The following is a 227,115-nucleotide window of genomic DNA, read 5'->3' as shown; positions in this document are numbered from 1 at the left end:
GACCCGACCGACGATCGCACTGCCGCGCAGCATCCTCTCCCACGCGGCCGCGGGGTCGTCCGTCTCCGCGCCGAGCGCGTGCGGGGCCACGAGCCGTTCGACGATCTCGGTCATCGGAGCCTCGCGCGACAGGCAGTACGCGATCCCGGTCGTCCCGTCGTCGGCCGTGACCTGCACCGCCGAGTACTCCCGTCGCGTGACCGTCATCGCCCCGAGGTGCAGCGGCGCGGGCAGGGACAGCACGGCGGTGGCCGTGTCGATCCGGGCGACGGCGCTCATTCGGGCTTCTTCGCGAGGGGCACGCCGTAGTCCACCATGAACCCGCCGTCGACGTACAGAGTCTGCCCGTTCATGTACCGCGACTGGTCGGACACGAGGAAGCTGACGGCGGCTGCGATCTCGCTCGCCTCGGCCAGGCGCTTCGCCGGGATGCGCGACAGGATCGTCTCGAGGCTCAGGGTGCCCTGCTCGACGCCGTGCCGGAAGACACCGGTGTCGACGTAGCCCGGAGCGACCGCGTTCACGCGCACACCCCGAGCCGCCCATTCCGCTCCGGCCGTCGAGGTGAGTCCGATCACGGCAGCCTTGGTCGTGGCATAGGGCGCCCGCCCCGCGGAGCCGCGCGAGGAGATGGAGGAGATGTTGACGATCCGCCCCTCGCCGCGGTCGAGCATCCGCTTCCCCGCGGCCTGGAGCGCGGAGAACACCCCGTGCAGGTTCACGTCGACCACGGCGGACCACTCCTCCCACGTGAGGTCCTCGATGCCGCGGTGCCGTTGGATCCCGGCGTTGTTCACGAGCACCTCGATGGGTCCGAGCTCCGTCTCGATCTCACCGAACACCCGGTCGACGGCGGCGTGATCCGTCACGTCGAGCTCCCGCCAGAGGATCCCGGCGGGGTTGTCGGCCGCCGTGAGCCCCGGGACCCGGTCGGTCGCGACGACCCGGTAGCCGTCCGCGGCGAGGCGCTGTCCGATCTCCCAGCCGATGCCGGCCGATCCTCCGGTGACGATGGCGACGGGAAGCTGCGTCATGCTGTTGTTCTCCTTCAATTGAGCTCCGGTCGCGATATTCCAGCCAAATGGGCCCGAAATCCCTGGAATATCGCGACCGGAGCGGGGTCAGATGAGTCCGGCGACCAGAGAGACCGCGTGGGACTCCAGAAGCTCCAGGGCGCCGGGAGCCAGGGGGGTCTGCCAGGACTGGTAGGCCCCGCGGTCGTAGGCCTCGCGGGTCGGGAGGTACACGAAACCCGGGCCGTTCGTGAGGTTCATCACCACGATCGGTGTGCCGGGGAACCGCTCCCGCAGGGTCGTCTGCAGCCGGGAGTAAGCCTCGCCCGGATGCCCCACGATCACCGCGTCGCCCAGCCGCCAGGCCCAGACCGGATGCTGCACGGTCGGGCCGTCGATGTAGCCGTCACGGAGGTTGCGGGCACGCCCGAGACGCTCCTCGCGCGACCGCGGATCGATGTCCTTCCACTCCGCGGCGAGCTCGTCCAGGGTGGGCAGGTCGCGCAGCGGCAGTTCGACCGCGGACACGATCCCTGCTGCACCTTCGCCGCCGTCCGCCGGAGCTCCGGTCCACATCGCGAGCGGTGCCCCCGACTCGACGACGCCGTCCAGCGTCAGCTCCTCCCCCGGCTGCGGCAGGGCGTCCAGCGCGGCGAGCACCGCGTGTCCGAGGGAGCGCCCGTGGCGGTCGGCCACCGCGACGTCGCCTGTGTACTGCTCCCGCGGGGCCAGCTCTCCCGACGCTCCCTGCAGGAACAGGCACGGAGCGCCCGTGGCCGCCTCGACGATCTCGCGCATCGCGCCGACGTAGTCCGGCGACACCTCCCGGTGCTGCCAGGCCAGGGTCGTCGGATGGCAGGCGTAGTTCACCAGCGTCGCCCGCACGTCGCCGTCGAGGCTGATCCGGCCGATCGTGACGGTGTCGTCGGCCGTGCCCTGCGGATTGAACCCCACGAGGGCGCGGCCGTCGAGGTCGAGCTCGCGTTCCGCCGCGAGGGTGCAGCTGCCCGTGGTCCACTCGATCAGTCCCGGTCGCGCGGTCTCCAGCGCCTCGCGCCCGGCCGCGATACCGGCCGCGGCCAGGGCCTCGAGGTACCCGGGGATGAGCTCGCCACCCGGCAGATGTGCATCCGCCGCGCACAGCACCGCGCCCGCATGCGTATGGGAGAGCGACAGCATCAGCTGGTCGGGCTCGAGGCCGAGACCGTCGAGGATCGCCCCGCGCACTCCCTGTTCATCCGCGACCCTGCGCCACCATGTGCCGTCCACCGCGAGCAGCAGGCGTGGGCGCTCATCCGAGGCGATGACGGCGAGCGCGGTCAGCTCGAACGGCCGGTGCGCGCCCTCGGACCGCTCCCAGTCGGCCGGCCCCCAGTTCTTGGCGCGGATGCCGACGGGCGGCGTGATGTCGCGCCGGGCGACACCGATGCGCGCCCGGGTGCGCGGGATGCGGATGCGGTCTCCGAGGCGCGTGGCCGGTGCCGTGTCGTTCACGAGGGGTCCTTCCTGTTCTCCATGCCGCGGCTCAGGCGCTCGTCAGCACGTCGGCGATCAGCACGCGGTCGCCGGCCGCGGGCAGCACGGTCTCGACGCCGCGCTCGACGTTGTCGGTGTAGAGCAGGGTGGACGCGTCCGCGAACCCGTCCGCCAGCCGCAGTCCTCCGCCGACGAACTGGCTGCCGGTGACGCGGGCGTGGTTGATCCCCGTCCCGATGTCGAGGTGCGCCGCGCCCTTCGGCACCGTCGAGGTCACGCCGTTCACGCGCCAGGTGATGACCCCACCGGCCGCGCGGGTGAGCAGGGCTCCGTCCGCGCGCTCCGTGCCGAGCTCGACGCCGTCCAGCGTGACGAGCTGGTCGCGGGCCGCGGTCGCGGTCAGCCGCACGTCGCGCACCGAGCCGCCGCGGATGGTCAACCGGGAGGCGCCGATCTCGAAGGGCGCGGCCGCCGCCGGGCCGCTGAGGCGGCAGTCCACGAACTCGACCGGCCCAGACCCCCGCGCCTTCACGCCGTCGATCCCGGTGATGGTGCAGTCGACGAAGCGGACGGTGGCCGTGACCGGGGTCTGCACCAGCACCTGATCCTTGGGCAGCGCGAAGGTGGAGTCCTGGATGACGGTCGGCCGCGATGAGCGCTGCGACCGCTGTCCGATCGCCAGAAGTCCCGCGGTGCACCCTCGCACCTGCGCGCCGTCGGCGTTGATGGTCATGGTCGCCTGCGGATCGAAGGTCGAGCGGCCGATCACGCGCACGTTCTCCAGCGTCAGATCGGTGATCTTCGTGCCGGCGACGAACCACGAGCAGACGTGGTCGCGCACCGTGATGCGCTTGGCGGACGTGCCCCACTGCGCCCCGGAGTTGGCGATGTCCATGAGCCCGGAGTTGCCGATGAAGGTGAGGTCGTGCTCGTACTGCCCGTGCGTGGTGAAGGGGTTGCCGCCCTGGTCGTCGCCGTCGCCGTGGCAGTTCTCGACGAGGCAGTAGGCGCTGGCGGTGAGGTCGTTCAGGTGCCTGGCGTTCGACGACGTGCAGTCGCTCACCCGGCCGTAGAGGCTGTAGATCTGCTGCGTGAGGTAGCCCGCACCCCCGTAGAACACGGTCGGCGGGTTCTCGACTGAGCAGCGTTCCGTCGTGAAGTGCGTGTTCCAGCGCCGCATGATGACGGGCCACCAGGTGCGGCTCGCATGCACGTCGGCGACGTCGCAGTGGATCGCGTACTCGAACGCGATCGGGTGCGATCCGGTGAGCTCCCGCGAGTCGGGGAAGGAGCCGTCGGTCGGACCGTCGAAGGGTCCGGCGCCGAGGAACCGCATGTTCGCGATGCGGACGCCCGCGACCGGTTCCATCTGCCGCCAGCTGAGCTTGCGCCCCTTGTCCAGCGGCCACCCGTTGAGGTAGTCGATCCGGATGTGGTGCGCGTCGATCTGCTGCGTCACCTGCACGAACCGCTGCAGCTCGCGCTCATCCGCCCCGCCACCGGCGACGGGGTCGCACTGCACCGCCCACCAGGAGTCGACGGGGAAGCGCGACGCATCGGGCACGGCCACGGCGTCCGTCAGCTCGGGCCAGGCCTCGGCCAGCGCATGCTCGACCACGACGTCCTTCGACACTCCGGTGAAGAACATGACCGCCCCGAACGGGTTGTCGTGCGTGTTCTGCTCGATCCCGTCCGTCGTGAGGAGATGACCGCCGAAGTCGATCTCGAGGTGGGACCGCGTGAAGCGGTGCCGTCGCCGGAACAGCAGATCCGTGCTCGCCTGGATCCGTCGGATGCGGGGGTCGTTCACCATCGCGGCGAGCGCATCGTCGGCCGGCTTCTCCGGACCCGTGATGCCGAAGACCCGGAAGTCGACCGTCCCGTCGTGCTGCAGGATCCAGCGGGTGCCGTGCTTCCCGCCGATCACCGTGCCCCCGTTGGCTGCGAGCTCGCCGTCCTCGCTCCCCACGTACACGAGGAGTCCCGCGTCTCCGGGCTCCCGATAGCCGGCCACGATCGCGACCTCGCCGTCGCGCGCGCGGAGACGGGCCAGATCGGCGACGGACTCCGCTCGCGTGACGTCCTTGGCGCCGGTGGCGACGGGAGCGGCCTGCGCCGGTGCCGTGCTCGCGATCGCGCCGGCCGTGCCGAGGGCGACCGCCCCGAGTCCTGCCATGAGGGCGCGGCGACCGGAGGAGCGCACGCCCGTGGCCGCGTCCGGGGAGGTCGTCCCCGCAGGTGGATCCGTCGTGGTCGAGGTGTCGGTCATATCCACTCCTTCCGTCATCGCACCGTGGACGCCGCGTCCGCGGACAGCTGCACCTCGGCGGGAACCGTGAAGTCCGCGCGCCGGCTCAGCACGAAGGCGATGGTCGCGCCGAGGAGAGTGAGCGCCGCGATCAGGAGCAGTCCCCAGATCGCCGAGCCCGTGGTCTGGCTGATCCAGCCGATCGCGTAGGGGCCCGCGAAGCCGGCGAGGTTGCCGACCGAGTTGATGAACGCCAACCCGGCGGCGGCCGCAGTGCCCGTGAGCACCATGGGCGGGAGGCTCCAGAACAGGGGCGTCGTGGAGAACAGCGCCGACATGCCGATGCACAGGGCGATGAGCGCCAGGATCGGGGTGTCCTGCGCCGCGACCGCCGCCATCAGCGACAGAGCGGTGATGGTGAGCGTGATGCCGATCTGCAGCGGGATGTTGCCCTGCTTCCGCGCGGCGCGTTCCCACGGCAGCATCACGAGCGCCGCGCACAGGTTCGGCAAAGCGACGAGCCAGCCCGTGGTCGAGTTGGAGAAGTCGCCCATGCTCTTCACGATCGTCGGCAGCCACATGCCCAGTCCGTAGGCGCCGAACACGACGCCGAAGAAGAGCACGATGAGCGTCCACAGGCGACCGTTGCTGAACACCTCGCGCAGCCGCAGGCGCCCGTGCTTCTGCTCGGTGGCTGCGGTCTCGGCGGCCAGGGTGTCGCTGATCCAGCGCTGTTCCGCGCGATCGAGCCAACGCGCATCCTGCGGGCGGTCGGGAAGCCAGAAGAACACCACGAACGCGAGGAGCACGGCCGGAACGCCCTGCAGGAGGAACACGAGCTGCCAGCCGTCGAGCCCCCACAGTCCGTGCAGCTCGAGCATCCAGCCCGACAGCGGTGCAGCCACCGCGTTCGCGATCGGGTTCGAGAGCACGAACACCGCGAGCACCTGGGTGCGGTACTGCCGCGGGAACCAGAGCGTGAGATAGAGCAGCACACCGGGGAAGAACCCGGCCTCCGCGATGCCGAGGACGAAGCGGGCGATGGCGAACTGCGTCGCATCCTGCACGAACGCGGTGAGGGCGGCCACGATGCCCCAGGAGATCATGATCCGGGCGATCCACTTGCGGGCGCCGAACCTCTCCAGCAGCAGGTTGCTCGGCACTTCGAACAGCAGGTATCCGATGAAGAAGATGCCGGCGGCGAAGCCGAACGCGGCCTCCGTGATCTGCAGAGCGGCCGTCATCTCCAGCTTCGCGAAGCCGGCGTTGTTCCGGTCGATGTAGGCGACGAGGTAGAGCAGGCCGAGGAAGGGGCCGAGCCGCCAGATCGCCTTCTTCATGGCGGATGCGCCGACCTGGTCCGCGGTGCGGGTGTCGGGGGTGGTGCCGGTGCCGGACATGAAAACTCCTTCGTCATCGCTCGAGGGGACCGCTTTGCTATAGCATCTAGCAAATGCTCCACAGTGTCCAGCGTTTGTGAAAATGCCATAGCATCGAGCGAACGATTCCGCCCGGCCGACAGGTGAAACGCGCCGCGGATCGAGGAGGGCACACGGATGCGCAGCGTCTCGGATCAGAACATCGCCGAACAGGTCGCCGACGAGCTGCGCGCAGCCATCCATTCGGGAGAGCTCGCCCCGGGCGAGCGGCTGGTCGAGCGGAAGCTCGCGGATCGCCTCGGCGTCAGCCACATCCCGGTGCGGGAGGCCCTGACCCGACTGGCCGAAGAACGGCTGATCACGCGCGAACCCCGCCGCGGCGCCCGTGTCGCCGAGCTCACGGCGCAGGACCTCGAGGAGATCTCGAGCCTGCGGATCGTCCTCGAGCAGTTCATGGCCATCCGGGTGCAGGAACGGTGGAACGAGGAGTCCGCCGTGCGGCTCGGTGCGATCATCCAGGCGATGTCCGACGCGGCTCCCGGCGACGTCGCCGAAGTGCTGCGACAGGACAGGCTGTTCCACGAGACACTCGCGGACCTCGCCGAACATCGCTTCCTCGACGAGCTCAGCGCGCAGCTGCGCGGCCGCATCACGGGCTTCATCCAGGCGGCGAACTCGGCCCTCGACCCCGCAGAGCAGGAGGAGCATGTGCGCAGCCATCAGCAGATCGTGGACGCCATCGCCAGCGGAGACCCCGACCAGGCCCGTGCCGTGATCGCGGAACATGTGACCAGAGCCGTGCAGCGCATCACGCCGTCCTCCGCGGGGGAGTGACCCGCCGTGTCCGCGAAGACCATCATCCTCACCGGCGCCTCCGACGGCATCGGCGCGGCCGCCGCCCGCCAGCTCGCGGATTCGCCGCACCGTCTCCTCCTGGTCGGCCGCTCCGTCGAGAAGACCCGTGCCGTGGCCGAGGAGACCGGATCCGAGTGGTTCACCGCCGACTTCGCCCGCCTCGACGGCGTGCGAACCCTGGCCGCGAGGATCGCCGACGCCGTGGGGGACACCGGCATCGACGTGCTGGCCAACAACGCCGGGGGCATCTTCGGCGACCGGACCCCGACCGTGGACGGGTTCGAGAAGACGATGCAGGTCAACCACCTGGCACCGTTCCTGCTCACGAACCTGCTGCTGCCCGCGCTGCTGCGGGCCGGCGGTGCCGTGATCAACACCTCGAGCGTCGCCCACCGCCTGTTCGGGCACATCGACGTGGACGACCTCGACAACGCGCGCCGCTTCAGCCCGAACAAGGCCTACGGCGACGCGAAACTCGCCAACGTGCTGTTCGCCGAGAGCCTGCATGAGAGGTTCCACGCGCAGGGGCTCAGCGCCGTGGCGTTCCACCCCGGCACCGTGCAGACCAACTTCGCCTCGGACTCCTCGAGCATCATGCGCCTCGTGTACCGGACTCCGTTGCGCCGCCTGCTGCTGATCGGCCCGGACAAGGGCGGTGCGACCCTGCGGTGGTTCATCGAGGGCACTCCGGGCGAGACCTGGATCTCGGGGGCGTACTACGACGAACGCGTCCTCACCTCGCGCGTGAACCCGCAGGTGCACGACGCCGCCCTCGCCGAGGCCCTCTGGCAGCGCAGCGCCGAGCTCGTCGGCATCCCGACCCCCTAGCTCCCGCACCCCCCGCACCCCGGCCGGGTGCACGGGTTCTCGCCGAGTGCACGGCTTCGTCACGTCGAGAAGCCGTGCACTCGTCAGGATCCCGTGCACTCGCACCAGGGAGAGGGACACGGGCGGGGGTCAGAGGGCGAGGTTGGCGGTGTCGACGACGCGAGCGCCCTCGGCGGGGAAAGCCGTGCGGGTGACGCCGGACTCCACGTTGGCGGAGTGCAGCAGCGTGGATGACGTGCCGAACGCGGCATCCGCCAGCTCGAGCGCTCCTCCTTCGAAGCGGTTGCCGACCGCACGGTAGTGGGTCGCGCCCTTCGTGATCGAGACGTGCGTGGCAGACCCCTCGGCCCGGAAGGTGCTGTCGCTCAGGGTCAGGTGCAGCTCGCCGTCGCCCGTCCTCGCGATGCCCGCCCCCCCCTTGATCGCCACGTCGGATCCGGCCACCTCGACCGTCTGCCGCTCTGTCCGCGCGGCGACGATGCGCGCGTTGCGGAGCGTCGACCCCTCGAACCGCAGTCGCTCAGAGGACGAGGTGACGGGGGCCGCGTCGTCGGCGCCGATCAGGGTCGAGCCGCGGAAGGTCACCGCACCCGCTCCGGTGATCTTCATCCCGCCCACCCGATCGAGCACGGTGTCGACGAAAGTGACCGGTGTCTTCACCGTGGCGTTGGTGAGCTCGCCGGGAGCCACGAAGGTGAAGTGCGAGTCGGCGATGATCGTCGGACGAGACGAGTTGTCGCTGGCCTGCGTGATGATGAGCGTGTCGGATGCGGTGCACCCCCGCAGCTGCGCGCCGTCCGCATTGATCCACAGCATCCCGGAGCCCGCGAGCGACGGCTTGCCGATGACCTGCACGTCTTCGAGGGTGAGGTCGGTGATGCGCACGCGCGCCACGAACCACGAGCACACGTGCTTGCGGACGGTGATGCGCTTGGCCGCCGAACCCCATGCCGCCCCGGAGTTCGCGAACGTCATGAGGCCCGAGTTGCCGGTGTAGGTGAGGTCGTGCTCGTACTGGCCGTGCGTGACGAACGGCCCCTGGTCGTCGCCGTCGCCGTGGCAGTTCTCGACGAGGCAGTAGGCGCTCGCGGTGAAGTCGTTCAGGTGCCGGGAGTTCGCGGTGTGGCAGTTGGCGACGTAGCCGTAGAGGCAGTAGATCTGCTGCGTCAGGTAGCCCGCTCCGCCCCAGGTGACCGACGTCGGGTTCTTCAGCGTGCAGCTCACGGTCGAGTAGTAGGTGTTCCAGCGGCGCTGGATGAGCGGCCAGAACGTGCCGGTGCCGTCGATGTGGTCGACGTCGCAGCGCACCGCGTATTCGAACGCCAGCGGGTGTGAGCCGGTGTACTCGTCGGTGCCCGTGCCGAGGAACTTCAGGTTCGACACCGTCACGTCCTGCACGGGCACGACCCGGCGCCAGGTCATGGTGCGGTCCTTGCCGAGCGGCCAGCCGTTCTTGTAGTTGATGCGGATGTGCGTGCCGTCGACGATCTGCGTCACCTGCACCATCCGCTGCAGCTCGCGCTCCCAGCGACCCGACAGCGCGTTCACCTCGGCGGCGTACCAGTCCCCGACCGCGAAGAACGAGGAGTCCGCCACGGGGAAGATGTCGCCGAGGTCGGGCACGACCTCGCCGAGCTTCGCCTCCTGCACGGCATCGGTCACCTCGCCGCGGAAGAACATGACCGCGGCGAACGGGTCGTCCTTCCCGGCGTTCTCGATCCCCTCGGTCGTCATGAGGTGACCGCCGAAGTCGAATGCGATGTTCGACCGCGTGAACTTGTGCCGGCGGACGAAGTTGAGGTCGCTGTGCGCTTCGACGCGGTGGACGCTCGGGTCGTTCACCATCGCGTCGAGGGCGTCGTCGGCGTTCACGCTCGCGTCCCGGATGCCGAACATCCGGAAGTCGAGGACACCCTGGTGCACCAGCACCCAGGCCCCGCCCTTCGGAGCCGCGAGCACGGTGCCGCCGTTCGCGGCCGGAGCGTCCTTCTTCACGAAGCGGTAGAGCCCGTCGCCGCCGTCGCCCGCCGCGCCGTAGCCCGTGGTGCGGACCAGCTCCCCCTCTTTGCCCTTGCGCTGGGCGAGGTCGGTCGCGGTGCCGCCGACCGCGACGTTCTTGCCGCCCGAGGCGTCCTGGGATACGGCGGGCCCGGCCGCCTGGGCGGGCGCCGAGGCGGTCGCGGCGGCGACACCGCCGAGCGCTGCGGCGCCGAATCCGGCGAGCAGCATGCGCCTGCTGCGCAGGGCGGCAGTGGTCTCGGTGATCTCCTGCTGGGTCATGCTCATCCTCCTTGCGGCGCCTTCGCCGCGGTCAGGCGATCCGGCCGTCCGGCCGGCTCGCGGTTTCCGATCAGTCCCCAGTCCCCAGTGCCCTCCGAGCGGGTGCTCAGAAGTAGTCGCCCGCCGTGAAGTGGCGGATGCCGTCGAGTCGGGGCTCCCGTCGCAGCGGACGGCTCATCCCGGTGCGGTCGTGCTGTCGCACGGCGCCCGGCGCGAAGGCCTGCACGGCGGCCTCCTCCTCCGCGAGCGCGGGGGTGGCGAGGTCGCAGGACCGCACTCCGGCGGACGCCCAGTCCGCCGCGACGGCGCCGAGCAGGGCGCGACGCACCCCGACCGGATCGACCGCGTCCGGCAGCACGGCGCTCTCGTGCAGCAGGCCAACCCCGCCGCGCGCTTCGGCGATGGCATAGCCGACCACCGCAGCGTCCTCGACGTGCCGGTACAGCGTCGCGCCGCGCATCCGGACCTCCGCCATGGTCCAGTCGCGGTCGCTGCGCACGGGGGCGAGCACGAGCTGACCCGACCGGGACCGCTCGTACACGTCGTGCACCGCGCCGAGACTGCCGAGACCCACGGACTCGCGGAGGATCGCCCCGGCAGCCGCCTCGACGACCGACGCCGCCGACCACGGCCCGACCAGCGTGCGGGACATCGCGAACGACGTGAAGCCGCTGGAGCGATACACCTCGGGGGTGCCGGTGAACAGCAGCGCCCAGTCGGCCTCCCGGCCTGTTTCCAGCGATGCCGAGACGAGCCGGCGGGCGAGCCCTCTCCCCCGTGCGCGCTCCGCGACCGCGACGCTGCCGATCGCGTGCACGCTGGCCACGGCGCCATCGGACTCCCGCAGCCGCTTCGGCAGCCCGTAGATCGAGCCGCACACGCCGTCGCCGTCCTCGGCCACGAGCGTGTGCGCCAGGCGGTCGGCGTCCACGAGCCACTGATCGGGGGCGAGCGGCGGGGTGAACGCTTCGGCCCACAGCACGGCCAGCGCGGACTGATCCTCCGCGCGCGCCGACCGCACGACGACGGCGGTCATGCCATCGAGGACAGCTGGGCGCGGTCGATGGTGTGCGCGAGCGGAGCCCCCACCACGAAGGCGTCGAGCTCGTCGGCGACGATCCGGCCCTGACGCAGCCGACCTTCGCGGGTGCCGGCCGCCCGGTGCGGGGTGAGCAGCACGCGGGGCGCCGACCGGAAGGGGTGATCCGCGGGCAGCGGCTCCTCGTCGAACACGTCGATCGCGGCGCTGATCCGACGCGACCGCAGCTCCGCGATCAGGGCGGCCTCATCGACCAGCCAGGACCGCGCGGTGTTCACGAGCCCCGCGCCGTCGCGCATGCGTGCGAGCTCGCGGCGACCGATCAGGTGATGCGTCTCCGGCAGGGTCGGGGCGTGCACCGCGACGATCTGCGCGCGCCGCAGCGCTTCGTCGAGCGGGACGAGCTCGGCTCCGAGCGAGGTGGCCGCCTCCTCATCGAGGGTCGGATCGACCAGCATCGGTGCGGCGCCGAGGGCGCGGATCAGTTCGAGGTAGGCGCGTCCGGTGCGCGAGGCGCCGATCACGGCGATGGGCGCTCCGAGGATCTCATGCTGCACGCCGACCGTCTCGGCGTCATACCAGCCGTCCCCCGTGCGCAGCGCGTCGTGCATCTCGGGTACGCGGTGCAGCAGCGCCAGGGTGAAGGTCAGCGACACCTCGGCGACCGACCGGGCCATCCCGGCCCCCGCCTGCGTGACGCGCACGCCGCGGTCGAACAGCGCATCGGTCGCGAAGGGTTTGATCGTCGCGCCGGTGTGCGCGACGATCTCCAGCTTCGGCAGCGTGGCGAGCACCGCCTCGTCGAAGGGACCGACGCCCCAGCTCGTGATGACGACGCGCGCCTCCTCCAGCGCGGCGTCCGCGAGCCGTTCGACGCGCACGAACGCCCCACCCAGAGCCGCGGCCGCCGCCCGCAGCCGCTCCGTGTCCTCGGCGGTGAAGAACTCCGCGAAGAGCTCCGCCGAGACGACCGCGACCATGGTCGGAGCGCTCGTCCCGCCGCTCATCGCAGCCAGGCCTCGAGGTTCTCGGCGACGAAGGCGTCGTCGTTCAGGGCCGGGTAGGCGCGGCGCACCCGCGTGATCTCGTCGGCCTGCCCCGGCGAGAGCCCTTCCCCGGGGTCGAGGCACCACGTGCCCTCGAGCAGGCCCTGCTGGCGGAGCATCTCGTGCACGCCCGCGATCACGCCGTGGAAGTCGTTGCCCGGATCGAACACGGCCTGATTCACGTCGACCATGTCCGAGGCGAGCAGTCCGACCTCGCGGTAGGCCTCCGCGTCTCCCGCCATCGCCCGATGCGCCCGCTCGAGCAGCGCGACCGCCGCCCGCGTGCCGACCGCCCACTGGCCGAGCAGCCCGCCGACGAAGCGCAGCGTGCGGGGGCCGGACGGGGAGTCGACGTGGAACTCCGAGAGCAGGTCGGCGACGATCGCATCGTCGTTGCCCGTGTAGAGGGCGATCTCGTCGGCCCGACCCGAGGCGGCCACGCCGCGGACGAGTTCGAGCGTGCGGTACCGGTCGAACGGGGCGGCCTTCACGGCGACGACCGAGGGGATCGCGGCGAACTCCCGCCAGAACTCCCGGTCGAGCACGGGCCCGCCGATCGCGGTCTGCAGGTAGAAGCCGACCAGCGGAAGCACTTCGCCGACGGCCCTGGCGCGCTCGAGAAGGGCCGTTTCGTCCGCACCGGCGACGCGCGGGCTCACGAGCACGGCGTCATAGCCGAGCGAGCGGGCGAGTTCCGCCTCGGCGACGGCCTGCGCGGTGTCACCGGCCACCCCGGCGATGCGCACGAGGCTCGGGTCGTCGCGGGCGTCCATCTCCTCCGCGGCGAGCGCGAGCACGGGCTCGAACAGCGCGTGCTCGGGGTCGCGGATCTCGAACTGCGTCGTGTGCACGCCGACGGCCAGTCCGCCGGCACCCGCGTCGAGGTAGTAGCGGGACAGCGCGCGCTGGCGGCGCTCGTCGAGCGTGCGGTCGGCGGTGAGGGCGAGGGGGTGCGCGGGGATCACGGCGCCGCGGGCGAGGGTGGCGGCTGCAGGGCGGCGCAGGGTCGGCACCGTGGCGGTGCGTGCGGCGGCGTCGGCCATCAGAACTTCCCGTCCCGCACGGCCCACTTGGTGGGCTTCGCGATCATCGGCAGACCGTCGCGGATCCATCCGGCCTGCATGTGGATGAGCTCCTCGGCCGAGACGGACGGGTAGCCGAACAGCGCCATGCAGCGGCGGGCGTCACTGAGCAGTGCGGTGGGCTGCTCCTCGTCGACGATCGTGACCTCGCGGCCGAACACGGCGCCGAAGCGCCGCGCGATCGAGGCGACGCTCAGCAGCTCGGGGCCGGTGAGGTTGATCACGAACGGGTCGGTGGAGGCGTGCACGAGGCTGCGCAGCACGACCTCGTTCGCGTAGCCCTGCCAGATCACGTTGACGTTGGCGGTGGCGACGGAGACGGGCTCACCCGCATGCACCGCGCTGCCGATGTCGGCGAGCACGCCGTAGCGCAGGTCGACCGCGTAGTTCAGGCGGATGATCGCGACCTTGGTGCCGCGCTCCTGTGCGCCGAACTCGAACACGCGCTCGCGGCCGAGGCACGACTGCGCGTACTCGCCGATCGGCGCGGGTTGCACCTCTTCGGAGGCGCCTCCGGACGACGCAGGCAGGAAGGGGTAGACGTTGCCGGTCGACAGCACCGAGATCGCACTGTCGCGGTAGCGGCGGGCGACGCGGTCGGGCAGGGCGGCGTTGACCTCCCATGCCCAGGAGGCGTTGGTCGCGGCGCCGAACTTCGCGCCGACCATGAACACGACGTTGGGGGCGTCGGGCAGCGTGGAGAAGTCGTCGTTCTCGATCAGGTCGAACGGGACGACCGTCACGCCCGCGGCCTCCAGGCGCCCGCGGATGGCGGCGTCGCCGAAGCGGGAGACCGCGTACACCGCGTCGTCGGCGCGCCCCGCGGCGTCCATCCCGCGACGGGCGAGCATCGCCAGTGTCGGGCCCATCTTCCCGCCGGCTCCGAGGATCACGAGGTCTCCGGAACCGCGAGCGAGGTCGGCGATGAGGCCGTCGCTCGGCGTGGCCAGTGCCTCCTCGAGCTCCGCCTCGGAGGTGAATGCGTGCTGAGTCATGTGGTGCTTTCCCTTCTTCTCAGCCCTTGATCCCTGTGCCCGTCACACCCTCCTGCACGTACCGCTGAGCGATGAGATACGCGAGGAAGATGGGCAGCAGAGCGACGACGGATCCGGCGAGCATGGTGCTCAGCGGCACGTTCTGCTGCTGGAGCGACGAGATGCCCACGGTGAGGGTGAACATCGAGTTCGACTTGGCGATGATGAGCGGCCACAGGAAGTCGTTCCAGTGCCAGAGGAAGACGAAGATGCCCAGCGTCGCGAGGATCGGCTTGCACAGCGGCAGCACGATCCGCAGGAAGATGCGGAACTCGCCGGCGCCGTCGATGCGGGCGGCCTCGAACAGCTCGTCCGGCAGCCCCTGGATGAACTGACGCATCAGGAACACCGCCTGCGCGTTCGCGAGCGTCGGCAGGATGAGTCCCCAGTACGTGTCGATGCCGCCCAGGTTCGCCATGAGGATGAACGTCGGGATCAGCGTCACGTGGAACGGCACCATGACCATCGCCAGGAACGACCAGAACATGACCTCCTTGCCGCGGAAGCGCTTCTTGGCGAAGGCGTATCCGGCGAGCGCGGAGAGGAACAGCACGGCCACGACCGACACGAGCGAGTAGACGAGCGTGTTGAACAGCCAGCCCAGGATGTTCTGCCCGCCGAGCACCTGCTCGTACGACTCGAAGGAGATGTCCGTCCAGGGCAGCAGCGAGCCGGGCAGCTCCACGACCATGCCGGGCTTCAGGCTGAGGACGACCATGGCGTAGAACGGGAAGAAGCTCAGGATGCCGGCGATGCTCAGCCAGATCCACCGCAGGACGATGCCGCCGCGGGTGGGTTCGAGCGCCCGGAAGGAGCGGTTGCGGCGGGCGGCCGGCTTCGCGGTCGCCGGCGGGGTCTGCGTGGGCGGCTGGATCAGGGCGGTCATTTCTGCTTTCCGATCACGAGGCGCTGGATGAGGGCGACCACGAGGGTCATGATGAACAGGGCGACGCCGACGGCGGCCGCATAGCCGTAGTCGAAGTAGCGGAAGCCCTGGTCGTACAGCAGGTAGACGAGCGAGTAGCTGGCGTTGGCCGGGCCGCCCTGGGTCATCACGTAGATGACGTCGAAGACCTGGAAGGCGGCGGTCGTCTCGATCACCGCGAGGAAGAAGAACGTGGGGCGCAGGTAGGGGAAGATGATCCACCGGAAGCGCTGCCAGGCGTTGGCGCCGTCGACGAGCGCGGCCTCCTCGAGCTCACGGGGCACGTCCTGCAGCGCGGCGATGATGATCATCATGCCGTAGCCGAAGCGCGACCAGACGCCGACCACGACGATCGCCGGGATGACCAGGACGGTGCTGCCGAGCCAGGAGCCGCCGAGTCCGAGAGGCGCCATGAGCGCGGACCAGGGTCCGTTCGCGGAGAAGATCCACACGAAGATCGAGCCGGCGAGCACCAGCGACGTGATGACGGGCAGGAAGAAGATCGACCGGAAGAAGCGCGCGCCGCGGAAGGCGCGGCGCACCCCGAGGGCCATCACGGTGGACAGCACGAGGGCGATCGGCACGGCCAGCACGGTGTAGATCACGGTGGTGCCGAGGGCGCGCCAGAACAGCGGGTCGGCGACGAGGCGCTGGAAGTGGTCGAGCCCGCGCCAGGCGATCTCGCCGGAGATGTCGTAGTCGAAGAAGCTCAGCGCGACGCCGGCGATGCTCGGGCCGAAGCGGAAGGCGATGAAGAGCAGGAAGGCGGGGAGCACGAACAGGAAGGCCACGCGGGCTTCCCGTCGGGCGAGAACCCGGGTGACGCGCCCTGCGGGCTTCGGCGCCGTTGTGGCCGTCGTCATTGTCGATTCCTCACGTCGGGAGCGGAGAGAGACGGGGGGCGTGCGACGGCTCATCGCACGCCCCCGGGGTGGTGCTTACTTCTGGACCAGCGGAGCCGCGGCAGCCGCGGCGTCCTTCAGCGCATCGGCCGGGGACTTCTGTCCCAGCAGCGCCGCCTGGATCTCCGGGGCGAGCACGCCCATCAGCGCACGGGAGCTGCTGCTGAGCTCGCCGACGGTGGTGTCGGGCACGTACTTCTCGACCTCGCCGAGCAGCGGGTCGTCCGCGTCCGCGTACAGCGGCTCGGTGGTGCTCAGCGCCGAGAAGTAGCCTGCGGCGGTGAGGTAGGGCTCGACGACGTCGGCGCTGGTGGCGAACTCGGCGAACTTCGCCGCGGCGTCCTGCGCCTTGGAGCCCTTGAGCACCGACAGCGAGCCGACGGTGCCGTACGCGACGGACTCCTTGTCGGTGAGCGGTGCGAGCACCTTGACGTTCTCCTCGCCCCAGAACGGCGCGACCTCGGTCACGGCGTTGTTCCAGGTGCAGGCGACCTTGCCCTGGGCGATCGCGGTCTGCTCGAGCGGGACGTTGGTGGTCAGCGCCTCGGGGTCGAGTGCGCCGGACTTCGCGAGATCGGTGATGAAGGTGAGCGCCTCGTCGCCGGCCTTGCTGTCGAAGCCGACCTGGCCCTCGTCGTCGTAGACCTGGCCACCGGCCTGCCACAGCAGCGGGTAGAAGGTCAGGTTGAGGGTGTTCTCGGCGGAGGCCGGGTAGTTCAGCACGTACATGTCGGCGGCGGTGAACTTCGGCGCGATGTCGACGATGTCGTCCCAGGTCTCGGGATACTCGGTGACGCCGGCCGCCTCGAACGCCGCGGCGTTGCAGATGAGGGGCTGGGCGCTGGTGAGGATCGGCGCACCGAGGATGTCGCCGTCGATCGTGACCGAGTCCTTGACGTTCGGGAGCAGATCGTCCTGACGCTCCTGGCTGAGCAGGTCGTTCAGGGGTGCGATCGACTTCTGGTACGCCGCGAGCTGGTCGGGGATCAGGTAGACGACGTCGGGGCCCTTGCCGGCGGCGATGGCCGTCTGCAGCGCCTCGTCGCGGTTCGCCCACGGGAAGATCTCGTACTTGACGTTGACGTTCTCGTTCTCCTTCTCGAACTCCGCGATCGTGGAGTCCCAGAAGTCCTTGTGCACCGCCTCGTCGGCGATGACGGGGTAGAGCCAGACCGTGATGTCCTGCTCACCCTCTGCGGTGTTGCCTCCGCCGGCCGAACATCCGGCCAACAGGGTGGCGGCCGCGAATCCCGCGACGACGCCGGTGATCTTGCTGACGCGCATGGTGCTCCTTTGCTTATACCGTGCTGAGTACGGTTCATTATGACACTGCAATGGGATAATTCGTCAAGTACAAGTTCGCAGACCTGTGTTTCAGGCGTGTTTCCCGTTCGTCAACATCAAAGCTTGATCTGAGAATTCGGTGTGCTAATTTGATCGCACCCGACGACGGAGGAAGGAGGACCGCACATGGCCGTGACCGGTCCGCTCTCGATCGTCGCGCGATCCGCGCTCCAGCTGCGTGACGGCGGCCCCGCGACCGTCAACGAGCTGGCCCGCTCGCTCGAGATCTCGCGCACCTCCGTGGAGAACGCGGTCGCCGCCCTCGGCGAGTCCGGCCTGGTCGTCGACGCCCCCGCGCAGAACGGCGGCGGAGCGGGGCGCCCGGCCCGGCGCTACTCGCTCCACGCCGGCGCAGGAACCGTCGTGGGTGTGGACATCGGCGTCGCGAGCGTGCGCGTCGTGCTCGCCGACCTGGCCGGTCTCGTGATCGCGCAGCGCAGCTACCCCGGCGTCGCCCAGCACGCGGACGGCGCCTCCAAGCTCGCCGCGGTCATCGACGACGTGCGGCGGACACTCGCCGAGGTCTCGATCCCCGCCTCGCGCGTCCGTGCCGTCGGCGTCTCCCTCCCCGGCATCGTCGACGACGCGGGCCGCGTCACCACGTCCGTCGTCATCCCCGAGTGGTCGGGGATCGACATCGGCTCGCAGCTGCGGCAGGCGTTCGGATGCCCCGTCGCCGTCGACAACGGCGTTCGTCTGGCAGCCGTCGCGGAACACCATCTGGGGGTCGCGCAGCTGGTCGACGACGTCATCTACCTCTCGGTCGGCAACCGCATCGCGATGGGCCTGATCCTCGGCGGCCGTCCGCGCCGGGGCATCCACAACGCCGCGGGAGACATCGGGCGCCTCGCATTCCGCGGGCTGAACACCGAGACAGGGCAGATCTCCTGGCGCACGGCGCCGACCGCCGCCGAGGTCTTCGCGAAGGCGCGCGGCGGAGATCCGGAGGCGCAGCACGAACTCGACGGCTTCATCGACGAGCTCGCGCACGGCATCGCGACCCTCACCATGACGGTGGACCCGGCGATGATCGTGATCGGCGGCGGTCTCTCCGCCGCCCACGAGCAGCTGCTCGACCCGCTGCGCGCCGCGCTTCCAGGACACCTGGGCCTCCCATTCCAGGTGCCGGTCGCCGAAGCGCGCCTGGGGGCCGAGGCCGCAGCCCACGGGGCGGTCGTGCACGCGTTCCAGCGCCACGCCGCCGAGATCTACGGCATCGAGGACATGCCGGCCCCGCCGATCACCCCGCTGCCGCATGAGCCCGCGACAGCGGATCACGCCGAGGGCGACGACACCGAGGAGAAGAAGTGAGCACGTTGAAGGTCGGACTCATCGGCGCTGGAGGCATCTCCCGCGTGCACGCCGACGCCTGGCGGGCGCTCGGCGCGCAGGGGTATGTCACCTCCCTCGCCGGGGCGGAGGAGATCGCCGAGGAGTACGGTTTCGAGCTCGTGACCGACGTCGACGCCCTCATCGAGCTGGTCGACATCGTCGACATCGTCACCCCGAGCAGCACGCACGCCGACTTCGCCCTGCGGGCCATCCGACGAGGACGCGACGTGATCTGCGAGAAGCCGCTCGCCGCGACCGCCGAGGCCGCCACGGAGGTCGCGCAGGCCGCAGCCGACGCCGGCGTGCGCCTCTTCCCCGCGCACGTGGTGCGCTACATGGGCGAGTACGCGCAGATCAAAGCGAGCATCGAGGCGGGACGCATCGGCACCCTCGCCGTGCAGCGCTTCAGCCGCGCCGGGTCCGCACCGCAGACGCCCTGGTTCTTCTCGGAGCGTGCGGGCGGAGGCGTGATCCGCGACCTGATGATCCACGACATCGACCAGGCCGTGTGGTTCGCCGGCCCCGTCGCGTCCGTCTACGCGGTGCAGAATCCGCCGACGGTCGACGACCGCGTGCCGGCCCCTGTCACCGCGCACGTGGTGCTGACCCACCGCAACGGCGTCATCAGCCACCTGCACGCCAGCTGGGTCGCCCCGGGCATGCCGTTCCGGACCAGCGTCGAGGCCGCCGGCTCCGAAGGACGCCTGCGCTACGACAGCGCCGAGGACAACGCCCTGCGCACCGACGCCGTCGTACCCGAGGGCGACACCGACTACCTGCCGCCGATGTCCCCGGAAGAGAGCCCCTACTACGCGGAGATCGCGGACTTCGTCGCGGCGCTCCGCGACGGACGGGAGGCCAGGGTCAGCCCGGCCGACGGGATCGAGGCGGTCGCGGTCGCCGAAGCCGCCTACGCCTCGATCGCCGGCGGCGCTCCGGTCGATCTGCCGACGACCGTGTCGCACTCCCCCGTCGATGCCGAGGAGGCCGCCCGATGAACGCCCCCGCCCCGCTGCGCATCGCCGTGCTGTCGTTCGCGCACACGCACGCCCTCAGCTACGTGCATGCACTGAAGCAGATGCCGGGGGTCGAGCTGATCGCCGCCGACCCCGACGGCTCCACCGCCCCGGACGACGCTCCGCGCGGTGCGGCGCTCGCGGCCGAGCTCGGCGTCGCCTACGTCGAGACCTATGACGAGGCCTTCGCCTGGAAACCGGATGCCGTCGTCATCGCCGCGGAGAACTCACGACACCGCGGCCTCGTCGAGCGCGCGGCCGCCGCTGGCGTGCATGTGCTGTGCGAGAAGCCGCTGGCGACCACCGTCGAGGATGCGATCGCGATGCGCGAGGCCTGCGAACGCGCGGGCGTGATCCTCATGGTCGCCTATCCCGTGCGGTTCTCGCCCGTGGTCCGCGACGCGATCGCCGAACTGCGCAGCGGTCGACTCGGCCGCATCCTGGGCGTCACCGGCATCAACAACGGCAAGCTGCCCCAGGACCGCGCGTGGTTCACCGACCCTGCGCTCGCCGGCGGCGGTGCGCTGGTCGATCACGTCGTGCACTGCGCCGACCTGCTCGACGAGCTGCTGGGCGAGCGGGCGCAGTCCGTGCGCGCGGTGTCGAACAGCATCCTGCACGCGCAGCAGGAGCTGGCTGTGGAGACGGGCGGACTCGTCACGATCCAGTACCCCAGCGGCGTGGTCGCGACCATCGACTGCTCGTGGAGTTGGCCGCTGAGCTCGGCGACCTGGGGCGGCGTCACGCTGCAGGTGGTCGCCGAGCGCGGCACCGTCACCGTCAGCCCCTTCGCGAAGGGCGTCGCCGGACACGATGCGCACGGCGAGACCTGGAACCCGGTCGGCGCCGACCTCGACGCCCTGCTGCTCGAGGAGTTCGTGCGTGCTCTGCGCGAGAAGCGTCAGCCGCAGCCTGATGCGGGCGTCGGGATCCGCACGGTCGAGATCGTCAAGGCCGCGCAGGCGTCCGCCGCGCGCGGAGGCGACGTCGTCGTCCTCTGACCAGACAGTCTCCTGAGCGAACGCGAAGGGAGCCGTCAGCAGACGGGAGTATGCTGGGGCGTCGGGCCGTTCGGCCCGCACGAGTCCCGAAAGGCGGTGATGGCGATGTCCGACGATAGTAACGACGCCGCCCTCGCTGCGTCGCGACTCCCTGCGCTCTCACGTTGACCCTTCGGTCCGCGACCGCACGTCATGCTCCGCAGCCGTCGGCGGCGTCCTCCGCCCCCTGACGAATCCTGCGCACGGCGCTCTCCGCTGCCGTGCGCCTGCGAGAACGGAGCCGCATCATGGCGCTCATCGACAACGGCGTGTACGTCCACGGACGTCGCGTGGAGACCCCCAAGAACCTGGACGAGACCTACCGGATGCTGGATGCCGCCGGCGGCATCGCCTGGATCGGGCTCTACCGACCCAGTCCCGAAGAGGTCGCATCCGTCGCGCGGGAATTCGACCTGCATCCGCTCGCGGTCGAGGACGCGCTCTCCGGGCACCAGCGCTCGAAGGTGGAGCGCTACGGCGACACCCTCTTCGCGGTGCTGCGCCCGGCGCGCTATCGCGACAAGGAGGAGTCGATCGAGTTCGGCGAGCTGCACCTCTTCGTCGGCCCCGACTTCGTGGTGACGATCCGGCACGCCGAGTCGCCGAACCTCGCCGCCGTGCGCGCCCGCATGGAGGCGCACCCCGAACTTCTCGCGATGGGACCGGAGGCCGTGCTCTACGCGATCCTCGATGAGGTCGTCGACGGCTACGAGCCGATCGTGGCGGGACTGCTGAACGACATCGACGAGATCGAGGATCAGCTCTTCGGCGACGGAGACGACGACAGCGCGCTCTCCCGGCGCATCTACGAGCTCTCCCGCGAGGTCATCAACTTCCAGCGGGCGGTGCACCCGCTGAACGGGATGCTGGAGTGGTTGCGTCGCGGGTCGGAGAAGTACCGCATCGACGAGGAGCTGCAGCGTTCGTTGCGCGACGTGCTCGACCACACGATCCGTGTCAACGAGCGCGTCGACTCGTTCCGGGCCATCCTCGAGAACGCGCTGACCGTGCACTCCGCGCTCGTCGCCCGGCGGCAGACCGAAGCCGGGTTGGCGCAGAACGACGAGATCAAGAAGATCTCGTCGTGGGCGGCCATCATCTTCGCCCCGACGCTGGTCGGCACGGTGTACGGGATGAACTTCGATGTGATGCCCGAGCTGCACTGGGCCTTCGGTTACCCGATGGCCATCGGCGCGATGCTCGCCTTCGCGATCGGCCTGTTCGGAGTGTTCAAGTACAAGAGGTGGCTCTGACCCTCGCCACCCTGCGCGCCGGCCAGCGCGAGATCAGGCCATCGCGCCGCATCAGGCAGTTTCCCCACACGGGCGCCTGATCCGGCGCGATGGCCTGATCCGGCTGCCACTCACGCGGAGCGCTGATCGGCCTCAGCCGCGCGCCGCACGCGGCGATGGACCTCGCGGATCACCCCGGCGACGAAGGCTCCGACGATACCGCCGACGGTGTTCCAGATGATGTCCTGCCCATCGGGGACCCGACCGGGGATCAGCGCCTGCCCGTTCTCGATGGCGAAGGAGACGACGAAGACGAACACCGGGGTCAAGGGCCACAGGCCTCGCGGCAGCAGCAGCGCCAGCGTCGCGCCGAGCGGAACGAAGAGGATCAGGTTGAGAGCGCCCTCCACCTGGACATGGGTCAGGGAGGCCAGGAGCGAAGCACTGACCATGTGCGCGAGATCCATGAAGGCGGAACGGGCGGGCGCGACCAGCTGACGAGGGGCCAGCGTGACTCCGATCACGGCCAGGGCGGAGATGCCGGCGAGGAGCAGCCGAGGAACGAGAGTGCGTCGGGCGAGAGTCGTGTCGGTCATGCCTCCAGTTCAGCGGAGCCGATGTTGCGGGAGCGTATGCATCTCGCACGCCTCCGCGCGATGTCAGAGATTTCATACACGGACGCAACATCCGCCTTCCTAGCGTCGACCGCATGAAGTCACTCAGATTCATCATGTCCGCTCTGCTGGCCGCTGCTCTGCTCTTCGCAGGCACCGCGCCGGCGCTCGCTGTCAGCAACGGAGAGGAAGCAAGCGAGAAGTACCCGTTCGTGGGAGCGTACAAACCCGGTTACCCCGTACCACCCGGCGCCGGCGGCAATGGATGCGGCGTCACCCTCATCGACCCGCACTGGGGGGTGACAGCGGCGCATTGCCTGAAGAACAACCTCGCCCAGTATGACTCTCCTATCGGTTGGACGGTGCAATTCGCGTCGCCCGACGTGACGAAGGGGGGTGAAGTCGCCACGGTGAGCCGCTACTTCCGCATGTCTGCTCCAGGAGAACTCTGGTGGGGCAAGGACGTGATGCTGCTACGGTTCGATACCGCCGTCTCTCAGACGCCGATTCCCGTCGCCTCCGAGAAGCCGACGCCGGGGACGTCCGCTCGCATCGTCGGCTGGGGTGACACGTCGATCGACGCTTCTGGGGTGTATCCGAAGATGCTGCAGGAGGGCGACGTCGAGGTCCTCCCGCCGTCAGGATGCCCGAGCTACGGCGGGGAGACGACGATCTGTGTGGGCGGGGAGGCCAAGACCGGTAACGCGGACTCCGGGGGGCCGCTGCTCGTCCGTCAAGGTGACGGGTGGGCGATCGCCGGAGTGCTCTCCGGTCCCGATCCCAGGAACGCCGACTCCTCGGGGGTTTATACGGAGCTGACCAGGCACCTCGATTGGATCCGCACGATCATGGCGACGCACGAGTCGATCCCTGACGATGAGATCGATATGGGTACAGGGGGGTTCCCGGCGTTCCCGAACTGCGAGTCCTCGATCGTGCGCACCGCTGCGTCGCAGGACGACGATCCGGCGCTTCTTCTCACGAACGGGCACTGCGTCCCGAACCTGGACCCTGGCATGGAGATGCCGGAACCCGGGTCCTCGATCGTGGATGAAAAGGTCGAGGCGCCGATCTCCTTCATCGATGCCGGCGGCTTCGGGTTCCACACGGCCCGGATCGACCGGCTGCTGTTCGCCACCATGACAGGCACGGATGTCGCCGTCTACCGCCTCGACGCTTCCTACGCCGAGCTGGAGCAGAGGGGTGTACGCGTACTGCGCGTCACCAGCACACCGCCGAAGACCGGCGACAAGGTGACGCTCATGGCGACCGATTTCCTCCTGGGAGGACCGCGGGAATGCACGATCGAGGCTGTTGTGCCCACGCTGAGCGAGGACGGCTACGAACAGCACGACTCGCTGCGGATGTCGGAGGCCGAGAGGTGCAAGTCTCAAGGCGGCTACTCGCGCGCGGCCCTTCTCGCCGCGGATGGCAAGACCCTCGTCGGTGTCAACAACTCGAGCAACCACGACGGGAAGAAGTGCGTGCTCGACAACCCCTGCGAGGTGAGCGCGGACGGCGAGAAGAAGATCTATCGCGAGCGCCCCTACGGACAGCAGATCGTGGAACTCAACGACTGCGTCGCTGCGGGATCCGTGCTGGATCTGGACGCCGATGGCTGCGACCTCGCCGCCGACACCGACCCACCGGCGATCGGTGCCGGATACGTCCTCGGTGCCGTGATCCTCGTCGTCGGCGGGGCGGTGGTCGTCTGGATCATCGTCACGCGGTCGGGGACCCGGTCGCGACGGAACGCCATGGATCCGGCGGCCACCTCGGACGACCGCTGACGCGACGGAAGGCCCCCTTCGCGCGAAGGGGGCCTTCCCGGTTCCGGCGGCGCTACTTCACGGTGATGACGGGGAACGGCGGGTCGTCGGTCCCGGCGCGGACGGGGATCTGCAGCTGCGCCTTCTGCGTCGAGTCGAGCGTGAGCGTCCACCGGAGTCCGCGGTCGGTCCGCTCGATCTCGCCGACCGAGGGCGTCGGCAGCGGGAAGTGCTCGTATGCGGAGAGGTCGATGTCCACCGTGCCGGCACCTGCGGAGGCTCCCGCGTTCGTGAGGTCCACGCGGACGAGCGTGTCGTCCTGCGGCCCGGACTGCGGGGAGATCTGCACGGAGTAGGAGAGCGCCGATGCGGTGTGCACGGCGAACGGGACGGGGGCCGTCGGCGCGGAGGCGTCCTCTCCGGCGACGGTGCGCGCCGTCACCTGATATCGCCCCTGCGGAAGCGGTGCCGTCGCGGTCCAGCGCCCGTCCTCCCCGACGCGGATGAACCGCAGGTACGGGGTGAGCTCGCCGTCGGCGACGCGAACGCGGACGAGGGTGCCGGGGACGCCGGTGCCGGTGATGCGCGTGCTGTTCGCGTACGTCGTCGAGTCCGGACGCGGCGTGAGCACCGTCGGAGCAGCCGGAGAGGTGCGGATGACGATGGGGGCGGATGCGCTGCCGGCGACGAGCTTCGCCGCGCCGATCGGAGCGTCGTCCGGGACGTCGAAGACGGTGGCGAAGCGGCCGGCGTCGTCCGTCTGCACCCGCTGGGTCTGGGCGCCGATGCGCAGCTCGACCGTGCTGTTCGCCGGATGGCCGCTTCCACTGACGCGGAAGGGCTGGCCGGTGAGCGCAACCTTCGAGTACACGCCGACGGCAGGAACAGGTGTGCCGGTGCCCGCATCGTGGAGCCCGGCGCCGACCAGGTCGGACCCCGCACCGGAGAGCGGGTCCGCGGTCTCGGTGATGCGCCGCGTCACCCCCTCCGGCGTGAGAGCCGGGTCCTCGGAGAGGATGCGCGCGGCGAGGCCGGCCACATGCGGCGACGCCATCGACGTGCCGGGGAAGGAGGCGTAGATGGACCCGTCCGCCTGGCGCGGCACCGCGGACCACACGATTCCGGGCGCGGCGACCGTGACCTTGCCGACGCCGAAGTTCGAGAACCCCGCGCGGATCAGAGCCCCCGTGGTCTCGTCCTGGTCGACAGCGGCGACGGAGATGACGTCCGGCAGTCCGGCAGGCGCCTGCAGGCACGACGAGGTCACCGGTCGCGGCTGCGCCTCCGCGTCGTCCGGGCTCATCACATCGGTCGTCACGGCCGCCAGGTCCTGGCCCTCGTTCCCCACCGCGGCGACGTTGAGCACCCCCTGCTCGCGGGAGTAGGCATAGGCGCGACGCAGCGCTTCGAGGGCGGCGGCCTGCGTGTCGGCGTCCGCGCACCACAGGTACCACGGGTCGACGAAGTAGCTGTGGTTCACGATCGGGATGCGGTGCTGGGCGGCCCACATCGTCGCGCAGATGCTGGCCTCGGGGTAGATGAAGCCGGACTGGTTGTCGACCTTGATCGCCGCGACGCGCGCTTCGGGGGCGACGCCGCGGATGCCGCTGCCGTTCGCCGCTCCCGCGACGCTGCCGGCGACGTGGGTGCCGTGCGCCCCGCCCGGACCGGCCCCCGGACGCCACGCCTCCGGACGCGTGTCGGGGACGCCGTTGACGCCGCACCCCACCGACAGGGACGGGTCGATCCGGTCGGCGAGGTCGGGGTGCCCCGCGTCGACGCCGCTGTCGGCGATCCCGACCACGACTCCCTTCCCGGACGCGGTGGTCGCGCCGATGGCGACCGTGTCCCAGGCCGTGCCCTCGGCAGGCATCGAAGCGGGCTCCGTCGTGGCACCGGCTGCGGAGTCTCCGGGCTCCGGGAGGACGTCGGGCGTGGTCGCGGTGCGCGTGGGGCCGACCGACTGCACCCAGGACAGCTTCCGCAGTTCCGCGCCGAAGCCACCCTCCGGCGCTCGAGCGACCGTGACGCCGATCTCCGGGTACGAGATCAGCATCGTGCCGCCGGCGTCCGCGATGGCCGCCGCCACCGTGTCGGTGCTCGTGCGTCCCGGCGCGGTGTTGACCACCCAGTTCAGGGCGGCCTCTCCTTCGGCGGGAGCGGAGGCGGCGGGGAGGGCCGTCAGCGGGGCGCTCAACCCGAGGACGGCTCCGACGGCGAGGACGGCACAGGTGCTGCGGACGATCGTGCGACGGGTCATTCGGCTCTGCCTTTCGGGAACGCGCGACGGAACACCGTCGGATCGAGGACTCTCTGCCAACAGGAGCGGAGATCCTCGGGACGGTTACGCGCGTCCGGGAAGGCGGAGCTCAGTCCTCGTCAGGACCGCTGATCCGGTCGAGCAGCTCGTCGAGGCTGTCGACCTCGATCGTCTCGATGCCGTCGAGGTCCCGGACCTCGACACCGTCGACCTCGAGGTCCTCGTCGAGCTGCACCAGGATCCGCGAGTCGGGGAACTGCTTCGGGGCGAGGAATGCCAGGAGCACGGCATCCGCGAACACCACGACCGACGTGGCCTCGAGGTCGTCGCGCAGCGCGGTCTGCTCGGCCACGGGCTCGTCGTCGACCGCGTCCTCGATGTCATCCACGATCTCGTCGATGATCGTGCGCCACCGCGACTCGCTCACCGACAGCACGCGCGAGACCGCGGCCACCAGCGCGTCGGGGTCCACATCGTCTTCGTGGTCCTCCAGTTCCGGGTCGACGTTCACGTTCACGGCCGTGCCGGCGGCGTCGATGATCGCCCGGCCGTAGACGAGGTCGTTCTCCGCGACGGGCTCTTCGAGCAGTCCGCTCTCGACGATGCGGGCCAGGAGGGTGTCGAGTGCAGGCGATGTCATACCTCCAGTCTTTCGCATCCCTCGCCGCAGGGGGCGGGTCCCGTGGATCCAGCACCCCCGCGGGATCAGGCACTCCCGTGGATCCGGCGGCGCGCGGGATCAGGCACTCCCGCGGGATCAGGCGCTTGCGCGCGGGAACTGCCTGATTCGGGCGGATCGCCTGATGCGGCGGGCCGCGTGACCCTGCGGGAGCAGGCGGAAGGGCCGGGCACCCCGAGGAGTGCCCGGCCCTTCGCCCTCCGAGCGTCAGTCCGTCGTGGCGACGTCGACCGAGGTGACGGTGTGCTCCGCACCGTCCGCCGTGACAGAGGTGATGGTGAAGACCCCGGAGTCGGGCACTCCCCCGCCGCCCGCCTCGGTATCCAGGTCCCCGTTCCAGGCGGCCAGCCAGATGCCGTCCTTGAGCTGCGTCTCGACGACTCTTCCCGTGCTGGTCGTGATCGTGACCGCCGTCACGTCGTCCCCCGCCTGACCGACGGCGTTGAGGCGTCCGACACCGACGAAGTCGAAGTCGCTGCCCGCGACCCACGGCCCGAGCGAGGTGACGTCACCGGGGGCGACGTCGACCAGGTCCGCGTGACCGGAGACGGCGACCGCACCGTCCACGGTCTGCGTGATCTCGACGCCGTCGGCGCTCTTGGACACCGCGATGGTCCAGGCGTCGTGCGTCACCTCGACGGTCGGAGCGGCGGACGTCGAAGCGCTCGAGGGAGGTGTCGACGCGGGGACCTCCTCCGCCGACGCGGCCTGAGCGGCGAGTACGACGCCACCGACGGCGACCGCGACGCCCAAGGACGCCACGAGGAGCGCCTGGGACGCGCGACCGGGAAGGGACTGCTGTGCGGTGCCGGGCTGAGCCGGGCGCCTGTTCATCTCGTTCATACCCTCGACGCTACGGAGCGACCGGGGTCCAGAGCAGCCGTCTGGGGAGGTAACATGCTACATCTTCCGGAGGACGTCGCCGTGTGCGGTCGCGCCGGATCAGGCACTCCCGCGGGATCAGGAGCTTGCGCGCGGAAACTGCCTGATTCGGGCGGATCGCCTGATGCGGCGCACTGGCGGCGCGCACGCGGAAGGGGCCGCCCCTGCGGACGGCCCCTCCTGCCCTGCTGCTGATCCTCTCTATCGTGCGCTTCCGTAGTAGGAGACGTTCGGGAAGGCGAATCCGTCGCCGGCGCCGTTCCACACCCCGGTGAAGGTGATGACGACGGTCTGCCCGGACGCGAGCAGACCCTTCCACGCGATGCTGTTCCCGGTGACCGTTGCGGTACCGCTGTTCGCGGTCACGCTCCCGGCGTTCCAGCTCGAGTCGTCCAGGACGCCGGCGAGGTCGTACACGATCTCCGCGTTCGCCGAGTCGACGTTGCCGTTGTTGCCGAACTCCATCCGGTACGTCACGGCCTGGCCCGGCTGCGGGTCGGTCGGGTTCGAGTTGAACGTGTACTGGAAGAACTCCCGCTTGACGGTGTCCGTGTCGTCGTCGCAGACGTTCGACGCGTTGTTCGCGACAGCGCACGCCTGGTTGGTCAGAGCACCAGGAGGCGCCGACTGATTGACCTTCGCATTCACCTTCACCGTGACCGACTGGCCGGCAGCGAGATCGCCGAGTTCGGCGGTCACGGTGCGTCCGGCTGCGCTCACCGTCACGCCCGCAGGACCGCTGCCCGACACGAAGTCGAGACCGGCCGGAAGCGGATCGCTGACCACGACGCGCCTGGCGACGCCATCGCCGGTGTTCCGCACCACGAGGTCGTAGGTGAGCTCCTGCCCCAGCTTGACGTCGCCCTGCCCGTCGTCCTTGCTGATCGTCAGAGCCGGCTTCGTGATGGTGGTGTCGTCCCCGTCGCAGACCTGGGTCGCCGAGGTCGCCACCGCACAGGCGTTGTTGCGCAGGACACCGGACGGGGTGGCCGCGCCGACGGTCGCTTTGACGGTGATCGTCGACGACGCCCCGGGAGCGAGGGCGGGGATCGTGCCCTCGACGCGCTGACCGTTCACCGACACCTGACCGGTGGTCCCGGCCGTGTACGACGCGGTGATGCCGGTCAGTCCGGCAGGCAGGTCGTCACTGACGACGACGTTGCCGGCCGCACCGTCCCCGGTGTTGCGCACCACGATGTCGTAGGAGAGCTGGTCGCCGACGACAGCCGTGGTCTGGTGATCGTCCTTGTCGATCGTCAGCACCGGCTTGGTCTGCTTGGTGATGGTGGTGTCATCCCAGTCGCACGCCTGGTTGGACGACGTCGCCACGGCACACGCGTTGTTGCGTACGGTGCCGACGGGTGTCGTCGCGCCGACCGTCGCCTTCACCGTGAGCGTCGATGCGGCTCCGGGCGCGAGCGAGGGGATCGTGCCGCGAACCTGCTGGCCGTTGACGGAGACCTGCCCTGTCGTTCCCGCCGTGTACGAGGCGGTGATCCCGGTGAGTCCGGCCGGCAGGTCGTCGCTGATCGCCACATTGGTCGCCGCGGCGTCGCCGGTGTTGCGCACCACGATGTCGTAGGAGAGCTGGTCCCCGATGACCGCGGCGTCCCGGTGGTCGTCCTTGGCGACCGTCAGCACCGGCTTGGTGGGCTTGTCCACGTCGATGTCGATGCTGTGCAGGTCGCCGGGCACCTTGGTCCAGGTCGGCACCACGCCGAGGAAGGCCCCCTTGGAACGCATCGTGATCTGGAACTCGACTTTGGAGACCGTGCCGTTGACCTGCACGGTGCCGCTCTTGGCCGCGAAGTTGGTGGACGTGATCGTGTTCGACGTCACGTCGAGGTTCCCGCCGACCGAGCTCAGGGTGACCCCCGAGGTCTTCAGGGTGTACTTGGCGGAACTCTGCACGATGCCGCCGACGGAGTAGACGTCGCCGCCGAGGTTCCCGAGCTTGATCTTCGGATTCGCGATCTGCTGACCGAAGTCGACGACGACGCTCCCGCGAACGCATTCGACGCCGTTCTTGCAGGGGTAGCCCTCGTTGAGGCCGATGACGTTCAGTCCGAGCTCACCGCCGTCTCGGACCGTGGCGAGGTTGACGACGTCGCCGGAGCTCTTGACCTGGATCTTGTCGGTGGTGCTGATGGTGGCGGTCGCGCCGGCTGCGGAGGCGGTGCGGGTGTCGCCCGAGCCGCTCCAGCCGTTGATGTCGGCCGCCGTGGCCGCGGGGGCGGCCGCGAGGGCGCCCACCGCCAAAGCGGCGAGCAACCCCCCGGCCAGCGCACCCCGAAGAATGGATGTCTTCTTCACAGGTTCTGTGTCTTCCTCTTGTCGTGTGGCCGAAGCGGGTCAGTCGATGGACGACGGGCGGCGTCGCAGGACGAACGTGCCCGCGGCGCCGACCGCGAGGACGCCGGCACCCGCGAGGCCGACCGTCGGGTCGACCATCGGCACGGCGGGACGCTCCGCGAACTGGTGGCTGTAGTTGTAGGTGAACCGCTGGTCATCCGTGAACACGCCGCCGGTGTAGAGGACCTTGGCGCTGTTGGTGATCTGCGGCCCCCAGTAGTCCTTCGCGACCTGGAACGTCGCCATGGGCGTCACGATCCTGGTGCCGCCGTCATGCGTGACGTTGAAGGTCCAGACCACGTTCGCGCCGATGAGCTGGCCGCCCTCGGTCGCCGACACGAAGCTCGTGTTGGCCGGCACGGGGAGGATGACCTTGTAGACGCCGTCGATCTGCTCGTCGTTGACGAGCTGGACGATGGCGCCCTCCTTGATCTCCGATTCCGGCGTGACGCCCGTGGCGGCGGTCTGCGTCGCGCGGCCGAGGTAGCCGCGCACCTGCACCGGAGAGTCGGCTTCGTCCGTGGACTGCGCCTGTGCCGGCGCGGGCCGGGTCGGCGCCGGGTAGGCCGATGAGTTGCTGTCCGGAGCGATCGGCTGCTCGGCGGCCGTGGCCGCCTGACCTCCGAGGAGCGACCCCCCGATGATCAGCAGGCCGATCCCGGTGGTGCATGCGGACTTGAGGATGCTCTTCATCTCGAGCCCCTTTCTTGAATTGACGCGGCGGGCAGAGTGCTTCGCCACGGACTAGACGGAAGGGGCGGTGGTTGATTACGCCCGCTGTCGGCGGGCGTACCGGCGCGTCTGCTGCCGCCGGAACAGGTGCAGATCCGCGATCACGACGACGAAGACCAGGTAGGCGGCGCTGAAGCCGATGATGCTGAGCACCGAGCCGATCAGGCGGTGCGTGAGCTCGTAGCCCACGTCGAAGCCGAGCGCGTGCGATCCGAGGGCGATCACGCCGAGCCGCACCTGATTGGTCAGGAAGATCACGGCCACCGACAGGATCAGCGCGCGGAGCACGCGCCCCCAGCTCACCCGCTTCATGGCCAGGATCACTCCGGACAACGCGAGCAGAGGCGCGGTGAGGAACGCGATCGTGCACTCGTTGGTCACCATGAAGGCGACCGTCCTGCCGGGTTCGACCTCGAGGATGAAGTAGTTCAGGTAGGGGCGGACGCCCCCGGGGACGAGCGGGGAGAGCCAGGCGCTGGCGACGCCGGCCTCGACGATGCGGACCCGCTCCTCGAAGACGATGAGCAGCACGGCGACGGCGACAAGGGCGAGTCCGATCAGCACCCGCAGAGCGGTGTCGACGGCGGAGGGGCGTCGTCGGGCGCGGGGCGCAGGCGGGGCTTCGAACCCGCGCTGCGAGAGGGCGAATGCGGGCATCAGCTGTCCTTAGCGATGGGTCCGGAGACGTTGATCTCTCCGTTGCGGCGGGTCTTGGCCCACCCGTTCCGGCCGCGCAGGATCCGATAGATGGCCCGCGCACCCGTCAGATAGACGTAGTAGTCGTACAGCCACAGCCCGAAGCCCCAGAGGATCCCCGTCCAGAAGCCTGCCTGCGGTTCGCTGTAGCGGCGGTAGAGCGGTCCCCAGATGAAGAACGGGCCGATGCCGAACGCGAGATAGAACACGGCGAGCAGAGCGAGCGACGCGGGCGGCAGGCTGACTGCTCCGGAGAGGAGGCCGATCGCGGCGCCGATGAACAGCGTCACGGCGGCGAGGTTCGCGATGACCTGGAAGAACGGAAGGATCAGGTAGTAGCAGGCCTCGAAGACGCCGGCGTTCGTGAACTTCGTCGACCGTGCGATCTCGGGCACGTACCGGATGCACTGCATGTTCCCCTGCGCCCACCGCGTCCGCTGCACCGTGAAGCGCAGGAAGTCGTGCAGAGCCTCCTGGGAGACGTAGGTGTCGTGCAGGTGGCGGTTCTTGTGGCCGGCGAGCAGCACGTGGATGCCGAGCTCGTAGTCCTCGAGGAGGGATCCGTGCCAGGGCCGGTCCGATTGCGCGGAGATCTCGTCCAGCACCGACAGCCGGGTGAACTGGCCGTTGCCGCCGAGTCCGACGGTCTGCGTCCACCCGCGCAGGGACTGGACGGCTGCTATCGGACCGCGGAACTCGATGTCCTGCATCCGGATGAGGAAGCGTCCGAACGTGTTCCGCACCCGGCCGGCACCGGGTACCGGGTGCCGGTCGTCGCGGTTCTTCATGTACACGGTGACCTGAGCGGCTCCCACCTCGGGATCTCCGAACGCGTTCGGCGAGGCCGCCTGCCGCAGGATGTTCTCGGCCACCTCGCCGTCCGCGTCGACCACGCAGACGATCACGCGGGAGCGGTCGACGTCGTCGGGCAGGAAGGCGTGCAGCTGGAAGTACGCGGCGTTGAGGGCATCGCCCTTGCCGGTCCTGGCGTCGGGGCGCCGCCGCTGGACGAGGTGGACGAAGGGGTCCTCGTCCGCCGCCGCCTGCACGATCGCGGAGGTGTCGTCGTCGCTGTCGTCGTCGATCACCCAGACGTGCGCCTCGGGCACCGTCGTGCGGAGCATGCGGATCGTCCGCCCGATGACGACCTCCTCGTCCCGGCACGGCACGAACATGTGCCATTCGAACGCGTCGACCGGTCCCTCCGGATCGGGTCGGCGACGCAGGAACGGCACCACGATCATGAACACGTAGACGAGGAATGTCAGCGTGACGAGGAAGGAGATGGCGTTAGCGGCAGCGATCACGACGCCCTCGGGGGTCGGCCACGGCATGGCGGAGCAGCCGCTGACGCCAGAGCAGGAACGCGCCGGCGCCCATCGAGACCGCAGCGGCCACGACCCAGGTCACCACCGAGTCGGGTCCGGTCATCGCGAGCGTGCCGACCAGGGCGATCGGAGTGGATACCTCGTTGCTGTACATCAGGCCTCCTCGGGGGTGATCTCGGTCACGGCGACGCGGATGTGCTCCGCGATGCGCTCTGTCGCCTTTCCGTCGCCGAAGGGCGAGGGGAGGGCGTCGAGCCGTTCGAGCGTGCGCTCCACGGACGCGAGCAGGGCGGCCGTCTCCGCCGCGAGGGTCTGCGGGGTCACCAGCTTGGTGAAGGTGCCCAGCGCCTCGGGCCGCTCGGTGGAGTCGCGGACGACGAGCACGGGGCGCCCCAGGACGGTCGCCTCCTCCTGGATTCCCCCGAGTCCGACACCAGCACCGCGGCGTGTGCGGCGAGCGCGAGGAAGCGCTCGTACGGGAGCGGGTCCTCGGCGATCAGCGCGTCCAGCAGATGCGTGGCCTCGAGCGAGGTCAGCATCGCCCTGGTGCGCGGATGCACGGGGAAGACGACGGGCCAGCCCGACGCCGCGATGCGGTTGAACGCGTGCAGCGTCGCGAGCAGGTTCTCCGGATCGTCGACGTTCTCCTGCCGGTGCAGGGTCGCCAGCACGTATCGAGAGGGATACAGGCCGAGTCGGACGAGCTCGTCGCCGTCGGCTTGAGCGGCGGCGCGCTGCGACCGCACCGCCTCGACCACGGGGTTGCCTGTCACGAGGATGCGCTCGTCGGCGATGCCCTCGGCGAGGAGGTTGGCCCTGTTCGCCTCCGTCGCGGCGAACAGGTCGTCGGCGATGTGATCGACCATGACGCGGTTGTGCTCCTCGGGCATCCGCCGGTCGTTGGCACGGAGCCCGGCCTCGACGTGACCGAGGCGGACTCCGACGGCGTTCGCGGCGAGCGCGGCCGCGAACGTCGCGTTGGTGTCGCCCTGCACGACGACGTACTTCGGCTCGAAGCGGGTGACCGCCTCGGCGATCTGCTCGGCACCGCGTCCGATCTGCGCGGCTCGTGGGAGGCCGCCCACGTGCAGCTGGAGATCGACGCGGCCGATGCCGCAGGACTGCAGGAACGCGCGGGACATGCCGTGGTCGTAGTGCTGGCCCGTGTGGACGACGTACGCGGCGTCACCGAGACGGCGGACGAGCGGCGCGAGCTTGACGATCTCGGGACGCGTTCCGAACACGACCATCACCGACGATCTCGGCAGACCGACGGGCGAGGAGGATGGGGAGAGCTTCATTTCTGGGTACCTCGATCAGCCCTCGGGGGAGGCTCCCCGAGGCTGACGTGACGAGTGGTTATCGGTTGGACTTGCGGCGAGCGCCGAGCACGAGGAGCAGCGCCCCGCCGACCAGCAGCACGACCGCCGGGATCGCGGACAGGATGGTGCCGCCGGTCTGGGCGAGGCCGGCGGGGGCCGGAGCGCGGACGGCTGTCACCGCGCACGACCAGCCGGCGTCGTCCTGGCAGGGATGCGCGGCGGTGAGGGGCGGAAGCGCGGGCAGCCCGGACAGATCCTCCGGCACCGCGATGCCGGCCTGTTCCGCCGCGTCTCGCAGAGCCTCGATCATGGTCGCGTCGTAGGCGACGGTGGCGCGATTGGTGATCTCTCCCCGCGCGTTCGCGGGAACCTGGACCCGCAGCGTCAGGGTGGCCGTCGCGCCGGATCCGAGCTCGGGGATCACCCAGCCCACGCGGTCCTTCACCGCCGCGCCGCCGGTCGATGCCGCGATGAAGCGTGCGCCGTCGGGCAGGTCGTCGACGACGGGGATCTGCGTCGCGGTGCCGGGGCCGGTGTTGGCCACCGTGATCGTGTAGTCGAGGATCGCTCCCGCCTGAGCCGTGGCCTGCGCGACCGTCTTGCTGATCTCCAGTGCGGCGGCCGGGGCGACAGCCGTCACCGCGCACGCCTGCTGCGGGTCATCGGGGCACGGGGTGACGGCGGTCGGTGCCGGGCTGCCGGCCGGAGCGTCTGCCGGGTTCTGCACCGCGGCACGGTTCACCAGCTGCGCCTCCTCGAGTCCGGCGGGGGTCGTTCCGCTCACGTGCAGCTCGACGCTGCCTCCTGCGGCGACCTCGGGCAGGGTCCATCGCACGGCGCCGTCGTCGACGACACCGCCCTGATCGGCGGTCACCCCGGTCAGCGCGGCGGGCAGCATGTCGACCACGGGAACGCCGGCGACCGCCCCGGTGCCGGAGTTGGCCACGACCAGGGTGTAGGAGAGCGACTCGCCGTGACCGGCGACCTGCTTGTCCACGACCTTCGAGATCGAGAGGGCGGGAAGCGCGGTGACCGCCGTGGTGGCGCACGCCGCGGCGGCGTCGTCGGTGCACGGTGTCGTGGAGACCGGCGCCGGCGTCTTCTCCGGAGCGTCAGCGGGGTTCTTCGCCACCGCACGGTTCACGAGCATCGAACCCGCTGTCGACCGGTCGACGGTCCCGGTCACGTGCAGGAGGGTCTGCTCACCGGCCGGGATGCTGTCGATGGTCCAGGACACCCGCCCGTCCGCGATCGCGCCGCCCTGATCGGCGGTGGCATCGGTCAGACTGGACGGGAGAGTGTCGGTGACGGGCACCCCGTGGGCGGCGGCTTCGCCGGTGTTGGACACGGTGATGGTGTAGTCCAGGGTGTCGCCGGGCACGGCGGCGGCCTTGTCCACGACCTTCGACACCGTCAGCGCCGCGAGCTTCGGCTCCGGCTCGGGAGTCGGTGTCGCAGTCGGAGTGGGCGTCGGGGTCGGGGTGGGCATCGCCGTGGCCCTGGCGGTCACCCCCAACGCATAGGCGTCCAAGCCGGCCGTCTGGGAAGGGCTCAGGCCGAAACGGGCGATGTCGAACACGATCTTGGTGATCTTCGTGCCCGGCACCGTGAAGCTCCCGCAGCCGCCGGGACGCGGCGAGGCCGTGCAGTTGATCCGGACATCGCCGCGGAAGTACCCGTCGCCTCCGTCGACGAAGGTCGCGCCGTCCGACACCACCGCCTTCGTGGCACCGCCGTCGGCCGACGCGAAGCGGATCCCGTCGGCGGCGGACCAGCCGAAGGCGCCTCCGGTCCCGGCTCCGAACTCCGCGATGTGGATGGCGGGATCGTCGACGGGCCGATCGAACTCGACGGTGATCTGCCCCTCGCCGCATCGCTTCGCCGTGCCGCAGTTCTTCCGCGAGTGGACGTCGAGGACGGGGAGGGTGCTCGCGGAGACGCCGGGGGCGTACATCGCATCGGTCCCGCTCCAGGAACTGAGCGTCTTGCCCTGGGCCCCGAACGTGCGCGACTCGTCGCCGGAGATCGTCGCGGTCGCGATCGTGCCGTCCGCGAGCGTGAAGGTACCGGTCCGGGGATCCGAGATCGTGGCGGACTCGTCGGCCGCAGCGGCGGGGGAGCCGACGGCGACGCCGGCCCCGAGGACGAGCAGGATTCCGAGCATGAACGTGCCCGATCGTTTCCTCATGGCGTATTGCTTCCTATCTCGCGTGCCTGGTCATCCCGGGCACCGTGGGGGTGCCGGACGTGTACTGGACGGCGAAAGCCGCCGGGGATTACGCGCGCCCGTCGGAATCAGTCGACGATGATCACGGTCGCCGACGCCGTGCCCGACACTCCCGCGATGTTGGACTGCGCGAAGCTCAGGGTGACGGCGGTCCCCGACGCGACGGGAGAGGAGCTGACGTCGAGGCTCGCCTGCCACAGCTCGGTGCTCGGGCACGCTCCCGCGGCGAGCGTGACGCCGTAGGCGGAGACCGTGAGGTCGGCCCCGACCTCACATCTGACGGTGATCGAGAGCACCTCGGTGCGGGAGACCTGCGTCGGGATCTCGATGACCACGGGCGGGCCGGGCACGCTCACCGCGGGCGGAGGCGGCGGGGGCGGCGGTGCCGGGGCTTCGAGCACGTCCGGGGCCACGGATGCCTCGGGGGCGGGGTCGGGTGCGTCGACGACGGGGAGGGGCTCGGGGCTCGGGGACGACACCGCCGTCGGAGCGGGGGTCGGCTCAGGGACGGCGCGGTGCACGAGCTGCTCCGTGGTCTGCGATGAGGCGGTCACCGCCGGCTCTCCGACGAGCGTGGTCGCGACCCCCACACCGAGCGTCGCGGCGGTGACGGCCGCGACGACGGCGAGGCTCGCCTTGCCGGTCACGAGGCCGGCGACCGGCAGGGTCACGGCGGCCGGCATCGGTGCCGCGCTCGCCGATATGCCCGCGGAGGTCAGGGCTCCCCACACCTGCGCACCGGCACCCACGGCGACGCCCGTCGGGAAGAGGACCGTGAGCATCCGCGAGCTGGCCTGCCTCGCCTCCGCCGCCTTCGCCCGGCAGTCGGCGCATTCGTCGAGGTGCGCATGGATGCGTTGGTTGTCCCGTGGGGTGAGGCGACGACGGGCATGCGCTCCGAGCTTGCCGAGCGTCCAGCGGCATTCCTTCGACGTCGGAGGCTGCGCCGAGACGTGCGCCGTGATCCACGCCTGCCGGAGACCCTCCCTGGCCCGGAAGGCGAGCACTGCTGCCGCACGTTCGCTGATGTCCAGGCGTTTGCCGATCTCCTGCATGGACAGGTGCTCGACCTCGCCGAACCACAGCACGTCTCGCCAGCGCTCCGGAAGCGTGAGGATCGCCTGCGACACGAGCGACGCGTCGAAATCGGCGTCCGCAGCCGCCTCCGTCGTCGTCGGGTCCTCGACCGCCTCGATGTACTCGATGGGCACCTCTCGGCGGGAGCGGCCCCAGCTGATCGCCAGATTCCTCATCGTCGCGAAGAGGTAGGGCTTGAACGCGGCCGTCGGGCCTTTCCCGGCCTGGATGGCCTGGTAGATCCGGGTGAAGGACTCGGCCACCAGATCGTCCGGATCCGTCGACCACCAGTAGGAGCGCGCGACCGCCGACGCCGCCGGTGCGTATCTCTCCCAGAGTTCGGCGTACGCATGCTGATCGCCCGTACGAGTACGGGCGAGGAGGTCGGCGTCGCGCTCCCGTTCGGCGTCTGCGTGTTGGTCGGTCATGTCTCCCCTTCCCCCGCGGGGGTCTGTCAGGACCTGACGACGGGCGCCGGTCCTGTGCGATTCGCACCGAGGGGGGTGCCGCCGACCGTCGTGGACGGCACCCCACCTCGGGTCACGGCTGGCGGCTGGATCGTCGGAGCCGCCGCACCGCGACCAGGCCTCCTCCCGCAGCGAGCATCAGCACCCCGATGAGTGCGCTCCACGTCGCCGGTTCGCCTCCCGTGATCGCCAGCGATCCCCCGGCGGATCCCGGCTTCGCGGGCGAGCTCGGCGTCGTCGGGGTGAGGGGAGTGCTCGGCGTGCCCGGCACCACGGGCGGGGTGACGACCGTGACCGGGTTGGTGACCGACACCGTGACGGCCTCGTCGCCGACGGTGAAACGCTCGGGCGAGATCACCGGGTCGCCCCAGGTGATCCCCTCGACGGGCTTCGGCGCCCGTTCCCGGATCGTGACGTCGGCGCCCACCGGCAGCGCGGGCGCGGACACCGGGGTGCCGGCCTCGAGCGTGAGCTCTCCGGAGCCTGCCGGGAATCCCGGACCGGCGGGATACGAGTACTCGAGCACGTAGCGGGTCGCTGCCGGCACCATCGCGGTCGCCTTCGCCGGCCCGGCGAGCGTCTTCATCGCGAGGAACGGCTGGGTGCGCAGGGTCGCCGTGTTGGTCAGCGTCACCGCGACGGACTCGTCACCCCGGATGGTGACCGTCTGCGGCGAGAACGCGGGAGCCGCCCACTCGAGGTTCGCCGGCAGCCCGGCGAGGGATTCGGAGAGTGAGACCGTGCTGCCGGCGGCGAAAGCGGGACTGGTCCACGTCTCGCCCGCCTGGACGGCGAACTCGCCGGTCGCGGTGCTGCCTTGCGGGGTGGCCACGACGTAGCTGCCGTGGAAGGTGAGGTCTTCCAGGTTCGCGGTGTCGCCGTCGAGCTTCTTGGAGATCGTGAACGTCCCCACCCCTGTGCCCTCTCCCGTGCCCGAGCCGCCGTGACGGGTGACCTCGGAGGTCACGGTGGAGGCGCTCTGGGTTCCGACGGTGATCTCGGCCGCGTTCTGATACGTGCCGGCCGCTCCGGCGTCCGTCACCTTCGACAGGTAGTGGACGTTGTAGAAGTACCCCTCGCGCGCCGTGAAGCTCACGGTCGTGCCGTCGGCGGAGACGGTGTAGTCGGAAGCGGCCACCTCGGCGAACGGCCCGGGCACGACCATCCCGCTGGGGAGCGTCTGGAACGCGTTCGCCGCCCACAGGCTCGGGGAGCGCTCGCCGGTGGCGGATTGGGAGAGGAGCTCCTGGTTCGCGCCGATCACATCCTTGACGACGACCTCCTGGCCCCCGGTCATGCCCGTGGCGCCCGCGCCGATCGCGACGTCCCACTGGATCGTGTCCGTGCTGTTCTGGTACTCGCCGCTCTTGAAGTTCGAGCGCCCCGTGAACGTGCAGTCCTCGGTGCAGATGAACGGATCGGGCTTCACGTCGACCGATGCGGTGACGTCGCCGAAGTCGTAGTCGACGGTGGTCTGCTCGGTGACCTGGGTCGTGACCGTCGCCCAGAACGAGAACCTCCCGGACAGGCCGAGAGGGTGGCTGCGCAAGTAGGCGCTGTCGAAGTCGCAGACGAGCTGCGTGCCGGTCGCGACGCAGTCCCCGGCCTTGGCGCCGGTCGCATCGAGCAGCGGGAATCGGTCCGGCATGCCCTGCAGATCCGCCGGCAGATCGACGACGAACCCAGCGGGTGCCGTCGGATTGTCCGGCAGAGACCAGGTGCCCTTGAGCTCGGCCCTGGTCCCGCTCGTGACGGTGCTCTGCGCGAAGGCGAGCGAGTCGATCTTCGCCTCGGTCGCGTACGGGGGAGCAGCCGTCGCGGACAGCGGCGCCAGCAGGGCTCCGATCAGTCCCAGGACGAGTGCGGCGGCAGCGGAACCGCGGCGAGACGGACGGCGGTCCGCGCGTCGGCGCGGCCGAGCAGGTGGCGAATCGGTCAACATGAATTTCCTCCGGTGAAAAGCCGCACACGAATCGAAGAGCGCGGTTACAAGGCAGACACAGTAACATGTTACGTCTTACGCGTCGGCCGGAAATATACTGCAAATCCTCGGCACGGCGCCCATCGCCGGGTTGCATCAGACGACGTCCGAGGTCCGTCGGACGGATGACGACCGTCCTCACCCGGCGCGGCCAGAGAAGTGCGGCGGGCCAGGGGAGGCGGCCCGCCGCACGAGGGCTCGGCTCCGGAGAACGTCGACGAGGTGGGAACTCACCGACGCCGGACCACGGATCCCGTCCGTGCTCGAGCGCCCGACCTCACCCTCGGGGACAGGACGCGCTCACGCCCGAAGCATTACGCGCGGGCTCGCGGATTATGCTCGAACCCGTGCCCATCGCCGCATCCGCCTCCCCCGCCACCGCCGATTCCGACCGCCGCCGGCTCGCCGCCGCACTGACCGATCCGGCGCCGTTGAACTGGATCATCACAGGCGATTCGATCACCCACGGCCTCGTGCACACCCAGGGAGGACGCAGCTACCCGGAGCACCTGCACGAGCTGATCCGCGGAGAGCTCGAGCGCGTGCGCGACATCGTGCTCAACACGGCGATCAGCGGCAACCGCATCGTCGATCTCCTGGACGACTGGGATCGCCGAGTCGCATCCTGGCGCCCGGACGTCGTCACCCTCATGATCGGCACCAACGACGCTTCGGACGGCGGCCCGCGCCCCGTCATCAGCGCGGACGACTATGCCGCGTCGCTGCGCGACTTCGTGACGCGGGTCCGCGGGCTCGGCGCGATCCCCGTACTGCAGACCCCGCCGGCGATCGACGTGCGCAATGCGCCTGAGCGCGGGCGGATCGGCGAGTTCGCCGCGGCCGTCCGCCGGGTCGCCGTCGACGAGGACGTCATCCTCGTCGACCAGCACGCCCGCTTCGCGGAGCTCGGCGACGGGGGTGTGCCGTGGGGGCTGATGAACGACCCCTTCCACCCCGGCGCCGCCGGCCACGCCGCCCTGGCACAGGAACTGGCGCGCGTCCTCGGCATCCGTCCGGAGGGCCCGCGCGCCCGCACCCTCGCCCTCCTGGAGGGCATCGTGGGCACGGCGCGCATGAACACGTAAGGCGGTCGCCCCTCACCCCCACCGGATGAAGACACCCTGGACGGCGGCCTCGGCGCCGCAGTAGGTTGAGCGCATTCACACTCGACAGTGAGGTGGGGGGCATGTCACACGTCGTCGCGACAGGGGCCGGCAAGGCCATGATGGAGCGCCGGAACGATCCGACGCACGACTACATCCTCGGGCTCACCGGCAAGGAGCGCCCGCGCGTGCTCTTCGTCGGCACGGCCACCGGCGACGATGCCGCCTACATCGTCAGCTTCTATTCCACGTACGACTCCGACCGCTGCGCGCCGCACCATCTGCCGCTGTTCCATCGCGCCGTCGACGATCTGGCCGGCTTCGTGCGCGGCTTCGATGTGATCCACGTCGGCGGCGGGAACACCGCGAACATGCTCGACGTGTGGAAGCGCCAGGGCCTGGACGAGATCATGCGCGAGCTGTGGGAGGACCCCGATTCGAACGTGGTGTTCACCGGCGGCAGCGCGGGCGGCATCTGCTGGTTCGAGGGAGGCACGACCGACAGCTACGGCCCCACGCTCCAGGTGCTGCCGGAAGGACTCGGTTTCCTGCACGGCAGCTTCTGCCCGCACTACGACGCCGAGGACCAGCGCCGGCCCCTCTTCCACGCCTCTCTCCTGAGCGGGGAGCTGTCCACGGGTTACGCGGTCGGCAACCTCCAGTCGCTGCACTTCGAGAACTCCGACTTCGTGACCGCGATCAGCCCGGTCGACGATCCCCTGGCGCTACGGGTCGAGGCGGTCGACGGGAAGATCGTCGAGACGGAACTGCCGACCAGGCGGCTCACCGGATCGGCACCCGTCGTGAAGGGGCCGTCGTCATGAACGACAACGTGTGGATCCTCGTCGCACAGCTCGTCGTGGTCATCCTCGCGATCTTCATGGGGACCCGCACGAGCGGCATCGGACTCGGCGTCTGGGGGCTCGTCGGCGTCGCCGTCCTCGTGTTCCTGTTCGGCGAGGCGCCGGGAAACGCGCCCGTCGACGCCGTCTTCATCGTCATCACCGTGATCACCGCCGCCTCGACCATGCAGGCGGCGGGCGGCATCGACTGGATGGTCTCGGTCGCCGCGAAGGTCATCCGCCGGCGTCCCCGATCGGTCGTCTTCCTCGCCCCGGCGATGTCGTTCCTGTTCACGGTCGGCGCCGGGACCGGCAACATCTTCTACCCGCTGCTCCCGGTCATCTACGACGTCTCGTACCAGCAGAAGATCCGCCCGGAGCGCGCACTGTCGGTCTCCGCCGTCGCCTCGCAGGTCGGCATCCTCTGCTCCCCGGTGTCCGCAGCCACCGCGTCGATGGTCGTGCTGCTCGCCCCGCAGGGCGTCGACCTCGGCGGCCTCCTGCTGATCATGTGGCCGGCCTCGATCGCCGGCCTCCTCCTCGCCGCGCTCGTCATGATGCGCCACGGCAAGGACCTCGAGGACGACCCCGAATACCAGCGGCGACTGGCCGAACACCAGATCAAGCCGCCCGTGGTCGACGCGCACGAGAAGAAGCTCGCCCCCACCGCCGTGCTGTCGGCCGGTCTGTTCCTCGCCGGCGTCGCCGTGATCGTGTTCTTCGGCCTGTTCGAGAACCTGCGGCCCGTGATCGGCACGGACGACAACGGCGACCCGCTGCGCCTCAGCGTCACGGTCATCATCGAGGTGACGATGGGCATCATCGCCGCCCTGATCTTCGTGTTCTGCAAGGTGAAGGCCGCGGACGTGCCGAAGCAGCCCACCTTCCCCGCCGGCATCGTCGGAGCGATCGCCCTGTTCGGCATCGCGTGGCTGGCGAACACGTTCGTCGCGGCGAACCAGACGCTCATCGTCGACGGCCTGGGCTCGGTGGTCTCGGGGTCGTCGGCGTTCCTCGGCGCTCTGCTGTTCGCCCTCGCCCTCTTCGCGGTCGCGATGCTCACCACCAGCCAGTCGAGCGCCACGAATGCGATCGTCCCGATCGGCATCACGATCGGTCTTCCGGCCACGCTCCTGGTGGGGCTGTGGCCGGCGACGATGGGCATCTACACCCTGCCGGCGAACGGCAGCCAGGTGGCCACGGTCGCGTTCGACCAGACCGGCACGACCAGGATGGGCAAGTTCGTCGTCGACCACTCCTTCCAGCTGCCGAACCTCGTGTACATCGGCACCGCGATCATCGTCGGAGTGACGCTGTCCTTCCTGTTCGGCTGACATGATCGAGCCCGTCGACCGCTCGGCGCTGCGTCAGTTCCTGCTCGGGCTGGCTCAGGGGATGAACGCCTCCGGCGAGTCCGTCGACCGCATCCGCGACACCATCGCCGAGGTGGCGACGGCATCCGGAGGAGATGACACCGACTTCGTCGTGCTGCCGACCATCATCATCGTGGAGACCGGAGACGCGGAGGAGGAGAGGGTCGCGATCCGGTCCGCCACGAACGCCTCGTTCCGCTTCGATCAGATCGCCGCGCTGTACGACCTGATCACGCTCGCCCGGACCGGTTCGGTGGCTCCGCTCGACGGCATCCGGCGGCTCAACGAGATCGGCGCCATGCGGCCGCGCCTCGGGTGGTTCACCCGCACGCTCGGGCACGCCGTGCTCACCACCGGCCTCGCCCTGCTGCTCGCCCCGACCTGGCAGGGGGCGATCGTCGCCTTCGCGCTCGGCTTCGGGATCGGGCTGCTGAAGCTCGTGCGCTCCCCCACTCTGCAGCTGATCATGCCGATCGCCGCGGCCTTCGTCTGCGCCGCGGCGGTGTTCCTCCTCGCGGAGGTGATCGAGATCGGCGATCCCATCCGGCTGCTCATCGCTCCCCTCGTCACGTTCCTCCCCGGCGGGGTGCTCACCACGGCGACCGTCGAACTCGCGGCAGGACAGATGATCTCGGGGGCCTCCCGGCTCATCTACGGCTTCGTGCAACTGGCGCTGCTCGCGTTCGGCATCCTCGCGGCGGGGGCGGTCATCGGCGTCGACTCCGACTCGTACGAGCCGCTCGACGCCTCCTCGTTCCTGCCGTGGTGGGTTCCGCTGCTCGGCATCCTCGTCTTCGCCCTCGGCAACTACCTGCACTTCTCCGCCCCGCCGTCGACGTTCGGGTGGGTGCTGCTGGCGCTGGTCGTCGCCTACGCCGGCCAGTGGGCCGGGACCGAGTTCATCGACCCGGCGGTCGGCGGCTTCATCGGCGCCGTCGCCGTGACCCCGGTCGTGTTCTGGATCGCCGGACTCCGCCACGGAGCCCCCTCGCAGCTGACGTTCCTCCCCGCGTTCTGGCTGCTCGTCCCCGGCGCAGCCGGGCTCGTCGGACTGACCGAGGCCTTCGCGACCGACAACGGACTCGCCGACTTCACCGCCGCCCTCGTCTCGGTCATGTCCATCGCGCTGGGAGTGCTCATCGGCACCGCGCTCTACCGGGTGGTGCACCACGGCGCGGAGGAGTTCGTCCAGTTCGCGGTCGCTCCGCCGCCACCCGCGAACGACGATCCGAGCCCCGGTCTCTGGGCGCGGCTCTCGTCCCCGCTGCGACGCCTCGGTCGCGGACGCTGAACGGCCTCCTACCTAGCGATAGACCTCACGACGATGCCCTGCGTGGACGACGACGACCGTCAGGACCTCGTCCTCGATGCGGCGCTTGGCCTCGGGTGGAAGCTTGCGAATCGCACGCACAGCGACGGGAAGGAGATCAGCCTTCGGCAGGACCAGCGTGCTCGGGCGACTGCCGATCGGCCGCCCACGAGGAGAGCAGACGCAGACGCTCGGCCGAGGGCGAACCGGGCTCGGCGGTGTAGACGAGCAGCACGTGCCCCGGCTCCGCGGTGATCGCGAACTCCTCGTAGGCCAGGGTCAGATCGCCGACCACCCGGTGGTGGAAGCGCTTGGTGCCCGCACCGTGCGTGCGCACGTCGTGGGAGCCCCACAGCCGACGGAACACGTCGCTGCGCGTGGACAGCTCGCCCACGAGCTCCTGCAGTTCTCGGTCGTGAGGGTCGCGCCCCGCCTCGGCGCGCATGATCGCGACGCACATCTCCGCGAAACGGTCCCAGTCCGGGTAGAAGTCGCGGGAGGCCGGATCGAGGAACTGGAAGCGCGCGAAGTTGGGGGTGCGGCCGCCCTCGCCGTACATGTCCGCGTAGAAGGCGCGGCCGAGGGCGTTCGCCGCGACCAGGTCGGCGCGGGTGTTGCGCACCACGGCGATCCCGTCGGTGAAGGCGTCCAGCGCCCAGTGCAGGCTGGGTCGCGTCGCCGGGTTCCCCACGGTCCGGCGTCGTCGCAGCCGCCCCGATGTCGGGATGCCGTCGACCGCCCGCGCCAGGTCGAACAGATGCGCGCGCTCCGTGTCGTCCAGCTGGAGGGCATCGGCGACGGCATCGAGCACCGACGCGGAGGCGCCCCCGATCGCCCCGCGCTCGAGCTTGGCGTAGTACTCCACGCTGACCCCGGCGAGCACCGCGACCTCGGCACGACGCAGCCCGGGGACACGGCGGTTCGCCCCGGCGGGAATGCCCGCCTGGGCAGGGGTGAGGCGGGCGCGCCGCGACATGAGGAACTCGCGGACCTCGGCTCGATCGTCCATCGTTCCAGGGTAGGCAGCACCACCCCCGTGTGGGGTGCCCTGCGGGTACACCCCTCCGCAGGGACTCCCCCGAACGCGTTCGGGAGCGTGTACTGGAGGACAACGAACGAAAGGAACACCACCATGCGTGGAGTCGTCATGCACGCGCCTCGCGACGTCCGTGTCGAAGAGCGCCCCGATCCCGTCATCGAGCAGCCCACCGACGCCGTCATCCGGGTGTCCGTCGCCTGCATCTGCGGATCCGACCTCTGGCCGTACCGCGGGAGCGACCCGATCGACCGTCCGACCCCCATGGGCCACGAGTACGTCGGCGTCGTGGAGCAGATCGGCGCCGATGTCCGGAACGTCGCCGTCGGAGACCTCGTCGTCGGATCGTTCTTCGCCTCCGACAACACCTGTGAGATCTGCCGCGCCGGCTACCAGTCGCACTGCGTCCATCGCGTCCCGATGGGCGCGCTCGGAACGCAGGCCGAGCTGCTGCGCGTCCCGCTGGCCGACGGCACGCTCGTCGCGGTGCCCGGCGACCCGACGCCGGCGCAGCTGCGCGGTCTGCTGGCGGCATCCGACGTGCTGGGGACCGGGTGGTTCGCCGCCGTCGCCGCCGCCGCCGGACCGGGCAGGACCGTCGCCGTGGTGGGAGACGGTGCCGTCGGACTGCTCGGAGTGCTCGCCGCGAAGCAGCTCGGCGCCGAGCGCATCATCGCGATGTCTCGTCACGCCGATCGACAGGAGCTCGCCCGGCGATTCGGCGCCACCGACGTCGTCGAGGAGCGCGGAGACGCCGGCGTCCAGGCGATCAAGGACCTCACCGACGGACTGGGCGCGCACTCGACCATCGAAGCCGTCGGCACGCAGGAGTCGATGATGCAGGCGATCCGCTCCACCCGCGCCGGCGGGCACGTCGGATACGTGGGGGTCTCCCACGACGTCGAGCTCCCCGGTCAGGAGCTGTTCTTCTCCGGCGTGCACCTGCACGGCGGGCCGGCCCCGGTGCGCGAGTACCTTCCCGCGCTGATCGACCTCATCATGACGGATCGGATCGACCCCGGCGCCGTCTTCGACCTGACGCTGCCGCTGGCGGACGCCGCCGAGGGCTACCGCGCCATGGACGAACGACGCGCCACCAAGGTGCTGCTCACGCTCTGACGCGCGCCCGCCCCCGCGCCGCGTTGCGCGACGCGGGGGCGGGTGCCGTTCAGAGCGTGGCGAGGATGTCCTTCATCTCGCTGATCTCCGCCGTCTGGGTGTCGACGATGTCCTGCGCGAGTGCCACGGCATCGGCATTCTCGCCGTCCGTGATCTGCGCTTCGGCCATCTCGACCGCACCCTCGTGGTGCATGATCATCTGCTCCAGGAACAGCATCGACGCTTCCGGCCCCGCCGCCTCCTCGAGCGCGGCGAGGTCATCGTCGCTCATCATGCCGTCACCGTGATCCATCTCGCCGGCGTCGCCAGCGTCTGCGCCCCAGTCGTCGAGCCAGCCCTGAAGCTGCTCGATCTCTGGGCCCTGCGCCGCGGTGATCCGCTCGGCGAGGTCGGTGACCCGCGGGTCCACGTCGTCCTTCGCGAGCACGATGTCCGACATCTCGACGGCCTGCTCGTGGTGCACGATCATCATCGACGCGAACATGACGTCGGCTTCGTTCGCGTCCCCCGCGGGAGCGTCGGACGCGGAGTGGGCCATGCCGGAATGGTCGGCGGGTCCCGCTGGTTCCGCGGAGGCGCAACCCGCGAGCGCGAGCGTTCCGGCGAGGACGAGGGCGGCCGCAGCCGTGATCCTGGTGTTCGTTTCTCTCTCTTCTCAGTCAGGGGAGGGCGACCGCGGTCGCGGGCACCCGTGGCGCAGACGGGCAGCGCTCAGGTGCGACTGATGCAGAGCGCATGGAGAGAGGGCGGGCGAGGACGTGGGGGGCGGCCGAAGGCGGGGAGGGGATGCACGCGCCCCGGGCCATGGGCGAGCACGAGGGATGGCCGTCGCAGCAGCAGAAGCAGACCGCCGAGAAGGGCGAGGACGCACAGGGCGGCGGCACCGTGCCCGACATCGGACGGCACCGCCACTTCCGCGTTCGTCTCCATCGTGTGATGCAGCGCGGGGGAGGCCGGCGCCGCGGCCGCGTGGGTGACGACGGTGTGCGGATCGGCGGATCCGTGCGTGTTGAAGGCATGCATCCCCAGCAGGCCCACGACGATGCCGAGTGCGAGGCAGACGACCGACAACGCTCCCCGCAGTGTCGTCGCGTGCCTCATGCGGGTCATGCTACCCGCTGGGGGTATGGGTATCAGCTCAGCGCGCGACGCCGGCCCGGGACAGCAGGCGCCGGACCGCGATGACCAGACCCGCGACGGCGAGTTCTCCGGCGACGCGCGCGGCCAGCGTCGCGATGAGCACTCCCGGCACGAGGTGCTCCGGGGAGAAGACCGGGAGGGCGACGAAGAACAAGACGACGCCGGTCAGAGCTGCCGCCGCCAGGATGCGACCGGGGGATGTGCGGGCGTCGCGTCGAAGCGGCAGGGCGAGGTCGAGGACCGCCGCGCCGAGAACCAGAGGCACGATCCCGAGCGGGCCGATCGGGGAGATCGCGACCGTGAGCACGCCCGTGACGAAGGCGGCGAACGTGGCCATGCCCGGGGTGCGGGTCACGACACGGGCGAGCAGCGGAAGGGCGGTGTGCACGGCAGCGACGAGCGCATACGCCGGAGGCGAGGAGACGGCGAGGACCGTCGTGATCGGCACCACCGCCATGAACACGAGCGCCTGGATCGCGCCGAGCGAGGCGGTCACGAGCAGGGCACTGGTCGACACCCGCCGCGTCGTCCGCCCCTGCCGCACATTCACCTCTCGAGCCTAGAGGTGCAGGGGGCGCCGGGTCTCCGCGCCGCCGCACTCCACAATTTCGGAATATCGTAGGAGGCGGGGAACGGACCTGGGGAGGGACGATGGGGGCTTCTCGCGCTCCACGGGAGGCGCGGATTCCGCGCGTGTCGGCGACCGTGATCGTGCGGCCGCGACTGAACCGCATGCTCGAGACGGACATGCCGCTGACTCTGCTGCGCGGAGCGTCCGGGTCGGGCAAGACCACCGCCCTCGTGGGCTGGGCGTCGACGACAGCCACCCGCGTCATCTGGCTGACGGTGACGCCGTCGTCGTCTACGAGCGACGCCCTCGCCCGGAGCCTGGGACGATGCCTGCACGGCGCGCTCTCCCCGGCCTCGCCGCACGACACAGCGGCCGTCGACTGGCACGCCATCGGCGAGCTCCTGTGCGACGCCGACGAGCCGATCGCCCTCGTGCTCGACGACGCCGCGACTCTGGATCGGGACGGCGTCTTCGACCTCTGTCGAGTCGTGGCGGCCGCCCCGCTGGCGCGCCTGATCGTCGCATCGAACCGTCCAGGCGCCTGGGACAGCGACGGCCTCGATCTCGTCATCGACACCACCCGCCTCTCGCCGGCGGACCTCGCCTTCGACACCGAGGAGATCGGCCGAGCTCTCGACACGGACGAGGACGGCGCCACCGCGGTCCTCGAAGCGACCGGAGGCTTCGCCGCCGTGATCCGGGCCGTCGCCCTGCGCGGCAAGACCTCGACGGAGACCGCTCTCGCCGAAGTCGCCGCCGCCACGGTCGACGACTACCTCCGCAGCCGGATGGCCGAGGGCACGTTCGGGGCGGGGGTTCTGGAGGGTCTGATCCGAATCAGCATCACGGACACCGTGGATCTCCCGCTGGCCCAGGCGCTGACCGAAGACGCCGGGATCGTCGGCGCCCTCGACGAGGCGGAGGCGTTCGGATTCGGACGGTGGTCGTCCGGCCCGCACCGGACCTTCACGATCGCGCCGCCCGCACGAACGCTGCTGCGCCGCGAGCTGGTCCGACGGCTCCCGGCCGAGGTCCGGCGGCTGCGGCGGATCGCGATCGACGGAGCTCTCCGCCGAGGGGCGCCGTTCGAGGGACTTCGACTCGCGATGGAGGAAGACGACCTCCACCTCGCCGGCCACGTGATCATGTCGGGGTGGAGCCACCTCCTCGACCACGACGGGCGGGAGGTCGTCCGCCTCCTCGGCGACCTGCCCCTCGCACGGCTCAAGCAGGAGCCGCTGGTGGCGATGCTGCTCGGGATCTGCCTGAACGCGAACCGGCTTCGTCGCCTGCGCGGACTGCAGCTGCTGCGCATGGCGGTGTCCGCCGCCAACGCGCGCCGCAGCGGGCTCTCCCCGACCGAGCGGCTCTTCATCTGGACGGCTGAGAGCGCCGCACTCAGAGTGATCGGCATGCCGGACCGGGCCGGGCAGGTCGCATCGCGCGCGCTGGCCGTGTTCACCGAGACGCCGGAGACCGCCTGGCAGCAGTACGCGCGGGAGATGCCGCTGCTGTGCACGCACCTGGGCATCTCGCTCTACTACAGCGGTCGTCGCGATCAGGCGGTGCAGCTGTTCGAACAGGCGGCGTCGCTCGCCGCCGCACAGGGGAGCCGCAACGGCTTCCACGCCATCTGCCTGCTCAGCGGCATCCACGCCCTCAACGGGGATCTGCCCGAGGCTCGACACTACGCCGCGCTCATCCGCGAGGGAGACTGGGACCCCGCCCTGCTCGACGGCTACCGGGGCACCTTCTACCGGGTCGCGGAGGCCATGCTCGCGGTCGAGGACGGCGACATCGCCTCCGCGAAGCAGCACGCCCGCGTGTTCCTGCCGCACCGGGCCACGATCGAGCACTGGACGACGATGGCGACCGTGGAGGCGTGGATCGCCCTGCACGACGGAGACGCGGCGGGAGGACTCGAGCGCCTCGAGTCGTTCGCCCGGATGCGCGGGCGGGAGGCGGGCTCCGCGCACGCACGTCACGCGCTCAGCCGTCCCCGGATCCTGCTCCACCTCGCGCTCGGCGACGTGAAGGCCGCCAGGGGCACGAAGCAGCGGGACTCCGGCGCCGATCGGTTCGGAACCCTCCTGGAACGTGCGCGGGTCGCTCTCCTGGACGGCCGTGCTCCCGAGGCCGTCCGGCTGCTCTCGCAGACACGGCTCGAGCCGTCGACCTCCCGCGAACGCGCCGAGGCGACGGCCGTGCAGAGTGCCGCGCTGCACCGCGTCTCCGCAGCGGCGGCGCAACGGGCGACCGATGCCCTGGCGGCCCAGCTCTCCGACCGCGAACTCCGCACCCCCCTGGCGCTGCTCAGCGCGGAGGACTTCGCCGCCGTGCGCGCCGACCTCGCGCCCGTCCACGGCTCGCCGCTGCCGACGCGCTCCGCCCTGCCGTCGTTCGCCGCACGGCCGCGCCTGTCATCGCGCGAGCAGGTCGTCCTCCGCGCCCTCACCACCGGAGCGCCCCTGCCCGAGATCGCGGCCGACCTCAGCGTGTCACCGAACACGCTGAAGACCCAGCTCCGCAGCATCTATCGCAAACTCGATGCCGCGAACCGCACGGAAGCCCTGGAGCAGGCCGCCCGCCACGGCCTCCTCCCCTCCTGACCCCCGCTCCCTCCCCGCTCGCGCGGCCGAGTGCACGGCTTCGCGCCGAGTGCACGGCTTGCCGGCGTGGGCAGACCGTGCACCCGGCGGCAGGCCGTGCGCTCGGCGGATCAGCTCTGCGTCCGGCGGCGGCGCAGCAGCAGGAGCGCGGCGCCGGTGAGGAGCAGGGCCAGAGACAGCCCAAGCAGCCACGGCGCGAGCTGTCCGCCCGTCAGGGCGAGCGGCGTCAGCACGGGGTTGTCCGTCACACCGGCCGGCGGGGTGATCGGGTCGCCGCCGGGAGGTGTGGCCGAGGCCGCGGCCACATTCCGCAAGGTCGCACCCGCGGCGTCGGCGTGCACGGTCACGGAGTACGTGATCACGACGCGGTCCCCTTCGGCGAGGCTGCCGGTCCAGCGCAGCGTCGTGCCGTCGATCGTCGGCGCGGCCACCGCACGGTCACCCACCGTGGCGGTCGCCGGGCCTCGGAGGTCGGCGTGCCGCAGCACTCCGGCCAAGTCATCCGTGACGACGACCTCGTCCAGGCCCGTCTCGCCGGTGTTGGTCCCGGTGAGGGTGTAGGTCACGACGCTGCCCGTCGCGACGGCGTTGCCGGACGCCGGATCGGAGGTCTTGGCGAACGTGAAGCCCGGGGTGCCGACGGGGTGGTCCGTCGTCACCGGCGGCGGGGTGAGCTCGGCGCCACCCGGAGGCGTCGCCGTCCCCTCGACGGTGTTCGCGATGATCGCACCGCCGGCGTCGCCGCGCACGGTCACCGAGTAGGTGATCGTGACGCGCTGGCCGACCGCGAGGTCACCGGTCCAGGTGAGCTCGTCCCCATCGACGGCGGGCGCTGCGGCGGTGCCGTCGCTCACGGTCGCCGTGACGTCGCCGTTGTAGGCGGCGTGCGCGAGCACACCCGAGAGGTCGTCGACGATGCGGACCGGAGCCAGTGCCGTCTCGCCCGTGTTGATGCCGGTCACGGCGTAGGTGAGGACGCTGCCCGGGTCGACGCGGGTGCCGGAGGCGGGATCCGCGGACTTGCGCAGCTCGAAGCCGGGCTCGTTCACGGGGTGCTCCGTCGTCGCGGGCGGCGTCTCGATCGGAGGCACTCCCCCCGGCGGAGTCGCCGAGCCGGAGGCCGAGTTCTCGAGGACGGTGCCACCCGCATCCGCCCCCACGGTCACGGAGTACGTGATCGTGACGGTCTCGCCGACCTGCAGCGCACCCGTCCACGACAGCCGGTCCTCGGCCACCGTCGGCGCGGTCGTCGCCGTGCCGCCGATCGTCGCGGTCGCGTCGTCGTTGTAGTCCGCGTGCGCCAGGACGCCGGAGAGGTCGTCGGCGATGGTGACGGGGTCGAGCACCGTCTCGCCCGTGTTCACGCCGGTCACCGTGTAGGTGAGGACGCTGCCGGGATCGACCGCCGTGCCCGCGACCGGATCGGCGCTCTTCGAGACGGAGAACCCTGGTTCGTTGACGGGGTTGATGGTGGTGCCGGGCGGCGGCGTGATGGTCGATCCTCCGGGCGGCGTGGCCGTGGCGGTCGCCGCGTTCTCGATCACGGTGCCGACACCCTCCGCGGTCACGGTCACGGAGTAGGTGACGGTCACGGTCTGGCCGACCGCGAGGGCTCCCGTCCACGACAGCTCCGCGCCGTCCAGGGTCGCAGCGCCGGCGGAGACGCCCGCGATGCTCGCCACCGCGTCCGCGTTGAAGGTCGCGGACGGCAGCACGCCGGACAGGTCGTCGGTGATCGTCACCGGGTCGAGCACCGTCTGGCCCGTGTTGGCGGCCGTCAGCGTGTACGTGAGCACGTCACCGGGGTCCACGGCGGTGCCCGCAGCCGGGTCGACCGACTTGGCGAACGTGAAGCCGGGCTCGTTCACGGGGTGCTCCGTGCTCGACGGCGGCGGCGTGATCGGCGTACCCGGAGTCGTGGGACTCTCGGGGTCGCTCGGGTCGGCGGGGATCAGCGGGGTCGCCTCTCCGGTCGCCGTGTTCGCGATGGTCTCGCCGCCGGCGGTGGCGTCGACGGTGACCGAGTAGGTGATCACGACGTCCTGGCCGGGCTGCAGCGCGCCGCTCCACGAGAGGGAGCCGTCAGCCACCCGGACATCGCCACGGGTCGCGGACACATCGTCGTTGTAGGACGCGTGGGCCAGTGCCGCGCGCAGGTCGTCGCGGATCGCCACCGGGTCGAGGACGGTGTCGCCCGTGTTGCGGCCGGTCACGGTGTACGCGATCACGCTGCCGGGGTCGACGCGGGTACCCGTGGTGGGGTCGGCCGTCTTGGTGACGGTGAACCCGGGGGTCGCGACGGGGTGCTCCGTCGTCGCGGGCGGCGGCGTCACCGGAGTGCCGGGCGTGGTCGGGCTGTCCGGGTCGGTCGGATCCGCCGGGATGAGCGGCGTGGCCTCGCCCGTCGCCGTGTTGCGCAGCAGCACGCCGGTCGCGTCCTCGTGCACCGTCACGGTGTAGGTGATGTCGACGCGATCGCCCGGGGCCAGGGTGCCGGTCCAGGTGAGCGTGGTGCCGGAGAGCACGACGGAACCGGTGGAGGCCTCGACGTCGCCGCCGTACTCGGCGTTCGCGAGCACAGCCGACAGGTCATCGACGATCGTCGCCGGATCGAGCACGGTGTTGCCGGTGTTGAGGCCCGAGACCGTGTAGGTCAGGGTGTCGCCCGCGCGGACGGCGGTGCCGGAGGCCGGGTCGGCCGTCTTGCTCACTTCGAAGCCGGTGTCGACGACGGGGTGCGCCGTCTCCGCAGGCGGCGGGACGATGGGCGTCCCCGGCGTCTTCGCACCGGAGGGGTCGGACGGATCGACCGGGATCTGCGGAGTCGCCGTTCCGGTGACGACGTTGTGCAGCAGGGCCTTCTCGATACCCGCGTCCACCGTCACCGTGTAGCGGATGGTGACGGACTCGCCGCGGGGGATGCCGCCGGTCCAGGTCAGCGTGCTTCCGGAGACCCGAACCGTGCCGCGGTCGGCCGTGACGTCGTCGTTGTACGCCGCGGAGTCGAGCACGCCGGACAGGTCGTCGACGATCTCGGCCGGGTCGAGGTCGGTGTCACCCGTGTTGGTGCCGGTGATCGTGTAGGTGATCGTGTCGCCCGCGGACACGGCGGTGCCGGAGGCGGGGTCGGCCGACTTCGAGATCGTGAAGCCGGAGCCGATCACGGGGTGCTCGGTGGTGACCGTCGGCGGGATGATCGGCTCGCCCGGGACCTGCGGTCCGGTCGGGTCCCCCGGGTTCGGGGTGGTCGGCGTGCCGGATCCGGAGACGCTGTTGCGCAGGATCTCCCCCGAGGCGTCGTCGCCCACCGTGACGGAGTACGTGATGGTCACGGTCTGGCCGGGCTGGAGGGTGCCTGTCCAGGCGAGGTCGTCGCCGTTCACGGTGGCGCCGCCCGTGGCGAGGGTGGTGCCTTCGATCGTCGTGAGGATGTCATCGTCGTATGCGGCGTGCGCGAGCACCCCGGAGAGATCGTCGGTGATCGAGGCCGGGTTCAGGACGGTCGCGCCGGTGTTGCGGCCGGTGACCGTGTATTCGATGGTCTGGCCGGGCTCCACGACGCTGCCTGCGGCGGGGACGGAGGTCTTCGCGACCTCGAAGCCGGCGACAGGGTGCTCGGTCGTGACGGCCGGCGGGACGATCGGGTCGAGCCCGGGCGGGGTGCCCGAGGCGGTGACGCGGTTGGCGATGCGCTCGCCCTCGACATCGGCATCCACGACGACGGAGTACGTGATCGTGAGCACCTGCCCGGGCTCGAGGGCGCCGGTCCACGCGAGGTCGTCGCCCGTGACGGTGGCGGCGCCGGACGACACCGGGTCGCCGTCGATCGCGGTGGCCACGTCGCCCTGATACTCGGCGAACCCGAGGACACCGGACAGGTCGTCCGACACCGTGACGGGGTCGAGGCGCATGTTTCCGGTGTTCTCGGCCTGCACCGTGTACGTGAGGCGCTGACCGGCCTGCACGGCGGTGCCGTTCGCGGGGTACGGCGTCTTGCGCAGCGCGAGGTCCGGCGCGAGCCGGACGTTCGTGAACGTGCAGGTCACGTCGGTGCCGAGCGGGCCGGAGGGCTGGGTCACCTGACCGTCCGCGGTGACGGTCACCGGAGTGGTCGATCCATCCGGGTTCACCTGCACGCAGAGGAGCGACTCGTCATAGCGGGTGGGATCGCTCGTGCCGGTGGCCGTCTCGGAGAGCCGGAAGGTGTCGCCCTGGTTCGTGAAGACCGGTCCCGCGTAGTCGGGCTGCACGCCTGGACGCTCGCCACGCGTGGTCGCGTCGGTCTGCGCGACCTGGTAGCCGGACGGCGACTGCACACGCAGCGCGAACTGGTCGGTCGCGGCGTGGCGGCCCTCCGGGAGGTCCTTCTTCAGCGTCAGCGTGTTCGGGAACGTGCAGCTGGCCATGTCGGTGGGCGCGAAGTTTCCCAGAGAGGTCGTGTTGACCGTCTGACCGCGCGGGAGGTCCACCTCGATGATGCGGTTGCCCCCGCCGGAGACGGAGACGAAGATGTGGCCCAGGTTTCCGAACGCGATGCCGTTCCCCTGCACGCCCGCACCCATGTCGTGCACCTGCTTGGCGTCGATCGTCGCCGTGCTCGGCTCGAGCGCGGTGGGGAGGTCGGCGGAGTAGATGATGTTGTCGGCGACCAGCACGAGCTGTCCCGAGGCGCTGAACGCCATGTCGCCGTTGGCGCCGAACGCGCTGCTCCCGGTCGTCGGGCGGAGTGCTCCCACCTGCACGTAGGTCCGCGGCGTGACGTTCTCGTTCCAGGCGTAGAGGTTGATCGCGCCGCTCGTCGTGCCGCTGGCGAAGTAGTACACGCCCGTGACGGGATGCACGGCGCCACGCAGCACGGACGAGTTCAGCGAGAACGTCGTGCGCGACGTGACGTCGGTCACGCGGTCGTGCTTGGCGAGGGTCTTCGTACCGGCGGCGTTCGTCACCGTGTAGGCGTAGCGCCCGCTGGACGACACACCGAGCGCGTTGTTGGAGTGGTCGGCGCCGAGGTTGATGGAGCTGAGACTGCCTCCGTCGCCCTCCGCTCCGCCCTGCACGTTCACGGCGAACTCGCGCACCTCGGTGGCGCTCTGCACGTAGACGGCTCCCGGCGTGCAGAGGAACGGGTCGGCCGCGGCGGCCGGAGCAGCGGTCAGCGTGCCGCCGATGACGATCATCGACGAGGCGACGAGCGCCGTGCTGACCGCGCCGCCGACCACCTTCCTCGCTCGCTTCCGCCAGCGGTCGCGCCGCTCGAGCGGAGCCGTTTCCTGCATCTGGTGCTTGCGGGCAACACGGAATCCCATGACTGCTCTCCCCATTCATCGCGTCCCGGTGCGCACACGCGCACACGGAAGCCCCGCCCCCTCAGGCGACCGACGAGCACCCCTCGGGCAGGGTGGACTCGGTCCGGGCCTCCGTCAGCCTGCCGGTCCGAGCCCGAGCGTCCCGGTCGAACCGGGAGAATTCACCCCGCCTTTTCACCCCGCCGCCCGGTCCGCGGGAACTATTCGCGGGAGCCGATCTCCTCGATCGGGCGGCGGCGCAGGGCGGCACCGGTCGCGAGCCGGAGCGCGATCAGGGCCAGCGCGCCCATCCCGCCGATGATCGCGAGCGAGCCCAGCACGGGCATCGCGGGGATCGGCTGCCCGGAGATGCCGTAGCTCATGCCCATGAGGGGAGGGATCGCGACCAGCACGCCGAACACCATCGAGATCGCCGCGATGAGGATCGCCTCGGTGCGCATCGTGGCGCGCACCTGCCCGCGCGAGGCGCCGATCAGCTGCAGCAGGGCGAACTCCCGTGACCGTTCCCCTGTCGCCATCACGAGAGTGTTCACGACCGCGATCGCGATGTACCCGAGGATCACCAGCAGGGCGACGAGGTTCACCCAGCCCTGCTGCGACACCGCATCGGCCCCGGCCGCCTTCTGGCCGGAGGCGGGCGTGACGACGAGTCCCTGCGCCTCCAGGGCGGCCACGGTCGCGGCGGCGTCCGGTTCGGTCGACACGAGCGCGAACGAATCGAGTCCGGACGTGGTGTGGGCGCGGACCTGCGCCTCGTCCATGGTGAGCGCGCCGAAGCCGAGGCCGCGCTCGTAGACGGCGACCACGGTGGCATCGAGCGCGGCGCCGTCGCCGAACACGCCGGTGACCGTGTCGCCCATCCTGATCCCGAGGCTCTGCGCGGCATCCGTGGAGACGGCGACCGTGGCATCGCCGTCGAGGGCGCCCAGCGCCCCGTCCCGGACCTTCAGATCGAGCAGCCCGTCGACGGTGCCGGGATCGATGCCCTGCAGCGCGTATTCCGCGCGCACGGTCTTGCCCTCGATGTCTCGGGAATCGAGCACCGCAGCGCTCACGACCACGCCGGAGGCGGCGTCGACACCCGAGACGTCCCGGATTCCCTCGACCACGTCCGGCGAGAGTCCGCTGGGTCCGGAGACCCGCAGCTGCGCCGTGACGCCCGCCCTGGCTTGGTCTGCGGCCTCAGCGGAGACGATGGCCGGACCGCCGATCTGCACGAGACCGAGGCCGATGCCGAGCGCGATCGGAAGGATGGCCGCCGCCAGACGACGGCTGCCGACGGCGGTGTTCGCGGCGGCGAGGAACCCCGCGGCGGACAGTCGACGCAACGCGGGACCGACCGCCCGGACACACAGGGAGACGAGCCAGGGTCCGAGCAGTGCGAGCGCCACGATGAGCATCAGAGCGGCACCGGCCGAAGCACCGACTGCCGCGTCACCCCGCACCACCAGCGGCACCGTCGACACGGAGAGCCCGGCTGCGGCGAAGACGATGCCGGTGATGACGCGGGGCAGACCGATCGGTCCCGGTCCCGTCGACGACTCCCGCAGCGCCTCGATGGGGTCGAGGCGAGCAGGGCGTCGCGCGGCGATCCGTGCCGCACCCCACGCGGCCCCGAGCACCAGCAGCAGAGCACCGGCCGCGGGAAGGGGGCTGACGGCCAGCGCGAAGTCGCCCGGGATCACGCCGCCCGCCACGAAGGCCGACTGCAGGACGGAGGGGAGCAGGTATCCGGGTGCGAGGCCCAGGATCGCGGCGAGCGCCGCGACGGCGAGGCACCTCTCGAGCGATCAGCGCGTGCACCTGCTGGGGCGTGGCGCCGACCGCACGCAGCAGCGCGTACTCACGGCGGCGCGACTGCACCGACAGGGAGAGCGTGCCGGAGACGATGAACAGGGCCACGAGGATGCAGGTGCCGACGAAGGCGCTGCCGATCGCGATGAGCAGGGTGCGGGCAGCTCCGGAATCGAGGAACTCCACGTCGCCGCGGGCGTCCCCGGTGCGCGCCACCAGTGCGGGGAAGGACTCGCGGATCGCGGTCGCCGCCTGCTCCGGGTCGCCGTCGACGAAGACGCCGAGCGCGTGCGGGATGCCGCCGCGGGGGTCGAGGTCGGCGATGCGATCCTCGGTGAGGAACACCGGGATGCTGCGGTCGGGGGCCACGGGCGCGGCCACCACCCCGACCACGCGGTACGTCGCCGGCGAGCCACCGTGGGCGAGGGTGACGGCCTCACCCACGCTGTGGGCCGAGCCGACCGTGACGGCGATCTCGTCGGCTGCGGCGGGCTCACGCCCTTCCGCCAGCGTGAACCCGGTGAGCGCCGTGGCAGGCCAGGGATGAGCCTCGACGACCGCATCCGCCGTCGCTCCGCCGGGTACGGCGAGCGGGACCGTGACGTCGGCCACGACGGCCTCCACCCCGGGCAGCGCGGCGATCTCGCGCGCAGCGTCGGCGGGGACGAGCGCGCGCTCGCGCAGCGGAACGGGCAGGTCCTCCGGCACGTCGACCTGCTGCGCCGCGCCCACGACGAGGTCGGCGGCGGTGTAGCGCTCCGGGGCGAGACCGCCGCGGATGCCCGACTCGACGAGCACCCCGAGCCCGGTGACGAGCGCACTCGCGACGAAGATGGCGACGAAGACCCCGGCCAGACTGCGGCGATGATGACGGAGGTCGGCGCGGACGATCCGTCCGAGCCCGAGGGCCGCGGCCGACATCACCACTCCCCCAGAGTGCTCATGCGATCGGTGATCTGCTGCGGTGTGCCGCCGTCGAGATGTCCGGCGAACGCCCCGTCGGCGAGGAAGATCACCCGGTCGGCGTGCGAGGCCACCACCGGGTCATGCGTGACGACCACCACGGTCTGGTGCAGCTCCTTCGCCGTGTGGGCGAGGAGGTCGAGCACCTGCTTCCCGGTGCGGGAGTCCAGGGCTCCGGTGGGCTCGTCGCCGAACACGACGTGCGGCCGCGTGATGAGGGCTCGGGCGATGGCGACGCGCTGCTGCTGTCCGCCGGAGAGTTCGGCGGGGCGGCGGTGCCGGTGGTCGTTCAGCCCCACCGCCTCGAGCAGAGTCTCGAGCCAGCGGTGGTCGAGGGGCTGCCGACCGAGACGCAGCGGGAGGGTGATGTTGTCCTCCACGGTCAGGGCGGGCAGCAGGTTGTACGCCTGGAACACGAAGCCGACATGGTCGCGGCGGAAGGCCGTGAGCTGTCGGGGCTTGAGCGCGGAGATCTCGGTGCCGCCGAGGTGCACGGCCCCGCTGGTCGGGCGGTCGAGCCCTGCGGCGCTGTGCAGCAGCGTGCTCTTGCCCGAGCCGGACGGCCCCATGATCGCCGTGAACGAGCCGCGGGCGATGGCGAGGTCGATGCCACGGAGCGCGGTCACCCTGGTGCTGCCGGAACCGTAGGTCTTGACGAGGCCGCTGAGGCGCAGCGCCTCGGCGGGGGCCGCTTCGACGAGCGGCGTGGAGGAGAGGGAGGTCATGCTTCGACGTTAGGAACACCGCGCAGCCGCCCCCATCCCGCCCGGTCCCGCATCGATGGTGGAGCTGGCTATACCGCGCGGTGCTCGCCGCTCCGGCAGACTTGGAGAGTGACGGACGGATGGATGCGCGGGTGGCTGCGCGATGCGCGGTTCCTCGGGATCGAACTCGGCGCCTCCGTCGTCTCGCTCGCGCTGTTCTGCGTGATCCTCGTCCTTCTGCCGCTCATGCTCATCACGGGCGGAGTGCTGCTGCTCCCCCAGGTCGTGCAGGTCCTGCATGCCTGGAGCGATCGAGCTCGACGGCGGATCGGACGCCGGCGCGGGGACGACCTGCCTCCGCTGTCGCGCAGGCTGCCCCGCGGAGCCACGATCGACGAACGACTCCGCTTCGCGTTCTCCCGTCCGACCGGCCGTGACGCACTGTGGCTCACAGTGCATGCCTTCCCCGTGATGTGGGCGGCGCTGCTGACCCTGGCCCTGCCGCTCGCGGCGATCAACTCCCTCGCCGTCACCTGGTACTGGCAGTTCGCACCGGCCGATGACCCGGTGGGATCGCCGTATCCGGTCACCTCGTGGGAACTGGCGTGGACCATGCCGCTCGTCGCCCTCGCGTACGCGGTCGCGGCGGTGTTCCTCGTGCCGGCCGTCGCGCGCCTCGTGGCGTTCGTCTGCGCCAAGCTGCTCGCGACGCCGCAGAAGTCCCGCCTCGCCGCCCGGGTCGACGCGCTGACCCTCAGCCGGGCGGCCGCCCTCGACGCGCACGCCGCCGAGCTGCGCCGCATCGAACGCGATCTGCACGACGGCGCGCAGAACCGGCTGGTGAACGTCGTGATGATGCTGGGGATCGCGGAGCGCGCCCAGGAGACCGGGGGTGACGTGCTCGAACCCCTGCGGCGAGCGCAGGACGCCGCCTCCGACGCGCTCGCGGGACTCCGACGCACGGTGCACGACATCTATCCGCCGATCCTCGACGAACTCGGGCTCGAGGGCGCGCTTGCTTCCCTCGCCGGGCGCAGCGTCGTCCCGTGCACGCTCGAAGCCACGGCCATCGGCCGAGTGCCGGCGGCGGTCGAGTCGGCCAGTTACTTCGTGGTCGCGGAGGCCCTGACCAACGTGAACAAGTACAGCGAGGCGACGACCGCGACGGTCCGGGTCGAGCGGGAGGGCGAACTGCTGCTCATCGCGGTGGAGGACGACGGGGTCGGCGGCGCGGTCGAGCGTCCGGGCGGAGGTCTCGCGGGGATCCGGCGCCGGATCGAGGCGTTCGAGGGCACCATGGAGCTGACGAGCCCCGCCGGGGGACCGACCATCCTGCGGACGGAGCTGCCATGCGGATCGTGATCGCGGAGGACGACACCCTGCTGCGGGAGGGGCTGGCTCTGCTGCTGCGCAGCGAGGGCTTCGACGTGATCGGCGCCGTGCCCGACGCCGAGGGCTTCCTCGCCCTCCTCGACGAGGCCGATGCGGCGGTGGTCGACGTGCGGATGCCGCCGACCTTCACCAGCGAGGGACTCAAGGCCGCGGCCGAAGCGCGCGCCCGGCGCCCCGGCTTTCCGGTGCTCGTGCTCTCGGCGTACGTGGAGGATCGCTACGCCGGGGAGCTCCTCGCGGCCGGGGCGAACGGCCTCGGCTACCTGCTGAAGGAGCGCGTGGGCAAGGTCGCCGCGTTCGTCGATGCTCTGCGCCGCGTGGCCGCCGGCGGCACGGTCATGGATCCCGAGGTCATCTCGCAGCTCATGAGCCGCCGTCGCGCCGACGACCCCGTGCAGACCCTCACTCCGCGCGAGCGGGAGGTGCTCGGCCTCATGGCCGAAGGACTCGACAACACCACGATCGCCGAGCGCCTGTTCGTGACGGAGACCGCCGTGAGCAAGCACATCGGCAACATCTTCGCCAAGCTCGGCCTCGCCTCCAGCGACAGCGGCCACCGTCGCGTCCTCGCCGTCCTCGCCTACCTCCGCGACTGACCCCCTCTCCGCTGAGACCCCGGGGTGTCGTCGAGACCCCGGGGTCTTTGCGTCGCTACCCGGGGGTCTCGCCGCGTACCCGGGGTCTCGGCGGACGAAGGAGGAGGAAGAAACTCAGTATTCGGTGTTGCTAAGTACCGGTACTCAGTGTTACTTTGTACCGGTACCCAGCAACACTGAGTACCGAACGACAGACACAGACAACGAGAGGAGGGGACGATGGGCAAGCAGATGACCGAGATGCTCAAGGGCACCCTGGAGGGCATCGTGCTGGCCCTCCTCGCCGAGCAGCCGGCCTACGGATACGAGATCACCACACGGCTGCGGGAGCACGGCTTCACCGACACCGCCGAGGGCACCGTCTACGCCCTGCTGGTCAGGATCGAGCATAAGAAGCTCGTCGACGTCGAGAAGGTGCCGAGCGAGAAGGGCCCGCCCCGCAAGGTCTACACCCTGAACGCGCAGGGCCGCCAGGAGCTGGAGGAGTTCTGGACCACCTGGAGCTTCCTCCGCACGCACATCGAACGACTGCACACCACGAACACCGACACCACGAACAAGGAGAACTGACATGGCCGCGAAGTGGATCGAAGCGATCACCGGATCACTCGAAGAGAAGAAGCAGTACAAGCAGGCTCAGGCCCGCATCAACGCCCTCCCCGAGCCGTACCGCGAGATGGCGAAGGCCCAGCAGCGCTACAACATGTACTACGGCGGCGTCACCGACGGCGACACCATCGTGAAGATGTTCCTCGACATCGCCGACATCTGGGAGCGCGCCGCACTCGACGGCACCCCGGTGAGCGCCATCGTCGGCGACGACCCGGTCGAGTTCGCCGAGAACTACGCCGCGGCGTACGGCGGTCGCCAGTGGATCGACAAGGAGCGCGCCCGCCTCATCAAGGCGTTCGACGACGCGAAGAAGAAGGAGGAATCATGACGAACACCGCCATCTCGGTGCACGGCATCGAGAAGTCGTATAAGGATCTGCACGTGCTGCGTGGCGTCGACTTCGAGGTCGAGAAGGGCAGCATCTTCGCCCTCCTCGGCTCGAACGGCGCCGGCAAGACCACCATGGTCCGCATCCTCTCCACCCTGCTGAAGTCCGACGCGGGCACGGCCGCCGTGCAGGGGATCGACGTCGCCGCGAACCCCCTCGGAGTGCGCGAGCGCATCAGCCTCACCGGGCAGTTCGCCGCCGTCGACGAGATCCTCACCGGACGCGAGAACCTGGTGCTGGTCGCGAAGCTGCGGCATCTGCCCGACGCGGGGAAGGTCGCCGACGAGCTCCTGGCCACGTTCCGTCTGACGGATGCGGGCGGGCGCAAGGTCGGCACCTACTCCGGCGGCATGCGTCGCCGGCTCGACATCGCCATGAGCCTGGTCGGCGACCCCGAGGTCATCTACCTCGACGAGCCGACAACGGGCCTCGACCCCGAAGCCCGCATCGAGGTGTGGGACGTGGTCAAGCAGCTCGCGCACAGCGGCACGACCGTGCTGCTCACCACGCAGTACCTCGACGAGGCGGAGCAGCTGGCGGACCGCATCGCGATCCTCCATGAGGGCCGCATCATCGCGAACGATACCCTCGCCGGACTCAAGCGCCTGCTTCCGGCCGCGAAGGTCGAGTACGTCGAGAAGCAGCCCACCCTCGAGGAGATCTTCCTCACCCTCATCGGCCCTTCGACAGGCTCAGGGACCCACCCTTCGACAGGCTCAGGGACCCAGGCAGGGTCAGGGACCCAGGTACAGAAAGGAGATGCAGCATGACCACGCACTTCGCCGCCGACACGGCGACACTCACCGGCCGCTCCATGCGGCACATCTTCCGCAGCCCCGACACGATCATCACCACGGCGGTCACCCCGATCGCGCTGATGCTCCTGTTCGTGTACGTCTTCGGCGGTGCCCTCCAGCAGAGCACCGGCGTCGACAACTACGTGAACTACCTGCTGCCGGGCATCCTGCTCATCGCGATCGCGTCGGGCATCGCCTACACGGCGTTCCGGCTGTTCACCGACATGCAGAGCGGCATCTTCGAGCGGTTCCACTCCATGCCGATCGCGCGGTCGAGCGTGCTGTGGGCCCACGTGCTCACGTCCCTCACGGCGAACGCCATCACCCTCGCGATCATCTTCGGGGTCGGATTCCTCATGGGCTTCCGCACCGGGGCGAGCTTCTGGGCCTGGCTCGGAGTGATCGGCATCCTGATGCTGTTCACCCTGGCACTCACATGGCTGGCGATCATCGCGGGCCTGAACGCCAAGACCGTCGACGGCGCGAGTGCCTTCTCGTACCCGCTGATCTTCCTGCCGTTCATCAGTTCGGCGTTCGTGCCGACCGACACCATGCCGGCACCGGTGCAGTGGTTCGCCGACAACCAGCCCGTCACCTCGATCGTGAACACCATCCAGGCGCTGTTCGCGGAGCAGCCCGTGGGCAACGACATCTGGATCGCTCTCGCCTGGTGCGTCGGCATCCTCGTGGTCGCCTACGTCTTCGCGATCATCTCGTACCGGAAGAAGGTCAGCTGATCGACGCCAAGCGAGACGGAACGCTCCGACCGGGGACTCTCCCCGGCCGGGGCGTTTCGCCGCGCTCGGCGCGTGTCCTCCCGGCCGTGTTCCGTCGCGTCGGGTCGCTTCAGGTCGCAGATTCTCTCTGAGGTCGCAGCTTCGCCCGGATTCCGTGCGACCTCGTGCGGATCTCCGACCTCAGCGCAGCCCCACCGGACCGAGCACGACGCGGCGCCCCGTCCGCACCCACACGGCGCCGTCGACACGGTGCTCCGCGCGGGTCGCGAAGCGGTAACGGTACGACACGGCGCGCACCCACCGCGGCCGCTCGCCGTGGAAGGGGTCGACGCGCAGCATCCGCAGCGTCGGGGCATCCGCCTCCAGCAGCCGCACGAGGAACACCGAGAACCAGTCGTCCAGGGAGTGCCCGAGCGGCAGGAACCACATCAGCCAGTCCAGCCGCAGGTGATACGGGGCGAACTGCCGCGGGATCCGCCGCACGTCGCCGGGCTTCCCGCGGAACTCGTACTCGCGCCACTGCAGCCCCTCCTCATCGTCGGACCCCTCCACGACGATCTCGACCCGCCTCCGTGTCACCGTGCCGAACGCTCCGTACGCGTTGGCGAGCTGCCAGCGGTTGAAGCTCGCGTTCATGAGCTGTCGCCGCGCGAAGAGGTTTCGCGTCGCGGGCACGCTCAGCACGACGAACAGCGCCCCGACCGCCGAGGTCACCACGACCCACCACAGGGGCATCCCCGACACCGTCCACGGCAGCGAGGTCTCCGGCGGCGAGGCCGGCGCACCGATGCCGGGCAGACCGATCGCGGAGAACGCGAGCACGATCGTCGCCCCGTTCAGCCAGGCGAAGTTCCCGGTGAGGACGAGCCAGAGCTGCGTCGCGATCACGATGCCGGCAGCGACCGCCCCGACCCACGCGACCACTTCGACAGGCCCAGGGACCCAGCCGTCGCGATCGGGGATCCACAGCGAGAGGATCGGCGCGAAGAGGAAGAACGGCACGACGAGCTGCGCGACGTGGTTCCCGACGACCTCGAGCTTGTGGAACCACCGCGGCAGCAGGTGCGCTTGCCTGCTCAGCGGGCCCGGCATCGGCTGCGTCTCGTGGTGGAAGGTCATCGCGGTGAGGTCGCGCCACTCGCGTCCGCCGCGGATCTTGATCATCCCGGCGCCGAACTCCAGCCGGAACAGCAGCCACCAGAACAGCACGATCACGACCGTCGGCGGCGGCTGATCGTTCGAGCCGAGGAACGCCGCGAGGAATCCGGCCTCCAGCAGCAGCATCTCCCACCCGAAGGAGTAGAACGTCTGCCCGATGCTGACGACCGACATGTAGCCGAGCCAGAGGGCGAGGAAGGCCAGCATCGGCACCCACGGCGGCCCGAGCTGCGGCACCCCCGCCACGAGCAGGGCCGCGACCGCGATCCCGGCGCCGGACAACGCGACGAGACGGCGGTCGGTGTAGCGGACGCGGGTGAAGAGCGTGGGGTGCAGCAGCTTCCGTCGCTCCGGCTTCTGTGCCACCCAGTCGAGCAGTGCCGGAGCGGGCAGCAGCCCGTGCTCGCCGAGCAGGGGGCGGAACTGGTTGAGGGTCGAGACGAACGCGACGAGGTACAGCGCCGCGATGCCCCGCTGCAGGACCTCGCGGGCGAACCCGAAGTCGACCGCTGCGAACCCGTCCACGCCCACAGGCTACGCCCGCCCCCACAGGAAAGCTCCCGTCGCACTATCTGTCGGGATGGCGGAGCCAGCACGACGGAAAGTGCGACGGGAGCGGATGGGTCCGCGAGGCGGGTCGGGTCAGCTGGTGACGGTCCAGTCGAACTGGTCGCCGTACTGCTCGAGCCATGCGTCGACCGCGTCGGCTTCCTTGCCCTCGCCGTACTCGTTGACCACGAGGTCTTCGAGCGCGCCGTACTGCTCGTCGTCGAGCTTGATCTTCTTGATCAGCTCGGCCGCCTCAGGGAACTCGTCCGCGAAGCCGTCGGTGCCCAGGAAGTGCAGACCCTCGGCCTCCCCCATGGCGCCCTTGGGGTCTTCGAGGTCCTTCACCGGGAAGGCGTCGTTGGCCCAGAACGGACGCCACAGCGTCACGACGATGTCCTCCTGCTTGTCGGTCGCGGTCTTCAGCTCGGTGAGCATCGCCGCGGTCGACGAGGTGACGAGCTCGTACTCGCCGTCCAGGCCGTACTCGGGCATCATCTTCTGCGTCTGGGCGGTGAGGCCCGCACCCGGCTCGATGCCGTAGATCTTGCCGTCGAAGTCGCCGCCCTTGCCCGCGAGATCCTCGATCGAGGTCAGGTCGGAGTACTCCGGCACCGCGAGGGTGAGCTTGGCGTTCTCGTAGTATGCGCCGAGGTCCTCGATGTCGTCGCCGTACTTCTTCATGTACTCGGCGTGGGTGAGCTCCGGCCACGCCGACGGATACATGTCGACATCGCCCTGCGCGAGGCCGGTGTACAGCGGTCCCGCCTCGGTGAGCGTCTTCATCTCGACCGTGTAGCCGATCTTCTCGAGCTGGTCCTGCAGCAGGTAGGCCGTGCTCAGACCGTCGGTCCACGACGGCAGGAAGCCCAGCGTGATCGTGCCCTTGTCGTCGGAGCTGCCGTCGCCGCCGCCCGTTCCGCCCGCGCCGTCGCTGCTGCATCCGGCGAGGGTGAGTGCGCCGGCCACGCCGATCGCTGTGAGTGCGAGGATCTTCTTCTTCATGTGATTTCTCTCTCTTGCGTTCCGTATGGGTGTTGTTCCGTAGGGATGGAACTCAGTGCACGAGTTCCGGTTCCGCGGCGTCCTGCTTCGCGGAGGTCTCAGCGGCAGGGGCGGATGCTGTTCCGCCACCGCCCTTCGGGGTGCGGCGCCGCGCGATCATGCCGAGCAGCGACGAACGGTTCTCGCCGGGTGCTCCCAGCGCTGCGGTGACGCGGTCGAGGAAGACCGCGATCAGCACCACGCCGAGCCCGGCCTCGACGCCCTTGGGGATGTTGATGGTCGAGATCGCCTCGACGACCATCTTCCCGAGGCCGTCCGCTCCCGCCATTCCGGCGATGACCGCCATCGACAGGGCGAGCATGATGACCTGGTTGACGCCGGCCATGATGGTCGGCATCGCGAGCGGGAGCTGGATGCCGCGCAGGATCTGCCCGGGCTTGGCGCCGAAGGCCTGACCTGCTTCGACGGTCTCGGAGTCGACACCGCGGATGCCGAGCTCGGTCAGACGCACGCCAGGCGGCAGCGCGAAGATCACCGTGGCGACGAGGCCGGGCACCACACCGATGCCGAAGAACACGATCGCCGGGATCAGGTACACGAAGGCCGGCATGGTCTGCATGAAATCGAGCACGGGCTTGAGCACGGCGCGGACGGTGGCGTTGCGCGCCGACCAGATGCCCAGCGGGACCGCGATGAGCACCGCGATGATCGCGGCGACGAGCACGAGCGCCAGGGTCTGCATCGCGGGGACCCACAGGTCCATCCCGACGATCAGTCCGAACGACACGACCGTGCCGATCGCGAGCTGCCACGAGCGCACGACCCAGGCGATGAGCGCGGCGATCACGATGACGACCGCGAAGTGCGGTGCGAGCAGGATGCTCGTGAGGCCGTCGACGAGGAAGCTCATCACGAACGAGATCACGTCGAGCAGACCGTCGAGGTTGTCCTTGACCCAGTCGACGACCGACTCGATCCAGGTTCCTACGGGGATGCGGAAGCCATCCATCAGCGCACCTCCTCCGTCTCGACCCGGGTCCCTGGGCTTGGCGAAGGGGCAGGCTCGGCGGTCCACCCGTCATCCAGCACGGCATCGATCTCGGCCTGCGGCATCGGCATGAGCGGGAGCGTGATCTCCTCGGTCGCACCGGGACCGGGGCCGAGGGCGGCGAGCAGCGTCACGCGCGGGATCACTCCGACCAGGCGGCCGTCGGCATCCGTCACCGCGAGCGGCAGGGGCGACTCGACGGCGGGGACGAACAGGTTCATCAGCACCTCGTCCTCGCGCACGCTCTGCAGCACGGGCTTGATGATCGAGTCGAGGGTGGTCGCGCCGTTGCGCACGAGCTTGACCGCGTCGCGGTCGGTCACGACGCCGACGAGCTGCCGGTCCTTGCCGACGACGTAGGTGGCCGACATGTAGGCGTCGCGCATCTGGCGCAGTGCGGTGCGCGGGCCGGCGGTGTGCGGCACCACGGGGCGCGGACGCTCCATCACGTTCGCGGCGGTGAGCACGCGGGCGCGGTCGACGTCCTGCACGAACTGCTCGACGTAGTCGTTCGCCGGGTCCATCAGGATGTCCTCGGGCGTGCCGATCTGCACGATGCGGCCGTCGCGCATCACGGCGATCCGGTCGCCGAGGAACATGGCCTCGTTCAGGTCGTGCGTGATGAACACGATGGTCTTGTGCAGCTTCTGCTGGAGCTCGAGCAGCTGCTCCTGCATCTCTCGGCGGATCAGCGGATCGAGGGCGCTGAAGGCCTCATCCATCAGCAGGATGTCGCTGTCCGCGGCGAGGGCGCGGGCGATGCCGACGCGCTGCTGCATTCCTCCGGAGAGCTCGGACGGAAGCTTCTCGCCCTGGCCCTCGAGTCCCACCAGCGCGAGGATCTCCTCGGCCTTCGCCAGGCGCTCGGCCTTCGCGACGCCCTTGAGCTCGAGCGGGTAGGCGACGTTCGCGGCGACGGTGCGGTGCGGCAGCAGGGCGAAGTGCTGGAACACCATCGAGATGCGGTCGCGACGGATCTCGCGGAGCCGCGACGACGGGACGCCGGTGATCGGATCGCCGTTCACCGTGACGGTGCCGGAACTCGCATCGTGCAGGCCGTTGAGCATGCGGATGATGGTGGACTTGCCCGATCCGGACAGCCCCATGATGACGAAGATCTCACCGCGGTTGACGGTGAAGCTGGCGTCGATGACCGCGGCCGTGCCGACATCCGCGACCGCGGTGCGACCCTCTCCGGCCTTCAATCGGCGGACGGCGGCGCTCGGATTCTTCCCGAACACCTTGAACAGATTGCGCGCTTCTAGAACGGTTTCGGACACGTTTCCCCTGCGGCTCGCCTTCGGGTGGCTGAGCCTGCTTCGGTTACGCCCGGGTGACGCTCTCGAGGCCGTTCGACATGTCTGCTGTGGCGGCGCGGACGGCGGATTTCGGATCCGCCGCGATAGAGCATCGACCGTACGCCCACGCCTCTTCGCAGCACAGCTCATCGAAAGAAGGACGTGGTCGCGGACTGGTCTTCGGGCCGTCAGGCCCACAGACCAACGTAACGAAATGGCCGATCAGGGGCAAATCCCGGCCGGCTGAGCTGAGGGCGTTTCGGCGGCTGACCGGGGGATTGCGCGGGCATTCAACAATCTCCCGCGCGACCGTGAACCGGTCAGGAATCGGTCGATCCGGAGCGGCGGATGCTGCGCGTCACGGTGAACTTCGGGGTGCGGTGCAGCTGGGCGGTCGGGCCGATCAGACGCTCGAGCTGGGCACGATATCCGAGGCTCGAGTTGTAGACGGTGAACAGCTCGCCGCCGGGGCGGAGCACCCGTGCCGCGGCCTCGAACAGGCGGGTCGCCGCGCCGGTGTGCACGCTGGAGCCGAGGTGGAAGGGCGGGTTCAACAGCACCACGTCGACGCTCGCGTCCGCGACTCCCGATGCCGCGTCGTCGTGCGTGACCGTGACCCGGTCGATGACACCGTTCGCCGCGACCGTCGCCCGCGCGGATGCCACCGCGGCGGCCGAGCGATCCGTCGCGGTCACCTGCGCCTCGGGGTGCGCGAGGGCGTACGAGACGGCGAGCGCGCCGGTGCCGCAGCCGAGGTCGAGCACGCGGGGCGGCGCTTCGACTTCAGTGGGCCCCTGAGCCTGTCGAAGGGCGGCAGAATTGGGTCCCTGAGCCTGCCGAACGGCCGGCGACAGAGCGAGGGTGTCGAGGAGCACCCGGGTGCCGATGTCGAGGCGCGCGCCGGCGAAGGCTCCACCGTGGGCGACGAGGGTCAGACCGTCGTGCCGGGCGGTGACCGGGAACGGCGGATCGACCGGTGCCTCCCTGGGCTCGGACACCACGATCAGCCGGGACTTCCGCTCGGCGCGCTGCGGCTGCACCTGGGCGAAGTTCCGTGCGAGCACGTCGTTCTGCGTGGGGGTCATGTGCTTCACACGGCCTCCCGCGATGAGCACCACGTCGGGAGCGGACCAGCGGGCGACGGCGTCTGCGATCTCGTCGAGCTCGGCGAGAGACTTCGGAAGCTGCAACAGGACGAGCCGTGCGCCGGCGAGCAGCCCGGCATCCAGCTCGTGCGACGTGAAGCCGTCGATCCCGAGCTCCTCGGCGTTGCGCACGAGAGCCCGCCGACCGGTCGCGAGGTCCTGGTGCACGCGGATGCCCTGCATCCCGGAATCGACCAGCGGCAGGGTGATCGCGCCGTACTCGTCGCCGATCACGACCGTCTCCGCACCCGATGCGTCGAGCGCGAGAGCTCGCTCGACCAGCAGCAGGTCGGTCGCGTCGTGCGCCTGCAGATTGTCCGCCTCGACGTCGGGCCAACGGCGCAGGCGACTGTAGGGGAACTCCGGCACCAGCCCACTGTACGCGGGGGTCGTAAGGATTTCGCATGCGTTGCCTTCACCCGATTCACACTTTTGTGAATCGGGCGTACGCTCCCGCGCATGACCACCGTCATCGCCACCCGAGACCTCACGAAGCACTATGGCCGCGTGCACGCGCTGGACGGCCTGGACCTCACGGTCGAGCACGGTCAGGTGCACGGCTTCCTCGGCCCGAACGGTGCAGGCAAGTCGACGACGATCCGCATCCTGCTCGGCCTCGCCCGCCGCACCGCCGGCGAGGCGACCGTCTTCGGCGAGGACCCCTGGGAGCGTGCGGTCGACCTGCATCGGCGCATCGCATACGTGCCCGGCGATGTGAGCGTGTGGCCGAACCTGTCCGGCGGTGAGGCCGTGGATCTGCTGGCCCGGCTGCGCGGCGCCCGCTCGAAGGACGAGGCGTACCAGCACGAGAAGAAGCGGCTGATGGACGCCTTCCAGTTCGACCCGCGGAAGAAGGGCCGAGCGTATTCGAAGGGCAATCGGCAGAAGGTCGCGCTGATCGCGGCGTTCGCCGTGCCCGCCGATCTCTACATCCTCGACGAACCGACGAGCGGCCTCGATCCGCTGATGGCCGTGATCTTCCAGCGCGAGGTCGCCCGCGCCCACGCGAACGGCGCGACCGTGCTGCTGTCGAGTCACATCATGAGCGAGGTCGAGCAGCTGTGCGATCGGGTGTCGATCATCCGCGCCGGCCGGGTGGTCGAGACCGGGACGCTCACGGAGCTGCGCCACCTCACCCGCAGCGACGTGTCGTTCACGCCCTCCGGCGCGACCCTCGATCAGGTCGCGCGGATCCCCGACGTGCACGATCCGGTGCAGCAGGGCGATCGCATCCGCCTCGCCGTCGACAGCGACCGCACGGCGTCCGTGCTTCCGGCCCTCGCGACGCTCGGCATCAGCGACCTGCGCGTGTCCCCTCCGTCGTTGGAAGAGCTCTTCCTCCGGCACTACGGCGATGACCTCGCGAGCCTCGAAGCCGCCGAGGACGGCGAGGACAGCACGTCGCCTGCCGGCCCCGACTCCCGACGCACCCGCCGGGCCCGGAACGGTCGGGCATGATGACCGCGCTCGGGGTGCTTCTGGGCCAGCGGATCCGGCGCGACCGCGTGCAGGTGCCGCTGTGGATCGTCGGCACCGGCCTGATGGCCTTCGCCGGATACGCGGGCGTGAGCCAGTCCTATGCGACGATCGCCGACCGGCAGAACATCCTGGCCGCAGCCCTCGCGAACCCGGTCATCCTGATGTTCCGCGGCCTGCCCTCGGGCACGTCCGAAGGGGCGTTCCTCGCCTTCGAGGTGCTGCCGTGGCTGGCGCTGCTCGCCGCGCTCATGAGCACCTTCCTGGCGGTGCGGCACACGCGCGGCGATGAGGAGGCCGGCCGCGCCGAAGGGGTCTGGGCGACCCCGGCCGGACGCCGACTGCCCACCGTCGCCACCATCGTCCACGGCGGGCTGGCGAACCTCGTGCTGGCCGCGGTCACAGCGGCGGCCCTCATCGCCGCGGGGATGCCCACCGCGGGCTCGCTGCTCTCCGGTGCGGCTGCAGGCTCGTGCGGTATCGCGTTCCTCGGCATCGGTCTGCTCGCCGCGCAGCTCCTGCGCACCTCGCGCGGAGCGAACTCGCTGACGGTGTGGGTTCTCGTGGCGGTGTTCCTGATCCGCGGCATCGGCAACGCGGCCGGCACGCCCAGCGACGACCTCACCGCCATGACGAGCGCCTGGCCGTCGTGGCTCTCGCCGTTCGGCTGGGCCGAGCAGGTGCGCCCCTACGACGCCGACCTCGTCTGGCCGGCACTGCTCGGACCGGTCCTGGGGATCGTGCTCGCGGCCGCGTCCCTCGCCCTCCAGTCGCTGCGCGACATCGATGCCGGTTTCGTGGCCGAGCGGCCCGGTCGCGTCTCCGCCCGCCCGGCCCTCGCCTCGCCGCATGCGCTGGTCTGGCGGCTCACCGCGGGCTCGATCATCGGGTGGGCGGTCGGCGGAGCGATCACGGGCATCCTCGCCACGACCCTGAGCGGGCTGGTCGACCGGATCTCGGGCGAGAACCCCGCCGTGGCCGAGATCCTCACCAAGATCGGCGGCGCGACGGGCGGTCTCGACGAGGTCGTGGTGACCGTGTTCTTCACTCTGCTCGGCATCCTCGCCGCGTGCTGCGCGGTGCAGACGGTGGTGCGCGCCCGGCAGGAGGAGGTGCGGGGTACGGCGGAGGCGATACTGGCCGCCCCGGTGGGTCGCGTGCGCTGGCTGGCGGATTTCGTGATCGTCGGCGTCGCCGCGGTGGTGATCGTGGTGGCCGCCGCCGTCGTCGCCGCGTGGGTCGGGGTGTGGACCCGCGCCGGCGATCCGGAGCTCTTCCGCATCGTCGCGGTCGCCGGAGCCGGCCAGGCGGTCGCTGCAGCCGTCTTCGCCGTGCTCACCGCACTGGTGTTCGTCCTGCTCCCCCGCGCGACCGCTGCGGCGGCGTGGGGACTGGTGCTGCTGGCGGCGCTGCTCGGCATGTTCGGGCCGCTGTTCGGACTGCCGGAGTGGACCGCGGATCTCTCGCCGTTCGCCGTGACGCCCGTGGTCGACGGCGGTGGGGTGGATGCGCGGGGCCTGTGGTGGCTGGCGCTCATCCTCGCCGCGGGAGGAGCCGCAGCACTGACCCTGATGCGGCGACGCGAGCTCGCCCCCGGCGCCTAGGAGGAGCGCGATGCCCGACGACGAAGACCTGGACCCCGCCATCGAGCCGGGCGCGTCGCACCGAGGGATGGAGCCCGCCGAACAGGCTGCGGCGATGATGACCGCTGCGGGGATGCCGCGGATGCCCGCCCGGGTGATGATGGCGCTGGTCGCCGCGCCCGAGGGTGGCTACACGGCTGCCCAGCTCGGCGAGCGCCTCGGGGTCTCGGCCGCGGCGGTCTCCGGCGCCGTGCGCTACCTGCAGCAGTTGCACTTCATCCAGCGCCGCTCACGACCCGGTGACCGTCGCGATCGCTACGAGTTCGTGCACGACCCGTTCTATCGCTCGATCGTAGGGAACATGCCGGTGTACTCCCGACTCTCGGAGTACATCGACGACATCGCCGCCGCACACGACGACGACCGGGGCGCCCAGGCCAGGGCCGTCGAGCTCGCCGAGTTCCTCCGCTTCCTCTCCACGCGGATGCTCCAGATCGTCGAGGACTGGCGAGAGCTGCGCCGCACCCCGGACTGATCCACCCACCCCGCCCCGCCCTGCCGCCCCGTCCCTCCCGCCCGCCGCCACTCCCGCCCGCCGGCACAACTTCGGAGACCGCGGACGACATGCCGGGGATGAGCGCCGGGACGCGGCGTGTCGCTTCGGATCTCCGAAGTTGTGCATGGAGGAGGGCGAGGAGGGCCCTTGACACGGGGGCGGGTTCCGTGGTTACTTAGTCAAGTAAGTAACCCACCAACCAGTGCGGAGGACCCGTGATCGAAGAAGGAAAGCCCCTCTTCCTCCAGATCGCCGAGCAGATCGAGGACTCGATCCTCGACGGCTCGTTGGCCGAGGAGGCTCAGGCGCCTTCGACGAACGAGCTCGCCGCGTTCTATCGCATCAACCCCGCCACCGCCGCGAAGGGAGTCGCCATGCTCACCGACAAGGGAGTGCTCTACAAGCGCCGCGGCATCGGCATGTTCGTCGCGGACGGCGCCAGGAACCTGCTCCTGGGCGAACGCCGCGCGGCCTTCGCCGACCGCTACATCGATCCGCTCCTCGCCGAGGCCCGCACGCTCGGGCTCGGCGCGGAAGACCTCGCGGACCTGCTCCGGCAGCGCGCCGCACAGACCCCCACTCCAGAAGGGAAGAACCCCGCATGACCGCTGTCATCGAGGTGCAGAACCTCACCAAGCGCTACAAGGAGAAGAGAGCGCTCGACAACATCTCCCTCGCCGTCGAAGGAGGCGCGATCTACGGCCTGCTGGGCCGCAACGGCGCCGGCAAGACGACGCTCATGTCGATCCTCACAGCGCAGAACTTCGAGTCCTCCGGCTCCGTGAAGGTGTTCGGCGAGCACCCCTACGAGAACGCGCATGTGCTCAGCCGCATCTGCTTCGTTCGGGAGAGCCAGAAGTACCCGGACGACGCCTACCCCAAGCACGCGTTCAAGGCCGCGAGCATGTTCTTCCCGAACTGGGACCAGGCCTTCGCAGATGAGCTGATCGCCGAGTTCCAGCTGCCGATGAAGCAGACGATCAAGAAGCTGTCCCGCGGTCAGCTCTCGGCCGTCGGCGTCATCATCGGACTCGCCTCGCGGGCCGAGATCACCTTCTTCGACGAGCCGTACCTCGGGCTCGACGCTGTCGCCCGGCAGATCTTCTATGACCGCCTCGTGGAGGACTACTCGGAGCACCCGCGCACCGTCATCCTGTCGTCGCATCTGATCGACGAGGTCTCCAACCTCATCGAGAAGGTCATCGTGATCGACGACGGCCGGATCCTCCTGAACGAGGACACCGATGCCGTGCGCGACCGCGCCGTGACGATCGTGGGCGACGCCGCGAAGGTCGAGGCCTGGGCCACCGGACGCGAGATCCTGCACCGCGAGGCACTGGGTCGCGTCGCATCCATCACGGTCTTCGGCACGCTGTCGGCCGCGGAGCGCGCCGACGTCACCGCCGCGGGCCTCGACCTCACCCCGGTCTCGCTGCAGCAGCTCATCGTCCGGCTCACCCAGAAGGCGGAGGCGCGTTCCGCCGACAGAGCAGACACCCCGAAGGAGGAGGTCCGCTGATGCGCACGTTCAACGTCATCCGCCTGCAGCTGATCAACAAGGGCACCTTCGTCTGGTACCCGCTCATCATCCTCGCCGGCGCCGTCGTGGTCTCTGTCCTGATCTACGCCATGATCCCCGTCGACACCCCCAAGTACGGCGGCGGCGGGCAGGCACCGCTGTGGTACTTCTTCGCTGTGGGGATGTCGGCGATGACCCTGACGTTCCCGTTCTCCCAGGCGATGAGCATCACCCGACGGGAGTTCTTCTTCGGCACGATGCTCACCGCGATCCTGGCCAGCGCGCTCATGGGCGTGCTGTTCCTGATCGGCGGCGGCATCGAGGTCGCCACGAACGGGTACGGCGTCAACGGGTACGTCTTCTACCTGCCGTGGCTGTGGGATGCCGGTCCGCTCGGCGCCTTCGTGGTGTACTTCACGCTCGCGTTGTTCTTCTTCGTGCTGGGCTTCACCGGCGCGACGATCTACAAGAGCTGGGGCCAGCTGGTGCTCCTCATCGTGAGCATCGGACTCTCCCTCGTGCTCATCGGACTGCTGTTCGTGGCGGCGCGGATGGATCTGTGGAACGAGATCGGCGCTGCGATCATGGACCTCGGAGCCGTCGGGCTCGCGCTCTGGGGCCTCCTGCTCACGGCGGTCTTCACCGGGGTATCGTTCCTCGCGTTCCGCCGGACCATCCCCTGATCGGCCCCGTCCGCCGGCGGATGCCGCGGCTGCACACCTCGTGCGGTCGCGGCATCCGTCGTGTGGGGCGGGCCTCGACCGCAGGCCCCTAGTCCCGACGCGTCGCGGAATCAACCCGATGCCGCTCACCGGGCGCGACGACTAGGCTCACTGCGCGTGAAGGTCCCCTCTCGTCTCAAGGTGCGCCCGTCGGGTGTCGTCCGCGCGGTGCACGACGCCGTCCGCCCGGCGCGCCTGCTGCTCGTCGTGAAGACGATGCTCGCGGTCGGGCTCGCCTGGGCGATCGCGCCGCACATGCCCGGGGTCACCGACGAGTACCCGTACTACGCCCCGCTCGGCGCTCTGGTGAGCATGTATCCGACGCTCATGGGTTCGGCGAAGTCGAGTCTGCAGACACTGCTCGGCCTCGCGACCGGTATCGCCCTGGCGACACTGATCGTCGTCACCGTCGGCCCGACGTGGTGGTCGATCCCGCTCGTGGTGGGCCTGGGCGTGCTGGTGTCCGGCACCGGATGGTTCGGGGTGGGCCGCGAGTACGTCCCGATGGCGGCGCTGTTCGTCCTGATCATCGGCGGCCAGAACGCCGACGACTACTCCCTCGGCTATCTCACGCAGATGGCGGTCGGCGTGGTGGTCGGACTTCTCGTGAACATGCTGATCGCTCCTGCTCCGCTGACGGCGGCGGCGGCAGCGAGGGTCGACGCGTTCCGCGCACAGCTGGGCGAGCACCTGCACGACATCGGATCGGCCGTCTCGGAGTCCTGGCCCCCGGAGCACGAGCAGTGGGCGGACGACGCGGCCTCGCTCGCCGAGACCACCGCTTCGCTGCGGACGGCGCTGGCGGAAGCCGACGAGAGCCGACGGGGCAATCCGCGCGCCCGGGGCCGTCGCGCCGAGACGGGGCATATCCACGAGGATCTCGCGAGCCTCGACCGCATCGCTCACCTCATCCGCGACATCTCCGACGCTACCGCCGACACCATCTGGGACCGGCCCGGCGGCTTGGCGCTGGACCCCGCACTGCCGGAACCGCTGTCCGAGGCCTGCCATGCGGTGGCCGACGTGATCGCCCTGAAGGACCCGTCGGCCCCGGAGTCCCGTCGCCTGCGCGGGGAGGCGACCCGCGCGGTGCGCCTGCTGCTGGAGCGCGTCGACGATCGGACGATCGATGCGCGCCGTTCGATGGGCCCCGGCGTCCTGATCGCCATGCATCTGCGCCGCATCCTCATCCTGAGCGCGCCCCCCTCCAACGCGGAGGAGGACCCGGAGGACTAGTCGCCGGTCAGACGGTGTCGTCCGCGGCGACCAGGTCGATCTGCCAGTAGCGGCCGTCGGGATCGGCGTCGTCGTGCGCGTCGTCGGCGGCGGAGAGGGCGTCGTTGATCGTCCCCATCACGGCTTCGAACTCGGCTTCGGTGAGGCGGATCGTGCGCTGGGTGAAGGCCGCGTGCACCTCGGCCGTGCGGCCGGAGACGTACTCCGGGGTCCAGGCGACCACGCGACGCACGAGGTCCTGATGGTCCTCGACGAGCGCCGACACCACCGCGACGCCGAGCGCCTCGTCGGCGACGGGGTTCTCCGGCCCGCCGAGGTTGAGCGCGCCCTTCCGCCCTGTCCAGACCCGATCCCGCCGATCGCGGGCCTTGTCGGGCGCCTCCTCGATCAGGCCGGCCTCGGCGAGCGCGCGCAGGTGGAAGCTGGCGCTGTTGGCCGGCACGTCGAGCTCGGTCGCGATGTCCGCCGCGCGGAGGAACTCGTGGCGGGAGATCAGGCGCAGGATCCGCCGCCGCAGCGGGTGCGAATAGGCCTTGAGCATGGCCGAGGTCATCCACACCGGATCGTCGCTCGAGTTCCGCTCGGTGTCCTCCGTCATGTGCCGATCCTACTCGCACCCGAAATTGCGCAATATAACTTGCGCAATTATTCTTGCGCATCTACTCTCATCGCATGACCACCGTGACCGAGACCCATCGCCTGTGGCGCAACGCCCGTTACCTCACCTGGCTGGTGAGCGACACGAGCAAGGGCCTCGCGGCCGCCCTGTTCGGCTTCGCGATCCCGCTGCTCGCCCTCATCGTCACGAACGATCCCGCCCAGGCCGGCATCATCGGCGGCGCCGGGATGGTCGCGCGACTGCTGATGACCCTCGCCGGGGGCGTGCTCGCCGACCGTCACCGCCGCATCGCGCTGATGCTTCTCGGCTCGTTGATCGGGATCGTGCTCGCCGGAGGGTTCACGCTGTTGGCGCTCGGCGACGCGCTGACCTTCGCTTCGCTCCTCGTGATCGACGTGCTGCTCGCGGCACGCAGCGGCCTCTTCGACGTCGCCGGCGAGAGCGCGATCAAGGAGATCGTCCCCGACGAGGCGATGGGTCGCGCGCAGGCCGCGAACCAGGGGCGCGACGCGGTGCTTCAGCTCGCGGGCGGCCCCCTGGGCGGCCTGCTGCTCGGCGTCGGCGGATGGCTGGTCGGCGCGGTGATGACGCTCTGCCACGCGATCGCGGCCCTGACCGCGTGGATGCTGGGGCGTCAGGCGTGTCGCACCGGGATGGTCGATGCGGGCGAAAACCCAGACCACCTGCGTGCTGCGCGACGCGTCGAGCCCGAACACGCCGCAGGCACGGCGGATGGTCTGGGTTTCGGCACCTCGACGACCCCGCCCGCGGCGAAGCCCGACGCGTGGAAGGAGCTGCGCGAGGGGTTCGGGTGGCTGCTCTCCCGTCCCGACCTCGGCGGGGTGCTGCTCATCACGACGGTCATCAACCTCGGCTTCAACGCCACGATCACCACCATCATGTACGCCCTCCAGCAGGACGGACATTCGGAGCTTCTGATCGGCACCCTGAGCGCGTCGATCGGCGCCGTGATGCTCGCGGGAGCCGTGGTGGCCCCTCTGCTCATCCCGCGCATCAAGGCCGGAATCCTGGCGATCGCGGGGCTCTCCGTGATCTCGGCAGGTGCCATCGTGCTGTCGATGGTCACCGACCCGCTGATCATCGCCGTGGTGCTCGGCGTCTCGGTGCTGCTGGTCCCGGCGCTCAATGCCGGCATGATGGGCTACTTCATGGTCGCGACCCCGAGCCACCTGCTGGGGCGTGCCAACAGTGCTGCCGGCGTTCTCGGCATGGGCGCGATGCCGCTGGCACCACTCATCGCCGGCTTCGGCCTCGCCTGGATCGGCCGAGAGTGGACCATCCTGGTGTGCGCAGCGCTCTGCCTCGTCGCCGTAGTGATGGCTGTCAGCAATCGGGCGTTGCGCGCTCTGCCCGTCGAGTCCCGCTGGGCCGAGCACGCGAAGCAGTACGAGAAGGGCTGAGCTCCCAGGGGAGTGCGATCGGGCTAGAGCGCTCCGGTCAGTGCGGCGATTCCCGCCAGCAGGGACACGAGGGCGAGCACGAGCGCGACCGCGATGAGGACGGCATGCACCTTGAGGAACGCCGTGGCCTTACCGTTCTCATCCCGCGCCCGCGGGTCCTTGGACACACGCTTGTAGAACTGCGGCCAGACCAGGGCGTTGAAGGCGGCGTTGAGGAACAGCACGACGGCGAGGGTGATCACCCCTTCACGCTATCGACTTCATCTATGGGCCGATCATCTGAGCCTTGCCGTCATAGACGCTTCGCACTTCCGCTCAACACCGGCGCGAGATCGAGCTGTCCCCCAAAGAGGGACAGAACGGTGGGAAGAGAAGAGGTAGTTTGGAGCAGTAACACGTTAGATGTTAAATGCTCACGAAGGAGTGGCTGTGTCAACATTGGGTTACGCACTGTCAGCGCTCGTCGGGCTCATTCTCGTCTTCACTGGCGTCCTCAAGCTTCGAGAAGGACGCAAGCTCGGCGAGACGATCGCGAGGTACCGTGTCCTTCCTCCGTCGATGGTGCGACTGACTGCTTCCTTCCTCCCGCCGATCGAACTGGCGGTTGGGCTTTCCCTGGTCCTTGGAATCGCGGGACCCTGGCCATTCGCGGCCGCTGGGCTCATCGTGATTTACACCTCGGCGGTGATCTCGGTGATAGCCCGAAAGATCTCGACGGACTGCGGGTGCTTCGGCTCAGTTCTCAGATCACAGGCCAACGGGGTCGTGGTCGGGCGCAACGTGGTCATGATGCTCGCCCTGCTGCCTTCCATTCTTCTGCCCCCAGCGGCGTTGATCGAAGGGTGGGTCGGATGGTGTCTCGTCGGCGTGGCAACCCTCGCTGGTCTAACTCGGGCGCTCTCACCGGACCAGCACACGGCAAAGGAAGACGCTCCACTGCCCGCAGTTGGCATCTGACGACACCGTCCTGCGTACTGCGACAACGACCTTCACGGTCTCGGAGGATGGCAGAAACATGAACTTGGATTCCATGGGAGTGGATGCGCGGTCAGCGATGACGAGTCGAGCGAAGTTCGACGCGAGGGTTGCCGCAACCGCAAAGGCTTGCCCTCCAGGAAAACACTCGTGCCGCACGCGTTCTGAACTGAACACGGCTGCGGTTCTCACCTGCTGCGGTGGCTGCGCATGGGCGGGAGGAAATCCGATCGCGCTCCTGTCTTGCGCAATCATCATGTGTTCTCTGTGCGCTTCGCAGAACTGTCGGAGGTGGACCTATGCGTGCTGCGGAGTCTGACCTGGAGAACACTGTGTCGGACGATGACGGCGGCCGGACTCAGCGGGCGAAACGGTGGGCACTTCTGTCGTTGACGTTCGCGTTCAACGCTTTCGCGACGTACTACTACCTCGCCAATGCGGAGATAACGCACCCCGCCGTGCTGACCACAGGCCTCGTGGTTCTCTGGGCCGTTTGGGTGGCCTTGCTGGTCGACACTCTGATCGCACGCGGAGCGAAGCGGATGCACCGCGCCGTCGCCAACGTCGCCCCGGTGTGCGTCGTCATCGGTGTGGCTCTGTACTTCCTGGTCTAGCGGGACGCTGCACGAAGCTCGGCCCCCCGCTTCAGCATTGACATACCGAACGCGCGCAATCATCCGCGCGAATTCTTGGACGGCGACATGTATCAGGAAGCTCTTGCCGTGCTCCTGGTAGGTGTGATCACAATGGGCTTCATGATCGACGGTGCCCCCGGCGCCGCTCTCGATCCTGCTTCGGATGACGGGCGCGCACGCTGGGAGCGCGCCGCTGACCTGTTCGGTGCATGGCGAGAGGGCGACAGCCGCGCGATGGACGAGCTCGTCCGCCTGATGACACCCGTGCTGTGGCACGTGGTGCGCGCGTACGGACTCGAGCGCACCCTCGCGGAGGACGTCGTGCAGACCACCTGGCTCCGGCTCGTGCGCGGCCACGGATCCATCAGCGATCCACGGGCCGTGTCGGCCTGGCTCACCACGACCGCGCGCCGAGAGGCCTGGAAGATCGCGAAGGCGCACGGCCGCGTCGACACCACGGACACGGACGACCTCGACACCCTGCTCCCCGAGCAGGCCTCCGCCGAGGAGCACGCGACCCTCGGCGACGAGAACCGACGCCTGTGGGCCGCCGTGCGCCGGCTCACCGACCGCTGCCAGCGGCTCCTGCGCGTGATCGCTTTCGACGACCGCCCCGACTACGCCCGACTCGCCGTGGAGCTGGCGATGCCCGTCGGAAGCATCGGTCCCACGCGGAACCGCTGTCTCGCCAAGCTCCGCACGCTGCTGGAAGCGCCGCAGACACCGCAGACAGGGGGGCTGGCATGACCGAGCAGGAGGATGCCCGGATGTTCGCGCGGCTCCGGTCGCTCTGGAACGACGTCGATCCGGTTCCGGCGGGACTCATCGACCGCATGGTCGCCACGGTCGCCGCCGATGGACTGAACCGCGAGTACGCGCTGCTCACCCTCGTCGAAGGGCAGCTCGGGGCGGTGCGCGGCGAGGCCGATGCGCTCACCCTGCAGTTCAGCGACGGCTCGACCAGCATCCTGCTCCATGTGACGACCACCGCGTCGGGGCGGCGCCGGGTGGACGGCTGGGTCGACACCGCCGCGGCGGAGATCGTGCTGACGCAGGGGGAGCGATCGCGGTCGACCTCGCCGGAGGAGACCGGCCGCTTCGTGTTCGACGATGTGCCTCCCGGCCTCACGCGCGTGCGCCTGACGACCGTGATCGGAGACGAGTCCCGTACTCTCTCCACCCCGCAGTTCGAGCTGTGACCCGCGGGCTCCGCCCGTCGAAGATGATGCCGCGGGGCGACCCGCACGGAGAGGATGACGCATGGACCAGCCCAGGGGATGGACCTGGCAGGACAGAGCCGAAGGCTCGATCCGTCGGGGCACGGCCCTCGACCCGAGCACCGAGCCGGTGGACGGCATCCGCGCTTTCCCGACCGCCTATCTGCCCGAGCGTCTGCTCATCACCAGATCCCTCGCGGACCAGGAGGCCTATGACCGGGAGGTGCGGACCCTTCGCGATGCCGCCGACACCTTCGGATGGCAGCTCGAGATCGAGGACGGCGCCAGAGAGACCGGTGACGGCGAGCTCGTTCCTGGCGTGCCCGGCTTCCTGAGGGCACGGCTGCGCACGCCCGACGAGCCGGTCCGCGGCGAGTCCCCCGTCGCTCCCGATGCCTGGCGTGTGCTGCAGCGCGCCCGGCGCATGTCGCGCTCGCCCATGCCGCGCACGAGCCTCGACCACGTGCTGTCCCTCGACCCGGTCGGCCTCAACCCGTTCACGCGGACGAACCCGTTCACCCGCACCAACCCCTTCACCCGCACGAACCCGGTGCGCGGCGAAGGCGGTGCCGGCGGCAGCGACGACTACCTCGAGCCCGGGCGCGGGGCGCGCCAGCCCGTCACCTGGCTGGGTCCGGCCCCGGCGCGCGGCCCCGATCCCGAGCGCGGACGACGGCCCGTGGTCGCGGTGCTCGACACCGGCTGCGGCGAGCACTCCTGGCTGCCGGACGACATCGTCACGCGGAGGATCGACCTCGACGGCGTGCCGGTCGGACTGACGGATGACGCCGATCCGGAGCGGTACCCCGACCTGTACGGGCAGCTGGACGGCGAGATCGATGCGGTGGCAGGACACGGCACCTTCATCGCGGGAGTCGTGCGGCAGGCGGCTCCGGACGCGGACATCCTCTCGATCCGGGTCGCCGGAGCTCTCGGCGTGATCGACGAGAGCACACTGCTGGAGACCGTGGCCCAGGTGGTGACGCTGTTGAGCCGGCACCGCGAGGACCCGACGACAGGCTTCCCGATCGACGTGCTGAACCTGTCGCTCAGCTACTACCACGAGACCCCGACCGACGGCCTGTTCAGCCTGACGCTGTACCGGCTGCTCGCCAAGGCGCGAGAGCTCGGCTGCGTGGTCGTCTGCTCCGCCGGCAACGACGCGATCGACCGACCCGCCTTCCCCGCATCCCTGTGGCCGTGGCCGGGCTCGGACAACGGTCTCCCCGCAGACACGGATGCACCGCTCGTATCGGTCGGCGCGCTGAACCCGTCTGCGCAGTCCGTCGCCCTGTTCTCGAACATCGGCCCGTGGGTGCAGACCTTCGCCCCGGGTGCGGCCGTGGTGAGCACGTCCCCTGCGTTCGTGGGCGGCACCCAGGCGATGACCCGGGCGGACGTGGACGGCCTCCGCCGCGAGACGATCGACCCCGACGACTACCGCGGCGGCTTCGCGGTGTGGAGCGGCACCTCGTTCGCGGCGCCGTACGTCGCCGCGCGCATCGCCGCGGAGCTCGGCACCGTGCCGGACGAGGGCGTCGACCCCGCGGCCGCCGCGAAGGCCGTCGCCGCGGTCCTGAAGTCGCTGCCGACCCCGGTCGATCCGACCTGACAAGCCCCCGGGGCGGGCCGTCTGTACCGATGCGGGCGGCCCGCCCTGGGAAACCTCCCTGGCGCGCGGATGGACGCCTGTCGGACGAATGCTCGGACGTCGGGGCTGCGCTCGACGTTTCGTCCGACATCCGTACTTCCGCCCGACATCCGCACGTCAGAAGCGGCCCGGCACCGCGCTCTTCCCTGAGACGCCCACGCACGGCATCCTGGACGGATGCCCCTGTCCGCGATCGAGCTGCACCGGCGCGGCGTCGAAGCGGCGAACGCGAGACGGTTCGCGCAGGCTCGGCGCGCCCTCGATGCGGCGGCCTCCCGCACCGATGACCCGGACCTGCGGGCGCGCATCGATGGGACCATCGCATACGTCCTCTCCCAACGCGGGGAACCCGGAGCGGCCGAGCAGCTGTGCCGGGAGGCGCTCGCCCGGAACGGCCTCCGCGACGAGACCATCGCCGTGCTCAGCGGACAGCTCGGCGCCCTTCTGCTCCACGGCGGGCGGCTGAGCGAAGCGGAGATCCTGCTCACGCGCGCGATCGACACCCTCACCGCGATCGGCGAGGAGAGCACCGAGCTCGCGAACTGCCTGATGAACAGGTCGGTCGTGCGGATGCAGCAGCGGGAACTGGAGACCTGCGTCGCGGATCTGCGGCGCGCGGTGGCCGTGTACGAGGTGAACGAAGACGAGGGCTCACTCGCCGAAGCCCGACACAACCTCGGATACGCAGCGCTCCTCGGGGGCGATCTGGTGACCGCGCTCACGCTGATGACCCGCTCCCGCCCGGCCCTCGCCGCGACGAGCGACCTCGCCGCCGCCATCAGCGATCTCGACCGTGCCGAGGTGCTCCGAGACGCCGGCCTCACGACCGAGGCGGAGGCTCTGCTGGGTCGCGTCGCCACGCAGTTCGGCGCCCAGCGCATGCGACAGGCCAGAGGAGAGGCCGAGTTCCACCGGGCGCGCTCCCTCCTGCGACACGATCCGGAGGCCGCCGAGCGCGCCGCACGCACTGCTTCCCGTGTCTTCACGGCTCTCGGGAACCACGGATGGGCGGCGCGCGCCGACGCCGTCCGACTGGAGGCGCAGCAGCGCGCGCGCCCCCACCGGCCGATCGACTCCCTCGCCTTCGCCCGCACCGCGAAGGCCCTGGATCGCGGTGGCTTCCACACCGAGGCATCGGGATTGCGCCTGAGCGCCCGCCGCGACGGCAGCGGGCGGCTGCCGAAGATCGACGACTCCGCACCGACCCCGCTGCGCCTCCGCGCCCAGGAGGTGCGGGCTGCGCGGGCCGCTGCCGCCGGTCGCGACCGGGCTGCCCTGCATGCGGCGGCCGATGGACTCGACCTCCTGACCGCGTGGCAGCAGTCCTTCGGCGCGCTCGACCTGCAGGCGTCCGTGGCGATGCACGGCAGCGACCTGATGTTCACCGGACTCGCCTCCGCCGCCCGGCTGAGGGATCCCGCCTTGCTGTTCGAGTGGTCGGAGCGAGCGCGGCACCTCAGTCAGCAGGTCGCGCCGGTGCGCCCCCCGCACGATGACGCTCTCGCGGAGGATCTGGCCGAGCTCCGGATGCTGCGCGCCGAACTGGCCGGAGCGGACTGGACCACCGACGCCCGAGTGCGGACGCTGCGTGACCGGGTGCGCGAACGGCAGTGGTCGACGACCGGAGCCGGGAGCACCAGGGAACGTCTCGGACTCGCGGAGGCGATGGCGCTGCTGGATCCCGGCACCGCGGTGCTGTCGTACGTGTTCACCGGTACCGCGCTCCACGCCGTCGTGGTGACGGAGTCAGGCGCGTCGATCGTCGATCTCTCCTGGGCGCGCGTGCGGAGCGCCCTCGACGGACTCCGGGCCGACCTCGACATGGCCGCCCTGACGCGGGGTGGCGTGATGGGGGAGGTCACCGCGCGCGCCCTCGGTGCACGGCTCGCCGTCCTCGACTCCGAGCTCCTCGCCCCGGCGTTGCGGGCGGCCCCCTCGATGACACGCCTGGCGCTCACGGTCCCCGGGGCCCTCGGCGGCGTGCCGTGGGCGATGCTGCCCGGCATGAGCGGCATCCCCTTCACGCTCGCCACCTCGGCGTCCCGGCTGCTCGGGGGCGCCCCGCGCTCGCCGGCGGGTCCGCTGCGCATCGGCTTCGCGGCCGGGCCCCGCGTCCCCCGCGCAGCGGACGAGGTCGAGGGCGGCGCGAGCGCCTGGCGCGCAGCGGACCGGACGCCCCGCAGCCTCCTGTCCGCGGACGCGACGGTCGCCGCCGTCACCGCACTCGCCGCCGAGACGGATCTGCTGCACATCGCCGCGCACGGCAGGCACGCGGTGGACAACCCGCTGTTCTCCGGATTCGAGCTCGCCGACGGGATCCTCTTCGGCTACGACGTCGACCTCATCCCGCGCGTTCCGGCGACGGTGATCCTGTCGGCCTGCGAGCTCGGGCGCTCCTCCGTACGCTGGGGCGAGGAAGCGCTGGGGATGACGCGCGTCTGGCTGCATGCGGGGGCGGAGTGCGTGATCGCCGCGCCCGTCGTGGTTCCCGACGACGTCGCCGGTGAGCTCCTCGCCGCCGTGCACACCGGTCTCGCCGAGGGCGCGGCACCGGCAGCGGCCCTCGCGAAGGCCGCCGCGGACACGGGCCTCAGCGCGCCCTTCCAATGCCACGGCGACGGGCTGTGAACTTTTTCTCCATTCGGTGTATCAGGGAGGATGCCCGGCGCTCCTGTTCTTCGGAAGGTGCCATGCGAAGGGCCTCGAAGGGAGAGGCGCGAGGGAGGCGCAGTCGAAGCTGGGGACGATCGCGTGCTGGGGAGCGCGGATCACGACACGGACACCATCTGCTCGGGGCGGTCGCGGCATGCGCGCGCGACACCCTCACAGGGCCTCGACGATCTGGGGACGTCGGGGCCCTTCGGGGTGTCCGCTTCAGGCGACGAGCACCTGGTAGCCCGCGCTGCGCAATGCCGTGAGGGCCGTCGGATCGGCGCCGGCGTCCGTGATCACGGTCGGGAAGAGCTCGACGCCGCCGACGGTGGAGAAGGCCTCGACACCGAGCTTGCTGCCGTCGGTGACGACGACGGCGCGTCGGGCGCGTTCGGCCATCATGCGGTTCACCGCGGCCTCGCGCTCATCCTGGGTGCTGGCACCGGCTGCGGCATCCATCCCGTTCACCCCGATGAACGCGATGTCGAGGCGCACGCCTCGCAGCAGCTGCTCGACGAAGGGGCCCACCAGCTCGTAGCTGCGTGAATGGATGACACCGCCGGTGACGACGACCTTGATGTCGGGGCGCGTGGCGAGCTGTGCGGCGATGTTGACGGCGTTCGTGACGACGGTGATGCCGCCGTTCGCCGCCAGGTCCTCCCGCGCGGCGAGGGCAGCCGCGATGGCCGTGGTGGTGGTGCCGCCGGAGAGCCCGACCACCATCCCTGGCGCCACGAGACCGGCCGCGGTCTGCGCGATGGTGGCCTTCTCGTGGGTGCGGAGGTGGCTCTTGTAGCGGATGGGCAGCTCGTAGGCGACGGTCTGCGCCACCGCTCCGCCGTGCGTGCGTGTGAGGAGGCGCTGTTCGGCGAGGCTGTCGAGGTCGCGGCGCGTGGTCGCGGGGGAGGCGCCGAACTGCTCGACCAGCTCCTCAACCGAGACCTCGCCGTTCGCCGCCAGCAGGTCGAGGATGGCGTTGAGTCGTGCCGCGCGCTTCATCGGCTTCCTCCTCCGCTGCCGTCGCAGTTTCGCCGCGAGGTCGCAGCCGTGGTCGGGATCCCTGCGACCCGGGTGCGGATCTGCGCGGTCATGAGACGAGGGCGAAGAGTCGGAGCAGGCGGGCGGCCTCCTGTGCGAGCGCCTCGCGCGCGGGGGCGAGGTACTTGCGCGAATCGACCAGCCCCTCGTCCGCCGCCAGCTTCTCGCGGACGGCGCGTGTGAAGAACCCGTTCAGGTGCGTGGAGACGTTGATCTTCGTCATGCCCGCCCGCACCGCATCCGCGATGACCTCGTCCGCGACGCCGGAGGATCCGTGCAGCACGAGCGGGACGGGCAGGGTCTGGTGCAGCCGCCGGATCAGGTCGAGATCCAGGGAGGCCGTGCGATCGGTCATCGCGTGCGAGGAGCCGACCGCGACGGCCAGCGCGTCGACGCCGGTGGCCGCGACGAACTGCCGCGCCTCGTCGGGGTCCGTGCGCACTCCGGGCGCGTGCGCTCCGTCCTTACCGCCCACTTCGCCGAGCTCCCCCTCGACGTACACCCCTGCCGCATGGGCGCGCTCGACCACCGCAGCCGTCAGGGCGACGTTCTCGTCATAGGGAAGCGCCCCGCCGTCGAACATGACCGACCCGAAGCCCAACGCGACGGCCTCGTCCACCAGCTCAGGCCGCTCCGCATGATCGAGGTGCACCGCGACGGGGGTCTCCGCACGACGCGCGACGGCCAGCGTGGCCAGAGCGATCGGCTCGAGCCCCCCGTGATAGTCGGCGCAGTTCTGCGAGATCTGCAGGATGACCGGCAGCTGCGCGAGGGCGGCAGCGCGCACCAGCCCCTCCGCGGTCTCGAGATGGATCACGTTGAACGCGCCGATCCCGGTGCCGGCGGCGGATGCCGCGGAGACGAGGTCGCGAGCGGAGACGAGGGTCACGAGGGGTCCTTCCGGAATGAAGAGGGATCGGGATGCGAGACGCGGAGCTGCTGCTCGAGCTCGGTCCAGCGGGAGGAGATGTCGCCGGCGAGGGGGGTGAGCACCGCGGCGGCAGACCAGGCGGTGGCCAGGCGAAGGATCGACGCGGGGTCGCGGTCTCCCGCGGCGTACCGCACCGCGCAGGCCGCGACCCCCGCGTCGCCGGCACCGGTGGGGTTGCCGGCGAGCGGCTGATCGAGCCGTGCGTGCACGAGGTCGGCGGCGGTGACGGCGAGCATCCCGTCCGCTCCGAGCGAGAGCAGCACCAGTTCGGCGCCGCGGCCGATCAGGGAGCGGGCGCCCTCGACCGGATCCGCGATGCCGGTCGCCTCGACGAGCTCGGCCATGTTCGGCTTGAGGACCGTCGCTCCGGCATCCGCCGCGCGGAGGAGAGCGGGACCGGAGGTATCCACGATGACGGGGACGCCCGCGTCGCGCCCGACCCTGATCAGCAGGGGCAGCAGCGTCTCCGGCGCCCCGGGCGGGAGGCTGCCGGAGACGACGAGCACGCTCGCCGCGGCCAGCCGTTCCACGACCTCACCGATCAGCGCCGCCCACTCGAGATCGGTCGGGTTCGCCCCGCGCTCGTTGATGATGGTGGTGTCGCCGAGCGTCCGGTCGACGATCGCCACGCTCCGTCGGGTGTCTGCGGCGACCGGCACCAGCGCGTGCGGCACTCCGCTCGCGGCGAGTTCGGCGGCGAACTCCTCGCCCGCCCGACCGCCGGCGGTGGTGACGGCGAGGACGGCGGACCCCTGCGCGTGCGCCACGCGAGCGACGTTGAGGCCCTTGCCGCCGGCTCGGGCCGCTCCGGCATCCGCTCGGTGCGTGCCGCCTTCGATGAGACGGTCGACGTGCCAGGTGAGGTCGAGGGCGGGGTTCGGTGTCACGGTGAGGATCATGTGAGCTCCCTCGCGCGCAGGGCCGCACCGAGCAGGCCCGCGTTGCCGGAGAGCTGCGCCGGGACGAGGACCGGGATGCGGTGGAAGCTGAGCCGGGCGGCGAGCCGTGAGCGCAGCTCGTCGAACAGCGCGCCTCCGGCACGGGACAGTCCCCCGCCGATGACGACGGCCTGCGGCGCCACCACCGCCGTGAGCTGGGCCAGGGACATCGTGAGGGCGTCGAGCGCGGAGTTCCAGATCTCCGCGGCGACCTCGTCACCGGCCGCCGCCCTGGCGATAACGTCCTTCGCCCCTTCCGGGGTGATGCCGGTGGCCTCGCGGTAGCGACGCGCGATGGCTCCGGCCGATGCGACCGCCTCCAGGCAGCCGCGGGCGCCGCACGCGCAGACGGGGCTGTCCGCGATGGGCGAGTGCCCGATCTCACCGGCATAGCCGCCGGCCGTGTAGGGCACGCCGCCGACGAGGAGGGCGCCGGCGATACCGGTGCCGATCACGAGCACGACCGCGTCCGCGTAATCACGGGCGCCGCCGAGCCGGCGCTCGGCCCAGCTCGCGGCACGCACGTCGTGGTCGAACGCCACAGGGAGGCCGAGGCGTGCGGACGCGAGGTCGCGGAGCGGAGCGTCGTGCCAGCCGAGGTTGCTCGCGAAGATCCCGATCCCCGCGTCCGCATCCACGATTCCCGGCACGACGAGGCCGACCGCCTGCGGCACGACCGCCGGATGCGCAGTCCGCAGTTCCGCAGCGAGCACGTCGAGGCGCTCGAGCAGCGCCTGCGTGCGATCGCCCTCCACGATCGGGGTGGGTGTGCGGCGCAGACCGAGCGCCGTGCCATCCGCGTCGAACAGCGCGGACTTGATGTCGGTGCCGCCCACGTCGAAGGCCAGCACGGGGGCACCGGGCCCGAGGGCGCGCACAGCGGCGAGCCGCTCCCCCGCGGCGTCGCGCTCGACGTCGGGGACGTTGCCCGCCCCGTCAGCTCCGGTCATGATCGGCTCCGGCGGGGGTTCGTGTCATGCATCCAGGATGACGGATCGCGTGAGGTTGCGCGGCTGGTCGGGGTCGAGGCCCCGGGCGATGGCGCGGTCGAGGGCCGTGCGGTGCAGGCGCACGAGGTCGGCGAGCGGGTCGATGGCGCGCTGCTCGAACCGGGCGCCGGTGGCCTCGACCTGCGCCGAGAGTCCTTCCGGAGCTTCGCCGAACTGCCAGGTCACCCGACCGGGAGCGGCGATCGCGATCGGGCCGTGGCGGTAGTCCATCGAGGGGTAGGCCTCTGTCCACGACTGCGACGACTCGCGCAGCTTGAGGGCGGCCTCGTGGGCGAGTCCGATCGTCCAGCCGCGACCGAGGAAGGTGTACTGGTCGGCATCGCGCAGCCCCTCGTCGCCGGGCTCGACCAGCACGGCCTCGGCGTCGGCGATCGCGGCGTCCAGGTTCTCGCCGAGGGAGGCGCGGAACAGGGCGAGCGCCGTGGTGGCGAAGCGAGTCTGCACCACGGACTTCTCGTCGGCGAAGGGCAGCAGCACGGCTTCGTCCACGAGCGAGACGAGCGGGGACTCGGGGTCGCCGATCACGCCGACGGTCGGGATGCGTCCCTTGATGCGCTCGACGAGCTCGAGGACCTCGGTGGTCGTGCCGGAGCGGGTGAGCGCGACGACGGCGTCGTAGCCGCGATCGATGAAGGCCTCGGATGCGGCGAAAGCGTCGGTCTCGCCCTGACCGGAGGTCTCTCGCAGCGCCGCATACGACTGGGCCATGAACCACGAGGTGCCGCAGCCGACGACCGCGATGCGCGCGCCGGACGCGGGAAGCCGCTTCTGCTCAGCCGTCAGATCGGCGGCCCTGGCCCACATGGCGGGCTGGGAGTGGAGTTCTTCGCGCATGTGCGCGCCGGGCAGCGATTCGGTCATGGAACGGCCTTTCGAGCGATATGTTGCATACTTGTGATCGTTTGATGCCGGTTTCGATCATACTATGGCGCATAAGAACAGCAACCTCAGGATCTTCTTGATTTTGTTTGTTCTCCTGACAAATAATCGGACAAGTTCCACCGCCTCGACGCCGGTCCTGATCGTCGCCGAGAACCCGAGCCTCGGCTTGAACGATCGCGGCTGCCACCCGGCGAAGCGATCACCACGCACCGTCGCGTGATGTGCTTGCGACTGTGCACCACACCCCCCTCCGAAGCGGCCCCGCCGCCGCGGAGTGGTCACTCACAGTGAGGAATGCAATACACATGAAGAAGTCACTGCGGTTCGGTGCCGCCGCCATCGCGGCCGTCGCCACGCTCTCGCTCGCTTCGTGCGGGTTCGGCGGATCGTCCGGCGACAGCGGAGGCGAGGAGGGATCCACCACCCTCGACCTGCTCGTCCCCAGCTACTCCGACGGCACCAAGGCCAACTGGGAGACCGTCATCGACGGGTTCGAGAAGGCCAACCCCGACATCAAGGTCGAGCTCGAGGTGCAGTCCTGGGACAACCTCGAGAAGGTCGTCTCCACCAAGATCCAGGCGAACGAGGCACCGGACATCTACAACGGCGGCCCGTTCGCCGGCTTCGTGGGCGACGAGCTCCTGTACCCGACGAAGGACGTCGTCTCCGACGACACCTACTCCGACTTCCAGGAGTCGTTCCTGAAGAACGCCGAGGTCGACGGCACCGCCTATGCGCTGCCCCTCATCGCCTCTGCGCGTGCCCTGTTCGTCAACAACGCCCTGCTCGACCAGGCGGGTGTCGAAGCGCCGACCGACTGGGACTCGCTGCTCGACGCCGCGACCAAGGTGTCGGCGCTCGGCGGTGGCGTCGCGGGTTACGGCATGCCGCTCGGCTCCGAAGAGGCGCAGGCCGAGGCAGCCGTCTGGCTGTGGGGCGGGGGCGGCTCCTTCGGCGACGCGTCGGAGATCACGATCGACACCCCGGAGAACCTCGTCGGCGCCGAGCAGATCAAGAAGATGATCGACGCCGGTGCGACGCAGGCAGACCCCGGCTCGACGCAGCGCTCCCCGCTGATGGACATCTTCATCCAGGGCAAGATCGGCATGCAGGTCGGCCTGCCGCCGACGGTCGGACAGATCGCCGACAACAACCCCGACCTGGACTACTCCATCGTCCCGATCCCCACGAAGGACGGCTCGCCCTTCACGCTCGGCGTCATGGACCAGCTGATGGCGTTCCAGAACGACGACGACAAGAAGGAGGCGATCACGAAGTTCTTCGACTACTACTACTCGCCCGACGTGTACGTCCCGTGGGTGCGGGCCGAGGGCTTCCTCCCGGTCACCAAGTCCGGTGCCGAGCAGCTCTCCGGCGAGGAGGCTCTCAAGCCGTTCCTCGACGTGCTGCCCGACGCCCAGTTCTACCCGTCGACGAACCCGAAGTGGTCGGCCGCCGACGGTGCGTTCAAGTCCCTGTTCGGACAGCTGCAGTCGAAGCCGGCACAGGATGTGCTGACCGAGATCCAGTCGCAGGTCGACGCGGGCTGAGCCCGCTGATCGGAGAGGTTCGGGTACCCGAATGAGCCAGAAGACAGAGTCCTCGAACCTCGCGGGGGCGGCGGACAGCCGCCCCCGCACCCCGAAGACCCCGGATGCCCCGCGCGGCAGGCCCGGGGGAAAGGATCTGCTCCAGGCGCTGCCCTGGATCGCACCGGCCCTGCTGCTCATCATCGGCGTCGTGCTGTTCCCCGCCGGCGTGATGTTCTTCAACTCGACGCGCGACATCTCGCTGTCGGGCCTCGACAAGGGCTCGGTCGGCTTCGACAACTTCGCCACCGTGTTCGCCTTCGCCGAGTTCTGGCCGATCTTCTTCCGCACGATCGTCTGGGTGGTCTCGGTCGTCGCGCTCACCGTCGTCATCTCGCTCGGGCTGGCGCAGATCCTGAACAAGGCCTTCCCGGGCAGGCAGCTCGTCCGCATGGCCGTGATCGTGCCGTGGGCCGCGTCCGTCGTGATGACGACCATGGTGTTCTACTACAGCCTCGAGCCCTACTTCGGGATCTTCAACAAGTTCCTCTACGACATCGGACTGTCGGATGACGCCGTCGGCTACGGATGGACCAAGAACCCCACCACGGCGTTCATCTGGTCGATCGTGATCGCGATCTTCGTCTCACTTCCGTTCACGACGTACACGATCCTCGCCGGGCTCCAGTCGGTTCCGGCCGACGCGATCGAGGCCGCGAAGATGGACGGCGCCGGGCCCGCCCGCACCTACTGGTCCATCGTGCTGCCGCAGCTGCGGAGCGCCTTGGCGGTGGCGATCCTCATCAACATCATCAACGTGTTCAACTCGCTGCCGATCCTGAAGGTGATGACCGGATCGATCCCCGGCTACGGCGCCGACACGATCATGACCCTGATCTTCAAGTACATCGAGCTGCAGAAGAAGGTGGATGTCGCCAGCGCCCTGTCGGTGGTCGCGTTCCTCATCGTCATCGTGATCGTCGCGGCGTACGTGAAGATCGTCAAGCCCATGAAGGAGGTCTGATCATGACCGTGACCGAGACCGAGCTCGTGACCACGACGGGAGGCCGCGGCCGCCGCGCCACACCTCCGGCTCCCGGACGCAAGCGCCGCTACACGGAAGACCAGGTGACGCTGCCTCGCGTGATCCTGCGCACCGTCGCCGGGTTCCTCGTGCTCGCCATCTTCGTGCTGCCGTACCTCATCATGTTCTTCGGCTCCGTGAAGACGAAGTCGCAGATCCGCTCGGTCGACCCGACGTACTTCCCCATCGAGTGGCACTGGGAGAACTACATCTCGATGTGGTCGACGCCCGAGACGCCGCTGCCGTACAACCTGATCTCGACGATCATCATCGCCGTGTTCGCGACGCTGCTCGTGCTGCTCGTGTCGCTGCCGGCGGCGTACTACACGGCGAGATTCAAGTTCCCGGGGCGCATGGTGTTCCTGTTCCTCGTGATCGTCACGCAGATGCTGCAGCCCGCCGTTCTCACCTCGGGCCTGTTCCGACAGTTCACGACGCTCGGCCTCGGCGACACGTGGGCGGCGATGATCTTCATCAACGCCGCGTTCAACCTGTCGTTCGCGGTCTGGATCATGCACTCCTTCTTCGCCGGCATTCCGAAGGAGATCGACGAAGCGGCGCAGATCGACGGCGCCGGACGCTTCACCGTGCTGTTCAAGATCAACCTTCCGCTCGTGTGGCCCGGCATCGTCACCGCGATCGTGTTCACGTTCGTGGCCTGCTGGAACGAGTTCGCAGCCTCGCTCGTGATCCTGTCGACCGACAAGAATCAGCCGCTGTCGGTCGCCCTGACCAAGTTCGTCGGGCAGTACGAGACGAGCTGGCAGTACGTGTTCGGCGTGTCGATCGTCGCGATCCTGCCCGTGGTCATCCTGTTCATGCTCATCGAGAAGCGCCTCGTCGGCGGACTCACGGCAGGCAGCGTCAAGTAGGTTCGGCGCCCGCCGCCGGGGTCCCGCCCGGGTCCCGCCCGTCGGGACACCGCCTGCCGGGACACCGCCCGTCGGGACACCTGTCGGACGGATGCACGGATGCCGGGACACCTGTCGGACGGATGGACGGATGCCGGAGGGAAACCCGGCATCCCGCCCGACATCCGTCCGCCGGCCCGACATCCGTCCGCCGGTCCGAGCCGCCCGCCCGACATCCGTCCGCGGACCTGCGCGGGCACGCGGCGGCTCGGGCCTCAGGACGGGGACGCGGCGCGCAGCTGCTGCGGATTCCAGCGCACACCGAGGGTCGCGGTGAGCGCGGCCTGGGCGGCGCCTGCGGAGAGCGAGACCCGGGGGTCGGCGTAGCGGACGGGGACCTGCGCCGTCCCCCGCGCCGGGTACTCGGTCTCGCGGCGCACCCTCTCGAGGAACCGCGGACCGAGCTGGGCGGCCGGACCGCCGATGACCACCTCGGTGGGATCGAGCAGGGCCGCGATGAGCTTGATGGCACGGGCCAGGGCGCGCGCCCCCTCGTCGATCTGCGCCTGATCCGCCCGCGCGACGAGTTCCGCGATCGCCGCGGGGTCGAGCGCATCGGAGAACTCCTCCCCGAGCATGGCGCCCATCGCGGCGGCGGATTCCAGGCAGCCGCGTTGTCCGCAGCGGCAGGCGCGAGCGGCCTCACCGAAGACGACCTGGACGTGTCCGATCTCGCCGGCGCGGTCCCGCGGACCGGGGGCGAGTTCGCCGTCGAGCGTGACGGCCGCCCCGACGCCCCCGCCCAGGTGGATGAAGAGGCGGTATCCGGACGGCGACTCGTCCATCCCGGCCTCCGCGATGGCCTCCGCGTCGACGTCGTTCACGAGCAGCACCGGGGCGTCGACGATCTGCTCGAGCCGCTCGGCGAGAGGCACGTCTTGCCACCGCAGCTGCACGCTCTCGAGCACCGACCGCCCGTCGGTGGTTCCCGGCAGCTGCACTCCGACCGCGAGCAGGCGTCCGCGGAACTCGGCGGCCACCTCCGCGACGGCCTCGTCGAGGAGGCGGTCGCGCTCCGCAGGGCTGTAGCTCACCTCGCGGGTCTCCACCTCGGAGCCGTCGAGCGCCACCAGGGCGATGTCCGCGTGGAGAGGCTGGATCACCAGCACGAGGATCAGGTGGTGACTCGCATCGATGCTGAGGGTCGTGGCCCGTTTCCCGCCGGTGCTCGCGGCCTGCTCTCCCTCGACGACCAGGCGGGTGTCGATCAGCTCCGCGACGAGGGAGGATGCCGTCGCGGCGGTCAGCCCGGTGGAGCGCGCGATGCCGGCCCTCGTCTGTGTGCCGGGGTTTCGGAACACGAGCTGCAGCGCCCGCCGCAGGTTCGCACGCCGAACCGACGCCTGCGTATCGAGGCCGTCATCCGTGTTGATCATGCGTTCCCGTTCCAGAGCCATCCGTCGCGAGTTGTTGACAGATCGTCAGACGATCCGTAGTCTCTCCCTAAGTTTATTCATTGAACTTAGTTGGCCTTCTCGGCCTCTCACAGCTCCGGACGGGCGAGTGCTGCACACACCGTCGCCCGTCCGGCACCTCTTTCAGCGGCTCTCGGCCGCCTCCGTGTGGTGGCGGATCACCTCAGCCACCACGAAGTTGAACCACTTCTCCGCGAACTCCGGGTCGAGATGCGCCTCCTCCGCGAGTGCGCGGAGCCGCGCGACCTGCTGCTCCTCCCGATTCGGATCGGATGCCGGCATCTGGTGCTCGGCCTTCAGGTGCCCGACCTGCTGGGTCGCGCGGAAGCGCTCGGCCAGCATGAAGATCAGTGCGGCGTCGATGTTGTCGATGGTGGCGCGAAGTCGGAGCAGTTCGGCCTTCGGGTCCTCGGCGGCGGTCATGCCCCCTACTCTAGAGCCGCATCAGACCCTGGTTTCGCTCCGCTTCCCCGCTATCGTGAGCACATGAGCAACGACGAGTCGCCCTCTCCCGCGTCCCACGACGACGCTGCCGCGGAGCCGCACCTCGAGCAGACGCCCGCACCGGGTGGAGAGGCCCCGACGCTCACCGAGACCGTCCCCGCGGCCGCCGAGCCCGTCGATCCGCCGACACCGAGCCGGTCGATCTGGACGCGCATCGACCGTCCCTTCGTGTTCGGCTTCCTCCTGACGCTCGGCGGTCTGGGCGCCATCGTCATCGGCCTCGCGATCTCGAGCCTGTCGACCGTCCTGATCTACATCGCCCTCGCCCTCTTCGGCGCGCTCGGCCTCGACCCCGCCGTGCGGTTCCTGGAGCGCCGCGGCCTGTCCCGGGCGATCGCGGTCGTCATCACGATCCTCGCGCTGATCGTCGTGTTCGCGCTCGTGCTGTGGATGGTCATCCCCATCGTGATCGACCAGATCACCAGCTTCGTGAAGTCGGTTCCCGGCATGATCCAGGACTTCACGAGAACCGATCTCTATGCGACGCTGAACGCCCAGTTCGGCGATCAGTTCCAGGATCTCGTCGGCGAGGTGCAGAAGTTCCTCTCCGACTTCGGCAATCTCGCCACGATCGGAGGCGGCGCCCTCGCTGTCGGCGCCTCGATCGCCACCGGCATCTCGGGCGCGATCGTCGTCCTCGTCCTCACCCTGTACTTCCTCGCGACCCTGCCCGCCATGAAGCAGGGCCTGCTCCGCCTGGCCCCTGCGCGCGACCGGGCTCGGGCCGCCGACATCTCGGAGCAGATCACCGACTCGGTCGGCGGCTACGTGATGGGCATGGTGATCCTGGCGTTCTGCAACGCGACGCTCGCACTCATCCTGTACACGGTGCTCGGGCTGCCGTTCCCGCCCCTCATGGCGACCATCGCGTTCTGCGTGACGCTGATCCCGCTCGTCGGATCCGTGCTGTTCTGGATCATCGGCACCGGCCTCGCCCTGTTCACGGATCCGATCGCGGCCCTCATCTTCGCGGCGATCTACCTGGTGTACATGCAGGTGGAGGCGTACGTGCTGACCCCGCGCGTGATGAACCGTGCGGTGGCGGTGCCCGGATCCCTCGTGGTCATCGGCGCCCTCGCCGGCGGTACCCTGCTCGGACTCCTCGGCGCCCTCGTCGCGGTGCCCGTGACCGCGTCCATCCTGATCATCATCAAGCAGGTCGTCGTTCCCAAGCAGGACGCCCGCCTCTGACGCACGAGCGCCCGGACCCTGAGGGGCCCGGGCGCTCGTGAGGGCGGAAGTCAGCTGAGGTCGTTGTCGGCCAGCCACTGCTCGGCGATGTCGCTCGCCGACTTCTGATCGACCGTGCTCTGCACGTTCAGGGCGACGAGCTCCTCGGCGGTCAGCTTGGCGCTGATCGCGTTGATCACGTCGGACACCTCGTCGGCCACGTCGCTCGAGACGATCGGCACGACGTTGGAGGCGAGGATGATGTTCTCCGGGTCCTCGAGCGCGACGATGTCCTCGGTCTGGAACGCCGGGTCGGCCGAGTAGATGTCGGCGACCTGGATCTCACCGGCCAGCAGCGACTCGAGCGTGGTCGGACCCGTCGCCGAGAAGCCGAGGTCGACGCCGTAGACCTCCTTCGCCTTGGCGGGGCCGTACGGACGCTGCTCGAACTCCGGCGCCGCACCGATCGTGACAGGGGTGGTGACCTTCGAGAGGTCTCCGATCGAGGTGAGGTCGTTCTCCTCGGCGAAGCTCTTCAGCACGGTGTACGTGTCCTGGTCGGAGGCCTCGGCGTAGTCGAGTGCGGTGAGCCCCTCGGGCAGCGCTTCCTTCAGCGCGGCGTAGACATCCTCGGGGCTCGTAGCGGTCGCGTCCTTGTCGAGGTACTCGAGCAGGTTGCCCGTGTACTCCGGGAACACGTCGATCGCGCCCGACTCGACATCCGGCATGTACGCGTCGCGCTGGCCGATGCTGAACTGCTCGTCGACGTCGAAGCCGGCGGCCTCGAGTGCCTGCGAGTAGATCTCGGCGATGATCTCGTTCGAGTAGTACGCCTGCGAGCCGATGACGATCGTGTCGCCGCCGCCGGAGCCCGAGTCCTCGGAGGGAGCGTCGAGCGGGTTGCTGCTGGCGCAGCCGCCGAGCGTGAGCGCCGCGACGAGCGAGACGCCGCCGGCGAGGGCGAGCCGTGACTTGCGTGCTGTGAACATGGGACTTCCTCTTCTCTGGGACAACGGGAGATGCTGTGGGTCGGTGGTCAGGCGGTGGCGGGAGCCGCCGCCTTGAGGGCGGATCGCGATCGACGCTTCTGCGGAGCGCTGCGGACTCCGGCGGAGACCACGGCATGCTGGACGATCGCGAGGAGCAGATCGACGATCAGGGCGAGGACGGCCACCAGGATGGCCCCGCCCAGCACCTGGTCGAACTTGCGCAGCGGAATGCCCTGGATGATCGGCTGGCCGAGACCGCCGAGGTTGATGTACGCCGCGATGGTGACCGTGGCGATCACCTGGAGGAGCGCCGCGCGGATGCCGCCGACGAGCAGCGGGAGCCCCAGCGGCACCTCGACCTTCCAGAACACCTGCCATTCGGTCATCCCCATGGCCCGTGCCGAGTCGAGGATGCGGCGGTCGATCGCCTCGAGTCCGGTGTACGCCCCGGCGAGGAGCGACGGGATGGCCAGGAGCACGAACGTGATGATCGCGGCCTCCGGGATGCGGAGCACGCCGAGCAGCAGCACGAGCAGCACCATGAGTCCGAACGAGGGGATCGCCCTGGCGGCGCCGGCGACCGCGACCGCGACTTCGCGCCCCTTGCCCGTGTGGCCGATGAGCCAGCCCAGCGGCACGGCGATCACCGCGGCGATCACGACCGAGACCAGGGTGAAGTACATGTGCTGGCCGAACAGGATGGGCAGCGCATAGGGCCCCACCCAGCGGTCCGGCGAGAAGAGCCACGCGAGGGCTTCGGTGAACACGTTCATGCGGCAGCCCTCACCGTCGCGGTCTGGCGGGCCGCCGCCGGGACCTTCGCCGCCCTGGTCCATGGCATCAGGGCGCGGCCGAGCAGCAGGAGCAGCAGATCGATCACGAGCGCGATGACCACCACCGCGACGACACCGGAGAAGACCTCCGCCAGGATGCGGCGCTGCAGACCGTTCGTGAACAGGTAGCCGAGGTTGTTGACCCCGACGAGGATCCCGACCGTGGCGAGGGAGATCGTGCTGACCGCCGCCACGCGGAGGCCGGCGAGCACGACCGGGCCGGCGAGCGGGAAGTCGACCGTCCAGAACCGGCGGAAACCGCCGTAGCCCATGGCGGTCGCCGACTGCCGGATGGCCGGGTCGACGGAGTCCAGCCCATCGGACACGGCCCGCACCAGGATCGCGATCGCGTAGATCGTGAGACCGATGATGAGGTTCGCCGGGCTGCGGGCGGGGTAGCCCGCGATGGAGGGCAGCAGGATCAGCAGCGCCAGGGACGGGATCGTGTAGAGCAGACCGGTCAGGACGATGACCGGTCCCTTCACGAGCTGATACCGCCACGCCACCCAGCCCAGCGGCAGCGAGAGGACGAAGCCGAGGACGATCGCGATCGCGCTCTGCTGCAGGTGGATCGCGGTCAGCTCGAGGATGAGCCCGAGGTTGTCGACGACCCAGTTCACGGAGCGCCCTTCGTCGCGCTCTCCTCGCTCAGGAGCGCGTCGGTCACGGAATCGGGCACGTCGACGATCGCACCCTGAGTGCGCCCCTCGGAGTCGACGACGACGGTTCCGCGCGGCGTCTGCTTCAGGTGCAGGGCACGGCGTCCGCGGTCGGCGCCGATGAACGCCGCCACGAAGTCGTCGGCCGGGTTCTCGATGATCTCGCTCGGGCTGCCCACCTGCACCACGCGGGCGCCCTTGTCGAGGATCACGACCTGGTCGCCGAGCAGGAACGCCTCGTCGATGTCGTGGGTGACGAAGACGACCGTCTTGTCGAGTTCGCGCTGGAGTCGCAGCGTCTCCTGCTGGAGGTCGGCCCGCACGATCGGGTCGACCGCGCCGAACGGCTCGTCCATCAGCAGGATGTTGGGATCCGCGGCGAGCCCGCGGGCCACGCCCACGCGCTGCTGCTGTCCGCCCGACAGCTGACTCGGGTAGCGCTCGGCGAGCGACTGGTCGAGCCCGACCGTGTCGAGCAGCGTACGGGCGCGCTTGTGGGCCTCTGCCTTCTTCACACCGGTCAGCCGCAGCACCGTCGCGACGTTGTCGAGCACGGTGAAGTGCGGCATCAGTCCGGAGTTCTGCATCACGTAGCCGATCCGACGACGCAAGGCGACCGGGTCTCCGCCGAGCACGCTCTCGCCGTCGATCTCGACCTCTCCCGAGGTGGGTTCGACCATGCGGTTGATCATGCGCAGCAGGGTCGTCTTGCCGCAGCCGGACGAGCCGACGAACACGGTGGTCTTGCGCGACGGCAGCACGAGGCTGAAGTCGTCGACGGCGAGGGTGCCGTCCGGGAACCGCTTCGTCACGTTGCGGAACTCGATCATGGGCTGGTCTCCAGTCGGTCGATCGATGCGAGGCGGGGGTGGCTAGGGGCCGACCTCGACGCGCGGATCGAAGGCCACGTAGCCCGAGAAGTCCTTGCCCACGCGATCGAACGCGGAGGGATAGGGATGCGGGTACGACCACGCGTAGTCCTCATGCAGTCCGCTGTCGGTCTGCACGGAGAAGTACTGCGCCTCGCCCTTCCACGGACAGGTGTACGGCGTGGGGCTCTCGACGAGCGTGTCCGGCGCGATGGACGCCGGCGGGAAGTACCAGTTCCCCTCGATGCGGACGAGGTCGCTCTCGTCGGCCTCGGCGATGACGGTTCCTGCGAGTACAGCCTTCATGGTCCTGCCTCCTCGGATGTGGGTAAGAGCGTATAAGACGGGTGCGACATCGGGGTGCGGGTTGCGCGAGAGGTCGTCAATGTGAGAAACAATCCCGATCCTGTTCGGCGCCGCCGCGCGAACGGATTGCCTCGATGATCACGCCGAGTCGCGGCCGTAGCCCTCCAGCAGCCGCAGCCAGATCTCGCTGATGGTCGGGTACGACGGCACCGCGTGCCACAGCCGGGCGATCGGCACCTCGCCGACGATCGCGATGGTCGCGGCCTGGACGAGCTCCGCGACCTCCGGTCCGACGAACGTGGCGCCGATCACGACGTCGCGGTCGGTGTCGACGACCAGGCGCGCCTGTCCGGCGAAGCTGTCCTCGTACAGGCTCGCGCCCGCGACCCAGCCCAGGTCGTAGTCGACCGCACGCACGGCGGTGCCGGCCTCCCGCGCGGCCGCCTCGGTGAGCCCGACGGATCCGACCTCGGGGATCGAGAACGTGACCTGCGGGACGGCGGCGTGGTCGGCTGTCGCGACGTGACGGCCCCACGGGGCGTCGTCGACGTCCTCGCCCTTCGCGCGTGCCGCGATGACGTCGCCCGCGGCCCGGCCCTGGTACTTGCCCTGGTGCGTCAGCAGCACGTGTCCGTTCACGTCGCCCACCGCGTAGAGCCACTCGGAACCGGGGACGCGGAGGGTGTCATCCGTCTCGATCCAGCGCCCGGGCTCCAGGCCGACGACCTCCAGGCCGATGTCGCCGCTGCGCGGAGAGCGCCCCGTGGCGACCAGCACCTCCGCCGCGACGATCTCGTCTCCGCCGTCGAGGGTGATCGTCACGCCGCTGTCGTCCCGCCGCACGGATGTCGTGCCCGTCGAGGTGCGCACGTCCACGCCGAGCTCCTTCAGCCCCGCGGCGACACGCTCCCCCGCGAAGGGCTCCATCCCGCCGAGCAGACCGCTGCGGGCGATCACCGTGACCGTCGAGCCGAGGGCGGCGTACGCGGTCGCCATCTCCACGGCCACCACGCCCCCGCCGATCACCGCCAGGCTCTCCGGGAGCTCCTCGGCGCTGGTGGCCTCGCGGCTCGTCCACGGCGCTGCCTCGCGCAGGCCGTCGATGGGCGGGATGACCGCGTCCGACCCGGTGCTGATCGCCACGGCGTGCCGCGCCCGGAGCACGCGCTCCCCGCCGTCGGCATCCGTCACGGTCACCTCGCGCTCGCCCGTGAGCCGACCGTGTCCGCGCGCCAGGTCGATGCCGGCCGAGTCGAGCCACTGCACCTGGCCGTCGTCGGACCAGTTGCTGGTGAAGGAGTCACGACGGTCGAACACCGCTCGCACGTCGAGCTTCCCTGTCACCGCCTGCGATGCTCCGGCGACGTGCTGTGCGGCCCGCAGCGCCTGCGCGGAGCGGAGCAGCGCCTTCGAGGGCATGCACGCCCAGTACGAGCATTCCCCTCCGACGAGCTCGCTCTCCACGATGATCGCCGTGAGTCCGCCCTGCACGGCGCGGTCGGCCACGTTCTCCCCGACCGGTCCTCCGCCCAGCACGATCAGGTCGTATTCGTCGGTCTTCTCCGCAGTCATCCGTCGCACCTCTCCGTTGGCCGGTTCCGTCTGCCGGTTCCGTGGCCAGTCTCGCTCATCAGCAACACCGAGTCACGGCCCACTTGTTCCCCGGACACGGAATCCCGTTCCGGCGCACGCCTGTCGGGCGGTTGTACGGATGTCGGGCCGGAGGGCATGATCCGGTCCGACATCCGTGAATCGGTCCGACAAGTGCCCGCACGGCGGGGCGGGAAGGGACGGGGTCAGGCGGGGACGGGGGTCGTCGGGATGCGGCGGTCGGGGAACGCGCGCGGGTAGGCGCGGCGGAGGGCGACGGCGACCAGGGTGGCCGCGGTGACCTTGATGAGGTCTCCGGGCAGGAAGGCGAGGCTCGACAGCGCGGTGAGGTCGATCGGCACGCCCGTCACGAGTGCCTGCACCGGGATGCCGAAGGCGTAGACGACCGCCACCCCGCCGACCAGGGCCGCGAGGGCCGTCCGCCACCAGGTGAAGCGGCCTGTGCGCATGAGCAGTCCGATCACGACGACCCCGACGATCCACCCGATCATGTACCCCACGGTCGGTCCCACGAAGACGCCGAGGCCGCCGCGACCGCCGGCGAGCACGGGAAGCCCCAGCGCCGCCAGGGCCAGCACGAGCGCGATCGACAGCGGCGCGATCCGCGTACCGAGGATCAGACCCGCCAGCATCACGCCGAGCGTCTGACCGGTGATCGGCACTCCCCCGGGGAGCGGGACGACGACGGTCCCGAGCACGATGATGAGGGCGGCGAACACGGCCACCCGGCCGAGTGTCGCAGAGGTGTCTCGGGGCGCAGCGGTCATGAGGATCCTTCCTGAACGATGTTCACCTGAACACCGTTCATCAGCGTAGGGACCGGTTGCCGACCGCGCAAATCCCGCTCAGCGGCCCGCGCCCACGCCGACCCTCGGGGCGAGGACCGCCGCGGCGAGCGCGAGCACCGCCGCGAGGACGAACACACCGAGGAACGGGTCGGCTGCCGCCAGGGCGGTGAACAGCACTCCGGTGACGGCGAGAGCCATCGCGCTGCCGAAGGAGTCGGCGACGGTCATGGCCGCGCTGTTGAAGCCCTGGGTCTCCGGCGTCGAGAGCGCCAGCGTGAGCGCACTGCTGCGCGGGCTCATCAGCCCCATGCCGGCTCCCGCCACGACCCACGCGGCCGCCGCCGTCCACGCCTCCCAGCCGAAGCCCGCGGTCGCGACCGTCAGCGCGATGCCGGCCAGCACGAGGATCGTGCCCCAGCGCACGGCCGCCACGCTCGACAGGCGCGCGCCCATCCGCCCCTGCACCGTCGCCGCGATGGACCAGGCGAGGGCGCCGCCGGTGAGGGAAAGCCCGGCGAGGGTGGGCGAGAGGTCGTAGCGATCCGTCAGCAGATACGGCAGGTACACCTGCGCGCCGAAGAACGCGGCAGCACCGAGCCCGCGGACGAGGATGACCGCAGGCAGCCCTCGCCGGGCGCGAAGCGTGCCTCGGGGGACGAGCGGTCGCACCGCGATGAGCGCGACGACCACGGCGACGACGGCCAGCCAGGGGCCGACTCCGGGGATGTCGCCGACCAGGTTCAGCGCGAGCACGGCGACAGCGGCGAGGACCGACCACCCGAGTCGACCGAGCGACCAGGGCGTCGTCGCATCCCCTCCGCCCGCCAATCCGCGGAGGGCCGGGATGACCATCAGCAGCGCCAGCAGCACCAGGACCACCACGCCGAGGAACACCCAGTGCCAACTCCACAGCTCCGTCACCGCTCCGGCGACCGTCGGCCCGATCAGCGAGGGGATGACCCACGCCGCAGCGAAGCCCGCGAAGATCGCCGGATGCAGTTCCTGCGGGTAGACGCGGGCGACGACAACGTAGAGTGCGACCATCAACCCACCGCTGCCGAGGCCCTGCGCGAACCGTCCGGCGACGAGGATCTCCATGCTCGGAGCGAGACCTGCGATCAGCAACCCGACGACGAAGATGCCGACCGCCGTGTACAGCGGAGCGACCGGACCGCGACGATCGGCCCAGTTCCCCGTGAAGACCATGCCGATGACCCCGGTCGCGAGCGGTCCGGCGAACGCGAGCGCGTACAGCCGCTCGCCCCCGAGGTCGGCGCTCACGGTCGGCATCACCGTGGTCACCGCGAGGGACTCGAACGCGCCGAGGAACACGAGCGCGCACGCGCCGATGGTGATCCAGACGTACTCGCTGCTGAGGATGCGCGGTGCGGCCGCGCCCGGCATCGATCCCTGCTCGGTCTCCGTGGTCATGGAGACGACGCTAGAACCTCAAGCGAGGTTGAGGTCAAGCGCGGTTCAGCGCACCGGCAGGAAGTGGGTCGGCGTCGGGACCTGCGCCTCGTGCCGGATGCCGAGAGGGGCGCCGGTCCGCTCGTCGAGGTCGAGCAGCGTGATGGTGTCCGAGCGCTGGCCCGCGACCAGCATCTTGCCCTCGTGGACGAGGTGGTGACGCGGCCAGTCGACGCCCGAGTCGGCGAGTGCCACGGATTCCAGGGACTCGCCTCCCCCGCGCACGCGCAGCGCCGCGATCGTGTTGCTCCCGCGCAGGGCCGTGTAGAGGAACTGCCCGTCACGCGAGCGGGCGAGCTCGGCCGGGAAGTCGGTGCCGACCTGGGCGATCGGGCTCGACAGGGTCGACGCCACGACGCTCCAGGTGCCGTCGGCCGCCGCCGCGAGCGTGAAGACCTCGCACGAGTATTCGGTGACCACGTGGAGGTGTCCGCTGGGATGCATGACCATATGCCGCGGACCGGTGCCGAGCGGAAGCACGACCTCGTGATCGAGCGTCAAGCCCGCGGACCCCTGGGTTGCTGAGCCTGTCGAAGCACGCCAGATGCGGACCAGGTCGAACCCGAGGTCGGTCGTGGCGATGCGTCCGTCCGTGAGGAACACCGCGGCATGGGCGTGCGAGGTGCGATCCCCGCCGACCGCATACGGGTCCACTGCCGCCACCCCGTCACCGGGGGGCGTCGCGGGCGGAGCGTCCGGATCCAGGTCGTCGCCGAAGAGAGCAGCGCGCAGTGCCGCAGCGGCATCCGGTCTCGGCGGCAGGATGCGTCCTTCCCCGTCGAGCGCGAACCGCACGACGCGGCCGTCGCCGTAGCAGCTCGCCACCAGGGAAGAGCCGTTCGGGGCGACCGCGACATGGCACACACCGTCTCCGACCGGAACAGGCGCGCCCAGGGGTGCGAGCACCGACTCCCCCGTCCGGGCGAAGGCCTGCACGGCGGCATCCCCCTCCAGCGCGGCGTAGACGACGTCGAGGGAGGGATGCCGGGCCAGCCACGAGGGCGACGGCGCCTGCACCACCGCACCCCGATAGGCGAGCGTCGTCGCCTCACGACCTTCGTCGCCCGCGAGCAGTCCGATCCCGTCGGCCGCACCGTCCATGCCGGGGCCGTAGCCGCCGAGCCAGAATCGCGTCATGGAGCGCCCGGTCAGTCGAGCAGGTCGTGCCGGACGATGACCTGGTCGCGCTCGGGGCCGACGCCGATCACCGAGATGCGCGTGTTGCTCATCCGCTCCAGTGCCAGCACGTAGTCCTGTGCGGTCTGCGGCAGGTCCTCGAAGGTGCGCGCGGTCGAGATGTCCTCGCTCCAGCCGGGGAAGTACTCCAGGATCGGCTTCGCGTGGTGGAAGTCGGTCTGGTTCACCGGCACCTCGTCGAAGCGCTCGCCGTCCACGTCGTACGCCACGCACACCGGGATCTGCTCGAGACCGGTGAGGATGTCGAGCTTGGTGAGCACGAGGTCGGTGATCCCGTTGATGCGGGTGGCGTACCGGGTGATGGGGGCGTCGTACCAGCCGACCCGGCGCGGACGCCCGGTGGTGGTGCCGAACTCGAAGCCCTGCTTGCGCAGCCACTCGCCCTGCTCGTCGAACAGCTCGGTCGGGAAGGGGCCGGACCCGACGCGCGTCGTGTACGCCTTGACGATGCCGACGATGCGATCGAGCGCACCGGGACCGACACCGGAGCCCGTGGCTGCGCCGCCGGCCGTGGCGGACGAGGACGTGACGAAAGGGTACGTGCCGTGGTCGATGTCGAGCATGGTCGCCTGGCCGCCCTCGAACACGACGACCTCGTCGCGATCCAGCGCTTCGGCGATCAGGTAGCCGGTGTCGGCGACCATCGGACGCAGCCGGTCGGCGTACGACAGCAGGTCCTCCACGATCTCGTCGCAGGTGACGGCACGGCGGTTGAAGACCTTCACGAGGAGGTGGTTCTTCTGGTCGAGGGCGCCCTCGACCTTCTGGCGCAGGATGTTCTCGTCGAACAGGTCCTGCACGCGGATGCCGACGCGGTTGATCTTGTCGGCGTAGGCCGGGCCGATGCCGCGGCCCGTGGTGCCGATGTTGCGCTTGCCGAGGAACCGCTCCGTCACCTTGTCGAGCGTGCGGTGATACTGCGTGATGATGTGCGCGTTGGCGCTGACCTTGAGCCGCGAGACGTCGATGCCGCGGGCGGACAGGGCCTCCAGCTCGGAGAAGAGCACTTCGAGGTCGATGACGACGCCGTTGCCGATGACGGGCGTCACCCCGGGCGAGAGGATGCCGGAGGGCAGCAGGTGCAGCGCGTACTTCTCGTCGCCCACGACGACGGTGTGCCCGGCGTTGTTGCCGCCGTTGAACTTCACCACCCAGTCGGTGCGCTCACCGAGAAGATCGGTGGCCTTGCCCTTTCCTTCGTCGCCCCACTGCACGCCGACGATAACGATTCCTGGCATGGGTAACCCCCTGGCTTTCGCCGGGTTTGCACCGGCCGATGAGCTGGCCCTCTGCGGGCGATCCCATCCTATCGGGCGCCCTCCGACACCCCCTGGCCCGCACTCCGTGGCCCCCCGGGGTGCGCTCCCGTCGCGAGAACCGTCGGTCTGGGCGGCCGGAGGCGACAGAAAGTGCGACGGGAGCGGGGTGGGGATCGCTACAGTGTGCGGCGGAGGCGAAATGAAGACCTGGTGGCCCTACGTACGACTCGCGGCATCCGCGCTCGCGGTCGCGGCGATCGTCGCCCAACTGGTGCGGACGCTCGAGATCGCCGCCGCCGCGGACACGGCGTGGGGTGCGCATCTGCCGACCGTCTTCGTGAACTTCTTCAGCTTCTTCACGATCCTGTCGAACGTGCTCGCCGCGGTGGCGCTGGCGACCGGCGGGATCTGGGCGCTCACGCACCGCGACGCACGCCCGGAACCCCGATGGCTGGCTGTCCTGCTGATGTGCGCGAGCACCTACATGATCGTCACCGGCATCGTGTACAACACCCTGCTGCGGGGCATCGAGCTGCCTCAGGGCGCCACGGTGGCCTGGTCGAACGAGGTGCTGCACGTGGTGATCCCGCTCCTTCTGCTCGCCGACCTGCTCTTCGCGCCGCGCCGCCGCGCGCTCGGGTGGGGTGCGATCGGGATCGCCGCGATCTTCCCGATCGTCTGGGTCGTGTACACGCTCATCCGGGCGAACCTCGTGATCGCCCCCGCCACCGGCAGGACGGGGTGGTATCCGTACCCGTTCCTCGACCCGCGCCTGAACGGCGGCTACGGCGGCGTCGCCCTCTGGGTGCTGCTGATCGCCGCGATCATCATCGCGACCGCGGCCTTCGCGGTCTGGGTGGGCCGCCGCCGGGGCGACCGCTCCGCCTCCTGACGCTCGACGCCTGGCGGAAAACCGTCGGCGGCTGTCGCTCCGGCCCGTCGCCCCGTGTCGGAGGCCCCTGCCAGGATCGAAGCATGCCGCAGACCACCGGGGGCACCGGCCCCTCCGCCGAGACGAAGCCCCGCGCTCAGGGGCCGCTCGTCCTCGTCGCCGCGCTCGTCACCGTCGTGCTGTGGGCCTCGGCGTTCATCGGCATCCGCGGCGCCGGACCGCACTTCGACCCCGGCGCGCTCGCCCTGCTGCGGATGGCGGTGGGCGCGGTCGTGCTCACCCTCATCGCCCTGCGCCACGGCATCCGCCTGCCCGCGCGGCGCCACTGGCTCCTCGTGGTGGTGTGGGGCGTGGGGTGGTTCTGCGTCTACAACCTCGCCCTGAACAGCGCGGAGCGCACGCTCGATGCCGGCACGGCGGCGATGGTGGTGAATCTCGCTCCGCTGATGGTGGTCGTCTTCAGCGGGCTGTTCCTGCGCGAGGGCTTTCCCCGCCCGCTGATCATCGGCGCGCCGATCGCGTTCCTCGGAGTCGTGCTGATCGGCATGAACTCCTCGACCAGCGCGGGCCCCGACATCACCGGCCTGCTGCTCGCGCTCCTGGCCGCCGTCATGTACGCGGGCTGCACACTGCTGCAGAAGCACCTGCTCACCGCCGGCGCCGACCCGACCACGCTGACCTGGCTCGGCGCGGTCGTCGGCGCGATCGCCCTGCTCCCCTGGATCGGCGCTCTCATCGGCGACCTGCAGTCGGCGCCGCTGGATGCGACCCTGTGGGTCGTCTACCTCGGGGTCTTCCCCACGGCGATCGCTTTCACGACCTGGGCCTACGTCCTGCAGCGCAGCACGGCGGGGCAGACCTCGGCGACCACCTACGTCGTCCCCGCCCTGGCGATCCTGATGTCCTGGGCGATCCTGGGCGAAGTGCCGACGCCGCTGATGTTCGTCGGCGGCGCCCTGTGCCTGCTCGGCGTGCTGATCACGAGGATGCGCTGGCAGCGCGCGCGAGATCGGTCGTAGGAGCCGTCCATCCGCGCGGCGGCGGAGCGGTTGCGATTACGCTGGTCCGCGGAGGGACGGGCGCGACTGCGGTCCCTCGTGCGACACGAGGGAGACCTGAAGAGCGATGACCGAGCCTCACCCGCAGAACCCGCCGACGATCTCCGCGCCGCCGCCCCCGCCCGCACCCTCGGCCGCCGCTCCCGCCACGGCAGCCCTGCCCGCCGCAGCACCCGCGTCCACCGCAGCACCCGCGTCCAGCGCAGCCGCGTCCGCCCCGACGTCCGCGACGCGCGCCCCCTCCGACGCCGAGCTGGCGCGCGCCTCCGAAGTGCTCCGCGTCATCTCCGCCGCGTACTCGGCGAAGATGGTCGGCCAGGAGCGGTTGCGCACCAGCCTGCTCGTCGCGCTCATCGCGGGCGGGCACATCCTGCTCGAGAGCGTGCCGGGACTGGCGAAGACCACCGCGGCCAGCACCCTCGCCGACACGGTGCAGGCGCAGTTCAAGCGCATCCAGTGCACGCCCGACCTGTTGCCGAGCGACATCACCGGCAACCAGATCTACGACGCCGCGACCGGCTCCTTCCGCACGGTGCTCGGTCCCGTGCACGCGAACTTCGTGCTGCTCGACGAGATCAACCGCTCCAGCGCGAAGACCCAGAGCGCCATGCTCGAGGCGATGCAGGAGCATCAGACGACGATCGGCGGTGAGATCCACCACCTGCCCAAGCCGTTCCTCGTGATCGCCACGCAGAACCCGATCGAGCAGGAGGGCACGTACGAGCTGCCCGAGGCGCAGATGGACCGCTTCCTGCTCAAGGAGATCGTGGAGTACCCGAGCCCGGCCGAGGAGCTCGAGGTCCTCAGCCGCATCGACTCCGGCGTCCTCGACCCCGATCGGCACGTGGCCAGCGCCGTCAGCCTCGACGATGTGCACCTGCTGCAGGACGTCGCGAGCCGCATCTACGTCGACCCGGCGATCCGCAACTACATCGTGTCGATCGCCTACGTCACCCGGAATCCCGCGCCCTACATCGGCGAGGACCGCGCGCGCTTCATCAAGTACGGGGCGAGTCCGCGTGCGAGCATCGCGTTCCTGCAGGCGTCCAGAGCACTCGCGCTGCTGAAGGGCCGCTCGCACGTGCTCCCTGAGGACATCCGCGAGCTGCGCCACCTCGTGCTCCGCCACCGCGTGCTCCTGACCTTCGAGGCCGACGCGGAAGGCATCCGCAGCGAGGAGATCATCGACCAGATCTTCGCCTCCGTGCCCACGCCCTGACCTCGACACCCTTCGACACGCTCAGGGACCCTCAGCCAGATGCCCAGCCTGATCACGCAGGTGAAGAGCAAGCTCTTCATCCACTCGACGCGCAAGTCGCTGCATGCGCTCGACGGCGCCTACGCGTCTCTCCTGCACGGGCGAAGCCTCGACTTCGAAGACCTGCGCAAGTACGAGTACGGCGATCAGGTGCGTGACATCGACTGGCGCGCGACCGCCCGGCTGGGCACCCCGCTGGTCAAGCGCTCCCGCGCGACACGCATGCACACAGTGCTGTTCGTCGTCGACACCGGTCGGTCGATGAACGCCCTCGCCGCCGACGAACGCTCGAAGAAAGAGCTGGCGATCCTGGCGACGGGTGTGCTCGGCGTACTCACCCTGCGCCACGGCGACGACTTCACGACCGTCTACGGCGACGCCGCGCGCGTCCGCCGCCTCGCCCCCGGACGCAGCGAGGGAGCGCTCGAGCACGCGCTGCGGACGATCGACCGCGCGATCGACGAGAGCGCCGCGCCGAGCGACCGCGACGCCTTGCTCTCCTTCGTGACCCGCACCATCTCGCGGCGCATGATCGTCGTGGTGGTCACCGATGAGGCCCCCGTGACGGAGCAGACGGAGAAGATGCTGCGGCGACTGCGCGTGCAGCACGACGTGCTCTGGCTCACTTTGCGCGACGCCGACCCGGTGCTCGACCACCGCACGGGACAGATGCGCGCCGACGCGGACAGCCGCTGGCAGGTGCCGGACTTCGTGCAGGGCGACCGCGGCATCGTGCAGGAGCTGACGGCACAGCGCGAAGCGGATGCCGCCCGCCTCGCCGAGCTGCTCACCCGCATGGAGATCAGCCACTCCTCCCTCGACGGGCAGGACGACGCCGTCGCGCAGCTGCTGCAGCTGCTGAATCGGAGGTCGAATGCCCGGCTCTGACGAGCTCTATCCCCCGGCGCAGTACAGCTGGGGATGGATGCTGCTCGCGATCGGCATCCTGATTCTCCTCGTGCTCGGGGCGTGGCTGCTGATCGCGCTCACGCGCCCCCGCCGTGTGCTCTCCGTGCCGGACGCGAACGCCGGGCACTCACCTCTCATCATCGACGTGCTCTCCCAGCTGCGGACGGAGTATCTGGGGAGGATCCAGCAGATCGAGACCGACTACCGGGAGCGCCGGCTGTCCGCTCGACAGGCGAACCTCGACCTGAGCCGGGTCGTGCGCACCTTCGTCAACGAGTACAGCGGCCTGGAGGCGCCGGTCCTCGCGCTGGACGACCTCGTCGCCCGCGGTGTCCATCCCGCCCTGATCGACGCGATGAGTCGGCACTACTACCCGAGCATCTTCCGCCAGGGCCCCGCGATCGATCCGATCGCCGGCGCCGAAGCCGCACGGACGGTGGTGCGGGCATGGCACTAGCGAACACCTGGATGCTGATCGTCGCCGGCGCCGTCGTCCTGATCGCCGTCGCGGTCGGGCTGGCCCTCGGCCTCCGGCGCGGCGGGCGATCCTCCGGCGGCGACGCGGCCCGTGTCGCGCGTGCCGAGCGTGTACGCACTCTGCCGACCTTCCGCCGGGCACTCGCTCAGCGGGCGGTCGCCCTCTCCGGCATCCTCGCGCTGGCCGTGGTGGCGTCGGTCGTCGCCGGGGTGGTGGCGGCCCGCCCGATGTCCGCGCAGACGATCCAGCCTGTCAACACGAGCCGCGACATCATGCTGTGCCTCGACGTCTCGGGTTCGATGTCCGAGGTCGACGTCGAGGTGCTCACCGTCTTCGACGAGCTGCTCGACGACTTCGAGGGCGAGCGCATCGGCCTGACCATCTTCAACAGCTCACCCGTGCAGATCTTCCCGCTGACCGACGACTACGACTTCATCCGGGAGCACCTGGAGAGCATGACCCGGAGCTTCGACTTCACCGACCGCGTCCCCGAGCACTGGGTGGGAACGCTGAACGGCGACGGCGCCTCCCTGATCGGCGACGGTCTCGCCTCGTGCGCGATGGGCTTCGACCACCCCGACGACGACCGGTCGCGGTCGGTCATCTTCGCCACGGACAACGAGGTCAACGGCGCCTCGATCGTGACCCTCGAGGAAGCGGCGGCCTATGCCGCATCCCGGAACGTGCGGGTGTTCGCGCTGAATCCGGTGCAGGGCAAGGACGCGGCCGTGAGCGCCGAACTCGCCAGGGCGGCCGATGCCACCGGTGGCGCCGCTTTCGGGCTGCGGGACACGACGACCGTCTCGGACATCGTCTCCCAGGTGCAGGAGCAGGAGGCGACCGAGCTGCGCGGCGAGGCGCAGGTCGTCTGGACGGACACCCCGAACCTGTGGATCGTGCTGCTGTCGGTGTGCCTTCTGGGGTTCGTCGTGGTGCTGTGGAGGGTACGCCTGTGATCCTCCAGCCCGTTCTGCATCCGCTGCTCATCGCCCTGCTGTGCGTCCCTGTCCTGGCGCTCGCGATCTGGGTGCTCGTCCGTCCGCCGCAGCGCGTCGGTGGGCGCGTGACCGACACGCGGACGCTCGCCGGGCATCGGGCTCTCTGGGCGCTGCGCGTCCTGCTGGTGCTCGCATGCGCCCTGCTGCTGCTGCGTCCCGGCATCCCCGGCGGTGCCACCCAGACGCTCGCCACCGATACGGACATCGTGCTCGTGGTCGACACGACCGCCAGCATCGTCGCCGAGGACTGGGGCGACGGCGAACCGCGACTCGACGGCATCCGAGACGACGTGCGGGCCCTCGTCGCGGAGTACCCCGGCGCGCGGTTCGCCCTGATCACGGCCGATGCAGCGGCCGAGCTGCGGATGCCGCTGACCACCGACACCACGGCGCTGATGGGGTCGCTCGAGGTGCTGCGCCCGGAGGTCACGAGTCAGTCCCGCGGCAGTTCCATCGGGGTGGCCGCTCCTCTGCTGGAGGAGACCCTCGCCTCTGCCGCCGAGTCCTCGGGCGACCGCTCGCGAATGGTGTTCTACTTCGGCGACGGGGAGCAGACCGACGGCTCGGCGCCGGCCGCGTTCGGTGCGAGCGAGAGATACACCGACGCCGGGGCGGTGTTCGGCTACGGCACGGCCGAGGGCGGGCGGATGCGCATCACGACCGGCGGCGTCGCCGAGGGCGGCTCCGAGTACATCCAGTACCAGGGTGCTGATGCGCTGTCGGTGATCGACGAGGGGAATCTGAAGATCATCGCCGACCAGCTCGGCATCGTCTACGAGCACCGGACGGCCGACACCGCGCCCACCCTTCCCGAGGCGCCATCGACCACCACCGGCTATGCCGAGGCCGGCGAAGTCGGAAACGTGATGGAGCTCTCCTGGCTCGTGGCTCTCGTGATCCTGGCGATCCTCGGATTCGAGCTCGCGCGCGCCACGCTGCTGATCGCGCGCCTGCGCGGGCTCCGCGCCCCGGTACGGAGCGACGGCTTCCCGGACGACCGGACGAGGGAGCGAACGTGACCGACCTCTCCACCCGGGCCGACGCGAGCACCGCCGCACCCATGTCGTCCGAAGCGGCCGCCCAGCTGCTCCGGTCGAACCGCCGCCGACGCCGCATCCGCCGATGGGTCGCGATCGGGACGCTCCCCCTGACGCTCGCCGCCCTGTTCTTCGTCGGGAAGCTGCTCAGCATGTACGCCTTCGCCCATCAGTCGATCACCGCGTATGTGATCGACGACTTCGCCGGTTCCGAGGGCGCGGCCCGCGGCCAGGAGTTCCTGAACTGGTTCGAGCCGTACAAGGCCCCCTTCAACATCGGCACCGCACTCGGGGCGGCGGAGCAGCTCCCTCAGGCGCGCGCGAAGCTCGAGGAGTCCTTGGACCTCGCCACCGGGCTGGAGGTCTGCGGCGTGCGGATCAACCTCGCCCTCGTCGTGGAGCGGATGGGTGACGCCGCGCGCGCCGACGGGGACGGCGCGACGGCAGCACAGCTGTACGGAGAGGCGTTGACCATCACCGTCGAGACTCCCGAGGAGTGCCGCAGCGACGAGGCGCAGCAGCGGTCCTCCGATCCGCAGCGCGACATGTCCGACACCCTGGATGGCAACGAGGACCGCCTGAAGCAGAAGCAGCAGGAGCAGGAGCAGCAGCAGCAGCCGGAGGAGCAGCCCACCCCGCCGGAGCAGGAGCAGCCCTCCGAGGACAAGCTGCGCGACCTGCAGGACAAGCTCGAGCAGGGCACGCAGGAGCGCGACCAGCAGCGCGGCGACGAGCCCGGCGGCACGGGGACGGACAAGCCATGGTGATGGATCACGAGAAGCAGCGGTCCCGATACATCGCCGGGACCGAAGGCGCCCCGCCGGTTCCCCCGCCCGGCGGGTATCGCGGTGCACGGAGGCAGACCACCCCTGCTCCCGCTGCCCCCGCGGTCGCGATGACAGCACTCGCGGAGGGCCCTCGAAAGCCGGCGAACGTCCTCGGCTGGGTGGCCCTCGCTGCCGCCGTCCTGTTCGCCCTGGTGCTGTTCGGCGTGTTCTTCGCCGGCGGCACGGACACCCTGTACGGCATCACCATGCTCGCGCTGCAGCTGGTCGTCGTCGCGACGGTCATCGCGGCCCTCCTGTCTCCGCGCGGCCGCAGGCTCGGCGCGATCGCGCTGATCGTGACGATCCTGTTCAACGTGGCCACGGTGGGCGGGATGAGCGCCCTGCAGACCTCCGCATCGGGCAACTACGACGGGGCGAAGACCGCCGAGCAGAAGCACGCCGAGGCGTACCCCGGGATCAAGGGCGAGGACCCGCAGGAGGCTCTCTCCCAGCAGTCGTTGGAAGAGGTCCGTGCGCAGTCCGACGCCTTGTTCGCCGACATCCGTGCGCGTCTCACCGCCGAGTTCGGCTACACGTGGACCGAGGTCGGAGACGAGGACCTGCGCCCGGAGCGGAACGGCTACGGCGGGGAGTCGATGCTCATCGAGTACACGTCCACGGCGTGGGCGACGAACGAGCCGGTTCAGGGCTACGACCGCAAGCTCGAGGTGATGGCCGCGATCAGCGAGGAGGTCGTCGCGCACGGGCTCTGGGACCTGTATTCCTTCAACGACCCGACGAACTCCGGCATCGACCCCTCCATGATCGCGAAGCTCTACGGCAGCGACGACCCGCGCACGCAGACGACGTGGGAGTACTACACCGAGAACTTCCCCGATCCGATGCGCTTCTACGCCAACATCTACGACCTGTCGAACGACAGGGACGGCGGCTTCCGGACAGCGCGCGAGGCGCAGAGCGCCCGCACCGGGGAGCCGATCGAGGGGCTGCAGCTGGTGGCCGTCGCCAGCGGCGTGCTCAGCGAGGCCGACCGCGCGGAGTTCGAGGAGAGGCTGCAGGACTACCCCGGGTTCGAGTAGGCCGCGGCGGATCAGGGCGTCAGGATCCGAGGCTCCGCAGCATCCGGGCCAGCACGTACCGGGCATGCCCACGGGATGTCCGGGGGTCGTAGCCGAGGGTCTCCGCGAGCACGGTGAGCCGCTCCTGCACGCTGGAGTGATGTCGTCCGAGTCGCGCGGCCGCCGCCCGAACGCTCCGTTCCTCGGCGACCGCGTCGAGAAGCTCGCGACTGCGATCATCGAGGGCGCCCAGAATCACAGCATCCGGGTGGGTCGGTCCGGATTCCGCGATCTCCGCGACGAGCAGAAGGGCGCCGAGGTCGGCGGCGTCGACGACCGGCTCCGTCGGGCTGGTCAGTCGCGCGGCCACCAGGGCCGCGGACCACGATCCCGGGAGCTGCTCGCCCGGGCCGAGCGGCCCGATCCCGAGGCGCAGGAGCTGCTGCTCCGACTCCGGCCACGCCTGCACCGCCTCCGTTCCCGCGTCCAGGATCGTCGCCCGCGTCAGTCCGTGGCGGGTGGCGACGACCGCAGACGGGTGCTGAGGCAGGGGCACCGGATCCGGCGGTGACGCGACCAACCGCAGCGGGCCGGCGGAGAGCCGCAGACGTGGGAGGGCTGCCGCGCGCTCATCCGCTCCGGCGTATGAGCTGATGGCGAGTTCCACCGCGCTCTCCGGGCCGATCGAGCGGCGGGCGCGGATGATGCCCAGCGCCAGGCTGAGCCGCTCCAGGATCATGGCGTCGTTCGTGTGGGGCGTGCCCTCGCGTTCGATCCAGACGACCGCCGCCGGACCGCTGTCCCGCATCGGCCACGTCACGGAGGGCTCGGCCGGATCGATGCGCACGCCGTCCGCGCGCACCCGCATGACCTGACCACCGTCGCGCTGGCCGACGGTCGCCCCGCTGAGGACGGCCGCTCCCCGCAGCATGCTCTCGACGCCGACGGATCGGGCGACGAGGGCGTCGAAGTACGTGACGACTTTGAGCGTCTCGCTGGCATCCGGGTCGAGGGCGGTCAGACGCCCCAGCAGATCTTGCATGTCGGGCTCCATCGCACGGGGATTCCACCCTACGGGGTCGCCGCCCACTCCACCCGTCGATGGGACGGGTGGAGTGGAGCGAGGGGCGCGTCAGGAGAGCAGGCGGTTCATCCAGTTGTCGCGGGCCGCGAGCATGGCCTGGGCGACGGCGGTGTGCGGGGCGAACATGTCGAAGCCGTGGAAACCGCCGGCCCACACGTGCAGCTCCGCCTGCACCCCGGCCTCCCAGAGCCTCGAGGCATAGGCGACGTCCTCGTCGCGGAACACCTCGGCGCTGCCGCAGTCGATGAACGCGGGAGGCAGTCCGGACAGGTCTGCGGCGCGGGCAGGAGCGGCGTAGATCGAGACGTTCTCCGTCCCCCGACGCTCGCCCAGCAGCGCCGTCCACCCGGTGATGTTCGAGCCTCGGTCCCACACCCCGATCCCGTCGATCTGGCGGGTGGACACCGACTCGTCCCGGTCATCGAGCATCGGATAGATGAGCAGCTGCCCGACGAGCTCCGGGCCACGACGATCGCGAGCCAGCAGGGCGGTGCCCGCCGCGAGCCCGCCCCCGGCACTCGCCCCGCCGATCAGCAGGCGGGAGAGGTCGATGCCCAGCTCATGCGCGTGCTCCGCGGTCCAGACGAGGCCGGCGTAGCAGTCCTCCACCGGGTACGGATCGGGGAACTCCGGTGCGAGCCGGTACTCCACCGTGACGATCACGCCGTTGAAACGCTCAGCCCAGTCCAGGAAGCCGACCACGCCGAGCCAGCGGTTGCCGATGATCATGCCGCCGCCGTGCGTGTGGAAGAACCCCGGGCCCGTCCCCGTGCGCCCTTCTTTCTCGATCACGGTGACGACGATCTCATCGCCGTCGTGGCCGGGGATCGACACGTCGCGGTACGAGAACCCGCGCTCCTCGAGCGCCGCGAAGATCTCATCCTCTCCCCCGACCGGCGATTGCCGCAGCAGGGGGATCATCTCCGCCGTCAGAGTGGAGGGCATCTGGTCTCCCACGAGGGCCAGGGCGGCCTCCAGCTCGGGGTCGAAGGTCGGGCGGGCCAGGGTCGTGTCAGTCATCGGAACTCCTTTGTCCACGGGTGTCTGGGCCGCCAGCACGGCGGCTTCCCGCCAGCATCCTGCACGCCGCTACCGAGGATAACCCGCCACTCGCGCCCGATTCCGCGCCTCCCGTCCGCCGAGTGGCGGGCGGTGAGAGGATGACGGGATGCGGCAAGGGGCGGTCGGTCAGGTGCGGTCGGTCGTCCGCGACGGCAGGCGGCTCGTGGAGAAGCGCCTGTCGGATCCGGCGCGGCACGACAACGAGGTGCGGGCGTTGCAGGCGCTGGTCGGCTCCGGTCTTCCGGTGCCCGAACTGGTCGAGGAGCATCCGGGCACCATCCTGATGACGGAGCTTCCGGGGGCGCGCCTCGACGACCAGGATCCGGTCGCTCGGCGCGAGGCTCTGCGGGCCTCTGCGCAGCTGCTCCGCGGCCTGCACGAGGCGGAGCCGCCATCCGGGCTGCTGCCGCCACCCGACGACGCGGCGATCATCCGCCGATACCGCGCCGCCGACGCCCCGCCCCTGCCGCTGGTCATCCCGTCCGCTTCGGGGCTCGCCTTCTGCCACGGCGACTGGACAGACGGGAACCTGCTGTCGGTGAAGGGTCGCATCACCGGAGTCGTGGACTGGGAGGCCGCGCATGTCGGAGATCCTCTGCGCGAGCTGTCCAGAGCCGCGTGGGGCGCCGGCCGGAAGGACCCGCTCTCCGCCGAAGCGCTCATCGACGCCTACGGTGCGGACCCCGTACGGGTTCGCGCCTGGTACCCGATCCATGCGGCCGAGTTGTGGCTCTGGTTCGCGGAAGCCGGACCTCCCGCCTATCTCGCCGAGCTCACGGCCGACCTGCGGGCCGGGCGGATCTGACGACGCACTCCGCGGCGGCGACCCCATCGCCGGACGCCGGTGCGCTGGGTACACTGGCGCCAGAGGGAAGGAGCGCGCGAATGATCCGAGTGCTCGATGAACAGCAGTCCTACGATCTGCTGGCCACGACGACGGTGGGCCGTGTCGGATTCGTCGATGACGGGCGTGTGCAGATCTATCCCGTGAACTTCGCCGTCTCCGGGCACGATCTGCTGTTCCGCACGTCGCACGACGGCCTGCTGGCCACCCTGACGCTCGAACCGATCGACGTCTCGTTCGAGGTGGACTATCACGACCCGCTCGGGAACACGGCGTGGAGCGTGCTCATGCACGGCACCCTGTCGCGCGTCCCCGACGAGTACGCCGGCGATGTCGCGGCCCGCGTGAACCCGTGGGCTGGCGGGGACCGGAACCTGGCCCTGTCGTTCTCGATCCAGAGCATCGAGGGCCGGGCCGTGCGCCGCGAGCCGTTCCGTGGGAGTACCGCCGACCCCGAGGGGTGACCTCGCCGGCTCAGGTCACGGGGGCTCCGGAGCCGTGTGCTCAGGAGGAGAGCGCCAGTCCCGCTGCGAGCGCGAACCCGAGCACTGTCGCGAGTCCGGTCGACTCCTTCGCCTTCGACTGCGCCTCCGGCACCATCGAGTCGACGAGCATGACCAGCAGCGCCCCGGCGGCGAACCCGCTCGACGCCGAGCGGAAGTCATCTCCGGTCACGCTCGCGAGCGCGAACCCGGCCACAGTGGCCGCCGCGCACAGCACCGCGACCCCGGCCCACAGCATCAGCACCCGAGCCTTCGCCATGCCGCCGTCGAGCAGGTCGGCGGCCGAGCCGATCGACTCGGGGAGGTTCGACACCAGGATCGCCACCACGAGCGCGATGCTGACGGGTTCGCCGGAGGCGAGGCCGATGCCGAGCACCAGCTGCTCGGGGATGCCATCGAGCAGAGCGCCCACGGCGAGCTGACCTCCGCCGGCCTGCTCCTTCTTCTTCGCGGCGCGCGCGTCCAGGATCCGGTCGGCGATGTAATAGCTGATCGCTCCGGCGGCGACACCCAGCACGAGCGGGATGGGACCGGCGAGATCCAGCCCCTCCTCCCACAGCTCGAACGCGATCGAGGCCATGAGCGCGCCCGCGCCGAAGCCCAGGACGATGCCGAGCCACTTCGGCGGCCACTTCCGCAGCAGGGCGAGCACCGCACCGACGAACAGCGGTGCCGCAGCGACCGCGCCCCACAGGATCGCACCGCCCATGTCAGACCTCCGTGCGCCTACTCTCCCACTTCCCGTCGCCGTTCTCCCGTCGCGACCCCGGCGACAGACGCGTGTCGTCCACCCCTCGGCGCGTCGCACATCGACCCGAGCGCGGCCATCGACACGTGCTATACCTGCCTACCATTCGAATGGTAGTCTCGTGGCATGCGCGCAACCATGGACAAGGCAGGGCGAATCGTCATCCCTGCTTCGCTCCGGGAGCGCGTCGGTCTCATCCCCGGCCCGGTCGACCTGATCCTGGACGGCAACGGCATCCGGATCGAGATCGACGCACCGGACAACCTCATCGAGAAGGATGGGCGCCTCGTCATCGCGTCCTCCGGCGCCGTTCTCACCCCCGACGACATCCGCGAGCTGCGCCTTGCCGACCAGCGCTGACCTCGTCCTGGACACGAGCGCAGCCGTCGCTCTGCTCGTCGAAGACAGCACCGCCCATCTCGCGGTTCGTCGCGCCTGCGCGGGTGCCATCCTCGGTCTCTCCGGACACGCCTCCGCGGAGACCTACTCGGTGCTGACGCGCCTTTCCGGCGACAATCGCCTGTCCCCTTCGGCCGCGGCGCGCGCGATACGAACGGCGTTCCCCCGGTCGATCGCCCTCTCGGGCGAAGCGGCACGCGGCGCTGTCGATGTCCTCGCCGAAGCGGGGATCTCCGGCGGCGCTGTCTACGACGGCCTCGTCGCGCTGTGCGCTCGATCCGCTGGAGCGTCCCTCGTCACGTGCGACCGTCGTGCCCTGGGCACGTACGCGGCGCTCGGCGTCGACGTCGTCCTGGTCTGATCCGGCAGAAAGCGACACGCCGCCCGCGGATAGACTGGGAGTCATGTCCAAGGTCCTCCAGTCCCTGCCCGTCGGCGAGCGCGTCGGCATCGCCTTCTCCGGAGGACTCGACACCTCCGTCGCCGTCGCGTGGATGCGCGAGAAGGGCGCTGTGCCCTTCACCTACACCGGCGACCTCGGCCAGTACGACGAAGACGACATCGCCTCGATCCCCGGCCGCGCGCTGGAGTACGGCGCCGAGGCGTCGCGCCTGATCGACTGCAAGACCGCCCTGGTCGAGGAGGGCTTCGTCGCCCTCTCCTGCGGCGCGTTCCACATCCGCTCCGGCGGCAAGACCTACTTCAACACGACGCCCCTCGGCCGCGCGGTCACCGGCACCATGCTGGTGCGCGCCATGAAGGAGGACGGCGTCGACATCTGGGGCGACGGCTCCACCTACAAGGGCAACGACATCGAGCGGTTCTACCGCTACGGTCTGCTCGCCAACCCCCGCCTGCGGATCTACAAGCCGTGGCTCGACGCCGAGTTCGTCACCGAGCTGGGCGGCCGCAAGGAGATGAGCGACTGGCTCGTCGCCCGCGACTTCCCGTACCGCGACTCCGCCGAGAAGGCGTACTCGACCGACGCGAACATCTGGGGCGCGACGCACGAGGCGAAGACGCTCGAGCACCTCGACGTCTCGCTCGAGACCGTCGACCCGATCATGGGCGTCAAGTTCTGGGACCCCTCGGTCGCGATCGAGACCGAGGACGTCAGCGTCACGTTCGAGGGCGGACGCCCGGTCGCGATCAACGGCGTCGAGTACTCCGACCCGGTCGCGCTGGTCATGGAGGCCAACACGATCGGCGGGCGCCACGGCCTGGGCATGAGCGACCAGATCGAGAACCGCATCATCGAGGCGAAGTCACGCGGCATCTACGAGGCTCCGGCCATGTCGCTGCTGTTCATCGCCTACGAGCGCCTGGTCAACGGCATCCTGAACGAAGACACCCTCGCGACGTACCACGAGCAGGGTCGCCGCCTCGGTCGCCTCATGTACGAGGGACGCTGGCTCGAGCCGCAGTCGCTCATGCTGCGCGAGTCGATCCAGCGCTGGGTCGGCCTCACGATCTCCGGAACCGTCACGATCCGCCTGCGCCGCGGCGATGACTGGACCATCCTCGACACCGTGTCCCCCAACCTGTCGTACGGGCCGGAGAAGCTCTCGATGGAGCGCGTCGGGGATGCCGCCTTCGGTCCGGTCGACCGGATCGGCCAGCTCACGATGCGCAACCTCGACATCGCCGACTCCCGTGCGCGCCTGGAGCAGTACGCGGGCCTCGGCCTCGTCGGCGGCGCGACGGGTGAGCTCGTCGGTCGCGTGACGGCGGGCGAGGCCGCCGAGATCACCGAATCGGTGCACGGCTCGATCTCCGAAGCGGATGAGACCCTCGCGGATGCCGTGGACACGGCCTCCGAGGGCGCGGCGTTCGACTCCGGCACCGACTGATCGGTCATCCCCCTGGCGACCAGCGGCCGCCTGGGGAGCCGGCTCCGTCGGCGTGATCGATGACCCGGGGAAGCACGTCGTCGACGAGCGTCACGACGGCCGCGCAGGTCAGCGTCTCGTCGCGCTCGCGCACGGCGTCGCCGATGGCGTCCGCGCATCTCCGACTGTCGTCCCAGTCGCGGGCGTCGCGTGTGTGCTGCGCGATGCGGCCGATCTGCGGTCCCAGGATGTCGATCACGGCGACGCGCATGACGTTGCCTTCGATGCGCGCGAAGCCCGCCGCGAGCGCACGCAACGCGAAACAGAAGGCGGAGGCGTCGCGGTCGGCGGCCACGTCGGACAGATCCTCGGCGAGATCGACGAGATACGTGACGTCGTCCGCGGCGAGGAGCGGCATCGCGTGGCGCACCGATCCGATCCACACGTCGCCGAAGAGAGCGACCGCATCCCGGACGCGGTCCAGGTCAGGCGGCCCGCCGGCGAGCTTCGGATGCCGTCCGGGCACGGCGTTGAGACGAGCCAGTTCATACCATTCGACCAAGGCGGTCCCCCCACCACTCCATTCGGTCGACGCTCCCTGACCCCGCCGCTTCTGTCGGCGGATCCGACGTGACCTCGCTGTTGCGCCGTGCGCAACGCGTAACATTACAGCTCGCCCGCTCAAGGAATCCTGTAAGCCCGACGATTATCTTGCACACGTCTGTGCATGATAGGTATCATCGGGACATGACCACTCGCGCACCCCGCCGCGACGCCGTGGAGAACCGCGCCGGCATCCTGTCCGCCGCTCGCGCGACGCTGGCACTCGACCCCTACGCCTCGATCGATGTCATCGCCCGCAGTGCCGGCCTCTCCCGCCGCACCCTCTACGGCCACTTCGATGACCGCGAGGCCCTGATCCGCGAACTCATCTCGAGCGGCGCGCAGCGCTTCAACGCCATCGCCGCCTCGATCGACGACGCCGACTCCCGGCTCGCCCTCGCCCGTCTGGCCGCCCTCCTCTGGCAGGAGGCCGCTCACGTGCAGCTCGCCGCCGCGCTCGCGCTCGACGAGGCACACCTCGAGCACACGGCGACCGCCCTCGCCCCGCTGCGCCGGACGGTGGCGGGGCTCGTCCGACGCGGGCAGGACGACGGCAGCTTCCGCACCGACCTCACCGCACCGACTCTCGCGCGCCTGATCGAGGAGATCGCCCGAACGGTCATCTCCCGGACGGATGCCGCCAGCAGCGGCGCGGCGAACCTCGCCGTGCGCGCGGTACTGAGCATCGCCGGGCTGTCCTGGCGTGAGGCAGACACGCTCCTCGCGGCGCACCCCGATCTCGGCGCGGTCACCGAGACACCCGAACCCACACTGGAGGATCGCGCATGAAGATCGCCCTGCAGGAGGTGAGCAAAGGCCGCAACGGCCAGGCGCTCCCGCTGACATCGCTGGAGTTCCACACCGGATCCGTTCGGTTCGCCCTCGCCGAGACCGAACAGCGACCCACCGTGCTCGGCCTGATCGCCAGTGGTCGGATGCGCCCCGACTCGGGTCGCGTCAGCATCGACGGCAGCACCGACACCAAAGCTCTGCGGCGCCGAGTGGCGCTGGTCGATGCCCCGGACGTGAGCGACCCGCACCCGGACATCGCCCTCGCCGGCGTCGTCGGCGAGGAGCTGATGTTCGCCGGGGTCGGAGCCACTCCGCTGCACGCCCGCCGCTGGCTGGCCCAGCTGGGCTACGCGGAGCTCGCGTCCGTGCCGATCGGCAGCATCGACCCGGCCGCGCGCGTCCGCATCCTGTGCGAGCTCGCCATCCTGCGCGAAGGGGTCGACGGCATCGTCCTGGTCTCCCCGGACCGCCACGGAGGCAGCCCAGACGGCTGGTGGCGCATCGCCGGCGAGTTCGCCGACCGCGGCTACGCGATGCTCGTGATCGTCGGCGGCTCCGCTGCCGTCGCCCTGGAGCGGATGCACGAGTTCGACGCCGTCAACGCCTCCGGACCCGTGGAGCCGCTGGCCCTCGAACCCCTTCGACAGGCTCAGGGACCCACCGAGGACTGGGTCGCTGAGCCTGCCGAAGCGCCCGAACCCACCGAGGACTGGGTCGCTGAGCCTGTCGAAGCGCCCGAACCCACCGAGGACTGGGTCGCTGAGCCTGCCGAAGCGCCCGAACCCACCGCCCTTCGACAAGCTCAGGGACCCACCGAAACGGCGGAACCCGAGAACTGGGTCGCTGAGCCTGTCGAAGCGCCGGGACCCACCGACACCGGGGGCGCTGAGCCTGTCGAAGCGCCCCGCACGGACGAGAAGGGAGAGGCGCGATGAAGGTTCCCGCCATGATCGCCGCGGAACTGCGGCGCCTCACCGCGAGCAAGATGGGCATCCTCGCGCTCGTCGCGCTGATCTGCGTGCCGATCCTCTACGGCGGTCTCTACCTCTGGGCCAACCAGGACCCGTATGCCAAGTTCCCCGACGTGCCGGTGGCGCTCGTGGTCGACGACGAAGGCGCTCCCGCCCCGACCACGGGCACCGAGCCGGCCAACGGCGACACCGTCAACTACGGCGAGGACGTCGCCGAGAACCTCATCGAGGGCAACGCGTTCGACTGGCAGCGGATGTCGGAGAAGGAAGCCGCCGAGGCCCTGCGCACGGGCTCGGTCGACTTCACCGTGACGATCCCGACCGATTTCTCCGCCGCCCTGACCTCCGCCGCCGGGGACGATCCCCACCAGGCCCGCATCGAGCTGGAGACCAACGACGCGAACAACTACCTCGCCTCCTCGATGGGAACGCAGGCGGTCGAGAAGATCCGCAGCTCCGTGGCCGAGATGGTCGGCAGCGAGGCGGCCGAGCGCCTGCTCACGGGTCTCAGCGACGTGCGCGACAAGCTCATCACCGCGACGGACGGGGCTTCGCAGCTCGCCGACGGCGCCGGATCCGCCGCGTCCGGCAGCTCGACGCTCGCCGACGGCACCGCCCAGCTCGCCGACGGCACCGCGCAGCTCGCCGCCGGTGCGCAGACGCTCGCATCCGGCGCCCAGCAGGTGAGCGCCGGGAACCGGCAGCTCGCGGATGTGGCCGACCGCGCCGGCTCCGCGGTCCAGCAGGCGACGGACGCGCTGCCGCAGGTGCGCACCGACATCGCGAACGCGCTGACCGAACAGGGGCTGACCCCGGAGGAGATCGATCAGGTCCTCGCGAAGCTCGACCCCCTCGGCACCCGTCTGCAGGAAGGCAACGCGCAGGTGCAGGGCGCCGTCGGGAAGGTCGATCAGTTGGCCGACGGCGCGGCCTCCCTCGCCGCCGGCGCCTCCGACCTCGCCACCGGCGCGGGAACGGTCGCTTCGGGCGCCTCCGCCGCGAACGACGGCGCCGCGCAGCTGCGGGACGGATTGGCGACCCTCGCCTCCGGAACAGCCGAGCTGCGAGACGGTCTCTCGAACGGCGTCGACGCGATCCCGGCGTCCACGCCCGAGCTGCGCTCCCTGCAGGCCGACACGATCTCCGACCCGGTGAAGGTGTCGAGCGACAAGGTCGCGTCCGCTGAGGACTACGGCGCCGGACTCGCCCCCTTCTTCGCGGCCCTGTCCGCATGGATCGGCATCTACGCGCTGTTCCTCATCGTGAAGCCGATCTCCCGCCGTGCGATCACCGCGCTGCACTCCCCGATCCGGATCACGCTGGCCGGCTGGCTGACGCCCGCGATGCTCGGCGCCGTGCAGATGCTCGGGCTGATGGGCATCCTCGCGATCACCCTCGGCTTCACGTTCGACCACCCGCTCGGCACGCTGGGCGTCATGATGTTCGCCTCGGCCACGTTCGCCGCGATCATCCTCGCCCTCAACGTCTGGCTCGGCTCGGTCGGACAGTTCCTCGGGCTGGTGCTCATGGTGCTGCAGCTGGTCACGGCGGGCGGCACCTTCCCGTGGCAGACGCTGCCCGCACCGCTCGCCGCCCTGCATCACGTGCTCCCCCTCGGATACGTCGTCGACGCGATGCGGCAGCTCATGTACGGCGGAGACTACGCGCGCGCCGGCTGGGACCTCGCGGTGCTCGGAGCCTGGCTCGCGGGCGCGCTGCTGCTCGCGATGATCGGGGTGACCAGGATGACCCACCGCCGGACGCTGCGCGACCTGCAGCCGAGCCTGATCGGGTGACGATCCGAGCGCTCGTCGAGGATGAACCCGCGGCGAGCGCTCGGACGGATATGATGCGAGGGCGCGACCCTGAAACGCGCACTGGGGCTCGGTGGGACTGAGTCCCACCTGCTACCCGAAAGAGTTCTCGACGATGATGACCGATTCACCGGAGTCCGCCGCACCCTCGCGCCCCTCACTGGGCGTCCGCATCGGACGCATCGCCTTCCTCGTGGTCGCCGGCATCGTCGTGATCGCGGTGGCCGCGGCGTTCTTCGTGACCTGGACGATCCAGCGGTCGTTCCCGCAGACGGCGGGCTCCCTGGAACTCGACGGCCTGCAGGCCGCGGTGACGGTGCAGCGCGACGACCGCGGCATCCCGACCATCACTGCCGACTCCACCGACGATCTCTTCTACGCCGAGGGCTTCGTGCACGCGCAGGACCGGTTCTTCGAGATGGACTTCCGTCGTCACGTCACGGCGGGCCGGGTGGCGGAGATGTTCGGCGAGTCGCAGGCCGGGACCGACGCCTTCCTCCGCACGCTCGGCTGGCGCAAGGTCGCCGAGGCCGAGGTCGAGGCGATGGACGAGACGACGCTCAGCTACTACGAGGCCTACGCGGCGGGCGTCAACGCGTACCTCGCGTCGCGATCGGGCGCAGAGCTCTCACTCGAGTACGCCGTGCTCGGCATGCAGAACCCCGACTACGCCCCCGAGCCCTGGGAACCCGCGGATTCCGTCGCCTGGTTGAAGGCGATGGCATGGGACCTCCGCGGGAACATCGAGAACGAGACCGAGCGGTCGCTCCTGGCCGCCGAGCTGAGCGGGAGCGAGGACTCGACCGCGACCGCCGACCTGCTCCGCAAGCTCTACCCCGACTACCCGTTCGACGAGAATCCGGTGATCGTGCCGAAGATCTCGACCGTGCCCGCGCTCGGCACGGACGTCGAGCCCGCCGCGTACACTCCCACCGACGCAGAGGGCGAGGTGCAGCAGGCGTCGACCACGATCGAGTGGCAGGAGACCTCGAACGTGATCGAGGCCGCCAGCGCACTCGTGGGAGACGTCGGTGAGGGCATCGGCTCGAACTCGTGGGTCGTCTCGGGAGCCCTGACCGAATCCGGGATGCCCCTGCTGGCGAACGACCCCCACCTGGGCGCCTCCCTCCCCTCCGTCTGGTATCAGGTGCAGCTGAAGTGCTCGACGGTCGACGAGGACTGCCCGTTCGACGTGGGCGGCTTCTCGTTCTCCGGCCTCCCGGGGATCGTGATCGGCCACAACCAGAAGATCGCCTGGGGGTTCACGAACCTCACGACCGACGTCACCGACCTCTATCTCGAGCGGGTCGAGGGCGACTCCTACTGGCGCGACGGCCAGCTGCTCCCCCTCGTGGAGACCACCGAGACGATCAAGGTCGCCGGCGCCGATGACATCGACCTCACCATCCGCTCCACCGTGCACGGGCCCATCATCTCCGGCCTCACCGACGACTTCACGGCGATCGCCGATGATCCGGATCCCGCACTCTCCGCCGAAGACGGGACCCCCGCGCCGACACCGCCGGGGGACGACGACACCGAGTACGCGGTCAGCCTCCGGTGGACGGCACTCGACCCCGGCACGGCCGCGACGGCGATCTTCGCCCTGTCGACAGCACAGGACTTCGACGACTTCCGCCTCGCTGCGTCGCTCTTCGACGTCCCGGCGCAGAACCTGATCTACGCCGACACCGAGGGCAACATCGGCTACCAGACCCCCGGTCGCCTGCCGATCCGCGGGGCCGGCGACGGGTGGATGCCCCAGCCAGGGTGGGACAGCAGCTACGACTGGACCGGCTTCATCCCGTTCGAGGAGCTCCCGGTGGCGTACAACCCGAGCTCCGGCTACATCGTCACCGCGAACAACGCGATCGTGACCGACGACTACGACCACTTCCTCTCGCGCGACTGGGACTACGGCTACCGCGCGGCGCGCATCGCCGATCTGCTCGAGCGTCGTTCGGCGGCGGCACCGCTCACCGCCCAGGACATGCGCGACATCCAGATGGACGACGAGATGTGGATCGGCAAGCAGCTCGCTGCCGCGATGGCCGACGTCGACGTCTCGGGTGCGGGCCCGAAGGAGGCCGTGGACCTGCTGCTCGCCTGGGATGCGCAGAACACCGCCTCGTCGCCTGCCGCCGCCTACGCGAACGTGCTGTGGTCGAACCTCGTGCAGAATCTGTTCGCCGAACGGGATCAGCCGCTCCCCATCGACGGCCAGGGGCGGTTGTTCACCGTCGTCGGCGACCTGCTGGACGACCCCGCCGATCCGCTGTGGACCAACGCCCAGCTCGATGTCTCCGGCATGGAGGAGATGCTCGCGCTGTCAGCCGAGGAGGCGTACGACGAGCTCGCCGCGGTGCAGGGCACGACGACGGCCCGGTGGAACTGGGGCGACCTGCACGCGATCACCCTGACCAGCGACACGCTCGGGTCCTCGGGGATCGCCCCGATCGAAGCGCTCTTCAACCGCGGCCCGTTCCCCGTGGGCGGGGGCGCCTCCGTGGTGAACGCCACGGGGTGGCAGCTCGGCACCTCCTACGCCACGACCACGGTCCCGTCGATGCGGATGGTGGTGGACCTCGCCGACCTCGACGCCTCGACCTGGAATCACCTCACCGGAGCCTCCGGACACGCCTTCCACGAGCACTACACCGACCAGACCGCGGACTGGCTGGTCGGCGACCAGAAGCCCTGGGCCTTCTCCGACAAGGCGGTGAAGGCCGCGACCGTCGACACGCTCACGCTGACGCCCGCGGGCTGAACGCAGGTCGGGCTCGCTGAGAGAACGCCGCAGGATGCTCGGCTAGCGTGGAGGCGTGCCATCCAGCTATCTCGCCCCGAAGGGCACCCCGGTCACCCTGTTGGAGTTCGAGCACGGCGGCGCCACGCTGATCGCCGAGACGTTCGGGGACGGCCCGCACACGTACCTGCTGCTGCACGGGATCGGCATGGGACGGAGCGTCTACCTCGACATCGTGCAGCGACTCGAAGGACGGGTGATCGCCCTGGACCTTCCCGGGTTCGGCGAGGCTCCGGAGCCGACGCGCACCCTGACGATGGAGCGGCACGCCGACCTGGTCGCGGCCTACCTGAGGCACGTGGACTCCGGCCCCGTCGTGGTGATCGGCCACTCGATGGGCAGTCAGATCGCGGCTGAGCTCGCCGCCCGGCATCCGTCCCTCGTCGAAGGGGTCGTCCTGGCCGGGCCGACCGTCAACAAGGCCGCCCGCAACATCGGGGCCCAGGCACGGTATCTGCTGATCGACCTCATCGGCGAACGTCCCCTCGTCATATGGCGCGGTGCACGAGAGTACCTCCGCGGCGGCCCGCACCTGTTCCGCAAGATGCGGGCGACCATCGTGCACGAGCCGGAGGACGCGTTCGTGCGCATCGACTGCCCCGTGCTGGTGCTGCGCGGAGAGGACGACCCGCTCGCCCCCATGAGCTGGTGCCAGGAGATCCTCGATGCGATCCCCGGAGCCGATCTCGAGGTCATCCCCGACCACGGACACGGCACGCTCATCAGCGACTCCGAGCCCGCGGCGCGCCTCATCCACGAGTTCGCCGCCCGGCTCTGATCCGCTCCCGCACCGCGGCGGGTCAGGCAAGCGTGTCGAATCAGGCAGTTCCTTCACAGAATGGCCTGATGCCGCGGGAGCGCCTGATCTCGGCGGGCGGGAGGAGGGGTCAGCCGGCGGCGGGCGGGGTCTGCTTCGACTCGGCCAGCTCGTCGACGACGAGTCCACGCTGCTCGATCGTGCCGTTGCGATACGCCTGACGCCCGACCATGTGCGCGGAGAGCGGCGCGGTCGCGAACTGCATCAGCACCACGGGCGTGACCAGCGCCAGCCCGAACAGGATGCCGCCGACCGAGCGCTGCGACAGTGCGATCGCGATGCAGATGAGCAGCAGGCCGAGGACCTGGGGCTTGGTCGCCGCGTGCAGGCGGGTCGGCACGTCACGGAAGTGAAGCAGACCGACCGACGCCGACAGGCACAGCACCGCCCCGAACAGGATGAGGATGAGCACCGCCGTGTCGATGACGGGGTCGGGGATCATGAGACCGAACACGTTCATGGTGTCGTGTTGTCCCTTCTCGCGACGAAGCGGGCGACGCCGATCGAGCCGAACACCCCGACCGCGGCGATGATGAGCAGCACCGGGATGTTGCGGGTGTGTCCGTTGATCGCCATCTCCGCGCCGAGGACGCACATGACCTCGGTGAGCAGCACGTCGGAGGCGACGGCGCGGTCGAGGATCGACGGGCCGCGCACGATGCGGATCAGGGCGAGGATCGCGGCGATGCCGAACACCACGAGGATCACCAGGAGCAGGATGTTCATCGGGCACCGCCCTTCGTCGCGTGATCGGCCCCGGCGCGCTGGTCGGCCTTGAGGGCACGGTACTGCGCCGGGTCGCCGAGCGCACGCACGACGCGGCGCTCCCAGCGCAGGATGCCCTGGCGCTGCTTCTCGACGTCGTCGCGGTTGCGGACGCCGATCACATGCAGGTACAGGATGCGACGGTCGCGGTCCGTCTCGACCACCAGCGATCCCGGGATCAACGACGACACCACGGCGACGTGCGTCATGACCAGGTCGTCGGCGTAGCGGAGGGGGACGGCGATGATCGCGGTACCGGGCTGGCGACGGAAGTCGAACACCTGTCGGGTCACGGCGAGCGCGCCGACCACCATGGCTCCGAGGAACTGGACGACGAAGAGCGCGGCGTACCAGAGGTTGATCCGTCCGGACAGGGCCACGGTCGGCAGCCGGAAGACGCGGGTCACGAAGATCGCCACGACGAGACCGGTGAGGAAGGACAGCACGGTGAACTGCGCCCACAGCAGCATCCACAGCACCACGAGCCAGGCCAGGAAGGGCAGCTGCACCCGGATGTCACGCCACAGGTGGCGACGGGTCTCGCCTCTCATCCGCTCACCTCGTCTTCCAGCTGTACGAGGCTCACCGGCTGCAGAAGACCGGCGCCGATGCGGTCGCAGAGGGCGTAGAGCGGACCCGCGAACACGGTCAGGGCGAGGGTCACCGCGACCATCCCTCCGGTCGCGACGGTCATGATCCGCGGGATGCGTCGCCGCTCCTGCTGCTCGTCCGCTGCCGGTGCGTTGCCGAGGTACGAGATGCGGCCTTCCGTCTCGGCGGAGTCCTCCTCCTCGCGCCAGAACGCCAGGTTCCAGGCGCGCATCAGGGCGTAGAGCGTGAGGAGCGAGGTGATGATGCCGCCGAAGATCAGCACGATCATGAGCGGCGTTCCGACGGAGGCCGCCGCCTCGAACAGAGCGAACTTGCCGATGAAACCGGAGAACGGCGGCAGTCCGCCGAGGTTGATCGCCGGCACGAAGTAGAGGATCGCGATCAGCGGCGCGACCTTCAGCAGCCCCTTCACCCGCAGGATCGAGGTGCTGCCCGCTCGACGTTCGACCAGGCCCACCGCGAGGAAGAGAGTCGTCTGCACGACGATGTGGTGAACGATGTAGTAGACCGTGGCGCCGATCGCCGCAGGAGTCGCGATCGCCAGGCCGAAGATCATGTAGCCGACGTGGCTCACGAGCGTGAACGACAGGATGCGCTTCAGCTCGGCTTGCGCGACGGCGCCGAGCACGCCGACGACCATGGTCGCGAGCGCGATGATGAGCAGCAGCGTGTCGATGCTGTTCGAGGCGAAGAGCTGCGTCTCGGTGCGGATCAGGGCGTACACGCCGACCTTCGTCAGCAGGCCGGCGAACACCGCCGTGACCGGCGCCGGGGCCGTCGGGTAGGAGTCCGGCAGCCAGAAGGACACCGGGAAGATGGCGGCCTTGATGCCGAAGGCCACCACGAGCATCAGGTGCAGCACCAGCTGCGTCTCCTGCGGCAGCTCCGACATCCGCTCCGCGATCTGGGCCATGTTGACCGTGCCGAGCGCGCCGTAGATCATCGCGATCGAGGCGAGGAACAGGATCGACGAGACGAGCGAGACGACGATGTAGACGGCGCCGGTGCGGATGCGGGATTCGGTGCTGCCCAGGGTGATGAGCACGTAGGAGGCGACGAGCAGGATCTCGAAGCCGACGTAGAGATTGAACAGGTCGCCCGCGATGAAGGCGTTGAAGATGCCGGCCGCGAGGATCAGGTACGAGGGGTTGAAGATCGAGATGGGCGTCTCGTCGGACCCGTCCGCCGCACCTTGGCCGATCGAGAAGAGCAGGACCGCGAGCAGCACGATGCTCGAGATGAGCACGAGCAGCGCGGCGAGGCGATCCACGTAGAGCACGATGCCGAACGGCACCGGCCAGCCGCCGACCGAGACGGCGAGGGGCGCTCCGGCGTCCACCGCGACCAGCAGGATCGCGGCGATGACCGAGACCGCAGCAAGGGTGGCCACCGTGACGACGACCTGGAGGCGCGCGTTCCGGCCGAAGACGAGCGTGACGGCCGCGCCGAGCAGCGGCAGGGCGACGAGGAGAGGGATGAGGGCGGTCACGAGCGCTCCTCCCCGTCGTCTCGCGATTCGTCTCCCCAGCCGGTGGGGGCGTCGAACGGCGCGTCGTCGTGGATCGCGGGGTGATCGCGCATGTGCAGCACCGTGATGGGCGCGGTCTGCACACCCACGAAGTCGGTGGTCGCCTCGTCGTCTTCCGTCTCGGACTCGTCGTCCATGAGGTCTTCGTCGGCGTCGGTGCGCTCGCGGAGCGCGATGTCGGCCTCGTCGTCCTCGACCGTGTCGGCCTGGCCGAGCTGCCAGGAACGGTAGATCAGCGCGAGCAGGAAAGCCGATACCGCGAACGTGATCACGATCGCCGTCAGGGTCAGCGCCTGTGGGAGCGGGTCGCTCATCTCGCCTTCCGTGCCGAAGAACGGCGCGTTGCCCGGTACGCCCATGACGATCAGGAGCAGCAGGTTCGTGGCGTTGCCGAGCAGCAGGAAGCCGATCAGCACCCGGGTCAGGCTCCGCTCGAGCATCGCGTACACACCGCAGGCGAACAGGATCGCCATGATGACGATGAGGGTGAGGGAGACGTCCATCAGCTGCTCCTCCCGCCCCGCGAGAGGAAGCCTTCCGACCCCGGCGTCGTGCGCAGCGCGGCCTGGCGGTCGACCTCGGCCCCGAGGCTGCGCAGCACGTCGAGGACGAGCCCGATCACGACGAGGTACACGCCGATGTCGAAGATGGTCGAGGTGACGAACTCCATATGCCCGATGCCGGGGATCTCCCACTCCCAGAAGGTGCTGGTCAGGGGTGCGACCCCGAAGAACAGCGGGACCACTGCCGTGCCGACGGCGAGGATGAGACCCGCCCCGAGCAGTCGACCGGCGTCCGTCGGCGCGGCTGCGCCGAGCTCCCAACGACCGCCCGCGATGTAGCGCATGACCAGGGCCATGCCCGCGACGAGTCCCCCGGCAAAGCCGCCGCCGGGGAGGTTGTGCCCCGAGAACAGCAGGAAGATCGATACCACGATGATGGTGTGGAAGAGGACGCGGACGATGACCTCGAGCAGGATCGACCTGTTCTCGGGTTTCATCTTCTGCCCGCCGACGAGCCACGCCCGGGGGCTGCTCTCGTTCTCGGACGTCTGGAAGCGGATGCCGTCGGTGGTCTCCACGAGCGGGCGGCTGCGGGCGGCTTTGCGCGTCGCCCTCGGCAGGTTCTTGGTCGCAGCGAGCAGATCGGCGCGGTGCGTCACGAACACGAGGGACGCCACCCCGGTCGCGGCGAGCACGAGCACCGAGAGCTCTCCCATCGTGTCCCAGCCGCGCAGGTCGACGAGCGCGACGTTGACGACGTTCTTCCCGTGGCCGATCTCGTACGCGAGCTTCGGGAAGGCCTCGGAGATGGGGTCGGCGATGCGGGACTGCGTCGCGACGACCGCGACGAAGGCCATCGTCACGCCGACGCCGATCGCGAGGAGCGCCCGCGGAACCCGGCCGACGGACGCGTTGTGCTCGCCCATCCGTGCGGGGAGACGGCGCAGCACCAGGGCGAAGGTGACCATCGTGACCGTCTCCACCAGGATCTGCGTCAGAGCGAGGTCGGGGGCGCCGCTCGTCGCGAAGAGCACGACCATCCCGAGTCCGGTGACCGAGACCAGCACGACGCCGGTGTAGCGCTTCCGGGCTCGGACGGCGAAGATGCCGGCCGCGGCCATGATGGGCGCGACCACGATCTGCGCCGGGGTGTGCCAGGCCGACAGGTTGTACCGGTCGATGTCGCTCGCGATGAGGGCCGTGACCTCTGCCGCGACGAACACGACGAAGATGGTGCCGACGTACACCGGCAGCGAACCGCGCTGGGTCAGGGTGGTGCTCAGCACCGACAGGCGGTCGACGCCGCGCATCACCAGGTAGTACGCGTCGGCGGCGGTGAACGGCAGCGCTCTCGCCTTGCGGTCCCAACCGGTTCGGCGGCTGAGGAGGAAGATGCCGATGCCGAGCAGGATCGACGCGATGGAGAGGCCCAGCGCGGGCTCGAGACCGTGCCAGAGTGCAAGGTGACCCGGCCCCTCGACCGCTTCGCCCGCGTGGTCCAGTCCCGGTGCGGCCGTGATGGCGTATCCCTGCAGGGCGACGTCGAGCGCCGGGGCCCCGATGCCTGCGGCGAGCGTGACTCCGGCGAGGATGATCGGCGCGGAGAGGAAGCCCACCGGCGGGTCGGGCCACGCCGTGTCGGGCTGACGCTGACCGTTCTCGTCGCGCTTCTTCCAGAACGCACCCCAGAGGAAACGCGCGCCGTATGCCGCAGTGAGCATGGACCCGAGGACGACCCCGATGAGAGCGACCAGGCCCCAGGCCGAGCCACCCATCGCATCGTCCAGGAGTGCGGTGAGCGTGGACTCCTTGGCGACGAAGCCGATGGTCGGAGCGATGCCGGCCATGGACGCGACGGAGATGAAGGCCGCCGTCGCCATGACAGGGGCCTGCCGCCCGACCCCGGAGAGTTCGGTGATGTCACGCGTGGACAGTTGGCGGTCGATGACTCCGACGATCAGGAACAGCGCCGACTTGAACAGCGCATGCCCGATGACGAGGGCGAGACCGGCGAGTGCAGCCGCCTGCGTGCCGTAGCCGACCACCACCGCGAAGAATCCGAGCTGGCTGACGGTGCCGAAGGCGAGGATGCGCTTCAGGTCCGTCTCGCGCAGCGCCTGGATGCCGCCGAGCAGCATCGTGAAGATGCCGAGCGAGATGACGATCGGTCGCCAGGTCGCGCTGAACGCGAAGATCGGGGCGAAGCGGGCGATGAGGTAGATGCCGGCCTTCACCATGGCCGCGGCATGCAGGTAGGCGCTCACCGGGGTCGGCGCCGCCATCGCTCCCGGCAGCCAGAAGTGGAACGGGAACAGCGCCGACTTGCTGATCGCTCCGATGAGCAGCATCACGATCGCCGCGTCGATCAGCGGACCGGACGGCGCGATCTCGAGGATCTCGCGGATGCTCGACGTTCCGGTGTCGACCACGAGGAGAACGACCCCGACGAACATCACGAGGCCGCCGAGGGTCGTCACCAGCAGCGCCTGCAGCGCCGCACGTCGACTGGCCGCGCGGCGGCGGTAATGACCGATCAGGAGGTACGAGAGGATGCTCGTCACCTCCCAGAACATCACGAGCATCACCAGGTCGTCGGTCAGCACGAGACCGTACATCGCCCCGGCGAAGCCGAGCAGGACACCGGCGAACTGACCGATCCCCGCGGTCTCGTCGAAGAAGTACCAGCGGCAGTAGAGCAGGACCAGCGCTCCGACACCCGTCACGATCAGCGTCAGCACCCAGCCGAGCACGTCCATGTTCATGGACAGGTTGAGTCCGAGCTGCGGGATCCACGAGACCGACTCGAAGGGCGTGGGGCCGTCCAGCACCTGCGGCGTCATGACGAGGGCGTGCACGAAGGCCGCGGCGGGAACGAGGGCTGCGATGGCGAATGCCTGGGCTCCCAGCCAGCGCACCAGAACGGGCATCAACAGCGACCCGAGAAGGAACACGGCGAGGAGAGTCAGCATATACGCGGCTCCCTAGGGGCTCGTCGGCCGAGAGGCTCAGGCGGGCGGGTGTCCGACCAGTTTACCGGCGCGAGGGGGTCCGGCGGTCCACGGGTTCTCGATCGTGCGAGAGTGGGCGCATGCGGCGCGTGCGGATGCGAGAGCTTTCCGGCTGGGCGGGGGCGCTCGCCCTGGCACTGATGGCGCTCGGCCAGGTCGCGTCCACGCCCCGGGCCGAACTGCTGTTCCGCGATGGCGACTCGCTGATCGTGGCTCTGCTCGCCCGGTCCGTGCTCGCCGATGCACACGGGGACTGGACGATGTCGAGCGTCCTGTTCCTCCCGGAGTCCGCCGTGTTCACCGGCATCGACGCCCTTCTCCCGTTGGATGCCAACGGGCTGCTCGCGGTCAATGCCGTGCTGAACATGCTCGCCCTCTACGGTGCCCTGCGACTCGCGGCAGGACGCCGCCGCGACGGGACGGCTCCGGTGGCGTGGTCGCTGGTGGCCCTCGCGGCGTTCGCCGTGCTCGCCATGACCGGGATCTCGACCGCCCGGGATGCCCTGGAGCTCGCGTCGCTGCAGTTGACGACGACGTACTACGCGGCGACCGTCGTCGCCGTGGTGGTGTCGGCGGGTCTCGTGCGGCGCGTGCTCGATCGCACGGAGGGTGGCACGGGTTCGCTGGTGGCGCTCGGCGCGACCGCGACGCTCTCGACCCTCACGAATCCGCTGTATGCGGCATGGGCGACCGTCCCGATCGGGATCCTTCTCGTCGTTCTCGCCGCCCGCTCGCTGCGGAGCGGTCGAGTCGTCGGGCCCCTGGCCGCGCTGCTCGGTGGCACCGTGCTGGGCTTCCTCGGTCGTATTCCGTTCGGGGAATGGATCGCCAACACGGGTGCCTCCTACGTGCAGCCGCAGCAGTGGGCGCACTCCCTCGAGTACTACGCCGGGCTGCTCGCCGGACGACTGTCGAGCCCGCTCGGGGTGGTGGCGTGCGGGATCGTCGTCGCCCTGATCGCGGTGGCGGTGCTCCGGACGGCACGGGCCGTCGACCTCGGCGGGCGCTTCACCGCCGCTGTCGCCTGGTTCCTGCCCGTCCTCGTCGTGGTCGGCGCGATCGCCCTCGGCACCCACGCCGCGCGGTACCTCCAGCCGCTGGCCTTCGCGCCCCTGCTCGGTCTCGTCGCCGCGCCCCGCGCCGTGACGATGCCTCGGCGCGCGGGATCGGCGGTCGTCGCCGGCACCGCTGCACTGCTCCTGGCCGCCGGTGTGCTCAGCGTCCCGCGCATCGCCGCGGCGGCCTCGATGCCCGACCCCGATCTGCGCTGTGTCACCGACTGGGTGAACGCGTCCGGCCGCACCGGGGCGGGGCAGTTTTGGACCGTCCGGCTGCCCAAACTCCGTGTCGACGACCCGGCGAGCCTCGTGCAGGTCGATCACGAGCTCAACGGCTACGCCTGGCTGGTCGACCGGCACGACTTCGACGTGGGCGAGGTCTCGTTCCTCCTGGAGGACGCGCAGACGGTTCCCTGGCACCTTCCCGTGCCGGCCATCCCCGACGAGGTGATCGACTGCGGTCGCTACCGCATCCTCGACTTCGGAGACGCGGGCCTGCCGCTCGGGCCTCCGCGCAGCTGACCTCGGACCGCTCGCTCAGCTCGGGACAGGGCCCGTGGTCGTCCCGGCGCGGAAGACGCATGTGAGGTGCTGTGTGATGCCGGGTTCCCCGCCGAGCATCCGCGCCACCTGCTCCCCTGCGGCCCTGCCCTTCTCCACCGCCGGCTGCACGCTCGTGGTGAGCGTGAGCTCGCCGAGGCCGTCGACCTCGATGCCGTCGAAGCCCGCCACGGAGAGGTCTTCCGGCACGCGGAGACCCAGTTCCTCCGCCGCCCGGATCACGCCGACCGCGAGCAGATCGCTCTGCGCGAGCACCGCCGTCGGCCGCGTCGCGGGGTCGGCCAGCAGCATGCGTCCGACCAGGACCCCCTCGTCGATGAGGCTGCCCGAGGCCGAGACCGCCGGCGCGTCGGGGAACACCTGCCGCATCCCCTCGAGGCGATGGACGGTGACGTCGACCGTGGCCGCGGCTATCCGCTCCGGCGTGACGAGGGCGCGCTCGCGCTCGCTGTCGAGCGGAAGGGTGACCAGCGCGACATCGCGATGGCCCAGGTCGCGCACGTGACGGGCGACGTCGGCGGATGCGGCGACGTTGTCGAGCGTGATGCGCGGAATCTCCTCGCCCGCATCCCCCTCGATCACGACCACCGGCAGTCCGCGGCCGACGACCACTTCGAGCGAGGCCCTGGTGCGCCCGGAGCATCCGATCAGCACGAAGGCGTCGACCGGGGCGTGGGTGATCGCCGCTCCCTCCTCCCCCGGTTCGTCGCGCATCAGCAGGATGCCCGCGCTGAGGTCGGCGAGTCCGTCGGTGAGGCCGTCCATCATCGCGGTCGTCACGGGGTCGAGGAATGCCGCACGCAGGTGCCCCTCGAGGACCACCGCCACAATGCCGCTGCGGCCGCGGCGCAGGGATGCGGCCCGCGGGTCGGGTCCTGCGTAGCCGAGCTCGGCGGCCGCGGCCAGGACGCGCTCCCGTGTCGCCGCTGCCACGTTCGCCTTGCCGCTGAAGACGACCGAGGCGGTGGACGTCGCCACACCCGCCTCGCGTGCGACGTCGGCGATCGTGGGCCGCCGCGACGTCTCCTGACTGGTCATACTTCGAGGATAGCTCCCTTCGCTTCCCCGGGATCGAATCGATTCGATAGGCTGTCCGGCATGGATGCAGCCCTCACTCGTTCGCAGTTCGTCCGCTGGCGTGCGGCGATCTTCGCCATCTTCCTCGCGAGCGGCCTCTCGATCGCGACCTGGGCGTCCCGCGTCCCCGGGATCAAAGAAGCCCTCGGCCTCGACAACGCGCAGGTCGGACTCATCCTGCTCGGCATGGGCGCGTCCTCGATCATCGGCATCTCGACAGGCCCCGCCGTCATGGCCCGCACGGGCGCGCGCCGCGGCATGCTCCTGACGATGCTGACCTTCGCCGTCGGCATCGTCCTCGTCGGCCTCGGAGCGAACGTCTTCGGCTCGGTGCCCGTGGTGATCGTGGGCATGGTGCTGTTCGGCTTCGGGAACGGATCCGTCGACGTGATGATGAACGTCGAGGCGACCGCGATCGAACAGCGGATGGGTCGGACGATCCTGCCTGTCTTCCATGCGTTCTTCAGCTTCGGCACGGTCATCGGCGCCGGCATCGGCGCGCTCGCGGCGCAGCTGGGGATGAACGTGGCCGTGCACACCGCGATCATGGGGAGCCTGATCGCGGTGATCGCGGTCGTCTGCTTCTTCCAGGTGCCCGTGCGGGAGGCCGCACTCGACCCCGCCGCTCACGAGAAGCCGGCCTTCCGTGCGCGCATGCACACCGCGTTCGAGGCCTGGCGCGAGCCGCGCACCTATCTCATCGGCGTGGTGATGCTCGGGATGTCGTTCGCCGAGGGCGGCGCGAACGACTGGATCGCTCTCGGCACCGAGCAGGGTCATGGCTTCGCTGAGGGAACCGGGGCCGTCTCGCTGGCGGTCTTCTCCACCGGCATGACCGTCGTCCGTCTCTTCGGCGGCCCGCTCGTCGACCGCTTCGGACGCGTCGTGGTGCTGCGCATCCTCGCCGTCGCCGCCGCGTCCGGCATCCTGCTGTTCATCCTCGCCCCGACGTTTCCGCTCGTCCTGGTCGGTGCGGCGCTCTGGGGCGTCGGCGCCTCGCTCGGCTTCCCGCTCGGCATGTCGGCTGCGGCCGATGACCCCGTGAAGGCGGCCGCTCGGGTGAGTGCGGCAGCCACGATCGGATACATCTCGTTCCTCGGCGGTCCGCCCGTCCTCGGACTCATCAGCGAGCACATCGGCCTGCTGAACACGCTGTTCATCCTGGTCGGTCTGGTCGTCGTCTCCGGCCTGTTCTCGGGCGCGGCACGCCCGCTGCGGGACGACGAGAAGACCCCGGTCGCGAGCGTGCAGCAGAACTGAGCTCAGCCGTCGCGACCGCGCACCAGCGCGGCCGCATGCGAGCGGCTGCGCGCACCGAGCTTGGTGAGGACGTTCGACACGTGCGTCTTCACGGTGGGGACGGAGATCTGCAGTCGCGCAGCCAGCTGCGCATTCGACCATCCCTGCAGGATGCCGTCGAGCACCTCCTGCTCGCGGGACGTCAGATCCACGCGATACTGCGCGCTCGGGCTCGGCGCTGCGGCGCCCTGAGCCGCCGCGGCGAGCGCGCGCCTGGTCACCCGCGGATCCAGAGCACCCTCGCCGGCCGCGACGGAGCGCACCGCCTGCACCAGCGTGGGCGCGTCGACCGTCTTGAGCAGGAACCCGACCGCGCCCGCCCTGATCGCCCCCAGGACGAGGTCGTCCTCATCGAAGCTCGTGAGCACCAGCACGTCTCCGAGACCGCGGTCGACGATCTCCCTGGTCGCCGACACCCCGTCGCGGCCCGGCATCCGCAGGTCCATCAGTACCACGTCGGGTCGGAGCGCGGCGGCGTTGCGCACCGCCACATCACCGTCGGCGGCCTCCCCCACGACGCGGATCCCCTGTGCTTCGAGCATGATGCGCAGGCCCGCCCTGATCGCGCCGTGGTCGTCGGCGAGCAGCACGGACGGCGCCTTCACACCCGCACCTCGGTCGGGAGCGTGCCCTCCACCGCCCACCCGTCGGCGACCGGACCCGCGGCGAAGGAGCCGCCCAGAGCGTCGACGCGTTCGCGCAGCATCTGCAGCCCCCACCCCTCGCCGCTGTGTCGGGCGGCTTCACTGGCGACGCCGCCGCGGGACCGCACGCGGACCCGGATCTCCGACCCCAGCTCGTGGATGTCGATGTCGACCTCGGCTCCCCTCGCATGGCGGATGCAGTTGGTGAGGGACTCTCGGACGATGCGCAGGACCGCCTGCTCCGCACCCGCTCCGAGGCCGGGGGCCTGCGGTGCGTCGAGGCGCACGACGAGTCCGGCCCGCTTCGCCTCGCTGACCATGCCGTCGAGGTCGCCCCAGCGCGGTATGGCCGCGAGGTGCTCGCCACCCCGCCGCAGCACGGAGATCATCGATCGCAGACCCGCATGCGCGTCGAGACCGGCATCGCGAACGGCCTGCAGCGCCGCACGGTCCCGCGCCGGATCGGGGTCCGTCGACAGAGCCGCCTCGGCGCGGATGGCCATGGCCATCACATGACCGGCGACCACGTCGTGCAGTTCGCGGGCCATGGACTCGCGCTCCGCCCGCACAGCCTCGACACGATCGCGTTCGGCGGCCGCCGCGGCATCCTCCGCCCGCTGACGGTGCAGTTCGGCGAGCTCGTGCGCCTGCGACACGGCGACCGCCCACCAGTAGTCGGTGCCGAAGATCGCCCCGAACTGCACGCCGATGAGGATCGCGACCGGCAGCGACACATCGGCGAACATCAGCGCCGCGGCGAACAGCACGACGGTCGCGGCACCGAGGACGGCGAGCAGCACCCGGCGCCCGCGCGCGCCGGCCAGGAAGGCCGCCGTCCACAGCACGTCCAGCAGCACGACGAGCGTTCCGATGCCGCCCACCGTCAGCAGATCGACGACGAACAGCACCGAGACGGCGGCGAGCACGGCCATCGGTCGGCGGCGCTTGCCGAGAGCGAGGGCGCACGCGGGCAGCGCGAGTGCGAGCGCCCACCAGGGAGAGACGGACTCGGGGAGGAGCGAGAACGGCTCCCAGAGCGCTCGAAAGCCGAGAGCCGCCATCACCACGGCCAGGAGCGCCATGGCGAAGGGGTCCGCCCACCAGCGGTGCCGACGGTACCAGGCGCCGAATCCGCCATCGACCTGCTCGTGCATGCCCTCATGCAATCACGGTGCCGGCTGCCGCGCATCCGTCGAAGGGATGAGGAGCACGAGGGGAACGGTACTTTCGCCCGATCCGCCTGCTCGCGCCGCTCCGCCACCGTGGAGACATGGAACTCTTCGGCGGGCTGCCGCTTCCCCTCTCCCTGGCGCTGCTGGCGCTGATCGACGGCCTGAGCGTCGGCACACTCCTGATCCCGGTCTTCCTCCTGCTGCACCCCGGGAGGGTGCGCGCCGGACGCATTCTGCTGTATCTGGCGACGATCGCGGCGTTCTACCTGGTCGTCGGCCTGCTGTTCCTGTGGGGGCTGGTGAACCTCGTCGACGTCGCCTCGGACTTCGTGGCGTCACCTGCCGGACTGATCATCCGACTCCTGGTGGGTGGAGCGCTCCTGATCACCGCGTTCGTGATGCCGACGGGTGGGAAGGCTTCCACCGGCGCTTCCGGGGCCGCCGTACCGCAGACGACGACGCCCGCCGGAGCCTCGCCCGGGACCGGGATGCCGACCGGCGAGGCGAGCCCCTCATCACGGATGACGCCACCACCGGTCGCCGCGGTGGACCCGGCCCCGCGCCCCGGGCGCATCACGCGGTGGAGGGAGCGGCTTCTCGACCCGCGCACTCGGGGAACGGCCGTGATGGCGGTGGCGATCGCGGCGGGACTCGTCGAGGTGGCCACCATGCTGCCCTACATCGTCGCGATGACCATGCTGGCCGACGCGGGGATCGACACGCCGGTCCGGGTGCTGTCGCTCGTCGGGTACTGCGTCCTGATGATCCTGCCGGCCGTCGTGCTGCTGATCCTCCGCCTGGTCGCCGCTCCCCTGGTGCAGCGCCCGCTCGAGCGCTTCGCGGCATGGATGGAACGGACGGGGGCCGAGAACACCGCCTGGATCATCGGCATCATCGGCTTCCTCATCGCCCGCTCCGCAGCGACCGAGCTGGGGCTGTTCCAGGCGGTGGGCGCGTTCCTCGACCGCTGACGCCCGTGCGACGAAGTAGGCTCGACGGGTGCGTCTCGTCATCGCCCGCTGCTCGGTCGACTACTCCGGTCGGCTCAACGCCCATCTCCCGCTCGCCACGCGTCTGCTCGTGCACAAGGGAGACGGGAGTCTGCTCGTGCATTCCGACGGCGGCAGCTACAAACCGCTGAACTGGATGAGTCCGCCCTGCTCGCTGTCGAACGAGGTTCCCGGCGAGGAGGAGGCCAGCGCGGGTGTCGTCGAGGTGTGGCGCGTGACCCACAAGAAGACCGGCGACGCGCTGCGTGTCCAGATCTACGAGATCCTGCACGACTCTAACCACGAACTGGGCATCGATCCCGGTCTGCAGAAAGACGGCGTCGAAGCCGACCTACAGCGGCTGCTGGCCGAGCAGGTGGAGCGCATCTCGGAGGGCGCGACCCTCGTGCGCCGTGAGTACCCGACCGCGATCGGACCCGTCGACCTGCTCGTGCGCGACGCAGACGGCGCCGCGATCGCCGTCGAGATCAAGCGCCGCGGCGACATCGACGGCGTCGAGCAGCTCACTCGCTATCTCGAACTGCTCGGCCGCGACCCCCACCTGTCCCCCGTGCAGGGCGTCTTCGCCGCGCAGGAGATCAAGCCTCAGGCCCGCGTCCTCGCGGAGGACCGCGGCATCCGCTGCCTGGTGCTCGACTACGAGGACATGAAGGGCATCGAGTCGGGCATCCCCCGGCTGTTCTGAGCGGGTCAGCGCACCGTCATCAGGCGCGGAGGCGGTCCCTCGAGCCGCGCGATCGCGACCTTCACCTCCGTCAGCTCGCGTTCGACGCCGCGGACCCGATCGTCGATCCGCACGAGCCGTTGATCGAGGCGATCGAAGCGCTCGTCCATCCGGTCGAAGCGCTCGTCCATCCGCGCGAAGCGCTCGTCGATCTGCGTGAAGCGCGCGTCGATCTGCGTGAAACGCGCGTCTATCTGCGTGAAACGCGCGTCGTACTTCACGTCCTGCGCCTCGAATCGCGCGTCCATACGGTTGATCATCCAGCCGAAACCGCTGATGATCGCCACCAGCAACGTCACTGCCGTCGCCAGCATTGTGATGACTTCCACCGACACGTACATGCCCCCATTCTCACTCGTGTGCCCGCCGTTGTCACGACCTTATATGGGGACGGAACGCAGTTGCATGAGGTGTTAAAAGCCGACTTTGGCGGCAGGTTGGGGAGGAGGACTCGCGACCCTGGCAGGGTTGGCAGTCTCCGGAAACGCATACTGGCATGCTGGCCCGGGTGAGACATGGTGGATGTAACGCGGCGGGACACGGTTCATTCAGGAGAGGTAACTGTCATGAATGTTCACTCACACCTCAAGGGTGTCGCGGTACTGACCATCGTCACCAGTCTGCTCACGCCTGCCGTCGCTCAAGCGTCCACGGGAGACCCGAGTTCAGATGATCTGACGACGCAGCAGCGGGAGGCCATCGCTACTTGGGAAGCGGGTGCCTCAAACACCAGCATCTTCCCGAGCTCGGCTTCCACTAAGTCCGCGGGGGTCCGTGCGTCATCCGGCACGAGCTCCATGAAGCTGTACCGGGGATCTTGGGTGATGTGGGCTGAGGAGCGGGTGAATTTCGGCTGGGGCTCGGGAGGCACCACGGTCACGTGGAGCGAGGCCTATCAGGCGGCGGGTCAGGTTGCGCCGAACTGGGTCAAACGAAACGGCACAAAGAGGGTGTATTCCTCGAGCTCACGTCATGACTGGCGCGGCGGGTACACGGTCGGCGCCGCCGTTCCGACTCCTTGGGGCGGTGTGAATGTCTACAGCGATTCCGCCTTTGCGTTCTCTCGTGTGCTGGGAACCGGCGCTTGGCAGAAGTGGGAGTGAACACGAGCCTTTCGGTCGTCGGGCTCCGTAAGTCATACGGGTCCCGACGCATTCTCGACGTCGACCTCGCGCTGGTTCCGGGAGACTTCTGCGTCGTCCTGGGGGAGAACGGAGTCGGCAAATCGACTCTTCTCCGATGTCTGCTCAACCTCGACGATTACGAAGGCATGGTGCACGTCGGTGGGGACGATGCGCGGGGGCATATCTTGGGCATCCTCGATCACCCGATGATGTATATGCGATGGACCGCGATCGCCAATCTTCGCTACGCGCTCAATGACTCCAGGGCCGAGAAACGACCCGAGGTCCAGGCGCTCCTCAGCAGGAAGCTCCTGCGCAAGCGGTACGGAACGATGTCGACCGGGCAGAGAAAGCTCGTACTGTTGGCCGCGCTCCTCGCGAGTGATGCAGATGTCCTGCTGCTCGACGAGTTCTCCAACGGTCTTGATCAGGGCACGCGACAGAAGTTTCGAGACGTGATCAGCAACGACATCGCCATCCGCGGGCGCACGGTGGTCGCAACGGGACATGATTTCAGCGCCTTTGGGGAACTCCCCACGCGCGTGCTCGCCCTCCGGGACACCACGCTCGCCGATCTCACGCCCGAATACCTCGAGAACAGGGACATCGCAACGACCTATGCAGACTTTGTTTCGCGAAATTCGCCGTGAGTTCCGCTGGATCACAAGCAGCAAGTTGGTACTCGTGCTCGCTGGTGCCGTGCTCGCGATGACCGCGTGGGGCGCCGTCTCCGGCGCGACATCGGCGCTGCAGCTCGTGGGTCAGTTCCGGTCGACGCTCCGTGACTATCAAGAACACGGTGAGGACATCGCCACGGCGTTGGCCGCACCATCAGAAGTCTCCGGGAGCACGCAACAGCAAATCATCGCCAATCCCCTGCGGTACGACCTCGACCAGGCGGTTCAAGGCCTCACACAGATGACCGGCACGGGCGCTGCAGCCTCAGCTCTCAGTCTCAGCGCGCTCGTCTTCTTCCCGGTCGTCGGCTTTGCGCTCGGGCTGTTCATGGGGACACACGACACCCGCTCAGGGTCGATCGCGTTCCGGTGGCCACAAGTCGGACTCCGTGGCGTCGTGATCAGCAAGCCCCTCACCATCGTGCTGACGATGCTGGCGCTCGGGGCTGCAACCGCGGCACTGAGCGCGTTGGCCTCGCTCGCGACCTCCCCGATCGTCATGGGCCGCGTCGATGCTCTTCCTCTTGAGTCGTTTTCCGTCGACGGACCGTCACCTTCGCGAACATTCGCGATCGGTCTTCTGTCCGTTCTCATCGGAACCGCGTTTGCCAGCTTTGGGCTCCTCGTCGGAGTGTCCACCCGAAACAGAACTATCGTCCTGACCGCCTTCGTTATGCTCTACTTTCTCCTACCGATGCTCGGCAGCCTTGACCCCAGAAATCTGATCTCGCTCGCCGGGAACGGCGTCTTCTCCTTCGTGGGCCAGTTCAGGCCCCAGACGATCGGCGACAACGATCCATCATTGGGCATCCTTGCCGTGGTTCTGCTGCTCGTCGTCTCTGCCGCCGCCACCCCACCGGTCTGGCGAATGCGCGCACGTCTCCCATCCGTATGACGCGGCGAGCGAACCTCCGGGGGCGCCACCTCTGCCATTCCCTCGGCCCGCTGCACACCTGTGCAGCAGGAGCGGCCGTCGTGCCAGCTGACCCTAGGCTGGAGAGATGCCTCACTCCCCCTACTCCTGCGTGCTGTGGGACGTCGACGGCACCATCGTCGACGCCTCCGTCGGCATCCTCCGTCGGCTCGACATCGCGCTGACCCACTTCGGTCACCCGGCCCCCACTCGCGAGGAGCTCGTGCACTGGATCGGTCCCCCGATGTTCCAGTCGTTCCAGGACCAGGCCGGGATGACGCCCGAGCAGTCCAGTGAGGCTGTCGCCTTCTACCGCACGCTCGGAAAAGCCGACGGCTACACGACGGATGTCGCCACCTACCCCGGCGTGACGGACCTGATCCACGAGCTGCATGCTGCCGGCATCCCGCAGGCAACGGCCAGCTCGAAGCCGGAGAACCAGGTCGATGCGCTCGTCGACCACTTCGGGCTGCGTCCCGCGTTCCTGACCACGGTCGGAGCGACACCCGATGAAGCCACCCTCGCGTCCAAGACCGACATCGTGGCGGAGGCTCTGCGACGCCTCCGCGAGCTCGGCGCCGACACGTCGCGCCCGGTGCTGGTCGGCGACCGGCATCACGACGTCGAGGGCGGCAACGCCAACGGGGTCCCGGTGATCTTCGTCGAGTGGGGCTTCAGCGATTTCCACGAAGGAGACGACGCGGCATACCGCGTCGCGACCGTCGAGGAGCTGCGTGCGCTGCTGCTGAACTGACGTCGCAACAGCGCCGCCCGGCGGCCGGAAAGCACAGAACTCCCCGCCGGATGGCGCGTCGCGGCGCTATCCGGTCGGGGAGTTCCCGTTCCGCCCGTCTCAGACGGGGCGGATGTTCTCTGCCTGCAGGCCCTTCGGACCCTGCGCCACATCGAACTCGACTCGCTGGTTCTCTTCGAGAGACCGGTAGCCGGATGACTGGATGGCGGAGTAGTGCGCGAAGACGTCAGCGCCTCCGTCGTCGGGGGAGATGAAGCCGAAGCCCTTCTCCGAGTTGAACCACTTGACCGTGCCCTGGGTGCTCATGTACTGCCTGTTCTGCTGATCCAAAAAGCCGACGCAGGTATGCCCCGACATCGCTAACGCTAGTGGAGGAGGGTCCGTCGGCAATAGACGGGTCAAGAAGGTAATCCAAATGTTGCACGAGCGGCATCCGCCCGTGATCTGCCGGGGACCACGGCGCTCGGGGCCGAAGGCTCCCGGAAAATGGTGTGGCCCTCACCGCGGGGGGAGCGATGAGGGCCGAAGACGACCGGAGGGTGCGTCAGGAACAGCCTAACCCCTTTTCGAGGTTCTTGTCCCCCTTTTGGGGGACAAATCTGAACTCGGGTGCGAGAATGACGAGAGCGGCCCCCTCGAGTAGCCCATTGGGGACTGAACTACTCGAGAGGGCCCAATCGCATGCACGGATCGTCTGCCCCTGGGGAGGGCCGCCGTCTCGTGGGGAGAGACGGAGACGATCGATCCCCTGTGCATGCACCTTCACCATAGGGGAGGCCGCACGATCACGCCACAGGCCTGGACGGCGCGGCGGAGGTGAGGGAAGAGAAGGTGATTCCCCCGGGGATCGCAGGTTTCGGGAGGAGCCAGGACGTACAGCTCGGAGGCACCTCCGTCGTCCTGCTCCCCCGGATCCGCGAGCTCGCCGAGTAGCCTGATCCGGTGACGCTGCTCAACAAGGACATGACCCTGTGCATCTCGCTGTCGGCACGGCCGAGCAACAACGGGACCCGCTTCCACAACCACCTCTACGAGGCGCTCGGACTCAACTGGATCTACAAGGCGTTCGCCCCGACCGACCTCGCTCAGGCCATCGCGGGCGTGCGCGGCCTCGGCATCCGCGGCTGCGCGATCTCCATGCCGTACAAGGAGGACGTGATCGCCCTCGTCGACCGGATGGATGCCTCGGCGAGCGCGATCGACTCGGTCAACACGATCGTGAACGACGCCGGCGTGCTCACCGCATACAACACCGACTACTCCGCGATCGCGCAGCTGATCGAGCACGCCGGTCTCGATCCGGCGGCATCGGTGCTGCTGCGCGGCTCGGGGGGCATGGCGAAGGCGACCGCCGCCGCCTTCCGCGACGCCGGTTTCGCGCGAGTGACGATCGTCGCGCGGAACGAGGAGAGGGGACGCGCCCTCGCCGACCTCTACGGGTTCGCATGGCGTCCCGAGGTCGGCGAGGCGACCGCGGACGTGCTCGTGAACGTCACACCGATCGGGATGTCCGGGGGACCGGACGAGCATGCTCTGGCCTTCACCGCGGAGGCGATCGCCGCCGCCTCGGTCGTCTTCGACGTCGTCGCCCTCCCCGCCGAGACGCCGCTCATCTCCGCGGGACGCGCGGCCGGCAAGACGGTGATCACGGGAGCGGAGGTCGCGACGCTGCAGGCGCTGGAGCAGTTCGTGCTCTACACGGGCATCCGCCCGTCCGCCGAGCAGGTGCGCGAGGCGGAGGAGTTCATGCGCGCAGGAACCGCGTGATCGCGAGCCCGATACCTGGGTAGCCTAGGCGCATGAGCGCGCGTCGCACCGCATCCAGGCCCCTGTTCCGGCGTACACCGGCGGTGGTGGCGACGGCAGCCATCGCGGCCCTCGTCCTCTCGGCCTGCACAGGCGGGGGAGAGCAGCCGAAGCCCGACGCCGGGCAGGGCTTCCCCGATGACGGCTGCACCCACATCACGGTGGCGACCTCGTCCGAGAAGGTCAACATGCTCGACGAGCTCGCCGCGGCGTTCAAGGAGTCCCCCGAGCACGACGGGCTCGAGACGTGCGCCACGGTGCGTCCGACCAACGTCTCCTCCGGCAACGCGGCGCGCTACCTCACCTCGGGCGACGACTGGCCGAGCGACGACCGTGCGCTGTGGCCGACCCTGTGGTCCCCCGCCTCCACGGTCTGGACCGAGCGGGTCGCGGCTGCCGCCTCACCCACGCTCGTCGGCGAGCCCGCATCGTTCACGCGTACCCCGGTCGTGTTCGGCATGCCGGAGCCGATGGCCAAGGCGCTGGGCTGGCCCGACAAGCCGATCAGCATCACCGACCTCGAGGGCCTGTGCCAGAACCCCGAAGGCTGGGGGAGCGTCGGCAAGGACATCTGGGGCGCGTTCAAGATCTCCAAGACGAACCCGAACACCTCGACCACGGGGCTGTCGACCATCCTGATGCAGTCCTACGAGGCGTCGGGCAAGGCGGAGGGACTCACCGCGGCGGACGTGGACGCCGCCGCGGACTTCTCCCGCGTGTTCGAGGAGTGCGTGATCCACTACGGAGACACGACGGGCAACGTGCTCTCCACTCTGTACGACGAGACGCAGAACGGCGCCAACGGCTCGGCCTACGTCTCGGCCGTCGCGCTGGAGGAGACCTCGCTGCTCAACTACAACAAGGGGAACCCCGACTCGCACACCGTGCAGCCCGGCGAGACCCTGACCCCGCCGAAGACGAAGCTCGTGGCCGTGTACCCGGCCGGCGGGTCGATGTGGTCGGATAATCCGATCACCGTCCTCGGCGCCGACTGGGTGACGGCGGAGCAGCGCACGGCGGGTGAGGCGTTCGCGGCGTTCCTGCAGACCACGCCGGCGCAGGAGATCCTCCCCGAATACGGGTTCCGTCCTCTGGACGAGGCCGTGCCGCTCGGCGACCTGTTCACCGCGAACTTCGGCGTCGACCCGGCGCAGCCCACGGTGACCCTGCCGAAGCCGGAGGTGGACGTCATCTCCACCGCGATCGATCAGTGGACGCAGGTGCGCAAGCCGTCGTCCGTGCTCGAGCTCATCGACATCTCGGGGTCGATGGACGAACCCATCGGCGACGGACGCTCCCGGCTGGACGGAGCGATCGAGGGAGCGCAGACCACTCTCGACCACTTCCGCTCCACCGACGAGGTCGGGGTGTGGGCGTTCACGACCGGCGTCTCCTCCGACCAGGGCGAGGGTCTCCAGGTGCTGCGCGACGTGTCGGCGCTGGGGGCGGACGGCGAGAAGCTCGACTCGTCGCTCGACGACCTCCGGTACGCGCAGCGCAACGGCACCCCGCTGTACGACGCGATCCTCACCGCGTACGAGGCGATGGGCGAGCGCGCGGAGCCGGGACGCATCAACGCCATCGTGGTGCTGTCCGACGGCGAGGACACCGACTCGACCACCTCGCTCGACTCGCTGATCGCGAAGATCGGTACGCAGTCGGGGGAGGGCGGAACGGATGCACCGGTGCGCATCTTCCCCATCGCGTACGGCGAAGGGGCCGACACGTCGGCGCTGCAGCGCATCGCCGACGCCACGGGCGGCCAGATGTTCGACGCCTCGGACGCGGAGCGGATCGACCTCGTGTTCGCCTCCGTGATCAACAACTTCTGAGGTGGGCATGATCATCGTCGCGGCATCCGACCTGAGCGGGGTCACCGACGCGGTCACCGCCGCCCTGCAGTCGGGGGACATCTACATCGCTCCCGGCGTGAAGAGCGCGGACGCCCTGACGAACGCCCTGACGGACGTCGTCCCCGCCGACGGGTCGATCGCGGTGGTGGTGCTGCCGGCTGACGCCGATCTGGGAGCGGCATTCGATCTCGAGCTGCTGGATCGGATCACCAGGGAGGTTCCGCAGAAGACCGTGGTGCTCGCCCTCGGTGACGACCTGCAGGCCGCCTCATCGGCCATCGACGCCAAGGAAGCGCTGTTCATCGCGAACACGAACGAGACGGCAGCCGGGGGTGACACGCAGGCCGCGCTCGTGGAGACGGTGCAGCAGATCGTCGAGGCGACGCCCTCCGCACCGGGCGGGAGCGGCGCGGGCGGGGGAGCGGACTGGCTGCTCCCCGTCGTGATCGGCGGGGTCGTCCTCCTCGCTGCAGCCGGCACGGCGATCGGCCTCCTCGCCCGGCGGCGCCGCACGCCCGCGAGCGTCACCGCATCGGATCCCGTGCCCGCCGGCATCCGCCTCCGGGTGGACCGCCTCCGAGAGCTGCAGGTCGACTACGCCAGGGTGCCGGGCGACGCCGTCGCCGCGCAGACCGCCGCAGGCATCGACGCACTCGCGTCCCACGTCGAGCAGCTGTTCCTGCGCCTGGATGCGAAAGCGGATGCCGACCAGATCGCACTCGCGGAGGCGGAGTACTCCGACAAGCTCGCCCGGCTCGTCGCCGCCCTCGAGCCGGACTACCTGCTCGACCTGCTCACCCGTCCCGACCTGTGGGACGCGCCGGACGAGCGCATCGGCGAGGTGCGCGAGGCGCTGGACGGTCTGACGACGCAGATCGTGGACAACATCAAGCAGGTCAACGCGCGCAACGGGCTGCTCTTCCAGGTGTCGCTGGACTCGCTGATCGGACGTTCCGAGCTGCGCGACTGGGAGCGCCAGTTCAACCAGGGCTCGAAGGAGTGACGTCGCGGTGAAGACCATCGGAGTGCTCGGCGGCATGAGCTGGGAGTCCTCGCTGGAGTGGTACCGCCTCGCCAACGAGCGGGTGCACGCGCAGCTCGGCGGTCATCATTCCGCTCGCCTGCTGCTGGACTCCCTCGACTTCGCCGAGATCGAGGCGATGCAGGCGCGCGGGGACTGGGCGGCGGCGGGCGACCTCCTCGCCGGCAGGGCGGCAGCGCTCGAAGGGGCCGGAGCCGAGCTGCTCGTGCTCGCCACGAACACGATGCACCTCGTCGCGGATCGGCTCGAAGCCGCCGTGAGCATCCCGTTCCTGCACATCGCCGACCCCGCGGCAGAGGCCATCCGCACCGCCGGCCTGACGACGGTGGGGCTGCTCGGGACCGCTTTCACGATGGAGCAGCCGTTCTATGCCGAACGGCTCGCCCGGCACGGCATCCGCACTCTCGTGCCCGACACCGACGACCGCGCCACGGTGCACCGGGTGATCTACGACGAGCTCGTGCACGGCATCATCCGCGATGAGTCCCGTCGGGACTATGTCGCGGTGATCGAGCGCCTGGTGGCGCAGGGGCCGAAGGGGTCATCCTCGGGTGCACCGAGATCGAACTGCTCATCTCGTCCGTCGACGCGCCGGTGCCGGTGTTCCCGACGACCGCGCTCCACGTGGAGTCCGCGGTCGCACTGGCCCTCGCACCCGCCGACCGCTGATCGGGGGTTCTGCTCAGACCGCGTGCCCCTCGGCCAGGTACCCGAGACGGTGGAGGGTCTCGGCATTGCGCCAGCGGAGCATGGGCGTGGTGAGCATGCGGGGGATGAGAGCCGCCGGCCCCTTCACGGGCTCCTCGTCGATGCGGACCTGGCAGCCGGTGGGTGTGGTCCTGGCGCGCAGGGTGACCTGCGCCTCACCCATCGGCCACCCGCGAGCCCGCAGCACGACCCGGCGCGGCGGATCCCATGCCAGGACCTCCGTCGTGTCGTCGAGGAGGGCGGGCCACACTCCCACCGAATGGTGCAGTTGGGATCCGACCTGCGGCCAGGATGCGTCGACGTCGCGCATGCGCGAGGCTCCGACCACCCACGAGGGGTAGAGCCAGCCATTGGCCAGCACGCGGAACACATCCTCCGTGGTGCACGACAGATCGCGGGTGTTGCTCGCCATGTCTCCTCCGTTCACCGCCATCCTCACCGCCGCGGTCCGTCCGCGGCAGGTGCTTGACAACCGGGGCGCCGACCCGGATATCACATCACGCTCGCGAACGCTCCCCCCTGGAACGCACCCGCGGACGCTGGCACCGTCGAAGCATGTTCCAGAGACTGACCTCCCGGGTGTCGCACGCGGTCGACGCGGTCGTGCACGACGATTCCCCGACCCTGCTCACCCGCGGCTACGACTTCGGCGAGCGCATCTGGCGGCGCGTTCAGCCGGGCGCACGCTCGGCGCCGATGCGCCTGCTCGGGGACGAGACGGCCTTCGTGCGGGGCGCAGAGGGCGTCGATCTGTTCTACGACGAGAGCCGCATCGCCCGCCATGGCGCCATGCCCGGCATCGTGCAGGAGACGCTCTTCGGCCACGGCTCGGTGCACAGCCTGGACGGCGATGCCCACCGGCACCGCAAGGCCACGTTCGTCGAGGTGGCGTACGAGGACGCCCAGGTCGAGCGGCTCACGCCCTGGCTCGAGCGCGAATGGGCGATCGAGCGTGACGACTGGCTCGACGGAGGCACGCGCAGCGCGTACGAGGCGGCCGTCGGCGCCCTCGGCCGCGCGATCATGGGGTGGGCGGGTCTGCCCGGCACCCCGGCGGCGAAGACCCGGTGGTCGGCGCGGTTGGCGCAGATCGTCGACGGCTTCGGCGTGCCCTACTCGCCGGAGTACGTCGCGGCGGCCGTGAACCGACTGTGGTCCGATCGACACGCCCAGCGCCTCATCGAAGCCGTCCGCGGAGGTTCGCTGGCAGCCCCCGAAGGCACGGCGCTCGCCCTGTGGGCCGCGCACCGCGCTCCGGACGGCGAGCTCCTGCCGTCCCGTCTCGCCGGCATCGAGCTGCAGAACAGCATCCGTCCCATGATCGCCGCCGCCCGATTCGTCGCCTTCGCCGCCAAGGAGCTGCACGACCGCCCGGAATGGCGCGCGCGCATCACTGCGGAGACCGAGGAACGCGGCGCCCTGGTGGGCGGCACGCTCGCGACGATGTTCGCGCAGGAGGTCCGGCGCACGGGCCTGTTCGTGCCGATGCTGCCGGGGCGCGCGCTCGTCGACATCGAGATCGGCGACGTGCACGTTCCGGCCGGTGGACGCGTCGTCCTCGACATCCTCGGCACGAACACCGACGAGCAGTCCTGGGCGCATCCGCACCGGTTCGCCCCCGAGCGCTTCACCGATGTCGGCGACTACGAGTCCGTGCGCACCTTCATCCCGCAGGGCGGCGCCGAGGTCGCGACCGGTCACCGCTGCCCCGGCGAGAAGCTGGTGATCGCCGGGTTGTCCGGCGCGATCGCCGTGCTGAGCGATCCCCGCCTGGACATCCTCGACAAGGGCCTCGCCGTCAACCGGCGCCGCCTTCCCACCAAGCCCGCCTCGGGTGGACGCGTGCGGGCGAGCGGTTCGGGGCGAAGCTGCCCGTTCCACTGAGCGGGTCGCACGGCAGGCAGCACCTGTCAACCGGGTGGGCGCGCGTCGCGGGAGCGAGGACCGTGGAGGATCCACGACACGAGCGGAGGACATCATGAAGGCACTGACCTGGCAGGGCAAGCGCACGGTGACGGTCGAGGAGGTCCCGGACCCGGTGATCCAGCAGCCCGAGGACGCGATCATCCGCATCACTTCCTCGGCGATCTGCGGTTCGGACCTGCACCTGTACGAGCTGCTCGGGCCGTTCCTGGACCGCGGCGACATCCTCGGCCACGAGCCGATGGGCGTCGTGGTGGAGGTGGGCGCGAACGTGACGAAGCTCGCGGTGGGGGACCGCGTCGTGATCCCGTTCAACATCGCGTGCGGCGAGTGCTTCCTCTGCCGCCGCGGATTCCAGTCGCAGTGCGAGACGACACAGGTGCGCGAGTACGGCAGCGGCGCCGCACTGTTCGGTTACACCAAGCTGTACGGCCAGGTCCCCGGCGGGCAGGCGGAGTATCTGCGCGTGCCGCTCGCGGACTACAACCACATCCCCGTGGGTCCCGATCTGCCCGACGAGCGCTACCTCTTCCTCAGCGACATCCTCCCCACGGCTTGGCAGGGCGTCGAGTACGCCCAGGTGCCGGAGGGCGGCACGCTCGCGGTGATGGGCCTCGGTCCGGTCGGGCAATTCGTCTCCCGCGTCGGACGGCATCGCGGCTATCGGGTGCTGGCGGTCGACCCCGTGCCGGAGCGCCGCGCGATGGCCGAGCGCCACGGCATCGAGACGTTCGACCTCACCGACACGATCGTCGACGAGCTGCGCGACCTGACCGAAGGGCGCGGAGCCGATTCCGTGGTGGATGCCGTCGGCCTTGAGGCGCACGGCAACTCCGGGGTCGAGTTCATGCAGAAGGCCGTCGGCCTGCTGCCCGACCCTGCCGCGCGGCAGGTGCTGGACAAGGCCGGCGTGGACCGGCTCGCAGCCGTGTACGCGTCGATCGACGTCGTCCGCCGCGGCGGAACCGTCTCGCTGAGCGGCGTCTATGCGGGTGACGCCGACATCATGCCGATGAAAACCCTCTTCGACAAGCAGATCACGATGCGGATGGGGCAGTGCAATGTGAAGAACTGGGTCGACGACCTGGTGCCGCTGGTCGAGGACATCGCCGACCCGCTCGGCGTGATGGACCTGACGACCCACAACGCCCCGCTCGACGATGCCCCCGAGCTCTACCGCACGTTCCAGCAGAAGGAGGACGGCTGCATCAAGGTGGTGCTGCACCCCTCGACGGTGTGACCGTCGCCGAGGGCGACCTCAGGCGCTCGCGCCGGGGTCGCCCTCATCGCGGTCGGCCTCGTCGACATCGGGACGTCGTGTGCCGATGCCGGGTTCGTCGTTGTGGGTCGACTCGTCGGGCACGGACGACCGCGAACCGGGTTCCACCCCCACAGCTGCGGCGGCTCCCGAATCCGCCCCTGCACCTCCGGCGGGTACGTCCCCGGAGGCCGGGGTGTCTTCGCCACCGCGCTCCGCGAGGTGCTCGGCGATCCGCGCCTCCGCATCGCCATCCGCCGGCGATGTCACGTTCTCGGGGCGGAGTCCCTGATCCTCGATGCCGCTCATTCGCTGCCGTCCCGCAGATCCGTCGGCGCGTCGCCGCTGTGGCCGCTGCCCTCGTCCTCGGGCGCGAGATCGCCCTGGTCGTCTTCGCCGAGTTCCGCCTCGACAGGGTCGTCCCCCTGCGTCTCGGGCTGCTCGGCATCGCTGGGGTACACGTCGGGATTCGACATCCTGAACTCCTCTCGTCGGAAGACTCCAGCGTCGTCCCGAAGGCACCATGATGCAGGACCGTTGACACCCGGAGCACCGGGCGGTAGCCGGGACCGGTCCGCACTCCGGCTGATGCGCACCCAGGAGTGAAGCGCACCAGCCGGAAGGAGTTCGATCAGCCCTTCGCGCCCTTGCGAGGCTTCAGGAACTCGTCTGGTGCGTTCTTCTCGCGCTTCGCCGCGCGCTTCTCCTTGAGCGTCAGCTGCGGTGCCTTCTTGCTGGCTCGACCCTGGATGGACTTTCCGGACATGGTTACTCGCTTCCCCTTTGGTGGCTGGCGTAACCTCCGACCATAGCCCGGACCGCAGGGAAGTCAAATTTCCCTCTGACCGGGAAGAAAATCGTCGCGGATGCGGCCTGACATCCCGAGGATTTGCTACCCTGGAGTGTTCAGTGACCGCGGAGGACGACCTCCGGCAGGAGACGCAGACCGGGGACGGCCCCGCCTCGAGGAGTCCGGCCATGTCGCGCACGGAACCGAAGCACCTGATCGGCGTCATGGACGTCGTCCGCATCGTTCTCGGATGGGGAGCCTTCCTGGCGCTCCTGATCCTGCACCCCCTGCTGGAGCCGCCTGTTCCGGCTCCGGTCCTCGTGGTCGCCCTCGCCGGGATCGTCGCGGTGATCCTGGTGTGCGCGTTCGGGGTGGTCAAGCAGGCGGAGGCCCTCGCGCACCGACTCGGCGATCCCTACGGCTCTCTGGTCCTCACGCTCTCCATCGTGCTGATCGAGGTCATCCTGATCTCGGCGGTGATGCTCGGACCGGGGGAGCACGCGACCATCGCCCGCGACTCGGTCATGGCCGTCGCAATGATCATCCTCAACCTCGTCATCGGTCTCGCGCTGCTCCTCGGGGGTGTCCGCCACCGCGGCATGGCGCACAACCGAACCGGAACCTCCGCCTACCTGTCGATGCTCGTGGTGCTCGTCGCCCTGGCGTTCGGTCTTCCGGCCCTGATCGGCACGGACGGGTCGTACACGACGGCGCAGGAGATTCCGATCATCCTCCTCACGCTCGCGCTCTACGCCTTCTTCCTCTTCCGCCAGATGGGCGCGCAGGCGAGCGACTTCACCGAGGTGGACCCCCGCCTGCTGCGGGACCGACCGCGCGAGGCGTCAGCGAGCGACGGCGGGATCCGTCAGGTCCTGGGCGAGCACCGCACCGAGATCCTGATCCGACTCGGGCTCCTCGTGGTCACCGTCGTCCCGATCGTGCTGCTGTCGCACGACATGGCGGCGCTGCTCGACGACGGCCTCGGTCGCCTGGGCGCCCCGGTCGCCCTCGCCGGCGTGCTCATCGCGGGGATCGTGTTCCTGCCGGAGTCGATCACCGCGGTGCGTGCGGCGTTGCGCGGCGAGGCACAGCGCGTGGTCAACCTCTGCCATGGAGCACTCGTCTCCACCGTCGGTCTCACCATCCCCGCCGTGCTGGTCATCGGCATGCTCACCGGTCAGACCGTCGTCCTGGCGGAGTCGCCGGCGAACCTGCTGATGCTCGGCGTCACGCTGCTGCTCTCGGTGACCACCTTCGCCGCGAAGCGTGTGACCGCGATGCACGGGGCCGCCCACCTGGTGACGTTCGCCGTGTACGTCCTGGTGCTCTTCAGCTGACCCGACAGCGGTCGTGGCGATGCAGTTCGTCGCAGATCCGCACCAGGTCGCAGGGATTCCCCGCAGGGATGCGAGCTCGGTGCGAAACTGCGACCTCGTGCACACGGGCCGACAGTTGCCTGAGGCAACTTTAGGCGTAGACTAGTGGCATGACAGCCGGTGAAGGTGTCGCTGACATCCACGTCGCCCTGGTCCGGGTGGTCTCGGAGTGGACCGAGAGCGACCTGCAGACCCATGTCGCCGAGAGCGTCGGAGTCGCCCTCGATCCCACGGCGATCCGCGCGGTGTATCTGGTCGGCCTCAACGGCGGCGCGATGGGATCGACGGAGCTCGCCGAACACGGCTCGATGACGCGGCCGACCACCTCGAAGCTGGTGTCGCGCCTCGCCGCGCAGGGCGTCGTCGAACGCATCCGCTCCGGCCGCACGGTCGAGGTGCGCCTCACGGAGGCCGGACGCCAGGTGTACGCCCGCCTCGTGGATGCCGGTCACCGCATGGTCGACGCCGCGCTCCAGGGCTGGGCGCCGAGCGAAGTCACGCAGTTCAGCGCTCAGCTCGCCCGTTTCGTGACCGCACTCTCCCGTACGAACCCCGCACCACTCAACGACGCCGCAACGGGCGCCACACCCCCGAGGAGGAACCATCATGACCCGTACCTATGTCGTCACCGGCGCCGCGTCCGGCATCGGCGCCGCGACCGCCGAACTGCTCCGCGCGCAGGGCCACTCCGTGGTCGGCGTCGATCTCGCCGACACGGAGGTCACCGGCGACCTGTCAACGCACGACGGGCGCATCGCCGCCGCCGAGGCCGCGGTGGAGGCCGCGGACGGCAGCATCGACGCGGTCATCGCCTGCGCGGGCATCGCCGCACCGATCGCCAAGACCATGGCGATCAACTTCTTCGGCGTGACGGAGTTCCTCACCGCGCTCCTGCCGACGCTGAGCCTCGCCGACCAGCCGCGTGCTGCCGTCGTCTCGTCCATGGCCTCGCTGCAGCCGGTATCGCCCGAGCTCGTCGACGCGGCTCTCGCCGGGGATGAGGCGAAGGCGCTCCAGATCGGCGACCAGCTCGCCGCGACCCCCGAGGCTGGATTCCTCAACTACTCGTCGAGCAAGCGAGCGGTGTCGCGTTGGGTCCGTCGCGAGTCCGTGACCGAGGCGTGGGCGGGAGCGGGCATCCCGCTCAACGCCGTGGCTCCCGGTACGGTCACCACCGCCATGACCGCCGGCCTGCTCGCCTCACCGGAGGGCCTGGCGCAGGTCGACGCCGCCGTTCCGATGCCGCTCAACTACCACCAGCCCGCATCCTCCATCGCGGAGCTGCTGGTGTGGCTGACGAGCCCCGCGAACACGCACATGGCCGGACAGACCATCTACTGCGACGGCGGTGCCGACGCCGTGCTCCGCGGCGACGACATCTGGTCGTGGAACGACGCCCCACGCAGCTGACCCCCTCCGCGAAGGCCCGGTTCGAGAGAACCGGGCCTTCGCCGTGAACGCCTCCGACCACCCGCGAGGCGGCTTATTTTGAATGACTCAAAATAACGTGCTAGCTTTGCTGTACCGGCCGACCATCCCGTGCCCTCGCCCCGCCGCCTTCACGCGGCGCTGGTGCGGGGGAGACCTGGTCAGCAGATCGCACGCGCCCGCAGGGACACCCGGCCCCACGGCGTGCCTTCGCGCGCCCTGCGCGAGGGATCGCATGCACCCCGCATCCGACTGCGCCGGCGAGAGAGAGGAACCCTGATGGACGAGACCCGCTCCGGCTGGACGCCGAGTCCTGTGTTCAGTTCGATGCCGCACGCGATGGGACGCGGCTCGCGCGAGGACATCGTGTGGGAGGCGCTCGAGCGCGTGAACGGCAAGCCTGCGCCGTCGATGGGCGTCATGCAGGCCGCGATGGGCAACGAGGCGCAGATCCGCATCGTGCACGACACCATCCGCGCCTACCTCGACGCTCACGGGATGCGCGACCTCCGCGAGCTGGGCGCTCGTGCGGGGGAGTCCGCATGAGCCGCGAAGCGGGACGGCCCCACGTCACCATGCGCATCCGCCCGAGCGACCTCTGCCGCACGCCACCTGTCGGAGCGACGGAAAATCACTTCATCGCCCAGCTCGGCTCGGTCGGCCTCGGCAGCTCTTCGTACGTGGTCGCTCCGCGCGAGTCGCAGACTCCGGAATGGATCGTGCTCGACTACGCGACCGGAGAGCACGAACGCGTGTGGCGCCGGTCGCGGAAGCACACGGGCGGAGTGCTCGCGTACCGCCTGGTCGAGGACGACTCCTCGAGCGGGTACGTCTCCGTCGCCTGAGGGACGGTCCGCTCTCGCGCGGCCCCAGGGGGCGCCTCCGGGCAGGGGCACCGCCCACGTGGCAGGCTGAGCGGTGCCCATACCCGTGGACGAACACCGAAAGCGCCATGACCCCGTGAGCCTCCGAGTCTCGACCGTCGACCCGCAGCAGGTCGCCCAGCTGCGGCGATGGAACGGCCTCCTGCGCGACGGCTACGCGGTCGGACGGCAGAGGGTCTGGGCTCGCAGCGACGACGCGGCGATCGCGCAGTTTCAGAATCCGCATCCGACCCGGAGGTCGGTGCTGCTGCTCGCCGAGATCGACGGGGTGTCCGTCGGAGCCGCAGAGGCTCACGCGAATCCGGAAGAGCCGGCGGACGTGGAGATCGCCGTGCTCGACGGATTCCGGCGGCAGGGTGTCGGTCGAGTGCTGCTCGGCGCCGTTCGGGGAACGTTCCGCACCGTCGCCTCGACGATACGGGCCGAGACGTACTCGGAGGCGGGGGTCGCCTTCGCTCTCTCCGAGGGTCTGGATGTCGGCGTCCGCGAAAGCAGGCAGGTGCTCGACCTTCCGATCGCCCTCGAATCGCCGAATCGCACGCCGTCCGGCGTCGACGTCCTCTCCTGGGTCGGATCGTGCCCGGATTCCCTGCTGGAGAGCTGGGCTGTCCTGCGCTCCCGGATGTCCGATGACGTGCCGCTGGGGGATCTCACCCGTACGGCCGTCCCCGCTGACGTCGAAGCGGTCCGTCGCAACGAACGTCGCATGGTCGACCAGGGTTACCTCCTGGTACGAAGCCTCGCCAGCGCGAACCAGGCCGCTGTCGGATACACCGAGATCCTGCTCTCGCGCCACGACCCCGAGATCGTCCATCAGGACGACACCTTCGTCGAGAAGACGATGCGGGGTCGCGGGATCGGCCGCGCTCTGAAGATGGCCAACCTCCGCCGGCTCATGAGTCTGCCGGAGAGCGCATCCTCCCGGTTCCTGCAGACCTACACCGCGTTGTCGAACGCGCCGATGCTCGCTCTGAACAGGGCCATCGGGTTCGAGGAAGCGGACATCCTCACCGTTCTCGAGGGGCCGCTCGGCTGAGATCGGGCGCGATGGAGCCGCTCACGACCTCAGCTCCGCGTTCACCGGTTTCGGGATGAACAGCGAGAACACGAGCGCCCCGACGAGCACGACGGCGCCGGTGATCAGTGCGGCCACGTAGCCGGAGGCCGGACTTCCCGCCTCCGCGGTGAACGAGGTCTGTGCCGCGTAGATCAGGACGAAGCTGAGGCCGGCGCCGAGGTTGATCGCTCCGGTGTTGAGGCCGGGCAGGGACCCGGGACGCTCCTTCGGCGAGAGGACCACGCCCAAGCCGTTGAGCATGATGTTGCCGATTCCGGCGTAGGTGATGCCGGCCGCGATCGACAGCAGCAGCAGAACGAGACGAGAGCTGGTCTCGACGTTGACGACCATGAGCGCGAGCACCGCGATGGTCCCGCCGAGGCCGACGCGCAGCATGGTGCGGTAGCCGACGGTGGCGGCGAGCCTGCCGCTGAGCGGGCCCATAAGCAGTCCGGCGAGCGCATACGGCATCAGGATCCACAGCGACACTTCCTCCGCGCTCATCTCCAGCCCCAACGAGGTGTCCTGCGCCAGGGCAGGTACGACGCCGTTCATGATCGCGAAGATCCCGCCGAGGGTGAGCAACGAGGTGGCCGCGAGAGCCCAGGTCGAGCGTTGCTTCAGTTGCGTCGTCGAGACCAGCGGGTCGGAGATGGCATCTTCGAGCTTCCAGAAGGCGAGGAAGGAGGCGACGGCCACGGCGGCGAGCACGACGACGAGGAGAACGTCGGCCTCGGCCAGCTTTCCCAGTTCGTTGACGGCCACGAGCATCGAGCCGACCGAGACGACGAGCAGGAGCGCACCCCACCAGTCCATCCGCGGGCGATCGCCGGCCATCGTCTCCGGGGCAAGGAGCCGCACGACCAGAGCCGCCGCGATGGCCACACCGGCCATGGTCCAGAAGATCGACGCGAAGCCGTGGTTGGTCGCCAGGTATCCGCCGAGCAAAGCGTCGCCGCCCGCGATCCCACCATTCACCGCGGTCACGACGCCGAGCAGGGTGCCATACGCTTTGGGATCCTTGACCGCTGCGCGGAGCATGATCAGGCACAGCGGAACCACCGGTCCCGACACGCCCTGGATGAGGCGGCCGATGAACAACATCGGCACATTCGTGGCGAGCGCGGCGACCACACAGCCGACCGCCATCACGAGGAGCATGCCGACCAGGACGCGGCGGCGTCCGATCAGGTCACCCAGTCGCGGCAGGAACAGAGTGAACAGCGCGGCCGCCGTGAAGAACACGGTCTGGGTCGACGCGATCTCGGTGGCGGTGGCGTGGAGCTCGCGCTCCATGGTGACCAGTGCGGGGCTCAGCATGCTGGCATTCAGTTGGAACGCCAGGCACGCGGCGAGGAGGGCGATCATCAGGGGCACCACACCGGTGCCGGTGCGAACCGCTTCTTGCTGGTTGGTCATATCTCACTTCTTCGTGTGGGGGCTGGGGTCTGTGCGTGCGTAATCCTTTACGCCCGCCGTATCTTTGGAGTCAGGGTGTCGACGACGGCACAAGGGTGAGGTCGAGGATTCGGTGAAGAGAGCATCCGTCACGCTGCACGAAGTCGCCGCTGCTGCGGGAGTGTCGATCGCGACCGCTTCTCGCGCCTTGACCGGCAAGGACCGGGTCTCGGCGCAGACGGCCGAGCACGTGGCAGCGGTGGCCGAGCGGCTGGGCTACCGCGTCAATCTCATCGGACGAGGACTGCGCGCGGGTACGGGCGCCACGATCGGCGTGGTCGTCCCCGTGATCAGCAATCCGTTCTACGGTGAGCTCATCCATCGTCTCGAAGACCACCTGCAGCAACGGGGCTTCGATCTCGTCATCGCCGATTCGCACGGCGACGTCGAGCGCGAACGCGACCGGCTTCGCATGCTCGTCGAGCGCCGGGTCGAGGGCGTCTTCGTCGTTCCCTCGGACGCCGAGCTGTCTTTCGATGCAGTGGCCGACACCGCGACGCGGGTGCCGCTGGTACAGCTGGACCGTCGGGTGATCGACCTTCCGGCGGACTTCGTCGGTGTGGACAATCACCGAGGCATCGAACTCGCCATCGCGCATCTGACCGCCGCCGGGGCGACGCGACTCGTGCTGGTCTCCGGAAACGACGTCACCTCGGTGGGGCGCGAGCGGCGCGAGGCCTTCGAGAACACGGTGCGCGCGCGAGCACTCCCCCGGGAGGAGAACATCTTCGGGGAGTACCTGCTGCGGTTCGGCGAGGAGGCGGCGCGCACGCTGCTGTCGCGCGGTCCGCTCCCGGACGCGATCGTGGCCGGTGACGACCTGGTCGCCGCCGGAGTCATCGCCGCGTTGAAGCGCGCGCTGGTTCATGTGCCCTCCGACGTGCAGGTCACGGGCTTCGACGGCACGATGCTCGCCGACGTGTGCGAACCCCGTCTGACGACCGTCGTGCAGCCGTTCGACGAGCTCGCGCGCGAAGCCGTGGAGGCGCTGACCCGCCGCATGGACGAACCCGACGCCCCGTACGTGCTGAGCCGGGTCGCCCCCAGCCTGCGCGTCGCCGAGTCCACGTCTGCCGACCACTGAGCGTCAGGCCAGCGCGGCGACGGCATCCGTCACGAGGTCCCAGAACTTCGGAACATCGAGCGTGATCGCGACGTCGGCGTTGGGCTCCTTGCCGAGCATGTCGTGCAGATCGACGCAGGTCGCTCCTGCGGTGAACTCGCCCGTCGTCTCGATGTCGACGTGGCAGCGCTGAACGGAGGCGACGGCGCGATCGATCGCGATGGCCACCGTGATCGGGTCGTGAAGCGGGCCTTCGGGCATCCCTTCGGCCTTCTCGTAGGTGCTGCAGAAGAAGCGCATCAGCTCGACGCCGAACGCGGAGGTCGCATTGCCGACCGCACCGATGCGCTGGATCACGTCTTCGGTGATCAGCGCCTGGTGCGAGATGTTCAGTCCGACCATCGTCAGGGGCAGCCCGGAGGCGAAGACGACCGCTGCGGCCTCGGGGTCGGCCCAGGCGTTGAACTCCGGGTAGGCGCCGACGTTGCCGCGGCCGGTGGAACCGCCCATCCAGATGATCTCCTGGATCTTCGGTGCGACCTCGGGATGCTGCTGCAGCAGGAGGGCGATGTTGGTCAGGGGACCCGTGGGGATGACGGTGAGGGGCTCCGTGGAAGCTGCGAGCGTGTCGGCAAGGAACTGCACGGCGTGGCGCTGATCGAGCGGGACCGTCGGCTCCGGGAGCACGGGACCACCCAGGGCGTTGTCTCCGTGGATCCACGCGCCGGGGGTGAGTTCTCGCTTGAGCGGCTTATCGGCTCCGGCCGCCACAGGCACGTCGGTCACACCGGCGACCGTGAGCGCGATCCGCGCATTGCGGGTGGTGTGCTCCAGGTAACCATTGCCGCCGACGGTGGTGACACCACGGAGATCGATGGCGTCGTTTCCGGCCGCGAGCCAGATGGCGAAGACGTCGTCGTGGCCAGGATCGCAGTCGAGAAGGACGGGAATGCTCATGGTGCTCCTTTGCAGATGTCGTTGCGTAAACGTTTACACTGTTTGGCGGGAACGTCAAGTCGGCACCGATCGCCGCACTGTCCGTACGCCTCCGATCCGATCAGAAAGCAGCCCCCATGACCTCTGCTCCTCTTCCGTCCCTCGTTGTGGTCGGCAGCGCCAACGTCGACGTCACCGCCTTCGTCGAGCGTCTTCCGACTGCGGGCGAGACCGTAGCCGGCGGGCGCCTCGCCCGCGACCTCGGCGGCAAAGGCGCCAACCAGGCCGTCGCCGCTGCGAAGCTCGGTGCGCGCGTGCGGATGGTGGGAGCAGTGGGGGATGACGCCGACGGGGCGTGGACCAGATCGGAGATGGAGAAGGCCGGTGTGGACACGACGGACCTCCGCACCGTGGATGCGGCCACGGGCACGGCCTTGATCGTCGTCGACGCCACTGCGGAGAATCAGATCGCCGTCTGCCAGGGCGCGAACGATCACGTCCGCCTCGACGGCGTCGACTTCGGGGACGACGACGCGGTGCTCCTGCAGTTGGAGATCGCACTGTCTGTCGTCGAAGAGGTCGCCGCCACGGCGACGGGCTTCATCGCCGTCAACGCCGCCCCCGCCCGGCGGCTGCCCGAGAAGCTGCTTCGGCGGGTGGACCTGTTCATCGTCAACGAGACGGAACGCGACCTCCTGCCCGAGCTCGCCGATGCCCGGATGGTCGCGGTGACCTACGGAGCCGCGGGCGCGGCCCTGTTCCGTCGCGGTGAGGAGATCGCCCGCGCCGACGGCGTCCCTGCCGAAGCGGTGAACACCGTCGGTGCGGGAGACGCCTTCTGCGCCGCGCTCGTCCTCGCACTTCGCGCGGGCCATTCTCCGTTCGACGCGCTTGCGGCCGCATGCGCGGTCGGATCCGCGGCGGTGTCGCACGTCTCTTCCCAGCCGCCGTTCGAGCACCTGAGCCGGTATCTGCCCGAGGGGTGACCAGGAGAAGCGCTCAGTCGGGCGAGGAGTCACCAGGCGCCGTGGAGCAGCCGTGTCCAGAACGCTCAGAAGTCTGTACGCGCCTCCTCATCGATGTCGAGCGCGGTACGGTCCTGCGCCCAGGAGACTAGGGCAGCGTCGAGTTGGCGCCGAAGCCATTCCGTTGTCTGTTCCTCGACCGGGGTCGAGGCGAGCTGCCGGGTGCGTTCATCGACGGTGCCGGTGAGGTCAGGGGGAGTGCTCATCATCCTTCTTTCGTAAGTGGTGGGAACGTGGTGCCGTCACAGGAGTGGGAGACCTTCGCCGAGGGCGATGCCGTACCGCGCGATATTCCGAGCGATGGGCAATCGCGTGCTGTTGTACGCCCGCAAGGTGTCCTCGACGGAGAAGTCCTGAAGGAGGGAAGCGAGATCGAGCGCATCGCCCGCAGCCTTCGCGGCGCCCATCGCGGTGTGCGGTCGCACCACGGCCGCGGCGTCACCGAGAAGGAGTGCGCGGCCATGAGCGAGGCTCGGTGCGACGAAGTCGAGCACTCCTTGCAGGAATGGACGACCTTCAAGTGCCACCACTGACGCGAGCTGCGGAGGGAGGCGGTCTTGTGCCTGCTCGACGAGCACGTCGACGACCCCCTGCGGAGTCTGTCCCGGGGCGAGTGACATGGCCTGCGGTGGTCGCCCCGCGGCCGTCATCAGAGTTGACATCCGCCCCGAGTCCAGCCCGCGATACCACACCCAGTTATAGCGTCGGGACCCAGGCATCGTCTCACCATTCGGCCCGGGAACGAGATAACCGAGCGCATGCTCACCGGGGCCCGTGTAGAACGTCATCCGCTGGAAGAGTGTGGACGCCGCCTGCGGCGGGACGGCCGCCTCCGGGACGATGCCGCGCCAGATCGAGTACCCGACATATCGGGGTCGGGCGACCCCGGGCACGATCTCGCTGCGTACCTGGGATTGAGCGCCGTCGGCGGCGACCAGAAGGTCGGCGTCGTGCGCGCCCGCCGATGTACGAAAGGTCACTCGACTGCGGTCCGCGTGCACGTCACGGACGGCTGCGTCGAGATGGTAGCGGTCGTCGGGCACCGCCGACCTCAGCGCATCGTAGAGGCGATCCCAGGACAACTGCGTCTGAGTCGCCCGTTCGCGATGCCGCACCGCGCCGGCGCGGTCCAGACTTATGCGCTCCGTTGAGGTCGCGCCGGGAACGGCCGAGCGTGGAAGCCCGATGGCATCGAGCGTCGTGAAGATCTGGTCCTGCGCGACGAGTCCTGCACCGCGCGCGCGGAGACCGCTCATCGATTTCTCGAAGACCTGAACCTGATGACCGGTTCTGTGCAGCAGAGCCGCAGTGAAGAGCCCTCCGAGCGACCCGCCTGCGATGGCGATGTCGTACGTCGTTCGGCTCGTTGGGCTCATGCCCTCACGCTATTCGCGATGTTCGCCGTGCCCGTCAGACGAATGTCGCGCACGATCACGACTGCCGTACAGGATGCACGGACACGGCGCCAGCGATGGCCAGTCCTGGCTGAGTCAACGCGCCGAGAGAGGCGGGGCGAACCCGTCCGCCGAGCGAGCGCCGGTGCGGGTGAGCCGCGACAGACGCTCGCTGGGCGAAGGATGTGCACGCCCGTTCTCGGAGTGCCGGGAGACCGGGAGATCAACGAAGTGCTCCACGAGCGGCTCTCGAGTGCTCAGCGCAGCAGCACGCCGAAGCAGGTCGGCATCCCACTCGGTGTGACGGCTGCGCAGCTGCGCGATGTGCTCGCGCCAGCTTCCCAGCGTGTACATCTCCACGATCTCGTCCGGCCGCTCGGTCGTCTCGTACATGTGCCAGGTTCGCGCGCCCGTGCGATAGCGAGTCTGCGCGACCATTCCCATCACAGAGCGGAACTCCTCCCTGTTCTCGAGAGGCACGAGGTAGCTCACCGTGACGAGGGCAGCCCGCTCATCCGCAGACCTTTCCGGGCCGGGGCTCTCCTCAATGCTCACGATGCCCCGTCCGATCCCCACTGGCACTCGAACGGGAAGCAGCAGCTGAGCAGTCGCCAGCGCAAGGATGATGAAACCGGCGGACACAACCACCGTTTCAGCTCCTACCGCGCCAGCTATGGCTCCCGCTACCGCCGACCCGACAGCCGTGCCACCGAAGAGCACGAGCTGATAGATGGACAGACCGCGAGTGCGTACCCACGCAGGCAGGAAACCCTGCACCACGCCGTTCACCGTGGCGATGACGCCGATCCATCCCATGCCCGCGCCGACCATCGCGAATCCCACGACCCACAGGCTGTTCGTCAGCAGCAGCGCGCACAGAGCGACCCCGAAACCGGCCATCGACGCCAGGAGCACGCCGTTGACACCCAAACGTGAGCGCGCGGCCCGCAACAGCAACGCACCGGCGATGGATCCGCCACCGAGAGCGGCGAGAAGAAGGCCGTATCCAGCGGCGCCCAGCCCGAAGGTCTTCTGCGCGAGCACCGGCAGTAGCGCCCACAGGGCGTTCGCCGGGAGGAGGAACAGGACGAGCCTGACATACAAGGATCTGATGACCCGTGCGTGGAGGACGTAGCGAAGCCCCGCGCGAGTGGCATCGAGGAACGGCTCCGGTCGCGACAGCGGCGCGACGTATGTGCGCCAGGCCAGCAGAGCCACGAGATACAGGACGAACGACGCCGCGTTCGCGATGAACACGGCGGTGACGCCGAGCTGCGCGATGAGCAGCCCTGCAGCCGCAGGCCCCACGGCACGGGCGACATTGACGCTGATCGAGCTGAGCGATGCCGCGTCCGGGATCAGACGTGCTGGCACCACGTCTGAGGTGATGGCCTGCGCGGCAGGCATCTGTACCGCCGCTGCCGCCCCCAAGACGAAGGTCAACGTCAGCAGCGCCGCCGGCGTCAGACCCCCGCCGCCGGAGAGCAAGGCGAGTGCAAGGGAAGCGCCCAATTGGACGACCTGAGCGACGATGAGGACACGACGCCGATTGAGGAACTCTCCGAGAACACCGGAAGGCAACGCCAGAAGAAGCACGGGCGCGGCCGATGCTGTCTGCACGAGCGCCACGACGGCAGCGCTGCTGCCGTCGTCGACAAGCTGCCACTGGGCTCCGACGCTCTGCATCCAGGTGCCGATGTTGCTGATCAGCCCGGCGATCCAGAGGAGGCGGAACGCGGGCACGCTGAGGGCGGCGAACGAGTGGTCACGGGCATCAGCCCGAGATCGCCGTGATGCTGAGCGTGAGAGGGAAGGTGCCGTCGTCATGGTGATGCTCCGGGATCGCCTACGAGAGCGTGGAGCGCGCGGCGTCGAGAATCAGTCGGGCCACGTCGCCCGGGTGCGTGTGAGTGACCAGGTGCGGTGCAGGGATCTCCACGATCTCGCGTGCGTTCGCTCGTTCGAGCCCGAAGCGCACAGCGTCGGGATTGACGACGCGGTCGGCGCTCGCGACGACGCCCCAGGTCGGAAGAGTCTTCCAGGCTGCGGCGTTCGCGCGCTCGGCGAGCACGGCTGCGGCGAGCGGCCGCTGCGTCACGGCGAGCACAGCAGCCTCGTCGGACGGGATGCCGAGGGCTGCGAGAAACGGGAACTCGTCGATTGCGATGCTGACCTCCCGGTGCGTCTCGCCCTCTGCGGGGTAGGTGTCGTACTGGAGGAACGGCACCGCATCCGCGTCAGGGAATCTCCGATGTAATTCGTCAGCGCTTTCGCCCTCCTCGAGCACGTATCCCGCGACAAGAACGAGACCGCGGACGTTGGCGGCGGTCCCGGCAACGCTCGCGACTGTCGCGCCATACGAGTGACCCACGAGCAGCACCGGTCCGTCGACGCGTTCGACGAACGAGCGCACGTAGGCTGCGTCGTCGCACAGGCTTCGGTTGGAGATCGCGGGGACCCGCACGTCCGCTCCGCTCCCCAGCAGCCTCATCACCACCGGGGACCAGCTCATTCCATCGGAGAACGCGCCGTGCACAAGCACGACGGTGGGGTTCACAGACATTCCACGCTTCCTTCCACCGGTGTATCCGGCCCTGCTTCGAAGCTAGGCCGAGCGATGTTTCAGACGATCCGACGGACTGTCGTCACTTCACTGGACGGATGTCGCACGCGCGAGAATCGACCGACCGCAGGAACTCAGCGACCACGTCGTTGAAGGCTGCCGGATTCTGGAGGAACGGAAAGTGGGAGCTCGCGACGTCGCGAGGGAAGATGTGAACGACCGATCCAGGGATGCGGGAGGCGACGTCGCGCTGCGAGTCGGGAGACACGTGGCTGCCATCGCATCCCAAGACGAGGGTGGGTATCCGGATACGGGGCAACAGGCTGCGCCAATCCTGAGCGCCGTGGTCGAAGAGCAACGGAGCCGCGATCTGGCGGGGCGTCTTCCCTACTTCCTGGGTTATGAACTCCCACAGATCGTGGTCCACCGGCCCGGTGAACATGCCTCTGACGAACGCACGCACCGCGCTTTCGCCGTCGTCGGACGCGATGGCCGCGGCGAGGGCGGAAAGTCCGTCGACGGGGAGGATGCTGCCCGCGGACGCGGTCTCGGCCGATGACATCCACGCCTGGGCGACCACAGCAGATGGTTGGTCGACAAGTGTGAGTGAGCGAACGAGGCCGGACCCGAACAATTCAAGGTAGGACCAGATGACCGACGCCCCCATGGACCACCCGAGAACGTCAAACTGCGGCTGCGAGAGGTCAGCCAGAACATCACGGAGATCGGCGGCCAGTCGCGCGATGCGGAGGCCGTACAGCGGCTTCTCGGAATCGCCATGGCCACGCATGTCGTAGGTGATGACGCGCCGGGGAGCGAGTCCCTCAAGCTGTCCGCGGAACATCGCCTGGGACTGTGACCAGCCGTGCAGGAGGACGAGCGGCACTCCGTCGCCGCCGGTGTCGCGAACGACAAGTGCGACACCATCGGTGGTGCGAACCGTGCGCTCCTCGTACTTCATCGGATGTGACCGGCATTCTCCCAATACGCGGCAAGCTTCAAGCCGAGGTGCAGTGCACTGCGCTTCATTCCGTCGTCGAGCGCGTCGCGCACGACGTCAGGCATGTTCTCCAACCGGTAGTACAACGTGGTCCGGTGGATGTGCAGCACGTCGCAGACCTTCCGGACCTGGTGAGCGTTGTCAAGCAGCGCCTCGACGGTGTGGCGTCGGAGCTGGTCGGAGTCGTGGATCAGAGCGTAGGCGGCAGGGGAGTACCACTGCAGCCGATTCGGGTCGGTGACCACATCCGCTATCAGCAGCCACGGACCGATCTCCTCGGCGCGCAGACTGGTCCCGAGTTGTGGAAGCATCTCCGCCACAGCCGCCGTCGCCAACGCTCGATCGACGACGGGGCGAAGGTCATGATCCGTCTCCGAGAGGGAAGCCGAGCCGATGGCCCGAAGGAGCACTCCGGCACGTTCGGCTTCCGCGGCGACCATCGTGCTCACCTGCTCGACGCTGTCCGCGCGACCGAGAAAGATCAGCGCCGCGCCGACCTCGCCGATGAACGTCAACGTTGCTCTCGCGACGCTCTCCAATGCACGCCCGAGCGACGCCCGTTGGACGACTCCCGTGTCATGACCGATGGCGACCGCCTGAACGACGGTCTCCTCCCCGCGCGTCACGCCATGTGCTCGGACAGCAACGCTCAGTGCGTCTCTCCGGACAACAGGGTCGCTCGCCAACAGAGAACGCATGACGGTTTCGCGCGCGGACAGGGCATGGTTGTGCGCGCGAGCCGAAAGCGAGTCCCGCACCACATCGACCGCGGCGTCGATAGCGCGGAAGTGCTCCTCCCGCAGCGGCGGGAGTCCTCCTGTGATGAGCCACAGGAACCCGAGCAGCTCGTCGTCGGATCGAATCGGGACAGCTAACCGCTCGTGAGCGTTGAACTGCCGTAGATCCACAGTCTGGGGCCTTCGAGCAAGCGGGAGGTGGAGGCTCTCGAGGTACTCGCGCTCTCGTGCGGGAGTACCTCGACGAAGAAGGGCTCGGGCCCGAAGGTCGTCGATCTCGTCGCCCTGGACGCTGGAGACGACCGGTCGGTACGCGTTGTCGTTTATGACGACCGACCGGCCGAGGGTCTCGGCCAGCTCGTCGACGAGGTCCTGCAGGTCCAGACTGCGCCCCAGCAGTCGCGTCTCGGAATCGTGCATCTGGTGGTCATCCCATCGGTCGTTCTTGTCCCCGAGGATTGACGCTACGGTCGAGGATGCGAACCCTGGGAGGCCGAGTTCGTACCCCTTTCGCAGAGCCGTCATTGCTCTGCGCCGGCGAGCGATGAGGGCGCGCCGCCGGGCAATCCTGCGGCGAGCGAAGCGAAGACTGATTCCGTGATCGTGCCCGACGGCGCGGACAGCACGGTGAGCTGATACCCCTGAATGCTACGGATCGCGAAGTTCTGAGCGTCCACGGGAATCGTCCCGACACCATCGATGTCGACGCGAAACAGGGCATCCTCAGGGCCTGAGACATCATGCCGCGCCCAGATCCTCGAGAAATCCGGGTCGCTCGAGAGCTCGTCGACGATCTCTCGAAGCCGAGGCGCGTCAGGATGTGCATCACGACGCAGCGTCGCGACCGCCGACCGAGTCATCTCCTCCCACTCGACGAGCGTGCGTTTCATGCGGGCATTGAAGAGGTTGATGACCTGATTTCCGCCCACGGAGAGACCACCCAAGCCGAACACCGTCGCCAACGGATTCGACGCCACGATGTCACGGTACGGGTCGGAGATATACGCCGGCGTGTGCGTCCAGCGACCCAGAGTCCGAGTGATCCTGTCCGCGGAGTCCGCTGGTGGCTCGCTCGGCGCGAACGGACGGTCAGACGAGATCTGCATCATGTAGGCGAACGAGGTCGCACCCAGGCGAAGCGCGCCGGCCAATGCGGTAAGAACCTGCTCGGAAGGGCGGGGCACGCGACCCTGTTCGATCCTCAGGTAGTACTCGGCACTGATTCCCGCGAGTTCAGCGACCTCGCGTCTGCGCAGTCCCGGGACTCGTCGCCCGGTTTGCCGGTCCAGCCCCACCTCCTCCGGCTGCACCACGGCGCGGCGAGCGCGAAGGTAGTGACCGAGATTGAGGGAGGAAGCGTTCATCAGGGTCCTTCGGGGCAGATTCGGGGGATCGTCAGTCACCGTACGGTCCCGCGCTCCTCGTCCACATCACCTGCGCAGGGCATCCATATCCCCACATCCTGTCGATCGCGAGTCGAACCAGGCTGACCCGGAGCCCGATGGCGGTCGTGGCTTTGCCATAATCGGTCTATGCAGGATCGCCCCTCCGGCCCGACCCCAGTGTCAGATCGGATGTATCTTGCAGGCGCTACGGAGACACCGGCGAGCCCTCTGCGTGGACGTGCGAGCGAAGTCGGGGCGATGCTCGATGCCATGACCGCGTCGATGAGCGGACGCGGACGTCCCGTGCTCCTTCGTGGGCGCCCGGGTATGGGCAAGACGCGGATACTTGCCGAACTCATCGCGGCAGCCGAGTCCCGTGGCTGGCGGACGTTCACCATCACGCCCGACGTCGACTCGAGCGCTGTTCCGCTCGGAGCGCTCCTCGAGGCCGGCCGCCGCTCCGAGCCTGCGCTGATCCGCGACACCGACCTTCGCGCTGCACTCGCCGGTTCCGAGCCGCAGTACTGGGTGACCAGGCTTCTCGCGGACGGCCTGGAAAGCGCTGCGACCGACGGCGAGGGTGTCGTGGTCGTCGTCGACGACCTGCAGTGGCTTGACGCGTCCTCGCTGACTGTCCTGGTCTCCCTTGTACGTGAGCTGGGCGACCAACCCATCGCCTGGGTACTCGCCAGCCGAACGGGACGCGCACGTGCAGCGCATTCTCAGTCTCTTCATTTCTTGGAAGCGAACGGGGTGATCCTTGATCTGTCTCCCGTGGCGGCGACGGCAGCTCGCGCCATCGCTGCGGACCTCGCTGGTGGTAAGCCTGGACCGAAGCTGGTGGATGCTCTCCAACGCACGGCGAGCGTACCGCTGCTCATCGTCGAGATGATGCGGGGTCTGCGGGAAGAGAATCTCCTCGTGGAGGAGGATGGGGTTGTCGACGCGGTGACCGATGCGATTCCCGCGCGATTCGGTGCCTCATCGCGTGTCCGCATCGAGCAGCTCTCCCCGGAGGCGCTGCACTTCGCTCAGGTCGCAAGCCTTTTCGGTCGCACGTTCACCCTCGGCAATGTGCTGGCTGCGACAGGTCAGACCGCCATAAGCTCCGCTCCCGCGATACAGCAACTTCTGGCCGGCGATTTTCTCGTCGAAGATGATGACAGGATGTCGTTCCTCCACGACACGATTCGCGAAGCAGCGGAGGCAACCATCCCGCCTGCACTTCGCCGGGCCATGCTCCGCGAGGTCGTTCGACTGAGAATCGCCTCGGGTGAACCAGCGTCGGCTGTGGCCGCGGCATTGGTGGAGACCGCGTACCCGGGCGACCGCGACTCCTTCGACCTGATCCGTCGCGCAGCTCACCAGCTCGCATCATCAGACTCCGCCCAGGCGGCGGACCTCGCTGAGGCAGCTCTCCAGCTGGCCCGCCATGTGCCGCAATTCGCGGAAGACGCGGCAGAGATGCTGCCGTACCTGTGGGCCGATGGACGCCATGTGACCGCGGACGCAGCGGCTCACGACCTCACTCCCTACCTCTCCCCGCAATCACGAGCGCGGTCGATGCTGGCAGTGGCTCGCAGGCAGACAGAGACATCCTTCGACCAGGCCATCGCGACGTGCGATCTGGCGCTGGCGCTCCCCGATATCGCCCGACAGACCCGTGCGGAGCTTCTCGCAGTGCGCGCGTTGAACTGCGCCAACAAGGCCGACTTCGTCGGGCTCACAGAGACTCTCGCACGAGCTCGCGAGATAGCTGACCCCGCGACCGACCACCTCGCTCTGGCGACTGTCGACGCCACGGAGTCTGTCTACGCGCTCAACAGTGGTCGCTTCGACGAGGCGGTCCGTCTCATCGAGGCCGCAACATCGCGCGTCTCCGAGGCAGGGCTGGATCCTGCTCGGTGGCTTCCCGAAGGGTTGTGGGCTGCTTTCCTGCACAATTCCCTCGGCGATCCGGATCGCGCGCTCGCGATGGTGGATGCCGGGCTCGCAGACTCGCGTCGTGCGCACGCCGTCGTTGCGGAGGCGTACTGGATGATGATCCGAGCCCGTGTCCTGTACGAACTCGGGCGACTGGAAGACGCGCGCGTCCAAGCCGAATCGGTCCTGTCGCTGTCCGAAGAACTGAATCTCGGAGACTTCGCTCACGCCACCGCTGGCGTCGTGCTTTTCCGCATCGCCCTGCACACAGGGGACGTGCAGGCCCGCGCGCAGGCAGGACCCATCATGACGGCCCTGGCCGAAGGGCCGGGCGTCACCAGAGCCGGACGATGGATGCTCACTCTCTCTGCCATCGACCGGGGCCAGTGGGCGGAGGCCGTGCAGTTGGCAGATCTCGCCGTGCAGTCGCTGGATCAGCCCATCCCCGCGATGACGACACCCGTCGACTTCGCCGACGATCTCGTCCTCCTCGATCTCGCCCTCAGCACAGGCGACTCCTCCATGGCGGCCGCGGTGGCCACGCGGGCAGAGAGACGTCATCGGCACAACCCGAGGAATCCGCTGGCCGCAGCGATAGCGGCGGCCGTGCAGAGCAGAGTCTCCGGCGAGTTCGCGCCAGCGAGCCAGGCGGTGTCCGTGCTCCGCGAGCTGTCGCGCCCCCTCGTGCTCGCGCGCGTCCTCGAGCAGTGCGACGCCGTGGATCACGAAGCCGACCGTGCCGTCGCTTCGCTCAGTGAAGCGCTCGCCATCTACGAGTCTCTAGGGGCGGTGCGCGATGCGAGTCGCGTCTTGCAGGCGTTGCGTGGCCGCGGGATCCTCCGCAGGCCTCGTCAGCTGCATAAGCCCCAGCTTCTCTCGGCACGGGAGCAGCAGGTCCTCGACCTCGTGTCCGACGGCGCGACGACGCAGCAGATCGCGGATGCCCTGTTCATGTCGCCCCACACGGTCATCTCCCACATTCGTCATATGTACGCCAAGACCGGTGTGAATTCCCGGGCCGAGCTTCGTGGCTGGGAGGCAAAGCGTCGGCAGCGCCGTCATGCAGGTTAGACCGCTCACGCATGGACCTGATGCCACGCACAGATCTGGAACCCTTGCAGCCGGAAGCTGGAGAATCCCATCACCTCGACGGCGGCGGAGCCTGCGAGACGGAGCCGCAGCCGCTGCTCGGTCAGGACGGTATCGCCCCGCACCGCGACGGAAACCATGGTCGTCGACCACTCATCGAAGCTCGCGTGCATGTCCGCGAGCATGCGAGTCACGGCACTCCGTCCTTCGATGATTCGAGCCGGTGATGGGCGGTACAGCACGTCATCGGTGAGGAACGGGTAGAGCTCCCTGTGCGCCCCGTCGTTCAGGAGGGATACGAAGTCGCGAACGATGAGCTCGCGCTCCAACTGCTGTATGCCACCGAGCGCTTCGCGGTGAACGTCGTCCACGGTGCACCTCCGTTCTTGTCGGTGATCTCACGCTAAGGCGGCATCCGCGTGCGTCCTTCCGACGTCCGTCCAGTCCCTCATCGACACGCTGTGCATGCCTGCACGCGCGATGTACCGAGGTTCGTCATTCGTCGGAAGCGCGGCATGCCCTCGCTTCGTAGCGTGGGCGGTGCCGTGGATGGGCCACGGCATGCAGTGGATCGGAGATCTCATGCCTGACGACACCCCGTCGATACTTCCCGCTGGGACACCGGCTCCCGACTTCGCATTGAGAGTCACCGCAGACCAGGTCCTGAACCTCAGCGAGCTGCGCGGTGCGCCCGTCGTCCTCGCCTTCTACCCTGCCGACTGGAGCCCCGTCTGCGGGGATGAGCTCTCCGTCGTCAACGCCGCCCTGCCGCTGCTGCACGAACGCCACGCGCAGGTGCTTGCGGTGTCCGTCGACAACGTCTGGTCGCACGAGGCGTTCGCCCAGGCTCACGGGCTGCACTTTCCGCTGCTCAGCGACTTCGAGCCGAAAGGCGAAGTCTCTCGCCGGTACGGCGCGTACGACGAGGTGACCGGCGAAAGCCGCCGAGCACTGTTCGTCATCGACGCTGCCGGAACCATCGCCTGGAGCTATCTCTCGCCCGTCGCTCTCAACCCCGGTGTGGACGGCGTGCTCGACGCACTCGGCGCGCTGCCCCCGGCACCCAACACAACCGCTCAGTGAAAGGAGAGGCCATGTCCTCGCTTCGTATCCCCGTCACCGCCCAGGACCACAGCACCGGGCCGGAAGACGCGAAGGTCGTCCTCGTGGAGTACGGCGACTACCAGTGCCCGTACTGCGGTGCGGCCTACCCCGTCGTGAAGGAGCTGCTGGCCGAGCACGGAAACCAGATCCGTTTCATCTTCCGCAACTTTCCCCTCGCCGATGTGCACGCCGAGGCCGTGGATGCGGCATTCGTGGCGGAGTTCGCCGGCGAGCACGGGAAGTACTGGGAGGCCCACGATCTGCTGTTCGAGAACCAGGGACGTCTGGGTCGAACGCTCTACGAAGAAATCTGCACGACGCTCGGACTCTCCCTGGTGGAACTGCGGACGGCCGCGGAAAGCCGGCAGTACCTCGCCCGGATTCAGGCAGATGAGGAGGGCGGCATCCGCAGTGGCGTGAATGGAACCCCGACCTTCTTCCTCAACGGACAGCGCCTCGACGGCGGAACCGCTGAACTTCCCTCAGCCATCTCCGCTGCTCTCGGACACGATCGCTGAGCACACGGGTGAGGGAGATCCGGTGCGGCTGCACGGACCTCCCTCCCTTCGTGTTCAGCGGGCGATTCGCCGCATGCGCAGAGCCGCCACGACGGTGACTGCGGCGACAGCTGCCACGAAGACCAGCAGCACCACGATCTGCGGGATCACCGTCAGTGCAGCGCCGATGGCGAGCACCGGGATGGCCAAGCCGCAGTACGCGACGAGGAAGATCGCCGCGAGCGTCTCGCCCCGCCGCCCGGGCTCTGCCACTTCCGACGCAGTCGCGAGGGCGCACTTGAACAAGGCGCCGACGCCGGCACCAGCGACGAGCCCTCCCACCAGGAACAGCCAGAACGACGGAGCGAGAGCACCGACGGCGATGGCCACCAGTCCGCTACCGCATGCGAGGGCAGCGAACAGCAACTGCGTGCGGCGAGCGACGCGCGCAAGGAGCACCTGAGCCGCTGCTGCAGACCCGAACACGATGAAGACCGTCATGCCGGCGGTGAGGTGACCGCGCTCGTCGAACGTCCCGACCAGGATGGTCGGTGCGAGGGAGGTGAACAGACCGAACAACGCGAACCCGGCGAAGGCAGCGAATCCCGCTGCGACGAACGCACCGCGGGCGGACGCCGGCACCGCGATCTTCTGCGGACGGTACCGCCGTCGCTCAGGTGTGACGGTCTCGGGAACCAGGGCAACGGCGATGGCGAGCGCGATGAGTACGAGCGCGAACACGGTGTGCGGGAGGTGGAGCGGATCGGGAAGGTAGTCGGCGAACAGGCCTCCGATGAGCGGTCCGAGCGCCAGACCACCGAGGTTCGCGCCACCGGCGACGGAGGCGGCGACGATCGCGTTCTCGTCCGGTCGTGCGTTTGCGCGCAACTCGCCGAGATGAGCGGTCGCGGTGGCGGTGAGGACGCCGATACTGACGCCGTTGATGACGCGAGCGACGAGAAGGCCTGCCACATCGGTGAAGATCATGAACAGGACCGCGGAGAACGCAGATACCAGGATGGCGATGACCAGCATGCGCCGCCGACCCATCCAGTCGCTGACGTGCCCGAGCAGGAACAGGCTCGCGACGACCCCGACTGCGTACGCGGCGAAGACGACGGTCACCACTGACACGGGGAACCCGTCGAGCTCCTGGTAGAGCGGGTACAGCGGTGTGGGGACCGTCGAGTACGCCATCACGAGGAGGAAGGCGATGGCGACGACCCAGAACGGGGCAGTGCGCTGTCGTCGAGTGGCCATGAGTTCGGAAGTAGCTGTCATCGCATCCTCATTCGCGTCCGGCGCGGAGGTTCACCGCAGCCTTCGCCGACGCTACGCCTCAGCCGCGCCACTCACCCGCATCCGGTGTCGTCATCGCATTCGACGGATGTCGAGAGCCGCGCGCTCGAACGGTCGGAGCGGAATTCAACAGGTGTCGCATGACGAGTCCACGACCGCTCGAGACACTGGAACCCTCAGCCACGGGAAGGATGTCACGATGAGCACGGTGATCAGCGGTCCCACGCAAGCAGCCGGAGCGCCGCTCACCTCCAACGCTGTCTTCCTCATCGTGAACGTGACTCCCTCAGGCGTTGACACGGTGCGGGAGACGCTCACCGGACTCGCCGACACGATGAAGGCGATCACGTTCCGCTTCCCCGACGCCGGCCTCACCTGCACGGTCGGCATCGGCACCCGAGTCTGGACTTCTCTGGTCGGCACTGCACGGCCGAAAGAGCTTCGCGAGTTCACACCGGTCGCGGGTGCGACGCACAGTGCACCTGCAACCGACGGAGACCTTCTGTTCCATATCCGCGCGGAACGGGCTGACGTCTGCTTCTTCTTCGAGACTCGGCTGTTGGACGCGCTCGGAGACGCCGTGACCGTCGTCGATGAGACGGTCGGCTTTCGCTCCTTCGACCGACGTGACCTGCTGGGATTCGTCGACGGGACCGCGAACCCCGTGGGGCCGGAGGTGGACGAGGCCGTCCTCGTCGGCGATGAGGACCCGGCCCACCGGGGCGGGACCTACGTCGTGACGCAGAAGTACGTGCACGCGATGTCCGCGTGGAACGCGCTGCCGGCGGACACGCAGGAGATGATCCTCGGCCGCTCGAAGGTCGACAACATCGAGCTGGACGATGCCGCTGAAGGACACCAGCAGTCGCACAAGAGCCTCGCCACCGTTGAGGACGACGACGGGACCGAGCACGACATCATCAGGGACAACATGCCGTTCGGGAGCCCCGGTGCCGGTGAATTCGGCACGTACTTCCTCGGCTACTCCCGCCATCTGTGGGTGATCCAGCGGATGCTCGAGCGCATGTTCATCGGAGAGCCGGCGGGCATGCACGACCGGCTGCTCGACTTCTCCACCGCTCTCACCGGGTCGGTCTTCTTCGCGCCGTCCGCCGGCGAACTCGCCTCGGCGCACGCGCCGGAGGCGAGTCGCACAGCGTCGTGAGCGAGAGCACCCGGCACATCGCGGCAACGAGCTGAGCAGAGGACGGCGCCGAGGCGATGAGCCTCGACGCCGTCTCACTGAGCCGATTCAGTGCAGCGGCGTGATGCCCTGCGCTCCGCGCGGGAAGGTCGCGAGCACCGCTGGGTCGATGTTCAGGTGCGCCGTCACGAGCTGCGGCGGCACGTGCGCCAACCAGTTCGCCAGTGAGATCTCCTCATACTTGTCGGTGCGGAACACCTCGAGAAACTGCAGGACATCGTCACCCGTGTTCTCGATGTAGTGACCGAGGTTCTTCCGCACGACGCCCACGTCACCGGCACGGAAGTCCGTGGTGTTGGCGTGCGGTCCGGTGTTGAACACCGTCATCCGCGCGGAACCACGCAGGTAGTACTGCCACTCGTCGGCGTTCGGGTGCCAGTGCAGCTCGCGCATAGACCCGGGCTCGACGGTCACGAGAGCCGCGGCGACGGTGCTCGAGTACTCGTAGTTGGTGGAGTCGGCGATCTGGATCGACCCGCCAGAGTTCTCGTAGAGCGGCTTCGACCGCGACAGGCGGAAGATGACCGGTTCCATGCCCCACTCCACACCGGCTGCTGCCTGGTCGACCTCGAGTGCGGGCGGCTCGTCGCCGGGGAAGATCCAGAGGTTGTGCAGCGGGATGTCGGAGAACACCTCTTGGGCGACGCCGAAGTTCTTCGCGAGGATCTCGGGCGGCGTGTGTGCGAACCAGTCGGTCAGCAGCAGTGTGTTCGACTCGGACTGGTCGCCGTCATCGAAGGCGAGGACGAACTCCGCGCCGTCGGGGCCGAGCCCCTGCAGGGAGTGCGGGGTGCCGGCGGGGAAGAACCACAGATCGCCCTCCTCCACGTCCTCGACGGCCGGCAGCCCGGAACGACTGAGGGTGGTGACGCGCGCCTTCCCGCGGGTCATGACCGCCCACTCCGCGGTCTGATGCCAGTGCAGCTCACGGATGCCGCCGGGCTCGAGGTACATGTTCACCCCGGCGATCTCGTCGGAGATGTGGAAGTCCTGCTTCGTGAGCTCGCGGGCCCAGCCGCCGCGCTGCACACGCCGCGGAGAGATGTTGAACGAGGACCAGAAGAACGGCTGCGTGCTGATGTCCGTCGCAGGCGCGTGCATCTGGTTCGGGAACTGGGATTCGATGGCCCCGTTCTGCGGGCCCGTCATCTTGTTGCTCTGCGGGCGATCGGCGATGTTCACCTCGCCTTCCTGCGGCAGGTCGGGGTTTCCGAGTGTGGGGACCTCGTGCCCGATGTGGGCGTTCTCGGACGTGGGCATGCGCTGCTCCTTCATGGGATTCCGAACGGTACCGGGGAGTCTGCCTCCCGCGCTCGCGCATCGATACGGCTTCCTGACGGAACCAGGCTCGACTCTCGTCGGATCGTCGCTCCTGCCGGCGCGAGTGTGATGGAACGGCATCGTTCAGGAGGTCCTATGTCATTGACGCCGCGCATCGCCGCGCATGCCTACCCGCTGCTGGAATCAGTTCCCGCGTCCGCAGGGCTTGCTCTCACGTCCTCGCTGCTCGATGCCTGGACGTTCGGTCAGGTCGGCACGTTCGCGACTGTTCAGTCCGGCAACCTGCTGTCTGTCGGCTACTTCGCCGCCGACGGTGACGCTCCCCGCGTGGTGACCGCCATGGCGAGCATCCTCGCCTTCGTTCTGGGCGCGTTCGTATGCAGCCTGTACGTGCTGTGGTGCTCCGTCACATCCGTCGTCCAGATGGCCGCGAGCCTGCTCGGGCGCGCGGTCGGCCGTGGCATCTTCGATGACGGTGAGAGGCATCTGGCACCAGCGAGCGCGTACCTCGTCGTACTCATGGCCTTCCTTCTCGGCGGCGGCGTCGGATTCGCGCTGGACAGGATCTGGGCGAGCGGCTCCCTTGTCGCCGCGGCCGCAACTCTTGTCGTGATATGGCTGCGCGCTGGGAAGGCGGGCCTTGTCGACCCGTCGCAGAACAACCCCACACCGTGAGGGGTCGACGCGTCCATGGCGGTGTCCGACAAGGGCATCGACGCTGTCCTCGGCGCCCTCCGCGGGGCCGAAGCGGATGTGAACCAGGTTCCGACAATCGTCTGACCTCCCGGTGCCGGCCCTTCACTACTTTTGAGTAGTCCCGCCGACCCGTGCGGGGCAAACCCTCGCCGAATTCGGGCATTACCCGACTCAACAACCTGGAGTTCTCATGTCCTTCGTGACCACTGAAGACGGAACCGACATCTACTTCAAGGACTGGGGTCCCCGCGACGCTCAGCCCATCATGTTCCACCACGGCTGGCCCCTCTCGTCAGACGACTGGGATGCCCAGATGCTCTACTTCCTCGGCAAGGGCTTCCGCGTCGTCGCCAGCGACCGCCGCGGCCACGGCCGCTCCTCGCAGACCGCCGTGGGCCACGACATGGACCACTACGCCAGCGACGTGAATGCCGTCGTCGAGCACCTCGACCTGCAGAACGCCGTCCACATCGGCCACTCGACCGGCGGTGGACAGGTCGCCCGCTACGTCGCGAAGTACGGCCAGCCCCAGGGCCGTGTCGCGAAGGCCGTCCTCGTCTCCGCCGTCCCGCCGCTGATGCTCCAGACCGAAGCGAATCCCGAGGGCACTCCCCTCTCCGTCTTCGACGGCTTCCGCGAGGCGCTGGCGGCCAACCGCGCGGAGTTCTTCCAGGCGGTCGCGTCGGGTCCGTTCTACGGCTTCAACCGTGATGGTGCGGAGCTCTCCGAGCCCGTGGTCGCCAACTGGTGGCGCCAGGGCATGACCGGCAGCGCTCTCGCCCACTACGAGGGCATCAAGGCGTTCTCCGAGACCGACCAGACCGAGGACCTCAAGGCCATCACGGTGCCGGTTCTCGTCCTCCAGGGCGACGACGACCAGGTCGTCCCGTACAAGGATGCCGCTCTCAAGCAGCACGAGCTCCTCGCGAACTCGGAGCTCAAGATCTACGAGGGCTTCCCGCACGGCATGCTGACCACCCACGCGGAGGTCATCAACCCCGACATCCTCGCCTTCATCCAGAAGTAGACTCCGTCGCAGTCCACAGCGGCCCGCTCGACGATCTCGAACGGGCCGCTGTGCTGTGCGGCGATCAGCCCCGACAGATAGAGCCGGTCAGACTACTGGTCTGACCGGCTCTTCCATTACACGAACACATTGGCCTGAAAAGAACAGGGCCATACTGTGCGCGAGGGGGGACTTGAACTGATCCGTTCCCCCTCGCACACGAAATCGTGAATCGGCGTTCTGCCGCATGATTCCGCGGTTTCTGCGAGGCCCACCTGTGGATAACTGCACCGCGATTCACAACCTAGCAGCGTCGGTAGCACATGAGTTAGCACATGAAATCGGGCCGGATCACGAGAAGCGGCCTATCCGATGGCCACGCCAAAGAGTGCCCCAATGGCGTATGTGGCGATCATGGTCGCTGAGCCCATGACCACGTTCCGGAGAATTGCGCGACCGCGCGGCGCGCCACCGAGCGCAGCGCTGATCCAACCGGTGAGGAAGAGGCCGATCACAACTGCGATGGCTGCGATCCAAACTCGGTGTCCGCCGACGGGGAGCAAGATCATGATGAGTGGGATCAGCGCTCCAACGGCGAACGCAATGAACGATGACACGGCGGCTGCCCACGGGCTTGTGAACTCTTCATGGTCGATTCCGAGTTCGACCTCTGCGTGAGCGGCGAGAGCGTCCGTCTCGGTAAGCTGCACCGCGACCTGATGTGCGAGGTCATCTGAGAGGCCCCGCTGTCGATAGAGCTCGGTGAGTTCTTCAAGCTCCTCCTCGGGCATGGTTTCGAGCTCCCACCGTTCTTTTGCGATGAGCGCTTTCTCTGTGTCGCGTTGGGTGCTCACCGAAACATACTCTCCGCCAGCCATTGAGAACGCCCCGGCAACTACGGCGGCGATACCGGCCGTCGCGATTGCCAGTACGTTGTTTGGTGTAGCGGCAGCGACACCGACGACGACACCCGCGGTAGAGACGATGCCGTCGTTTGCGCCGAGCACCCCTGCACGTAGCCAGTTCAAACGTTGGCCCACGTTCTGCAGGTGGGCTTCGCCGGGATGCGGCGTGGTGCTTGAGTCGGATGCCATATTGTTCATTTCCTGTCTTGGGTCGTGCTGAAGTGAAGTTGTTCCGTCGATGCGACTGGTGATGATCGTGTGATTCGCTCAGATCGTGGGCCGACTGCACGGAGTGCGCCGAGGATGGCCACCAGGTCAACGACTTCTTGCAGCCACGCGCCGAGGAGTGCTGGGAGGAACCCGAAGGCGGCGATGAGCATGAGGCCGACGCTGATGATGATGCCGAGCCAGATGCTTTGCAGTGCGATCCGCACGGTGTCCTTGCCGATGCTCACCGCGCGCGGCAGGGCCGAGAGCGTGTCGTAGCGGTTCACGATGTCCGCAGACTCCGATGCTGCGGTTGCACCGCGCGCCCCCATTGCGAAGCCAATATCCGCAGCAGCGAGCACCGGGGCATCGTTGAGGCCGTCACCGACCATGATGAGCGGGCGGGGCTGCACGCTACTGACAATGCGAACTTTGTCGCCGGGGCGGCACTCCGCGTGCACCTCGCTGATTCCAAGGCGCCGCGCGATGGGTTCGGCGGTGGCTGCAACGTCTCCGGTGACCATGAGCGTACGCTCGATACCGAGTGCGCTCAGCTGACGGAGAGCCTGGGCTGCTTCTTCGCGCACTTGGTCGCGCATGACGATGGCTCCGGCGAAACGGCCATCGACTGAGACGTAGATTGCGAGTTCCCCTGGAGCAAGGTCTGCCAGCACGAGGTCCGGCGCGGAGTGGCGCACCCAGGAGGGCTTGCCGACACGAACCGTCACTGCCTCAGGTGCGTCAGGAGTGCGGAACACAGCCGCGACTCCGTTTGTCGCGATCTCCTCGGCATGTTCGGCTTCGACGAGCGACAAGCCGTGCTGTTTCGCGGCCTGCACGACGGAGTCCGCAAGCACGTGAGAGGAGTACACCTCCGCTGAGGCTGCGAAACGCAGCAGCTCGTCTTCGCTGGCGCGGTCGGCGGGCAGAAGGCGTTCGAGCACTGGCTTGCCGGTAGTGATGGTGCCGGTCTTATCGAATGCCGCCGAGCGGGCTCGTGAAAGCTGTTCGAGGGTGCCGCCGCCCTTGACGATCAGCCCGAACCTCGCGGCACGGCTCATGCCACCGAGAAACGCGACCGGCGCGGCGATCAGCAGCGGGCATGGGGTCGCCACCACCAGCACCTCGGCAAACCGGACAGCCTCTCCACTGACCGCCCACGCGATCCCGGCGATCACGAGCGCGAGCACTGTGAACGGCACCGCGTACCGATCTGCGAGCCGCACGCCTTTGGCTTTGCTCCCCGCGGCTTGTTCGACGAGCCGAACAATCTGCTGATACTCGCTCTCGGCGGCCGGAGCCGCAGCCCGCATGGTGACTGCGGCTTGTCCATTCACGGCACCGCTCGACACTTTCTCTCCCGCGTCACGCTCAACGGGCAGACTTTCACCGGTCAATGACGACTCATCGAACACGGCGTGCTCGGAGACGAGGATCGAGTCCACAGGCACGAGTGCACCCGGCCGCACCAACAACAGATCACCCACCTCGACTTCTTCGACCGGTATGTCCTCGGTCGTGACCTCGGCAGTATGCCCGTGCATGTCCGCGCCGGGTGCGCTTGGGGCGAGGATGCGCGTGGCCTGCTGGGGTGCCTTACGCAGCAGCGCGGTCAGTTCCCGCTTCGAACGGTTCTCAGCGTAATCTTCGAGGGCCGCCCCGCCGGTGAGCATCAGCACCACCACGAGCGCCGCCCACGGCTCCCCAACGAGCACTGCAGCGGTGATTGCCGTCACCGCAAGAATGTCGAGCCCGGCGTGCCCTCGGATGAGCTGCCGGATCATCCCGACCGCCTCCCACCCGGCAATCACGAGCGCATACGCACCCACAATCCAGCTGGCCGACTCAATGGCCGGAGTCGCTAAAAGAACCAACCCGATCATAGCCACCAACAGTGTTGCGATCACGAGTGGATATGCCCTGACCAGAGATGAAAAACGGCTCATGCTTCAATCCTCCCAGGCGGGCACGCTTCTCGCACTGTAGGCCAGCCTCGCCTGAGTATCCGCGTAGCGCGTTCAGAGCAGCAATGCCCCGGCTCCTGCGGCCCCGAGCACTACCGCCCATGCCGGTGTTTTCCAGGACGTGAGTGCGACAAACGCGAGTGCCGCGACGACGAGTGATGCGGCGTTCGTGACACCCGCGGTGAATACGGGGTCGTACAGCGCGGCGGCGAGCAGCCCGACGACTCCGGAGTTCACGCCCGTCAGCACACGCTGCACTCTCGGCGCACGACGCAACCGCTCCCAGAAGGGCAGCACCCCCATCACGAGCAGCGCAGACGGCAGAAAGATCGCGAGCAGCGCAATGGATGCGCCGAGCAGCCCACTCGGGCCGCCCGTGGTGACCGCTCCGAGAAACGCGGCGAAGGTGAACAGCGGCCCTGGCACCGCCTGCGCGGCACCATACCCCGCGAGGAACGCACCCGGCTCCACCAGTCCAGTCTGCACTGTCTCAGCCTGCAAAAGCGGGAGCACGACATGCCCGCCGCCGAACACGAACGACCCCGCACGATAGAAGGTGTCAATCAGGCCTACCGTGGCGTTGCCGGTGAACACAGCAAAAATCGGCAACCCTGCGAGCAGCATGACGAACACAGCCAGGCTCAACCATCCGACTGCGGGCCGCAGGCGCACCCGGAAACGCGGTTCATCGTTCTCGGTCGTGCTCGGGGATCGACAGACGAAGAACCCCGCGATCCCGGCCAAGGCCATCGCGCCGAACATCGTCAGCGGGCCGGGTACGAGCAGCACGACAGTGAGCACCCCGACAGCAATCGTCGCTCGTCGCGCATCAGGCGTGAGTGACTTTGCCATCCCGAGCACAGCATGACCCACGACCGCGACCGCCGCAGCCTTCAGGCCCAGCACCCATCCAGCCTGCGATACGTCGCCAAGGGTCGATACGCCGAGCGCGAACCCGAACAGCAATACCGCAGATGGCAGTGTGAACCCGAGCCATGCCGCGACAAGACCGAGTATTCCAGCTCTCTGCAAACCGATCGCCATGCCGACCTGGCTTGATGCCGGGCCGGGAAGAAACTGGCACAATGCGACAAGATCCGCATACGCGCGATCACCCAGCCATCTGCGTCGCTCGACGAACTCTGCTCGAAAATATCCAAGGTGAGCGACCGGGCCACCGAACGACGTGCACCCTAACCTCAAGAACACCAGAAGGACCAGCAATGGCGCGCCAAAGTCGGTTCGACGGCCACCTTCTGCGGATAACATTTCTTACTCAGAATGGGGCACCATCCGGGACTGGCGCTACTCGCCGCGCTGCATTCACGCAGTGTTCACTCGCGGCTCAGAAGCCGTCACCGACTTACGCGAACCTTCCGTGTCGCACAGTGCGATTCTAAGATCGCTCTGCTGACTTCTGAATGAACGTATGCTACCGTGGTAGATAGATAGAGTTTCTAGTTTAGAAACATTGGTGGTGAGAGCGATGCAGGGCGGCGTGATCTTGCTCCGGGGCACCGGGGCTGATGCGCTGCGCTATGTCGAGGCCGACCGCTCGCGTGCTGACGACTACTACCTGTCTGACAGCACCGGGGTTCAGTACGCGGTGCTCGACGCTTCGGGCGAGGCCGTGAGTAGTCGGGTGCTGACCGCTGACGAGTATGCGGGATGGGTGGACTGGATCAATCCGGATACCGGCGAGCAGATGGGAAGGCCTCGCCTCGCGGGGTTGAATCGGCAGGGGTCGCCCCGGTTCGCGGAAATGGTCATCAACACCCCCAAGAGCCTGTCCGTCGCTGCCGCCTTGCATCCCGAGGTATCCAAGGCGCTGGACGCAGCACAGCAGGACGCCCTGGCGGAGATTCAGCGGTGGCTCGCCCAGTACTCCGTGACTCGTGTCGGCCCGCGCGGCAAGCAGGAGGTCGTACCTATTGAGCACATGCAGGTGGTCGGCATCACGCACCGGACGAGCCGGGCCGGTGATCCTCACCGGCATATCCACATGCAGATCGGCGCCCGTGTCTGGGCGGCGGGCAAGTGGCGGGCGCTCGACACGGCGGCGACGTTCCGGCAGCAAGGCGCGATCCGCGCCCTCGGTACTGCCGTGATCGCCGCCAGCCCCGAACTCGCGGAAGTGCTCGACCGTCACGGCCTCCTCCTCGACCCGGTGACTGGCGAAGTCACCGAACTCGAACCGTTCAACGCGCTCATGTCGAAGCGCGGCGAGCAGGTGCGGAAGAACCTGGAACGGCTCGAAGACGAGTGGGAGACGGCGCATCCGGGCGAGACGATGGGGCCGGTCGTCTCATCTCGGCTGACAGCGCAGGCGTGGGCGTATGAGCGCCCCGCGAAGAAGCCCACGACCTTGCGGGAAGAGGAAGCCTGGCTGACCGAGCTCCGCGAGGTCGGCTACGACCCCGAACACCTGGCCCGCATGCCGGCGCGTGTGCCGGTATCACCGGATGAGGTCTCGGTGCAGCGGATCGCATCGCGTGCGCTGGATCGTTGCGCCGCAGCAGAGTCGGCATGGACTCGCCACACCGTGCAGGAACACGCCACCCGCATCATCACCGAGGCGGGCGTGCGTGCCACCCCGCAGGAGTTGCGCGAACTGGTGACCGTTGCAACGACGCTCGCGCTCGAGGATTGCTTCTCGATCCTGCCGCCTGACACCGCTACCCCGGAGCATGTCGCGCACCTCACGAGTTTGCGGGTGGTGCAGGTAGAGACGGAACTGCGCGACCTCATCACCGCCCGAACACCCGACCGCGAGCCGAAACACGGCGACGTGCGCGAGCACGCGGCCGCACTCGGGCAGCAGCTTGACCCTGGCCAGCTCGTCGCGGCCGCAGCGGTCGCCTCGACTGATCCGTTGGTGATCGTGGAGGGCGCCGCAGGCGCGGGCAAGACCACGATGCTCGCCACCGCGATCCGCGCCGCTGAGCAGCGCGGCGGCAGGGTGCGGGTGGTTGCGCCGACCAAGCGTGCCGCCGAGGTCGCGCACCAAGAACTTGGCGTGCCCGCCGAAAGCGTCGCCGCCCTCGTCTACGCGTACGGATGGCGCTGGAACCAGGACGGCGTATGGACACGCCTCGCCCCAGGCGACACCGATCCGATGACTGGCGGAACCTACACCGGCCCACCCCGAGACGCGCAGTTGCGCCGTGGCGAGCGGATCGTCGTGGACGAGGCCGGGATGCTCGACCAAGACACCGCACTCGCCCTGTTCACCGTCACAGCCGAGACGGGCGCAACCCTCGCGCTCGTCGGCGACCGCGCGCAACTGCCCGCAGTCGGCAGGGGCGGCGTGCTCGACATGGCCGCACAACTCAGGGGCCGCACGTTCGACATGGATGAGGTACACCGCTTCACCAACCCCGCCTACGCCGAGGTGACCGTGCAGATGCGCGACCGTCGCAACCCCGGCGAGGTGTTCGACCGGCTGCGCAAGCTCGGGCTGATCCGGCTCCACACCGATGCCGACGAACTGCGCGAAGACCTCGCCACCAGCAGACACGACGGCGACGCCGTCACCGTCGCATCGAATGACGAGGCGGCCCGGCTGAATGATCGCATCCGAGACGAACGCACCCGCGCGGGCATCGTCGACGACACCACCACGACCACCGGCAGCGACAGCCTCAGCATCGGGCGCGGTGATCTGATCCAGACCCGGCAGAACCGCGCCGACCTGGGCGTGGCGAACCGGCAACCGTGGATCGTCCAACGAGTCGAGCAGGATGGGTCGCTCTGGGTGCGTGACGCGCACAGCGACCGCAAACGCGAACACTCAATCCGCCTGCCCGCCGAGTATGTGCGCGAGCACACCCACCTCTCCTATGCCGCGACCGCCTATGGGGTGCAGGGCGTTACCGTGCCCGCCTCACACACCGTCCTCACCGAGCAGATGGGCGGCGCGACCGTCTATGTTGGCATGACCCGCGGCCGAAACGAGAACACCCTGCACGTCGTCGCGGAAAGCATGGCCGACGCCCGAGCGCAGTTCATCGAGGCGATCGAACGCGACCGCGCAGACCGAGGACTCGCCGACGCGACCGAACGCGCGGCCGAAGCGGTGCGCGGCCTCGTCGCTGATGGCCCGGTGAAGCTCGTCAACGACGAGGTTGTCCGACTCCTGCGTGACGCTGAGCGCGCCGAGCGAACGGCCGAGAAGTGGGAGCAGATCGCGGAGCGGCTCGACCAGCAGCAGGCCAACCACCAGGCGGAGGACGAGCAAAGCGCCGAGATGATCCGCGCCGCCGAGACTCACACAGCCCAAGCCCGCGCCGAGGTCGTCGCGGAGTTGGTGCCGCAGGCCGTCGAGGACGGCGAAACCTACCTCACAGCCGTCACCGCCGAGAGCACCACATCGGAACGGCTCGCCACGTCGGGCAGGTTCGGACGGCGCCGAGCGCGACAGGAGTACCAGGCCGCGACCGAGCGCACCCACACGGCACGCGAGCAGGTGCGCGACGCCTGGGGTGTACTACCGCGCCACGGTGACGGCCTCACCGAGTGGGCCACCACCGCTGCCGAGCGGCGTGCCGAGAACGACCCGCGAGTGATCGACGCTGACCGCCGCCTCGCGGATGCGCAGTCTGGGCGGGCGGCGCTCAAAGACCAGCACAACCGCGAACGCCTCACGCTGCTCGCGCGAGAGTTGGGGGTCGAACGGGTGCGTCGTGACCCGATACGAGCACGGTTCATCCGCCCCGACCGCGAAGCCCGCAACGTGCACGCACAGGCGGCGGTGGCGCGGCGCGATGCCGAGGAATTGCGCGCCCTGCCGCCCGAGCAAGCCGCCGCACTGGTCGAAGTGAAGCGTGCAGCGGCAGAGCAGGTCCGGCAGCTTGCCGCTGACCGCGCGCGGCGACTGCGCGGCACGGTCGAGCAGAACCACCCGAGCACAGAGCCACGGCGTGACGGCCCGAGCCTGGGCTTATAGGCCGAGCGAGGGGCCGCTGCGCGGATCACAGGGCGACGCGCCACCGAACGCCTCAGGCGGCTGGAGGTTCCAGCGGCGCTGCCGGGCGGCGTCGAGCGCGCGATCCAACGTCTCCGGGTCGCGCACCGACCGGCGAGTGGTGAAGCCCTGTGCGTGCCCGTCCAGGCTCGCCGTGAGCCGGTCGGAGCGTGCGGCGTCTTCGACGGTGACGAGGTTCGGGCGGATCAGCGCGTCAAGCCCGGAGTGATCTTCCACGATGGCGAGGGTGCGGGCATGGGCGAACACGTCGCCGGGGATCTGCGACCAGTCGATCACCCACCCGGCATCGCGGGCGAGCTGGTTGAAGAAGACATGCTGACTGCGCGTGTTCACGTCACGGAACGGATGGATCGCCGTCGTCTCACCCCACACCCACGCCAGCCCATCCGAGAACGCATCCACGTCCAGGTCGCGCAGGTAGTCGCGCTGGGCGAGCGCACCAAACACGCGCTCCGTCTCGGGAACGATGAACTGCGGGCGGCAATGCGCAATGCCGGTGCCGCCGGGATGGGTGTCGGTGGCGCGAATCTCGCCACCCCAGGAGTACATATCTTGCGTCAGGTAGGCGTGGATCGCTTGCAAGTGCGGCAGATCGTAGCCACCAGCGACGGGGTGCTCGCGTAGCGCACCCATGCGGGCACCGATGAAGTCGGCCTCAGCATCTTTCCAGTCGTCGTAGTCGGTGATGCCGAACGTGTTGACCAGAACATCGCTGCCCGGATAGGTGTACCGATCAGGCATCGCGACGCCGAGCGGTTCAGGCGGTGCGAGCGGCCAGGCGTGCGCGGGTACGGGCGGCGATCACTTCGACAGCCTCGTCCACGGTGATCTCGCCGCGCACCTGGCGGGCCAGAAGCTCCAGCCCCTCGGGGGTCATCTGCTCACCGGCGGTCTGCTGCCCGGCCTGCACCTCAGTGAGCACGCGCTGAACGTGCGCCTCGGATACGCGAGTCTTCGTCGCCATAATGGGGTGCCTCCTTGTGGTCGGCTTCGTGAGTTCAGTCTACGCGGCACGTCCGACAAAGCGCCGGACGACCAGCACGGGAGTGCCGAATCGGCACCACCAGCCCTGTTCACCGCGCAGGGGTGCCGGGAACCGTGGAGTGTGCGTCGTCGCCGTCGAAGATGCGCAGGAACTTCTCTCGTGGAATCACGACCCGCCTGCCGAGCTTCACGGACGGGATCGACCCGTTCTCGATGCTCGCCGTGATCGTGCGGGGATCGACCCCGAGCGCCGCCGCAGCCTCCGCCCGTGTAATGACCGCGTTACGGGAGGCCCGTAAGTCGTCCAATGTCACCGATATGTCTCTCATCGCCCTGCCTGCCGTCCCTAATCAAGAGTCCTGAGTTCCCAATAAAGTACAGTATGGTGCTTGACGAGTCAAGAGCGGGCATGTACGTTCCTAGTATGGAAACAGAACGAGTGCGGGGAAACCCCGCCGGGATCACGCACGAGCACGTCGCCCAGAACCTCCGCACCGCACGCCAGGCCATCGGCATGGACGTGCGCACCGCCGCCCGGCTGATGACCGAGGCGGGCCGAAAGCTCGCCCCGTCGGGGATCAGCAAGATCGAGAACGGCGACCGGCGCGTGGACGTGGACGACCTCACCGCCCTCGCCTACATCCTCCGCACCACACCCGCAGCTCTTCTTACCCCGCTTGCTGAGGCGGTCACGCTGACCGGGGTGCCCGAGTCGTTCCTACCCGAAGAGATACAGGCATGGGTCGCAGGCGCCGTGAAGCTCACCACCGAGGACTTGGTGCGCTACTGGAAAGAGCAACGCTTCCAAGCGATCAACTCGGCGCACTGGGCCGAGGAAATACTCGCCAAGTACGACCGCGGCCAGGTTGGTATCACTCCGCGCGAGGTGTACCAGGAACGCTACGACGTGCAGACCGCCCGCGAGGAACACGCCACCGGCAGGCTGTTGCAACTCGACCCGAACGCCTCACTCGCGTTCGAGTAACGAACCACCACGAGAGAAAGGAGCAAGGTCTATGGCACCAGCCAGTCACCCGCCGCCGGACGAGGCGGCACCGAGCAGCGTTGAGGGGGTGAAGCAGAAGCAGCAGCGACGTTCCCGGTCGCGGCATCAGGGATCGCTGGGCGACTACCAGACCCGCAAGGGGCGACGGTGGAAGTTCCAAATCTATGTGCTGATCGACCCGGAGAAGCCCGAGCTGGGCGAGAAGCGGCTCACCCGTGGCGGGTTCACCGACCTCGAAGAAGCACAGGCCGCGCTCACCGAGGCGCTACGAAAGAAAGCGAGGAACGAGAAGTTCCAGGGCAAGACCCCCACGGTCGGTGTGTACGCCGAGCATTGGATGTCGAGCTTGCGGCTGGCCGATTCCACGATCAAGGGGTATCGGAAGATCATCCGTAACCACATCACCCCCGACCTGGGTCGCATCAGGATCGACAAGCTCACCGCCACCCGCATCGGCTCCCACTACCGGGAGTTGGAAAAGAGCGGGCGCAAGGACGAGTACGGCAAAGGCAAACCACTCTCGGCCAACAGCATCCACAAGGTGCACGTCGTCCTCGGCGCGATCCTCGACGCCGCAATCGACGATGGGCTGATCCAAGTCAACCCGGCAAAGAAGAAGCGCACCGTGAACGCCCCGAAGTCGTCACAGGTTCGAGCGCAGAAACCGGAAATCGTGACCTGGACGGGCGAGCAGCTACAGACGTTCCTCACTTGGAACGAGAAGGAACTGCAAGACGAACTGTTCCCACTGTGGCGACTGATCGCCTACACCGGGATGCGACGCTCCGAAGCTCTCGCGCTCAGATGGAACGACATCAACACCAAGACCGGGCGCATCAGCATCCGGCGAGCGGTGAACACCGAGGACTGGACGACCACCAAGACCACGAAAACGGGCACCGCCCGCGTGATCGACGTGGACGCCGCGACCCTCAAAGTGCTCGCCTCCTACAAGGTCGCCCGCGCCGAAGTGTCGTTCGATTTGGCGAAAGCCGATGCGTATGTGTTCGGTGACGACGAGGGCAAGCTGCGCTCACCCGACGCCATGACGAGCCGCTGGGATCGCCGCATGAACTGGCTCGCCAAGGCACACCCGACGCTGCCCCGCGTGACGATCAAGGGGCTGCGCCACACGCACGCCACACTCCTGCTGGAGCTTGGCGAGCATCCCAAGGTAGTACAGGAGCGCCTGGGGCACTCCACCATCACAACCACGATGAACATCTACAGCCATGTCACCCCGACGATGCAGAAAGCCGCAGCAGACCGCTTCGCGGCCCATCTCGGTGGGGCTTAGCACATATCTCAGCACATGGCACGAAAATGACCCCCAACCCGGTGATCTAAACCCCAGGTCAGAGGCCATTTTCTGTTCGTGCGCGAGGGGGGACTTGAACCCCCACGTCCTTACGGACACTGGCACCTGAAGCCAGCGCGTCTACCATTCCGCCACTCGCGCGAGTCGTCTCGTTCCGAGGAACTCAACTTCCCAAAGATATCATGCGTTTTCGGCCTCGTTGCACACTCGACGGGGGTCATCGGCGGCGTTCCCCCAGGACACCTGGCTACGATGTCCCTACCAGCCGGCATGCCAGAGGAGCCCAGTGGGACTACTTGACAGCTTTGAGAAGGGTCTCGAGCGCGCAGTCAACAGCGCGTTCGCCAAGACCTTCCGCAGCGGCATCCAGCCTGTGGAGATCGCTTCGGCGCTGCGGCGCGAGGCCGACACGAAGGCGGCCGTGGTCAGCCGCGACCGCATCATCGCCCCCAACAGCTACGTCGTGCGCCTCAGTGCCGACGACTCGGAGCGGATGCGCGGCCTGGGCGGTGCGCTGACCGACGAACTGCACGCGCTCCTCACCAAGCACGCCAAGGCGCAGGGCTACAGCTTCGCGGGACCGCTGTCGATCACGCTCGAAGCCGACGAGAAGGTCGCCACCGGCACCGTGCGGGTGAACTCGGGCACGGTCGAGGGCCGGGTCAGCTGGCAGGCCGTGGTCGACGTCGACGGCCGCCGTCACTCCATCTCGCGAGCGCGAACGGTGATCGGGCGCGGGTCCGACGCCGACATCACGATCGCGGATGCAGGGTCGAGCCGCAAGCACGTCGAGATCCTCTGGGACGGCGAGCGCGCCATGATGCGCGACCTCGGATCGACCAACGGCACGAAGGTCAACGGGCAGAAGCTCCGCGAAGCCGCCCTCCCCAACGACACGACCATCACGATCGGGCGCACCGATCTGGTCTTCCGGATCGTCCCCGTCGCGACGCCGTCCCGCCCGGCCTCGCGCGGCGACGACGCCACCCGAGCGTTCGGAGCCCTCGGTTGAGTGAACTGATCCTCCTCCTGCTGCGCGTCGGGTTCCTCATCCTGATGTGGTTCTTCGTGTTCGGGGTCGTCTACTCGCTGCGCGCCGACCTGTTCGGCGTCCGCGTGCGCAAGCTCCCGGCAGAGGCCACCGCGGGCGCTCCGGCTCCCGCTCCCGCCGCAGCTCCCGCGGCGAAGCCGTCGCCTTCCCGTCCGTCCAGCGGCCCGGCCACCGTCGCCACCGCCAAGCGGCTCGTGATCACCTCGGGCCCGAAGGCCGGTCTCGAGCTGCCGCTCAGCGCCGACTCCCTCACGATCGGACGCTCCAGCGAGTCGGCCCTGGTGATCCGCGACGACTACACCTCCAGCCACCACGCCCGACTGATGCTGCGCGGCGACAGCTGGGCGATCCAGGACCTCGACTCCACGAACGGCACCTTCGTCGCGGGGCAGCGCGTCGGCTCCTCGCCCGTGACGCTCTCGCTCGGGACCCCCATCAAGGTGGGCGCCACGACCTTCGAGCTGCGAGCCTGACACCGGCATGGTCTTCGAGGGCTCGAGCGTCGCGATCTCCCACACCGGGAAGGTCCGCTCCAACAATCAGGACTCCGGGTACTCCGGAGCGAACCTGTTCGTCGTCGCCGACGGCATGGGCGGCCACGCGGGCGGCGACGTCGCCTCCAGCATCGCGATCCAGCGGCTGGAGCCGCTCGACCAGGCCTACTCCTCCACGGAGGATGCGCAGGCGGCCTTGCAGGCGGCGGCGACGACGGCAGCGGGCGACCTCATCCGCGCCGCCAAGGACCGCCCGGAGCTGGCCGGCCTCGGCACCACCCTCAGCGCGATCATCATGGTCGACGAGTACGCGGTCATCGGCCACATCGGCGACTCGCGCATCTACCTGTACCGCGACGACGCGCTGACCCAGATCACCGCCGACCACACGTTCGTGCAGCGTCTGGTCGACTCCGGCCGCATCACGCCGGAGGAAGCGCGCTACCACCCGCGTCGCTCCGTGCTGATGCGGGTGCTCAGCGACATGGACTCGGACCCCGAGCTCGACATGTTCGTCATGCACACGCAGCCCGGCGACCGCTGGCTGCTGTGCTCCGACGGCCTGTCCGGTGTGGTCGACGAGCCCCACATCCTCAAGGCCATGCAGCTCGGCCTCGCCCCTGGTCGCACGGCCGACAACCTGCTCAAGCAGGCCCTCGACGGCGGCGCCCCCGACAACGTCACGATCGTCCTGGTCGACGTCGGCGGGCAGCACCCGATCCACTCGGGCACCCCGACCATCGTCGGCTCGGCCTCGAACCCCGACGGCGTCTACGTGCCTCCTGTGCGGCCGCCGCGCTCCAGCTGGCTGCACCCGGTGCGGCAGGCAGCGAACGAACCCAGCCACTTCGAGCCGGCGCCGGAGTACCTCGAGGAGCTCATCGAAGAGGACCGCCGCCGCGCCAAGCGCCGCCGGCTGGGCTGGATCGCCGGAGCGCTCGTGGTCGTCGCCATGCTCGCCTTCGCGGCCTTCGCCGCCTACAGCTGGACGCAGACGCGCTACTTCATCGGCGCGGATGAGGACAGCGTGGTGATCTTCCAGGGCGTGCAGCAGAACATCGGCCCGATCACCCTCTCCACGCCGGTGGAGGACACCGAGATCCTCCTCGCGAACCTGCCGCCGTATCAGCGGGCCTCGGTCGAGCGCACCATCACCGCGCGCTCGCTGTCCGACGCGATGGCGATCGTGGACCGACTCCGCGCCGGTGCCGACGCGAACGTGATCGAGCAGACCCCGCTGCCGACCCCGGTGCCCACTCCGAGCGAGACGCCCGCCGGAGGTGAGGGATGAGCACCGACGTGCAGGCCGACACCACCGTCATCAAGGCGCTCCGACGCCTTCGCATGCCGCAGACCCAGCGCAACCGCGAGTTCTGGCTCCTCCTGTTCGCCTGCGCGATCAGCGGTGCGGCCCTGACCCTCGTGCAGCTCGGCGCCCTCGGCGTGATCGACCCGATGATCCTCGCGATCGGCGGCGGTCTCGCAGCCCTCGCGTTCGCCCTGCACATCGTGCTGCGCTTCGTGGCCTCCGACGCCGACCCGTTCGTGGTGCCGATCGCGACGCTGCTCACCGGCCTCGGCATCGCGATGATCTACCGGATCGACATCGCATTCAAGAACACGGGCTGGAACGCGTACTCCACCAAGCAGCTGGCCTGGACCGCGATCTCCCTCGCCGGCGCGATCGTCGTCGTGATCCTGCTGCGCAACTACCGCGTGCTGTTCCGGTACACGTACATCTTCGGCCTCGCCGGAATCCTGCTCCTGCTGCTCCCGTTCATCCCCGGACTGCGGATCCCCGACGCGAACGCCGCGGTCTGGGTCTCGCTGGGCGGCGTGTTCGCGTTCCAGCCCGGCGAGCTCGCCAAGATCTGCCTCGCGATCTTCTTCGCCGGGTACCTGGTCCGCACGCGCGAGAGCCTCACCTCCGTCGGCAAGAAGGTCCTCGGGATCACGTGGCCGCGCATGCGGGAGCTCGGGCCCGTGCTCGTCGTCTGGATCATCTCGCTCGGCATCATCGTCTTCCAGCGCGACCTCGGCACCGGAACGCTCATCTTCGGGATGTTCGTGGCGATGCTCTACGTCGCCACCGGCAAGACGAGCTGGGTGCTCATCGGTCTGACCCTCGTGGTCGCCGGCGTCGCGGTCGCGACGCAGATCCTCAGCTACGTGCACGGCCGCTTCATCAACTGGCTCTTCCTCTTCGACGCGAACCAGGTGGATCCGGACGGCGCGGGCTACCAGCCCATGCAGGGTCTGTTCGGCCTGGCCCGCGGTGGACTCATCGGGACCGGCTGGGGACAGGGCCGCCCCGAGGTGACCCCGCTCGCGCACAGCGACTACATCATCACGAGCCTGGGCGAGGAGCTCGGCCTGATCGGGCTGTTCGCCATCCTCTGCCTGTACATGGTGTTCGTCAGCCGCGGCATGCGCATCGGCCTCGCCGGTCAGGACGACTTCGGCAAGCTGCTCGCGACCGGCCTGTCGTTCACGATCGCGCTGCAGGTGTTCATCATGGTCGGCGGAGTGACCCGTGTGATCCCCCTGACGGGTCTGACCACACCGTTCCTCGCGGCCGGTGGCTCCTCCCTCGTGGCCAACTGGCTCATCGTGGCGCTGCTGCTGCGCATCTCCGACGGCGTCCGTCGCCAACCGCGGGTGGTGATCGGCTGACATGACCACCTTTTCGACTCGTCGCTTCGCTCCTCGCTCAGTGACCGCCGCGCACTCCGCCCGAGGGGGCGTCGCATGACCAAAGAGCTCCGCCGCCTCAGCATCGTGATGCTGTTCATGTTCCTCGCGCTGTTCGCCGCGACCAGCTGGATCCAGGTCGTCGAGGCCGACAGCCTGGCGCAGAACACCCACAACAAGCGCACCCGGCTCGACAGCTACGAGATCCAGCGCGGCTCGATCATCGTCGACGGGGTGGCCATCGCGAACTCGGTCCCCAGCGACGATCAGTACCAGTTCCAGCGCGTCTACGCCGATGCGCCGATGTGGGAGCCCGTGACGGGCTACTTCAACCCGGCGCTCGACTCCCGCACCGGCATCGAGAAGGCGATGAACGCCGACCTGTCCGGCACGGGGGCGAACGCTTTCCTCGGCGAGGTGGAGCGCATCCTCTCCGGCCAGCCCCAGCGCGGCTTCAGCGTCGAGCTCTCGCTCGACACCGCCGCCCAGAAGGCCGCGTACGAGGCGCTCGACGGTCTGCAGGGCGCCGTCGTCGCGATGGACCCCAAGACCGGACGCATCCTGGCGATGGTGTCGACGCCCGGCTTCGACACGAACACCATGGCGACCCACGACGCCGACGCCGCCAACGCGACCTACGATCAGCTCGTCGCCGACCCGGGCAAGCCGCTGTCGAACCGCGCGATCGCCGGCGACCTCAACCCTCCCGGCTCCACGTTCAAGGTGGTCGTCGCCGCTGCGGCATACGCCACCGGCGACTGGAACCCGCAGTCCACGCTGCCGAACCCCGTGTCGTACGCGCTTCCGGGCTCGTCGAACCGTGTCTCCAACGCGTGGGGCGGCACCTGCGGTCCCGGCGAGACCGTCACGATCGCGGAGGCCATCCGCCTCAGCTGCAACATCCCGATGGCCGAGCTGGCCGTCGCGCTCGGCGACGACACGATCCGCGAGATGGCGGAGAAGATGGGTTTCAACAAGTCCTTCGAGACTCCTCTCACCTCGACGCCGTCGAGCTACCCGCGCGCCCTCGACGACGCGCAGACCGCGCTGACGGGCTTCGGACAGGGTCAGGTGACCGCGACGCCGCTGCAGATGGCGATGGTGTCGGCCGGCCTCGCGAACGACGGCGTGGTGATGAATCCCCGCATGGTGGACGCGGTGATCGGCAACGATCTGTCGGTCATCAAGGCGTTCGAGAACAGCGAGTTCGGCCGCGCGATGGAGCCGGATGTGGCGAACGACGTCACCGCCGCGATGGTCGCGAGCGTCGCAACGGGCGCAGCCCAGGGTGCAAGAATAGACGGGATCGACGTGGCCGGTAAGACGGGCACCGCAGAGAACGGAAACAGGCCGCACACGTTGTGGTTCACCGGCTTCGCGCCGGCGAACGACCCCGCGGTCGCAGTAGCGGTCGTCGTCGAAGACGGCGGCGGACAGGGACAATCAGGCAGCGGCGACACCATCGCCGCTCCGATTGCGAAGAAGGTCATAGAGGCGGTGCTGGGCAGATGAGGCCGACGCAGGGTGTGTCGTTCGGTGGTCGTTACGAGCTGCAGTCGCGTATCGCGATCGGTGGCATGGGCGAGGTGTGGGAAGCGACGGATCACGTCATCGGACGTACCGTCGCGATCAAGATCCTCAAGGACGAGTACATGGGGGACCCCGGGTTCCTCGAGCGGTTCCGCGCCGAGGCTCGGCACGCCGCTCTCGTCAACCATGAGGGCATCGCCAGCGTGTTCGACTACGGCGAGGAGAACGGCAGCGCCTACCTCGTCATGGAGCTCGTCCCCGGCGAGGCACTGTCGACCGTGCTCGAGCGTGACGGTGCGCTGAGCGCCGACAAGACGCTGGACATCGTCGCCCAGACGGCATCCGCCCTGCAGGCCGCGCACGCCGCCGGTCTCGTGCACCGCGACATCAAGCCGGGAAACCTGCTGATCACGCCCGACGGGCGCGTGAAGATCACCGACTTCGGCATCGCCCGCATCGCCGACCAGGTGCCGCTGACCGCGACCGGCCAGGTCATGGGCACCGTGCAGTACCTCTCGCCCGAGCAGGCGTCAGGCCACCCGGCATCTCCCGCCACCGACACCTACTCGCTCGGCATCGTCGCGTACGAGTGCCTCGCGGGCAAGCGCCCCTTCACCGGCGAGTCCCAGGTGGCCATCGCGATGGCGCAGATCAACGAGCAGCCGCCGCCGCTGCCGCCGACGGTGCCGATCCCGGTGCAGAACCTCGTGATGGCGATGATCGCGAAGAAGCCGGGCGACCGTCCGTCCTCCTCCGCGACCGTCGCGCGCGCCGCACAGGCCCTGCGCCGCGGCGACCTGAACTCCGCCGCGATCGCCGTGCCCGCCATCGCGACCGGCGGCATCGCCGGCGACGACGACGCGACCCGCATGCTCACGTCCTCCGGCGCGGACGGCACGACGCGCATCCTCCCCACCACGGCGCAGCTCCCGGCCGGTGAGGCCGCCCTCGCCGAGGAGGAGAAGAAGAAGAAGAAGCGCAGCCCCTGGACGTGGCCGCTGATCGCTCTGATCGTACTGCTCGTGATCGTGCTCGGCGGGGCGCTCTTGGCGCTCCTGAACCAGGGTGGCAACGACGACGAGCCCACGGCCACGCCGCCGGCGACGACCGCGAGCCGGACTCCCTCGAACACCCCGACACCGGAGCCGACCCCTGAGGTCACCAGGGTCAACGTCAGCGCCCTGAACCTCGTGGGCATGGACTGCGGGACGGCCACGACCACGCTCCAGAACGCCGGCTTCGTCAACAGCGAGATCACCTGCCCCGAGGGCGACCCCGCGCCCTCGGACGCCGAGGTGGGCACGGTCTACAACGTCGTGCCGCAGGGCAACGTGGAGACGACGACGCCGATCACCCTCACGATCTACGCCGCACGCGCCGCCATCCCGACGCCGACCGACGCCCCCACCATCACGGGTGACCCGGTCGCGGGCAGCACGGTCACGATCTCCTGGGGCACCGGTTTCACGTGCCCCAGCGGAACGACGCTCTCCGGATACGTCGTGTCGGTCCAGAACGGGACGTTCGTGTCGGGCGGTCCGAACTTCCAGCCGACCCAGCGCAACACGCAGATCAAGGTCGCGGACGCTCCGGGACAGCAGCTGCTCGTCACCTACCAGGGCATGTGCTCGGGCGGCGACCAGCGCACCTCCGCCGCCTCGCCGGCGCTCTCGGTCCCGATCACCGCCGCACCCGACCCCGGTGACGGCGAGGCCGACACCGAAGGGTAACCTTTAGATCCAGTCATTCACCGCAGTTCCAGGGGGGTCGTACGTGTCCACAGAGCCACGAGTCATCGCGGGGCGATACCGCGTCGACGAGCTCATCGGGCACGGCGGGATGGCGAAGGTGTATCGCGGATACGACCTGACCCTGGGGCGTGAGGTCGCGATCAAGATCCTCGACCGGGAGCTGGCGCGGGACACGGCCTTCCGCACGCGCTTCCGGCTGGAGGCGCAGGCGGCTTCCCGCATGTCGCATCCGTCGATCGTGCGCGTGTACGACGCCGGGGACCCCTCCGCGATCGACAGCTCCTCCGACGAGCCGCCGTACATCGTGATGGAGCTGGTCAAGGGCACCCTGCTCAAGGACATCATCGCCGCTGGGCCGGTGCCGGTCGCCGATGCCGTCCGCTACGTCGACGGCATCCTCGAGGCGCTCGACTACTCGCACCGCGCGGGCGTCGTGCACCGCGACATCAAGCCGGGCAACGTGATGGTGACCGACAAGGGTCAGGTCAAGGTGATGGACTTCGGCATCGCCCGCGCCGTCTCCGACTCCTCCTCGACCGTCGCGGAGACCACGCAGATCATCGGCACCGCCGCGTACTTCTCGCCCGAGCAGGCCAAGGGCGAGCCCGTCGACGCCCGCGCCGACCTGTACTCCACCGGTGTGGTCCTCTACGAGCTGCTCACCGGTCGTCAGCCGTTCCGCGGCGAGTCCCCCGTCGCCGTCGCCTACCAGCACGTCAGTGAGACGCCGGTCCCGCCGACCGAGGTGAACGAGGATGCGCCGGGTGCCCTCGACCCGATCGTGCTGCGCGCGCTCGCGAAGGACCCCTACCAGCGCTACCCGGATGCCGCGCACTTCCGCGCGGCCCTGGACGCCGCCGTCACCGGGAACGCGCCGACTCGCAAGCAGCTGGGCGCGCTCACGAGCGAGCTGTACGGCCCGAGCCCGCGCCAGGCGCAGGAGACCGCGCGCTCGCTGCGTCAGCTCAGCACCGACACGACCATGACGCGGACGCAGTCGGGCCCGCCCGTCGCCTGGATCTGGGCCGGCGTCGCACTGCTCGCCGTGCTTCTGGCGTCCGTGGTGTTCTGGGTGTTCACGATCAGCATGCGTCCGCCCGAGGTTCCGAACTCCGCGCGGATCATGCCGGACCTCGTGAACGTCTCCTCCGAACGTGCGCTGGACGACCTGGCGAAGCTCGACATGACCGCGAAGGTCGTGATCGAGTCGAGCACGGATATCGCCGAAGGCAATGTCATCAGCACCGACCCCGAGGCCGGTGTCTCCGTCGAAGAGGGTTCGACGGTCACACTGCATGTCTCCTCGGGCGAGGAGACGGTGGTGATGCCGAAGATCGAGGGGATGTCCCTGGATGCCGCGACGAATGCGCTGAAGTCGGCCGGGCTCTCGCTCGGCACCGTCATCCCCCGCAACGACAAGGGTCTGGCCGCGAACACCGTGATCTCCGCGAGCGAGGACGCCGACGCCGAACTCGCACCCGGAACGGTGGTCAACCTGGTGGTCGCCAGCGGCAAGGTGACTCTCACGAACCTCGTGGGGTGGACCGTCGATGCGGCGTCGACCAACCTCTCGGATCTCGGACTGACACCGGTCCCCGTCGAGCAGGGCGACTGCCCCGCCACCGAGCCGCCGACCGTCCACTCGATGTCGTCGGCGCCCGGTGACGTGCCCGTCGGCACGTCCGTCGAGCTGCGTTACTGCACGGGGGAGTAGTCGCGCGGCCGGCGCTCGGCGGTCACTGCGACAGCGGGTGCAGATTCCGGGCGCGTGCCACCGCATCCTCGTCGCCGACCAGTCGCAGCCAGTTGGCCAGCAGGCGGTAGCCGCCTTCGGTGAGCACGCTCTCGGGGTGGAACTGCACCCCGAGCAGAGGCAGCTCCCGGTGGGCGAGGGCCATCACCGTGCCGTCCTCGGTCCGGGCCGTGACGACGACCTCGGACGGCAGGTCCTCTTCCGCGAGGGCCAGCGAGTGATAGCGCCCCGCCGCGAACGGGGTGGGGATGCCGTCGAACAGGGCGGAGCCGTCGTGGGTGACACGGGAGACCATGCCGTGCATGAGCTCGGACGCCGCCGTCACCGGGGTGCCGAGCGCTGCGCCGATGGTCTGGTGCCCCAGGCACACCCCGAGCGTCGGCGTGCGCAGCCGAGCGGCGATGCGCACCGCGTCGAGAGAGGCGCCCGCATCGACCGGTGCGCCCGGTCCGGGGGAGAGCAGGAGCGCGTCGTATCCGGCCAGCATGCGCTCGAGCTCGGCGGCGTCGGTGGCATCGGCCTCGACGATCGTGGTCTCGGCGCCGAGTTCGTGGAGGTAGCCGACGAGCGTGTGCACGAAGCTGTCGTGGTTGTCGACCACGAGGACCCGTGTCATTCGACGTCGACCTCGCCGGGGGCGATGATCGGGCTCAGCCACGGGAAGACGTACCAGAACAGGCCGTACAGCACGGCAGCGATGACGATCACGAGGATGAGGACGCGCACCCACCACGGTCCGGGCAGCAGGCGCCAGAGTGCGGCGTACATCAGACTTCTCCCTTGTCGGCGTGCACGGTCATACGGAGGGCGCTGCCGGCGGAGGCGGCGTCTCGGTCAGGGCGGTGGGCGGTCCTTCGGCCCGGGGCTGGAAGCTCTCGAACACCCCGTAGGCGACGATGCGCTCGGCGAGGGAGTACAGCGGCGAGCAGGCGGTGAGCGTGATGAACTGCTCGCCGGTCTGCTGCGTGGGCATCTGCGGCACGTCGGCCAGCACGTCCGTCTGCGTCGGTTTCACGTACTCGAGCGTGCGGAACCGATACGTGTACCAGCCGTCCGGAGTCTCCACGACGATCGCGTCGCCGATCTGCAGCTTGTCGAGCTGGTTGAACGGCTTGCCCCAGGTGGTGCGATGACCCGCCATCGAGAAGTTGCCGACCTCGCCGGGCATCTTCGAGTTGGTGTAGACCCCGATCCCCTTCTGGTCGAGCGTGCGCGCACGGCTCGTGCCGCCGTAGATCCCGAAGTTGTAGTCCGCGCCGAAGCGGGGGATGTGCATCTGTCCGAACCACTCGCCATCCGCCGGTGCGGCCGGCACCGGCGGCACATATGCGGTCGTGCCGTCGTCGCCCTCGACCACCGGTGGCAGCGCGGGCGGCTCGGCCTGTGCGAGCTGCTGCGAGATCGCCGCGCCCTCGTCGTTCTTCTGAGCGGCGATGATGATGTCGCCGATCCACATCTGCCAGGCGACGAACAGCAGCACCAGCACGCCCGCGGTGAGAAGGAGCTCGCCGAGAACGCTCGCGAACGTGGCGCGTGAGCGGGGCCGCTCTCGCCGCCGACGTCGCCCCCCAGGCACGACGGATGCAGTCATGCGGCGATCATATCCGGGAACGCTGAGCGGATGGCGAAGTGCCAGGGCGCAGCGCGGCACCGGGACCTCGGCGAGGGACAGGTGTCATGGGTACAATGACGGAATGGCACGTGACCGCAACAGTGAAGAACCCGTCGTCGAGCGCGCCGAAGGCGAGGCAGCTCCCAACGCCGTGTGGTTCAAGCCGGTGATGATCGGATTCATGCTCCTCGGGCTGGCCTGGATCCTCGTCTTCTACATCTCGGGCATGCAGTTCCCGATCCCGGGTCTCGACAACTGGAACCTGGCCATCGGTCTCGGCATCGCCCTGATCGGCTTCCTGATGACCACCCGCTGGCGCTGACCCCCAGACCTCAAAGGCCCTCTCGCGATGCGAGGGGGCCTTTCGCATACCCACAGCGAGGTATGCACGCCAAGGCAGCGGGTTCGCACGCACGCAAGGGAGCGGGGTTGTTCCCGGCGCGAACATCGGGAGGGACCCGCGACCTACCCCACCAGGTTGAAGGACGCAGACGGCTTCCCGGAGCGAGCATCGGGAGGGGCCCGCGAAGCGGGAGGGAACCCGCTCTGCGAGCGAAGGGAAGTCGTCTGCGTCCGTTCCCGACGAACTTATCCACAGATCTATCCCCAGCCTGGGGAGAATTACACCGGTGTTATTCACAGGGGTTAACAACCCTGTTACCAACTCGGGATCAGGACAAAAGAAGCAGCGGCGGCACGAATGCGACGATGACGATCAACAGGACCACCACTGCGGCGAGAAGCACGATCTGCCAGGTGCGCTGATCTCGTCGCTTCGTGCGCGTGTAGATGAGCGCGACCAGGGCGCCGACGATCGCCCCGCCGAGGTGCGCCTGCCACGCGATGTTCCCGATGAAGAAGCCCAGGGCGAAGTTGATGCCGAGGATCACCAGAAGACCGGAGACGTTCGCTCCGATGTGACGCCCGATGATCAGCAGAGCCGCCATCAGGCCGAAGATCGCCCCCGAGGCGCCCACCGTCGCGGTGGTCGGGGCGAGGCAGGCGACCATCACCGAACCCCCCAGGCCGCTGATGAGGTAGATCGCGAGGAAGCGGGCCCGACCGAGGAGCGGCTCGAGGCTCTGCCCGAGCATCCACAGGGCGAGCATGTTCAGCGCGAGGTGGATGAACCCGCCGTGCACGAACATCGCGGTGAGCAGTCGCCACGGCTCGAACGGGAGGATGGAGAGGTTCGGGTAGAGATACGGAGCGGCGAACAGCAGCTGCGAGGTGATCTCCTGACCGATGCCGGGGATCAGCTGCACCAGTCCGATGAAGGACGTGATGGCGAGCAGCGCATACGTGACGACCGGTTTGCCGCTGCGGACGGCGGTCATCGTCGTGCCGCTGCGAGAGCCCCAGCGGCGCGCGGCCTTCTTCTGGGCCGGCGTGCGGTTCTTGCGCTCGGCGTTCATGCACTCCGGGCAGATGACGCCGACTGCTGCCTGCGTCTGGCACTCGGGGCAGATGGTGCGCATGCACCGCTGGCAGAGCACGAAGCTCTGCCGATCCGGATGCCGGTAGCAGAAGTTGTCGCGATTGCTCGTGAACTCAGGCGTGGTCATCCGGATCGGCCGCAGCTGTCGTCAGGCCGCGACGATGTCGATCGACTGCAGGACGACCGGCTCCACCGGGCGGTCGCCGGAACCCGTCTCGACGGCGCCGATCGCGTCGACGACGGCCTTGGAGGCGTCATCGGCGACCTCGCCGAAGATCGTGTGCTTGCCCTGCAGCCACGGCGTCGGGTCGGTGGTGATGAAGAACTGCGAGCCGTTGGTGCCCTCGGGCTTGCCCGTGATGGCGTTGCGGCGGAGGCCGGCGTTGGCCATCGCGAGGATGTACGGCTTGTTGAAGTCGAGCTCCATGTTGATCTCGTCGTCGAAGTTGTAGCCGGGGCCGCCGACGCCCTGTCCGAGCGGGTCGCCGCCCTGGATCATGAAGTTCGGGATGATGCGGTGGAAGATGACGTCCTTGTAGAGGGGTCCCTCGCCGGGCTTGCCCGTGGCGGGGTCGGTCCACTCCTGGGTGCCGTCGGCGAGGCCGACGAAGTTCTTGACCGTCTTCGGGGCGTGGTCTCCGAAGAGGTTGATGACGATGTCACCGTGGTTGGTGTGCAGGGTTGCGACGTGAGAAGCGTGAGCCATGCCCTCATTCTCGCAGAGCTTCCGGTGAGTTGGCCCGGTGCGTACATCCGATCGCACGATGACGCAAGGGTCGAGCGATTCCCTCCCGCCATCCAGCCTGCCGTGGCAAGATGGGGAACCCAGTACTCCAACGGACAGGAGAGCATCGTGAGCCTCAGCCGAAAGCGGAAGAAGCAACTTCGTCGTCTGCAGAAGGACGCGAACCGGCTCTGGGAGGACCAGCAGGTTGTCGTCGGACATGCCGCTGACGTCGCCCGCGAGGCAGGTCGTCAGCTCGGTAACTTCAACCGCGAGCAGGTGGTTCCGGTCGTTCAGGACACGTACAACCGCCGTGTCGCCCCGGTCGTCGACCGCGGGGTGAAGATGGGCAAGCACGTCGTGGACGACAAGGTCGTCCCGATCGTGGGGGGCGTGGTCGGCACCGCCCTGACCGCGTGGGACGTCGCGAACGCCAAGCGCTACGGCGTCGCGGCACCCGCACCGCGGGGAGCCTTCGGCAAGAAGCAGAAGAAGGGCCCGGGCCTCGGCTCGATCGTCGCCATCGTTCTCGGTGCTGCGGCCGCCGTCGGCGTGCTGTACGCCGCTTGGCAGGCGCTGCGTGCCGACGACGAGCTCTGGGTTGCGGACGACCCGCTCGCCGCGCCCGACGCGTGACCCCGTCTGACCTCGCCTCCGTCGCTTCGAGCGGCGGAGGCGATCAGCATGCCAGGGTGCGGGATGCCGCCGCGGCGCGTGGACTCGACATCGAGATCCGCGAGCGTCCTGCGGCCCGCAGCCTGTTCGAGGCCGCGGAGCTGCTCGGCATCGACCCGTCCGGGATCGTGAAGACGCTCGTCGTGAAGCGTTCCGACGACACCTACCTGTTCGCTCTCGTACCGGGTGGGCGGTCGATCTCCTGGCCGAAGCTCCGCGCCGTGGTCGGCGTCAACAAACTGCGCCTCCCGGAGCCGGAGCTGGCCCTGGCCGCGACGGGTTATGAGCGCGGCACGATCGTGCCGATCGGCAGCACCACGGACTGGCCCGTCTACGCGGACGAGACCATCGTGGGGCAGCGCATCGCGATGGGCGCCGGCGCACACGGGTACAGCCTGTTCGTGGACGCGGACGATCTGATCGCCGCGTACGGCGCCACCGTCGCCGACATCTCGGTCCCCGAAGAGCGCTGACCTCTTCGCCCTTCGACAAGCTCAGGGACCCACGGGGGTTTCGGCGGGCTCAGGGACCGACGGGGATGAGCGTCAGAGGAGGCCGGCCATCCTCATCGCGATGTCAACGAGCTTGACCCGCTGCAACTCGGCGACGGCCTTCCGGGGGAACCACTCCGCCATGTCCGTCGAGCCGTCGGTCTCGAAGCGGAGCCTGCCACCCGTCACCTCGGCCCGGTAGACGATGCGAAGCGTGTGCAGCGGCGCGGCCGCCTTCTGCACGCGCTGTCCCGCAGGGATGACGCGCGAATGGATGCCCAGGAGTTCGCCGACCTTGACCGTGTAGCCGGTCTCCTCGCGGAGCTCGCGACGCACCGCATCCTCCGGCGCCTCCCCGGGCTCGAGTCCTCCGCCCGGCATCGTCCAGGCCACCCGTCGGCCCTCCGTCCAGCGTGCCAGCAGCAGCCGTCCGTCGTCATCGGTGACGACCGCATACGCCGCGACACGCAGGTCCATGGCTCACACCCTATCCGTGCTCGACACCCCTGGATGACCGCGTGTCAGAGGGCCCGACTCCGACACGCACCGCACGCCGCGGCGTCCCGCAGGACATCGATCACAAATCGAGAAGCGCACGGACGCGCCCCCTCGTAATGTGATTCCCACACCGGCAGCACGTCGAGAGGAAACACCGTCATGGCCGAGAAAGAGAAGAACTTCACCGACGAGGAACGCGAGGCGATGCAGGCCGCCGCCAAGGAGGCACGCACGCGGCGCTCGCGAGCGAAGAAGTCGCCCGAGGAGCTGCGCGCGGCAGGGGAGGCCGACATCAAGGAGGCCATCGGCAAGCTCCCCGACGACGACAGGACGCTCGCGGAGAAGCTGCACGCGCTCGTCTCCGACGTCGCGCCGGACCTGGTGCCCCGCACCTACTACGGCATGCCCGCCTGGGGCCGCGACGGGAAGGTGCTGTGCTTCTTCCAGCCCGCCAGCAAGTTCAAGGTCCGCTACGGCACGTTCGGCTTCGAACCCCTCTCGAATCTCGACGACGGCACCGTGTGGCCCACCGCCTACGCCGTGACCGACCTGACGAAGAAGGACCTGGAGTTCCTCGCCGAGCGCCTCCGCCGCGCGATCAGCTGAGATCGGCAGGTGCCTCGGGGGCGGCCGCGCAGTAGCGTGGATCCCGTGAGCACACTTCCCTTCCCCGCCTCCGTGTACGCCGCCCGTCTCGCCCGAGCCGCGTCCCTCGCCGCGGAGTCCGGACTCGACGCCATCATCGTCGGTCCCGGCCCCGACCTGCAGTATCTGCTGGGCGTGGAAGGGGACACCATCGAGCGACTCACGGCGCTGATCCTGGGTCCGGCCCTGACGCCCACGGTCGTCGTCCCGCGGATGGAGCTCGCGAAGGTGCGCACGACCGCGGTGGGCGAGCTCGGCCTCGCGGTCGCGGACTGGGTCGACGGCGAGGATCCCTACGCTCTGGTCGCGGAAGCCGCCGGCGCGGTGTCGCGCGTCGGCGTCTCCGATGCGCTTCCCGCCCTGCACGTGATCCCCCTCGGCGGACGCCTCGGCGTGAACCTCGAGCTGGCCACCCCGGTGCTTCGCGAGGGCCGGATGATCAAGGATGCGGAGGAGATCGCGGAGCTCCGTAAGGCCGGCGAGGCCATCGACGCCGTGCACCGCCGTGTGCCGACGTGGCTCCGCGCCGGACGCACCGAGCGCGAGATCGCGGCCGACATCGCCGAGGCCATCGTCGCCGAGGGACACCGCACGGTCGAGTTCGTGATCGTGGGGTCGGGGCCGAACGGCGCCGACCCGCACCACGAGGTCTCCGATCGTCTGATCGAAGAGGGCGACGTCGTCGTGGTCGACATCGGCGGCGCGGTGCCCAGCGGCTACAACTCCGACAGCACCAGAACCTACGTCGTGGGCACTCCCGACCCGGCAGCCGCCGAACGCATCGCCGTGCTCGTGCGGGCGCAGCAGGCAGCGGTGGACGCCGTGCGCCCGGGAGCGACCGCGGCCGAAGTCGACGCCGCGGCGCGCTCCGTCCTCGCCGATGCGGGTCTGGGTGGGGCGTTCCTGCACCGGACGGGCCATGGCATCGGCGTCTCCGTGCACGAGGAGCCCTACATCGCGCCGGGCAATGACCTGGTCCTCCGGGAGGGGATGGCGTTCAGTATCGAGCCCGGCATCTACTTCGACGGCGCCTGGGGTGCCCGCATCGAGGACATCGTCGTCGTCACGGCGGACGGCGGCGAGCGCCTGAATGTCGCCCCGCACGAGCTGGTGTCGGTGGGTGACCGCTGAGTCGCGCGCGCCTTCTGCATCCGGGATGGCCCGATCCGGCGTGCCCGGCGTCCGGGACGAGACGACAGGAGCGCTCCGGACGGAAGAAGCCCCCGGCAGCGGCCAGGGGCTTCTCGATCCTGTGGAGCCTAGGAGATTCGAACTCCTGACATCCTGCTTGCAAAGCAGGCGCTCTACCAACTGAGCTAAGGCCCCGTAAGGGATTTCTTGAGTTAAGGAGTGGGGCTACCAGGACTTGAACCTGGGACCTCTTCATTATCAGTGAAGCGCTCTAACCGCCTGAGCTATAGCCCCGTCAACCTCCAAGACTTTACCGGAGAATCACGGAAAATCCGAATCGAGGGCGAGGACCCCGAAGAGCCCTCGCCCTCGACCGTCCTCAGCGCCCCGGTCGGAGGGTCGCAGTGCCCGCGGCGAGGGTGACGTCGATCATCCTCGTGGAGCCGGCGTCCTCCTGGACCTTGGTGTTCAGGGTGCCCGCGCTGACGTCCTGGGCGATCGCGTACCCGACGTCCGGCAGGGTCAGATCCAACGACCCGGCGCTCACGTCGATGGTCGTCTGCGTCGGCGGCGTGCCGGTCAGCTCGATGGTGAGATTGCCCGCGGACACCCCCAGGTCGGCGGTGCCGACGCCGTCCAGCAGGAGGTCCGCCCGCCCCGCGCTCATCTGCACGTCGAGCTCGTCCGCCGCGCCTTCCACGTCGAGCGCTCCGGCGTTCACCGTGAGCTCCAGCACCCCGTAGTCGCCCACGACGTCCAGGCTGCCGGCGTCCAGCTTCAGATCCGCATCGAGCCCGGCGTCCCGCAGGTTCTCCGGGAGCGTGAGCACGGCGATCTCCTCGTCGCCGAACCAGTTGCCGAACCACCACCCGAACGCCCCTCGGGGGCTTCGCACGACGAGCTCATCGCCGTCGCGTTCGAAGGTCCACGCGGTGCCGCGGCCGTTGGTGACCGACAGCTCCGCCTCGTCCACATCCCCGAACTCGACCCGCATGCTGCTGGCATCCGCGTCGAGGTCGATCGCTTCGATGCCTTCGACCGCTGCCGTCTGCACCGAATCGGCTCGGCTCGACGACAGGAGATTTCCGGTCGCGGCGACCGCGGCGGTTCCCCCGGCGCCGAGCAGGGCGATCCCGCCGACCACGGCGGTCACGACCATGATGGCGGTGGCGCCGGACGAACGCCCGCCCTGGCTGGGGGGAGGCACCTGAGGGCCGTGCGGTGCCGACATGTGGGGTGGGCCGGCCGGCGGCGGAGTGGCGGGCGGTGGGGTGAGCGGGGTGTGCTCGCCCTGGACGCTGTTGTCTTCGGTGGTCATCGTGCCACTCCTGTCTGGCCGGTCGGCGGCGTCGGGCCGCCGTTGTTCTCGATGTGGGCGAGGGCCGCGAGCACACGCCGGTTGCCCGACTCGTCCTGCTCGAAGCCCAGCTTCTGGAAGATGGACGTGATGTGCTTCTCGACGCTGGCCTCCGAGAGGAACAGCAGCGCGGCGATCGCCTGATTCGACTTGCCCTCGGCGATCAGCGCGAGCACGGTGCGCTCCCTCTCGGTGAGGCTCAGCATCCGGTCGTCCCGGTTGCGGCGCGTGAGCAGCTGCGCCACCACCTCGGGATCGAGCACGGTCGCACCCTCCGAGATCCGCTGCACCGAGGCGAGGAACTCGGAGACGTCGGCGACGCGATCCTTCAGCAGATAACCGAGAGGTCCGCCCTGCGCGGCGATCAGATCGGATGCGTACCGCTCCTCCACGTATTGCGAGAGCACGAGGATCGCGAGCGAAGGATGGGTCGACCGCAGACGGAGCGCGGCGCGGATGCCTTCGTCGGTGAACGTCGGCGGGAGGCGCACGTCGAGGATGCAGAGATCGGGCGCCGTGTCGACGACCGCGGCGTCGAGTCCGTGGGTGTCGGGGAGAGCGGCGACCACCGTGTGGCCGGCGTCCTCGAGCAGACGGACGAGACCTTCGCGGAGGAGGACCGAGTCCTCGCAGATCAGGATGCGCATGGGACGTTCACCTCCAGGCTGGTCGGTCCGCCTTGCGGGCTGTCGAGCCGGAAGGTCCCACCGGCGGCGAGGATGCGGTTTGCGATGCCGTCGAGACCGCCGCCGGGCTGCACCTGAGCGCCGCCGATCCCGTTGTCCTCCACCCGGGCCCAGAGGATGTTCCCCTCGCGGAGCCGCACCGTGACACGGACCTCACTGGCGCGCGAGTGCTTCGCGGCGTTGGTCAGGGATTCTGCGATCGAGAAGTACACGGCCGCCTCGGCCTCCCGTCCCGGGCGAGTCGGAGCATGGGCCCCTGAGCCTGTCGAAGCATGGGTCCCTGAGCCTGTCGAAGCATGGGTCCCTGAGCCTGTCGAAGCATGGGTCCCTGAGCCTGTCGAAGCATGGGTCCCTGAGCCTGCCGAAGGGTCCATCCGCACGTCGAGATGCACCGGGATGTGCGAGCGCCCGGCGAGCGCCGACAGCGCAGCGTCCAAGCCGCGGTCATCGAGCACGGACGCGTGGATGCCCCGGGCGAGCTGGCGCAGCTCGGTGATCGCCGCCTTGGTGGAGGTGTGCGCTTCATTGATGAGCTCCTTCGCGGCGTCCGGGTCGTTGTCGATCTTCTGCTGAGCGAGACCGAGCGTCATCCCGACGGAGACCAGCCGCGGCTGCACGCCGTCGTGCAGGTCGCGCTCGATGCGGGTGCGCTCCACGTCGGCGGCGCGGACCGCTCCCTCGCGCTGGGCGGTGGACGTGCGGACGCGCTCCGTGAGTTCCGTCTCCTTGCTGCGGATCACGATGGCCAGCGACAGCGTCCGGTGCAGCAGCGCGAGCCCCAGCATGCCGGCGAGGCAGGCGGCGATGCCGAGGATGCCGACCAGGGGCGCCCACGCCACGGCGATGCCGCCACCGCCGAACGGCCCGATCACCGCGTCTGCGTCGGTCAGCGGCGCGAACGAGATGAAGATCGACCACACAAGCCCCCAGAAGAGGCGCAGGACGATGAAGCCGAGCAGTGCGGAGATGGCGAAGTTGGCGACGGCGCGCCACATGCGTCCGTCGATCGCCTGGCGTCCGAGTGAGCGGAGCCATCCGCCGAACCCCGGGCGGTCGCGGGGCTGCGGCCGCAGCGGGGCGATCGGCGTGCGATACAGCGCGCCGACGCGGGCGATCTCGAACCAGCCCAGCCCGTACAGCGCGTAGACGAGGCCCACGAGGAGGACCAGGCCGATCCCCGCGACGAAGAGGAGGCCGAGCCCGGTACCGAGGAGTCCGCCGAGCATGCCGAAGATGGCACCACCGAGGATGCCGACGCCCGCCAGATGCAGGATCGTGAGGAAGATGCGCAACGGCGGCTTCACCGCCGTGACGGGAGCCGGGGTCGCAGTCTGAGTGGTCATGCCTCCACGGTACGGGCGCGCGGGTCCGCCGGACACCGAGCCAACCGGACACTCCGCTTCGGGTTTTCCGTAACGACTCGTGGGTACTTCCCGCCGCGGAGACCTCCGTCTGCTTCACTGAGGGCATGACAGCCCATGCAGATGAACCTCATGGCGCGGGACTCGGCCAGCGTCTCAACTGGCTGCGAGCGGGAGTGCTCGGGGCGAACGACGGCATCGTCTCCGTCGCCTCCCTGGTCGTGGGTGTCGCCGGCGCCACGACGGACAGTGCCGCCCTGCTCACTGCGGGCATCGCGGGACTCGTCGGCGGTGCGATATCCATGGCCCTCGGCGAATATGTGTCGGTGAGCAGTCAGCGTGACAGCGAACGCGCCCTCATCGCGAAGGAGCGGGAGGAGCTGCGGACGATGCCCGAGGTCGAGCTCGCCGAACTCGCGCAGCTGTACCGTGACCGCGGACTCTCCGAGGAGACCGCGCGGCGCGTCGCGGAGGAGCTGACCTCTCACGACGCCCTGGCGGCGCACCTGGAGGTCGAGCTCGGCATCGATCAGGACGATCTCGTCAATCCGTGGCATGCCGCCGTGTCCTCCGCGGTGGCCTTCACGCTCGGCGCGCTGCTGCCGCTTCTCGCGATCCTGCTTCCGCCGCCGGACTGGCGCGTGCCGGTGACCTTCGTCGCGGTGCTCATCGCCCTCGCCGTGACCGGGGCGGTGTCGGCGCGGATCGGAGGGTCTGCGCCGGTGCGCGCATCGATCCGTCTGGTCGTCGGCGGCGCCCTCGCGTTGGCCGCGACCTGGCTCATCGGCACCCTGCTCGGCACCACAGGAGTCGTGTAGTCCCGGTGCCGCGGCGGGGACGACGAAGGGCGGGTGCCGCAGCACCCGCCCTTCGTGAATCCGCTCCGGAGATCGCCGCCGGATCAGTTCGACATGAAGCCGACGAGCAGGCCGCCGGTCACCTTCACCGCGAGGTTGTAGATGCCCGCGACCACGGCACCGAGCACCGTGAAGACGATCAGGTTCAGGATCGCCACCACCGCGGCGAACGCCATCACCTGCGGCAGACCCACGACCTCGGAGAGGACGAAGGCGTTGTCGGTGATCCCGAGCAGGAAGCTCTCCGCCGTGGTCATGATGTTCGTCGCCTGGAACACCAGGAAGATGAGGAAGAACGACACCATGGTGACGACGGCGAGAGCGACGGCTCCGAGGAACGAGAGCTTCACGGCCGACCAGAAGTCCACGTAGACCAGACGGAGTCGGACCTGCTTGCCCCCGGTCTTCCGTGTCGACTTCTTCGCCAGCTTGTCGGCAACTGTACTCATGCGTCTGTGTCCTCAGGGGTCTCTGTCGTCTGGGGGGCCTCGGATTCCGCGTCCGCCTCAGCCTCGTCTTCAGCGAGACCGCGCTCACCGTTGCGGGCGATGGCGAGGATGCGATCGGCCTCCGTCGTGCGGGCGAACACCACTCCCATGGTGTCGCGACCCTTGGCGGGGACCTCGGCCACGGCAGAGCGTACCACCTTGCCGCTGGACAGAACCACCAAGACCTCGTCGTCCTCGGAGACGATCAGACCCCCCGCGAGAGTGCCCCGATCGTCGTTCAGCTTGGCGACCTTGATGCCTGTTCCACCGCGACCCTGGACACGGTATTCCTCGACCGCGGTGCGCTTGGCGTAGCCGCCGTCGGTGACGACGAACACGAACTTGCCTGGCGCCGCGACCGACGCCGAGAGCAGGCAGTCCTCGTCGATCTTGAACTTCATGCCGCGCACACCGGCCGTCGCGCGACCCATCGGGCGCAGAGCCTCATCCGTCGCCTCGAAGCGCACCGACATGCCGCGGCGGCTGATGAGCAGGATGTCGTCCTCGGCGTTGACCAGGAGCGCACTGACCAGCTCGTCGTCCTCGTTCAGACGGATCGCGATCACGCCGCCCTGACGGTTCGTGTCGTAGTTGTCCAGACGGGTCTTCTTCACCAGGCCTTCGCGGGTGGCCAGCACCAGGTAGTCCGCCACCGCGTAGTCGCGGATGTCGAGGACCTGCGCGATGCTCTCGTCCGGCTGCAGAGCGAGGAGGTTCGCGACGTGCGTGCCCTTCGCGTCCCGTCCGGCCTCCGGCACCTCATAGGTCTTCGCGCGGTACACGCGGCCCTTGTCGGTGAAGAACAGCAGCCAGTGGTGCGTGGTCGTGACGAAGAAGTGCTCGACGATGTCGTCGGCACGCAGCTGCGCGCCCTTCACTCCCTTGCCGCCGCGGTGCTGGGAGCGGTAGTTGTCGCTGCGCGTGCGCTTGATGTAGCCCTCACGCGTGACGGTGACGACCATCTCCTCCTCGGCGATGAGGTCTTCCATCGACACGTCGCCGTCGAAGCCGTGCAGGATGTGCGTGCGCCGCTCGTCGCCGAACTTGTCGACGATGCCCGTCAGCTCCTCGCGGATGATCGTGCGCTGACGACCCTCGTCGGCGAGGATCGCCTTGTAGTCGGTGATGAGTGCTTCGAGCTCGTTCGCCTGATCGATGATCCGCTGGCGCTCGAGGGCGGCCAGTCGACGCAGCTGCATCTGCAGGATGGCATCGGCCTGGATCTCGTCGATGTCGAGGAGCTTCTGCAGTCCTTCGTTCGCATCCGCTGTGGTCTGCGAGCGCCGGATCAGGGCGATGACCTCGTCGAGCGCGTCGAGCGCCTTCAGGTAGCCACGCAGGATGTGCATCCGCTTCTCGGCCTCGGCCAGGCGGAACTGCGTGCGCCGGACGATCACGTCGATCTGGTGCGCGATCCAGTGCGAGATGAAGCCGTCGATCGCGAGCGTGCGCGGAACGCCGTCGACGATCGCGAGCATGTTCGCGCCGAAGTTCTCCTGCAGCTGCGTGTGCTTGTACAGGTTGTTCAGCACGACCTTCGCGACCGCGTCGCGCTTGAGCACGACGACCAGGCGCTGACCCGTGCGGTCGGACGACTCGTCACGGATGTCCGCGATACCGGTGATCTTGCCGTCACGGGCGAGGTCGCCGATCTTCACGGCGACGTTGTCCGGGTTCACCTGGTACGGCAGCTCCGTGATGACCAGGCAGGTCCGGCCCTGGATCTCCTCGACGTTCACGACGGCGCGCATCGTGATCGAGCCGCGGCCCGTCCGGTACGCCTCGTGGATGCCCTTGGTGCCCAGGATCTGCGCGCCCGTCGGGAAGTCCGGACCGGGGATGCGCTGGATCAGTCCGTCGAGCAGCTCCTCGCGGGAGATCTCCGGGTTGTCGAGGGCCCAGAGCGCGGCGTCGGAGACTTCGCGGAGGTTGTGCGGGGGGATGTTCGTGGCCATGCCGACCGCGATGCCGACCGATCCGTTGACGAGCAGGTTCGGGAAGCGGGCCGGGAGGACCGTCGGCTCCTGCGTCTGACCGTCGTAGTTGTCGGTGAAGTCGACCGTGTCCTCTTCGATGTCGCGCACCATCTCGAGCGCGAGCGGGGCCATCTTGGTCTCGGTGTATCGCGGGGCGGCCGCACCCATGTTGCCGGGGGAGCCGAAGTTGCCCTGACCGAGAGCCAGCGGATACCGCAGCGACCACGGCTGCACCAGACGGACGAGGGCGTCGTAGATCGCCGAGTCGCCGTGCGGGTGGTACTGGCCCATGACCTCGCCGACCACACGGGCGCACTTCGAGAACGACTTGTCGGGACGGAACCCGCCGTCGTACATGCCGTAGATCACGCGACGGTGCACCGGCTTCAGGCCATCGCGGACGTCGGGGAGCGCGCGACCGACGATGACGGCCATCGCGTAGTCGAGGTAGCTGCGCTGCATCTCCGACTGCAGGTCGACCTGATCGATCTTGCCGTGATCGTGTTCCAGCTCGGGGCGTTCTTCGTCAGTCATGTCTTTTCGATTCCGGTCGTTCAGTTCTGGGTCGCTGAGCTTGTCGAAGCGTCTGGGTGCCCTTCGACAAGCTCAGGGACCCAATAATGGATCAGATGTCGAGGAAGCGGACGTCCTTGGCGTTGCGCTGGATGAAGCTGCGTCGCGACTCGACGTCCTCACCCATCAGCACGCTGAAGATCTCGTCGGCCGCGGCCGCGTCCTCGATGGTGATCTGCTGGAGCGTGCGCGTGGTGTGGTCCATCGTCGTCTCCCACAGCTCCTTCGGGTTCATCTCGCCGAGACCCTTGTAGCGCTGGATGCCGGCATCCTTCGGGATCCGCTTGCCGTTCTCCAGACCGTGCTTGAGCAGCGCGTCGCGCTCGGCGTCGCTGAACACGTACTCGTGTGCCGAGTTCGACCACTTCAGCCGGTAGAGCGGCGGCATCGCCAGGTAGACGAAGCCGGCCTCGATCAGGCCGCGCATGTAGCGGAACAGCAGCGTCAGCAGCAGCGTGGTGATGTGCTGGCCGTCGACGTCGGCATCCGCCATCAGCACGATCTTGTGATAGCGCGCCTTCTCGATGTCGAACTCTTCGCCGATGCCCGTGCCGAAGGCCTGGATCATCGCCTGGACTTCCTTGTTACCCAAAGCCTTGTCGAGACGTGCACGCTCCACGTTGAGGATCTTGCCGCGCAGCGCGAGGATCGCCTGGGTGTGCGGGTCGCGCCCCTGCACGGCCGAACCGCCGGCGGAGTCACCCTCCACCAGGAAGATCTCGCTGATCGACGGATCCTTGCTCGTGCAGTCCTTGAGCTTGTCCGGCATGGCCGCCGACTCGAAGACGCTCTTGCGCCGCGCGGTCTCCCGGGCCTTGCGCGCGGCGAGACGGGCGGTGGCCGCGTCGATCGCCTTGCGGATGATGTTCTTCGCCTGGTTCGGGTTGCGATCGAACCAGTCGCCGAGCTGATCGCCGACGACCTTCTGCACGAACGCCTTCGCCTCGGTGTTGCCGAGCTTCGTCTTGGTCTGCCCCTCGAACTGGGGCTCGCCGAGCTTGATCGAGATGACGGCCGTCAGTCCCTCGCGCACGTCGTCGCCGGAGAGGTTGTCGTCCTTCTCCTTGAGCAGGTTGTTCGCGCGGGCGTACTTGTTCACGAGAGTGGTCAGCGCCGCGCGGAAGCCCTCCTCGTGGGTGCCTCCCTCGTGCGTGTTGATCGTGTTGGCGTAGGTGAACACGTTCTCGGTGTACGAGGTGGTCCACTGCATCGCGACCTCGAGCGAGATCTTCCGCTCGGTGTCCTCGGACTCGAACGCGATGATCTCGTCGTTCACGACCTCGGCATGGCGGACCTTGTTGAGGTACTCGACGTAGTCGACGAGGCCGCGCTCGTAGAAGAACACGTCGCTCGGCTGGCGGGTGACGGTCGCGCCGTCCTCCTCCACCTCGTAGGCCGAGGACTCCCGCTCGTCCTTCAGCTCGATGCGCAGCCCCTTGTTGAGGAACGCCATCTGCTGGAAGCGGGTGCGCAGCGTGTCGTAGTCGAACTCGATGGTCTCGGTGAAGATCTGCGCGTCCGGCCAGAACGTGATGCTCGTTCCGGTCTCGTCGGTCTCCTCGCCCTTCTCGAGCTTCTGCTGCGGGATGCCGCCGTCGGCGAAGCTGTGCCGCCAGACGAAGCCCTTCTGCTTGACCTCGACGTCGAAACGTGTGGAGAGCGCGTTCACGACCGACGAGCCCACACCGTGCAGACCGCCGGAGACCGCGTAGGCGCCGCCGCCGAACTTGCCGCCGGCGTGCAGGATCGTCAGCACGACCTCGACCGTGGACTTGTTCGGGTCGGAGGAGTGCGGATCGACGGGGATGCCACGGCCGTTGTCCACCACGCGGACCCCGCCGTCGGCGAGCATCGTCACCAGGATCGTGTCGGCGTACCCCGCGAGGGCCTCGTCGACCGAGTTGTCGACGATCTCGTATACGAGGTGGTGCAGACCGCGCGGACCCGTGGAGCCGATGTACATGCCGGGCCGCTTGCGAACCGCCTCGAGTCCTTCGAGGATCTGGATCGAGTCCGCACCGTACTCACCGGGCTGCTTCTTCTTCGCCGACGCCTGTGGAGTCTCGTTCCCTGCGTCCGTCGAAGGGTCGGGGGTGCCCCCGGTGGTCGATTCCGTCTCGTCAGCAGGGAATTCAGGCGTCATCAGAGGGCATTCTCCACATCGATATCACGAACTCCCATTCTAGCGGGGTTTCGTCGTGAAATGCCGCTCAACGGCCGCGTGTGGCCCTCTGAGCCTTCTTGACCCCTTGCATGGTGCCCTACCCGTAGGTATCGCGCGGGCCCCGTCCTGGAACGGCTCTGGGGCCCCATTTCCACGAGGGGACGTCCGGTCCGATGAAGCGAAGGTTCTCCACACCCGCGTCCGGATAACGCCGACCGATCTCCGTCAGGATGGTCCCGCGCATGAACTGGAGGTTCTTCGCCCAGGCCGTCGAATCGCACTTCACGGTGAGCAATCCCCGCTCCAGCGAGACCGGCTCGGAGTGCTTCGCGGTGTCGGCGCCCGCGAGATCCGCCCACTGGCGCACGAGGTCCTCGCGGGCGAGGGTGGTCTGCCAGCCGGAATCCCGACTGAGCCGATCGAGGACGTCGCCCAGCGTTCCGGGGTCGCGGCCCGGCGTGAACGGAGCGTTGTCGTCATCGACCGTGATGCGCCGCTTGCGCTTCCAGCTCGTGGAGCTCGGCTTCAGGCCACGAAGCCGCAGATAGGTGGCGACGGTCTCCGGAACCTCCGCCGCCGGAGCGGGGACGGTGTCACTCATCGTCATCCTCCCCCTCCGTCGCTGATCCCTGCGCTTCCGCCCTGGGTCCCTGCGCTTCCGCCTTGGGTCCCTGCGCTTCCGCCCTGGGTCCCTGCATTTCCGCCCTGGGTCCCGGAGCCTGTCGAAGGGCTCGGTCGTCACTGATCGTGCCGGCACTGATGTGCACCACGTGCGCATGCAGCACCGCGGGGATATCCTCCTCCACCGCTGCCGTCACCACCACCTGCTCATAACCGGCCGTCAGTGCGGCCAGGCGCTGACGCCGATCCGCATCCAGCTCCGCGAACACGTCGTCGAGGATCAGCACCGGGTCGCCCGCCGGCGACTCGCTGCGCAACAGCTCGGCCGAAGCCAGCCGCAGCGCGAGCGCCACCGACCACGACTCTCCGTGCGACGCATACCCCTTCACAGGGAGGTCGCGCACGCGGAGCACCAGGTCGTCGCGGTGCGGTCCGGTGAGCGTGAGTCCGCGGTCGAGTTCGTTCGACCGCTTCGCCGCGAGAGACGCTCGGAACATCTCCGCGATCCGTGCCGTGTCACCCAACGGCGCACCCGCGATCTCCTCGGAGTCGCCGCCGTCCTCCTCTTCCGGATCACCGCCGTCGACCGACAGCGCCCACTCGAGCCTCGGCCGGTGGTCGGCGCCGGCGATCGCCTCGTATGCATCGGCGACCGGCTGCTGCAGATCCGCCGCGAGCCGCTGCCGGGCGGTGATGATCTCCGAACCGAGTGCGACGAGCTTGTCGTCCCAGACATCGAGAGTGCTCAGAGCCTCGCCGCGGATACCGCGAGCACGGGCCGATTTCAGCAGCGCGTTGCGCTGCTTCAGCACACGGTCGTAATCGGCGAGCACCGATGCCATCCGCGGGGTGCGCTGGATGAGGAGCTGGTCTGCGAAACGACGGCGAGCGGACGGATCCCCCCGCACGATCTGCAGATCCTCGGGCGCGAACAACACCACGTGGGCATAGCGCGGCAGCTCATTCGGCTTCGACGGCGAACCGTTGATGCGCGCCTTGTTCGACCCCTGCCTGTTCACCTGCACCTCGGCCAGGACCCGACGCTCGCCGTGCGAGAGGCGCGCGCGGATCACCGCGAACTCCTGCCCGTCGCGCACCATGGGCGCATCCGAGGAGACGCGATGCGACCCGAGGGTCGCGAGGAAGACGACCGCCTCCGCGAGATTGGTCTTGCCCTGACCGTTGCGACCGACGAGAACGTTGGGACCGCGGTGCAGGGCGAGCTCGGCGGTCGCGTAATTGCGGAAATCGACCAGACTCAGGTGCTCCACAATCACGGAGTCAGCCTACCTTCGGGGTCTGACAGTTGATTCTGTTCGTGGGCCGCGTGGTTTCGGGAGATGTGGTGCCCCCTTCCTTCGCAGAGCGGGTTCCCTCCCGCTTCGCGGGTCCCTCCCGATGCTCAGTCCGGGAGCACCACATCTCCCGAAGGTTTCTCCATCAGAGTCGGCGTGCCGGCTGATCCGGGAACGCTTCGGGCGGGGGCGGGGATCAGCGGAGGAGGAGGTTCGGCTGCAGCAGGTACTTGAACGAGTCGAGGCCGGCCTGATCGACCGAGGTCTGGCTCGTGATCAGGACCGGGCTCAGCTTGTTGGCGTTGTCGCTCGACGTGAACGTCACCCGCACGAACTCGCTCCGCACCGCACCGAGAGCCTCGATGAGATACTGCGGGTTCAGACCGAGAGTCACCTCGTCACCGCCCGACAGGATCGCGTCGACCGACTCGGATGCACGAGCGTGGTCTCCACCGGAGGCGTCCATCGTGACGCTGTCGTTCGAGAACGTGAAACGCAGCGGAGCGGCACGATCGAGAACGAGGGACACGCGTCGCACGGCCTCGACCAGATCGGCGGTGTTGACGACCGCGTAGTGGTCGGTCTGCTCGGGGAACAACCGGCGCACCGGCGGGAAGTTGCCCTTGATCAGCAGTGACGTCACCGTCTTGTTGCCCGCGGTGAACGCGATGATCTCGCGGTCACCCGCTCCGGAGAACGCGACCTGGATCGTGCCCGCGTGTCCGAAGGTCTTGCCGACCTCGAGCAGAGTGCGCGCCGGCACGAGGGCGGTGGCCTCGACAGCCTCGCCGTCCCACGGCACATCGCGCAGCGAGACACGGTAGCGGTCGGTGGCGACCAGGCTCAGCGTGTGACCGGAGACCTCGAGCTGCACACCGGTCAGCACCGGGGTCACGTCATCGCGGGAGGCGGCGAAGCCCACCTGGGCGATCGCGGTGCCGAAGTCGTCGGCGGGAACGACGCCGGAGGAGCCGGTGACCTCGGGGATCGACGGGTATTCCTCGACCGGCATGGCCGCGAGAGTGAATCGGGCGGAGCCGCAGGTGACCGCGATCCCGCCGTCGTCCTCGACGGCGATCTCGATCGGTGCGTTCGGAAGCCGGCTCGCGATGTCGGAGAGAAGGCGGCCGTGGACCAGGATCGTGCCCGGTGTCTCGACGGTCGCCTCGATGGTGGTGCGTGCCGAAGCCTCGTAGTCGAACGCCGACAGGGTGAGTCCGGAACCGTCCGCCTCGATCAGGACTCCGGCGAGGATCGGCTGCGGATTGCGCTGCGGGAGGAGCTTGACGACGAAGGACACTGCCTCGCTGAAGACATCGCGGTTGACCTGAAACCTCACGGGTGCTCCCTTGTCGTCGAACTGTGACGCGTTGTCGTCGGCCCTGCCGGTGCAGGGCTTCCCATGCTAGCCCCACAGTCCGCGGTATCCCTACGCCGAGGTTCCTGTCATCCGTCCCGCCGTTCTCCCCACCGTCTGGTGATCGGATCGCGCCTTGAATGACTTAACTCCTTAACGGTGTTAACACCTGTGGATACTGTGGATAAGTCGGTGGATAGCAAGAGCGAGTAAGGAACTACACGCTTGTCAGTTGTGGAATCCCTGAGGAATCCGCGGGTGGGGCGTCTTCGCCGCGACGCGGGTCTCCCCGTAGTTATCCACAGGTTTGGCCCCTGAGCTCACATTCGTCCCGACCTGATCCGGCGTCATCCACAAGTTATCCACATGTGCATAGAGGCATTTATCGCACGCGGAAACCGCGTGTCAAGCACGGAGAAGGGGCACGGTTTCCTCGCGGATACCGTGCCCCTGTCGGCCGAACGCCGCTGATCAGCGGCGGCCGAGCTGCGTCGTGATCTCGGTGACCTGGTTGTAGATCGAGCGACGCTCCTTCATGAGCTCGCTGATCTTCTTGTACGCGTACATCACGGTGGTGTGGTCGCGATTGCCGAACAGCTGGCCGATCTTCGGCAGCGACAGGCTGGTCCGCTCGCGGCACAGATACATCGCGATCTGCCGTGCGGTGGCGATCTGCTGCGAACGGCTGGATCCGTAGAGGTCGTCGACCGTCAGCTTGAAGTACTGCGCCGTCGCCGTGATGATGTCGGTCGGCGAGATGATGTTGTCCTCGGCCGTGTCGACGATGTCACGCAGCACCGTCTGGGCGAGGGAGATGTCGAGCGCCGATCGGTTCAGACTCGCGAAGGCGGAGACGCGGATCAGCGCGCCTTCCAGCTCGCGGATGTTGGACGAGACGACCGTGGCGATGTACTCGAGCACCTCGTCCGGGATGTGCAGCGCCTCGCTCTGCGCCTTCTTACGCAGGATCGCGATACGCGTCTCGAGGTCGGGCGCCTGCACGTCGGTGATCAGACCCCATTCGAAGCGGCTGCGCATCCGGTCCTCGAAACCGGTCAGATGCTTCGGCGCCACGTCGCTGGTGATGACCACCTGCTTGTTGTGGTCGTGCAGGGTGTTGAACGTGTGGAAGAAGGCCTCCTGCGTCTCGGCCCGCCCCTGCAGGAACTGGATGTCGTCGATCAGGAGGATGTCGACGTCGCGGTATCGGGCCTGGAACGCGGCGCCGCGGTTGTTGGCGATCGAGTTGATGAAGTCGTTCGTGAACTCCTCGCTCGAGACGTAGCGCACCTTGACCCCGGCATACAGGGACTGGGCGTAGTCGCCGATGGCGTGGAGGAGGTGGGTCTTGCCCAGTCCGGAGTCGCCGTAGATGAAGAGCGGGTTGTAGGCCTTGGCCGGCGCCTCGGCCACAGCCACCGCTGCGGCGTGCGCGAAGCGGTTGGACTGGCCGATGACGAAGTTGTCGAACGTGTACTTGGGGTTGAGTCGCGATTCATGGCGCAGCTGGGTGGGCTGCTCCATCGGGGACTCCACACGCGGCTGCTCGGTTCGTCCGAAGTCGCCGACGGCGATCGGCGCGGTCTGCTGCTCGGCGAGTTCGTGATTCACCACGACCCGGTACGAGGTGACCTCGTCGCCGACATGCGCCAGCGCCTCCATGATCGGCAGCCGCAGGCGCTTGTTGATCTGCGCGGCGGTCAGATCGTTGGGAACCTCGAGATACAGCGTGGCGGACATGACGCCGGCCGGAACGGCGAGACTCAGGAAGCCCTGGAGCTGGGGCGTGACGCGGTCGTCGTCGACCAGAAGCTCCTGCACCGTGGTCCAGATGGGGACGTCGGGCTGGGCAGGTGATGACAT

Annotated in this window: 209 protein-coding genes, 3 tRNA genes and 3 pseudogenes (1 of these 215 only partly in view); 101 read left to right on the top strand and 114 right to left on the bottom strand. The window is 69.2% G+C overall.

All coding sequences use genetic code 11. The features are described 5' to 3' along the window. The 5 genes from CSX12_RS01050 to CSX12_RS01030 all read right to left on the bottom strand — a co-directional run. Window positions 1-279: the beginning of an enolase C-terminal domain-like protein gene (locus CSX12_RS01050; RefSeq protein ID WP_124894546.1), read on the bottom strand. 798 nt of this gene lie to the left of the window's left edge; the window shows 279 of its 1,077 coding nt (coding positions 1-279); the start codon lies at window positions 277-279; the stop codon falls past the left edge of the window. Continuing rightward, the gene (locus CSX12_RS01045) at window positions 276-1,034 is read right to left on the bottom strand and encodes an SDR family oxidoreductase (protein WP_017202986.1); all 759 of its coding nucleotides are present in this window, start codon (window positions 1,032-1,034) and stop codon (window positions 276-278) included. Before CSX12_RS01045 ends, CSX12_RS01050 begins: the two co-directional genes overlap by 4 nt. 87 nt (window positions 1,035-1,121) lie before the next feature. Beyond that, window positions 1,122-2,507, bottom strand: a complete 1,386-nt coding sequence (locus CSX12_RS01040; RefSeq protein ID WP_124894545.1) for a hypothetical protein — start codon at window positions 2,505-2,507, stop codon at window positions 1,122-1,124. 31 nt (window positions 2,508-2,538) lie between these two features. Further along, the gene (locus CSX12_RS01035; RefSeq protein WP_241160527.1) at window positions 2,539-4,758 is read right to left on the bottom strand and encodes a DUF4148 domain-containing protein; all 2,220 of its coding nucleotides are present in this window, start codon (window positions 4,756-4,758) and stop codon (window positions 2,539-2,541) included. Between the two features lie 14 nt (window positions 4,759-4,772). Beyond that, complete coding sequence (locus tag CSX12_RS01030) at window positions 4,773-6,137, bottom strand: MFS transporter (protein ID WP_124894544.1); 1,365 nt, start codon at window positions 6,135-6,137, stop codon at window positions 4,773-4,775. Window positions 6,138-6,293: 156 nt separating this feature from the next. Between CSX12_RS01030 and CSX12_RS01025 the strand changes: the two genes are divergently transcribed. Together CSX12_RS01025 and CSX12_RS01020 are read left to right on the top strand one after the other, a co-directional pair. Further along, the gene (locus tag CSX12_RS01025) at window positions 6,294-6,950 is read left to right on the top strand and encodes a GntR family transcriptional regulator (RefSeq protein ID WP_017202989.1); all 657 of its coding nucleotides are present in this window, start codon (window positions 6,294-6,296) and stop codon (window positions 6,948-6,950) included. Window positions 6,951-6,956: 6 nt separating this feature from the next. Next, on the top strand, window positions 6,957-7,799 hold the full coding sequence (locus tag CSX12_RS01020) for an SDR family NAD(P)-dependent oxidoreductase (RefSeq protein WP_124894543.1): 843 nt from the start codon (window positions 6,957-6,959) through the stop codon (window positions 7,797-7,799). Between the two features lie 129 nt (window positions 7,800-7,928). On the opposite strand, the gene CSX12_RS01015 is transcribed toward CSX12_RS01020, so the two are convergent. From CSX12_RS01015 to CSX12_RS00980, 8 genes are all read right to left on the bottom strand, one after another. Beyond that, entirely contained in the window at window positions 7,929-10,079 is a 2,151-nt protein-coding gene (locus CSX12_RS01015; protein ID WP_124894542.1) for a peptidase C14, read from the bottom strand. Window positions 10,080-10,185: 106 nt separating this feature from the next. Continuing rightward, the gene (locus tag CSX12_RS01010; RefSeq protein WP_124894541.1) at window positions 10,186-11,115 is read right to left on the bottom strand and encodes a GNAT family N-acetyltransferase; all 930 of its coding nucleotides are present in this window, start codon (window positions 11,113-11,115) and stop codon (window positions 10,186-10,188) included. Next, the gene (locus CSX12_RS01005; RefSeq protein ID WP_124894540.1) at window positions 11,112-12,125 is read right to left on the bottom strand and encodes a hydroxyacid dehydrogenase; all 1,014 of its coding nucleotides are present in this window, start codon (window positions 12,123-12,125) and stop codon (window positions 11,112-11,114) included. Before CSX12_RS01005 ends, CSX12_RS01010 begins: the two co-directional genes overlap by 4 nt. Further along, a complete protein-coding gene (locus tag CSX12_RS01000; RefSeq protein WP_124894539.1) occupies window positions 12,122-13,207 on the bottom strand; it encodes a dihydrodipicolinate synthase family protein in 1,086 nt (361 codons plus the stop codon). The genes CSX12_RS01005 and CSX12_RS01000 overlap by 4 nt, the downstream gene beginning before the upstream one ends. Beyond that, entirely contained in the window at window positions 13,207-14,241 is a 1,035-nt protein-coding gene (locus CSX12_RS00995) for an epimerase (RefSeq protein ID WP_124894538.1), read from the bottom strand. The genes CSX12_RS01000 and CSX12_RS00995 overlap by 1 nt, the downstream gene beginning before the upstream one ends. A gap of 19 nt (window positions 14,242-14,260) precedes the next feature. After that, the gene (locus CSX12_RS00990; protein ID WP_017202996.1) at window positions 14,261-15,166 is read right to left on the bottom strand and encodes a carbohydrate ABC transporter permease; all 906 of its coding nucleotides are present in this window, start codon (window positions 15,164-15,166) and stop codon (window positions 14,261-14,263) included. Continuing rightward, window positions 15,163-16,068, bottom strand: coding sequence for a sugar ABC transporter permease (locus CSX12_RS00985; RefSeq protein ID WP_017202997.1), 906 nt, complete (start codon window positions 16,066-16,068; stop codon window positions 15,163-15,165). Before CSX12_RS00985 ends, CSX12_RS00990 begins: the two co-directional genes overlap by 4 nt. A 75-nt stretch (window positions 16,069-16,143) precedes the next feature. After that, the gene (locus CSX12_RS00980) at window positions 16,144-17,391 is read right to left on the bottom strand and encodes a sugar ABC transporter substrate-binding protein (RefSeq protein WP_124894537.1); all 1,248 of its coding nucleotides are present in this window, start codon (window positions 17,389-17,391) and stop codon (window positions 16,144-16,146) included. A gap of 186 nt (window positions 17,392-17,577) precedes the next feature. Between CSX12_RS00980 and CSX12_RS00975 the strand changes: the two genes are divergently transcribed. The 4 genes from CSX12_RS00975 to CSX12_RS00960 all read left to right on the top strand — a co-directional run bounded on the left by CSX12_RS00975 (window position 17,578) and on the right by CSX12_RS00960 (window position 22,092). Beyond that, window positions 17,578-18,762 (top strand): ROK family transcriptional regulator, encoded by a 1,185-nt coding sequence (locus CSX12_RS00975; RefSeq protein WP_124894536.1) that lies wholly within the window; start codon window positions 17,578-17,580, stop codon window positions 18,760-18,762. Then, window positions 18,759-19,781 carry a Gfo/Idh/MocA family oxidoreductase gene (locus tag CSX12_RS00970; protein WP_124894535.1) on the top strand — a complete coding sequence of 341 codons (1,023 nt, stop codon included), beginning with the start codon at window positions 18,759-18,761 and terminating at the stop codon, window positions 19,779-19,781. The genes CSX12_RS00975 and CSX12_RS00970 overlap by 4 nt, the downstream gene beginning before the upstream one ends. Then, on the top strand, window positions 19,778-20,800 hold the full coding sequence (locus CSX12_RS00965; protein WP_017203001.1) for a Gfo/Idh/MocA family oxidoreductase: 1,023 nt from the start codon (window positions 19,778-19,780) through the stop codon (window positions 20,798-20,800). Before CSX12_RS00970 ends, CSX12_RS00965 begins: the two co-directional genes overlap by 4 nt. Before the next feature lie 287 nt (window positions 20,801-21,087). Then, entirely contained in the window at window positions 21,088-22,092 is a 1,005-nt protein-coding gene (locus CSX12_RS00960; protein WP_017203002.1) for a magnesium and cobalt transport protein CorA, read from the top strand. 110 nt (window positions 22,093-22,202) lie between these two features. Here the strand turns inward: CSX12_RS00960 and CSX12_RS00955 are convergent, their stop codons facing one another. Further along, complete coding sequence (locus tag CSX12_RS00955; RefSeq protein ID WP_124894534.1) at window positions 22,203-22,667, bottom strand: VanZ family protein; 465 nt, start codon at window positions 22,665-22,667, stop codon at window positions 22,203-22,205. Between the two features lie 113 nt (window positions 22,668-22,780). Here CSX12_RS00955 and CSX12_RS00950 point away from each other — a divergent pair, with 113 nt between their 5' ends. Further along, window positions 22,781-24,475, top strand: a complete 1,695-nt coding sequence (locus CSX12_RS00950) for a serine protease (RefSeq protein ID WP_124894533.1) — start codon at window positions 22,781-22,783, stop codon at window positions 24,473-24,475. Window positions 24,476-24,527: 52 nt separating this feature from the next. On the opposite strand, the gene CSX12_RS00945 is transcribed toward CSX12_RS00950, so the two are convergent. From CSX12_RS00945 to CSX12_RS00890, 12 genes and pseudogenes are all read right to left on the bottom strand, one after another. After that, complete coding sequence (locus tag CSX12_RS00945) at window positions 24,528-26,714, bottom strand: S8 family serine peptidase (RefSeq protein ID WP_124894532.1); 2,187 nt, start codon at window positions 26,712-26,714, stop codon at window positions 24,528-24,530. A gap of 109 nt (window positions 26,715-26,823) precedes the next feature. Continuing rightward, complete coding sequence (locus CSX12_RS00940) at window positions 26,824-27,354, bottom strand: cytochrome C5 (protein ID WP_124894531.1); 531 nt, start codon at window positions 27,352-27,354, stop codon at window positions 26,824-26,826. A gap of 246 nt (window positions 27,355-27,600) precedes the next feature. Then, entirely contained in the window at window positions 27,601-28,236 is a 636-nt protein-coding gene (locus tag CSX12_RS00935) for a hypothetical protein (protein ID WP_124894530.1), read from the bottom strand. Window positions 28,237-28,476: 240 nt separating this feature from the next. Then, complete coding sequence (locus CSX12_RS00930) at window positions 28,477-30,588, bottom strand: DUF11 domain-containing protein (protein ID WP_124894529.1); 2,112 nt, start codon at window positions 30,586-30,588, stop codon at window positions 28,477-28,479. A gap of 39 nt (window positions 30,589-30,627) precedes the next feature. Further along, entirely contained in the window at window positions 30,628-31,320 is a 693-nt protein-coding gene (locus CSX12_RS00925; protein ID WP_124894528.1) for a hypothetical protein, read from the bottom strand. 75 nt (window positions 31,321-31,395) lie between these two features. After that, window positions 31,396-32,016, bottom strand: coding sequence for an exosortase/archaeosortase family protein (locus CSX12_RS00920; protein ID WP_124894527.1), 621 nt, complete (start codon window positions 32,014-32,016; stop codon window positions 31,396-31,398). After that, on the bottom strand, window positions 32,016-33,362 hold the full coding sequence (locus tag CSX12_RS00915; protein ID WP_124894526.1) for a glycosyltransferase family 2 protein: 1,347 nt from the start codon (window positions 33,360-33,362) through the stop codon (window positions 32,016-32,018). Before CSX12_RS00915 ends, CSX12_RS00920 begins: the two co-directional genes overlap by 1 nt. After that, window positions 33,346-33,537 carry an LPXTG cell wall anchor domain-containing protein gene (locus CSX12_RS00910; protein ID WP_017203012.1) on the bottom strand — a complete coding sequence of 64 codons (192 nt, stop codon included), beginning with the start codon at window positions 33,535-33,537 and terminating at the stop codon, window positions 33,346-33,348. Before CSX12_RS00910 ends, CSX12_RS00915 begins: the two co-directional genes overlap by 17 nt. Beyond that, a pseudogene (gene wecB, locus CSX12_RS00905) lies at window positions 33,537-34,633 on the bottom strand (UDP-N-acetylglucosamine 2-epimerase (non-hydrolyzing)). The gene CSX12_RS00910 and the pseudogene wecB overlap by 1 nt, the downstream one beginning before the upstream one ends. A gap of 109 nt (window positions 34,634-34,742) precedes the next feature. Further along, window positions 34,743-36,893 carry a DUF11 domain-containing protein gene (locus CSX12_RS00900; RefSeq protein ID WP_124894525.1) on the bottom strand — a complete coding sequence of 717 codons (2,151 nt, stop codon included), beginning with the start codon at window positions 36,891-36,893 and terminating at the stop codon, window positions 34,743-34,745. A 107-nt stretch (window positions 36,894-37,000) separates the two neighbouring features. Then, window positions 37,001-38,437 (bottom strand): sigma-70 family RNA polymerase sigma factor, encoded by a 1,437-nt coding sequence (locus tag CSX12_RS00895; protein WP_124894524.1) that lies wholly within the window; start codon window positions 38,435-38,437, stop codon window positions 37,001-37,003. 112 nt (window positions 38,438-38,549) lie between these two features. Next, window positions 38,550-40,418, bottom strand: coding sequence for a DUF5979 domain-containing protein (locus tag CSX12_RS00890; protein WP_124894523.1), 1,869 nt, complete (start codon window positions 40,416-40,418; stop codon window positions 38,550-38,552). Between the two features lie 386 nt (window positions 40,419-40,804). On the opposite strand from CSX12_RS00890, the gene CSX12_RS00885 reads away from it, so the two are divergent. The 4 genes from CSX12_RS00885 to CSX12_RS00870 all read left to right on the top strand — a co-directional run bounded on the left by CSX12_RS00885 (window position 40,805) and on the right by CSX12_RS00870 (window position 45,066). Next, window positions 40,805-41,542 (top strand): SGNH/GDSL hydrolase family protein, encoded by a 738-nt coding sequence (locus CSX12_RS00885; RefSeq protein WP_225855681.1) that lies wholly within the window; start codon window positions 40,805-40,807, stop codon window positions 41,540-41,542. A gap of 101 nt (window positions 41,543-41,643) precedes the next feature. Beyond that, entirely contained in the window at window positions 41,644-42,384 is a 741-nt protein-coding gene (locus CSX12_RS00880) for a peptidase E (protein ID WP_124894521.1), read from the top strand. Further along, window positions 42,381-43,736, top strand: coding sequence for an anaerobic C4-dicarboxylate transporter family protein (locus CSX12_RS00875; protein WP_017203018.1), 1,356 nt, complete (start codon window positions 42,381-42,383; stop codon window positions 43,734-43,736). Before CSX12_RS00880 ends, CSX12_RS00875 begins: the two co-directional genes overlap by 4 nt. 1 nt (window position 43,737) lies before the next feature. After that, window positions 43,738-45,066, top strand: coding sequence for a threonine/serine exporter family protein (locus CSX12_RS00870; protein WP_124894520.1), 1,329 nt, complete (start codon window positions 43,738-43,740; stop codon window positions 45,064-45,066). Window positions 45,067-45,202: 136 nt separating this feature from the next. Here the strand turns inward: CSX12_RS00870 and CSX12_RS00865 are convergent, their stop codons facing one another. Next, a complete protein-coding gene (locus CSX12_RS00865) occupies window positions 45,203-46,093 on the bottom strand; it encodes a helix-turn-helix transcriptional regulator (RefSeq protein ID WP_206427115.1) in 891 nt (296 codons plus the stop codon). Window positions 46,094-46,216: 123 nt separating this feature from the next. Between CSX12_RS00865 and CSX12_RS00860 the strand changes: the two genes are divergently transcribed. Continuing rightward, window positions 46,217-47,239 carry a zinc-dependent alcohol dehydrogenase family protein gene (locus CSX12_RS00860; protein ID WP_017203021.1) on the top strand — a complete coding sequence of 341 codons (1,023 nt, stop codon included), beginning with the start codon at window positions 46,217-46,219 and terminating at the stop codon, window positions 47,237-47,239. A 49-nt stretch (window positions 47,240-47,288) separates the two neighbouring features. On the opposite strand, the gene CSX12_RS00855 is transcribed toward CSX12_RS00860, so the two are convergent. The 3 genes from CSX12_RS00855 to CSX12_RS00845 all read right to left on the bottom strand — a co-directional run bounded on the left by CSX12_RS00855 (window position 47,289) and on the right by CSX12_RS00845 (window position 48,929). Beyond that, on the bottom strand, window positions 47,289-47,777 hold the full coding sequence (locus CSX12_RS00855; protein WP_241160526.1) for a DUF305 domain-containing protein: 489 nt from the start codon (window positions 47,775-47,777) through the stop codon (window positions 47,289-47,291). 173 nt (window positions 47,778-47,950) lie between these two features. Continuing rightward, window positions 47,951-48,340, bottom strand: a complete 390-nt coding sequence (locus tag CSX12_RS00850) for a DUF6153 family protein (RefSeq protein WP_124894518.1) — start codon at window positions 48,338-48,340, stop codon at window positions 47,951-47,953. Between the two features lie 37 nt (window positions 48,341-48,377). Then, window positions 48,378-48,929: an ECF transporter S component gene (locus tag CSX12_RS00845; RefSeq protein WP_040568583.1), complete on the bottom strand. Its 552-nt coding sequence runs from the start codon at window positions 48,927-48,929 to the stop codon at window positions 48,378-48,380. A gap of 143 nt (window positions 48,930-49,072) precedes the next feature. Here CSX12_RS00845 and CSX12_RS00840 point away from each other — a divergent pair, with 143 nt between their 5' ends. Beyond that, complete coding sequence (locus CSX12_RS00840; protein WP_124894517.1) at window positions 49,073-51,559, top strand: LuxR C-terminal-related transcriptional regulator; 2,487 nt, start codon at window positions 49,073-49,075, stop codon at window positions 51,557-51,559. A gap of 110 nt (window positions 51,560-51,669) precedes the next feature. Here the strand turns inward: CSX12_RS00840 and CSX12_RS00835 are convergent, their stop codons facing one another. The 4 genes from CSX12_RS00835 to CSX12_RS00820 form a co-directional block, all read right to left on the bottom strand. Beyond that, window positions 51,670-56,865: an isopeptide-forming domain-containing fimbrial protein gene (locus CSX12_RS00835; protein ID WP_124894516.1), complete on the bottom strand. Its 5,196-nt coding sequence runs from the start codon at window positions 56,863-56,865 to the stop codon at window positions 51,670-51,672. 200 nt (window positions 56,866-57,065) lie between these two features. Beyond that, on the bottom strand, window positions 57,066-57,626 hold the full coding sequence (locus tag CSX12_RS18885; protein WP_346773350.1) for an FtsX-like permease family protein: 561 nt from the start codon (window positions 57,624-57,626) through the stop codon (window positions 57,066-57,068). A 673-nt stretch (window positions 57,627-58,299) separates the two neighbouring features. After that, window positions 58,300-59,580: an FtsX-like permease family protein gene (locus CSX12_RS18625; RefSeq protein WP_124894514.1), complete on the bottom strand. Its 1,281-nt coding sequence runs from the start codon at window positions 59,578-59,580 to the stop codon at window positions 58,300-58,302. Then, window positions 59,580-60,347: an ABC transporter ATP-binding protein gene (locus CSX12_RS00820; RefSeq protein ID WP_124894513.1), complete on the bottom strand. Its 768-nt coding sequence runs from the start codon at window positions 60,345-60,347 to the stop codon at window positions 59,580-59,582. Before CSX12_RS00820 ends, CSX12_RS18625 begins: the two co-directional genes overlap by 1 nt. 108 nt (window positions 60,348-60,455) lie before the next feature. Between CSX12_RS00820 and CSX12_RS00815 the strand changes: the two genes are divergently transcribed. From CSX12_RS00815 to CSX12_RS00790, 6 genes are all read left to right on the top strand, one after another. Continuing rightward, complete coding sequence (locus tag CSX12_RS00815; RefSeq protein ID WP_241160525.1) at window positions 60,456-61,688, top strand: sensor domain-containing protein; 1,233 nt, start codon at window positions 60,456-60,458, stop codon at window positions 61,686-61,688. Continuing rightward, window positions 61,676-62,314, top strand: coding sequence for a response regulator transcription factor (locus CSX12_RS00810; RefSeq protein ID WP_124894512.1), 639 nt, complete (start codon window positions 61,676-61,678; stop codon window positions 62,312-62,314). The genes CSX12_RS00815 and CSX12_RS00810 overlap by 13 nt, the downstream gene beginning before the upstream one ends. A gap of 219 nt (window positions 62,315-62,533) precedes the next feature. After that, window positions 62,534-62,884 carry a PadR family transcriptional regulator gene (locus CSX12_RS00805; protein WP_124894511.1) on the top strand — a complete coding sequence of 117 codons (351 nt, stop codon included), beginning with the start codon at window positions 62,534-62,536 and terminating at the stop codon, window positions 62,882-62,884. A 1-nt stretch (window position 62,885) separates the two neighbouring features. After that, window positions 62,886-63,254 (top strand): DUF1048 domain-containing protein, encoded by a 369-nt coding sequence (locus tag CSX12_RS00800; protein ID WP_017203035.1) that lies wholly within the window; start codon window positions 62,886-62,888, stop codon window positions 63,252-63,254. After that, window positions 63,251-64,084: an ATP-binding cassette domain-containing protein gene (locus tag CSX12_RS00795; RefSeq protein WP_124894510.1), complete on the top strand. Its 834-nt coding sequence runs from the start codon at window positions 63,251-63,253 to the stop codon at window positions 64,082-64,084. The genes CSX12_RS00800 and CSX12_RS00795 overlap by 4 nt, the downstream gene beginning before the upstream one ends. Beyond that, window positions 64,081-64,848 carry an ABC transporter permease gene (locus tag CSX12_RS00790; RefSeq protein WP_124894509.1) on the top strand — a complete coding sequence of 256 codons (768 nt, stop codon included), beginning with the start codon at window positions 64,081-64,083 and terminating at the stop codon, window positions 64,846-64,848. Before CSX12_RS00795 ends, CSX12_RS00790 begins: the two co-directional genes overlap by 4 nt. Before the next feature lie 180 nt (window positions 64,849-65,028). Here the strand turns inward: CSX12_RS00790 and CSX12_RS00785 are convergent, their stop codons facing one another. From CSX12_RS00785 to CSX12_RS00765, 5 genes are all read right to left on the bottom strand, one after another. Next, window positions 65,029-66,531, bottom strand: a complete 1,503-nt coding sequence (locus CSX12_RS00785) for a lipase maturation factor family protein (protein WP_124894508.1) — start codon at window positions 66,529-66,531, stop codon at window positions 65,029-65,031. 117 nt (window positions 66,532-66,648) lie between these two features. Further along, window positions 66,649-67,557, bottom strand: a complete 909-nt coding sequence (locus CSX12_RS00780) for a glycine betaine ABC transporter substrate-binding protein (protein ID WP_017203039.1) — start codon at window positions 67,555-67,557, stop codon at window positions 66,649-66,651. 52 nt (window positions 67,558-67,609) lie between these two features. Beyond that, complete coding sequence (locus CSX12_RS00775; RefSeq protein ID WP_017203040.1) at window positions 67,610-68,566, bottom strand: proline/glycine betaine ABC transporter permease; 957 nt, start codon at window positions 68,564-68,566, stop codon at window positions 67,610-67,612. Then, window positions 68,566-69,885, bottom strand: coding sequence for a glycine betaine/L-proline ABC transporter ATP-binding protein (locus tag CSX12_RS00770; RefSeq protein WP_124894507.1), 1,320 nt, complete (start codon window positions 69,883-69,885; stop codon window positions 68,566-68,568). The genes CSX12_RS00775 and CSX12_RS00770 overlap by 1 nt, the downstream gene beginning before the upstream one ends. Before the next feature lie 338 nt (window positions 69,886-70,223). Beyond that, window positions 70,224-71,417, bottom strand: a complete 1,194-nt coding sequence (locus CSX12_RS00765; protein ID WP_124894506.1) for a methyltransferase — start codon at window positions 71,415-71,417, stop codon at window positions 70,224-70,226. Between the two features lie 90 nt (window positions 71,418-71,507). Here CSX12_RS00765 and CSX12_RS00760 point away from each other — a divergent pair, with 90 nt between their 5' ends. From CSX12_RS00760 to CSX12_RS00730, 7 genes are all read left to right on the top strand, one after another. Continuing rightward, window positions 71,508-72,506: an ABC transporter ATP-binding protein gene (locus CSX12_RS00760; protein WP_017203043.1), complete on the top strand. Its 999-nt coding sequence runs from the start codon at window positions 71,508-71,510 to the stop codon at window positions 72,504-72,506. After that, entirely contained in the window at window positions 72,503-74,128 is a 1,626-nt protein-coding gene (locus CSX12_RS00755; protein WP_124894505.1) for a polyketide antibiotic transporter, read from the top strand. The genes CSX12_RS00760 and CSX12_RS00755 overlap by 4 nt, the downstream gene beginning before the upstream one ends. A 10-nt stretch (window positions 74,129-74,138) precedes the next feature. Continuing rightward, entirely contained in the window at window positions 74,139-74,642 is a 504-nt protein-coding gene (locus CSX12_RS00750) for a MarR family transcriptional regulator (protein WP_124894504.1), read from the top strand. 236 nt (window positions 74,643-74,878) lie between these two features. Beyond that, window positions 74,879-75,268, top strand: coding sequence for a GntR family transcriptional regulator (locus tag CSX12_RS00745; protein WP_017203046.1), 390 nt, complete (start codon window positions 74,879-74,881; stop codon window positions 75,266-75,268). Then, a complete protein-coding gene (locus CSX12_RS00740; RefSeq protein ID WP_124894503.1) occupies window positions 75,265-76,182 on the top strand; it encodes an ABC transporter ATP-binding protein in 918 nt (305 codons plus the stop codon). Before CSX12_RS00745 ends, CSX12_RS00740 begins: the two co-directional genes overlap by 4 nt. Beyond that, window positions 76,182-76,865, top strand: a complete 684-nt coding sequence (locus CSX12_RS00735) for a hypothetical protein (RefSeq protein WP_017203048.1) — start codon at window positions 76,182-76,184, stop codon at window positions 76,863-76,865. The genes CSX12_RS00740 and CSX12_RS00735 overlap by 1 nt, the downstream gene beginning before the upstream one ends. A gap of 156 nt (window positions 76,866-77,021) precedes the next feature. Continuing rightward, entirely contained in the window at window positions 77,022-78,140 is a 1,119-nt protein-coding gene (locus tag CSX12_RS00730) for an aromatic acid exporter family protein (protein ID WP_124894502.1), read from the top strand. 7 nt (window positions 78,141-78,147) lie between these two features. On the opposite strand, the gene CSX12_RS00725 is transcribed toward CSX12_RS00730, so the two are convergent. Next, window positions 78,148-78,738 (bottom strand): helix-turn-helix domain-containing protein, encoded by a 591-nt coding sequence (locus CSX12_RS00725; RefSeq protein ID WP_017203050.1) that lies wholly within the window; start codon window positions 78,736-78,738, stop codon window positions 78,148-78,150. A 74-nt stretch (window positions 78,739-78,812) separates the two neighbouring features. Here CSX12_RS00725 and CSX12_RS00720 point away from each other — a divergent pair, with 74 nt between their 5' ends. After that, a complete protein-coding gene (locus CSX12_RS00720) occupies window positions 78,813-80,180 on the top strand; it encodes an MFS transporter (RefSeq protein WP_124894501.1) in 1,368 nt (455 codons plus the stop codon). 23 nt (window positions 80,181-80,203) lie between these two features. Here the strand turns inward: CSX12_RS00720 and CSX12_RS00715 are convergent, their stop codons facing one another. After that, window positions 80,204-80,422, bottom strand: a complete 219-nt coding sequence (locus tag CSX12_RS00715) for a hypothetical protein (RefSeq protein WP_017203052.1) — start codon at window positions 80,420-80,422, stop codon at window positions 80,204-80,206. 187 nt (window positions 80,423-80,609) lie between these two features. Here CSX12_RS00715 and CSX12_RS00710 point away from each other — a divergent pair, with 187 nt between their 5' ends. The 6 genes from CSX12_RS00710 (at window position 80,610) to CSX12_RS00685 (ending at window position 87,286) form a co-directional block, all read left to right on the top strand. Then, window positions 80,610-81,137 (top strand): MauE/DoxX family redox-associated membrane protein, encoded by a 528-nt coding sequence (locus CSX12_RS00710; protein WP_164479511.1) that lies wholly within the window; start codon window positions 80,610-80,612, stop codon window positions 81,135-81,137. Window positions 81,138-81,487: 350 nt separating this feature from the next. After that, window positions 81,488-81,769, top strand: a complete 282-nt coding sequence (locus tag CSX12_RS00705) for a hypothetical protein (protein ID WP_124894499.1) — start codon at window positions 81,488-81,490, stop codon at window positions 81,767-81,769. Between the two features lie 141 nt (window positions 81,770-81,910). Beyond that, entirely contained in the window at window positions 81,911-82,537 is a 627-nt protein-coding gene (locus CSX12_RS00700; RefSeq protein WP_225855683.1) for a sigma-70 family RNA polymerase sigma factor, read from the top strand. After that, complete coding sequence (locus tag CSX12_RS00695; RefSeq protein WP_017203055.1) at window positions 82,534-82,989, top strand: hypothetical protein; 456 nt, start codon at window positions 82,534-82,536, stop codon at window positions 82,987-82,989. Before CSX12_RS00700 ends, CSX12_RS00695 begins: the two co-directional genes overlap by 4 nt. A gap of 61 nt (window positions 82,990-83,050) precedes the next feature. Beyond that, window positions 83,051-84,619 (top strand): S8/S53 family peptidase, encoded by a 1,569-nt coding sequence (locus CSX12_RS00690; RefSeq protein WP_124894498.1) that lies wholly within the window; start codon window positions 83,051-83,053, stop codon window positions 84,617-84,619. Between the two features lie 216 nt (window positions 84,620-84,835). Continuing rightward, complete coding sequence (locus tag CSX12_RS00685; RefSeq protein WP_124894497.1) at window positions 84,836-87,286, top strand: CHAT domain-containing protein; 2,451 nt, start codon at window positions 84,836-84,838, stop codon at window positions 87,284-87,286. Between the two features lie 246 nt (window positions 87,287-87,532). Here CSX12_RS00685 and CSX12_RS00680 read toward each other — a convergent pair whose 3' ends face one another. The 5 genes from CSX12_RS00680 to CSX12_RS00660 form a co-directional block, all read right to left on the bottom strand. Next, complete coding sequence (locus CSX12_RS00680) at window positions 87,533-88,309, bottom strand: DeoR/GlpR family DNA-binding transcription regulator (protein WP_017201314.1); 777 nt, start codon at window positions 88,307-88,309, stop codon at window positions 87,533-87,535. An 88-nt stretch (window positions 88,310-88,397) separates the two neighbouring features. Then, a complete protein-coding gene (locus CSX12_RS00675; RefSeq protein ID WP_124894496.1) occupies window positions 88,398-89,237 on the bottom strand; it encodes a class II fructose-bisphosphate aldolase in 840 nt (279 codons plus the stop codon). Then, window positions 89,234-90,178 (bottom strand): 1-phosphofructokinase family hexose kinase, encoded by a 945-nt coding sequence (locus tag CSX12_RS00670; protein ID WP_124894495.1) that lies wholly within the window; start codon window positions 90,176-90,178, stop codon window positions 89,234-89,236. The genes CSX12_RS00675 and CSX12_RS00670 overlap by 4 nt, the downstream gene beginning before the upstream one ends. Next, window positions 90,175-91,167, bottom strand: coding sequence for an ROK family protein (locus tag CSX12_RS00665; protein ID WP_206427114.1), 993 nt, complete (start codon window positions 91,165-91,167; stop codon window positions 90,175-90,177). The genes CSX12_RS00670 and CSX12_RS00665 overlap by 4 nt, the downstream gene beginning before the upstream one ends. Window positions 91,168-91,191: 24 nt before the next feature. Beyond that, window positions 91,192-92,088, bottom strand: a complete 897-nt coding sequence (locus tag CSX12_RS00660) for a sugar isomerase (protein WP_124894494.1) — start codon at window positions 92,086-92,088, stop codon at window positions 91,192-91,194. A 64-nt stretch (window positions 92,089-92,152) separates the two neighbouring features. Here CSX12_RS00660 and CSX12_RS18410 point away from each other — a divergent pair, with 64 nt between their 5' ends. The 4 genes from CSX12_RS18410 (at window position 92,153) to CSX12_RS00645 (ending at window position 95,594) form a co-directional block, all read left to right on the top strand. Continuing rightward, window positions 92,153-92,329, top strand: a complete 177-nt coding sequence (locus CSX12_RS18410; RefSeq protein ID WP_164479510.1) for a hypothetical protein — start codon at window positions 92,153-92,155, stop codon at window positions 92,327-92,329. An 85-nt stretch (window positions 92,330-92,414) separates the two neighbouring features. After that, the gene (locus tag CSX12_RS00655; RefSeq protein ID WP_124894493.1) at window positions 92,415-93,659 is read left to right on the top strand and encodes an extracellular solute-binding protein; all 1,245 of its coding nucleotides are present in this window, start codon (window positions 92,415-92,417) and stop codon (window positions 93,657-93,659) included. Between the two features lie 31 nt (window positions 93,660-93,690). Beyond that, complete coding sequence (locus CSX12_RS00650; protein WP_124894492.1) at window positions 93,691-94,662, top strand: sugar ABC transporter permease; 972 nt, start codon at window positions 93,691-93,693, stop codon at window positions 94,660-94,662. A gap of 2 nt (window positions 94,663-94,664) precedes the next feature. Beyond that, the gene (locus tag CSX12_RS00645; protein WP_206427113.1) at window positions 94,665-95,594 is read left to right on the top strand and encodes a carbohydrate ABC transporter permease; all 930 of its coding nucleotides are present in this window, start codon (window positions 94,665-94,667) and stop codon (window positions 95,592-95,594) included. 254 nt (window positions 95,595-95,848) lie between these two features. Here the strand turns inward: CSX12_RS00645 and CSX12_RS00640 are convergent, their stop codons facing one another. Then, entirely contained in the window at window positions 95,849-97,009 is a 1,161-nt protein-coding gene (locus tag CSX12_RS00640; RefSeq protein ID WP_241160524.1) for an ROK family protein, read from the bottom strand. A 162-nt stretch (window positions 97,010-97,171) separates the two neighbouring features. After that, window positions 97,172-97,471 (bottom strand): chorismate mutase, encoded by a 300-nt coding sequence (locus tag CSX12_RS00635; protein ID WP_124894490.1) that lies wholly within the window; start codon window positions 97,469-97,471, stop codon window positions 97,172-97,174. Window positions 97,472-97,534: 63 nt separating this feature from the next. Between CSX12_RS00635 and CSX12_RS00630 the strand changes: the two genes are divergently transcribed. After that, window positions 97,535-98,743, top strand: coding sequence for an AI-2E family transporter (locus CSX12_RS00630; RefSeq protein WP_017201325.1), 1,209 nt, complete (start codon window positions 97,535-97,537; stop codon window positions 98,741-98,743). Between the two features lie 50 nt (window positions 98,744-98,793). Here CSX12_RS00630 and CSX12_RS00625 read toward each other — a convergent pair whose 3' ends face one another. From CSX12_RS00625 to CSX12_RS00580, 10 genes are all read right to left on the bottom strand, one after another. Continuing rightward, the gene (locus CSX12_RS00625) at window positions 98,794-99,711 is read right to left on the bottom strand and encodes an ABC transporter substrate-binding protein (RefSeq protein ID WP_124894489.1); all 918 of its coding nucleotides are present in this window, start codon (window positions 99,709-99,711) and stop codon (window positions 98,794-98,796) included. A gap of 47 nt (window positions 99,712-99,758) precedes the next feature. Then, complete coding sequence (locus CSX12_RS00620) at window positions 99,759-100,484, bottom strand: ABC transporter permease (protein ID WP_124894488.1); 726 nt, start codon at window positions 100,482-100,484, stop codon at window positions 99,759-99,761. Beyond that, on the bottom strand, window positions 100,481-101,164 hold the full coding sequence (locus CSX12_RS00615) for an ABC transporter permease subunit (RefSeq protein ID WP_017201328.1): 684 nt from the start codon (window positions 101,162-101,164) through the stop codon (window positions 100,481-100,483). Before CSX12_RS00615 ends, CSX12_RS00620 begins: the two co-directional genes overlap by 4 nt. Next, complete coding sequence (locus tag CSX12_RS00610; protein ID WP_017201329.1) at window positions 101,161-102,033, bottom strand: ATP-binding cassette domain-containing protein; 873 nt, start codon at window positions 102,031-102,033, stop codon at window positions 101,161-101,163. The genes CSX12_RS00615 and CSX12_RS00610 overlap by 4 nt, the downstream gene beginning before the upstream one ends. A gap of 42 nt (window positions 102,034-102,075) precedes the next feature. Beyond that, window positions 102,076-102,378, bottom strand: a complete 303-nt coding sequence (locus CSX12_RS00605; RefSeq protein WP_017201330.1) for a DUF427 domain-containing protein — start codon at window positions 102,376-102,378, stop codon at window positions 102,076-102,078. Between the two features lie 138 nt (window positions 102,379-102,516). Next, window positions 102,517-103,950, bottom strand: a complete 1,434-nt coding sequence (locus tag CSX12_RS00600) for an NAD(P)/FAD-dependent oxidoreductase (protein ID WP_124894487.1) — start codon at window positions 103,948-103,950, stop codon at window positions 102,517-102,519. A gap of 224 nt (window positions 103,951-104,174) precedes the next feature. Beyond that, window positions 104,175-104,756 (bottom strand): biotin transporter BioY, encoded by a 582-nt coding sequence (locus tag CSX12_RS00595; protein ID WP_124894486.1) that lies wholly within the window; start codon window positions 104,754-104,756, stop codon window positions 104,175-104,177. Between the two features lie 78 nt (window positions 104,757-104,834). Beyond that, window positions 104,835-106,181 (bottom strand): MFS transporter, encoded by a 1,347-nt coding sequence (locus CSX12_RS00590; RefSeq protein WP_124896769.1) that lies wholly within the window; start codon window positions 106,179-106,181, stop codon window positions 104,835-104,837. A 72-nt stretch (window positions 106,182-106,253) separates the two neighbouring features. Beyond that, window positions 106,254-107,384: a beta-propeller fold lactonase family protein gene (locus CSX12_RS00585; RefSeq protein WP_124894485.1), complete on the bottom strand. Its 1,131-nt coding sequence runs from the start codon at window positions 107,382-107,384 to the stop codon at window positions 106,254-106,256. An 11-nt stretch (window positions 107,385-107,395) separates the two neighbouring features. Then, complete coding sequence (locus CSX12_RS00580; RefSeq protein WP_026049610.1) at window positions 107,396-108,682, bottom strand: adenylosuccinate synthase; 1,287 nt, start codon at window positions 108,680-108,682, stop codon at window positions 107,396-107,398. Window positions 108,683-108,902: 220 nt separating this feature from the next. Between CSX12_RS00580 and CSX12_RS00575 the strand changes: the two genes are divergently transcribed. From CSX12_RS00575 to CSX12_RS00535, 9 genes are all read left to right on the top strand, one after another. Continuing rightward, window positions 108,903-109,595, top strand: a complete 693-nt coding sequence (locus CSX12_RS00575) for a Pr6Pr family membrane protein (RefSeq protein WP_017201337.1) — start codon at window positions 108,903-108,905, stop codon at window positions 109,593-109,595. An 83-nt stretch (window positions 109,596-109,678) separates the two neighbouring features. Further along, window positions 109,679-110,614 (top strand): DMT family transporter, encoded by a 936-nt coding sequence (locus CSX12_RS00570; protein WP_017201338.1) that lies wholly within the window; start codon window positions 109,679-109,681, stop codon window positions 110,612-110,614. Between the two features lie 106 nt (window positions 110,615-110,720). Continuing rightward, window positions 110,721-111,872, top strand: coding sequence for a MoxR family ATPase (locus tag CSX12_RS00565; RefSeq protein WP_241160523.1), 1,152 nt, complete (start codon window positions 110,721-110,723; stop codon window positions 111,870-111,872). A 39-nt stretch (window positions 111,873-111,911) separates the two neighbouring features. Beyond that, entirely contained in the window at window positions 111,912-112,799 is an 888-nt protein-coding gene (locus CSX12_RS00560; protein ID WP_124894484.1) for a DUF58 domain-containing protein, read from the top strand. Beyond that, window positions 112,786-113,277: a hypothetical protein gene (locus tag CSX12_RS00555; protein ID WP_017201341.1), complete on the top strand. Its 492-nt coding sequence runs from the start codon at window positions 112,786-112,788 to the stop codon at window positions 113,275-113,277. Before CSX12_RS00560 ends, CSX12_RS00555 begins: the two co-directional genes overlap by 14 nt. Then, window positions 113,268-114,254 (top strand): VWA domain-containing protein, encoded by a 987-nt coding sequence (locus CSX12_RS00550; protein ID WP_241160522.1) that lies wholly within the window; start codon window positions 113,268-113,270, stop codon window positions 114,252-114,254. Before CSX12_RS00555 ends, CSX12_RS00550 begins: the two co-directional genes overlap by 10 nt. Next, a complete protein-coding gene (locus CSX12_RS00545; RefSeq protein WP_124894483.1) occupies window positions 114,251-115,315 on the top strand; it encodes a VWA domain-containing protein in 1,065 nt (354 codons plus the stop codon). The genes CSX12_RS00550 and CSX12_RS00545 overlap by 4 nt, the downstream gene beginning before the upstream one ends. Further along, entirely contained in the window at window positions 115,312-116,100 is a 789-nt protein-coding gene (locus CSX12_RS00540) for a hypothetical protein (RefSeq protein ID WP_124894482.1), read from the top strand. Before CSX12_RS00545 ends, CSX12_RS00540 begins: the two co-directional genes overlap by 4 nt. Then, window positions 116,100-117,200 carry a hypothetical protein gene (locus tag CSX12_RS00535; RefSeq protein ID WP_124896766.1) on the top strand — a complete coding sequence of 367 codons (1,101 nt, stop codon included), beginning with the start codon at window positions 116,100-116,102 and terminating at the stop codon, window positions 117,198-117,200. The genes CSX12_RS00540 and CSX12_RS00535 overlap by 1 nt, the downstream gene beginning before the upstream one ends. Window positions 117,201-117,219: 19 nt before the next feature. Here the strand turns inward: CSX12_RS00535 and CSX12_RS00530 are convergent, their stop codons facing one another. Further along, window positions 117,220-118,221 carry a hypothetical protein gene (locus tag CSX12_RS00530; protein ID WP_241160521.1) on the bottom strand — a complete coding sequence of 334 codons (1,002 nt, stop codon included), beginning with the start codon at window positions 118,219-118,221 and terminating at the stop codon, window positions 117,220-117,222. 90 nt (window positions 118,222-118,311) lie between these two features. Further along, the gene (locus tag CSX12_RS00525) at window positions 118,312-119,283 is read right to left on the bottom strand and encodes an alpha/beta hydrolase (RefSeq protein ID WP_124894480.1); all 972 of its coding nucleotides are present in this window, start codon (window positions 119,281-119,283) and stop codon (window positions 118,312-118,314) included. A gap of 148 nt (window positions 119,284-119,431) precedes the next feature. Here CSX12_RS00525 and CSX12_RS00520 point away from each other — a divergent pair, with 148 nt between their 5' ends. Together CSX12_RS00520 and CSX12_RS00515 are read left to right on the top strand one after the other, a co-directional pair. Next, the gene (locus tag CSX12_RS00520) at window positions 119,432-120,130 is read left to right on the top strand and encodes a phosphotransferase (protein WP_017201348.1); all 699 of its coding nucleotides are present in this window, start codon (window positions 119,432-119,434) and stop codon (window positions 120,128-120,130) included. A gap of 80 nt (window positions 120,131-120,210) precedes the next feature. After that, window positions 120,211-120,633: a pyridoxamine 5'-phosphate oxidase family protein gene (locus tag CSX12_RS00515; RefSeq protein WP_124894479.1), complete on the top strand. Its 423-nt coding sequence runs from the start codon at window positions 120,211-120,213 to the stop codon at window positions 120,631-120,633. Window positions 120,634-120,673: 40 nt separating this feature from the next. Here the strand turns inward: CSX12_RS00515 and CSX12_RS00510 are convergent, their stop codons facing one another. After that, the gene (locus CSX12_RS00510; RefSeq protein ID WP_017201350.1) at window positions 120,674-121,381 is read right to left on the bottom strand and encodes a hypothetical protein; all 708 of its coding nucleotides are present in this window, start codon (window positions 121,379-121,381) and stop codon (window positions 120,674-120,676) included. A gap of 165 nt (window positions 121,382-121,546) precedes the next feature. Between CSX12_RS00510 and CSX12_RS00505 the strand changes: the two genes are divergently transcribed. Genes CSX12_RS00505 through argG form a run of 3 tightly spaced genes read left to right on the top strand, consistent with a single transcriptional unit; the run spans window position 121,547 to window position 123,669 of the window. After that, window positions 121,547-121,780, top strand: a complete 234-nt coding sequence (locus tag CSX12_RS00505; protein ID WP_241160520.1) for an AbrB/MazE/SpoVT family DNA-binding domain-containing protein — start codon at window positions 121,547-121,549, stop codon at window positions 121,778-121,780. Continuing rightward, on the top strand, window positions 121,764-122,180 hold the full coding sequence (locus CSX12_RS00500; protein ID WP_124894478.1) for a PIN domain-containing protein: 417 nt from the start codon (window positions 121,764-121,766) through the stop codon (window positions 122,178-122,180). Before CSX12_RS00505 ends, CSX12_RS00500 begins: the two co-directional genes overlap by 17 nt. 43 nt (window positions 122,181-122,223) lie before the next feature. Then, the gene (argG, locus tag CSX12_RS00495; RefSeq protein WP_017201354.1) at window positions 122,224-123,669 is read left to right on the top strand and encodes an argininosuccinate synthase; all 1,446 of its coding nucleotides are present in this window, start codon (window positions 122,224-122,226) and stop codon (window positions 123,667-123,669) included. Between the two features lie 4 nt (window positions 123,670-123,673). Here the strand turns inward: argG and CSX12_RS00490 are convergent, their stop codons facing one another. Then, complete coding sequence (locus CSX12_RS00490; RefSeq protein WP_124894477.1) at window positions 123,674-124,210, bottom strand: FCD domain-containing protein; 537 nt, start codon at window positions 124,208-124,210, stop codon at window positions 123,674-123,676. A gap of 185 nt (window positions 124,211-124,395) precedes the next feature. On the opposite strand from CSX12_RS00490, the gene CSX12_RS00485 reads away from it, so the two are divergent. The 5 genes from CSX12_RS00485 to CSX12_RS00465 all read left to right on the top strand — a co-directional run bounded on the left by CSX12_RS00485 (window position 124,396) and on the right by CSX12_RS00465 (window position 131,412). Further along, window positions 124,396-125,040, top strand: coding sequence for a TetR/AcrR family transcriptional regulator (locus tag CSX12_RS00485; protein WP_017201356.1), 645 nt, complete (start codon window positions 124,396-124,398; stop codon window positions 125,038-125,040). Beyond that, on the top strand, window positions 125,037-125,978 hold the full coding sequence (locus CSX12_RS18570) for a hypothetical protein (protein ID WP_206427112.1): 942 nt from the start codon (window positions 125,037-125,039) through the stop codon (window positions 125,976-125,978). Before CSX12_RS00485 ends, CSX12_RS18570 begins: the two co-directional genes overlap by 4 nt. Continuing rightward, window positions 125,975-127,810 carry a YhgE/Pip family protein gene (locus CSX12_RS00475; protein ID WP_124894476.1) on the top strand — a complete coding sequence of 612 codons (1,836 nt, stop codon included), beginning with the start codon at window positions 125,975-125,977 and terminating at the stop codon, window positions 127,808-127,810. Before CSX12_RS18570 ends, CSX12_RS00475 begins: the two co-directional genes overlap by 4 nt. Window positions 127,811-127,943: 133 nt before the next feature. Then, a complete protein-coding gene (locus CSX12_RS00470) occupies window positions 127,944-130,595 on the top strand; it encodes a penicillin acylase family protein (RefSeq protein ID WP_124894475.1) in 2,652 nt (883 codons plus the stop codon). Between the two features lie 55 nt (window positions 130,596-130,650). Beyond that, complete coding sequence (locus CSX12_RS00465) at window positions 130,651-131,412, top strand: alpha/beta hydrolase (protein WP_017201359.1); 762 nt, start codon at window positions 130,651-130,653, stop codon at window positions 131,410-131,412. 109 nt (window positions 131,413-131,521) lie between these two features. On the opposite strand, the gene mnhG is transcribed toward CSX12_RS00465, so the two are convergent. Genes mnhG through CSX12_RS00435 form a run of 6 tightly spaced genes read right to left on the bottom strand, consistent with a single transcriptional unit; the run spans window position 131,522 to window position 137,828 of the window. Continuing rightward, window positions 131,522-131,911, bottom strand: a complete 390-nt coding sequence (mnhG, locus tag CSX12_RS00460; protein WP_124894474.1) for a monovalent cation/H(+) antiporter subunit G — start codon at window positions 131,909-131,911, stop codon at window positions 131,522-131,524. Then, window positions 131,908-132,177, bottom strand: coding sequence for a monovalent cation/H+ antiporter complex subunit F (locus tag CSX12_RS00455; protein WP_017201361.1), 270 nt, complete (start codon window positions 132,175-132,177; stop codon window positions 131,908-131,910). Before CSX12_RS00455 ends, mnhG begins: the two co-directional genes overlap by 4 nt. Beyond that, window positions 132,174-132,767 carry a Na+/H+ antiporter subunit E gene (locus CSX12_RS00450; RefSeq protein WP_124894473.1) on the bottom strand — a complete coding sequence of 198 codons (594 nt, stop codon included), beginning with the start codon at window positions 132,765-132,767 and terminating at the stop codon, window positions 132,174-132,176. The genes CSX12_RS00455 and CSX12_RS00450 overlap by 4 nt, the downstream gene beginning before the upstream one ends. After that, window positions 132,764-134,317: a Na+/H+ antiporter subunit D gene (locus tag CSX12_RS00445; protein WP_017201363.1), complete on the bottom strand. Its 1,554-nt coding sequence runs from the start codon at window positions 134,315-134,317 to the stop codon at window positions 132,764-132,766. Before CSX12_RS00445 ends, CSX12_RS00450 begins: the two co-directional genes overlap by 4 nt. Further along, window positions 134,314-134,859 (bottom strand): Na(+)/H(+) antiporter subunit C, encoded by a 546-nt coding sequence (locus tag CSX12_RS00440; protein ID WP_124894472.1) that lies wholly within the window; start codon window positions 134,857-134,859, stop codon window positions 134,314-134,316. The genes CSX12_RS00445 and CSX12_RS00440 overlap by 4 nt, the downstream gene beginning before the upstream one ends. Further along, window positions 134,859-137,828 carry a Na+/H+ antiporter subunit A gene (locus CSX12_RS00435; protein ID WP_124894471.1) on the bottom strand — a complete coding sequence of 990 codons (2,970 nt, stop codon included), beginning with the start codon at window positions 137,826-137,828 and terminating at the stop codon, window positions 134,859-134,861. The genes CSX12_RS00440 and CSX12_RS00435 overlap by 1 nt, the downstream gene beginning before the upstream one ends. Window positions 137,829-137,947: 119 nt before the next feature. Here CSX12_RS00435 and CSX12_RS00430 point away from each other — a divergent pair, with 119 nt between their 5' ends. Continuing rightward, window positions 137,948-139,447 (top strand): hypothetical protein, encoded by a 1,500-nt coding sequence (locus CSX12_RS00430; protein WP_124894470.1) that lies wholly within the window; start codon window positions 137,948-137,950, stop codon window positions 139,445-139,447. 15 nt (window positions 139,448-139,462) lie between these two features. On the opposite strand, the gene CSX12_RS00425 is transcribed toward CSX12_RS00430, so the two are convergent. Continuing rightward, window positions 139,463-140,524 carry a LacI family DNA-binding transcriptional regulator gene (locus tag CSX12_RS00425; RefSeq protein ID WP_124894469.1) on the bottom strand — a complete coding sequence of 354 codons (1,062 nt, stop codon included), beginning with the start codon at window positions 140,522-140,524 and terminating at the stop codon, window positions 139,463-139,465. A gap of 60 nt (window positions 140,525-140,584) precedes the next feature. On the opposite strand from CSX12_RS00425, the gene CSX12_RS00420 reads away from it, so the two are divergent. Then, window positions 140,585-141,823 (top strand): MFS transporter, encoded by a 1,239-nt coding sequence (locus tag CSX12_RS00420; RefSeq protein ID WP_017203908.1) that lies wholly within the window; start codon window positions 140,585-140,587, stop codon window positions 141,821-141,823. 2 nt (window positions 141,824-141,825) lie between these two features. Here CSX12_RS00420 and CSX12_RS00415 read toward each other — a convergent pair whose 3' ends face one another. Both CSX12_RS00415 and CSX12_RS00410 read right to left on the bottom strand, forming a co-directional pair. Beyond that, window positions 141,826-142,467: a response regulator transcription factor gene (locus CSX12_RS00415; RefSeq protein WP_241160519.1), complete on the bottom strand. Its 642-nt coding sequence runs from the start codon at window positions 142,465-142,467 to the stop codon at window positions 141,826-141,828. Then, a complete protein-coding gene (locus CSX12_RS00410) occupies window positions 142,464-143,660 on the bottom strand; it encodes a histidine kinase (protein ID WP_124894468.1) in 1,197 nt (398 codons plus the stop codon). Before CSX12_RS00410 ends, CSX12_RS00415 begins: the two co-directional genes overlap by 4 nt. 116 nt (window positions 143,661-143,776) lie before the next feature. Between CSX12_RS00410 and CSX12_RS00405 the strand changes: the two genes are divergently transcribed. Together CSX12_RS00405 and nucS are read left to right on the top strand one after the other, a co-directional pair. Next, window positions 143,777-144,649 (top strand): GAP family protein, encoded by an 873-nt coding sequence (locus tag CSX12_RS00405; RefSeq protein WP_124894467.1) that lies wholly within the window; start codon window positions 143,777-143,779, stop codon window positions 144,647-144,649. A 28-nt stretch (window positions 144,650-144,677) separates the two neighbouring features. Beyond that, window positions 144,678-145,373 (top strand): endonuclease NucS, encoded by a 696-nt coding sequence (gene nucS / locus CSX12_RS00400; protein WP_017203904.1) that lies wholly within the window; start codon window positions 144,678-144,680, stop codon window positions 145,371-145,373. 5 nt (window positions 145,374-145,378) lie between these two features. Here nucS and CSX12_RS00395 read toward each other — a convergent pair whose 3' ends face one another. Beyond that, a complete protein-coding gene (locus CSX12_RS00395; protein WP_124894466.1) occupies window positions 145,379-145,753 on the bottom strand; it encodes a response regulator in 375 nt (124 codons plus the stop codon). A 225-nt stretch (window positions 145,754-145,978) separates the two neighbouring features. On the opposite strand from CSX12_RS00395, the gene CSX12_RS18405 reads away from it, so the two are divergent. From CSX12_RS18405 to CSX12_RS00380, 4 genes are all read left to right on the top strand, one after another. Next, complete coding sequence (locus CSX12_RS18405; protein ID WP_157797331.1) at window positions 145,979-146,515, top strand: hypothetical protein; 537 nt, start codon at window positions 145,979-145,981, stop codon at window positions 146,513-146,515. Then, window positions 146,512-147,186, top strand: coding sequence for an ATP-binding cassette domain-containing protein (locus tag CSX12_RS00390; protein ID WP_017203902.1), 675 nt, complete (start codon window positions 146,512-146,514; stop codon window positions 147,184-147,186). Before CSX12_RS18405 ends, CSX12_RS00390 begins: the two co-directional genes overlap by 4 nt. Continuing rightward, on the top strand, window positions 147,155-148,108 hold the full coding sequence (locus CSX12_RS00385) for a hypothetical protein (RefSeq protein ID WP_124894465.1): 954 nt from the start codon (window positions 147,155-147,157) through the stop codon (window positions 148,106-148,108). The genes CSX12_RS00390 and CSX12_RS00385 overlap by 32 nt, the downstream gene beginning before the upstream one ends. Window positions 148,109-148,214: 106 nt before the next feature. Beyond that, the gene (locus tag CSX12_RS00380) at window positions 148,215-148,880 is read left to right on the top strand and encodes an HAD hydrolase-like protein (RefSeq protein WP_124894464.1); all 666 of its coding nucleotides are present in this window, start codon (window positions 148,215-148,217) and stop codon (window positions 148,878-148,880) included. 99 nt (window positions 148,881-148,979) lie between these two features. Here the strand turns inward: CSX12_RS00380 and CSX12_RS00375 are convergent, their stop codons facing one another. Further along, window positions 148,980-149,186: a cold-shock protein gene (locus CSX12_RS00375; protein ID WP_017203899.1), complete on the bottom strand. Its 207-nt coding sequence runs from the start codon at window positions 149,184-149,186 to the stop codon at window positions 148,980-148,982. A gap of 636 nt (window positions 149,187-149,822) precedes the next feature. Here CSX12_RS00375 and CSX12_RS00370 point away from each other — a divergent pair. The 4 genes and pseudogenes from CSX12_RS00370 to CSX12_RS00355 form a co-directional block, all read left to right on the top strand. Continuing rightward, on the top strand, window positions 149,823-150,647 hold the full coding sequence (locus CSX12_RS00370; RefSeq protein WP_017203897.1) for a shikimate 5-dehydrogenase: 825 nt from the start codon (window positions 149,823-149,825) through the stop codon (window positions 150,645-150,647). Between the two features lie 32 nt (window positions 150,648-150,679). Next, on the top strand, window positions 150,680-152,518 hold the full coding sequence (locus tag CSX12_RS00365; protein WP_124894463.1) for a substrate-binding and VWA domain-containing protein: 1,839 nt from the start codon (window positions 150,680-150,682) through the stop codon (window positions 152,516-152,518). A 7-nt stretch (window positions 152,519-152,525) separates the two neighbouring features. Continuing rightward, a complete protein-coding gene (locus CSX12_RS00360) occupies window positions 152,526-153,542 on the top strand; it encodes a hypothetical protein (RefSeq protein WP_124894462.1) in 1,017 nt (338 codons plus the stop codon). 34 nt (window positions 153,543-153,576) lie between these two features. Continuing rightward, window positions 153,577-154,056 (top strand): annotated as a pseudogene (locus CSX12_RS00355) (amino acid racemase); the annotation flags it as partial. Between the two features lie 207 nt (window positions 154,057-154,263). Here the strand turns inward: CSX12_RS00355 and CSX12_RS00350 are convergent. After that, on the bottom strand, window positions 154,264-154,701 hold the full coding sequence (locus CSX12_RS00350) for an SRPBCC family protein (RefSeq protein WP_017203893.1): 438 nt from the start codon (window positions 154,699-154,701) through the stop codon (window positions 154,264-154,266). A 143-nt stretch (window positions 154,702-154,844) separates the two neighbouring features. Here CSX12_RS00350 and CSX12_RS00345 point away from each other — a divergent pair, with 143 nt between their 5' ends. Together CSX12_RS00345 and CSX12_RS00340 are read left to right on the top strand one after the other, a co-directional pair. Continuing rightward, window positions 154,845-156,173 carry a cytochrome P450 gene (locus tag CSX12_RS00345; protein ID WP_124894461.1) on the top strand — a complete coding sequence of 443 codons (1,329 nt, stop codon included), beginning with the start codon at window positions 154,845-154,847 and terminating at the stop codon, window positions 156,171-156,173. A 94-nt stretch (window positions 156,174-156,267) separates the two neighbouring features. Beyond that, the gene (locus CSX12_RS00340; protein ID WP_124894460.1) at window positions 156,268-157,452 is read left to right on the top strand and encodes a zinc-dependent alcohol dehydrogenase; all 1,185 of its coding nucleotides are present in this window, start codon (window positions 156,268-156,270) and stop codon (window positions 157,450-157,452) included. 18 nt (window positions 157,453-157,470) lie between these two features. Here CSX12_RS00340 and CSX12_RS00335 read toward each other — a convergent pair whose 3' ends face one another. The 3 genes from CSX12_RS00335 to CSX12_RS18785 all read right to left on the bottom strand — a co-directional run bounded on the left by CSX12_RS00335 (window position 157,471) and on the right by CSX12_RS18785 (window position 158,236). After that, window positions 157,471-157,779 (bottom strand): hypothetical protein, encoded by a 309-nt coding sequence (locus tag CSX12_RS00335; RefSeq protein WP_124894459.1) that lies wholly within the window; start codon window positions 157,777-157,779, stop codon window positions 157,471-157,473. Further along, window positions 157,776-157,946, bottom strand: a complete 171-nt coding sequence (locus tag CSX12_RS18400; RefSeq protein WP_164479509.1) for a hypothetical protein — start codon at window positions 157,944-157,946, stop codon at window positions 157,776-157,778. Before CSX12_RS18400 ends, CSX12_RS00335 begins: the two co-directional genes overlap by 4 nt. 155 nt (window positions 157,947-158,101) lie before the next feature. Beyond that, complete coding sequence (locus CSX12_RS18785) at window positions 158,102-158,236, bottom strand: hypothetical protein (protein ID WP_017203888.1); 135 nt, start codon at window positions 158,234-158,236, stop codon at window positions 158,102-158,104. A 212-nt stretch (window positions 158,237-158,448) separates the two neighbouring features. Between CSX12_RS18785 and CSX12_RS00330 the strand changes: the two genes are divergently transcribed. The 6 genes and pseudogenes from CSX12_RS00330 to CSX12_RS00305 all read left to right on the top strand — a co-directional run bounded on the left by CSX12_RS00330 (window position 158,449) and on the right by CSX12_RS00305 (window position 162,984). Beyond that, entirely contained in the window at window positions 158,449-159,597 is a 1,149-nt protein-coding gene (locus tag CSX12_RS00330; protein ID WP_124894458.1) for a calcium:proton antiporter, read from the top strand. 149 nt (window positions 159,598-159,746) lie between these two features. Further along, window positions 159,747-160,007, top strand: a pseudogene (locus CSX12_RS18880) (helix-turn-helix domain-containing protein); the annotation flags it as partial. A 235-nt stretch (window positions 160,008-160,242) separates the two neighbouring features. Beyond that, a complete protein-coding gene (locus CSX12_RS00320) occupies window positions 160,243-161,046 on the top strand; it encodes an SDR family oxidoreductase (RefSeq protein WP_017203885.1) in 804 nt (267 codons plus the stop codon). A 297-nt stretch (window positions 161,047-161,343) separates the two neighbouring features. Beyond that, the gene (locus tag CSX12_RS00315) at window positions 161,344-161,610 is read left to right on the top strand and encodes a hypothetical protein (RefSeq protein ID WP_017203884.1); all 267 of its coding nucleotides are present in this window, start codon (window positions 161,344-161,346) and stop codon (window positions 161,608-161,610) included. Next, window positions 161,607-161,909 carry a hypothetical protein gene (locus CSX12_RS00310; protein WP_124894457.1) on the top strand — a complete coding sequence of 101 codons (303 nt, stop codon included), beginning with the start codon at window positions 161,607-161,609 and terminating at the stop codon, window positions 161,907-161,909. Before CSX12_RS00315 ends, CSX12_RS00310 begins: the two co-directional genes overlap by 4 nt. 115 nt (window positions 161,910-162,024) lie before the next feature. Beyond that, window positions 162,025-162,984 carry a GNAT family N-acetyltransferase gene (locus CSX12_RS00305; protein ID WP_124894456.1) on the top strand — a complete coding sequence of 320 codons (960 nt, stop codon included), beginning with the start codon at window positions 162,025-162,027 and terminating at the stop codon, window positions 162,982-162,984. 21 nt (window positions 162,985-163,005) lie between these two features. On the opposite strand, the gene CSX12_RS00300 is transcribed toward CSX12_RS00305, so the two are convergent. Next, on the bottom strand, window positions 163,006-164,424 hold the full coding sequence (locus CSX12_RS00300) for an MFS transporter (protein ID WP_124894455.1): 1,419 nt from the start codon (window positions 164,422-164,424) through the stop codon (window positions 163,006-163,008). Between the two features lie 112 nt (window positions 164,425-164,536). Here CSX12_RS00300 and CSX12_RS00295 point away from each other — a divergent pair, with 112 nt between their 5' ends. After that, complete coding sequence (locus tag CSX12_RS00295) at window positions 164,537-165,547, top strand: LacI family DNA-binding transcriptional regulator (protein WP_164479508.1); 1,011 nt, start codon at window positions 164,537-164,539, stop codon at window positions 165,545-165,547. A gap of 3 nt (window positions 165,548-165,550) precedes the next feature. On the opposite strand, the gene CSX12_RS00290 is transcribed toward CSX12_RS00295, so the two are convergent. Beyond that, the gene (locus tag CSX12_RS00290) at window positions 165,551-166,483 is read right to left on the bottom strand and encodes a nucleoside hydrolase (RefSeq protein WP_124894453.1); all 933 of its coding nucleotides are present in this window, start codon (window positions 166,481-166,483) and stop codon (window positions 165,551-165,553) included. A gap of 116 nt (window positions 166,484-166,599) precedes the next feature. On the opposite strand from CSX12_RS00290, the gene CSX12_RS00285 reads away from it, so the two are divergent. Beyond that, window positions 166,600-167,448, top strand: coding sequence for a ribokinase (locus tag CSX12_RS00285; protein ID WP_124894452.1), 849 nt, complete (start codon window positions 166,600-166,602; stop codon window positions 167,446-167,448). Window positions 167,449-167,513: 65 nt separating this feature from the next. Here the strand turns inward: CSX12_RS00285 and CSX12_RS00280 are convergent, their stop codons facing one another. The 7 genes from CSX12_RS00280 to CSX12_RS00250 form a co-directional block, all read right to left on the bottom strand. Further along, window positions 167,514-167,693 carry a hypothetical protein gene (locus tag CSX12_RS00280; RefSeq protein ID WP_124894451.1) on the bottom strand — a complete coding sequence of 60 codons (180 nt, stop codon included), beginning with the start codon at window positions 167,691-167,693 and terminating at the stop codon, window positions 167,514-167,516. A gap of 36 nt (window positions 167,694-167,729) precedes the next feature. Further along, window positions 167,730-168,863, bottom strand: coding sequence for an FAD-dependent monooxygenase (locus CSX12_RS00275; protein ID WP_124894450.1), 1,134 nt, complete (start codon window positions 168,861-168,863; stop codon window positions 167,730-167,732). 114 nt (window positions 168,864-168,977) lie between these two features. After that, window positions 168,978-170,708, bottom strand: a complete 1,731-nt coding sequence (locus CSX12_RS00270; RefSeq protein WP_124894449.1) for an MFS transporter — start codon at window positions 170,706-170,708, stop codon at window positions 168,978-168,980. Window positions 170,709-170,727: 19 nt separating this feature from the next. Continuing rightward, complete coding sequence (locus tag CSX12_RS00265) at window positions 170,728-171,444, bottom strand: alpha/beta hydrolase (RefSeq protein WP_124894448.1); 717 nt, start codon at window positions 171,442-171,444, stop codon at window positions 170,728-170,730. An 82-nt stretch (window positions 171,445-171,526) separates the two neighbouring features. Continuing rightward, the gene (locus tag CSX12_RS00260) at window positions 171,527-172,405 is read right to left on the bottom strand and encodes an alpha/beta hydrolase (protein ID WP_124894447.1); all 879 of its coding nucleotides are present in this window, start codon (window positions 172,403-172,405) and stop codon (window positions 171,527-171,529) included. After that, window positions 172,402-173,706 carry a helix-turn-helix domain-containing protein gene (locus CSX12_RS00255; RefSeq protein ID WP_124894446.1) on the bottom strand — a complete coding sequence of 435 codons (1,305 nt, stop codon included), beginning with the start codon at window positions 173,704-173,706 and terminating at the stop codon, window positions 172,402-172,404. Before CSX12_RS00255 ends, CSX12_RS00260 begins: the two co-directional genes overlap by 4 nt. Further along, window positions 173,703-174,545 (bottom strand): helix-turn-helix transcriptional regulator, encoded by an 843-nt coding sequence (locus CSX12_RS00250; RefSeq protein ID WP_124894445.1) that lies wholly within the window; start codon window positions 174,543-174,545, stop codon window positions 173,703-173,705. The genes CSX12_RS00255 and CSX12_RS00250 overlap by 4 nt, the downstream gene beginning before the upstream one ends. A gap of 168 nt (window positions 174,546-174,713) precedes the next feature. Here CSX12_RS00250 and CSX12_RS00245 point away from each other — a divergent pair, with 168 nt between their 5' ends. Further along, entirely contained in the window at window positions 174,714-177,560 is a 2,847-nt protein-coding gene (locus tag CSX12_RS00245; RefSeq protein ID WP_124894444.1) for a LuxR family transcriptional regulator, read from the top strand. Window positions 177,561-177,565: 5 nt separating this feature from the next. Here the strand turns inward: CSX12_RS00245 and CSX12_RS00240 are convergent, their stop codons facing one another. Further along, entirely contained in the window at window positions 177,566-177,949 is a 384-nt protein-coding gene (locus CSX12_RS00240; RefSeq protein WP_124894443.1) for a nuclear transport factor 2 family protein, read from the bottom strand. Window positions 177,950-178,160: 211 nt separating this feature from the next. Between CSX12_RS00240 and CSX12_RS00235 the strand changes: the two genes are divergently transcribed. Together CSX12_RS00235 and CSX12_RS00230 are read left to right on the top strand one after the other, a co-directional pair. Then, the gene (locus CSX12_RS00235; RefSeq protein ID WP_124894442.1) at window positions 178,161-178,661 is read left to right on the top strand and encodes a redoxin domain-containing protein; all 501 of its coding nucleotides are present in this window, start codon (window positions 178,161-178,163) and stop codon (window positions 178,659-178,661) included. An 11-nt stretch (window positions 178,662-178,672) separates the two neighbouring features. Beyond that, a complete protein-coding gene (locus tag CSX12_RS00230; RefSeq protein WP_124894441.1) occupies window positions 178,673-179,200 on the top strand; it encodes a thioredoxin domain-containing protein in 528 nt (175 codons plus the stop codon). A gap of 54 nt (window positions 179,201-179,254) precedes the next feature. On the opposite strand, the gene CSX12_RS00225 is transcribed toward CSX12_RS00230, so the two are convergent. Next, window positions 179,255-180,460, bottom strand: coding sequence for an MFS transporter (locus CSX12_RS00225; protein ID WP_124894440.1), 1,206 nt, complete (start codon window positions 180,458-180,460; stop codon window positions 179,255-179,257). Window positions 180,461-180,677: 217 nt separating this feature from the next. Here CSX12_RS00225 and CSX12_RS00220 point away from each other — a divergent pair, with 217 nt between their 5' ends. After that, window positions 180,678-181,643: a Dyp-type peroxidase gene (locus tag CSX12_RS00220; protein WP_124894439.1), complete on the top strand. Its 966-nt coding sequence runs from the start codon at window positions 180,678-180,680 to the stop codon at window positions 181,641-181,643. An 87-nt stretch (window positions 181,644-181,730) separates the two neighbouring features. On the opposite strand, the gene CSX12_RS00215 is transcribed toward CSX12_RS00220, so the two are convergent. After that, window positions 181,731-182,942, bottom strand: coding sequence for a cupin domain-containing protein (locus CSX12_RS00215; protein WP_124894438.1), 1,212 nt, complete (start codon window positions 182,940-182,942; stop codon window positions 181,731-181,733). A 156-nt stretch (window positions 182,943-183,098) separates the two neighbouring features. Between CSX12_RS00215 and CSX12_RS00210 the strand changes: the two genes are divergently transcribed. Both CSX12_RS00210 and CSX12_RS00205 read left to right on the top strand, forming a co-directional pair. Next, window positions 183,099-183,638, top strand: coding sequence for a DUF1275 family protein (locus CSX12_RS00210; RefSeq protein ID WP_164479506.1), 540 nt, complete (start codon window positions 183,099-183,101; stop codon window positions 183,636-183,638). A gap of 211 nt (window positions 183,639-183,849) precedes the next feature. After that, complete coding sequence (locus tag CSX12_RS00205) at window positions 183,850-184,686, top strand: alpha/beta hydrolase (protein WP_124894436.1); 837 nt, start codon at window positions 183,850-183,852, stop codon at window positions 184,684-184,686. A gap of 344 nt (window positions 184,687-185,030) precedes the next feature. Here CSX12_RS00205 and CSX12_RS00200 read toward each other — a convergent pair whose 3' ends face one another. From CSX12_RS00200 to chrA, 3 genes are all read right to left on the bottom strand, one after another. Then, complete coding sequence (locus CSX12_RS00200) at window positions 185,031-185,759, bottom strand: VIT family protein (RefSeq protein ID WP_054682433.1); 729 nt, start codon at window positions 185,757-185,759, stop codon at window positions 185,031-185,033. A gap of 5 nt (window positions 185,760-185,764) precedes the next feature. Beyond that, window positions 185,765-187,723 carry a heavy metal translocating P-type ATPase gene (locus CSX12_RS00195; protein WP_124894435.1) on the bottom strand — a complete coding sequence of 653 codons (1,959 nt, stop codon included), beginning with the start codon at window positions 187,721-187,723 and terminating at the stop codon, window positions 185,765-185,767. A gap of 72 nt (window positions 187,724-187,795) precedes the next feature. Further along, window positions 187,796-189,010: a chromate efflux transporter gene (gene chrA, locus CSX12_RS00190; RefSeq protein WP_069600599.1), complete on the bottom strand. Its 1,215-nt coding sequence runs from the start codon at window positions 189,008-189,010 to the stop codon at window positions 187,796-187,798. A gap of 217 nt (window positions 189,011-189,227) precedes the next feature. Here chrA and mobF point away from each other — a divergent pair, with 217 nt between their 5' ends. After that, window positions 189,228-192,686, top strand: a complete 3,459-nt coding sequence (mobF, locus tag CSX12_RS00185) for a MobF family relaxase (protein WP_124896763.1) — start codon at window positions 189,228-189,230, stop codon at window positions 192,684-192,686. Here mobF and CSX12_RS00180 read toward each other — a convergent pair. The 3 genes from CSX12_RS00180 to CSX12_RS00170 all read right to left on the bottom strand — a co-directional run bounded on the left by CSX12_RS00180 (window position 192,681) and on the right by CSX12_RS00170 (window position 194,023). After that, complete coding sequence (locus CSX12_RS00180; protein ID WP_124894434.1) at window positions 192,681-193,466, bottom strand: Fic family protein; 786 nt, start codon at window positions 193,464-193,466, stop codon at window positions 192,681-192,683. The genes mobF and CSX12_RS00180 overlap by 6 nt on opposite strands. Window positions 193,467-193,482: 16 nt before the next feature. Next, window positions 193,483-193,689, bottom strand: coding sequence for a hypothetical protein (locus CSX12_RS00175; protein WP_096145902.1), 207 nt, complete (start codon window positions 193,687-193,689; stop codon window positions 193,483-193,485). Window positions 193,690-193,798: 109 nt separating this feature from the next. Continuing rightward, window positions 193,799-194,023: a helix-turn-helix domain-containing protein gene (locus CSX12_RS00170; RefSeq protein ID WP_240513601.1), complete on the bottom strand. Its 225-nt coding sequence runs from the start codon at window positions 194,021-194,023 to the stop codon at window positions 193,799-193,801. A gap of 110 nt (window positions 194,024-194,133) precedes the next feature. On the opposite strand from CSX12_RS00170, the gene CSX12_RS00165 reads away from it, so the two are divergent. Together CSX12_RS00165 and CSX12_RS00160 are read left to right on the top strand one after the other, a co-directional pair. Further along, window positions 194,134-194,694, top strand: coding sequence for a helix-turn-helix transcriptional regulator (locus CSX12_RS00165; protein WP_069600596.1), 561 nt, complete (start codon window positions 194,134-194,136; stop codon window positions 194,692-194,694). Window positions 194,695-194,782: 88 nt separating this feature from the next. Continuing rightward, window positions 194,783-196,012, top strand: coding sequence for a tyrosine-type recombinase/integrase (locus CSX12_RS00160; protein WP_164479505.1), 1,230 nt, complete (start codon window positions 194,783-194,785; stop codon window positions 196,010-196,012). 79 nt (window positions 196,013-196,091) lie between these two features. Here CSX12_RS00160 and CSX12_RS00155 read toward each other — a convergent pair. Then, a tRNA-Leu gene (locus CSX12_RS00155) sits at window positions 196,092-196,174 on the bottom strand. Window positions 196,175-196,319: 145 nt separating this feature from the next. On the opposite strand from CSX12_RS00155, the gene CSX12_RS00150 reads away from it, so the two are divergent. The 7 genes from CSX12_RS00150 (at window position 196,320) to pknB (ending at window position 205,264) form a co-directional block, all read left to right on the top strand. After that, window positions 196,320-197,045 carry a DUF3662 and FHA domain-containing protein gene (locus CSX12_RS00150; RefSeq protein ID WP_017203881.1) on the top strand — a complete coding sequence of 242 codons (726 nt, stop codon included), beginning with the start codon at window positions 196,320-196,322 and terminating at the stop codon, window positions 197,043-197,045. After that, the gene (locus CSX12_RS00145) at window positions 197,042-197,557 is read left to right on the top strand and encodes an FHA domain-containing protein (RefSeq protein ID WP_017203880.1); all 516 of its coding nucleotides are present in this window, start codon (window positions 197,042-197,044) and stop codon (window positions 197,555-197,557) included. The genes CSX12_RS00150 and CSX12_RS00145 overlap by 4 nt, the downstream gene beginning before the upstream one ends. Window positions 197,558-197,564: 7 nt before the next feature. Beyond that, a complete protein-coding gene (locus tag CSX12_RS00140; RefSeq protein ID WP_017203879.1) occupies window positions 197,565-198,869 on the top strand; it encodes a protein phosphatase 2C domain-containing protein in 1,305 nt (434 codons plus the stop codon). Next, window positions 198,866-200,251 carry an FtsW/RodA/SpoVE family cell cycle protein gene (locus tag CSX12_RS00135; protein WP_017203878.1) on the top strand — a complete coding sequence of 462 codons (1,386 nt, stop codon included), beginning with the start codon at window positions 198,866-198,868 and terminating at the stop codon, window positions 200,249-200,251. Before CSX12_RS00140 ends, CSX12_RS00135 begins: the two co-directional genes overlap by 4 nt. 75 nt (window positions 200,252-200,326) lie before the next feature. After that, entirely contained in the window at window positions 200,327-201,781 is a 1,455-nt protein-coding gene (locus tag CSX12_RS00130) for a penicillin-binding transpeptidase domain-containing protein (RefSeq protein WP_124894433.1), read from the top strand. Beyond that, the gene (locus CSX12_RS00125) at window positions 201,778-203,529 is read left to right on the top strand and encodes a serine/threonine-protein kinase (protein ID WP_225855690.1); all 1,752 of its coding nucleotides are present in this window, start codon (window positions 201,778-201,780) and stop codon (window positions 203,527-203,529) included. Before CSX12_RS00130 ends, CSX12_RS00125 begins: the two co-directional genes overlap by 4 nt. 43 nt (window positions 203,530-203,572) lie before the next feature. Continuing rightward, window positions 203,573-205,264 carry a Stk1 family PASTA domain-containing Ser/Thr kinase gene (gene pknB / locus CSX12_RS00120; RefSeq protein ID WP_124894432.1) on the top strand — a complete coding sequence of 564 codons (1,692 nt, stop codon included), beginning with the start codon at window positions 203,573-203,575 and terminating at the stop codon, window positions 205,262-205,264. Window positions 205,265-205,286: 22 nt separating this feature from the next. Here pknB and CSX12_RS00115 read toward each other — a convergent pair whose 3' ends face one another. Genes CSX12_RS00115 through CSX12_RS00110 form a run of 3 tightly spaced genes read right to left on the bottom strand, consistent with a single transcriptional unit; the run spans window position 205,287 to window position 206,894 of the window. Next, entirely contained in the window at window positions 205,287-205,919 is a 633-nt protein-coding gene (locus CSX12_RS00115) for an aminodeoxychorismate/anthranilate synthase component II (protein WP_026049931.1), read from the bottom strand. Beyond that, the gene (locus CSX12_RS18395) at window positions 205,916-206,071 is read right to left on the bottom strand and encodes a hypothetical protein (RefSeq protein ID WP_017203873.1); all 156 of its coding nucleotides are present in this window, start codon (window positions 206,069-206,071) and stop codon (window positions 205,916-205,918) included. The genes CSX12_RS00115 and CSX12_RS18395 overlap by 4 nt, the downstream gene beginning before the upstream one ends. Before the next feature lie 28 nt (window positions 206,072-206,099). Then, a complete protein-coding gene (locus tag CSX12_RS00110; RefSeq protein WP_017203872.1) occupies window positions 206,100-206,894 on the bottom strand; it encodes a class E sortase in 795 nt (264 codons plus the stop codon). A gap of 103 nt (window positions 206,895-206,997) precedes the next feature. Here CSX12_RS00110 and CSX12_RS00105 point away from each other — a divergent pair, with 103 nt between their 5' ends. Beyond that, window positions 206,998-207,237 carry a cell division protein CrgA gene (locus tag CSX12_RS00105; protein ID WP_017203871.1) on the top strand — a complete coding sequence of 80 codons (240 nt, stop codon included), beginning with the start codon at window positions 206,998-207,000 and terminating at the stop codon, window positions 207,235-207,237. 349 nt (window positions 207,238-207,586) lie between these two features. On the opposite strand, the gene CSX12_RS00100 is transcribed toward CSX12_RS00105, so the two are convergent. Both CSX12_RS00100 and CSX12_RS00095 read right to left on the bottom strand, forming a co-directional pair. After that, window positions 207,587-208,480, bottom strand: coding sequence for a rhomboid family intramembrane serine protease (locus CSX12_RS00100; RefSeq protein ID WP_017203870.1), 894 nt, complete (start codon window positions 208,478-208,480; stop codon window positions 207,587-207,589). 21 nt (window positions 208,481-208,501) lie between these two features. Continuing rightward, entirely contained in the window at window positions 208,502-209,059 is a 558-nt protein-coding gene (locus CSX12_RS00095) for a peptidylprolyl isomerase (RefSeq protein ID WP_124894431.1), read from the bottom strand. A gap of 147 nt (window positions 209,060-209,206) precedes the next feature. Between CSX12_RS00095 and CSX12_RS00090 the strand changes: the two genes are divergently transcribed. Together CSX12_RS00090 and CSX12_RS00085 are read left to right on the top strand one after the other, a co-directional pair. Next, complete coding sequence (locus tag CSX12_RS00090) at window positions 209,207-209,713, top strand: hypothetical protein (RefSeq protein ID WP_017203868.1); 507 nt, start codon at window positions 209,207-209,209, stop codon at window positions 209,711-209,713. Window positions 209,714-209,769: 56 nt separating this feature from the next. Continuing rightward, complete coding sequence (locus tag CSX12_RS00085; protein WP_026049930.1) at window positions 209,770-210,225, top strand: YbaK/EbsC family protein; 456 nt, start codon at window positions 209,770-209,772, stop codon at window positions 210,223-210,225. A gap of 72 nt (window positions 210,226-210,297) precedes the next feature. Here the strand turns inward: CSX12_RS00085 and CSX12_RS00080 are convergent, their stop codons facing one another. Further along, on the bottom strand, window positions 210,298-210,720 hold the full coding sequence (locus CSX12_RS00080; protein ID WP_017203866.1) for an NUDIX hydrolase: 423 nt from the start codon (window positions 210,718-210,720) through the stop codon (window positions 210,298-210,300). A gap of 180 nt (window positions 210,721-210,900) precedes the next feature. On the opposite strand from CSX12_RS00080, the gene CSX12_RS00075 reads away from it, so the two are divergent. Next, window positions 210,901-211,347 (top strand): hypothetical protein, encoded by a 447-nt coding sequence (locus tag CSX12_RS00075; protein ID WP_017203865.1) that lies wholly within the window; start codon window positions 210,901-210,903, stop codon window positions 211,345-211,347. A 45-nt stretch (window positions 211,348-211,392) separates the two neighbouring features. Then, window positions 211,393-212,517, top strand: coding sequence for a Xaa-Pro peptidase family protein (locus CSX12_RS00070; protein ID WP_124894430.1), 1,125 nt, complete (start codon window positions 211,393-211,395; stop codon window positions 212,515-212,517). 122 nt (window positions 212,518-212,639) lie between these two features. On the opposite strand, the gene CSX12_RS00065 is transcribed toward CSX12_RS00070, so the two are convergent. From CSX12_RS00065 to CSX12_RS00045, 5 genes are all read right to left on the bottom strand, one after another. Further along, window positions 212,640-212,712, bottom strand: a tRNA-Ala gene (locus CSX12_RS00065). Between the two features lie 25 nt (window positions 212,713-212,737). Next, window positions 212,738-212,811, bottom strand: a tRNA-Ile gene (locus CSX12_RS00060). Between the two features lie 85 nt (window positions 212,812-212,896). Further along, window positions 212,897-213,835: a DUF4097 domain-containing protein gene (locus CSX12_RS00055; protein WP_241160518.1), complete on the bottom strand. Its 939-nt coding sequence runs from the start codon at window positions 213,833-213,835 to the stop codon at window positions 212,897-212,899. Next, window positions 213,832-214,521, bottom strand: a complete 690-nt coding sequence (locus CSX12_RS00050; protein WP_017203862.1) for a response regulator transcription factor — start codon at window positions 214,519-214,521, stop codon at window positions 213,832-213,834. Before CSX12_RS00050 ends, CSX12_RS00055 begins: the two co-directional genes overlap by 4 nt. Further along, complete coding sequence (locus CSX12_RS00045) at window positions 214,509-215,903, bottom strand: histidine kinase (RefSeq protein ID WP_241160517.1); 1,395 nt, start codon at window positions 215,901-215,903, stop codon at window positions 214,509-214,511. Before CSX12_RS00045 ends, CSX12_RS00050 begins: the two co-directional genes overlap by 13 nt. A 125-nt stretch (window positions 215,904-216,028) precedes the next feature. On the opposite strand from CSX12_RS00045, the gene CSX12_RS00040 reads away from it, so the two are divergent. Then, a complete protein-coding gene (locus CSX12_RS00040; protein ID WP_026049929.1) occupies window positions 216,029-216,739 on the top strand; it encodes a VIT family protein in 711 nt (236 codons plus the stop codon). Between the two features lie 83 nt (window positions 216,740-216,822). Here the strand turns inward: CSX12_RS00040 and CSX12_RS00035 are convergent, their stop codons facing one another. The 7 genes from CSX12_RS00035 to dnaA form a co-directional block, all read right to left on the bottom strand. Continuing rightward, window positions 216,823-217,227, bottom strand: coding sequence for a DUF3566 domain-containing protein (locus CSX12_RS00035; protein WP_017203859.1), 405 nt, complete (start codon window positions 217,225-217,227; stop codon window positions 216,823-216,825). Further along, window positions 217,224-219,776 carry a DNA gyrase subunit A gene (gene gyrA / locus CSX12_RS00030; RefSeq protein WP_017203858.1) on the bottom strand — a complete coding sequence of 851 codons (2,553 nt, stop codon included), beginning with the start codon at window positions 219,774-219,776 and terminating at the stop codon, window positions 217,224-217,226. Before gyrA ends, CSX12_RS00035 begins: the two co-directional genes overlap by 4 nt. A gap of 91 nt (window positions 219,777-219,867) precedes the next feature. Beyond that, window positions 219,868-221,958: a DNA topoisomerase (ATP-hydrolyzing) subunit B gene (gene gyrB, locus CSX12_RS00025; RefSeq protein ID WP_124894429.1), complete on the bottom strand. Its 2,091-nt coding sequence runs from the start codon at window positions 221,956-221,958 to the stop codon at window positions 219,868-219,870. Window positions 221,959-222,076: 118 nt separating this feature from the next. Further along, window positions 222,077-222,586, bottom strand: coding sequence for a DciA family protein (locus tag CSX12_RS00020; RefSeq protein WP_083513070.1), 510 nt, complete (start codon window positions 222,584-222,586; stop codon window positions 222,077-222,079). Beyond that, complete coding sequence (gene recF, locus CSX12_RS00015) at window positions 222,573-223,877, bottom strand: DNA replication/repair protein RecF (RefSeq protein ID WP_124894428.1); 1,305 nt, start codon at window positions 223,875-223,877, stop codon at window positions 222,573-222,575. The genes CSX12_RS00020 and recF overlap by 14 nt, the downstream gene beginning before the upstream one ends. A 214-nt stretch (window positions 223,878-224,091) precedes the next feature. After that, entirely contained in the window at window positions 224,092-225,234 is a 1,143-nt protein-coding gene (gene dnaN / locus CSX12_RS00010) for a DNA polymerase III subunit beta (protein WP_124894427.1), read from the bottom strand. 489 nt (window positions 225,235-225,723) lie between these two features. Further along, window positions 225,724-227,115 carry a chromosomal replication initiator protein DnaA gene (gene dnaA / locus CSX12_RS00005; protein ID WP_017203853.1) on the bottom strand — a complete coding sequence of 464 codons (1,392 nt, stop codon included), beginning with the start codon at window positions 227,113-227,115 and terminating at the stop codon, window positions 225,724-225,726.

This window comes from Microbacterium sp. Y-01 (assembly GCF_003856715.1).
GTDB lineage: Bacteria > Actinomycetota > Actinomycetes > Actinomycetales > Microbacteriaceae > Microbacterium > Microbacterium algeriense.
This window is presented reverse-complemented; position numbering and strand designations above follow the sequence as displayed.

Excerpts from the sequence above, each read along its gene's own strand:
- CSX12_RS01045 (WP_017202986.1), bottom strand. The coding sequence starts at position 1,034 with ATGACGCAGCTTCCCGTCGCCATCGTCACCGGAGGATCGGCCGGCATC.
- CSX12_RS01035 (WP_241160527.1), bottom strand. The coding sequence starts at position 4,758 with ATGACCGACACCTCGACCACGACGGATCCACCTGCGGGGACGACCTCC.
- CSX12_RS01030 (WP_124894544.1), bottom strand. The coding sequence starts at position 6,137 with ATGTCCGGCACCGGCACCACCCCCGACACCCGCACCGCGGACCAGGTC.
- CSX12_RS01025 (WP_017202989.1), top strand. The coding sequence starts at position 6,294 with ATGCGCAGCGTCTCGGATCAGAACATCGCCGAACAGGTCGCCGACGAG.
- CSX12_RS01015 (WP_124894542.1), bottom strand. The coding sequence starts at position 10,079 with ATGACCCAGCAGGAGATCACCGAGACCACTGCCGCCCTGCGCAGCAGG.
- CSX12_RS01010 (WP_124894541.1), bottom strand. The coding sequence starts at position 11,115 with ATGACCGCCGTCGTCGTGCGGTCGGCGCGCGCGGAGGATCAGTCCGCG.
- CSX12_RS01005 (WP_124894540.1), bottom strand. The coding sequence starts at position 12,125 with ATGAGCGGCGGGACGAGCGCTCCGACCATGGTCGCGGTCGTCTCGGCG.
- CSX12_RS01000 (WP_124894539.1), bottom strand. The coding sequence starts at position 13,207 with ATGGCCGACGCCGCCGCACGCACCGCCACGGTGCCGACCCTGCGCCGC.
- CSX12_RS00995 (WP_124894538.1), bottom strand. The coding sequence starts at position 14,241 with ATGACTCAGCACGCATTCACCTCCGAGGCGGAGCTCGAGGAGGCACTG.
- CSX12_RS00990 (WP_017202996.1), bottom strand. The coding sequence starts at position 15,166 with ATGACCGCCCTGATCCAGCCGCCCACGCAGACCCCGCCGGCGACCGCG.
- CSX12_RS00985 (WP_017202997.1), bottom strand. The coding sequence starts at position 16,068 with ATGACGACGGCCACAACGGCGCCGAAGCCCGCAGGGCGCGTCACCCGG.
- CSX12_RS00980 (WP_124894537.1), bottom strand. The coding sequence starts at position 17,391 with ATGCGCGTCAGCAAGATCACCGGCGTCGTCGCGGGATTCGCGGCCGCC.
- CSX12_RS00975 (WP_124894536.1), top strand. The coding sequence starts at position 17,578 with ATGGCCGTGACCGGTCCGCTCTCGATCGTCGCGCGATCCGCGCTCCAG.
- CSX12_RS00965 (WP_017203001.1), top strand. The coding sequence starts at position 19,778 with ATGAACGCCCCCGCCCCGCTGCGCATCGCCGTGCTGTCGTTCGCGCAC.
- CSX12_RS00960 (WP_017203002.1), top strand. The coding sequence starts at position 21,088 with ATGGCGCTCATCGACAACGGCGTGTACGTCCACGGACGTCGCGTGGAG.
- CSX12_RS00955 (WP_124894534.1), bottom strand. The coding sequence starts at position 22,667 with ATGACCGACACGACTCTCGCCCGACGCACTCTCGTTCCTCGGCTGCTC.
- CSX12_RS00950 (WP_124894533.1), top strand. The coding sequence starts at position 22,781 with ATGAAGTCACTCAGATTCATCATGTCCGCTCTGCTGGCCGCTGCTCTG.
- CSX12_RS00945 (WP_124894532.1), bottom strand. The coding sequence starts at position 26,714 with ATGACCCGTCGCACGATCGTCCGCAGCACCTGTGCCGTCCTCGCCGTC.
- CSX12_RS00940 (WP_124894531.1), bottom strand. The coding sequence starts at position 27,354 with ATGACATCGCCTGCACTCGACACCCTCCTGGCCCGCATCGTCGAGAGC.
- CSX12_RS00935 (WP_124894530.1), bottom strand. The coding sequence starts at position 28,236 with ATGAACGAGATGAACAGGCGCCCGGCTCAGCCCGGCACCGCACAGCAG.
- CSX12_RS00925 (WP_124894528.1), bottom strand. The coding sequence starts at position 31,320 with ATGAAGAGCATCCTCAAGTCCGCATGCACCACCGGGATCGGCCTGCTG.
- CSX12_RS00920 (WP_124894527.1), bottom strand. The coding sequence starts at position 32,016 with ATGCCCGCATTCGCCCTCTCGCAGCGCGGGTTCGAAGCCCCGCCTGCG.
- CSX12_RS00910 (WP_017203012.1), bottom strand. The coding sequence starts at position 33,537 with ATGTACAGCAACGAGGTATCCACTCCGATCGCCCTGGTCGGCACGCTC.
- CSX12_RS00900 (WP_124894525.1), bottom strand. The coding sequence starts at position 36,893 with ATGAGGAAACGATCGGGCACGTTCATGCTCGGAATCCTGCTCGTCCTC.
- CSX12_RS00895 (WP_124894524.1), bottom strand. The coding sequence starts at position 38,437 with ATGACCGACCAACACGCAGACGCCGAACGGGAGCGCGACGCCGACCTC.
- CSX12_RS00890 (WP_124894523.1), bottom strand. The coding sequence starts at position 40,418 with ATGTTGACCGATTCGCCACCTGCTCGGCCGCGCCGACGCGCGGACCGC.
- CSX12_RS00880 (WP_124894521.1), top strand. The coding sequence starts at position 41,644 with ATGTCACACGTCGTCGCGACAGGGGCCGGCAAGGCCATGATGGAGCGC.
- CSX12_RS00875 (WP_017203018.1), top strand. The coding sequence starts at position 42,381 with ATGAACGACAACGTGTGGATCCTCGTCGCACAGCTCGTCGTGGTCATC.
- CSX12_RS00870 (WP_124894520.1), top strand. The coding sequence starts at position 43,738 with ATGATCGAGCCCGTCGACCGCTCGGCGCTGCGTCAGTTCCTGCTCGGG.
- CSX12_RS00865 (WP_206427115.1), bottom strand. The coding sequence starts at position 46,093 with ATGGACGATCGAGCCGAGGTCCGCGAGTTCCTCATGTCGCGGCGCGCC.
- CSX12_RS00860 (WP_017203021.1), top strand. The coding sequence starts at position 46,217 with ATGCGTGGAGTCGTCATGCACGCGCCTCGCGACGTCCGTGTCGAAGAG.
- CSX12_RS00855 (WP_241160526.1), bottom strand. The coding sequence starts at position 47,777 with ATGGCCCACTCCGCGTCCGACGCTCCCGCGGGGGACGCGAACGAAGCC.
- CSX12_RS00850 (WP_124894518.1), bottom strand. The coding sequence starts at position 48,340 with ATGAGGCACGCGACGACACTGCGGGGAGCGTTGTCGGTCGTCTGCCTC.
- CSX12_RS00835 (WP_124894516.1), bottom strand. The coding sequence starts at position 56,865 with ATGGGATTCCGTGTTGCCCGCAAGCACCAGATGCAGGAAACGGCTCCG.
- CSX12_RS18885 (WP_346773350.1), bottom strand. The coding sequence starts at position 57,626 with ATGGACGAGGCGCAGGTCCGCGCCCACACCACGTCCGGACTCGATTCG.
- CSX12_RS18625 (WP_124894514.1), bottom strand. The coding sequence starts at position 59,580 with ATGTCGGCCGCGGCCCTCGGGCTCGGACGGATCGTCCGCGCCGACCTC.
- CSX12_RS00820 (WP_124894513.1), bottom strand. The coding sequence starts at position 60,347 with ATGACCTCCCTCTCCTCCACGCCGCTCGTCGAAGCGGCCCCCGCCGAG.
- CSX12_RS00810 (WP_124894512.1), top strand. The coding sequence starts at position 61,676 with ATGCGGATCGTGATCGCGGAGGACGACACCCTGCTGCGGGAGGGGCTG.
- CSX12_RS00805 (WP_124894511.1), top strand. The coding sequence starts at position 62,534 with ATGGGCAAGCAGATGACCGAGATGCTCAAGGGCACCCTGGAGGGCATC.
- CSX12_RS00800 (WP_017203035.1), top strand. The coding sequence starts at position 62,886 with ATGGCCGCGAAGTGGATCGAAGCGATCACCGGATCACTCGAAGAGAAG.
- CSX12_RS00795 (WP_124894510.1), top strand. The coding sequence starts at position 63,251 with ATGACGAACACCGCCATCTCGGTGCACGGCATCGAGAAGTCGTATAAG.
- CSX12_RS00790 (WP_124894509.1), top strand. The coding sequence starts at position 64,081 with ATGACCACGCACTTCGCCGCCGACACGGCGACACTCACCGGCCGCTCC.
- CSX12_RS00780 (WP_017203039.1), bottom strand. The coding sequence starts at position 67,557 with ATGAAGAAGAAGATCCTCGCACTCACAGCGATCGGCGTGGCCGGCGCA.
- CSX12_RS00775 (WP_017203040.1), bottom strand. The coding sequence starts at position 68,566 with ATGGATGGCTTCCGCATCCCCGTAGGAACCTGGATCGAGTCGGTCGTC.
- CSX12_RS00760 (WP_017203043.1), top strand. The coding sequence starts at position 71,508 with ATGACCACCGTCATCGCCACCCGAGACCTCACGAAGCACTATGGCCGC.
- CSX12_RS00755 (WP_124894505.1), top strand. The coding sequence starts at position 72,503 with ATGATGACCGCGCTCGGGGTGCTTCTGGGCCAGCGGATCCGGCGCGAC.
- CSX12_RS00750 (WP_124894504.1), top strand. The coding sequence starts at position 74,139 with ATGCCCGACGACGAAGACCTGGACCCCGCCATCGAGCCGGGCGCGTCG.
- CSX12_RS00740 (WP_124894503.1), top strand. The coding sequence starts at position 75,265 with ATGACCGCTGTCATCGAGGTGCAGAACCTCACCAAGCGCTACAAGGAG.
- CSX12_RS00735 (WP_017203048.1), top strand. The coding sequence starts at position 76,182 with ATGCGCACGTTCAACGTCATCCGCCTGCAGCTGATCAACAAGGGCACC.
- CSX12_RS00725 (WP_017203050.1), bottom strand. The coding sequence starts at position 78,738 with ATGACGGAGGACACCGAGCGGAACTCGAGCGACGATCCGGTGTGGATG.
- CSX12_RS00720 (WP_124894501.1), top strand. The coding sequence starts at position 78,813 with ATGACCACCGTGACCGAGACCCATCGCCTGTGGCGCAACGCCCGTTAC.
- CSX12_RS00700 (WP_225855683.1), top strand. The coding sequence starts at position 81,911 with ATGATCGACGGTGCCCCCGGCGCCGCTCTCGATCCTGCTTCGGATGAC.
- CSX12_RS00695 (WP_017203055.1), top strand. The coding sequence starts at position 82,534 with ATGACCGAGCAGGAGGATGCCCGGATGTTCGCGCGGCTCCGGTCGCTC.
- CSX12_RS00690 (WP_124894498.1), top strand. The coding sequence starts at position 83,051 with ATGGACCAGCCCAGGGGATGGACCTGGCAGGACAGAGCCGAAGGCTCG.
- CSX12_RS00685 (WP_124894497.1), top strand. The coding sequence starts at position 84,836 with ATGCCCCTGTCCGCGATCGAGCTGCACCGGCGCGGCGTCGAAGCGGCG.
- CSX12_RS00680 (WP_017201314.1), bottom strand. The coding sequence starts at position 88,309 with ATGAAGCGCGCGGCACGACTCAACGCCATCCTCGACCTGCTGGCGGCG.
- CSX12_RS00670 (WP_124894495.1), bottom strand. The coding sequence starts at position 90,178 with ATGATCCTCACCGTGACACCGAACCCCGCCCTCGACCTCACCTGGCAC.
- CSX12_RS00665 (WP_206427114.1), bottom strand. The coding sequence starts at position 91,167 with ATGACCGGAGCTGACGGGGCGGGCAACGTCCCCGACGTCGAGCGCGAC.
- CSX12_RS00660 (WP_124894494.1), bottom strand. The coding sequence starts at position 92,088 with ATGACCGAATCGCTGCCCGGCGCGCACATGCGCGAAGAACTCCACTCC.
- CSX12_RS18410 (WP_164479510.1), top strand. The coding sequence starts at position 92,153 with ATGGCGCATAAGAACAGCAACCTCAGGATCTTCTTGATTTTGTTTGTT.
- CSX12_RS00655 (WP_124894493.1), top strand. The coding sequence starts at position 92,415 with ATGAAGAAGTCACTGCGGTTCGGTGCCGCCGCCATCGCGGCCGTCGCC.
- CSX12_RS00650 (WP_124894492.1), top strand. The coding sequence starts at position 93,691 with ATGAGCCAGAAGACAGAGTCCTCGAACCTCGCGGGGGCGGCGGACAGC.
- CSX12_RS00645 (WP_206427113.1), top strand. The coding sequence starts at position 94,665 with ATGACCGTGACCGAGACCGAGCTCGTGACCACGACGGGAGGCCGCGGC.
- CSX12_RS00640 (WP_241160524.1), bottom strand. The coding sequence starts at position 97,009 with ATGATCAACACGGATGACGGCCTCGATACGCAGGCGTCGGTTCGGCGT.
- CSX12_RS00635 (WP_124894490.1), bottom strand. The coding sequence starts at position 97,471 with ATGACCGCCGCCGAGGACCCGAAGGCCGAACTGCTCCGACTTCGCGCC.
- CSX12_RS00630 (WP_017201325.1), top strand. The coding sequence starts at position 97,535 with ATGAGCAACGACGAGTCGCCCTCTCCCGCGTCCCACGACGACGCTGCC.
- CSX12_RS00625 (WP_124894489.1), bottom strand. The coding sequence starts at position 99,711 with ATGTTCACAGCACGCAAGTCACGGCTCGCCCTCGCCGGCGGCGTCTCG.
- CSX12_RS00620 (WP_124894488.1), bottom strand. The coding sequence starts at position 100,484 with ATGAACGTGTTCACCGAAGCCCTCGCGTGGCTCTTCTCGCCGGACCGC.
- CSX12_RS00610 (WP_017201329.1), bottom strand. The coding sequence starts at position 102,033 with ATGATCGAGTTCCGCAACGTGACGAAGCGGTTCCCGGACGGCACCCTC.
- CSX12_RS00605 (WP_017201330.1), bottom strand. The coding sequence starts at position 102,378 with ATGAAGGCTGTACTCGCAGGAACCGTCATCGCCGAGGCCGACGAGAGC.
- CSX12_RS00600 (WP_124894487.1), bottom strand. The coding sequence starts at position 103,950 with ATGACTGCGGAGAAGACCGACGAATACGACCTGATCGTGCTGGGCGGA.
- CSX12_RS00595 (WP_124894486.1), bottom strand. The coding sequence starts at position 104,756 with ATGACCGCTGCGCCCCGAGACACCTCTGCGACACTCGGCCGGGTGGCC.
- CSX12_RS00590 (WP_124896769.1), bottom strand. The coding sequence starts at position 106,181 with ATGCCGGGCGCGGCCGCACCGCGCATCCTCAGCAGCGAGTACGTCTGG.
- CSX12_RS00585 (WP_124894485.1), bottom strand. The coding sequence starts at position 107,384 with ATGACGCGATTCTGGCTCGGCGGCTACGGCCCCGGCATGGACGGTGCG.
- CSX12_RS00580 (WP_026049610.1), bottom strand. The coding sequence starts at position 108,682 with ATGCCAGGAATCGTTATCGTCGGCGTGCAGTGGGGCGACGAAGGAAAG.
- CSX12_RS00575 (WP_017201337.1), top strand. The coding sequence starts at position 108,903 with ATGAAGACCTGGTGGCCCTACGTACGACTCGCGGCATCCGCGCTCGCG.
- CSX12_RS00570 (WP_017201338.1), top strand. The coding sequence starts at position 109,679 with ATGCCGCAGACCACCGGGGGCACCGGCCCCTCCGCCGAGACGAAGCCC.
- CSX12_RS00565 (WP_241160523.1), top strand. The coding sequence starts at position 110,721 with ATGACCGAGCCTCACCCGCAGAACCCGCCGACGATCTCCGCGCCGCCG.
- CSX12_RS00560 (WP_124894484.1), top strand. The coding sequence starts at position 111,912 with ATGCCCAGCCTGATCACGCAGGTGAAGAGCAAGCTCTTCATCCACTCG.
- CSX12_RS00555 (WP_017201341.1), top strand. The coding sequence starts at position 112,786 with ATGCCCGGCTCTGACGAGCTCTATCCCCCGGCGCAGTACAGCTGGGGA.
- CSX12_RS00550 (WP_241160522.1), top strand. The coding sequence starts at position 113,268 with ATGGCACTAGCGAACACCTGGATGCTGATCGTCGCCGGCGCCGTCGTC.
- CSX12_RS00535 (WP_124896766.1), top strand. The coding sequence starts at position 116,100 with ATGGATCACGAGAAGCAGCGGTCCCGATACATCGCCGGGACCGAAGGC.
- CSX12_RS00530 (WP_241160521.1), bottom strand. The coding sequence starts at position 118,221 with ATGCAAGATCTGCTGGGGCGTCTGACCGCCCTCGACCCGGATGCCAGC.
- CSX12_RS00525 (WP_124894480.1), bottom strand. The coding sequence starts at position 119,283 with ATGACTGACACGACCCTGGCCCGCCCGACCTTCGACCCCGAGCTGGAG.
- CSX12_RS00520 (WP_017201348.1), top strand. The coding sequence starts at position 119,432 with ATGCGGCAAGGGGCGGTCGGTCAGGTGCGGTCGGTCGTCCGCGACGGC.
- CSX12_RS00515 (WP_124894479.1), top strand. The coding sequence starts at position 120,211 with ATGATCCGAGTGCTCGATGAACAGCAGTCCTACGATCTGCTGGCCACG.
- CSX12_RS00510 (WP_017201350.1), bottom strand. The coding sequence starts at position 121,381 with ATGGGCGGTGCGATCCTGTGGGGCGCGGTCGCTGCGGCACCGCTGTTC.
- CSX12_RS00505 (WP_241160520.1), top strand. The coding sequence starts at position 121,547 with ATGCGCGCAACCATGGACAAGGCAGGGCGAATCGTCATCCCTGCTTCG.
- argG (WP_017201354.1), top strand. The coding sequence starts at position 122,224 with ATGTCCAAGGTCCTCCAGTCCCTGCCCGTCGGCGAGCGCGTCGGCATC.
- CSX12_RS00485 (WP_017201356.1), top strand. The coding sequence starts at position 124,396 with ATGACCACTCGCGCACCCCGCCGCGACGCCGTGGAGAACCGCGCCGGC.
- CSX12_RS18570 (WP_206427112.1), top strand. The coding sequence starts at position 125,037 with ATGAAGATCGCCCTGCAGGAGGTGAGCAAAGGCCGCAACGGCCAGGCG.
- CSX12_RS00475 (WP_124894476.1), top strand. The coding sequence starts at position 125,975 with ATGAAGGTTCCCGCCATGATCGCCGCGGAACTGCGGCGCCTCACCGCG.
- CSX12_RS00470 (WP_124894475.1), top strand. The coding sequence starts at position 127,944 with ATGATGACCGATTCACCGGAGTCCGCCGCACCCTCGCGCCCCTCACTG.
- mnhG (WP_124894474.1), bottom strand. The coding sequence starts at position 131,911 with ATGAACGTGTTCGGTCTCATGATCCCCGACCCCGTCATCGACACGGCG.
- CSX12_RS00455 (WP_017201361.1), bottom strand. The coding sequence starts at position 132,177 with ATGAACATCCTGCTCCTGGTGATCCTCGTGGTGTTCGGCATCGCCGCG.
- CSX12_RS00450 (WP_124894473.1), bottom strand. The coding sequence starts at position 132,767 with ATGAGAGGCGAGACCCGTCGCCACCTGTGGCGTGACATCCGGGTGCAG.
- CSX12_RS00440 (WP_124894472.1), bottom strand. The coding sequence starts at position 134,859 with ATGGACGTCTCCCTCACCCTCATCGTCATCATGGCGATCCTGTTCGCC.
- CSX12_RS00435 (WP_124894471.1), bottom strand. The coding sequence starts at position 137,828 with ATGCTGACTCTCCTCGCCGTGTTCCTTCTCGGGTCGCTGTTGATGCCC.
- CSX12_RS00430 (WP_124894470.1), top strand. The coding sequence starts at position 137,948 with ATGCGGCGCGTGCGGATGCGAGAGCTTTCCGGCTGGGCGGGGGCGCTC.
- CSX12_RS00425 (WP_124894469.1), bottom strand. The coding sequence starts at position 140,524 with ATGACCAGTCAGGAGACGTCGCGGCGGCCCACGATCGCCGACGTCGCA.
- CSX12_RS00420 (WP_017203908.1), top strand. The coding sequence starts at position 140,585 with ATGGATGCAGCCCTCACTCGTTCGCAGTTCGTCCGCTGGCGTGCGGCG.
- CSX12_RS00410 (WP_124894468.1), bottom strand. The coding sequence starts at position 143,660 with ATGCACGAGCAGGTCGATGGCGGATTCGGCGCCTGGTACCGTCGGCAC.
- CSX12_RS00405 (WP_124894467.1), top strand. The coding sequence starts at position 143,777 with ATGGAACTCTTCGGCGGGCTGCCGCTTCCCCTCTCCCTGGCGCTGCTG.
- CSX12_RS00395 (WP_124894466.1), bottom strand. The coding sequence starts at position 145,753 with ATGTACGTGTCGGTGGAAGTCATCACAATGCTGGCGACGGCAGTGACG.
- CSX12_RS18405 (WP_157797331.1), top strand. The coding sequence starts at position 145,979 with ATGAATGTTCACTCACACCTCAAGGGTGTCGCGGTACTGACCATCGTC.
- CSX12_RS00385 (WP_124894465.1), top strand. The coding sequence starts at position 147,155 with ATGCAGACTTTGTTTCGCGAAATTCGCCGTGAGTTCCGCTGGATCACA.
- CSX12_RS00380 (WP_124894464.1), top strand. The coding sequence starts at position 148,215 with ATGCCTCACTCCCCCTACTCCTGCGTGCTGTGGGACGTCGACGGCACC.
- CSX12_RS00375 (WP_017203899.1), bottom strand. The coding sequence starts at position 149,186 with ATGAGCACCCAGGGCACGGTCAAGTGGTTCAACTCGGAGAAGGGCTTC.
- CSX12_RS00365 (WP_124894463.1), top strand. The coding sequence starts at position 150,680 with ATGAGCGCGCGTCGCACCGCATCCAGGCCCCTGTTCCGGCGTACACCG.
- CSX12_RS00360 (WP_124894462.1), top strand. The coding sequence starts at position 152,526 with ATGATCATCGTCGCGGCATCCGACCTGAGCGGGGTCACCGACGCGGTC.
- CSX12_RS00350 (WP_017203893.1), bottom strand. The coding sequence starts at position 154,701 with ATGGCGAGCAACACCCGCGATCTGTCGTGCACCACGGAGGATGTGTTC.
- CSX12_RS00345 (WP_124894461.1), top strand. The coding sequence starts at position 154,845 with ATGTTCCAGAGACTGACCTCCCGGGTGTCGCACGCGGTCGACGCGGTC.
- CSX12_RS00340 (WP_124894460.1), top strand. The coding sequence starts at position 156,268 with ATGAAGGCACTGACCTGGCAGGGCAAGCGCACGGTGACGGTCGAGGAG.
- CSX12_RS00335 (WP_124894459.1), bottom strand. The coding sequence starts at position 157,779 with ATGAGCGGCATCGAGGATCAGGGACTCCGCCCCGAGAACGTGACATCG.
- CSX12_RS18400 (WP_164479509.1), bottom strand. The coding sequence starts at position 157,946 with ATGTCGAATCCCGACGTGTACCCCAGCGATGCCGAGCAGCCCGAGACG.
- CSX12_RS18785 (WP_017203888.1), bottom strand. The coding sequence starts at position 158,236 with ATGTCCGGAAAGTCCATCCAGGGTCGAGCCAGCAAGAAGGCACCGCAG.
- CSX12_RS00330 (WP_124894458.1), top strand. The coding sequence starts at position 158,449 with ATGTCGCGCACGGAACCGAAGCACCTGATCGGCGTCATGGACGTCGTC.
- CSX12_RS00320 (WP_017203885.1), top strand. The coding sequence starts at position 160,243 with ATGACCCGTACCTATGTCGTCACCGGCGCCGCGTCCGGCATCGGCGCC.
- CSX12_RS00315 (WP_017203884.1), top strand. The coding sequence starts at position 161,344 with ATGGACGAGACCCGCTCCGGCTGGACGCCGAGTCCTGTGTTCAGTTCG.
- CSX12_RS00310 (WP_124894457.1), top strand. The coding sequence starts at position 161,607 with ATGAGCCGCGAAGCGGGACGGCCCCACGTCACCATGCGCATCCGCCCG.
- CSX12_RS00300 (WP_124894455.1), bottom strand. The coding sequence starts at position 164,424 with ATGACCAACCAGCAAGAAGCGGTTCGCACCGGCACCGGTGTGGTGCCC.
- CSX12_RS00290 (WP_124894453.1), bottom strand. The coding sequence starts at position 166,483 with ATGAGCATTCCCGTCCTTCTCGACTGCGATCCTGGCCACGACGACGTC.
- CSX12_RS00285 (WP_124894452.1), top strand. The coding sequence starts at position 166,600 with ATGACCTCTGCTCCTCTTCCGTCCCTCGTTGTGGTCGGCAGCGCCAAC.
- CSX12_RS00280 (WP_124894451.1), bottom strand. The coding sequence starts at position 167,693 with ATGAGCACTCCCCCTGACCTCACCGGCACCGTCGATGAACGCACCCGG.
- CSX12_RS00275 (WP_124894450.1), bottom strand. The coding sequence starts at position 168,863 with ATGAGCCCAACGAGCCGAACGACGTACGACATCGCCATCGCAGGCGGG.
- CSX12_RS00270 (WP_124894449.1), bottom strand. The coding sequence starts at position 170,708 with ATGACGACGGCACCTTCCCTCTCACGCTCAGCATCACGGCGATCTCGG.
- CSX12_RS00265 (WP_124894448.1), bottom strand. The coding sequence starts at position 171,444 with ATGTCTGTGAACCCCACCGTCGTGCTTGTGCACGGCGCGTTCTCCGAT.
- CSX12_RS00260 (WP_124894447.1), bottom strand. The coding sequence starts at position 172,405 with ATGAAGTACGAGGAGCGCACGGTTCGCACCACCGATGGTGTCGCACTT.
- CSX12_RS00255 (WP_124894446.1), bottom strand. The coding sequence starts at position 173,706 with ATGACGGCTCTGCGAAAGGGGTACGAACTCGGCCTCCCAGGGTTCGCA.
- CSX12_RS00250 (WP_124894445.1), bottom strand. The coding sequence starts at position 174,545 with ATGAACGCTTCCTCCCTCAATCTCGGTCACTACCTTCGCGCTCGCCGC.
- CSX12_RS00245 (WP_124894444.1), top strand. The coding sequence starts at position 174,714 with ATGCAGGATCGCCCCTCCGGCCCGACCCCAGTGTCAGATCGGATGTAT.
- CSX12_RS00235 (WP_124894442.1), top strand. The coding sequence starts at position 178,161 with ATGCCTGACGACACCCCGTCGATACTTCCCGCTGGGACACCGGCTCCC.
- CSX12_RS00230 (WP_124894441.1), top strand. The coding sequence starts at position 178,673 with ATGTCCTCGCTTCGTATCCCCGTCACCGCCCAGGACCACAGCACCGGG.
- CSX12_RS00225 (WP_124894440.1), bottom strand. The coding sequence starts at position 180,460 with ATGACAGCTACTTCCGAACTCATGGCCACTCGACGACAGCGCACTGCC.
- CSX12_RS00220 (WP_124894439.1), top strand. The coding sequence starts at position 180,678 with ATGAGCACGGTGATCAGCGGTCCCACGCAAGCAGCCGGAGCGCCGCTC.
- CSX12_RS00215 (WP_124894438.1), bottom strand. The coding sequence starts at position 182,942 with ATGCCCACGTCCGAGAACGCCCACATCGGGCACGAGGTCCCCACACTC.
- CSX12_RS00210 (WP_164479506.1), top strand. The coding sequence starts at position 183,099 with ATGTCATTGACGCCGCGCATCGCCGCGCATGCCTACCCGCTGCTGGAA.
- CSX12_RS00205 (WP_124894436.1), top strand. The coding sequence starts at position 183,850 with ATGTCCTTCGTGACCACTGAAGACGGAACCGACATCTACTTCAAGGAC.
- CSX12_RS00200 (WP_054682433.1), bottom strand. The coding sequence starts at position 185,759 with ATGGCATCCGACTCAAGCACCACGCCGCATCCCGGCGAAGCCCACCTG.
- CSX12_RS00195 (WP_124894435.1), bottom strand. The coding sequence starts at position 187,723 with ATGAGCCGTTTTTCATCTCTGGTCAGGGCATATCCACTCGTGATCGCA.
- chrA (WP_069600599.1), bottom strand. The coding sequence starts at position 189,010 with ATGTTATCCGCAGAAGGTGGCCGTCGAACCGACTTTGGCGCGCCATTG.
- mobF (WP_124896763.1), top strand. The coding sequence starts at position 189,228 with ATGCAGGGCGGCGTGATCTTGCTCCGGGGCACCGGGGCTGATGCGCTG.
- CSX12_RS00180 (WP_124894434.1), bottom strand. The coding sequence starts at position 193,466 with ATGCCTGATCGGTACACCTATCCGGGCAGCGATGTTCTGGTCAACACG.
- CSX12_RS00175 (WP_096145902.1), bottom strand. The coding sequence starts at position 193,689 with ATGGCGACGAAGACTCGCGTATCCGAGGCGCACGTTCAGCGCGTGCTC.
- CSX12_RS00165 (WP_069600596.1), top strand. The coding sequence starts at position 194,134 with ATGGAAACAGAACGAGTGCGGGGAAACCCCGCCGGGATCACGCACGAG.
- CSX12_RS00140 (WP_017203879.1), top strand. The coding sequence starts at position 197,565 with ATGGTCTTCGAGGGCTCGAGCGTCGCGATCTCCCACACCGGGAAGGTC.
- CSX12_RS00135 (WP_017203878.1), top strand. The coding sequence starts at position 198,866 with ATGAGCACCGACGTGCAGGCCGACACCACCGTCATCAAGGCGCTCCGA.
- CSX12_RS00130 (WP_124894433.1), top strand. The coding sequence starts at position 200,327 with ATGACCAAAGAGCTCCGCCGCCTCAGCATCGTGATGCTGTTCATGTTC.
- CSX12_RS00125 (WP_225855690.1), top strand. The coding sequence starts at position 201,778 with ATGAGGCCGACGCAGGGTGTGTCGTTCGGTGGTCGTTACGAGCTGCAG.
- CSX12_RS00115 (WP_026049931.1), bottom strand. The coding sequence starts at position 205,919 with ATGACACGGGTCCTCGTGGTCGACAACCACGACAGCTTCGTGCACACG.
- CSX12_RS18395 (WP_017203873.1), bottom strand. The coding sequence starts at position 206,071 with ATGTACGCCGCACTCTGGCGCCTGCTGCCCGGACCGTGGTGGGTGCGC.
- CSX12_RS00110 (WP_017203872.1), bottom strand. The coding sequence starts at position 206,894 with ATGACTGCATCCGTCGTGCCTGGGGGGCGACGTCGGCGGCGAGAGCGG.
- CSX12_RS00105 (WP_017203871.1), top strand. The coding sequence starts at position 206,998 with ATGGCACGTGACCGCAACAGTGAAGAACCCGTCGTCGAGCGCGCCGAA.
- CSX12_RS00100 (WP_017203870.1), bottom strand. The coding sequence starts at position 208,480 with ATGACCACGCCTGAGTTCACGAGCAATCGCGACAACTTCTGCTACCGG.
- CSX12_RS00095 (WP_124894431.1), bottom strand. The coding sequence starts at position 209,059 with ATGGCTCACGCTTCTCACGTCGCAACCCTGCACACCAACCACGGTGAC.
- CSX12_RS00080 (WP_017203866.1), bottom strand. The coding sequence starts at position 210,720 with ATGGACCTGCGTGTCGCGGCGTATGCGGTCGTCACCGATGACGACGGA.
- CSX12_RS00075 (WP_017203865.1), top strand. The coding sequence starts at position 210,901 with ATGGCCGAGAAAGAGAAGAACTTCACCGACGAGGAACGCGAGGCGATG.
- CSX12_RS00055 (WP_241160518.1), bottom strand. The coding sequence starts at position 213,835 with ATGACCACCGAAGACAACAGCGTCCAGGGCGAGCACACCCCGCTCACC.
- CSX12_RS00050 (WP_017203862.1), bottom strand. The coding sequence starts at position 214,521 with ATGCGCATCCTGATCTGCGAGGACTCGGTCCTCCTCCGCGAAGGTCTC.
- CSX12_RS00045 (WP_241160517.1), bottom strand. The coding sequence starts at position 215,903 with ATGACCACTCAGACTGCGACCCCGGCTCCCGTCACGGCGGTGAAGCCG.
- CSX12_RS00040 (WP_026049929.1), top strand. The coding sequence starts at position 216,029 with ATGACAGCCCATGCAGATGAACCTCATGGCGCGGGACTCGGCCAGCGT.
- CSX12_RS00035 (WP_017203859.1), bottom strand. The coding sequence starts at position 217,227 with ATGAGTACAGTTGCCGACAAGCTGGCGAAGAAGTCGACACGGAAGACC.
- gyrA (WP_017203858.1), bottom strand. The coding sequence starts at position 219,776 with ATGACTGACGAAGAACGCCCCGAGCTGGAACACGATCACGGCAAGATC.
- gyrB (WP_124894429.1), bottom strand. The coding sequence starts at position 221,958 with ATGACGCCTGAATTCCCTGCTGACGAGACGGAATCGACCACCGGGGGC.
- CSX12_RS00020 (WP_083513070.1), bottom strand. The coding sequence starts at position 222,586 with ATGACGATGAGTGACACCGTCCCCGCTCCGGCGGCGGAGGTTCCGGAG.
- dnaA (WP_017203853.1), bottom strand. The coding sequence starts at position 227,115 with ATGTCATCACCTGCCCAGCCCGACGTCCCCATCTGGACCACGGTGCAG.